At 67.0% G+C, this 180,795-nt stretch carries 147 protein-coding genes and 5 pseudogenes; 84 read left to right on the top strand and 68 right to left on the bottom strand.

Translation table 11 applies throughout. The features are described from left to right. Nucleotides 1-175: helix-turn-helix domain-containing protein (locus GXW71_RS08265; protein ID WP_211852154.1), on the top strand; the 175-nt coding region annotated here is incomplete at its 5' end. A 356-nt stretch (nucleotides 176-531) separates the two neighbouring features. Here the strand turns inward: GXW71_RS08265 and GXW71_RS08270 are convergent. Then, nucleotides 532-840, bottom strand: coding sequence for a hypothetical protein (locus GXW71_RS08270; protein ID WP_211851953.1), 309 nt, complete (start codon nucleotides 838-840; stop codon nucleotides 532-534). Nucleotides 841-1,949: 1,109 nt separating this feature from the next. On the opposite strand from GXW71_RS08270, the gene GXW71_RS08280 reads away from it, so the two are divergent. The 7 genes and pseudogenes from GXW71_RS08280 (at nucleotide 1,950) to GXW71_RS08310 (ending at nucleotide 8,902) form a co-directional block, all read left to right on the top strand. Then, on the top strand, nucleotides 1,950-2,549 hold the full coding sequence (locus tag GXW71_RS08280; protein ID WP_211851955.1) for a hypothetical protein: 600 nt from the start codon (nucleotides 1,950-1,952) through the stop codon (nucleotides 2,547-2,549). A gap of 621 nt (nucleotides 2,550-3,170) precedes the next feature. Further along, the gene (locus tag GXW71_RS08285; RefSeq protein ID WP_211851956.1) at nucleotides 3,171-4,454 is read left to right on the top strand and encodes a replication protein RepA; all 1,284 of its coding nucleotides are present in this window, start codon (nucleotides 3,171-3,173) and stop codon (nucleotides 4,452-4,454) included. Nucleotides 4,455-4,490: 36 nt separating this feature from the next. Continuing rightward, nucleotides 4,491-5,675 (top strand): AAA family ATPase, encoded by a 1,185-nt coding sequence (locus GXW71_RS08290; RefSeq protein WP_211851957.1) that lies wholly within the window; start codon nucleotides 4,491-4,493, stop codon nucleotides 5,673-5,675. Nucleotides 5,676-5,733: 58 nt separating this feature from the next. After that, complete coding sequence (locus GXW71_RS08295; protein ID WP_211851958.1) at nucleotides 5,734-6,732, top strand: ParB/RepB/Spo0J family partition protein; 999 nt, start codon at nucleotides 5,734-5,736, stop codon at nucleotides 6,730-6,732. Nucleotides 6,733-7,183: 451 nt separating this feature from the next. Then, nucleotides 7,184-7,896: pseudogene (locus tag GXW71_RS08300) on the top strand (IS5 family transposase). 125 nt (nucleotides 7,897-8,021) lie between these two features. Continuing rightward, nucleotides 8,022-8,387: an antitoxin Xre/MbcA/ParS toxin-binding domain-containing protein gene (locus GXW71_RS08305; protein ID WP_211851960.1), complete on the top strand. Its 366-nt coding sequence runs from the start codon at nucleotides 8,022-8,024 to the stop codon at nucleotides 8,385-8,387. Next, a complete protein-coding gene (locus GXW71_RS08310; protein WP_211851961.1) occupies nucleotides 8,384-8,902 on the top strand; it encodes an RES family NAD+ phosphorylase in 519 nt (172 codons plus the stop codon). Before GXW71_RS08305 ends, GXW71_RS08310 begins: the two co-directional genes overlap by 4 nt. A 788-nt stretch (nucleotides 8,903-9,690) precedes the next feature. Here the strand turns inward: GXW71_RS08310 and GXW71_RS08315 are convergent. After that, a complete protein-coding gene (locus GXW71_RS08315) occupies nucleotides 9,691-10,002 on the bottom strand; it encodes a type II toxin-antitoxin system RelE/ParE family toxin (RefSeq protein WP_211851962.1) in 312 nt (103 codons plus the stop codon). After that, entirely contained in the window at nucleotides 9,999-10,247 is a 249-nt protein-coding gene (locus GXW71_RS08320) for a ribbon-helix-helix domain-containing protein (protein WP_211851963.1), read from the bottom strand. Before GXW71_RS08320 ends, GXW71_RS08315 begins: the two co-directional genes overlap by 4 nt. 72 nt (nucleotides 10,248-10,319) lie before the next feature. Here GXW71_RS08320 and GXW71_RS35380 point away from each other — a divergent pair, with 72 nt between their 5' ends. From GXW71_RS35380 to ku (GXW71_RS08345), 5 genes are all read left to right on the top strand, one after another. Beyond that, on the top strand, nucleotides 10,320-11,414 hold the full coding sequence (locus tag GXW71_RS35380) for a site-specific integrase (protein WP_211851964.1): 1,095 nt from the start codon (nucleotides 10,320-10,322) through the stop codon (nucleotides 11,412-11,414). A gap of 37 nt (nucleotides 11,415-11,451) precedes the next feature. Further along, nucleotides 11,452-12,048 (top strand): hypothetical protein, encoded by a 597-nt coding sequence (locus GXW71_RS08330; protein WP_211851965.1) that lies wholly within the window; start codon nucleotides 11,452-11,454, stop codon nucleotides 12,046-12,048. After that, complete coding sequence (locus GXW71_RS08335) at nucleotides 12,041-12,877, top strand: segregation and condensation protein A (protein ID WP_211851967.1); 837 nt, start codon at nucleotides 12,041-12,043, stop codon at nucleotides 12,875-12,877. The genes GXW71_RS08330 and GXW71_RS08335 overlap by 8 nt, the downstream gene beginning before the upstream one ends. Before the next feature lie 244 nt (nucleotides 12,878-13,121). Then, on the top strand, nucleotides 13,122-13,349 hold the full coding sequence (locus tag GXW71_RS08340; protein ID WP_211851969.1) for a hypothetical protein: 228 nt from the start codon (nucleotides 13,122-13,124) through the stop codon (nucleotides 13,347-13,349). A gap of 284 nt (nucleotides 13,350-13,633) precedes the next feature. Beyond that, nucleotides 13,634-14,440, top strand: a complete 807-nt coding sequence (ku, locus tag GXW71_RS08345; RefSeq protein ID WP_211851977.1) for a non-homologous end joining protein Ku — start codon at nucleotides 13,634-13,636, stop codon at nucleotides 14,438-14,440. A 107-nt stretch (nucleotides 14,441-14,547) separates the two neighbouring features. Here ku (GXW71_RS08345) and ku (GXW71_RS08350) read toward each other — a convergent pair whose 3' ends face one another. The 4 genes from ku (GXW71_RS08350) to GXW71_RS08365 all read right to left on the bottom strand — a co-directional run bounded on the left by ku (GXW71_RS08350) (nucleotide 14,548) and on the right by GXW71_RS08365 (nucleotide 18,987). Beyond that, entirely contained in the window at nucleotides 14,548-15,465 is a 918-nt protein-coding gene (gene ku, locus GXW71_RS08350) for a non-homologous end joining protein Ku (RefSeq protein WP_211851986.1), read from the bottom strand. A 316-nt stretch (nucleotides 15,466-15,781) separates the two neighbouring features. After that, nucleotides 15,782-16,543, bottom strand: coding sequence for a potassium channel family protein (locus GXW71_RS08355; protein ID WP_211851988.1), 762 nt, complete (start codon nucleotides 16,541-16,543; stop codon nucleotides 15,782-15,784). A gap of 197 nt (nucleotides 16,544-16,740) precedes the next feature. After that, the gene (locus GXW71_RS08360) at nucleotides 16,741-17,355 is read right to left on the bottom strand and encodes an MFS transporter (RefSeq protein WP_211851990.1); all 615 of its coding nucleotides are present in this window, start codon (nucleotides 17,353-17,355) and stop codon (nucleotides 16,741-16,743) included. 645 nt (nucleotides 17,356-18,000) lie between these two features. After that, nucleotides 18,001-18,987, bottom strand: a complete 987-nt coding sequence (locus GXW71_RS08365; RefSeq protein ID WP_211851991.1) for an ion channel — start codon at nucleotides 18,985-18,987, stop codon at nucleotides 18,001-18,003. 236 nt (nucleotides 18,988-19,223) lie between these two features. Between GXW71_RS08365 and GXW71_RS34730 the strand changes: the two are divergent. Together GXW71_RS34730 and GXW71_RS08370 are read left to right on the top strand one after the other, a co-directional pair. Next, nucleotides 19,224-19,346: pseudogene (locus tag GXW71_RS34730) on the top strand (GcrA family cell cycle regulator); the annotation flags it as partial. A 637-nt stretch (nucleotides 19,347-19,983) separates the two neighbouring features. Next, nucleotides 19,984-20,172 carry an alpha/beta fold hydrolase gene (locus GXW71_RS08370; protein WP_211851993.1) on the top strand — a complete coding sequence of 63 codons (189 nt, stop codon included), beginning with the start codon at nucleotides 19,984-19,986 and terminating at the stop codon, nucleotides 20,170-20,172. Nucleotides 20,173-20,221: 49 nt separating this feature from the next. Here GXW71_RS08370 and GXW71_RS08375 read toward each other — a convergent pair whose 3' ends face one another. After that, a complete protein-coding gene (locus tag GXW71_RS08375; RefSeq protein WP_246526398.1) occupies nucleotides 20,222-22,141 on the bottom strand; it encodes a putative bifunctional diguanylate cyclase/phosphodiesterase in 1,920 nt (639 codons plus the stop codon). 290 nt (nucleotides 22,142-22,431) lie between these two features. On the opposite strand from GXW71_RS08375, the gene GXW71_RS08380 reads away from it, so the two are divergent. Both GXW71_RS08380 and GXW71_RS35385 read left to right on the top strand, forming a co-directional pair. After that, the gene (locus tag GXW71_RS08380) at nucleotides 22,432-24,342 is read left to right on the top strand and encodes a diguanylate cyclase (RefSeq protein ID WP_211851997.1); all 1,911 of its coding nucleotides are present in this window, start codon (nucleotides 22,432-22,434) and stop codon (nucleotides 24,340-24,342) included. A gap of 87 nt (nucleotides 24,343-24,429) precedes the next feature. Further along, nucleotides 24,430-24,729: a spore coat protein U domain-containing protein gene (locus tag GXW71_RS35385; protein ID WP_367617271.1), complete on the top strand. Its 300-nt coding sequence runs from the start codon at nucleotides 24,430-24,432 to the stop codon at nucleotides 24,727-24,729. Between the two features lie 63 nt (nucleotides 24,730-24,792). Here the strand turns inward: GXW71_RS35385 and GXW71_RS08390 are convergent. The 5 genes and pseudogenes from GXW71_RS08390 to GXW71_RS08410 all read right to left on the bottom strand — a co-directional run. Beyond that, nucleotides 24,793-25,119 (bottom strand): annotated as a pseudogene (locus GXW71_RS08390) (IS5 family transposase); the annotation flags it as partial. Between the two features lie 174 nt (nucleotides 25,120-25,293). Then, complete coding sequence (locus GXW71_RS08395) at nucleotides 25,294-25,998, bottom strand: type 1 glutamine amidotransferase domain-containing protein (RefSeq protein WP_211852003.1); 705 nt, start codon at nucleotides 25,996-25,998, stop codon at nucleotides 25,294-25,296. Between the two features lie 58 nt (nucleotides 25,999-26,056). Then, the gene (locus GXW71_RS08400; RefSeq protein WP_211852005.1) at nucleotides 26,057-26,809 is read right to left on the bottom strand and encodes an SDR family NAD(P)-dependent oxidoreductase; all 753 of its coding nucleotides are present in this window, start codon (nucleotides 26,807-26,809) and stop codon (nucleotides 26,057-26,059) included. Between the two features lie 17 nt (nucleotides 26,810-26,826). Next, the gene (locus GXW71_RS08405; RefSeq protein ID WP_211852007.1) at nucleotides 26,827-27,345 is read right to left on the bottom strand and encodes a hypothetical protein; all 519 of its coding nucleotides are present in this window, start codon (nucleotides 27,343-27,345) and stop codon (nucleotides 26,827-26,829) included. Between the two features lie 62 nt (nucleotides 27,346-27,407). After that, nucleotides 27,408-28,835: an NAD-dependent succinate-semialdehyde dehydrogenase gene (locus GXW71_RS08410; protein ID WP_211852009.1), complete on the bottom strand. Its 1,428-nt coding sequence runs from the start codon at nucleotides 28,833-28,835 to the stop codon at nucleotides 27,408-27,410. 203 nt (nucleotides 28,836-29,038) lie between these two features. Between GXW71_RS08410 and GXW71_RS08415 the strand changes: the two genes are divergently transcribed. Beyond that, nucleotides 29,039-29,941 (top strand): LysR family transcriptional regulator, encoded by a 903-nt coding sequence (locus GXW71_RS08415; protein WP_211852010.1) that lies wholly within the window; start codon nucleotides 29,039-29,041, stop codon nucleotides 29,939-29,941. 423 nt (nucleotides 29,942-30,364) lie between these two features. Here the strand turns inward: GXW71_RS08415 and GXW71_RS08420 are convergent, their stop codons facing one another. Together GXW71_RS08420 and GXW71_RS08425 are read right to left on the bottom strand one after the other, a co-directional pair. Further along, nucleotides 30,365-30,991, bottom strand: coding sequence for a YajG family lipoprotein (locus GXW71_RS08420; RefSeq protein WP_211852012.1), 627 nt, complete (start codon nucleotides 30,989-30,991; stop codon nucleotides 30,365-30,367). A gap of 373 nt (nucleotides 30,992-31,364) precedes the next feature. After that, nucleotides 31,365-33,050: an FAD-dependent oxidoreductase gene (locus tag GXW71_RS08425; protein ID WP_211852013.1), complete on the bottom strand. Its 1,686-nt coding sequence runs from the start codon at nucleotides 33,048-33,050 to the stop codon at nucleotides 31,365-31,367. A 483-nt stretch (nucleotides 33,051-33,533) separates the two neighbouring features. Between GXW71_RS08425 and GXW71_RS35390 the strand changes: the two genes are divergently transcribed. Together GXW71_RS35390 and GXW71_RS08435 are read left to right on the top strand one after the other, a co-directional pair. Further along, nucleotides 33,534-33,965, top strand: a complete 432-nt coding sequence (locus tag GXW71_RS35390) for a hypothetical protein (RefSeq protein WP_367617268.1) — start codon at nucleotides 33,534-33,536, stop codon at nucleotides 33,963-33,965. Continuing rightward, nucleotides 33,850-34,839, top strand: a complete 990-nt coding sequence (locus GXW71_RS08435) for a protein-L-isoaspartate O-methyltransferase family protein (RefSeq protein WP_367617272.1) — start codon at nucleotides 33,850-33,852, stop codon at nucleotides 34,837-34,839. The genes GXW71_RS35390 and GXW71_RS08435 overlap by 116 nt, the downstream gene beginning before the upstream one ends. On the opposite strand, the gene GXW71_RS08440 is transcribed toward GXW71_RS08435, so the two are convergent. Next, on the bottom strand, nucleotides 34,728-37,676 hold the full coding sequence (locus GXW71_RS08440) for an HD domain-containing phosphohydrolase (protein ID WP_211852018.1): 2,949 nt from the start codon (nucleotides 37,674-37,676) through the stop codon (nucleotides 34,728-34,730). The genes GXW71_RS08435 and GXW71_RS08440 overlap by 112 nt on opposite strands. On the opposite strand from GXW71_RS08440, the gene GXW71_RS08445 reads away from it, so the two are divergent. The 4 genes and pseudogenes from GXW71_RS08445 (at nucleotide 37,660) to GXW71_RS08460 (ending at nucleotide 40,233) form a co-directional block, all read left to right on the top strand. Further along, entirely contained in the window at nucleotides 37,660-38,088 is a 429-nt protein-coding gene (locus GXW71_RS08445) for a hypothetical protein (RefSeq protein WP_211852019.1), read from the top strand. The two genes, GXW71_RS08440 and GXW71_RS08445, sit on opposite strands and share 17 nt — an antisense overlap. Nucleotides 38,089-38,195: 107 nt before the next feature. Further along, nucleotides 38,196-38,450 (top strand): annotated as a pseudogene (locus GXW71_RS08450) (MucR family transcriptional regulator); the annotation flags it as partial. Nucleotides 38,451-38,856: 406 nt separating this feature from the next. Continuing rightward, complete coding sequence (locus GXW71_RS08455; protein WP_211852021.1) at nucleotides 38,857-39,714, top strand: acyl-CoA desaturase; 858 nt, start codon at nucleotides 38,857-38,859, stop codon at nucleotides 39,712-39,714. Between the two features lie 291 nt (nucleotides 39,715-40,005). Then, nucleotides 40,006-40,233: a hypothetical protein gene (locus GXW71_RS08460; RefSeq protein WP_211852023.1), complete on the top strand. Its 228-nt coding sequence runs from the start codon at nucleotides 40,006-40,008 to the stop codon at nucleotides 40,231-40,233. A 145-nt stretch (nucleotides 40,234-40,378) separates the two neighbouring features. Here the strand turns inward: GXW71_RS08460 and GXW71_RS08465 are convergent, their stop codons facing one another. From GXW71_RS08465 to GXW71_RS08475, 3 genes are all read right to left on the bottom strand, one after another. After that, nucleotides 40,379-43,915, bottom strand: a complete 3,537-nt coding sequence (locus GXW71_RS08465; protein WP_211852029.1) for an ATP-binding protein — start codon at nucleotides 43,913-43,915, stop codon at nucleotides 40,379-40,381. Beyond that, nucleotides 43,912-45,129 carry a metallophosphoesterase family protein gene (locus GXW71_RS08470; RefSeq protein WP_211852031.1) on the bottom strand — a complete coding sequence of 406 codons (1,218 nt, stop codon included), beginning with the start codon at nucleotides 45,127-45,129 and terminating at the stop codon, nucleotides 43,912-43,914. Before GXW71_RS08470 ends, GXW71_RS08465 begins: the two co-directional genes overlap by 4 nt. Before the next feature lie 175 nt (nucleotides 45,130-45,304). After that, nucleotides 45,305-45,628 carry a hypothetical protein gene (locus GXW71_RS08475; protein WP_211852160.1) on the bottom strand — a complete coding sequence of 108 codons (324 nt, stop codon included), beginning with the start codon at nucleotides 45,626-45,628 and terminating at the stop codon, nucleotides 45,305-45,307. Between GXW71_RS08475 and GXW71_RS35395 the strand changes: the two genes are divergently transcribed. Then, nucleotides 45,593-45,913 carry a DUF1214 domain-containing protein gene (locus GXW71_RS35395; protein ID WP_211852033.1) on the top strand — a complete coding sequence of 107 codons (321 nt, stop codon included), beginning with the start codon at nucleotides 45,593-45,595 and terminating at the stop codon, nucleotides 45,911-45,913. The two genes, GXW71_RS08475 and GXW71_RS35395, sit on opposite strands and share 36 nt — an antisense overlap. Here GXW71_RS35395 and GXW71_RS08485 read toward each other — a convergent pair. The 5 genes from GXW71_RS08485 to GXW71_RS08505 are packed head-to-tail and all read right to left on the bottom strand — an operon-like array spanning nucleotide 45,873 to nucleotide 52,077. Then, the gene (locus GXW71_RS08485) at nucleotides 45,873-47,015 is read right to left on the bottom strand and encodes an acyl-CoA dehydrogenase family protein (RefSeq protein ID WP_211852035.1); all 1,143 of its coding nucleotides are present in this window, start codon (nucleotides 47,013-47,015) and stop codon (nucleotides 45,873-45,875) included. The two genes, GXW71_RS35395 and GXW71_RS08485, sit on opposite strands and share 41 nt — an antisense overlap. Continuing rightward, nucleotides 47,012-49,099 carry an acetate--CoA ligase family protein gene (locus tag GXW71_RS08490; RefSeq protein ID WP_211852037.1) on the bottom strand — a complete coding sequence of 696 codons (2,088 nt, stop codon included), beginning with the start codon at nucleotides 49,097-49,099 and terminating at the stop codon, nucleotides 47,012-47,014. The genes GXW71_RS08485 and GXW71_RS08490 overlap by 4 nt, the downstream gene beginning before the upstream one ends. A gap of 2 nt (nucleotides 49,100-49,101) precedes the next feature. Then, nucleotides 49,102-50,085: a Bug family tripartite tricarboxylate transporter substrate binding protein gene (locus tag GXW71_RS08495; protein WP_211852039.1), complete on the bottom strand. Its 984-nt coding sequence runs from the start codon at nucleotides 50,083-50,085 to the stop codon at nucleotides 49,102-49,104. Between the two features lie 31 nt (nucleotides 50,086-50,116). Beyond that, on the bottom strand, nucleotides 50,117-51,298 hold the full coding sequence (locus GXW71_RS08500; protein WP_246526391.1) for a mandelate racemase/muconate lactonizing enzyme family protein: 1,182 nt from the start codon (nucleotides 51,296-51,298) through the stop codon (nucleotides 50,117-50,119). Then, on the bottom strand, nucleotides 51,298-52,077 hold the full coding sequence (locus GXW71_RS08505; protein WP_211852041.1) for an IclR family transcriptional regulator: 780 nt from the start codon (nucleotides 52,075-52,077) through the stop codon (nucleotides 51,298-51,300). Before GXW71_RS08505 ends, GXW71_RS08500 begins: the two co-directional genes overlap by 1 nt. A gap of 850 nt (nucleotides 52,078-52,927) precedes the next feature. Between GXW71_RS08505 and GXW71_RS08510 the strand changes: the two genes are divergently transcribed. Then, nucleotides 52,928-53,473, top strand: a complete 546-nt coding sequence (locus GXW71_RS08510; protein ID WP_211852043.1) for a hypothetical protein — start codon at nucleotides 52,928-52,930, stop codon at nucleotides 53,471-53,473. Between the two features lie 119 nt (nucleotides 53,474-53,592). Here GXW71_RS08510 and GXW71_RS08515 read toward each other — a convergent pair whose 3' ends face one another. Beyond that, entirely contained in the window at nucleotides 53,593-54,471 is an 879-nt protein-coding gene (locus GXW71_RS08515; protein ID WP_211852044.1) for a Bug family tripartite tricarboxylate transporter substrate binding protein, read from the bottom strand. A 342-nt stretch (nucleotides 54,472-54,813) separates the two neighbouring features. Here GXW71_RS08515 and GXW71_RS08520 point away from each other — a divergent pair, with 342 nt between their 5' ends. The 5 genes from GXW71_RS08520 (at nucleotide 54,814) to GXW71_RS08540 (ending at nucleotide 60,912) form a co-directional block, all read left to right on the top strand. Next, entirely contained in the window at nucleotides 54,814-54,987 is a 174-nt protein-coding gene (locus GXW71_RS08520) for a hypothetical protein (protein WP_211852045.1), read from the top strand. A gap of 379 nt (nucleotides 54,988-55,366) precedes the next feature. Continuing rightward, nucleotides 55,367-57,412 carry an ABC transporter ATP-binding protein gene (locus GXW71_RS08525; RefSeq protein ID WP_211852046.1) on the top strand — a complete coding sequence of 682 codons (2,046 nt, stop codon included), beginning with the start codon at nucleotides 55,367-55,369 and terminating at the stop codon, nucleotides 57,410-57,412. 10 nt (nucleotides 57,413-57,422) lie between these two features. Then, a complete protein-coding gene (locus tag GXW71_RS08530; protein WP_211852047.1) occupies nucleotides 57,423-58,376 on the top strand; it encodes an ABC transporter permease in 954 nt (317 codons plus the stop codon). 12 nt (nucleotides 58,377-58,388) lie between these two features. Then, nucleotides 58,389-59,270, top strand: a complete 882-nt coding sequence (locus GXW71_RS08535) for an ABC transporter permease (RefSeq protein WP_211852048.1) — start codon at nucleotides 58,389-58,391, stop codon at nucleotides 59,268-59,270. Nucleotides 59,271-59,301: 31 nt separating this feature from the next. After that, the gene (locus tag GXW71_RS08540) at nucleotides 59,302-60,912 is read left to right on the top strand and encodes an ABC transporter substrate-binding protein (RefSeq protein ID WP_211852049.1); all 1,611 of its coding nucleotides are present in this window, start codon (nucleotides 59,302-59,304) and stop codon (nucleotides 60,910-60,912) included. A 6-nt stretch (nucleotides 60,913-60,918) separates the two neighbouring features. Here GXW71_RS08540 and GXW71_RS08545 read toward each other — a convergent pair whose 3' ends face one another. Then, on the bottom strand, nucleotides 60,919-61,563 hold the full coding sequence (locus GXW71_RS08545) for a GntR family transcriptional regulator (protein WP_211852050.1): 645 nt from the start codon (nucleotides 61,561-61,563) through the stop codon (nucleotides 60,919-60,921). A gap of 188 nt (nucleotides 61,564-61,751) precedes the next feature. Between GXW71_RS08545 and GXW71_RS08550 the strand changes: the two genes are divergently transcribed. From GXW71_RS08550 to GXW71_RS08630, 17 genes are all read left to right on the top strand, one after another. Continuing rightward, nucleotides 61,752-62,894 (top strand): CoA transferase, encoded by a 1,143-nt coding sequence (locus tag GXW71_RS08550; protein WP_211852051.1) that lies wholly within the window; start codon nucleotides 61,752-61,754, stop codon nucleotides 62,892-62,894. A 19-nt stretch (nucleotides 62,895-62,913) separates the two neighbouring features. Then, entirely contained in the window at nucleotides 62,914-64,134 is a 1,221-nt protein-coding gene (locus GXW71_RS08555) for a CaiB/BaiF CoA transferase family protein (protein ID WP_211852052.1), read from the top strand. Continuing rightward, complete coding sequence (locus tag GXW71_RS08560) at nucleotides 64,131-65,327, top strand: thiolase family protein (RefSeq protein WP_211852053.1); 1,197 nt, start codon at nucleotides 64,131-64,133, stop codon at nucleotides 65,325-65,327. Before GXW71_RS08555 ends, GXW71_RS08560 begins: the two co-directional genes overlap by 4 nt. Before the next feature lie 5 nt (nucleotides 65,328-65,332). Further along, nucleotides 65,333-65,746 carry a Zn-ribbon domain-containing OB-fold protein gene (locus GXW71_RS08565; RefSeq protein WP_211852054.1) on the top strand — a complete coding sequence of 138 codons (414 nt, stop codon included), beginning with the start codon at nucleotides 65,333-65,335 and terminating at the stop codon, nucleotides 65,744-65,746. A gap of 293 nt (nucleotides 65,747-66,039) precedes the next feature. Beyond that, the gene (locus tag GXW71_RS08570) at nucleotides 66,040-67,170 is read left to right on the top strand and encodes a thiolase family protein (protein ID WP_211852055.1); all 1,131 of its coding nucleotides are present in this window, start codon (nucleotides 66,040-66,042) and stop codon (nucleotides 67,168-67,170) included. A gap of 11 nt (nucleotides 67,171-67,181) precedes the next feature. Beyond that, nucleotides 67,182-67,595, top strand: coding sequence for a Zn-ribbon domain-containing OB-fold protein (locus GXW71_RS08575; RefSeq protein ID WP_211852056.1), 414 nt, complete (start codon nucleotides 67,182-67,184; stop codon nucleotides 67,593-67,595). 56 nt (nucleotides 67,596-67,651) lie between these two features. Further along, complete coding sequence (locus GXW71_RS08580; protein ID WP_211852057.1) at nucleotides 67,652-69,226, top strand: ABC transporter substrate-binding protein; 1,575 nt, start codon at nucleotides 67,652-67,654, stop codon at nucleotides 69,224-69,226. After that, complete coding sequence (locus tag GXW71_RS08585) at nucleotides 69,226-70,167, top strand: ABC transporter permease (RefSeq protein WP_211852058.1); 942 nt, start codon at nucleotides 69,226-69,228, stop codon at nucleotides 70,165-70,167. The genes GXW71_RS08580 and GXW71_RS08585 overlap by 1 nt, the downstream gene beginning before the upstream one ends. Beyond that, nucleotides 70,167-71,054, top strand: a complete 888-nt coding sequence (locus GXW71_RS08590) for an ABC transporter permease (protein WP_211852060.1) — start codon at nucleotides 70,167-70,169, stop codon at nucleotides 71,052-71,054. The genes GXW71_RS08585 and GXW71_RS08590 overlap by 1 nt, the downstream gene beginning before the upstream one ends. Before the next feature lie 77 nt (nucleotides 71,055-71,131). Continuing rightward, the gene (locus tag GXW71_RS08595; RefSeq protein WP_211852156.1) at nucleotides 71,132-72,064 is read left to right on the top strand and encodes an ABC transporter ATP-binding protein; all 933 of its coding nucleotides are present in this window, start codon (nucleotides 71,132-71,134) and stop codon (nucleotides 72,062-72,064) included. Next, nucleotides 72,061-73,035, top strand: coding sequence for an ABC transporter ATP-binding protein (locus tag GXW71_RS08600; protein ID WP_211852062.1), 975 nt, complete (start codon nucleotides 72,061-72,063; stop codon nucleotides 73,033-73,035). The genes GXW71_RS08595 and GXW71_RS08600 overlap by 4 nt, the downstream gene beginning before the upstream one ends. Next, the gene (locus tag GXW71_RS08605) at nucleotides 73,032-74,117 is read left to right on the top strand and encodes a LacI family DNA-binding transcriptional regulator (protein ID WP_211852064.1); all 1,086 of its coding nucleotides are present in this window, start codon (nucleotides 73,032-73,034) and stop codon (nucleotides 74,115-74,117) included. The genes GXW71_RS08600 and GXW71_RS08605 overlap by 4 nt, the downstream gene beginning before the upstream one ends. Continuing rightward, nucleotides 74,114-76,720 (top strand): CaiB/BaiF CoA-transferase family protein, encoded by a 2,607-nt coding sequence (locus GXW71_RS08610; protein WP_211852066.1) that lies wholly within the window; start codon nucleotides 74,114-74,116, stop codon nucleotides 76,718-76,720. Before GXW71_RS08605 ends, GXW71_RS08610 begins: the two co-directional genes overlap by 4 nt. A 2-nt stretch (nucleotides 76,721-76,722) precedes the next feature. Then, complete coding sequence (locus GXW71_RS08615; RefSeq protein WP_211852068.1) at nucleotides 76,723-77,490, top strand: metallophosphoesterase family protein; 768 nt, start codon at nucleotides 76,723-76,725, stop codon at nucleotides 77,488-77,490. A 21-nt stretch (nucleotides 77,491-77,511) separates the two neighbouring features. Next, the gene (locus GXW71_RS08620; protein WP_211852070.1) at nucleotides 77,512-78,279 is read left to right on the top strand and encodes an SDR family NAD(P)-dependent oxidoreductase; all 768 of its coding nucleotides are present in this window, start codon (nucleotides 77,512-77,514) and stop codon (nucleotides 78,277-78,279) included. A gap of 202 nt (nucleotides 78,280-78,481) precedes the next feature. Continuing rightward, nucleotides 78,482-79,267, top strand: a complete 786-nt coding sequence (locus GXW71_RS08625; RefSeq protein ID WP_211852078.1) for a dienelactone hydrolase family protein — start codon at nucleotides 78,482-78,484, stop codon at nucleotides 79,265-79,267. 12 nt (nucleotides 79,268-79,279) lie between these two features. Then, nucleotides 79,280-79,585, top strand: coding sequence for a DUF6295 family protein (locus tag GXW71_RS08630; protein ID WP_211852080.1), 306 nt, complete (start codon nucleotides 79,280-79,282; stop codon nucleotides 79,583-79,585). Between the two features lie 412 nt (nucleotides 79,586-79,997). On the opposite strand, the gene GXW71_RS08635 is transcribed toward GXW71_RS08630, so the two are convergent. From GXW71_RS08635 to GXW71_RS08645, 3 genes are all read right to left on the bottom strand, one after another. Next, nucleotides 79,998-80,366, bottom strand: a complete 369-nt coding sequence (locus GXW71_RS08635; protein ID WP_211852081.1) for a hypothetical protein — start codon at nucleotides 80,364-80,366, stop codon at nucleotides 79,998-80,000. 261 nt (nucleotides 80,367-80,627) lie between these two features. Continuing rightward, on the bottom strand, nucleotides 80,628-80,996 hold the full coding sequence (locus GXW71_RS08640; RefSeq protein WP_211852082.1) for a response regulator: 369 nt from the start codon (nucleotides 80,994-80,996) through the stop codon (nucleotides 80,628-80,630). Between the two features lie 354 nt (nucleotides 80,997-81,350). After that, a complete protein-coding gene (locus GXW71_RS08645; protein WP_211852083.1) occupies nucleotides 81,351-81,668 on the bottom strand; it encodes a DUF2934 domain-containing protein in 318 nt (105 codons plus the stop codon). 408 nt (nucleotides 81,669-82,076) lie between these two features. Here GXW71_RS08645 and GXW71_RS08650 point away from each other — a divergent pair, with 408 nt between their 5' ends. Further along, nucleotides 82,077-82,802, top strand: a complete 726-nt coding sequence (locus GXW71_RS08650; protein WP_211852084.1) for a DUF2270 domain-containing protein — start codon at nucleotides 82,077-82,079, stop codon at nucleotides 82,800-82,802. Nucleotides 82,803-83,143: 341 nt separating this feature from the next. On the opposite strand, the gene GXW71_RS08655 is transcribed toward GXW71_RS08650, so the two are convergent. Together GXW71_RS08655 and GXW71_RS08660 are read right to left on the bottom strand one after the other, a co-directional pair. Beyond that, the gene (locus GXW71_RS08655) at nucleotides 83,144-83,482 is read right to left on the bottom strand and encodes a SemiSWEET family sugar transporter (protein ID WP_211852085.1); all 339 of its coding nucleotides are present in this window, start codon (nucleotides 83,480-83,482) and stop codon (nucleotides 83,144-83,146) included. Nucleotides 83,483-83,685: 203 nt separating this feature from the next. Continuing rightward, complete coding sequence (locus GXW71_RS08660; RefSeq protein WP_211852086.1) at nucleotides 83,686-83,919, bottom strand: serine hydrolase; 234 nt, start codon at nucleotides 83,917-83,919, stop codon at nucleotides 83,686-83,688. Between the two features lie 54 nt (nucleotides 83,920-83,973). Here GXW71_RS08660 and GXW71_RS08665 point away from each other — a divergent pair, with 54 nt between their 5' ends. Beyond that, nucleotides 83,974-84,738, top strand: a complete 765-nt coding sequence (locus GXW71_RS08665; protein ID WP_211852087.1) for a hypothetical protein — start codon at nucleotides 83,974-83,976, stop codon at nucleotides 84,736-84,738. A gap of 198 nt (nucleotides 84,739-84,936) precedes the next feature. On the opposite strand, the gene GXW71_RS08670 is transcribed toward GXW71_RS08665, so the two are convergent. The 5 genes from GXW71_RS08670 to GXW71_RS08690 all read right to left on the bottom strand — a co-directional run bounded on the left by GXW71_RS08670 (nucleotide 84,937) and on the right by GXW71_RS08690 (nucleotide 91,860). Next, on the bottom strand, nucleotides 84,937-85,140 hold the full coding sequence (locus tag GXW71_RS08670) for a hypothetical protein (RefSeq protein WP_211852088.1): 204 nt from the start codon (nucleotides 85,138-85,140) through the stop codon (nucleotides 84,937-84,939). A 1,121-nt stretch (nucleotides 85,141-86,261) separates the two neighbouring features. Beyond that, nucleotides 86,262-86,465, bottom strand: coding sequence for a hypothetical protein (locus GXW71_RS08675; protein WP_211852089.1), 204 nt, complete (start codon nucleotides 86,463-86,465; stop codon nucleotides 86,262-86,264). 115 nt (nucleotides 86,466-86,580) lie between these two features. After that, nucleotides 86,581-87,288 carry a helix-turn-helix domain-containing protein gene (locus tag GXW71_RS08680; RefSeq protein WP_211852090.1) on the bottom strand — a complete coding sequence of 236 codons (708 nt, stop codon included), beginning with the start codon at nucleotides 87,286-87,288 and terminating at the stop codon, nucleotides 86,581-86,583. A gap of 1,546 nt (nucleotides 87,289-88,834) precedes the next feature. Beyond that, the gene (locus GXW71_RS08685) at nucleotides 88,835-89,869 is read right to left on the bottom strand and encodes a serine hydrolase domain-containing protein (RefSeq protein WP_211852091.1); all 1,035 of its coding nucleotides are present in this window, start codon (nucleotides 89,867-89,869) and stop codon (nucleotides 88,835-88,837) included. 56 nt (nucleotides 89,870-89,925) lie between these two features. Continuing rightward, nucleotides 89,926-91,860, bottom strand: a complete 1,935-nt coding sequence (locus GXW71_RS08690) for a DEAD/DEAH box helicase (RefSeq protein ID WP_367617273.1) — start codon at nucleotides 91,858-91,860, stop codon at nucleotides 89,926-89,928. 861 nt (nucleotides 91,861-92,721) lie between these two features. Between GXW71_RS08690 and GXW71_RS08695 the strand changes: the two genes are divergently transcribed. From GXW71_RS08695 to GXW71_RS08715, 5 genes are all read left to right on the top strand, one after another. Next, the gene (locus GXW71_RS08695) at nucleotides 92,722-93,621 is read left to right on the top strand and encodes an MBL fold metallo-hydrolase (RefSeq protein WP_211852092.1); all 900 of its coding nucleotides are present in this window, start codon (nucleotides 92,722-92,724) and stop codon (nucleotides 93,619-93,621) included. A 186-nt stretch (nucleotides 93,622-93,807) separates the two neighbouring features. After that, complete coding sequence (locus tag GXW71_RS08700; protein ID WP_367617269.1) at nucleotides 93,808-94,962, top strand: extracellular catalytic domain type 1 short-chain-length polyhydroxyalkanoate depolymerase; 1,155 nt, start codon at nucleotides 93,808-93,810, stop codon at nucleotides 94,960-94,962. A gap of 559 nt (nucleotides 94,963-95,521) precedes the next feature. Then, nucleotides 95,522-96,139, top strand: coding sequence for a methylglyoxal synthase (locus GXW71_RS08705; protein ID WP_211852093.1), 618 nt, complete (start codon nucleotides 95,522-95,524; stop codon nucleotides 96,137-96,139). Between the two features lie 103 nt (nucleotides 96,140-96,242). Next, a complete protein-coding gene (locus GXW71_RS08710; protein WP_211852094.1) occupies nucleotides 96,243-96,497 on the top strand; it encodes a hypothetical protein in 255 nt (84 codons plus the stop codon). 48 nt (nucleotides 96,498-96,545) lie between these two features. Beyond that, nucleotides 96,546-96,800, top strand: a complete 255-nt coding sequence (locus GXW71_RS08715) for a hypothetical protein (RefSeq protein ID WP_211852095.1) — start codon at nucleotides 96,546-96,548, stop codon at nucleotides 96,798-96,800. Nucleotides 96,801-96,933: 133 nt separating this feature from the next. Here the strand turns inward: GXW71_RS08715 and GXW71_RS08720 are convergent, their stop codons facing one another. Together GXW71_RS08720 and GXW71_RS08725 are read right to left on the bottom strand one after the other, a co-directional pair. Further along, entirely contained in the window at nucleotides 96,934-97,437 is a 504-nt protein-coding gene (locus GXW71_RS08720) for a hypothetical protein (RefSeq protein ID WP_211852096.1), read from the bottom strand. A 10-nt stretch (nucleotides 97,438-97,447) separates the two neighbouring features. Beyond that, nucleotides 97,448-98,623: a zinc-dependent alcohol dehydrogenase gene (locus GXW71_RS08725; RefSeq protein ID WP_211852097.1), complete on the bottom strand. Its 1,176-nt coding sequence runs from the start codon at nucleotides 98,621-98,623 to the stop codon at nucleotides 97,448-97,450. A 456-nt stretch (nucleotides 98,624-99,079) separates the two neighbouring features. Here GXW71_RS08725 and GXW71_RS08730 point away from each other — a divergent pair, with 456 nt between their 5' ends. Then, complete coding sequence (locus tag GXW71_RS08730; RefSeq protein WP_211852098.1) at nucleotides 99,080-102,427, top strand: DEAD/DEAH box helicase; 3,348 nt, start codon at nucleotides 99,080-99,082, stop codon at nucleotides 102,425-102,427. A 217-nt stretch (nucleotides 102,428-102,644) separates the two neighbouring features. Here GXW71_RS08730 and GXW71_RS08735 read toward each other — a convergent pair whose 3' ends face one another. From GXW71_RS08735 to GXW71_RS08775, 9 genes are read right to left on the bottom strand one after another with little or no spacing between them, the layout of a single operon-like run. Continuing rightward, nucleotides 102,645-104,951, bottom strand: coding sequence for a hybrid sensor histidine kinase/response regulator (locus GXW71_RS08735; RefSeq protein ID WP_211852099.1), 2,307 nt, complete (start codon nucleotides 104,949-104,951; stop codon nucleotides 102,645-102,647). 2 nt (nucleotides 104,952-104,953) lie between these two features. Continuing rightward, complete coding sequence (locus tag GXW71_RS08740; protein WP_211852100.1) at nucleotides 104,954-105,592, bottom strand: chemotaxis protein CheC; 639 nt, start codon at nucleotides 105,590-105,592, stop codon at nucleotides 104,954-104,956. Then, nucleotides 105,589-105,972 carry a response regulator transcription factor gene (locus GXW71_RS08745; protein WP_211852101.1) on the bottom strand — a complete coding sequence of 128 codons (384 nt, stop codon included), beginning with the start codon at nucleotides 105,970-105,972 and terminating at the stop codon, nucleotides 105,589-105,591. The genes GXW71_RS08740 and GXW71_RS08745 overlap by 4 nt, the downstream gene beginning before the upstream one ends. A 40-nt stretch (nucleotides 105,973-106,012) precedes the next feature. Further along, entirely contained in the window at nucleotides 106,013-106,276 is a 264-nt protein-coding gene (locus GXW71_RS08750) for a hypothetical protein (protein WP_211852102.1), read from the bottom strand. Then, nucleotides 106,273-108,195 carry a chemotaxis protein CheA gene (locus GXW71_RS08755; RefSeq protein WP_211852103.1) on the bottom strand — a complete coding sequence of 641 codons (1,923 nt, stop codon included), beginning with the start codon at nucleotides 108,193-108,195 and terminating at the stop codon, nucleotides 106,273-106,275. The genes GXW71_RS08750 and GXW71_RS08755 overlap by 4 nt, the downstream gene beginning before the upstream one ends. Continuing rightward, the gene (locus GXW71_RS08760; RefSeq protein WP_211852104.1) at nucleotides 108,192-109,037 is read right to left on the bottom strand and encodes a CheR family methyltransferase; all 846 of its coding nucleotides are present in this window, start codon (nucleotides 109,035-109,037) and stop codon (nucleotides 108,192-108,194) included. The genes GXW71_RS08755 and GXW71_RS08760 overlap by 4 nt, the downstream gene beginning before the upstream one ends. Further along, nucleotides 109,037-110,119 carry a chemotaxis-specific protein-glutamate methyltransferase CheB gene (cheB, locus tag GXW71_RS08765; protein WP_211852105.1) on the bottom strand — a complete coding sequence of 361 codons (1,083 nt, stop codon included), beginning with the start codon at nucleotides 110,117-110,119 and terminating at the stop codon, nucleotides 109,037-109,039. The genes GXW71_RS08760 and cheB overlap by 1 nt, the downstream gene beginning before the upstream one ends. Continuing rightward, on the bottom strand, nucleotides 110,116-111,558 hold the full coding sequence (locus GXW71_RS08770) for a chemotaxis protein CheW (protein WP_211852106.1): 1,443 nt from the start codon (nucleotides 111,556-111,558) through the stop codon (nucleotides 110,116-110,118). The genes cheB and GXW71_RS08770 overlap by 4 nt, the downstream gene beginning before the upstream one ends. 4 nt (nucleotides 111,559-111,562) lie before the next feature. Next, nucleotides 111,563-113,350 carry a methyl-accepting chemotaxis protein gene (locus tag GXW71_RS08775; RefSeq protein WP_246526394.1) on the bottom strand — a complete coding sequence of 596 codons (1,788 nt, stop codon included), beginning with the start codon at nucleotides 113,348-113,350 and terminating at the stop codon, nucleotides 111,563-111,565. Between the two features lie 403 nt (nucleotides 113,351-113,753). Between GXW71_RS08775 and GXW71_RS08780 the strand changes: the two genes are divergently transcribed. Next, nucleotides 113,754-114,164: a response regulator gene (locus GXW71_RS08780; protein WP_211852108.1), complete on the top strand. Its 411-nt coding sequence runs from the start codon at nucleotides 113,754-113,756 to the stop codon at nucleotides 114,162-114,164. A gap of 321 nt (nucleotides 114,165-114,485) precedes the next feature. Here the strand turns inward: GXW71_RS08780 and GXW71_RS08785 are convergent, their stop codons facing one another. From GXW71_RS08785 to GXW71_RS08810, 6 genes are all read right to left on the bottom strand, one after another. Beyond that, on the bottom strand, nucleotides 114,486-114,725 hold the full coding sequence (locus GXW71_RS08785) for a hypothetical protein (RefSeq protein ID WP_211852109.1): 240 nt from the start codon (nucleotides 114,723-114,725) through the stop codon (nucleotides 114,486-114,488). 334 nt (nucleotides 114,726-115,059) lie between these two features. Beyond that, on the bottom strand, nucleotides 115,060-116,916 hold the full coding sequence (locus tag GXW71_RS08790) for a diguanylate cyclase domain-containing protein (protein WP_211852110.1): 1,857 nt from the start codon (nucleotides 116,914-116,916) through the stop codon (nucleotides 115,060-115,062). Between the two features lie 263 nt (nucleotides 116,917-117,179). Further along, nucleotides 117,180-119,408 (bottom strand): putative bifunctional diguanylate cyclase/phosphodiesterase, encoded by a 2,229-nt coding sequence (locus GXW71_RS08795; RefSeq protein ID WP_211852111.1) that lies wholly within the window; start codon nucleotides 119,406-119,408, stop codon nucleotides 117,180-117,182. Between the two features lie 369 nt (nucleotides 119,409-119,777). Beyond that, nucleotides 119,778-123,053, bottom strand: a complete 3,276-nt coding sequence (locus GXW71_RS08800) for an error-prone DNA polymerase (protein ID WP_211852112.1) — start codon at nucleotides 123,051-123,053, stop codon at nucleotides 119,778-119,780. Next, nucleotides 123,050-124,573, bottom strand: coding sequence for a Y-family DNA polymerase (locus tag GXW71_RS08805; RefSeq protein ID WP_211852113.1), 1,524 nt, complete (start codon nucleotides 124,571-124,573; stop codon nucleotides 123,050-123,052). Before GXW71_RS08805 ends, GXW71_RS08800 begins: the two co-directional genes overlap by 4 nt. Then, nucleotides 124,488-125,258 carry an ImuA family protein gene (locus GXW71_RS08810; protein ID WP_211852114.1) on the bottom strand — a complete coding sequence of 257 codons (771 nt, stop codon included), beginning with the start codon at nucleotides 125,256-125,258 and terminating at the stop codon, nucleotides 124,488-124,490. Before GXW71_RS08810 ends, GXW71_RS08805 begins: the two co-directional genes overlap by 86 nt. Before the next feature lie 385 nt (nucleotides 125,259-125,643). Here GXW71_RS08810 and GXW71_RS08815 point away from each other — a divergent pair, with 385 nt between their 5' ends. The 4 genes from GXW71_RS08815 (at nucleotide 125,644) to GXW71_RS08830 (ending at nucleotide 130,292) form a co-directional block, all read left to right on the top strand. Next, a complete protein-coding gene (locus tag GXW71_RS08815; protein ID WP_211852115.1) occupies nucleotides 125,644-126,141 on the top strand; it encodes a hypothetical protein in 498 nt (165 codons plus the stop codon). 408 nt (nucleotides 126,142-126,549) lie between these two features. Next, nucleotides 126,550-126,867, top strand: coding sequence for an ankyrin repeat domain-containing protein (locus tag GXW71_RS08820; protein WP_211852116.1), 318 nt, complete (start codon nucleotides 126,550-126,552; stop codon nucleotides 126,865-126,867). A 271-nt stretch (nucleotides 126,868-127,138) separates the two neighbouring features. Further along, nucleotides 127,139-128,107, top strand: a complete 969-nt coding sequence (locus GXW71_RS08825) for an NAD(P)/FAD-dependent oxidoreductase (protein WP_211852117.1) — start codon at nucleotides 127,139-127,141, stop codon at nucleotides 128,105-128,107. A gap of 394 nt (nucleotides 128,108-128,501) precedes the next feature. After that, nucleotides 128,502-130,292 carry a thiamine pyrophosphate-requiring protein gene (locus tag GXW71_RS08830; protein WP_211852118.1) on the top strand — a complete coding sequence of 597 codons (1,791 nt, stop codon included), beginning with the start codon at nucleotides 128,502-128,504 and terminating at the stop codon, nucleotides 130,290-130,292. 116 nt (nucleotides 130,293-130,408) lie between these two features. Here the strand turns inward: GXW71_RS08830 and GXW71_RS08835 are convergent, their stop codons facing one another. From GXW71_RS08835 to GXW71_RS08850, 4 genes are all read right to left on the bottom strand, one after another. Then, complete coding sequence (locus GXW71_RS08835) at nucleotides 130,409-130,777, bottom strand: response regulator (RefSeq protein ID WP_211852119.1); 369 nt, start codon at nucleotides 130,775-130,777, stop codon at nucleotides 130,409-130,411. Nucleotides 130,778-131,963: 1,186 nt separating this feature from the next. Next, nucleotides 131,964-132,365 (bottom strand): response regulator, encoded by a 402-nt coding sequence (locus GXW71_RS08840; RefSeq protein ID WP_211852120.1) that lies wholly within the window; start codon nucleotides 132,363-132,365, stop codon nucleotides 131,964-131,966. Beyond that, entirely contained in the window at nucleotides 132,362-133,831 is a 1,470-nt protein-coding gene (locus tag GXW71_RS08845; protein ID WP_211852121.1) for an ATPase domain-containing protein, read from the bottom strand. Before GXW71_RS08845 ends, GXW71_RS08840 begins: the two co-directional genes overlap by 4 nt. Next, nucleotides 133,832-134,629: a sensor histidine kinase gene (locus tag GXW71_RS08850; RefSeq protein WP_211852122.1), complete on the bottom strand. Its 798-nt coding sequence runs from the start codon at nucleotides 134,627-134,629 to the stop codon at nucleotides 133,832-133,834. A gap of 167 nt (nucleotides 134,630-134,796) precedes the next feature. On the opposite strand from GXW71_RS08850, the gene GXW71_RS08855 reads away from it, so the two are divergent. The 9 genes from GXW71_RS08855 (at nucleotide 134,797) to GXW71_RS08895 (ending at nucleotide 145,668) form a co-directional block, all read left to right on the top strand. Beyond that, entirely contained in the window at nucleotides 134,797-135,063 is a 267-nt protein-coding gene (locus GXW71_RS08855) for a DUF3072 domain-containing protein (RefSeq protein WP_211852123.1), read from the top strand. Nucleotides 135,064-136,028: 965 nt separating this feature from the next. Further along, the gene (locus GXW71_RS08860; protein WP_367617270.1) at nucleotides 136,029-136,994 is read left to right on the top strand and encodes a manganese catalase family protein; all 966 of its coding nucleotides are present in this window, start codon (nucleotides 136,029-136,031) and stop codon (nucleotides 136,992-136,994) included. A 51-nt stretch (nucleotides 136,995-137,045) separates the two neighbouring features. After that, a complete protein-coding gene (locus GXW71_RS08865) occupies nucleotides 137,046-138,083 on the top strand; it encodes an alpha/beta fold hydrolase (protein ID WP_211852124.1) in 1,038 nt (345 codons plus the stop codon). 138 nt (nucleotides 138,084-138,221) lie between these two features. Beyond that, nucleotides 138,222-138,779, top strand: coding sequence for a hypothetical protein (locus GXW71_RS08870; protein WP_211852125.1), 558 nt, complete (start codon nucleotides 138,222-138,224; stop codon nucleotides 138,777-138,779). A gap of 495 nt (nucleotides 138,780-139,274) precedes the next feature. Next, a complete protein-coding gene (locus tag GXW71_RS08875; RefSeq protein ID WP_211852126.1) occupies nucleotides 139,275-140,675 on the top strand; it encodes a cytochrome P450 in 1,401 nt (466 codons plus the stop codon). Between the two features lie 599 nt (nucleotides 140,676-141,274). After that, on the top strand, nucleotides 141,275-143,599 hold the full coding sequence (gene cphA / locus GXW71_RS08880) for a cyanophycin synthetase (protein WP_211852127.1): 2,325 nt from the start codon (nucleotides 141,275-141,277) through the stop codon (nucleotides 143,597-143,599). A gap of 2 nt (nucleotides 143,600-143,601) precedes the next feature. Next, on the top strand, nucleotides 143,602-144,468 hold the full coding sequence (locus GXW71_RS08885) for an isoaspartyl peptidase/L-asparaginase family protein (protein ID WP_211852128.1): 867 nt from the start codon (nucleotides 143,602-143,604) through the stop codon (nucleotides 144,466-144,468). Next, a complete protein-coding gene (locus GXW71_RS08890) occupies nucleotides 144,465-145,346 on the top strand; it encodes a cyanophycinase (protein WP_211852129.1) in 882 nt (293 codons plus the stop codon). The genes GXW71_RS08885 and GXW71_RS08890 overlap by 4 nt, the downstream gene beginning before the upstream one ends. A gap of 85 nt (nucleotides 145,347-145,431) precedes the next feature. After that, nucleotides 145,432-145,668 (top strand): hypothetical protein, encoded by a 237-nt coding sequence (locus GXW71_RS08895; RefSeq protein WP_211852130.1) that lies wholly within the window; start codon nucleotides 145,432-145,434, stop codon nucleotides 145,666-145,668. Between the two features lie 329 nt (nucleotides 145,669-145,997). On the opposite strand, the gene GXW71_RS08900 is transcribed toward GXW71_RS08895, so the two are convergent. Next, on the bottom strand, nucleotides 145,998-146,366 hold the full coding sequence (locus GXW71_RS08900) for an SPW repeat domain-containing protein (protein ID WP_211852131.1): 369 nt from the start codon (nucleotides 146,364-146,366) through the stop codon (nucleotides 145,998-146,000). Nucleotides 146,367-146,836: 470 nt separating this feature from the next. Between GXW71_RS08900 and GXW71_RS08905 the strand changes: the two genes are divergently transcribed. The 3 genes from GXW71_RS08905 (at nucleotide 146,837) to GXW71_RS08915 (ending at nucleotide 152,674) form a co-directional block, all read left to right on the top strand. Beyond that, entirely contained in the window at nucleotides 146,837-148,684 is a 1,848-nt protein-coding gene (locus GXW71_RS08905; RefSeq protein WP_211852132.1) for an ABC transporter ATP-binding protein, read from the top strand. Nucleotides 148,685-149,292: 608 nt separating this feature from the next. Beyond that, nucleotides 149,293-151,572: a UDP-galactopyranose mutase gene (gene glf, locus GXW71_RS08910; RefSeq protein ID WP_211852133.1), complete on the top strand. Its 2,280-nt coding sequence runs from the start codon at nucleotides 149,293-149,295 to the stop codon at nucleotides 151,570-151,572. 79 nt (nucleotides 151,573-151,651) lie between these two features. Beyond that, nucleotides 151,652-152,674, top strand: a complete 1,023-nt coding sequence (locus GXW71_RS08915; protein WP_211852134.1) for a glycoside hydrolase family 1 protein — start codon at nucleotides 151,652-151,654, stop codon at nucleotides 152,672-152,674. On the opposite strand, the gene GXW71_RS08920 is transcribed toward GXW71_RS08915, so the two are convergent. After that, the gene (locus GXW71_RS08920) at nucleotides 152,671-154,236 is read right to left on the bottom strand and encodes a hypothetical protein (RefSeq protein WP_211852135.1); all 1,566 of its coding nucleotides are present in this window, start codon (nucleotides 154,234-154,236) and stop codon (nucleotides 152,671-152,673) included. The genes GXW71_RS08915 and GXW71_RS08920 overlap by 4 nt on opposite strands. Before the next feature lie 1,972 nt (nucleotides 154,237-156,208). Continuing rightward, nucleotides 156,209-156,724 (bottom strand): response regulator, encoded by a 516-nt coding sequence (locus GXW71_RS08925; protein ID WP_211852136.1) that lies wholly within the window; start codon nucleotides 156,722-156,724, stop codon nucleotides 156,209-156,211. Between the two features lie 610 nt (nucleotides 156,725-157,334). Between GXW71_RS08925 and GXW71_RS08930 the strand changes: the two genes are divergently transcribed. Further along, entirely contained in the window at nucleotides 157,335-159,278 is a 1,944-nt protein-coding gene (locus tag GXW71_RS08930; RefSeq protein WP_211852137.1) for a PAS domain S-box protein, read from the top strand. A 134-nt stretch (nucleotides 159,279-159,412) separates the two neighbouring features. Further along, a complete protein-coding gene (locus GXW71_RS08935) occupies nucleotides 159,413-159,766 on the top strand; it encodes a response regulator (RefSeq protein ID WP_211852138.1) in 354 nt (117 codons plus the stop codon). Nucleotides 159,767-159,890: 124 nt separating this feature from the next. On the opposite strand, the gene GXW71_RS08940 is transcribed toward GXW71_RS08935, so the two are convergent. After that, entirely contained in the window at nucleotides 159,891-161,387 is a 1,497-nt protein-coding gene (locus GXW71_RS08940; protein ID WP_211852139.1) for a hypothetical protein, read from the bottom strand. Between the two features lie 1,058 nt (nucleotides 161,388-162,445). On the opposite strand from GXW71_RS08940, the gene GXW71_RS08945 reads away from it, so the two are divergent. The 9 genes and pseudogenes from GXW71_RS08945 (at nucleotide 162,446) to GXW71_RS08980 (ending at nucleotide 172,213) form a co-directional block, all read left to right on the top strand. Further along, nucleotides 162,446-162,745: a hypothetical protein gene (locus tag GXW71_RS08945; RefSeq protein ID WP_211852140.1), complete on the top strand. Its 300-nt coding sequence runs from the start codon at nucleotides 162,446-162,448 to the stop codon at nucleotides 162,743-162,745. 431 nt (nucleotides 162,746-163,176) lie between these two features. Further along, complete coding sequence (locus GXW71_RS08950; RefSeq protein WP_211852141.1) at nucleotides 163,177-163,578, top strand: DUF4142 domain-containing protein; 402 nt, start codon at nucleotides 163,177-163,179, stop codon at nucleotides 163,576-163,578. Nucleotides 163,579-163,958: 380 nt separating this feature from the next. Beyond that, on the top strand, nucleotides 163,959-164,336 hold the full coding sequence (locus GXW71_RS08955) for a response regulator (RefSeq protein WP_211852142.1): 378 nt from the start codon (nucleotides 163,959-163,961) through the stop codon (nucleotides 164,334-164,336). A gap of 808 nt (nucleotides 164,337-165,144) precedes the next feature. Then, nucleotides 165,145-166,761 carry a cytochrome c oxidase subunit I gene (gene ctaD / locus GXW71_RS08960; protein ID WP_408901991.1) on the top strand — a complete coding sequence of 539 codons (1,617 nt, stop codon included), beginning with the start codon at nucleotides 165,145-165,147 and terminating at the stop codon, nucleotides 166,759-166,761. Between the two features lie 253 nt (nucleotides 166,762-167,014). After that, a pseudogene (locus tag GXW71_RS34735) lies at nucleotides 167,015-167,776 on the top strand (NAD(P)/FAD-dependent oxidoreductase); the annotation flags it as partial. Between the two features lie 217 nt (nucleotides 167,777-167,993). After that, nucleotides 167,994-168,368 (top strand): hypothetical protein, encoded by a 375-nt coding sequence (locus GXW71_RS34740; RefSeq protein WP_246526410.1) that lies wholly within the window; start codon nucleotides 167,994-167,996, stop codon nucleotides 168,366-168,368. A 553-nt stretch (nucleotides 168,369-168,921) separates the two neighbouring features. Continuing rightward, nucleotides 168,922-169,557: a class I SAM-dependent methyltransferase gene (locus tag GXW71_RS08970; protein WP_211852144.1), complete on the top strand. Its 636-nt coding sequence runs from the start codon at nucleotides 168,922-168,924 to the stop codon at nucleotides 169,555-169,557. 412 nt (nucleotides 169,558-169,969) lie between these two features. Further along, nucleotides 169,970-171,295, top strand: coding sequence for an alpha,alpha-trehalose-phosphate synthase (UDP-forming) (locus GXW71_RS08975; RefSeq protein WP_211852145.1), 1,326 nt, complete (start codon nucleotides 169,970-169,972; stop codon nucleotides 171,293-171,295). 162 nt (nucleotides 171,296-171,457) lie between these two features. Then, entirely contained in the window at nucleotides 171,458-172,213 is a 756-nt protein-coding gene (locus GXW71_RS08980) for a lysophospholipid acyltransferase family protein (protein WP_211852146.1), read from the top strand. A gap of 292 nt (nucleotides 172,214-172,505) precedes the next feature. On the opposite strand, the gene GXW71_RS08985 is transcribed toward GXW71_RS08980, so the two are convergent. From GXW71_RS08985 to GXW71_RS09015, 7 genes are all read right to left on the bottom strand, one after another. Further along, entirely contained in the window at nucleotides 172,506-173,906 is a 1,401-nt protein-coding gene (locus tag GXW71_RS08985; protein WP_211852147.1) for a glycoside hydrolase 5 family protein, read from the bottom strand. 366 nt (nucleotides 173,907-174,272) lie between these two features. Continuing rightward, on the bottom strand, nucleotides 174,273-175,196 hold the full coding sequence (locus GXW71_RS08990; protein ID WP_211852148.1) for a hypothetical protein: 924 nt from the start codon (nucleotides 175,194-175,196) through the stop codon (nucleotides 174,273-174,275). Between the two features lie 1,031 nt (nucleotides 175,197-176,227). After that, nucleotides 176,228-176,566: a RyR domain-containing protein gene (locus GXW71_RS35140; protein ID WP_211852149.1), complete on the bottom strand. Its 339-nt coding sequence runs from the start codon at nucleotides 176,564-176,566 to the stop codon at nucleotides 176,228-176,230. Between the two features lie 169 nt (nucleotides 176,567-176,735). Next, nucleotides 176,736-176,993: a hypothetical protein gene (locus tag GXW71_RS09000; RefSeq protein WP_211852150.1), complete on the bottom strand. Its 258-nt coding sequence runs from the start codon at nucleotides 176,991-176,993 to the stop codon at nucleotides 176,736-176,738. Between the two features lie 8 nt (nucleotides 176,994-177,001). Beyond that, nucleotides 177,002-177,442, bottom strand: coding sequence for a MucR family transcriptional regulator (locus GXW71_RS09005; RefSeq protein WP_211852151.1), 441 nt, complete (start codon nucleotides 177,440-177,442; stop codon nucleotides 177,002-177,004). Between the two features lie 294 nt (nucleotides 177,443-177,736). Beyond that, nucleotides 177,737-178,366 carry a hypothetical protein gene (locus tag GXW71_RS09010; RefSeq protein WP_211852152.1) on the bottom strand — a complete coding sequence of 210 codons (630 nt, stop codon included), beginning with the start codon at nucleotides 178,364-178,366 and terminating at the stop codon, nucleotides 177,737-177,739. 318 nt (nucleotides 178,367-178,684) lie between these two features. Further along, the gene (locus GXW71_RS09015; protein ID WP_211852153.1) at nucleotides 178,685-180,304 is read right to left on the bottom strand and encodes a thiamine pyrophosphate-dependent enzyme; all 1,620 of its coding nucleotides are present in this window, start codon (nucleotides 180,302-180,304) and stop codon (nucleotides 178,685-178,687) included. Nucleotides 180,305-180,795 lie beyond the last annotated feature (491 nt).

Here is a 180,795-nt window from a genome sequence, read left to right on the forward strand (position 1 = left end):
GATCATCGACGTCTTCATCTGCAAGCTCCGCCGCAAGCTGGCCGAGGCCGGGTTCAGCGGCGCCATCGCCACCGTCTGGGGCCGCGGCTATGTGCTCCGCGAGACCGCCGAGGCGCCGGCCACCGCGCCGCGCACCATCGTCGCCGCCGCGCCGGACGTCGCCCGCGCCGCCTGACGCCGCACGCCTACAGGGGGATACAGGGAAAGCCCGCCCGGATCGCTCCGGGCGGGCTTTTGCTGTCCGGCGCGCCGCCGGCTGGAGCCACCGGTCTGGCGGGGCGTCGGCCATTGCTTTGCCTCTCACACCGAAACGCGCCGGCTGGTCTCGGAAGACCACCGCACGGGAGCTAGAGCTGTAGGCAGCATTGCCGCGCCGGTGTGGCCAGTTGGAGCAGCGCGAAGTGGGCTGCGCCGAGGACCGGGAGCGAGCGGCCCAGACCCGTTGGCTGTGATGCTGTGGAACCGCACAATTCGGATTGCAGCGATGGCTGCTCGGGATTCACCCTCGCAGCGCACACGCACGCGGCAGCGCTACTCGCCGCTGCCAGCAACCCTGTCCCAGAGACCGTCAGGATCGGCGACAGCGAGATCCAACCCGCGACGCGTTGCCGCTTCGAGGGCCGTCGCTGCTGCGGAACGCACATCGACGGGCTCGGGCGCGGTGAGATTTAGAACGGCACCAGGCACCGCCAATGAGGGCACGAGGACCTCCCCTACCCGCCGGCCGGCATCATCAACCCAGACCCGCAGCGTGACCGCGCCGTCGATCGGCGCAACCACTTTTCTGACCCTCATCAACGCAAGCGTCCCCTCTTCGATGTGGCTGCGTCCGATTGCCACCGATCAACCACGACCGCCGATGCGTCTGCTTCTCTGCGGCTGCCGAGAGCGAACAGGCATGGCAATCGGATGGTTGGCCGCACACAGGCCATGACGTTACGTCATACAAATGTGATGACGCGCCGCTGCATCCCCCAGTTCCAGCGCTCACTTCACGGCAATGGACATGTGCACGCAGTGAAGGAATCCGGCGTGGACGAGCTTTCTAGGCAGGTATCACCCAGCGTCGCAGCTTCGCGAAGACTCGGAATATCGGCAGCTCAGTGCCGTGGCGCGAGAGGCCTGTTAAACCTCGGGCGGAAACAACTGGCGGAGTTATCTGGCGTTTCGCCCGCTACGGTCCACAGCATCGAGAACGGCGGGTGCCATCTTAGGTTGTCTGCCCTTGCCCGCGTCCGCTCAGCACTCGAAGAGCTCGGAGTAGTTTTCATCAAGCCAGCTGATGGCGGCGAAGGTGTGTGGTTGCGAGGCCCCAAGATCACCGCGGCGGTGGATGAGGAGTTCATTTCCCGGCTCATGACTGCTCCCGGGAAGCAGGACCAACCCTCGACCGACGAGGGACTGCGAACCACCTGCCCGCCCAGCGGGCAGACTCTGTCGCGCGCCCTCCGGCCAGACGAGTTGCACCGGCATTCTGGGCATAGGAAACGGTACAAGGTCAGATTGGATCGCAGCCAGGCGATTGCGCCAAGTACCGTCGTGCCCGCAAGAAGCGATGGTTCTCCAGCGTCGCAGCGTTGAAGGGCGAGGCGCTTCTATCCCGTAGGCGGGACTCGAGGGCACCGATCGCGCCGAGGGGGAGGCCTCGCAGGTTCTGGATCACGCCGCTGGAAGCCAACGTGGCGGCGGAACCGGGTCACGTCAGCTCGGCTGAGCTTCCAGCCCGCTGTCTCAGGCTTCGCCTGCGCGCACAGCCTCTATCTTGGCAGATCGGTCGTGCGCCGGTCTCCTAGAGTTCGTTACCCGCTTCGCGGACGGCGCGGTCCGACCCGGTACTCGCGGCCCACAGAGGACGCAGCGCGGCTCGCATCCAATAGATCTTGCGCCGACGGGTGCGATTCCGCACAATATCTAGACTCGGCAGATGATTCCGACGCGGAGTGGGCGCGATGGCCGACGACAAATATCCCTGGGACCTGCATCCGGCGCTGACCGCCGAGCGCTTGGTGACGGTGTCGCGCCTCCTCTGGGCTGCGCGTCGCGATGCCCTGGGCAATGCTGCTTGGGCGTTGGGGGATGATGCGTGGTCGATCGGCTGCCGGGCCTATGCCTTCGCCAAGAACCGCATCACTCGGCTCGCCGAGCGCGGCGCCCATAACTGGTTGCGGGTTCTCGATCACTCGAACAACTTCATCTTCCTGATCGAGGGCGTGCCCGTCCGATTTTACCGCGGCCCCGCCGACGAACCGACCGATCGCACCCTGAGGCAGCAGGAAGCCGAGGCCCAGCAATTGTCGCTGGCCTTCCACGGCGACGAGGCCGCGGAAGGACTGCTCTTCCGGCTCGCTGTTGAAACAGACGAACGCGGCCAAGCGTCGCGTGTCGTGTTTCTCGCCCTTCGAGGCGAAGGCGGCCGCGTGGAATGCGCCTGGAGCGTTCCGCTTCAGGTCGAGCGAGCCTCGCCAGCCGTCACACCGACGGTGCAGCTCACCCTGCTGCAGAGTGAGCCTCCGCCGGCCAAGCCGCGCAGAGGCCGCCGGGCAGCATAGCCCGGCTGAACGATGCTGGGCGAAAGCGGCTTCGAACACCGCACCTGGCGCGCTGACCGGGTCGTTGCCGCGCGAAGGCTGCAGGGCGGTGCGTCGGAACGTGGTGGTGCGGACATTGCAGCTGCGCACGCCAGGCGGAAGCGCCGAGGGCACCTGTCCCGCGAGGGGCCAGGAGATGCTCCGGGGGTGGGCAGGCGTTGCGTGGCTTACGGATCGACAGCCCCCCTCCCCTCCCCTCTCGGCCGTTGCCGCGTCTGGATATGGCGGTGATGGTGCGACATCAGATCGGCCCGCCGAGTCGAACCGATGATCTCGGTACGCCCAAGGACGCCCGATGATGTCGGTACGGCGGACCGATGATGTTGGAACATGGAATCCGAGTCTCGCCGATGGCCTCGGTACGGGACTCGAGCTGCAAACGATGATGTTGGTACGCATACCTAAGACTCTTTTCCGAATGTGAGTCCTAAGCGGCGCCTGCGAAGCGTACCTTTTGCATCGGTAGATTTGCGATTTCCGGGCGCCAACCGCCGCATTTTTAAAAACTGCTCGACTGAGCACCAGCTTGTGCTATTCGACGGCAGGCAAGCACCGTTGCCGAGTCGCGAGGTAGTGCCAGCGATGCGCGAACCGCCGTTGGGCCAACGTATTCACGCTGTTCTGGTCACGCAGGGCCGCGATGCAGCTGTGGCACTGGCCCGGGAGGCGGGGCAGCCCGACCTCTTCGATCGGATCAACGCCGTAGCGGCCGAGGAGCCCAGCCCAAGCTTCTTGCACTCTGCGCTTTGCGCGATGTCGCTTCCCGTGCGGCGGCCTGCAGACGATTGCGCGCCCATCATCCGCCAGGATGGGCAATACACCCTGGCGATCACACCGAAGCCAATCCTCCGACCGGTCGACGGGAAGCAGCGGCTCGAGGTGCTTGGGGTTCCGTACGGCTCCCTGCCCCGGCTCATCCTGATCCATGTGATGACCGAGGCTGTCCGTACGAAATCCCGTCAGATCCTGCTCGGCACATCCTTCACCGACTGGATGCGGCGGATGGGCTTTCGAACGGTGAGCTACGGACCACGCGGTTCCGCGACGTTGATCCGTCAGCAGCTGGACCGGCTTCTTGCGTGCGAATGGATGATCCGTTGGGACGGCGAAGACGCGCGAGGCACGAAAGAGTTCGGCATCAAAGAGATCAAGCTGACCAGCGAATATGTCGGCAGTGACGCACGCAATGGGGCGTTCATGCGCGAGATCATCCTGACCGATGGCTTCTTCGAGCATCTTCGGCAACATGCGGTGCCGCTCAACGAGAATGCGATTCGCCAGCTTCGCGAGTCCGCCACGGCTCTCGATCTGTATACTTGGCTGGCTTATCGCCTGCCCCGCATTAGCGGCAAGCGCCCGGCCGTTCTGAGTTGGCAGCAGCTGGCGGCCCATTTCGGAAACGAAGGTTCGAATATTCGAAAGTTCCGTCAGACTGTCCGCGACGCGTGGGAACGTCAGGTGTCAGGCGTCTACCCGGAGGCCCGAGCCGAATTCGACACGGCGATGATTCGCCTCCACGCCTCCCCTGCCCCGCTGCAGCGGACATTGACCCCCGGCTTTAAGCTCGTCGCAGCGCCCGAGACGGCACCGAAGACGACCGATGCTGATGGTACGCCTGTGGCCGCGACTACGCCCGACACCGCGACGGGGCTTATGAAGGCGCTCCGCTCGCGGCTGGATCCGGCGATGGCCCGGATGTGGTTGGCGGATTGTTCGTTTGCCGAGGTCGACGGGGAGTGGGTTCTGCTCGCGCCCACCCCGTTTGTGGCGAACTGGCTTCGCCAACATTTCGAATCTGAGCTGCGCGGCGCCGGTGCCGAGCAGCGAGTGAACGGCGTGGTGACGGTCGCAGTCCGTCCCCGCTAACTCCCTTCGAACCCCTGGTTATGAGAGGGCTCCAGCATGGACGCCTTGAATCCGATTCACGTGATCGAGCGGCTGTACGAGCGCTCGCTTGATGTCCTGGGCTCCCTGCGAAACAGCGCCCGGGCAGCAGACGGCCAGGTGCGGCAGGCGCCCCGGTTCCCGATTACAAAGGTCTCCGAACTGGTGGGGCGCACTGCCGCGGCCATCCGCGAGGCGGAGAAGGACGGGCGGCTTCCCACCGTCGAGCGCACGGTATCGGGACGACGGGTTGGCTACACCCTCGCCGAGATCAACCATATGCGGGAGGTGTTTGGGACGCGGCCTTGGCGGACGACGGAAGATCCGCTGGCGGTCATCGCTGTCCAGAATTTCAAGGGCGGCGTCGGCAAATCGACGGTTTCGATTCACCTGGCTGAGTACCTCGCCATCCAGGGCTATCGGGTTTGCCTGATCGACTGCGACAGCCAAGGGTCGTCGACGACCTTGCTCGGCTATGTGCCGGACCTCGATATTGCCGAGGAGGACACTCTCTATCCGTTCATCCGCAATGCCGAGATGACGAGCCTCGCATATGCGGTTCGTCCGACCCACTGGGACGGGCTCTATCTCATCCCGGCGAATCTGCGCCTGTACTCGGCCGAGTATGAACTTGCGGCGCGCATTGCCCGAGCGGAAGCGACGCTCTTGAACCGGCTGTCCGAAGGCATCGCCTCGATCGCGGACCACTTCGACGTCGTGATCCTGGACCCGCCACCGGCGCTCGGCACCATCTCACTATCGGCCATGCGCGCCGCCAACGCCTTGCTGGTGCCGATCCCGCCAACGGTTATGGACTTCACCTCGACGACAGCTTTCCTGGCCATGCTGCATGAGACCATGGGAGTGCTGCAGGAGAGGGGGCTCCCGGTCGACTTGCGCTGGCTGCGGGTGGTGGCAACCCGGGCCGACGAACAGAAATCGATGCAGCGCGAGCTCCTGAACATGATGCGAAATGTCTTCGGCGATACCATGCTGCGGACCGTGCTCAAGGACAGCGCCGAAATCGACAACGCCTCGGCGCGCCTGATGTCGGTGTATGATCTTGAGCAGCCGGTGACGTCCCGCGAGACCTATCAGCGCGGATTAACGTATCTGAACGGCGTGAACGCCGAGGTCGAGACGCTCATTCGGCTGACATGGCCTAGTCACGCGAAGCGGCTGCGGGAGGAGGGGGTCCTCTAGCGAGTTGCAGGCCTGCAACTCGCGCCTAAGACGCTGAAAAGTTTGGGGAAATAGGGGCATGGCTCGAGGCAACAGAGGGTTTGGCGATCTGATCGCAGGCGGAGAAGGTGCGCGGCCCGCCAGCCGCTTGCCGCCGAGGACAGGTATCCTCGGAGCACGGGAGAACCGCCTGGCCGAACTCGCCGGCGGTGCAGCGGTGAGCCGGGTCCATGAGCTTGTTGACCCTGCGCGATGCCGCATTTGGGAGGGGCACAACCGCGATTACGCAGCCCTCAGTGAAGAACTCTGCGGAGACCTGATCGAGAGCTTCCGGGCGCAGCGAAAGCAGGAAATGCCCGCGATCGTCCGTCGGGTGGCAAACGACCCAGACCACGATTTTGAGGTTATCTGCGGGGCGCGGCGCCACTGGACCGTATCCTGGCTCCGGAGCCACGATTATCCCGATTTTCGCTTCCTTATCGAGCCGCGAGAGCTCAGCGATGAGGAGGCCTTCCGGCTCGCGGATCTCGAGAACCGCAGCCGCAAGGATCTGACGGATTACGAGCGCGCCATCGACTACGCCCGCGCCATCGACCGGTATTACGACGGCAGCCAGCAACGCATGGTGGAACGGCTCGAAGTCAGTAAGAGCTGGCTCAGCCGCTACCTCGAGCTGGCGCGTCTTCCGCCAGAGGTGGTGGCGAGCTTTGGAACCTCGAAGGTCATTGGGATCAGCCACGCGGCCCGCCTGGCGCCGCTCCTCAAGGTGCCGCTGACGCGTGAGCGCGTCGTGACCGAGGCTGTCGCCATCGCCCAGGAACAGCTTGCGCGGGAACAGCGCTCGGAAGCGCTTATTTCCGCGGCGGCTGTGACGGCCCGCTTGGCCGCCGCCGCGACAAAGCGCCAAAAGGCAAGTCAGCCCAAGGAGCTCGTGGTCCATGGTGGCGAAGGCACCGTCCTGGCGCGCGCCCAGAAGGTCAGGGGAGGGGGGCTCGCGATCACGGTCCCCTCGCTCCGTACGGACAAGGCGCAGATCCTGCAGGCGCTCAGCCAGCTTCTGGATCGCGCGGTCGGCTGACCCTCTCGGCCGACCGATGATCTTGGTACGCCCGCGCCAACCACCGATGATCTCGGTACGGGGGCGGTAGAAGGCGGCAGGAGTGCACTGGCTAGCTACACGCGGCCGCTGACGAGGATAGACTCGGCGTTCGCCGGCCCAGTGGCAGCGCCCCTCGCACGCAAAGGGCCGGCAGGACGCCCGTCGCCAGGAGGGCAGGGGAGGTTCCCCTCCGCTTTCAGCCGCACCATAGGCGCCACGGCAACACGCACGCGCCTCGCCGTGGGGGGCCTATCACTTTCGGCGTCCTGTGACGTTCCGCCCAGCGCCGGCGGCCTGTCGCGAGCAGCCCTAGGAGGTGTGGACTCTAGGGATTCCCTGTTGGGTGATGGTGTGATTCAAAGCTGCCTTTTGGAGGCGGCGAATGGGTGTGCTGGATCGGTTGATCCTGAGCGATGAGGCGTGGGCGCGGATGGCGCTGCACATCATTGGTGACGAGCGGACGCGCGGGAGTTCCGATCGTGATAACCGGATGTTCGTCGAGGCGGTGCTGTGGATTGTCCGCACCGGTGCGCCGTGGCGTGACCTGCCGGAGGTGTTCGGGAGTTGGAACAGCGCCTTCCGTCGCTTCAGCCGCTGGAGCGCGAAGCGGGTCTGGCATCGGGTTTTCGCTGCCATGGCCGATGATCCGGACTTCGAATACCTGATCCTCGACAGCACCATCGTGCGGGCTCACCAGCATGCGGCGGGGGCAAAAAAGGGGCTCAGGATCAGGCCCTTGGCCGATCCCGTGGCGGCCTGAGCACCAAGATCCACCTTGCGGTACGCGGCCTCGGCTGTCCTGCCAGGATCATCCTCACCGCCGGTCAGCGTGGCGATGCCCCACAGGCCGCCGCCCTGCTCGCCGAGGATCGCCCGGCCGTCGTGCTGGCCGACACCGCCTACGACGCCGATCACTTCCGCGCCGCCATCGCCAATGCAGGCGCTATCGCGGTCATTCCCAACAACCCATCGCGGACAAAGAAGCACCCGCTTGACCGACAAATCTACAAAGAGCGCCATCTCATCGAATGCTGCTTCTCCAAGCTCAAGCAGTTCCGACGCGTCGCCACCCGGTACGAAAAGACCGCCCGCAACTTCCTCGCCATCGTCACCATCGCCGCCACCATTCTATGGCTCAGGTAACCGTCCACACCGCCTAGGTGCTCACCACACTCCGGCCTTCGCACGTCGGCAGGGCGGGTTTGCAACTGGGCATCGGCCGCCCCATATTCTGCCCTGAAGCGAGGCAAATAGCGGGGCGCGCGGCGATGCAGGAAATTGCCTTTCTGACCCAGACAGCGGGTGAGGCGGGGGAAGTCGCGGTCGAGCGACTGAGCGGCCTTCTTCACATTACCCGCGGCGAGCTGGCTGTCGCTGCCGGCCTGTCCCGCGACGCCGTGTCCAAAGCGACCAGAGCGCGTTCGGCGGCGACCCAGTCCCGCCTCCGAGACGTCGTGGAAATCCTCAATCGGGTGCGTCAGTGGGCTGGCTCGCCCCAGCAGGCCTTCGCCTGGTACCGGTCGCAGCCACTGCCTTCATTCGGCGATCAAACCGCTGAGGCGCTCGTGAAGGAAGGCCGGGCTGAGGCTGTAAAGCGCTACCTCGACCGAATCGCCGTCGGCGGCTTTGCGTGAGGCTGCAAGGTACTGTCTTCCGCGCGCATAATCCGAAATGGGCCTTCTCACCGGCTTCTGGTGACGGCGCCGCTCTTTATGGCGGCCGCTTCAATCCGCGCGGCGTGCCGGCGCTCTACACGTCCCTGCGCATGGAAACCGCTTGGCGAGAAGCTCAACAGGGGTTTGCTTTCAAGGCCCAGCCACTGACCATCTGCGCTTACGATGTCGATTGCGCCGAGGTCGCCGATCTGACGGACGCCCGCGTCCGCGCTGATCTCGGTATCGATGAGAGCGAGCTATCCTGCCCCTGGGAAGACCTGGTGTTGCAGGGGGTCGAGCCCGGGAGCTGGGTGGTCGCCCGCAGGCTGATGGGCACAGGGACCGCTGCCATCATCGTCCCTAGCTTCGCGCCCGGGGCGATCACTCCCGATCGCAACGTGGTCTTCTGGCGGTGGGGACCAAATCTTCCCTATCGCGTCCTGGTTGTTGATGAGGAGGGCCGGCTCCCAAGGGATCAGCGGTCCTGGTCCTGAGCCGCCCGATACCAGTCGCTGCCGGGCCAGGAGAGCAAGGCCAGCAATCGCGCGGTTGAGGGCCGCCGGTAATACGGTCGGCCAGCACTGGGCCGGATACACGACCCCCTGAAGGGCATATTCCTCCGAATGCCGCTTCCCAGGGCCTGCCGCCGCGCCGTGCGCTTGGGAGGTGGCGCCCCCTGGCCTGCGAGCCCTGAGCGCCCTCGATCGGGCGGCGTATCCGCTGATGCGGGCGAAGCCAGCGGGCCTGCCGATCGGCAGGCCTGGTGCCGCGCTGAGGAGTAGGGGCGGCGCAGAAGCTGGTCGACACGCCGCCGCGGGCATGCCGCTGCCGGCCAGGGTGCAAAGACTTGGCGCCGGCGGCCTGGGGCCCTGTGTTCGCCGGCAGGCGATGGCGCGGCGCTTCCGGCTCCTTGGGGCGGCAGACGGCCTCCTGGGCAAAGAGTGCCTCTGAGGGCCTCGGAGTGGCGCTGCAGCGGGCTGCCTTGGGCCTGATCGTGCCGCGTTTACGTCCTGAACGGCCGCCTTTCCGGCACGTACTGCGGTAGGTTAGGCACGATAATATCCTATTATCGTGCCTAGTCATCTCGAAGAATGCAGTTGCCCCAATTGCTGCCCTGAATCAGAATCCCAGGGCGGCCAGTGGCGCCGCGGCGCGAGGGGGCGCAGGGCAGGGGATGGCGCAGGAGGGTGGGACGACGGGCGCGGGCGCGCAGGACGGCGGATCTCCGCCGCTTCAGGGCGCGAAGGCCTGGCTGGCGCGGCGGCCGCTTTCGGCCGGCTGCTCAGACGGGGAGGTCGGCCAGCAACTTCGGCAGGTCGCGCGCCATGTGCACGAGGCGCAGGATGCGGGGCGGATCCGCCTGATCGGTATAGACCAGGAGGTAGGAGAAGCGGCGGAGTGGCCAAAAGCGATACCGCTGGTCGGCCAGCGCCAGGCGGTGGGCGCCGATCGCCGGGTTCCCGCCGATCCGGCGCGCCGCGTCGAGAACTGCGTCGTTGAGCGCATAGGCTGCGCTCAGGTTGTCCGCACCGATACGTCGGGTCGCCGCCTGCAGATCGAGCCGGGCCTGGCGGGTCAGCGTTGCCCGCGTCACCGCGGCGTCCGGGCCATCTCCTCGATCATGGCGCTGATCTCCGCATGCACGTCCTCGGCGTCGAGGAAGCCGTCCCGTTCGCCTTCGGCCTCCGCGGCCTCGAGCGAAGCGATAAAGGCGGCCCGCTCTGCCTGGGCGCGACGCACTAGGTCGATCCCGGCCCGGACCACCTCGTTCAGATCGCGGAACAGGCCTTGCGCCACGGCTTCCGCGGCGAAGCGCTCCTGCTCGGGGGTGAGGGTCACGGTGGTCATGACCAATAAAATAGGAGCGGGGACTGCCCGAGCAAAGGCCAAACGACAAGCCGGGGCCTTGGCGTGAGCGCGCAATCCTCGGACGCCGCCGGCCAACCCTCCCCGGAGGCCCGGACCACGGAAGGCGGCCATTCCGGTGCCGCCGGCGTGGGGGGCGCGCTGGCCGTGCGCGTCGCCCGTCTCGCCGGCGGCGGGCTGCCGGAGGAGGTGCGGCGGCTGCTGAGCGGGCCGATCGGCGATGCGGTGGCGGAGGCCGCCCGTTTCGCCAGCCAAGCGCACTCCGACAATACCAAACGGGCTTACGCCGCCGACTGGGCCGATTTCTCCACCTGGTGCGCCGCCGGCGACGTCGCGGCGCTGCCGGCGTCGCCGGTAGTGGTCGCTGGCTATCTCGCGAGCCTCGCCGGCCGGCTCGGCCGCAGCGGCCTGCGGCGCCGGCTCGCCGCGATTGCGCATGAGCACCGCCGGACCGGCCACCCTTGGGAGACCCGCCACCCGGTGATCAGCGCCACCATGCGCGGCATCCTGAAGAGCCAGGGCAAGCCCGCGCGGCCCGCCGCGGCGCTGGCCTCGCCCGAGGTCAAGGCGCTGCTCAACGCCTGCGGCAGCGACCTGCGCGGCCTGCGCGACCGCGCCCTGCTGCTCGCCGGCTTCGCCGGCGCGCTGCGGCGCTCGGAACTGGTGGCGATCAACCGCGAGCATCTGCGCTTCACCACCGAGGGCATGACGGTCCGCATCCCCCGCGCCAAGGCCGACCAAGAGGGGGAGGGGGCCACGATCGGCATCCCCCGCGGCCTTAACCCGATCACCTGCCCGGTGCGGGCGATGGAGCAGTGGCTGCGCCGGGCGCGGATCGAGTACGGCGCGGTGTTCCGACGGATCTCAGTCGGCGGTCAGCTCGAGGACCGGCTGACCGGCAACGGCGTCTGGAAGATCCTGCGCCGGCGCGCCGAGCTCGCGCGGATCACCGTCGACGAGACCGAACGGCTGTCGCCGCACGGGCTGCGCGCCGGCTTCATCACCGAGGCCTATCTGAAGGGCGCGCTGGACGAGCAGGTGATGCACCACGCGCGGCAGAAGAGCATCGCCACCACCCAGGGCTACCGGCGCCGCGCCAAGATTACCCGCGACAGCCCCGCCCGGCTGCTCGACCTGTAGCCGGCGGATGACCTCTCCTGCCGCTCCGGCCGCCCTGATGCCCGCCTCGCAAGAGCGGGCACCGGTCCACACCGACTGGCTGCGCAACACCCTCACGGTCAGCGGGCCGGTCGAGGCGATGGCGAGCTTCCGGGAGGCGGCGGCGGGCTCCGGCGTGATCCCGTGGCGCTACGACCTGGAGCGGATGCAGGAGGACTGGTTCCTGGGCCTGGCGGCGCCGCCGGACGGCGAGCGTGCCATCAGCCTGCAGGGGGCGCGGATCCTGGCCTGGCGCCTGCGCGATGCCGTCGCCGTCAACCAGCAGCGGGCGATGGCCCGGATGGCGACCGATCGCCGCTGTCCCTTCGACCTGCACCGGCTGCTGCCGATTCCGCCGCTGATCCTGGAGCTGGGCCCGGACGAGCCGGAGGCGCAGGCCTGGCTCCGGGCGCATTGGGGCACCACGCGCGGGTTGCGGCACGTCCGGGAGCTCCCCGCCGCGGGGGACCGGCGGCGCCGGCGGATGGGCGAGATGCGGGTGGAGTTCTGGTCGGCGGATTGGTCGCCATGGCAAGCGCTGCTGCGGTTGCGCCACGCCTCGCCGAGCCTGACCTTCGACCTGGTGCCGGACTATGCGAGCGCCGGCGATGCCTGACGTCCCGGCATCCGCCGCGGCGGCCGATGCCGCGGACTGGGATGACGGGGGAGGGGAGGGCCGCGCGCTGCGGGCCGGAGGCGCGCCGCGGCTGAGCCTCGACGGCTTCGAGGGGCCGCTGGATTTCCTGCTGGAGATGGTGCGGCAGCAGAAGGTCGACCTCGGCCGGCTGTCGGTGGCATCGCTCTGTGACCAGTTCGTCGCGGCGCTGGATGCCGACGCCGGACGGGTGCCGCTGGAGCGGCGCGCCGACTGGGTGGTGATGGCTAGCACCCTGGTGGCGCTGAAGGCGCAGCTGCTGGCGCCGGCGACGCCGGAGGCGGCGGCTGCGGCGGAAGCGGACGCGGAGCGTCATCTCCGGCGCTGGGACGAGCTGCTGGTGATGCGGGCGGCCGCCCATTGGCTCAGCGCGCGCTTGCAGCTCGGCGTCGATGTGTTCGGCCGTGGCGGCCGGTCGCGGACGGTGCGTCCGCAGGCCGAGCTGCAGGTCGCCTTCCTGGAGGCGACGCTGGCGATGCTGGAGGGCAGTGGGGCCCAGCGGGACCAGGAGATGGCCGCCACCTATCGGCCGATCCCGCCGGACGTCTGGTCGCTGCCGGAAGCCCTGGCGCAGCTGGTGCGCCGGCTGCAAGCGCATCCGGCCGGCGCCGAACTCCGCGAGCTTGCGCCGCGTCGGGCCGGCGCGTCGCCGCTGCGCGCGCGCTCGGCGATCGCGAGCACCTTTCTGGCTGGGTTGGAGCTGGCCAGGCAGGACCAAGTCGGCATGCGGCAGGCGTGCGCCTTTGGCCCCATCGTCCTGTCGCCCGCGGCAGCGTCCACACGCACTTGAAAGGCGGCGCTGAGCCCCCGGCAAGGGACGGCATAATCACGTGATGATCGACGTCCGCAAGGTCGCGTCGAGGGCCAGATCGTCAGCCCGGAGGTGGCGCGACGCCGCCTCGGTCCCCTCCTCGCCACCGGTAGGACACCTGTGAGACGCGATAGCCCCGAACCGCCTCACCGCGAGGGAACTAAAGCGTCACGGCGCACGTTAGACGCCGGACCTTCCAACGAGTGATACCGTGAGAAGTCCCTTGCTGAGCCTGTGGCTGAGCGGAGTCGACGCCTGGATGGGCGCGGTTCACGGCATGTCGTTCGCCGAGTTGCAGCGCGAGCAGATTCGGATGGTCCATGAGTTCGCAGCACGGGTGACCCAGGCTTGGGGGGCGGGGTGGATGCCCTCCTTGCCCGCCAAGCAGCCATCGATCACCGAGCGGATGGCCGCGCTGTCCTTGCGGGTGGTGGCCGGCGGGCGCCGCTGAGGGCGTGCCCCAGCCCGGGCGGGAAAACGCATGGGCGCTGGTCGCGGAGAGATGCCTCTGCGCCTTTGCGAGCGCCTGCGCCACCGAGGAACCTGCCGGAGCGAGTTGCGGAAACTCCGGTCCTCACCGAGCCATTTGGCGACGGCGCCTAGCGGCAGCAGCGAAGAGCTTGCTCGCTCCCGCTTGGCATGCCGACCGAGATGGCGGGGGCGTGGCTGACGCCGGAGGAACGCTTCGCCCGCTCACACGTTGAGGCGTTGTCCGCTCTCTAGGAAACCTGCGCCATGGCCCCTAAGCCGTTCTGGAAGGGATATCTCAAGCTCTCGCTGGTCACCTGCCCGGTGGCAATGACCCCGGCGACCACCGATAGCGAAAAGGTCCGCTTCCACACCCTGAACCGCGAAACGGGCAACCGGGTTGTCAGCCAGTACGTCGACGCCGAGAGCGGCAAGCCTGTCGACGACGACGATGAGGTGCGGGGCTACCAGCACGGCGAGGATGAGTTCGTCCTCCTGGAAGATGACGAACTGGCCGCGGTAGCGCTCGAGAGCACCCGGACGATCGACATCGAGACCTTCGTGCCCTCCGACAGCGTCGAGTGGATCTGGTACGACAAGCCGCACTACCTCACGCCGGACGACCCGGTGGGCGAGGAGGCCTTCTGCGTGATCCGAGACGCCATGGAGGCCAGCAAGACGGTCGGCATCTCGCGGCTTGTGATGTACCGCCGCGAGCGGCCGGTGATGCTGGAGCCGCGGGACCGGGGCATCGTCCTGTGGACGCTGCGCTATGGCGATGAGGTCCGCGATCCCGAGCCCTATTTCGGCGGCATCGGCGACGAGCAGCCCGATACGACGCTCAAGAAGATGGTCGCCACCCTCATCGAAGAGCGCACCGAGGCTTGGCATCCCAGCATGGTGCGCGACCCGGTGCAGGAGCGCCTGCTGGAGATCATCGCGTCGAAGAAGAAGGGGCGCCCGCGTCCGGCCGCGAAGCCGCGAACGGAGGAGCCCTCGGGCGGCAACGTCGTCAGCATCATGGATGCACTGCGGAAGAGTCTGTCGCAAGAAGGCAAGGCTAAGCGGCGATAGACCGCGGCGAGGGCCGACCAGACAGGAAACCGCTGAGTTCGAGCGCTGTTTGCGTCGAGTGACGCCGAGGCTGCTTCCCGCTTCTCTGGATGCCGGGCCGCGCGGCGTCAGCTCGCCTTCCGACGAGTCGAGGTGCTGCCGCCCGAGCCTTTACGGGCGGCGGCAGTTTTTGGCTTAGCCTTCGTGCGGGCTGCCGACTTCTTCGGCGCCGAGGCGGCTTTCCCTTTCGGCGTAGCCATGGCCTTCGCCGACTTCACGCCCGCGCTCTCGCGCAGCGCGTCCAATAGGTTCACGACGTTGGCGGCCTTCGGCGGCCGCTTGGCTTCGATGGGGCGGCCCTCGAGTTTGGCTTTCACCAGCTCCGCCAGGGCCGCCTCGTACCGGTCTTCGAAGGCGGTCGGGTCGAACTTGCCGAGCTTCGACTTGATGATGTGCCGTGCGAGATCGAGCATCTCGCCCTTGATCTTCAGCTCGGGCACATCGCCGAAGGCGTCGACGGCGGAGCGGACCTCGTAGTCAAAATTCAGCGTCGTCGCGATCAGGCCGTCGCCGTGGGTGCGGATCAGGAGCGTGCGGACGCGGCGGAAGAGGACGGTGGTGGCGAGTGCCGCAGCACTTTTCGCCCGCATACCTTCGCGGATCAGCGTGAAGGCATCTACGGCGTTCCGATCACCGGGCGCCAGGTAGTACGGGCGGTCGAAGTAGACGTCGTCGATGTCGCCGCACTCCAGGAACGCACGGACCGATAGCGTCTTGTCGGAATCGGGTACGGCGGAGGCCACCTCTTCGGGTTCCAGGACGATGAATTCGCCCTGGGCGACCTCGTATCCCTTCACCTGGGCATCGCTCTCCACCGGATCGCCTGTGCTGCTGTCGACGAATTGCCGGCGGACGCGCTGGCCGGTCTCCCGGTTGAGCGTATGAAGGGCGATGCGGTCAGAGGTCGAAACCGCCGTGTAGAGCGCCACCGGACAGGTCAGCTCGGCGACCTTCAGGAAGCCACGCCAGTTTGCCCGCAGCGCCATTGGTGCCTCCTCGTCGGGAGCCCAAGGCCAGGCTCGGCTTCCGAAGCGATGCTAACGCGGCAGTCTGCAGGTGGTTACAGCATGGTGAAGCTAGGCCCGCGCCGAGCCTGCTATCCCTTCTTCCACGGGGCGCATGGGGGGCATCACCGCGACCGCCCCGTTCGGCGCGCGGCTTCTGGAGGATTGCACGAGGTTGGGGGACCAACCGGGCATCCGAAGCGACCACGCGGCCCCTTCCCCCCCTTGGGGACCTGGCCGGTCCCAGCTCTTCGCCCAAGGGCTCGCCCGCAACCGCCTACCGCATCGGCGCGTCCGCTTAGGCTTCACCCTCATCAGGGATGTGCAAGACGGTGCCGCACGCCTTGCAGTGCACCGCGTCAGATTCGTGGCGCCGTAGGCCGCAGGCCGGGCACTCGAAGCGCACCTTGGCGGGCCGGAAGATCGTTTGCGCGAGGCGGAGGAATAGCGTGACGCCGAAGATCATGATCGCCACCGAAAGCATCCGCCCAGCGGTCCCCGGCAGCGTGATGTCGCCGAAGCCCGTTGTGGTGAGCGCCGTGACGGTGAAGTAGAGCGCGTCGACATAGTGGCCGATGAGGGGGTTCGTCCGGTGCTGCGTCTCGTAGACGATTCCGCTCATAATGAAGACGAACACCACTAGGTTGGTCGCGGCGAGCCACACCTCCTCGTTCCTGCGGAAAGCGCGGAAATCCTCCCTTAGGCGGACCAGCGTCTTGTAGCCGTGGAGCACGCGAAGCGTCCGCAGCGCCCGCAGGAAACCCGCCCCCTCGCCGGTGACAGGTATCAGGAAGGATAGGATCGCGACCGCATCCGCGAGCGTCACTGGGTGGAGCAGATCGCGTCCGGGGGTGGGGCTCGCGGCGTGACGGGCGATGAATTCGGCAAGCAGTGCGACGCCGATCAGCGCGTCCGCGGCCTCCAGCACCGCGGACCGAGGGTGGAAGGAGGTGCCGACCACGAAAAGCAGCGTTCCGAGGTCGAAGGCCAGCAGGGCGTACCGGTACCGGCGTGCCCGTGGTGTATCGCCCTGATAGAGCTCCTGGAGCAGCACCTTCATCTCGTACCGCCCTCCCATCGCCGCCTCGGAGACGCCAACGGTCCGGGGCCGCGCGTAGGAACTGTAGGACGCGCCACTGGTTGCGCACAGCCAGCGGCGGCGGCCCTCCCGGGCGCCTCCGCGCGCACCACGCGATGTGGCTAATTGCGCGGACGCTGGAACTCGCCACCACCTGAGGCACCGAGGGCCAGGACAGCTCACCGTGCGTGTGGCCTTGGCGCGCCTTGCGATGCCGCACCGACGGGCGCGACCTGCACCCGCGTGTCATCAATCGGGAAATGGAGAGCGGCGGCGACGAACCCGGCGATGGCTGTGGCTACCCAGGCTGCCCTGTAGGAGTCGGTGATGATGTCGATGACGAGCCCGCCCGACCAGGTGCCCAGGAAGCAACCGATCTGTGGCTGAGGAAGCATAGGCCGAAGAGCGTGCCGAGATGCCGCGTGCCGAACACCTTCGCCACCAGCCCACTCGTCAACGGCACCGTCCCCAGTCACATCGGCCCCTGCGAGGAGCACCGGTTCCGAATTCGGGGCCAGGAAGAAGGCGAGGATGACGAGGCCGCGCAGCAGGTAGATCCACCCTAGGACATTCTGCTGGGGGAAGCGCACGCCCAGCCAGCCGCAGGCCCAACTGCCGATCATGTTGACCAGCCCGATCACAGCCAGGGCCATCGCGCCCGCGCTGGCGGTCATGCCACAGAGACTCAGGTAGGCTGGCAGGTGGGTGCTGATGAAGGCGAGCTGAAAGGCTTTCTGGTGCAGCGCTCGCAGAGCGCGGGGACTCGCGGCCGATCCCCTGAGTACGAAGCCCATCCTCAGGTTCTGATGAACGCTCTGCGCCGCAGACTGTGGTCGGTCCTCCGCTGACACTGGAAAGCTTCCGGCCGATCGGAGGGGCAGAAGTTCCACGTGGGGGGCGGCCGTGGCGCAGCCGCCCAGCCTTGGCGAACCCTGCGGGCATCGTGCCGCCGGACCTGGCGAGCCGCTACGCGGACGCAAGGCGCGTCCAACAGCATTACCTTGCTAGCATCGAGGCGACGCCCCTGACGGGGCCGTGCGGTCCTCCGTGAGCGGGGAGGGCTGTTGAGCCTGCCGGTGCATGACTCCCTGATCGTGCCGGGAGCAGGGGCGGCGGTCGCGGCGGCGGTCTCATCGTGGAGAGCGTCGAGCGGAGCGCGGGGTTCACGCCGTGGGTGAACACCTAGGGGGGCTGGTCCATGGGCTGGCTAAAAGGTCTGCTGATCGGGGCGCTGAAAAGCCCCACGGAGAACCTCTGGCGGGTGCCTCTCCGGATACCAGGGACTGGACCACTGCCCGTAGCGAGCTCGGGCTTCGGCATGAGTGCCCCCGCCGATTATTTCTCGCCATCCCATGCATGCTCCTATTGAGCGAGTTTCGACTTCGCATCGCCTCCAGGGTTCTCCCAAGCGCATGCTTCCGGATCAAGCCTCAGTTGCCTCAGTGGGACCGATCGAGGATCAGTGGAGCCGAAGGCTTGCCAAGGTGGTCCGCGAGTGCGGCTGGCAGCCTCGAGAGCTCGGCCCTGTGAGCGGGAAAATTCGCAGCGTCCGCAGCAGGGCGCACGGCATAACCCGCAGCGACGAGGCGGTGTCGCAACTCCGCGTAGTCGAACGGTTGGGCTTGCGCAGCCTTGGGGATCTGCAGGAGGTCGATCAGCGCCTCTGCCATCCGCGTGCCGTCCTGGCGCAGCAGTGCTGCCCGCCCGCGAAGCTCCGGGATTTCAAGACAGTGTTCGACGATAAGGGCGAGATCAAGAAGGGCTCCGAGCGTGGCTGGCCATCCGGCCCCTGTGCCCACGGACCGGAAATAGACGAGGGACGGGTGCGTCGTATGGCTCTGCTGGACCTGGGCGCACCAATCCCGGCCATCCTTCATCACATCGGCCAATTCGGCGCCGCTTCCGATCGCAGCGTGCCGCTCAAGCAGCGCTAGGGCCGATGGCGGATCCCCGGCCGAGCTGCACATCTTGAGGATAGCGGCGTCCCGTCCGGCGATGCTGCTCTGCACCTCCAGTAGGTATGTCACCGCCATGGTCATGACTGCCAAGCCGCAGAAGCCTGCTGCGACCACGACCCATCGCGCGACGCCGAGCGCGTCCGTCTCACTCAGGCCGATGGTAACGAGCGCGCTCCCGGCCAAAAAAACTGCCTGCGAGAAGCTCGGCAGCGGGGGTTGGAATGAATCGCTAAGCGCATGAGCCATCATTCCGAACGCGAGCGTTAGAAGCACCATCCAGACGACGAAGGACAGCACGAGCATCAAAGGGCCGAAGCTCGCGGAAACGCCATTCCTGGCACGGATGCGCTTCCAAACCGGCAGCAGCAGGAACACGGAGCGCTGCGCCACGCGGAGAGAGGTGCGGCTTCCGCCGGGCACGACGACCGTGTCGAAGACGTCGCGTAGCGTGGCTACGGCAAGCGCCATTCCTCCGAGAAGCTCAAGGGTGCCCATAAGCATGACTTGAGAACGTCGGAATGCGGTGTCAGTTCATACTGCAACGCCTCACGGCTTTCACCTCCTCCGCGAGAAGCCGCCGGGTGGGCAGCCCGGCCGGGCCGAGGTGATCCCTACCACCGATCTCGCCGAACATCTGCGCGCAGCTCCGCCGGGACCGGCGCTCCCCATGAGCCAGGCGACCATTCGGCGGCTGCGCGTGGCGCTTGGCCTTCCAACGCCGCGGCCTTCCGACAAAGGAGATCGGGCGACGGCTGGGCACCACCAAGGACGCCGTGATCGGCCAGCCGCACCGTCTGGGCCTGCCGCCGCGCGAATCCCCCATCCGAGGCGGCCCTCGCGGGCCGCGGCTGCCCCGCTGATCGGCTTTGCGGCTGGCCTGCGGTGCGGCACCATGCGCCGCGTAGGGAGGGCAGGCATGACTGATGAAGCCCGTGTGCCGGACCCGCCCAGGCTATGAGGCGCCTGCTCGTTTTCGGCTTCCTCGGGCCGCTTCTGGGCTACCTGACGCTCCTGACTATTGTTCAGCCGCTCGTCAACTGGATGAGCGGCGGCCAAGGCGATTACGGCGCGAACCCGATGGCGGAGATCCCTTTGGCATATGTGGTTGGCGTCATTCCGGCGCTCGCAGCCGCCGTGGCTGACCGCTGGATTGCCCTTCGAGGGATCCCCTGGCGGCCAGCTTGGGCCGGAGTATGTGCATTCGGGACAACGCTGGTTCCCGTTGTTGTTCTCGCGCCAGAGGCGCTCCTGGATGATCCCGCGATAGCTGTTCTGGGTGTCATCGGCGCCGTGCCTGGCAGCATATGCTCCGTCCTATCGGGCGGTCCGACGCGGTGCTGAGGCAATCGGAGGTCTCATGTGCATCTGTATTCCGAGATCTCGAACGTTGAGGGCATTCGGCTGCGGAACCTTCATAGAGCCACCGTGTCGGCGGAAAGTCACCGATGGCGCTGGTGACCAAGCATGCAGAACGCATTGCTCACGGTCAGGTACTTTTGGAGGGTCGCCGCGCGCCTCGGCAACTATCCGGAACTCGGTCGGCGGGCCGCGGCGGCGATCCCGAACGCGACGCTGGTCGAGTCCCCCGAGCTCGGCCACTCACCTCAGGTCGAGGCACCCGAGCAATTCGACGAGGCCCTGCTTCGCGAATAGCGTCGCGCCAGTGAGACTGCTCGCGACACCCTGGTCGCCAACCCCACTGCTAGCGGACGGGGTGCCCTGGATGCAGGACGGCTTCGGCGGCCAGCCGCGATTGGAACGTGTGGATCCACGCAATGGCTTCGCGCGGCGGCATCGGTCGGGCGAAGTGGTATCCCTGCATCGCCTGGTAACCCAGCTCCTTGAGCGTCTCCAGTTCCTCGGCGGTTTCGACGCCCTCCGCCAGCGCCTCGAACCCCATGACGCTGCCCAGGTTGAGCACGGCCCGGAGCAGGATTTGCGCACTCTTCGAATCCGAGATGCCGGAGACGAAGCTCCTATCGACCTTCACTCTGTCGACACGCAGCGTCTGGAGCGAGCCAAGGGAAGAGTAGCCAACGCCGAAGTCGTCGATGGTGATGTGGACCCCGGCGGCCGAAAGCGCCGACAGCCTCTCTCTCACGCCGGGACGGTTGGCCGTCGCCTCCTCGGTGATTTCGATCTCAAGGTTGCTCGGTGGGATGTCGAGGCGGCGCAGCTTCGCGAGCACCACCTCGTCAACGGGCACTTGCGCCAGTTCCCGAGGAGAAACATTCATGGCGATCCGAAGGTCCGCAAGCCCAAGCACCCGTAGCGTCTGAATCATCCCGCAGGCGTCCTTGAGGACGAAGCGCATCAGGGGCTCGGAAAGACCTGTCAACGCGGCCAGGTTCACCAGCTCCGCGGGCGGGATCCAGCCGTGGCGCGGGTGCTTCCAGCGCAGCAGCGCCTCAAAACCGCGGAGCGTTCTTCCGCCGTTGGACACAATCGGCTGGTACCAGACCTCGAGGGCGTCATGCCCGAGCGCCCGCGCGAGATCGCGCTCGACGTCTCGCCGCATCTCCAACGCCGACCTTAGATCGTCATCGAAGATGACATACCGGTTCCGGCCCTTGTTCTTCGCGGCATACAGGGCCGCGTCGGCCCTGACCAACATCTCGCTGATGTCGAGGCCGGAGGCCACACATATCCCCACGCTGGTGCCGACCCTCACTGCCTCGAAGGCGGTGAAAGGAATCGCGATCGTCGCGATGAGTTCGGACGCGAGCGAAGACGGGGGCCCCATGTCGCCTGAGCATCCGTAGAAGATGGCGAATTCGTCGCCGCCGAGCCGCCCGACGACGATGTCATCATTCAGGCAACTCCGCAGCCGCCGGGCAACTTCGGCAAGCACGCTGTCACCGGCGGTATGACCGAGCGCGTCGTTGACCGACTTAAAGCCATCGAGATCAAACAGCATCAGGCAGAACGGAGAGGCGCTGGAAATGCGGGCTCGTGCCTGCTCCAGGAAGCCGCTGCGGTTCAGGAGGCCGGTGAGGCCGTCGTGCACGGCGCGGTGGCCCATTTCCTGGGCGGATCTGTCTGCCCGCGCGCGCGCCACCTCGATCGAGCCTGCCATCGCGGTCGCTTCGTGCTTGAGGCGACTGGCATCCCGAACCATCGCCTCGCTCTCCTTTGCGGCGCGAACCAGCGCTACGAGGTAGAGCACGACGGTGGCGGCCAGGCAGGTGCGCTCGAAACCCCCAGCGTAGAAGAGGCATCCAGCCACGGAGAGCAGCGGCGGCGTGATGAAGCAGATGGGGATGGAGGCGTAGGCGAAGCCGTGGGTGACGGCACCCGCGGTGATGCCGCAGACCACGACCAGGTAGAAGATCGTCTCGGGCGCTGTGTAGCCATCGCACAGGAGGGGGATCAGGGCCCAGACACCTCCCGAGACGAGCGCGAGGAGCCAGTGCAGCCGCAGATGCCCGCCGATGGACCGCGCGATGAGCCCCGACCTGCGCCTCGGCGGCTCCTCTCGGTAGCCCCCGGAGCCCGGAAGATCCGCCCTGCACAGGATGATCCTGGATGCGTTCACGATGGTCGAAAGGAGCAGCCAGGCCAGGCCGTCGGCCACATGCCCGGAATGGACGGCGACGAGCGTGATCGTGAACCCCAGGATCATGTTCACGGGAATTGAGATCAGTACAGTCCTGCGAATTGCAGAAAGCTGGTCCCTTCTGACGTCCGTGCTGTGGTCCGGCGCGCTCACCGCAGCTTCGTGAGGCAAGCGTGCCGAGTTCGAAACAAGCATTTGACTTTCGCCCGCATTAGCGATGTGGCCATCGGCCCGGGGAAAGTACGCCGCTGGAGTTAGCATCTCATTGACGCAGGTGCGCGGGAGTTAACACTTTTTCCGTGGAAACCCCTTCAGATCGCACCGTGAATCGATTCAGGCAGAGTGGGCGCGACCGGGTGGCCCTGATTGCGGATTGGATGCTGCGGCGAGTGGTGCCCCTCGGGGCACTGTTCGCGGCTGCGCTGCTCACAACCGTCGCGCTCGTGCTGCTCGACGCCCGAAGAGACGCCTGGGGCCAGGCCACCAACTCGACCTCGAACTTGGCCAGAGCCCTTGAGCGCGACCTCTCCGCAGAAATGCGGTCCATCGACCTGGCGCTCGTGGCCATCAAGGCGATTCTGAGGGACACGGAGCATGGGCGGATCAGCCCGGAGTTGCAGCGCACCCTGATCCAGGAGCGGGTTCGCTCCACCCGATATCTCGAAAGCGTCGCTGTGCTCGACGCGAATGGCGATCAAATCTTCGACTCTCGCGGGGAGGTGCCGCATGGCGCTCCTAACCTCGCCGATCGCGACTACTTCACGGTCCACCGAGACCGGATGGATGTCGGCTTCTTTGTGAGCCGACCTTTCCGCAGCCGCCGCAGCAATATCTGGTCGCTGGGATTCAGCCGTCGCCTGGCCTACGCGGATGGCCGCTTCGCCGGTGTCGTCATGGGGGCCGTACGCCTCGACCAGCTGGAAGCCGCGGCTTTCACCGGGCTTCAGCTCGGACCCCAGGGCGCGCTGACCGTGTTCCGCCAGGACGGCGTCATCCTGGCGCGCAGCCCGAACGAGGAAGGCCAGCTTGGCCGTGACCTCAGCGCCTCTCCCGTGGTTCGTCAGGCGCTTACGGTACCGGCCGGGCAATATGTCACCGTCGCCGCGGTCGACGGCGTCCGACGGATGTACGCGCACAGGCGCCTCCGGGACGCGCCGCTCATGATCAATGTCGCGATGGCCGTGGACGACATCTACGCGGCCTGGTGGAGGAAAGCGCTCGTCATCGGCTCGATTGCGATCATCCTGGTCGCGATCGCCGTCGGGATGGCGCTGCTGCTGCAGCGGGCGCTGGCGCGGCGACGGCTGATGGAACTGGCGGCCCGCGAAAGCGAAGCGGGCTTCCGCCTGCTCTCTGAGAACTCCAACGACGTGGTGTCCCGCATGGATGCCACCGGTCGCCGTCTGTACTTGTCACCTGCTTCGGCGAGAATCTTCGGGCGACCTATCGAGGAGCTACTGGCGCGCTCGACCCTTGACGACGTGGTGCCCGAGGACGCTTCACTGGTGCGGGGAAACCTGCTGCGTCTGCAAGCTGGCCAGCGCGAGATCATAACGACCTATCGCATCACGCGGCCGGATGGTTCGATAGCCTGGCTGGAAGCGTCAGCGCGCGCGATCATTGACGAAGAGAACGGTGCGGTCACTGGAATGGTCGCCGTTGTCCGGGACATCACAGAGCGGAAATCCGAGGAGGAGAAGCTCGCCTCGCTCGCTCGCACCGACGGGCTGACCGGCCTCGCGAACCGCCGCTGCTTCGACGAGACGCTGGCGAAGGAATGGCGTCGCGCAATGCGCGACCGGACGCCGTTGTCGCTGCTGCTGCTCGACATCGACCACTTTAAGCTTTTCAACGACGCGTTCGGGCACCCTGCCGGGGATGCCTGCCTGCGACACGTGGCCCACGAAGTCCAGGCGGCTGTCAGGCGTCCGGCGGATCTCGCGGTCCGCTACGGCGGCGAGGAGATCGTCCTGCTGCTGCCCAATACCGTAGGCTTGGGCGCGGCCATGGTTGCGGAGCAGGTGCGTGCGGCCATCGAGAGCCTCGGAATCACGCATGCAGGAAGCGGCGGCATCGACCACGTGACGGTCAGCGTCGGCGTTGCGACGGCTATCCCGTCCGCGGATGCGGAGCCGGAGTCTTTGCTGGCCGCCGCCGATGCGGCGCTCTACCGGGCAAAGCGCACAGGTCGGAACCGGGTCGCGGTGACGTCTGAGCCGATCAGTCGGGCCGTTGCCGCTGGATGGGCGCCGCTCGCCGACGCCTAACATCTGCGGAAGTAGGATTGGACAAGGTCTCCGCCTTCTCCACCCCGCTTTGCATCGCCCATGTGCCGTTCACTGCGACGGCCGATGATGCAACCGGATCCGTCCTGGTCGCCTGCTCAAATCTTCTCCGGTGGCTACGCGATCGCGCTCGGGCCAGGCCATGGATCCATCCCGACACGGCGCATGGCCAGCGGCGACGCCATATTTCAGTACCAGGTCTACGCAACGGCTGCGCGCACCACGGTCTGGGGCGATGGCACGGGCGGCAGCATGATCGTGTCCGGAGGCGGCTCCTTCACCTGCAATCAGGCCTACAGCGTCTACGGGCGCGGGTCTTCGCGCGGCAGCACGCGGACCCCGGCACCTACGTCGACACGATCACCGTGACCGTGACGTTCTGAGTGCACGCGCAACTCGGTCGCGGCGGCTCAGCATCCGGAGACCTCATCGCCCGTTTCCACCCGTCGCGCAGCGGTGCGCCTTCACATGGGTGCTGTCGAGCAGGACCTCCGCCGGAGGGCCGCCGGCCGCAGCCAACGCCTCGAAGATCTCGCGCCAGACGCCTTTCGCCGACCAGCGCACGAACCGATTGTAGAGCGTTTTGCGCGGCCCATACGCCGCCGGCACGTCGATCCAGCGACCGCCCGACTGCAGTGCCACCACGATACCGCTGATCACCCGACGGTCATCCACTCGCGGCACGCCACGCGGCTTGTTCGGCAGCAGCGGCCGCAGCCGATCCCATTGCGCGTCGCTCAGCCAGAAGCTCTCCGCCATCGACCGTTTCCCCTCAACGGGAACGGTGAATCACAGCACGCCGCGTCGCGCCAAACGCTTTATGGGTCCGGACCCTAGGCCGAGTTTCTGGTATCCAGGCCATGTGAGGAAACGCGGCGGAGCCGCGTCCCTCCCAGCCAGCAGAGATGCTTCGCGAGGTCCGTCGATACTGCGTCAGCGAAGTGCGCCGATAACTGCCTCTGCCAGCGCGGCGGTCGAGGTCGGATTCTGGCCTGTCAGAAGGTTGCCGTCCCGCACGACGTAGGAACCCCAGTTCGGGCCCTGCTCGAAGACCGCCCCGCGCTTCCGCAGGCTGTCCGCAAGCAGCCACGGCGCATTTGCCGCGGTGCCGAACTCGATCTCCTCCTCGTCGGTAAAGGACGTCATCCTACGCCCGGCGAAGGGCCAGCCATTCTCGTCGCTCGCAGCAAGCAGGGCGGCGGGTCCATGGCAAACTGCCGCGATTAGCTTCGACGCTGTGTTCGCTCTGACTAGGATGCGACCCATATCGGGGTCCTTGTAGAGATCCTCGACAGGGCCATGACCTCCGGGGATCACGATGGCGTCGAACTGATCAGGGTCGATGTCGGCCAAGACGAGCGGATTGTTGAGGCGTTTGGCGTTCTGCGCCAGATATTCTCGGTAACGCTCGGCGGTTTCCGGGCCGATGATTTTCGTGTCCAGGCTGAGCGCGTCGATGGTGGGCGACACGCCACCGGGCGTGGCGAGGTCGACGCTGAAGCCTGCGTTGATCAAGGCCTCGTCCATCAAGATGAATTCCTCAGCCCAGATGCCGGTGTCGTAGGTCGATCCGTCGGCTCGCGTCCACTTGTCCGCTGCAGACAGCACAGTCAGCACGCGTGTCATCTTCTTCTCCATCGGTTGATTTGCCGCACCCCCGGACGAGACCGCCGGCGACTGGCTCAGTTGGTGGGGATCAGATGTTCTGACCGCCCGAGACCTCGATGCGCTGGGCGGTGATCCACCGGTTGTCCGGGCCAAGCAGGCTTGCGATCGCAGGGCCGATGTCGTCGGGCACCCCGACGCGACCGAGGGCGGTCATGGCGGCGAAGGCCTCGTTATAGGCCGGCGTGTCGCGCACCGCTCCGCCGAGGAAGTCGGTCTCGATCGCGCCAGGTGCGATCGCATTGGCGGTGATCCCACGAGCCCCGAGTTCTTTGGCCATGTAGAGGGTCAGGGTCTCGACGGCGCCCTTCGCCGCCGAATAGGCGGAGAAGCCGGGATAAGAGACCCGGGTCAGGCCGGAGGAGAAGTTCACGATCCGGCCACCGTCCGCCAGCAATGGCAGCAGAGCCTGCGTCAGGAAGAACACACCTTTGACGTGGACGTTGAAGATGAGGTCGAACTGGGCCTCGGTGGTTTCGGCGAAGCCCGCCATCTCGCCGTGTCCCGCGTTGTTGACGAGGTGGTCGAGACTGTCGCGTCCCCACGCCTTTAGCGCCGCACGAACCTGCTCGACGAAGCCGGGAAACGCTGCGGTGTCGCCGGTGTCGAGCTGGATCGCGACGGCTCGGCGGCCGAGGGCCTCGATCTCCGAGATCACAGCCTTGGCCTCATCGGCGCGGCTGCGGAAGGTGAAGATCACGTCGCCGCCGTGGCGGGCGATGCTGATAGCGGTGTTGCGGCCCAGGCCGCGGCTGCCGCCGGTTACGATAGAGACGGTGCGCATTTCAGAGAGTCCTGTTGCTAGAGGTGTGGGGTCTCAGACCGCCGTTTCGAGCAGCCTGGGTTCGTGGCGACGTCGCCGTCGGACGTGCGGTGGAGGCGGAGCAGCGCTTCGCCGCATGCGCTTTCGAGGAAGAGGGTCGCGGTGGCCGCCAGCAGGGCGACGAGACCGCCGCTTCCGAACGTCAGCATGACCAGGCTGACGGCAGAGGCCGCAGCCGCGCGGCTCTGCACCAGGAAGGCGCCGGCCAGGCCCAGGACGGTGGTGGCCGCGAACAGCGCCACCGCGCCGTTGAGCAGGCTGAGTCCGCGCAACTGCAAGCGGATGCGCCGCAGGGCGAGGGCGATCGCAGCGTCGGGAGAGACGTACTGCAGGGACACCCTGTCGTCCGCAGCCGCCAGCGAGGCATTGAACTCACGCCACTGGGTGATCGCCAGGTTGTAGCGTGTGGTCGCGCCGTTCTGCAGGACCGCGCTTGCGTTCGTCAGGATCGCCGGGCCGGCGATGAAGGAGAGTGAGGGGAAGGGATCTTCGAGCATGAGGCTTCTCCATCGCCCGGCGGTTGTGCGGCCGGGCGGAGATCGCTGGATCGGAGGCTGCGCTAGCGGACGCTGACGTGCTTCGTGCGCTGGTAGGGCTGAAGGATCTCGACGCCGCCTTCGGTATCGATGCCGCTTTCCTTCCAGCCGCCGAGCGCCGCCTCGGGATAGTGGGTGACGGGCCCGTTCACCCCGACGACGCCGTATTCGAGCGCTTCCGTCAGTCGCCGCTGGCGGCTGATGTCGTGGGTGACCACGTAGGAGGCGAGGCCGAACTCGGGCCGGTTGGCCTTGTCGAGCATGGCCGCCTCGTTGGTGAACGGGAGGATTGGGGCCACGGGACCGAAAGGCTCCTCGCGCAAGATTTCCGCTTCGTCGGGGACATCGACGATCACCGTCGGCGCGTAGAAGAACCCGCGCGTACCGCTCCGCTTACCGCCGGTCAGGATCGAGGCGCCGCGCGATCGCGCGTCCTCTACCAGTCCCTCGATCGCGGCGAGCCGGCGGGCGTTGGCGAGCGGGCCCATCTCGCTAGCGGGATCGATACCGGCGCCGACGCGAAGTGCCTGCGCGCGGGCGACGAACCGCGCGGTGAATCGCTCGTGGATGGGCGCCTCGACGAAAAAGCGCGACGGGCTGAGGCAGATCTGGCCAGCGTTGCTGAACTTCGCGGCCGCCATCATATCGGCGGCCCATTCCGGATCGACGTCGCCGCAGACGATCACCGGCGCGTGGCCGCCCAGTTCCATGGTGACCGGCTTGATGACGGCGCCGGCGGCCGCTGCGAGATGCTTGCCGACCGGGATCGAGCCGGTGAAAGTCAGTTTCGCGACCTCGCGCGCCGCGATGAGGTGGTCGGAGATCAGATCCGCATGGCCGAACACGACGGCGATGGCCGCCGGGGTGACGCCCGCCTCGAGCAGGGCGCGCGCCATGACGAGGACAGACCCGGGAGTTTCCTGCGATGGCTTGCAGATGATCGAGCACCCCGCGCCGAGCGCGCCGGCAAACTTCTTCGCCGCCAGCGCCATCGGGAAATTCCAAGGGGTAAAGGCCGCAACGACACCGATCGGATGGGTTTGGACCTCGACACGAGCGCCTGGTGTGCGGCCGGAAAGGACGCGGTCGGAGATGCGACGCGCCTCTTCGCCGCCCCATTCGAGAAAGTCCGCGGACCGCTCGACTTCGGTCCGAGCCTGCTGCACGGGCTTGCCCTGTTCACGCGTGATGGTGAGCGCAGCCACGTCGATATCGGTGCGCAGGATGTCGGCCGCTCGCTTCAGGATGCGCCCGCGCTCCCACGGCGACGTCGCCGCCCAGTCGCGCAGGCCGCGCGCGGACGCCGCGACCGTCTCGCGAAGATCCTCTGCCGAGGCGTAGGCGACCTTTCCGATGACCTTTTCGGTCGCCGGATCGACGATCTCGCCGGCTTCTCCGGTCGAACCGGCGCGCTCGGCGCCTTCGATGAGCAGACGGAACTCGTGGGTCATGCGTTGGCTCCCGGCGCAGGCAGCGCGCCCTTGGTGCCCGGCGATCCACGCCGGGCGTCAACTACGGAAGAGGTGGCAATCCGCCGTCCTCGTCATGCCCAGGCGGTATCTTGTTTGCCCGGCTCGGGCTTCGTACCAGCGCTAATTCACACCGAGAATGACTTCGTTTATGTAGAGTCCATACCTTGAAGGCATGACACAGGATGGAGCTTCGCCACCTCAGGTACTTCGTCGCTGTCGCCGAGGAAGGCAGCCTCACGGTTGCTGCCGAACGTCGGCTGCATACTGCGCAGCCATCCTTGAGCCGTCAGCTTCGGGACCTTGAGCTCGAGGTCGGTGCGCAGCTCTTCATCCGCAGCTCCCGGGGCGTGGAACTCACGCAGGCGGGGCGCGCATTCTTGGAGCACGCCAGGCTGGCGCTGCAGGCGGCGGCCGAAGCGGTCGCCGCCGCGAGGCGCGCGGCGCGGCCGCCGAAAACCAGCTTCTCGGTTGGCTTTTTGACCGGTCAGGAAGTCGAATGGCTGCGGCACGTCACCCACGTGCTCCGCGCGCAGTTGAAGGACATCGACTTCAGGGTCTCGAGCGATTTCTCACCGGACATCGGCGAAGCGATCCAGCGGGGAGAAATCGACCTGGGGTTCTGCCGGCTAGAGCCGCAGCCGGATGTAACCTACAAGGTCATCGCGCACGAGCCGATCCTGGTCATCTTGCTCAGAGATCACCCTCTGGCGGCCTACTCCGCGATCGACGCGCGCGACATCGATCCAACCGCCTTCATCGGCTACTCCGATACGCCGCATGTTCTGCGGGGCGTCGTCGACCGCTATCTTCGGGACCGCGGTCTAGTCATGTCGCCGGCCCACTTTCTTGACGGCATCGCAACCGGGATCTCGTTGGTGGCGTCCACGGGCGGCGTGACGCTGCTACCTGCATATGTGGAGCCGTTGCTGCCTCGCTCGGTGGTGAGCAGGCCGTTGACGGGCAATACCCCGGTGATCGAGATTGCCGCAGGCTATCGAGCGGATAACCCTTCGCCCGTATTGCGGTTCTTCCTTGAGAACGTTGGGCAAATCATCGCTTCACGAGCGGGCGCGGTTCGGGGCTGATCCGATACTGTTCACCGGCCGAAAGCTGAATTCCCGAACGCCTCGACGCCCGTTCTCAGGACCCGCCGAAGTTCGCTCATTGTGTGGCGCGTTACCGGCGACGCGCCAAGATCACCCGCGACAGCCCCGCCCGGCTGCTCGACCTGTAGCCGCCGGCAATGGCGGGCTTCCGGGAGGCGGCAGCCGGTCCGAGGGGATCCCCTGGCGGTTCGCTCTCAGTCGCGTTGAGAGGAGAAGGCCGAACTTGGCCGGCTGTCGGTAGCATCGCTCTGCGACCAATTCGCCGCGGCGCTGAATGCCGACGCCGGACGGGTGCCGCTGGAGCGGCGCGCCGACTGGGTGCTGCTGGTGATGCGCGCGGCGGCCGATTGGCTCAGCGCGCGCCTGCAGCCCGGCATTATTGTGTTCGGCCGTGGCAAAGCGTTATGACCCTGCGAAGGTGGCCCCGGCATCCGGCTGCAGCGTCGCCCTGAAGGCCGGGTTGTCCAACGCCTGGTCGATGGCCTGGCCGAGCACGCGCGTCGTCAGGGCATGCAACTCCTCGACGGAGCCGAAGACCCCGGCCGCTGTGAAGAGATGACCGTCGACCTCATAGACCCGGACGGTGTCGGCCCACAACTGGCGCCCGCTCTCGGCATCATGCAAGGTCAGCCGCAATGCGACGGTCGCTTCGCGGCGGACATACTGGTTAGCGTCGAACTGGGTGACATCGACCGTGAGTCGGCGCCGCGCGGCAGCGCCTTCCGCGAGTAAGCCGCGCGCGCGCAGCCCCGCACGCAGCGCCCGCGCGACCACTTGATCGATTGGCACATCGGCCTGCAGCGCTTTGAGCGGGTTGCCGTAGCCGCCGCGGATCGTGCCCACCCAGACCGGGTCTTCCCGCCCCGTGTGGCGACTGAGCGTCACCTGTCCCACATCGACGAGCGGCTGCGCCCCGGCGGCACGGGTGACGGTCGCGGGTGCCGTGTAGTTCAGCGGCATCTGGGTGGTGCCGCAGGCCGCCAGCGACAGCAGCACCAGGATCGTAGCCACTGCTTTTAGTATACACATGCGCGTCTTCCCCCAAAAGTTTCGCTGTCCTGGGGAATATCGGACATCATTGCTGAGGTTATATTAACGGCTGAGGCCGATGCGTTGTGGCGCCCAGCCCCTAGCCTTTCCGGAATTTTGCGCAGACCGCGCCCTGAACAGCCGAGCAGGCCTGGATTCCGGGCTTCGATCCGCCAAGCTCAACGGGATTGTCCGCCTGCTGGGCATATGGCCCTCCACCAGCAAGAAAAGGCGCTGCAAACCGAGCTCGTGTGGGATCATGAGACGCCGCGGCACCACATTGTTGACGCTCCCTCGTCGCCAGGGCCCTCTCAGGCTGGATATTCCTGCCTCACTCCAGCGCACCCGAAACCGAACTCCGGGGGATGCCGGATTACTGCCTCATACCCGGCAGGCGTCCGACATTTCGTGCCAGGAAAGAATGGATCTGCGCGATGACGGCGGCACCCTCGCCGACGGCGGCGGCGACCCGTTTGGTCGAGCCGGCACGTACGTCTCCAACGGCGAAAATGCCGGGGCAACTCGTTTCCAGCGGCAGTCGCTCGCCATCACCGACGCGTTCCCCCGTGAGAACGAAGCCCTTTCCATCGATCGCGACACAGCCGTCGAGCCAGCTCGTATTGGGATCGGCACCGATGAACAGGAAGAGATGGCGCGACGCGCACTCCTCGGTCTCGCCGGTTCGGACGTCACGGAACGTGGCGCCGGTCAGACCAGTCTCGCGATCGCCATGCAAGCCTGCAATCTCGCTGCCCACATGCAGTTCGATATTGGGCAATGCTGCGATCCGGTCGATCAGATACTGGGACATGGTCTGCTCGAGCGGTCGCCGGACAACGAGATGCAGGTGCCTGACCTGTGGTGCGAGATAGGCAACGGCCTGGCCGGCCGAGTTGCCGCCACCGACCAGAGTGACTTCCTCTCCGGCACAAAGGCGCGCCTCGATCGGCGAAGCCCAGTAGGAGACGCCGGCCCCCTCCAGCGCATCGACATTGGGAACATCAGGCCGGCGGTAGCGCGCTCCCGACGCGATCACGATGGAACGCGCCCGTGCAGTACATCCATTGCTGAGCTCGAGGGAGAATGGAGCTTCCGCATCGGCTCCATGACAGCACAGCTTTCCAACGGTCAGCGGGATCGCGAGCTCGGCGCCGAACTTCGTCGCCTGATTGAAGGCACGGCCCGCGAGAGCCTGTCCGGAAATACCGGTCGGAAAACCGAGATAGTTCTCGATCCGGGCGGATGCGCCTGCCTGGCCACCGAAGGCCCGCGAATCGAGAACTAGAACAGACAGGCCCTCAGATGCCCCATACACGGCAGTGGCCAGCCCCGCCGGCCCCGCTCCGACGATCGCCACGTCATAGACGCTCTTCGGATCGAGATCCGGCATGATGCCGAGACAGGACGCAGCATCCGCATCGCTCGGATTTCGAAGCAACGTGCCGTTCGGACAGATCATCAACGGCAGATCTTCAGATGCGATGCCGAGCCGCTCAACCAGCTCGCGCCCCTCAGCCTCGCATGCGGCGATGATGGCGTGGGGATAGCCGTTGCGGGTCAGAAACCCGGACAACCTGACGATGTCCGGGGCATCCCGGCGTCCAACCAGGACCGACCCTGCGCCGCCGATCCGCCCTTCCTCGATCAGCGATACGCGTCGGAGGATAAAGGCGCGCATGATCGCTTCACCGAGATCCGCCGACCCAATGACAAGCGCACGAAGATGTGGCGCATCAAAGGGTATCGCCAGCACGCCCTTGTCGCCCGCGACCACCGACGCCAGGGTGGCGTGCCCGGACAACTGATTGGTCTCGCCGGTGAACTGGCCGGGTGCGTAAGTGGCGATCACGGACGACCTGCCAGCCGCGCCGCGCTGAATCGCGTCAGCCGAGCCCTCAAGAAGCAGCCAAGAGGGGGCGTTGCGAGTGCCGATTTCATAGAGGATGTCACCTGGGCCGAAGCGGCGCGGCTCACCGCTCGCGAAGCGTCGAGCCGTGCCGATTTGAAGAGCCGAAAGTGTCGGATAGGTCTGCCCTTTCCGATCGTCGCTAATCGCCATGGTGTGAACTCCGTATCGGCCTATGCATCCTGCTGATGCGTGACATCGTCCGGCATCAATTCGTCAGCCTACGCTGCGCACCACCCAAGCCAACTCTTTCCGCAGGTCGTCTACCGCGTACATCCCCGCGCACGCCATGGCGGCTTACGCGGGTGCGAGCTGAGGCGCCTTCGGCAGGGTGAGCGCGAATACGAGAAGGCGCAGAAGCGTCAGGCCGCCCCCGACGGGCGGCTGGTGGCATCCGTGAGACGGTCACGTCCGCACTCCCATCGCCTCCCCCGCCGTTACCGGCGGATGACAGATCCAGCACCGCCACCCAGGCCCAGGCCCCGGCCCGCGGCCACCACCACCGTCCGCCGGCCTTCGGGATGGCCATTCGGGTAACACAGCGCGTAAGCGGTTGATTCAGAGGGATGCCGCCGGCTGAGTGCTGGGGCTGCCGGGGAGGGGGGACATCCTCAGCGGGGGCGCTAACCAGCGGACATGGTCGCCTGCCTTCCCGATGGCCTCCGCGACAGACCCCGCCGGTCCTGCGGCCCAGCACCCAATGGCATCAACGTGCCCGCGTGGCCGCGATCGCCCTTCTCCAGGAGCACGCTCTCTTCCCGCCCCAGAGAGGTTGTGAAGAGGCGCTGGGCGGCACGCGCGCCCGCCTCGTCGAACTCGCAACCAAGTTACGTGCTGTTCCTGCTGCACCTACTGGGACTGGAATCGAGGCAGGCGGTCCTGGAGATCGGCTCGGGCTCCGGCTGGCTCGCGGCAGTGATGGCGCGGCTGGTCGGCCCCCCCCGGAAGGGTCATCGGCGTCGAGCTGATCCCGGACTTGGCGGCCCGGAGCCTGGCCGACTTGGAGGCGCTGGGCCTGGACAACGTCAAGGTGGTCACGGGGGATGGCACTCGAGGGTTCGCGGCTGATGCGCCATACGACCGCGCAGTCGTCACCGCCGCAACCTGGAACGTGCCCACAGCGCTTCTGGACCAGGTCGTCGAGGGTGGGCGCGTCCTGGTGCCGGTTGAATTGCGAAGCGGTGACGGGTGCGACGTCACCGTGCTCGAGCGCCGCGGCCCATCATTGGTCGACGGGCGCGCGGTGCCTGGCTGGTTCGTGCCCCTCCTGGGCGACGGGCAGAACCACAGGGCCACGGCGCCGAGCATGCTGCCGCACGGCGAGCCGACCGCCCACTTCGCACTGCCTCTGGGCGAGGCTGGCCACGGGCCTATTGCTGCGGCCGCGGCGGTGTTTCGCGCTTACCTCGGCCGGACCGAGCCCGGCTTCGTCATTCGTGCCGATGGAGATCTCTCCTGGCGACCAGGTATGCCGATGCCGCCCTTCGGCCTCGCGGAAGCCGACGGATCGGTGGCGTTCTGGGCGGCGGGGGAGCTGGTCACCTATGGTGGGCGCGTGGCCGCCGAGCGCTTCGCCAGAGCCTATGCCCCCTGGGCGGCGGCGCTTGGCCTGCCTGGCACCGGCACTTTCCGGTTGGAAGTCCATCATGCCGATGCCGCACCTCCTGCCGCGGACGGACCATCTGTCGAGGTACGAGGCGAGAACGCATTGCTCTGGCGCCTGAGGGCGGGTTTGGGAGATTGGCGGCTACTGACGGGTCCCGAGCAGGGCCGACCGTCCTCAAAAAAGCGAGTGAAAACGCGACCGCGCAGCCAGCGGTCAGCGTGGCGCTATCCAGATGTACTGATCGCAGGATCCCGCACCGACCCAGCCAGTTGCGCCTCCAGCGCCGTCACATCCACGCTGTCGATCTGCGCAGCGCGCAGGAAGCTCTCGGCGTAGGTCCGCCACAGGCCGGAGTGGAGGAAATAGCGGAACACCTGCACGTCCAGATGCCGCTCCGAGCTCATCACGGCCATCATGCCGAGGGATTCGCTCAGCGTCCGTGCTGGTTTGTACGGGCGGTCAGGCGCGGTCAGCGCTTCGAACACATCGGCAAGCGCCATCACACGATCCAGAACGGAAAGCTGGCCAGCGCCAAGGCGACGCGGATAGCCCAGTCCGTCCATGCGCTCGTGATGGGTCGCCGCGATCTCCGGTACCTGTCGCAGATGCGCGGGCCAGGGCAGCCGACGCAACATCAGGTAGGTCTGCACGATGTGATTGTTGACCGTGAAGCGCTCCTCTTCGGTCAAGGTGCCGTGCCGGACCGAAAGGTTGTGGAGCTCCCCCTTGTTGGCCTGGTGCTCCGGCAGCGCCATATCGAAGCCGCAGACATTGCCAGGATCATCCCGCTCGACCGGTGGACGGCGATCGCCCCAGAGCGCGACATGCTCTGGCCGGTCGGCGAGCAGTGGTTCAAGAGTGGGGAGCACAGCGTGGGGCAGTTCCGCCAGCCGCCGTGCTTCTTCCCGCGACAGACCGAGGCGGTCGTCGAAATGCCGCATCCAGGACTGGGCGGCGATTTGCCGCAGCCGCCCGACAGCGTCCTCGGGCATGCCGTCGACGTCGGTGTTGCAATGGGCGACGAAGGTGAATTCCTCCCGCAGCCGCTGTCTCTCGGCCAGCAGCCTGGCTTCGGACAGCACGGCGTCCTCGCCCGCCAGCAGGCGCCGCAGGTGCTCGATCTCCACGTCGCGCCACAGGATCTCGAAGCGGGTGCGAATCTCGTGGATCCGGTTGGTCACCGTCTCCAGCTTCGTGGCCTTGTCGATGACATGCTCCGGCGTGGTGATCTTGCCGCAATCATGGAGCCAAGCCGCCATCTGGAAGGCGTGACGCTCCTCCCGCGTCAGGCGGAAACCACTGTAGGGCCCATTCGTCTCCTCCGTCATGCGGTCGACGATCATGGTCGCGATCTGCGGGACGCGCTCGCAATGCCCTGCGGTGTATGGGCTCTTGGCATCGATCGCATGAGCCAGCACGCGAGCGATGGAATCGAGTAACGCGGCCTGCGCGTCGATTAGCCTGCGGGTCTCGATGGCAATCGCGAGCGCGCCGGACAGTTTTTCGGCGAAGGCGCGGAACTCGTCACCGGCATGGAATTCATCATTCGGATGGTTCAGCACGAGAAGCCCAAGCGGGGATTGCATGCGGTCCCGCAGAATGATTGCAAGCTGGCTGGCGTCGGGGGCGAGGCGGCCGAACACAGGCGGCTGGCCCTCAGGCGACGGCATCGGCAGCCGCTCAGCCAAGCCGTACTTGACCCGCTCCAAAGAGGGTTGGGCTCGCCCCGATACCGTATCTGGATCGGCTATGGACGCGAGCCGCAGTTGGGCCGTCTCTTCTTCCTCCACGAGATAGACCGCACCGAAATCGCACCCCATCGTCTCGACCATGCGGTCGAGGACCATTTGCAGGATGCGTTCAAGCTCGGCTTCCGCGCGGATCGCTTCTGTCGTGTTTAGGAAGTTCTGGATGGTGACGCAGACCGAGCGTACGACCGCTTCCAGCACGCGGATCTCCCGTACCACGCCGCCAGTGGACGGAAGCTGCCGGAAGTCGAAGCGCATGAGTTGTTGTGCCTGTTGGGTCAGCCGGGTCAGGGTCAGGCCGAGCCGCCGCCCGGCGAGCCATCCGAGCAGCAGCAGCGCGCCGGTTAGTGCGAGCGTCAGCCAGAGCTGGCGCGCGAGGCCGCGCCGAACTTGCCCGAGCAGGTCGTCCTCTGGTGTCGCCACGAGTAGCGTCAGTTCGTGGCCGGGCAAGGCGTCTAGAGGGATGCGAGTGCCAAACCAAGTCTCGCCTCCGACGGAATAGGCGACGGTGCGGCCGGCCTCGGCCGACATCGCCGCCAGGCTGGTGAGGGGCGCCACATGCAATGTGGACAGGGGTTGGATCGCGGTGTGCCCACCATCCGGGCGCGCGGCGCCACCGATCTCCGGATGCGCTAGGACCATGCCGTCTCCGTCCAGCACCGCGAACTCGGCATGCGGGGTTGGGCGGAGGCCGCGCAACTCCGCGTTCAGATCGAACAGCGCGATGTCGAGGCCGATGATCGGACCTCCCGACCGGTCCCCCAGGCTCATCGTGATGCCGGTCTGGCCGGTGGTGTAGAAGACGTAGGGGCGGGTCATGCTCTGCGGCCCGCCGGCCTGCGCGTTGCGGAACCAGGGCCGCTCCCGGGGGTCGAAGGCGGTTTCGACCCTGTCCTGGCGAAGCAGGCGCAGCCCGTCATCGTAGAAGCGCCATTCGCCGAGGGAACGGCCGTCCTCGCGCTGGATGGATTGGACCAGAAAAGCCGCACCTGGCGGTGGATTGGCGCCACCCCAGTCCACCCCTTCGCCCAAGCTGCGCACCAGGAAGAATTCCCCGTCAGGATAGCCCGCGTAGATCGCTGACACGAAGCGCAGATGGCGCAGGGCGCCCACCAGAACCGGCAGCCGCTCGAGCCGCTGCGGCAGAGACTGCGCGCCCGCCAGCGGATCCTGGGCGAGATGGCGTAGGGTCGCGCTGGCTGGGGCGACGACCCGGCCGAGCTTCTCGTTGATCAGCACACCCATGGTGTCGATGGCATCGCTGGCCGAGGTCAGCATAAGGCCGCGTGCAATCTGCCAACCCTGCGACATCAGCAGGCCGCCGAGCGACGCCATGGCGCAAACCACGACGATGGGGATCAGCAGTTGCAATGGCAGGATCCAGCCGCGGCGTCGCACCGGAAATCGCATGTCGTCTGCCTGCATGCGGGAATATTGCGTTCGATACGAAGAAGCCACCAAGGCAATAATGAAGAATCGTTGTCACGGGCAGCGGGGCCGGTACGAGTTCAAGGCGGCGCTGTCCTTTGGCATGGCCGACGCGGTGCGCAGCCCCACGACGTTGATTCCGGCCGGGTTCACCACCGAGAATCTGGCCTCGGGCGAGGCGGATTTGGCCGTGCAGCAGGTAAACGAGCTGCTGGTCGTCCTCGGCATCGCCGCAATCCGCAGGGTCCGCAAACCAGTGACCGGGACATCAACCTCGGCCGCCCGCTGGCGCTGGGTGAGGCCGCTGGAGCTCCTCCGGCCGCATCCGGTTTTTCTCCAGACCTCCGCGCCACCTCTAGGATGCCCGCGAGGTGCGTTAGCCCGGAAGGCCTTACCGCCAGGGAACTGAAGCGCCACAGCGCGCGTTAGTCGCGGGATCATCCAGTGAGCGGTCCTATGAGGGATCCCTTGCTGAGCTTGTGGCTGACCGGAGCCAATGCCTGGATGGGCACCGCTCAGTCGATCACGCCTGAGTGCCTGATCTGCCTCGAGGACGGGAAGAAGCTGAAGATGCTGAAGCGGCATCTGAAAACTTCCTACGACCTGACGCCGGAGCAGTACCGGGAGCGCTGGGGTCTTTCCGCCGACTACCCGATGGTGGCACCGAACTACGCCGCCCACCGCTCCGCGCTGGCGAAGAAGATCGGGCTCGGGACGAAGCCGCGCGGGCGCCCTGTTCTTGGTCGCAAGGCGGGCGGCAAGGGGACCTGATCCGCTAGCTGAGGCCGAAGCCGCTACAGCTTTGGTGCACGCCCCAGGTTATCTGGTCGGTCCGCAGCCGGAGCTGGTCGCAGCCACCATCCCGCGTTCGACCGGGTCGAAACCTGCTGAACCGGACTCGAATCTGGTAGATAGTACCTGAAACGAGGCGGCCGCTCTGGGTAGATTCGGGCATAGCGGTAAAGATAACGTAGATCATACCCAAGGTCGGTGGTTCGCTCGTTCCGTCTCCAATTTGGCTATTCTAAACGATGGATGCGGTTCAGCTTGAGGCGCAAGTGCGCCTGCCGATTGCAACGGAGACGCGATTTTGGATCACGCCGCCGCTTCTGCCTCCCCCGCCGTGCACCGATCCCGGAAGCTGCCTTTGCCGGCTCGTGTGAACCGCAGCCGAATCGTGACGCGCTACGCGGTGACGGTCGGGCTGTACCATCTTGTGGCGCTGCTCGCGCTGCTGCCTTGGCTGTTCAGCTGGACGGGCGTGGTGCTGGCGGTGCTTGGCATGTACGTGTTCGGCAGCCTTGGCATCAACCTCTACTATCATCGGCTGCTAACCCACCGTGGCCTTGTGGTCCCCCGCTGGGTCGAGTGCATCCTCGGCGTTCTTGGCGTGTGCTGCATGCAGGACACGCCGGCCCGTTGGGTTGCCGTGCATCGCTGTCACCATGAGCATGCCGATCAGCCGTCCGACCCGCACAGCCCACTGGTGAACTTCTTCTGGGGCCATGTCGGCTGGATGCTGGTGGAGAACGGCGACCTCGGCCGCCTGGGTATCTATGAGCGCTATGCCAAGGACATCGTGCGTGACCCGTTCCAGAAGTGGCTCGAGCGCCGCTATGGCTGGATCGTGCTTGCCCACTGGATCGCCTTCTTTGCCGTAGGTGCGGCGACGTCGCTGGTCGGCGGCGGCTCCACGATGCAGGCGCTGCAGCTCGGTGCCAGCCTGCTGATCTGGGGCGTATTCGTGCGGACCGTGCTGGTCTGGCACATCACCTGGTCTGTGAACTCGCTGAGCCATCTCTGGGGCTACCGCAACTACGAGACAGACGAGGACAGCCGCAATAACGTGTTCGTCGCCCTGATCTCCAACGGCGAGGGCTGGCACAACAACCACCACGCCGACCAACGCTCCGCCCGGCATGGGCATCGCTGGTTCGAATTGGATGTCGTCTACCTGACCATTCGTGTGATGGCAGCGTTGGGCTTGGCCCGAAACGTGGTGATGCCGAAGCGATCACCGCTCGCTCAACCTTAGACTGCGGCTCCCGTCGCGTTCGGTCGGCGCAGATCCCCAACGGTTGGGGGTTTGCGCGATGCTACGATTCCCGCCACCGCCCTCGATGCGCTCGCGAAGCCCTCGATCTCGGAAGCACTGCGGTGAGCACGCGATAGCGCGCCGAATCCAGGACTAGAGCAGCGTTGCGTCTCCGACCTGATAGGAGCGCGTTGCGATGAATGAGGAAACGCGCGCGGACTCGCAGCTCTCGCCGACCGGCAATCTCTCCGACCGCGCGGAGTGGATCCGCAACCCGGACGACTGAAGCGCGTGTTTGGCAAGACGCTCAGCGTGCCGCTGTTCCAGGATCGGGCGATGCAGGTCACGATCGTCGCCGCCGGCTTTACCCCGACGAGGGTGCCTTACATCTCGGATGTATCGCAACAGGGTCCGATGACGTTTCTCGGTGTTATCGCGCCCGACGGCCTCATCCAATCGAAGGAGAATGAGGTGGGACGGCCAGCGCGATGGTTCACCTCACTCAGGATCTCCTCATAGCTGCGGATGAACAATCCTGTCGCCTGGCTCATTCCGGCCGCTCCCGAGTAAAGGTTCGCGACGTCCCTAACACTGCTCGCCAAAATTTTGGAAGGAGCGAATGCCTTGCTTGCCAGGTCTTCGGTGAGCACCGAGGCACGGGCTCCTACTCTGCAACTGTAGGCGCTGCTGCCATCCTCGCCGCTGCGGTAAAAGGCCGCCAGCGCACCACGGCGGTGCCCGAGGATCCGCGCGCCTCCGCTATCGAGGCGACATGGTCGTGGTGCGTGAACAGGATGACCTGCGTCGACCGACCGAGCTCGATGAGCAGTTCCACCGCGGCGACCGCGCGGTCGTCGTCGAAGTGCACCAGCAGGTCGTCGGCCACGAAGGGCAGGGGCTCGGAGCTCGCGACGTGCGCCTCGATCGCGGCGACCCGGAGCGCCAGGAACAGCTGGTCGCGGGCGCCTTCGCTGAGGCCGTCGACCGGGCACTCGGTCCCATCCCGCTGGATCGCGACCAGCAGCGGCTTGCCCGCAGCGTCCTCGTCGGTGCCAAGGCGCGGGTATCTGCCGCGCGTCAGAGCGGCGAAGTGCCTGCTGGCGGCTGCCAGCAGCGGGCCCTGCTGCACTCGGCGGAAGCGTTCGATCCCGGCATGCAGGAGGACGCGCGCCACATGCAGCTGGGCGTACCGGCCCGCCGCGGCGGCCGCCTCGGCCAGGAACTGCTGCTGCTCCTGCAGGGCGCCGGCGGCGTCCTGGCCGCGCTGCATCCCCTCGAGCTCGGCCTGGGTCCGGGCGCGTTCCGTGCTCAGCTCCTCGCGCCGGACGCCAAGGGCGGCGACCTCATCATCGATGTCACGAAGGCGAGCAGCAGCAGCATCAAGACGAGGAGCAGCACCATCAGCGTCAGCACCGGCGGCTTCAGCACGGAGAGCAGCCTCGTCCAACCCGTCGCCCTGCGCCCCCAGTTCCGCCTCAAGCTTGCTAATTTCCTTCTCCGTCGTGTCGCGGCGGCGGTCCCTCTCGATTTCGGCCGCCAGCGCGGCGTCGTCCTCGACCCGCGCGATCCTACGCAGCTCGGCCAGGTCGGCCTCCGCGGCCTCACCCCTCCGCCGCGCCTCCGCCAGGGCTTGGCTGGTCTCCTCGATGCGTTTGGTCAGGGAGGCCGCCTCCGCCTCAGCCTTCCGGGCCTCCTCAAGCTGCCTGAGCAGCCGAGCGGCCGCGGCCGAGGCGGGCTCCGACAGCGGCGGGGCACCGATGGCGGCGAGCGCCGCTTCGACCGAGGCGCGGAAGGACGCAGCTGTCTCCTGCTGCTGCTCCATCCGCTTCGCGTCCTGCCGCCAGGCCGGTGCCGTCTCGGCGATCCGGGACCAGGCCGCGAGCGCCGCCTCGGCGTCGGCTACGGCTGTGTCCTCGGCCAGCCCAAGCTGCGCCACCGCCGGACCCCACTTCGCCCGCCAGTCCTCGAGCGCGGCCTCGGCATCGCGCGTGGCTGCTTCCAGCTCGGGCAGCGCGGCGGTCTCCCGCTCCCATCCTTCGGCGAGCGCCCGGTAGGCGGCCTGCCTTTCCTCGGCCGCGGCGCAGGTCGCCTCGGCGTGGGCAAGCAGGGAAGCGATCGTGCCGCCGGAGGAGCCACCCGGGAGCTGCGCCAGCAGGGCGGCGCGCGCCGCTCCGCCCCGCCCCGCCACGAGGTCGCGGCGCCGAGCCGCCACCATGGCTTCGCTGTGCAGCCGGAGGACTTCGTCCCGCGCCCGCCGCCACTCCGCCATCGCGGCGACCGTGGACGGGCTGACGCCGGATGGCTCCCAGAGTTCCCGCCAGCGCGAGGACGCTGCCTGAAGGCCTGCGGCGGCCTCTGCCTGCCCTTCCAGTTCGGCCGAGCGCTGTTGAAGCAGCCTCTCCCTGTTGGCGGTCTCCGAAAGGAAATCCGCGACGCGGTGGGCCTCATCCGCCCGCCGGTCAGCGAGGCGATCGGCATCGTCACGCTGCTGCTCGAACCGGTCAGCCACGTCCTCGGGGTCCGTCGCCTCGGGCGGCGGCTCGCCACCGAGCAGTTGGCGCACGCGCCGCCAGGTCGCGTCCCGCTCCTTTCGGGCGGCGGCAACCGCGGCGGGCGTGGGGACAGTGCCGCCCTCCGCGAGACTGCGCAGGCGCTCCTCGGCGCTCGCGAGCTCAGCCTCCGTCTTCGCGACCGCGGCACCGGCTGCGACCGCCGCCGCCTGGGACGCTTCGAGCTCGGTGCCGATGGAAGCGACCTCGGCCTGCAAAGGGACGGGGCAGGCGGCAAGGCCATCCGCGTCGCCGGTCCAAAGCGGCAAGGCTGCGAGTGCCGCGTCCGCCTTCCGCCGGGTTGCGTCCGCAGTGGATTCAGCTTCCGCGAGGTCCGCATCCAGGCGGCCCTCGCCGCGAACCATGGTGATGGTCTGACGCAGCACGGCCGGGTCGGGCGGTGCCGGGTGCGCGGCAAGCGCGGCGTCAGCCTTCTCGCGGCGCGTCCTGGCCGAGGCCTCCGCCTTCGTAGCCGCGGCGGCAGCGGCGGCGAGCCCGGCGTGCTCTCTCGCGAGGGTGCGGACCCGGTTCCGGGCCGACGGCTCAGGGACCGTGTCGCGCGCGGCCTCGGGGCTCACGGCCAGCCCCAGCTCCCGTAGAGCTTCGGCCACGGTCGCGCGGTGACCCTCGATCGCGAGGCGAAGCATTGGCAGGTCGCCGTCAGCCTGGACGGCCGCGTGCCGTGCCTCCGCCAGCAGATCGATCGTGTCCTGAGCGGCGAGCGGGGAAGCGTCCGGCGCGAATTCGGCGCGGCGTGCCGTCAGGGTGGCGACGGCGTCGCTTTCGCGGGTGGCGTCCCTGGCGGCCTGGCTTCGCGCCTCAATCGCGGCGGCGAGGCGCTCTTCGGCGTCGAGCGGGATGGTTGGGACGCCAGCCAGATCTTCGAAGCGCCTTCGCGCGGCGTCCAGGGAGACGAGGATTGGCGACACCCGCCGCAGCCGCTGCAGGCGGCTGGCCTCGATCTGCAGCTCGCGACTCTTTCCCTGGAGCTCGCGCAATTCGTTGGTCGCGGCCTCGAGCGCCGCCGCGGCTTCGCGGTGGGCTTTCGGCTGCACGGACAGCTGCTCCACCCTGCGCTGAGCCTGCCGCCAGCCCTCGACGGCCTCGCTGACCTTGCGCCTGCCCCTTGCGCTGCCGAAGAGGGACTTGGCCTCCTCGTCTATGCTTGCCTGCGCCTCGCGCAGGCCCAGGAGGCCGGTGCCCGCGGCGAACAGGCTTTCGCCCACGCCTCCGCCGCCGGTGGCCAGCGTTCTGCCCCCGGCGCGCAGCCGGTTACCGTCCAAGCCGAAGCCCTGCTCGAAGAGCTCCCGGCTCGCGCCGCCCAGGAAGGGCGCCAGGGCGGTGTCGGGGATGACCTCGTCGGCATTGTCGCGGAGCGTGCCGCTGCGGCCTTTGCGCCGAATGAAGCGGCCTTCGCGGCCGTCTCCCGCCATTACCGTGAATCCGACGCGCAGTTGGGGGGCGCCATGGAGGAAGTCGAAGTCCGTTCGGTGCCCGAAGCCGAACAGGGCGTCGCTGATGGCGGCGAGCGCCGTGGACTTGCCTGCCTCGTTGACGCCTTGGACGACGCACAGTGGCGCGTCGGCGGGAAAGTCGAGCACGGCATCCGCGAGGTGGCCGTATCGCACCAGGGCGAGCTGGCGGAGCCTCATGGCGTTTCCGTGCCGGAGAGCGCCTCGGCGGTGAGCGCCCAGGCGTCCTCGGCCAGCTGACGCAGCCCCTCGGCGTCCCCAGGCAGCTCGAGGAGAGCCTCCGCCGGGAGCCGCCGCCGCAGGTCGGCGAGATCCCGCAGCAGGCTTTCGATGAGCTCCGGGTCGTCCAGGCCTCCCATGAAGGCGTCCTGCAGTGGTGCAAGGAGGGCGGCGTCGGTCGACCGGGGTAGCCGTGTCCGGATCCGTACCTTCTCGGTCCACAGGTCGCCACCGGCGGCCATGGCGGCAGCGCGGCATTCGGCGGCCAGGCGATCCGGGTCGCCCAGCAGGGCTCCGTGAAGCCTGGTCTCACCGATCAGCGTCAGCCTTGCCAACAGTGGCCGCCCGGCGGCGGCTTCCACGGCGGTCTGCGCCGCTGCCTGGATCCGCGCAGACAGCGCGGCCATGTCCGAGTTCGTGGCGTCCACCTCCATCGCAGCCCAGCGAAGCACGTCGACGTCGCGGTGCTCGACGCTGGTGATGACGCGATCCTCGACGGTGACCAGGGTGCAGCCCTTGGCGCCTGTCTCCCTGGCGTGGCGGCCCTGAAGGTTCCCAGGAAACACGATCCAGGGACGCTCGTGCAGGACCTGGCGCGCGTGGATGTGGCCAAGCGCCCAGTAGTCGTATCCCTTGAGCGCAAGGGCGGCGACGCTGCAGGGGGCATAGACCTCGTGCTCACCGGGGTCTTCTGCCGACGTGTGCAGGACGCCGATGTTCAGCATGCCGGGCACGGACGGGCGATATGCGGCCGACAAATCCTCGGGGACCGCACGGTTCGGGAAGGACCTCCCGTGAAGCGCGACGCCGAGTTCGGGAAGGGGGAGGGTCTGGCAAGAGTGCGAGGAGAACTCCTGCACGTTCGGCGGCAGGCTCAGGTTCCTTGTGATGACCGAGTGGGCGTCGTGATTGCCGCGCAGCAGGAAACAGGGGCGGTTGAAGCGCCGCATCTGCTCGGCGAAGAACAGGCCGGTCGAGAAATCCTTCCAGTCGCCGTCATATAGGTCACCGGCGATGACCATGAAGGCGACGTCCTCCTCCAGCGCCAGGGATACCATCGCCTCGAAGGCGCGCCGCGTGCAGCGCTGGATGATCTCGGCCGGGAGATCCGCGCGCGACTGCAGCCCAGAGAGCGGGCTATCCAGATGGATGTCTGCTGCGTGGAGGAACTTCACGCGGAGACGTTATCGCAGGATGGGCGTTCGGTCACCGGGCTGGCGTCGAGCGCCTGTGTCTGGCCCTCGCGCGGGCCACTGCGCCAGCGAGTCGGCACCACCTCGGCCAAGCTTTCCTCGCGACGCTTCGCCATCATGATGCCGGTCGAAATTACATGGTGTCCGTGACTGCGGCCTATGGGACGTACGCTTCAACCAGCCTGCGGCGCTGAGCCGCGCTGTCGAGCGCGAGATGCGGGTTCAGTTCGTTCGCGATCGCCTCTCGCAGCTGGCTGACCTCGAAGGAGAGCAGCGCCAAGCCGCCGAACTTCTCCTGGGTATCGATGACGCATCTCGTCCCGTCGGGTGTTTTCAGCGCCATGGTGCGTGACTGGTTTCCGACCATCGCGGCGAGGTTCCTATCGGCCGCCGCCACGATGGCGAGCTCCTCCCAGGGTGCCACCGCCAGGTCCGCGTCGGCGAAGTGCCACACGAGCCCCGCCACCTCGTAGCTGCTCAACTTGATTGCGTCCGCATATGCGATCTCGATACCGCAGCGTTCATCCGGGAGACGCCGCGTGTCGGCCTCGATTCCTACAACAGGAGCCTCGTGCGCAACGCGCATGGCTCAATCGACATACATTTCGGTTCCGCCGCGCCGGCGGGTCGGGACGCGAACTGGATTCCGACCGTGGCGGGCCGCCCATGGTTCTGCCTGTTCCGGTTCTACGGGCCGGCGCGGTGCCGCAGGGGGCGTCGAACAGTCAGGCGATCGTGCCGCGCAGTACCGCCCAGCGCGCGATGACAATGCGTTGCACCTCCGAGGTGCCGTCCAGGATCCGGAACAGCCGGGCGTCGCGGTACAGCCGCTCCGCGGCTGAGCCTTCCATGTAGCCCTCGCCGCCATGCACTTGCAGGATCCGGTCGGCGACCCGGCCGAGCGCCTCGGTGGCGAACAGCTTGGCCGCCGCCGCCTCGCCCGCTACCAATTCGCCACGGTCGCGCTTCCGCGCCAGCTCGAGCGCCATGCAGCGGGCCGCCAGGGCATCCGTCGCGCTGTCGGCGAGTAGCGCGGCCACCGCTTGGTGCTCGTGCAGCCGCTTGCCGAACTGGCGCCGGCGCTCGGCGTGGCGCACGCCTTCCTCCACCAGCCGCTCCGCGGTGCCGGCGCACAGCGCGGCGAGATGCAGCCGCACCTTGTCCAGCCCCGCCAGCGCGGCGCGCAGCCCGCCGCCGCGCGGGCCGAGCAACGCATCCGGCGGCAGCCGCACCTGGTGCAGCCGGATATCCGCCACATGCACGCCGCGCAGCCCCATCTTGCGCTGTGCCGGCAGCACTTCGACGCCGGTCGCACCGGCCGGAACGGCGAAGGCGCTGATCTCGGCCTCGCCGCTGCGCGCCATGACGACCAGCAGCGCGGCCTCCGGCGCATTCGTCACCCAGCGCTTGGTGCCGTCCAGCACCCAGCCGCCATCCGGCTCGAGCGTCGCGGCGCATTGCAGTGAACCGGCGTCCGAGCCTGCCTCGGCCTCGGAGAGGCAGAATGCAGCCACCACCTCGCCGCGCGCCATGCCGGGAAGCCAACGCCCCTGCTGCGCCGGCGTGCCGACGTGCAGCAGGATCTGCGCCGCGCCGCCGCTGTTCAGCGCGTAGCGGGAGCGATAGGCCGGGGCGGCGCGCCCCAGCACCAGCATCAGCTCCGCCTCCTCCTCCATCGTCAGGCCCAGCCCGCCATGCGCCTCGGGGATGGAGATGCCGAATAGCCCGGCCTCGCGCAGCGCGGCCAGCACGCCGGCGGGCACCTCGTCGGTGGCGTCGGTCTCCGCCTCGGCTGGGATCAGCACCTCCTGCACCAAGCGCATCGCCATGGCGAGCCGCGCCTCCTGCGCCGCACGGTCGCGGATCATCGGCCGGGCTCCCCGCGTAGCGCCGCCAGCGCGTCCAGTGCCACCAGGCCCTCTCCCGCTGGCAGGACCAGCAAAGGGTTGATCTCCAGCGACTCCAGCGTGTCGCTGCGCCGCAGCGCGTAGGTGGAGAGCGCCACGATCGCCTCGGCCAGTGCTGCCTCGTCCGCCACGGGCGCGCCGCGGAAACCGCGCAGCAGGCGGATGCCGCGCAGGCGGCCGAGCATCGCCCGTGCCTCCTGCGGGGACACTGGGGCGAGCATGAGCTGCACATCTTCCAGCGCCTCCGCCGCCACACCGCCCAGACCGACCAGCACGGCGGGGCCAAAGGCCGCGTCGTTGCGGATGCCGAGGATGATCTCGGCCACGCCGCGCGCCATGGGTTGCACCAGCACGCCTTCGATCCGCGCCCCGGGCACGGCGCTGCGCGCGGCGGCGAGGATGCGCGTGCAGGCCGCCTCGGCGTCCTCAGGCGCCACGTCCAGCGCCACGCCGCCGGCATCGGACTTGTGCGGGATGTCAGGCGACTGGACCTTGAGTGCCACCTGGCCGCCGAAGTCGCGCGCGGCCGCCGCGGCCTGGCCCGGTGTCGCCGCCAAATGGCTCCGCAGCACCGTGACCCCGGCCTCCCGCAGCAGTTCCAGTGCGGCATGCTCGGCGAGCATTCGCGCCGGCCCCGGACGCAACGGCGCGCAGGCGGGGTCGGCGGGCGCCGCCACCCCCGCCACCACGCCGGCCAGCGCCGTCACGCAGCGAACCGGATCGGGAAAGTTGGGCACGCCCGCCGCGGCCAGGATCTCCTGCGCCTGTGCGGCGGTTCCGGGCCGCGGACACCAGCTGACGACCAGCGGCTTGGAGGTGCTCGCCGCCGCGGCCGCGATTGCGCTGGCGACGCTGACAGCCGCCGTGCCCTGCAGCACCGTCGGCACCACCGCGACCATGTCGGTCAGCGGGTCCTCGGTGACCAGGTCGAGCGCGGCGGCCAGCATGTCCGGCTTGCCGATCAGCGCAGCAGTGACGTCCACCGGGTTGGCGGCGGAACCGAAGCTCGGGATGACGTCGCGCAGTCGCGCGGACGTCGCCTCGGCGAGCGGCTCCACCAGCAGGCCGGCGGGGTCCGCGGCATCGGCCATGGCGACGCCGGCGCCGCCGGACACGGTGACGATGGTCAGGCGCCGCCCGGCCGGCCGGCGGCCCTGCGAGAGCACCAGGGCGCGGTCCGCCATCTCCGTCACGCTGGCCACCGGGATCATCCCGGCGCGCTCCAGGAGCGCGCGCGTGAGGCGCGCATCGGTGGCGAGCGCTGCGGTATGCGCGGCGGCGGCGCGCGCACCGGAAGGCGTCACTCCCGCCTTCCAGGCGAGGACCGGCTTACCCGCCGCGGCGGCGCGGGCACCGAGCGCGAGCAGCCGCCGCGGCTCTTCCAGAGCCTCGAAGAACAGGCTGATGACTTCGGTCTGCGCGTCCTCCACCAGCGCCTCGGCCAGGTCCAGCACACCCAGGCCCGCGGCATTGCCGAGAGCGAAAGCGCGGGAGATGCCGACGCCCTGCTCCTCGGCGATGCCGGCGATGCCGAAGATGAAGCCGCTCTGAGAGACCAGCGAGAAGCCGCCCGGCTTCCAGTGCCGGTCGTTGAAGGCCGAGGAGAAGCCGGCGAAGACGCGGCCCGGCACGTCCATGAAGCCCTGGCAGTTCGGGCCGATCAGGCCGATCCCGCGCCGTGCCGCGATCGCCGCCAACTCCTCCTGCGCCGCCGTATGGCCGACCTCGGCGAAGCCCGAGGAGCAGACGACGGCGAAGGGAATGCCGGCCTCGCCGCATTCTTCCAGCAGCGCCGGCACGCGTGCGGCCGCCGTCATGACCATGACGATGTCCGGCACCGCCGGCAGCGCGGCGACCGACGAGTAGCAACGCAGCCCCTCCACTTCGGAGAGCCGCGGGTTCACCGGGAAGATCTCCCCGGCATAGCCGTGCATCCCGAGGAAGCGCTGCGGCAGGGAAGGGATGTCGCCGCGGTCGGTGGCACCAAGTATGGCGATGGCCTTCGGCGACAGCAGGCGAGACCAGTCGGGCGCGCACATCGGCATGCTCAATCGATCCGCGCGCCCGAGGCGCGGACGATCGGCTCCCACTTCTCCATCTCGGCGCGGATCAACGTCGCGAAGGCGTCCGGTCCCTGCGGCCAGGGCTCCGCGCCCGTGGCGCGGAGCCTCGCCGCCACCTCCGGCACTTCCACCGCGCGGGTAACCTCAGTTGCCAGGCGCTGCACGATGGGGGCAGGCGTGCCGGCGGGGGCGACGATGCCGAACCAGACATACATCTCGAACCGCGGCAGCCCGGCCTCCCGCAGGGTTGGCGCGTTCGGCAGCGAGGGATGGCGCGCGGTGCCGGTGACGGCGATGGGGCGCAACTGCCCGCCCTCGATCTGCGGCAGCACGTTCGGCACGTTGTCCCAGACGATGGGCACGTTGCCGGCCACCGCGTCGCTGACCGCGGGCGCGCTGCCGCGATAGGGCACATGCTGGAACTGCACACCGCCGGCCTGCTGCGCGAACAGCTCCGCCGCCAGATGCGGGGAGCTGCCGATGCCGGACGTGGCGTAGGTGAGCTGTCCACTGGCGGCGCGCGCCCGCGTCAGCAGATCCTCCACGCTGCGGATGCCGCTGCCGGGATGCACGGCGATCATGTTCATCAGCCGGGCACCGACCGCGACAGCGGCAAAGTCGCGTGTCGGCTCGTAGCCGACATCGGGCTTCAGCAGCCGATTGAAGATGAGCGTGGAGAGGTTGGCAACCGCCAGCGTGTTGCCGTCCGGCGCGGCGCGCGCCAGTTGCAGGGTGGCCAGCGCGCCGCCGGCACCGGGGTTGTTCGCGGTGACAAAGGGCTGGCCGAGCACCGAGCCCAGGCGGTCGCTCACGGTTCGGCCGAAGATGTCGTTGAAGGCGCCGGGCGAGCCGGGATTCAGCACGCGGATCGGGCGGTCCGGCCAGGCGGCCTGCGCGCGGGCAAGGCCGGGCGTGGCCAGGGCGAGGGGGAAGGCGCCAAGCAGCGCCCGCCGGGTGGTCTGGGTCATTGTCGTTTCCTCCCGCTTACCGTTGCGCGGCTCAGATGAAGCCGGGGCCGGGAATGGCGAACAGCCGCTGCGCGACCGCTTCGTCCACCTCCACGCCCCAGCCCGGCCGGTGGTTGGCACGCACGCAACCCGCTTCGTCCAGAATTGGCTTCGCGCTGCACAGCTCGTCGCGGTAGGGATTGTCGATGGCCGCGTCGAACTCGTACCAGGCGCCGTTGTCGATCGAGCCCAGCAGGTGGATGGCGGCGAAGAAGTTCAGCGGGCTGGCCGAGGAGTGCGGGCAGACCGGCAGCTTCCAGGCCGAGGCCATGTTGGCGATGCGCAGGCATTCGGTTGGCCCGCCCGACTTTGACAGGTCGGGCTGCAGGATGCCGACCGAGCCATCCTCAAGCAGGCGGTGGAATTCGAAGCGGCCGTAGTGATTCTCGCCTGCGGCCAGCGGGCAGGCATGCAGCATGGCCCGCGCTTCCCGGTACGGCCGGTGGTCGTGTGCCGGGAACGGCTCCTCCACCCAGTACACCCGCATCTCCTCCAGCACCGGCGCCGCGCGGCGGAAATCCTGCAGCGTGTAGCTGCAGTTGAGGTCCACCATCAGCGTGAGGTCGGGGAAGGCGCGGCGCACAGCGGTGAGGCGCGCGAGGTCGATGTCCAGCGTCTCGCCAAAGCGCAGCTTCACCGCGCGGAACCCCTGCGCGACGAAGCCCGCCACCTCCTGCACCAGGCTGTCGACCGGCTGGAAGCCGAGCGTGATCCCGCCGGCATAGGCCGGGATCGGCTTGTCGGTGCCGCCCATCAGCTGCCAGCAGGGCATGCCGAAGTAGCGGCCGCGCGCATCCCACAGCGCCATGTCGATGCCCGACAGCGCGATGAGGGTGCCGGCGCCCTGGCCATGGCTCGCGATGTGGCGCGCATAGACCGCGCTCCAGGCATCCACCGGGCTGGCGGCGCTGCGGCCGAGCACGAAATGCGACAGCGTGTTGTTGATGAGGTCGGCGATCGAGGTTGGGCCACGACCGTGATGTGCTTCGCCCCAGCCGACCACACCGCATTCGGTCAGCACGCGCACCAGCACCATGTCGCGCTTCACCGCGGCGCCGATGCCGTGGCGGACCACGCGCCCTTCCGGCACGCGGAAGGAGAGCGGGACGGCACGGATCTCCTTGATCTTCAGGTCGCGCACCGCGTCGCGGCTTGCCGGGGCGTTGGCATTCATCAGGCGCTCTCCAAGGCTTCGAGGGGGGCGATGCGTGCGCGGAGCGGCCAGAGCTCGGCCATCTCGGCTGCCGCGCGGCGCAGGCGGGGCAGCAGCGCGTGCATGCGCGCCTCCGTCAGCCACAGGCTGGGCGCGGCGATGCTGACGACGCCCGCGATGACACCACCCGAGGCGGGAGGGCGGATTGGCGCGGCCATCGCGCTGACGCCGGCCTCGCCCTCCTCGATCGCCATGCCCCAATCGCGCTCGCGCGTTGCCCGAAGCGCGGTCCTGAGGGCGGTGCGGGATGTGATGGCGCGCGGGCCGACGGCCAAGCCGTCCGGCCCCTGCGCCGCGTAGAGGCGGAGCGCGGTCTCCTCTGGCAGGCTGGATAGCCAGAGCTTTCCGGTAGCAGTCGCGTGCAGCCGCACCAGGCGACCGGTCACCGGCTCATAACGCAGGCTGGTGCGGGCGCCCTGGGCGCGGGCGACGTAGGTGATCCGTTCACCATCCACGACAGCGAGGCGGGCGAAGGCGTCGGCATCGGTGGCAAGCGCGGCCAGAGCGGGCTGGCAGGCATCGGCGGCACCGTGCGCCTCGAGGAGACGGAAGCCGAGCGTGGCGAGGCGGAGCGTCGCCAGGTAGTGCTGCGTCGTCGGATCCTGGCGGACGAAGCCTTGCTCGGTCAGCGCCTGCAGCAGGCGATGCGCGGCACTCTTCGGCACGCCGACGGCATCGGCGATGCGGGTCAGCGGCAGGCCGACCGGCGCCGCCTCTACCAGCCGACCGAGCACGTCCATGCAGCGCTCGGGGGCACTCATCCTTGGGGAGACACTTGCTCGTTCCTCCGCCGGCTCGCGGTCGATTTCAGAACACTGTTCCAGAAGTTCTGAGGGTCGTCAATTTGGGGAGGCGTTGGTTGAGCGGCGCCCGGCTCCAGCAGCCAATGGCCACGTGAGGTCACCGACCGATCACCGCGCAGCCTGGCCCCGTCACCTCGCGCTCGAATGCCAATCTCCGCAGACTGCTGGCTACGCGGGTCAACGAGGGAGCAAAGCCACTCTTTGGAGCGCTTCGGTTGCAGCAGCGATCCGGTGCTGGCTGACAAGCCCTCGAGAGATCGCGCAGGCGATCGCGGCGACGGCTAGCCAGCCAGACCAAGCAGCTACCGCAAGAAGCAGAGCAGCTGGCGCAGCGATGGGAAAGCCTATCGATGGCGGATGCCCGAGCGATCCTGCTGAAGCTATCGCGGGTGGAGGCGCATCCGGATCGAGTGGACCTGAATCTGCAGCCGGATCAGCTGTGGGGCAGTGCTCGAGGGTGCAGGAAGCCGCATCGGCCATTCCCCGCATGCAGCCGCAGCAGCGCCGCTTATCCTCTCGGTGAAGGCGAGCCTCCGCCGCGCTGGTATCGAGATGGCGCTGGTGGTGGATGGGGCGGAGCGGCCGGCCCGTATTGACCCGGCGCTGATCCGTTTGCTGTCGCGCGCCCACGCGCTGCATGAGCGGTTCATCCAGGCGGAGGATGGCACCCTGGCGGAGTTCGCGGCGCGCGAGGGCCTGAGAGCCGCCGCTGTTCCGCGCCGCCATTGCGGCGGAACACCCGGACCAGAAGTCGCTCTTCGACGAGCCCAAGCCATCACTGCCGGCGATGGCCGAGGGGGAGGCGATCGGGCTGGACTACGGCAGCACGGGCCTGACGCTGGGGCGCCATCCGCTGACGCTGCTGCGGCCGGTGCTGGCGCGGCTGCGGTGTGACGATAGCCGGTTGCTGGCGCGAGCGCCGCAGGGTCGGCGCGTTCGCCTTCCTGGCCTGGTCCTGATGCGGCAGCAGCCGATGACGGCGAAGGGCGTGATCTTCGTGACGATCGAGGATGAGCACGGCAACGCCAACGTCGTGGTCTATGCGCATGTCTCCGAGCGCGACCGCGTGCCGCTGCTCACCTCCCGGCTGCTGGTGGTGGAGGGGCGTGTCGAGCGTGAGGACAAGCATGCCGAGGTGCCGATCGTGCACCTGATCGCGTCGCGGCTGATCGACCGGTCGGACCTGCTGGACACGCTGGCGCAGATCGACGGGCAGGATGATGGGGCGTGGGCGGAGCGGATGTTGGGGCGGGCAGATGAGGTGAAGCGGCCGGAGCCGGGGTCGCGGCGGGTGAAGATGCCGGGGCGCGGGATTTTCGGTGACACCCAATGAAGCCGGCGTCACTCCCCGCCCGTCGTGCCTTGTGAACGAAAATCAAGACGATCTCGTTGCAGGGGCTGCCATCGCGCTGCTTCGCTGGTCGGCAAGCCTGCCCACGACGCTGGTCGCCCTCACTCAAGTCGAATGCCGCGACGCCGAATGAAGTCGGACCAGCGTCGGATCTCCGCCGCCTGTTGCACAGCAAACTCAGCGGGCGTGCCGCCAGCCGGGTCCATGGCAAGGCCGGTTAGGCGCTGGGCCATCTCCGGAACACGCAGTGCGGCATTCGCTTCGACAGCCAGTCGATCAAGGATCGGCTGCGGGGTTCCGGCCGGAGCGAAAAGCGCGAAATCAATGATCGCGCTGTAGCCTGGTAGGCCACTCTCCGCGATGGTCGGCACATCTGGCACCTGGGCACTGCGGGAGGCCGATGTGATCGCAAGCGCGCGTAACTCGCCGGAGCGCATGTAGGGCAACGCTATACTCGCGTCCACAAACGACGTCGCTGCCTCTCGCTGCATCACCGCCTGTGCCGCTTGCACGCCGGACCGATACGAGACATGCAGCATCTGCACATCAGGTATTTCCAGCATCTGCTCGACGAAGATGTGGCTCGTCGACCCAGCGCCGGCCGAGGCGTATGTGATCTGGCCTGGGCGCGCCTTCACTGACGTCATTAGATCGCTAACAGAGCGCCACTCCGCCGACGGATGCACACAGAGAAAGATCGGCGTGGTCGCGAGCATGGTGACCGGCGCAAATGCGCGTTCCGGATCGTACGGCAATCGATCGTACAGTGCTGTTGCCATGGCATAGGTGCCGTTCGGAGCGATGGCTATGGTGTAGCCATCTGCACGCGCGCGTGCGAGCGCGGCCATACCAATGGTTCCGGTAGCCCCACCCCGGTTGTCCACCGGCACGGCTTGGCCAAGCGACTGAGCGAGTTGCTGTGCCAAGAGCCGCGCAAGGATGTCTGTCCCACCGCCGGCGCCGAACGGAACGATCATCATGATTGGGCGGCTCGGCCAGCGCTCCGGTTGTGCGACCACTGACCGTGGCATTGCGGCGGGCACTGCGGCCGCGGCCAAAGGGAGCATGAAGGCGTGGCGACGAGTTCTATGCATCATTGGTTCCTCCCGTAGTCGACCGAAGCCCGGCTCACCTCTGCGGATGATTTGCAGCACATCAGCACAACTTCATCCCTCGCGGAAATCGCGATCAGGGCGACGTCCTCGCTTGGCTTCGCGCTGCTTCAGAGCGAATGGTCGGTGGCGCGCACACGTCGCGCTGCCCCACTGAGGGGCTTGCGCTGATAGCACCCGTATTATCGGGTGCCGAACCGGAGCCCCACGATGACCGAGCTTTCCGACACCCAGCGCGTCATTCTCAGCCAGGCTAGCCAGCGCGCCGACCGGCTGGCCATACCGCCGGAGCGACTGCCGGCCGCGGCGCGGCAGACGGTGGCGAGGGCGCTTCTCAAGCACGGGCTCGTCAACGAAGAACAGACCGCTGCGCGCCGCGCGTAGGTGCAGCAGAGCAACCGGCCCGCGACCAACGCGAACGCATGGAAGCGGGGCTCGCCGTAGTCGCGGCGTACGTTCGGCGCCACCCGATCGGGCTTCGAGCACGAACACCGAGAGGGCCAGCGACATGCCGTGCTTGGCGATGTTGGTCTCAGTTGCGCAGGAAAACGCCCGGGCTCGGCTGAGCCCAGTGTCCCTGCTGGCATCTGGAGAAAAGCCAGGCCGGAGCACCTGTGGTTGGCGGCGGACCGCTGAATGAGCGCGTCCTCGCGACAACAGGCGCGAACTCGAGTGCGCCGTCAGCACTGCCCGGCATTCGCGGCTTGCGCGCCTGGGAGAAGAATGCAATTTATATTCCCAAGAAATGGCGGGGGGAAGCGGCATGACCAAGCTGCTGAGCCTCGATGCGATGACGCCCCCCAAGCGCCTGGCGGGCGAGGAGCAGCCGCTCCTGTCCGTCGAGGATCTGCGCGTGGAATTCGCAACCAGCCGCGGAGTCGTCCGCGCGGTTGATGGCGTGAGTTGGTCGGTGCGCGCTGGCGAGACGCTCGCGTTGGTCGGCGAAAGTGGCTGTGGCAAATCAGTCTCCGCCCTTGCGGTCATGCGCCTGCTGGCGAAGCCGGTGGGCCGCGTCACTGGCGGGCGCATCCTCTTCCAAGGCCGTGACCTGCTGGCGCTGTCGGAATCGGAGATGCGCGCGCGGCGGGGCCGCGAGATCGCGATGATCTTCCAGGAGCCGATGACGAGCCTCAATCCGGTGCTCACCATCGGCACCCAGCTCGCGGAGCCGCTGCAGATCCATCTCGGCATGAGCGATGCGCAGGCGCGCGCGCGGTCCGTCGAATTGCTGGGCCTGGTCGGCATCGCGGATGCCGAGCGTCGGCTCGGCCAATATCCGCATCAATTCTCGGGCGGCATGCGACAGCGGGTGATGATCGCGATCGGGCTGGCGTGTAACCCGCGCCTGATCATCGCCGACGAGCCGACCACAGCGCTCGATGTCACCATCCAGGCGCAGATCCTGGAGTTGATGAAGGATCTGTCGCGGCGCCTCGGAATCACCCTCGTCATCATCACGCACAATCTCGGCGTGGTGGCGCGCTACGCCGACCGCGTCGCCGTCATGTATGCCGGCCGCATCGCGGAGGAGGGGCCAGCCGAGCGCGTCTTCGCCACGCCGCGTCATCCCTATACCGTCGGTCTGCTGCGCTCCGTGCCACGGCTCGACCGCGCGCGCGGCGGTATGCTGGAGACCATCGAGGGCCTGCCGCCGAACCTGCTCGCGCCGCCATCCGGATGCCGCTTCGCACCGCGCTGCCGCTGGCGGCAGGCTGCATGCGACGCCGATCCGGTTCTGCGTCCGATCGGCGACGGGCAATCCGCCGCATGCCACTTCGCCGAGGCCATGCCGCCGCCGGCTGAGCCGGCATCCACCGAAGCCGGCGCCATGCGCCATGTCGGGCAGCCGCTGCTCACCGTGAAGGGGTTGAAAAAGCACTTCCATGTGCCACTGCGCGGGTTCTTCGGCGGCACAGCGACAGTGAAGGCGGCGGATGATGTCTCCTTCACCATTGGCCGTGGGGAGACGCTCGGCCTGGTCGGCGAATCCGGCTGCGGCAAGACCACGGTTGGCCGCGTGGTGCTCCAGCTTGAGAAAGCGACGGGGGGCGCGATCCTGTTCGATGGCGAGGACCTCGCCACCGTATCCGCCAGGCGCATGAAGGCGCTGCGCACCCGCATCCAGGTGATCTTCCAGGACCCCTTTAGCTCACTCAATCCCCGCATGACCGTGGGCGGGACGATCGCGGAGCCGCTGCGAAAGCGCCGTGGCTTCGGCCGCGCCGCGGCGCAGGATCGGGTCGCGGAGCTGCTCGATCAGGTCGGGCTTTTGCGCGACATGGCGGATCGATATCCGCACCAGCTCTCCGGCGGGCAGCGCCAACGGGTCGGCATCGCCCGCGCCTTGGCGATGGAGCCTGATTTCATCGTCTGCGACGAGCCGGTCTCGGCACTCGACGTCTCGATTCAGGGTCAGATCGTCAATCTGTTGGCCGGGTTGCAGGCGCGGCTCGGCATCGCCTATCTCTTCATCGCGCACGATCTGGCTGTGGTGCGGCATCTCTCGCACCGCATCGTCGTGATGTATCTTGGCCGGGTGATGGAGGTCGCGGACCGCGACACGCTTTATGCCGCGCCACTGCACCCCTACACCAAGGCTTTGCTGGACGCCGCGCCAATCCCCGATCCGGCGGTGGAGCGCGCCCGCGCGCCACGGGCGCTGAAGGGCGAGCTGCCGTCGCCGCTCGCGCCACCGACCGGCTGCGTCTTCCATACCCGCTGCCCCATCGCCGGTCCGGAATGCCGGGCGGAGGTGCCGTCGCTCCGTGAAGTCCGCCCCAGCCACATGGCCGCGTGTATCAAGCTCTGAGGGTCGCGTCATGCTCCGCTACGCCGCACGCCGCATCGCTCTGATGGTCCCGACGCTGCTCGGTGTCGCGCTGCTGACCTTCGTCATGCTCCGCATCGTTCCGGGCGACGTGGTGGAGGTGAAGCTGCGTGCCGATGGCGGTTATGTCACCCAGGAGATCATCCAGCGCGAACGCGCGCGGCTCGGCCTCGACAAGCCGCTGCCCGTGCAGTTCCTGGACTGGATGCGTGGGCTGGTGACGCTCGATCTCGGCAACTCCATGTGGACCGGCCGGCCGGTCGCTGAGGAGATCGGCACCCGCATCGGCCTGACGATCCAGGTGGCGCTGATGGCGGCGATTATCTCGGTGCTGATCGCGATACCGCTCGGCACCATCTCGGCCCTCTTCCGAGATACCTGGATCGACTACGTGGTGCGCATCTTCACGATCGCGGGCCTGGCGGTGCCGTCCTTCTGGCTCGGCATGTTGACGCTGCTGCTGCTGCTGACGGTGTTCCATTGGTCGCCGCCGGTCACCTACACGCCCTTCTTCGAGTCGCCGCTGCAGAACATGTCGCAGCTCATCTGGCCGGCGCTGGCGGTGGGGTATCGCTACGCGGCGGTGGTGGCGCGGATGGTTCGCTCCTCCATCATCGAGGTGATGCGGGAGGATTATATCCGCACCGCCCGGGCCAAGGGCGTCTTCGAGCGGCTGGTCGTGTCGCGGCACGCCATGCGCAACGCGTTGCTGCCAGCGGTCACGGTGGTCGGCCTGGAATTCGCCTTCCTGATCGGCGGCCTGGTGGTGACCGAGCAGGTCTTCAACCTCAACGGCATCGGGCGGCTGTTCGTGGAAGCCGTCTCGCGCAACGACTTCATGCTGATCCAGGCGCTGGTGATGCTGCTGGCGGTTGTCTTCGTCACCATGAACCTGCTGGTCGACATGCTCTACGGCGTGCTCGATCCGCGGGTCCGGCACGGCTGAGGAGGAGGCGTTATGTCCGCGACCACCCTCGCGCGTCCCCGACAGCCGAACCCTGTCCTCGGCTTTATCCGGGCGCAACCGCTCGGCGCCGCGGGCCTGCTCGTGATCCTCATCATGGCCACAGCCGCCATTCTTGCTGAGAAGATTGCCCCCTACGATCCGGAAGCCATCGACTTCATCGCGATGCTGACGGCACCATCGATGGAGCATCCCTTCGGGACCGACGCCTTTGGCCGGGACATCCTGACCCGGATCATCTATGGCGCGCGCACCGCCCTGACCATCGGCTTCCTCTCCTCCTTCATCGGCTGCACCGCGGGCGGGCTGCTCGGCATCGCCTCCGCCTATTTCGGCGGCCGCGCCGACATGATCATCCAGCGCTTCGTCGATATCGTGCTGTCCTTCCCGATCGTCGTGCTGGCGCTGGTCGTCGTGGCGGTGCTCGGTAAGGCGGCGGTGCTTGGCGTGGATATGAATCTGGTCGCCGCGATCGCAATTCCGATCGTCCCGCGATCCTGTCGCGTGGTGCGCGCGGCGGCACTCTCTGTGCGCGCGATGCCCTACATCGATGCGGCGCGGGCGGGCGGCTATTCCAGCCTCCACATCATCTTGCGCCACATGGCGCCCAATGTCCTGGCGCCCTACCTGATCCTGCTGACCGCCTATATCGCGCAGGCGATCCTGCTGGAGGCATCACTCTCCTTCCTCGGCCTCGGCGTGTCGGAACCGAAGCCGGCATGGGGGCTGATGCTCGCGGGCGACAGCTCGAATTTTTATCAGGAGGCGCCCTGGATGATCCTGTTCCCGGGCCTCGCCATTTCGCTGGCGGTCTTCGCCTTCAACCTGTTTGGCGATTCGCTTCGCGACTGGCTCGATCCGAAATTCCGCGCATAGGCAGCACAAAAAACCCATAAGGGAGATGAGCATGGTCGAGGAGTTTTCCGGCGTGTCGCGCCGCACATTGCTGGCGCTGCCTGGACTGACCTTCAGCGGTGCCGCATTGGCGCAAAGCACGGCCGCGGAAGCGCCGCAGCGCGGTGGCATCCTGACCTATGCGGTCGCCGCCGAACCGCCAACCTACGACCTGCACCAGACCGGTACCTTCGCGGTCATGCATCGCTCCGCGCCGCACTATTCCACTCTGCTCTGCTACGAGCCGGGCAACTACCCCAACATCATTGGCGACGTGGCCGAAAGCTGGACCGAGGCCCCCGATAAACTCACCTATACCTTCCGCCTCCGCCCGAATGTACGGTTCCACGACGGCACGATTCTCACCTCCGAAGATATCCGCGCCAGCTATGCGCGCATGATCGCGCCACCGCCCGGCGTCACCTCCAATCGCCAGCCTGCCTTCTCCCAGATAGCCGCCATTGAGACACCAGATCCGCTGACCGCCGTTTTCAAGATGAAGAAGGTGGACGCGTCGATCATGGACACGTTCGCCTCACCCTGGAATTCGATCTACAGCGCAGCGCGGCTGCAACAGGACGCGAACTTCCCGGCCCGCAACATCATGGGCACCGGCCCCTTCCGCTTCGTGGAACATGTCGCCGGCTCGCACTGGGTTGGCCAGCGTTTCGACGGCTATTTCAGGGAGGGCAAACCCTATCTCGACGGCTTCCGCGCCATCACCATGTCTCCGTCGGCCATGGTGAATGCGCTGTCGGGGCGGCAGATCCTGGCGGAGTTCCGCGGCTTTACGCCAAACGAGCGCGATCGCATTACCCGTGCGCTCGGCCGCGATGCCCAGACCTACGACAGCAGTTGGATGCTGCATCTGCTGATCAGCTACAACAACGAGAAGCCCCCCTTCAACGACGTGCGGGTGCGACGGGCGGTGTCGCTGGCGATCGATCGCTGGGGCGGCTCCACCAACTTGGCGCGCATCTCGCAGCTCGGCCCGGTGGGCGGCATGGTGCGGCCAGGCAGCGAATGGTCGGCGACGCCACAGGAGATGGAGCGCTGGCCGGGCTATGGCCGCGACATGGCGGCGAACCGCGCCGAAGCGCGGCGCCTGCTGCGGGAGGCAGGGCAGGAGAACCTCTCCTTTACCCTGATGAACCGCAACATCCAGCCCTATGTCACCGCGGGCGTCTTCGTGATCGATCAGTGGCGGCAGATCGGTATTCGCGTGGAGCACCAGCAGGTGGAGCTGGCCGCCTGGTACGCCAACCAGGGCAGCGGCGGCTTCGAGGTGATGATCGACAGCTTCACCCAGTTCAGCGACGACCCGACCAATGTGCTGGTCAAGTATATCTCGATGGACCGGGCGGAGGTGGCTACCGCACGCGCCACCGACCGCGAACTCGATCGCCTCTTCGACGCCCAAGCGGAAGAGCGGGACAAGACCCGGCGCAAGCAGCTGGTCCGGGAGTTCGAGACACGCGCCATGGAGCAGGCGCATCTGGTGCCGCTCCTCTGGTGGCAACGCATCGTGGTGATGAATGCGCGGGTGCGGGGCTGGTCGATGTCGCCGACGCACATGATCTACCAGGACCTGCCGGATGTCTGGCTGGCACCGGAGCGCAGCTGATTGATGTCAGCCCGCCGCCGCCATCGCCTCGCTTGCCAGCAGGTCGCGCCAGCCGCTTTCGATATGCGCGACCATCGCATCGACGGCGGCCTCCATGTCACCGGCCTCGACCAGGCGCAGGAAGCGTTCATGCTCGTCGATGTGCTTCAGGCGCCGCCCACCCCGTTCCTGGTCGATGAACGGGTATTTGGCCCAGAGCACCCGGATGAACTGCAGCGTCTGCGGCCGGTCGGCGAGCTCATAGAGGCGGAAGTGAAAGCGGTAGTTCTCGGTCCGGCTCGCCAGCCGTGTCCCGCCGTCGGCCAGTGCCGCGATGACGGCCTGGCTTTCTCGCAGCCCTGTGAGAGTCGCGCGGTTCATGCGGGCCAGCGCACGCGCGGTCAGATCGCCTTCCAGCTTGAGGCGCAGTTCGAAGATCTCGCGCGATTCGTGCAGCCGCACCGGAGGCACGATCAGGCCCTTATGGGGCACACTCTCGACGAATCCCTCGGCGCCCAGCATGTGCAGGGCCTCGCGCACCGGCGTGATCGAGACCTCCAGATCTTGCGCGATGTCGAACTGCTTGAGCTTGGTTCCACGTGGATAGGCGCCGGAGAGGATGCGCTCGCGGATGATCTCGGCGACCTGGTCCTGCTTGGTTTTGAACGCCATCCCTCGGGTCTCTCAGACGAGCTGCACGGCCGCCGCGGCAGCGCCGCCACTGCCGGCCAGTCGCAGGATGCGACAACGCGCCTCCTCCTGCGATATTTTTATGCACTGCACAATATAAATTATACCGCCCGCGGCGATGGCGGGCTGCGCCCCCACCCAAGACACAGCCAAACCTCAGGAGGCCAGACGTGACCGAAGGGTTCCGCCCCTATGCCGGCATCCGTATCCTCGACATGACGCATGAGCTCGGACGCTACGCCACACGGCTGTTCGCCGATCTCGGCGCGGAGGTGCTGCGGGTCGAGCCGCCCGGCGGCCTGCCGGATCGGGAACGCGATACAGCCGCGGTGCCGGGCGGCGCGGAGGCTTTCGCCTTCTACAACGCCAGCAAGAAGAGCATCGTCCTCGACCTCTCGGGCAATGCCGGGCGGGCCGCCCTGGCCGACTTGGCGCGGGACGCGCAGGTGGTGGTGCTGGAGCGCGGCGGGCCCATCGGCGCCGATGACATCGCCTGGCTGCGTGGGCTGAATCCGGCCTCGGTCATCACTTACATCTCGCCCTACGGGCTCGGTGGGCCGCTGGCGGATGCGCCGGCCTCCGATCTCACGCTGCAGGCGGCCGGCGGCATCGCCTGGATGACCGGGCGCGGCGGCGAGCCGCCGCTGCGCCTGCCCGGCCAGCAGGCGGCGATGGTGGTCTCGGTTTATGCCGCGGTCGCGACCGCTGTCTCGCTGCTCGATGCCGAGGCACGCGGGCGTGGCCACATCCTCGACGTCTCCGCGCAGGAAGCGATCGCGCATTCGCTGCAGAACGCAATCCAGGTCTGGGACCTGGAGCGGCGCATCTCCCATCGTGCCGGCGAGGGCACACGCGACGCCAGCGAGAACATCTATGAATGCCGCGACGGCCATGTCTTTTTGGCCTCACCGCCCACCACAGGCGTGTCCTGGAAATCGCTGGTGGCCTGGATGCGTGAATGTGGCCATCCCTCCGCCGAGGCCTTCGCGGACGAGAAGTGGCTGGACCGCAAGTACCGCTCGCGCCCGGAAGCCCGCGCTGAGTTCCAGCCACTCTTCGAAGCCTTCACCCGTGGCTTCACCAAACAGGAGCTGGTGGAGAATGCACTGAAGCGGCGCATCGTCATGTCGCAGGTGAGCCGCGTGCGCGACGTGCTGGATGACCGGCAGCTTGCCCACCGCGACTACTTTGTGCGGATGGGTGAGGGCGGCGCCCGCTTTCCAGGCGCTCCGTACAAACTCTCCGAACCGGTCTGGCGCGTCGCGCCGGCGCCGGCACTCGGCGAGCACAACGCGCTGTTGGCGCGACCCTGATCGGACAGGAGGTATCATCATGCGGCCCGATTTCCTGAGCGGCATCCGCTTCACCGACCTGACCTGGGCAGGCGCCGGTCCCTTCGGCACCAAGGTCTTCTCCGATTTCGGCGCCGAGGTGCTGAAGATCGAGAGCATGTCGCGCCCCGATCCGGTGCGCCGCGGCGGCCCCTTCAAGGACGGCATCGCCGGCACCAACCGCAGCGGCTACTTCGCATCCCGCAACACCGGCAAGCACAGCGTCGCGCTCGACCTGAAGAGTCCGGAAGGGCGCGCTATCGCGTTGCGGCTGATCGCGCAATCCGATGTGGTGAGCAACAACTTCGGGCCGGGAGCCATGGAGAGGCTCGGCCTGACCTATGACGAGGTCCGCGCGGTCAAGCCTGACATCATCTATCTCTCGATGCCGATGTATGGAGAGGATGGGCCGCTCTCGACCCTGCTCGGCGTCGGCATGACCATCGCGGCGGTCACCGGCATGATGTGGATGACTGGCTATGGCGGGCAGGAGAAGCCGCTGGGGCCCGGCACTCATTACCCGGATCACGCCGCCAACCCCTATCACGCGGCCTTTGCCGTGCTCGCCGCGCTGCGTCACCGGCGTCACACCGGCCGGGGCATGAAGATTGACCTCAGCCAGGTGGAATCGACCGCGAACTTCGTCGGCACCTCGATTCTGGAAGCCTCGATGCGGGACGCGGAGCCAGAGCATCCGGGCAATCGCTCCCGCCGCGACGCACCGCACAACATCTTCCGCTGCGCCGGCGACGATGCCTGGTGCGCGGTCGCTGTGGAGAGCGATGCGGAATGGCTGGCGCTGGCCGCGGCGATCGGACGCCAGGATCTGGCGGGGCGGCCGGATCTGCGCAGCGCTGGCGGCCGCCTTGCCGCCATGGCGGAGCTGGAAGCGGCAGTCGGCGCCTGGACCGCTGGCCGCGGCGCGGTCGAGGCGGCATCCGCGTTGCAGATGGCGGGGGTCCCCGCCGCCCGTGTCGCCTCCGCCCGCGACCTGGTGGAGGAGGATCAGCAGCTCGCGGCACGGGACTACTGGCAGCAGCTCGACCATCCAGAGGTGGGGCCGTCACTCTTCACCTCACCGCCCTTTCGCATTGATGGCGAGCGGCTGGAGCTCTGCCGCCCGCCACTCTTTGGCGAGCATACGGAGGCGGTACTGACAAACCTGCTCGGTATGCGCCGCGAAGAGATCGCGGACCTCGCGGAAAAGAAGATTCTCGCATGAGTTCCCCGGTCCCCGCGCGTGCCATGCGGCATCCCAATCCCCGCAACCGGCGCGCCGCTGCCGTGGTGGGCGTCGGCCACACCGACTGGGTGCGAGACTGGGCGCGCTGCCGCAACGGCGAGCGGCCGAATGATTCCTATGGCTACGCGCTGGAAGCCCTTCGCAACGCATTGGCGGACGCGAAGATCGGGCGCGACGAGGTCGACGGGCTGATCGCCGGCCCGACCACCGCCTATGAGCGGCTGGGTGAGCTCAGCGGCATCAATCCGCGCTGGGGCGACCAGGCGGATGCCGTGCTGGCGGTCGCACAGGCGGTGATGGCGATCGAGGCCGGGTATGCCGAGGTCGTGGCCCTGGTCTATGGCAACGACCAGCGCAGCGTCGGCACCCAGTACGGCGGGCCGGAAGCGATGGGCGGCAATGCCTTCCTCTCCTATGTCTATCATTCACCCTGGGGCTTCACCTCGCAGGGCGCGCTCTATGCGCTGACTCTGCAGAGCTACAAGCACGCGCGCGGATTCACCGAGGCCGAGATGGGCGAGGTCTCGGTCGCGCAGCGCGGCTGGTCCGCGCTGAATCCGAACGCGATCATGCGCAAGCGCATCACGCTGGAGGACTACCTCGCTTCGCATTTCGTCTGCGAGCCGCTGCACCTCTTCGATTATTGCCTGATCAATGACGGTGGCGTCGCGCTGATCATCGCCGAGGCGGAGCGGGCGAAGCGGATGACGGATCGGCCGGTTTTCATCGAAGGCGTCGGCCGCTTCGATCTCAACCGCGGCGCCACCAGCCTGGAACCGCGCATCGATGATTTCTACCTGCCGGCGCAGCAATCGGCGGCCGCGCAATCCTATGCGGTTTCCGGCCTGGGGCCGAAGGACATGGATATTCTGCAGGTCTATGACAGCTTCTCGGTCCATGTCCCGCTGGCGCTCGAAGGCTATGGCTATTGCGCGGTGGGCGAGGCCGGAAAGTTCCTGCGGGAAAGCCGCATTGGACCAGGCGGCAGGCTGCCGCTGAACACCAGCGGCGGTCATCTCTCGGAGACCTACATGCAGGGCTGGGCGCATCAGATCGAGTGCGTCCGCCAGCTCCGCGGTGAATGTGGGGAGCGGCAGGTCGCGGGTGCCCGCCATGCCCACTACACCTCGGACGTTGCCGGCAAGTGCTTCTCGGTCATCTACGGACGGTGAGCGTCATGAACGCGACCGAGGCCAAGACCCCGCGCCCCGTCATGGGGCTTTATGACAAGCCGATGTGGGAGAGCATCAATGCCAAGGCGATGCGCCTGCAGCGCTGCCGAACCTGTCGCACCTGGCTCTATCCGCCCGGCCCAGCCTGCCCGCGCTGCCTCTCCTGCGAGCTGGAGTGGGCTCCGGTTTCAGGACGCGGCCGCGTCGTCTCCTGGGTGGTGTTCCACCGCCAGTATCTGCCGGCCTATCCGCCGCCATACAACGCGATCTCCGTCCGGCTGGAGGAAGGGCCGTGCATGATCAGCAACCTCGAAGGCGCGATGCCGGACGAGGAAAGTATCGGGCGAGCGGTGCGGCTGGTCTATGCGACGATGCCGGACGGAATGGTGCTGCCGCGCTTCGTGCTGGATGGGACTTGAGGTGCCGGACATCGTCCGCAGGTAAGCGGCGGTCTGCCGCCTAGGACGGTGCCAAGCCTCCCTACCAGCCCTAAAAGCACCCCAAACGGACGCAGCGCGGTTTGGCGCCCGGCTTAGCGAGAAAGCCCTAGGCGGCTCCGGTATCCGGGAATATAATTTATATGAAAGCGCTTTCAGAAGGCGCGGAGCAAGCCGGTGCGTCTCCAGCGCACCGGGGGAGAAAACGAGATGGAAGGCATTCGACCGGGCGGCGGCGGGCACGGACCTGTCGCCATGGCGCGGGCGCCTCGCGGATGAGCGATGGTCGCCAGCTCAAGGACCGCATCGCGATCGTCGGTGTCGGCAACACGCGCTACGGCAATTTCCCCGACACCGACGATTATGGCCTCGGCGCCCACGCCTTCCGCAGCGCGATCGAGGATTGCGGCCTCGCGAAGGACCGTATCGACGGACTGCTGACCTGCCGCGTCCCCTACTACGCGCGCATGGGCGAGATCCTGGGCCTCAACCCGCGTTGGACCGCCGCCATGCCCGCGCATGGCCGCATGTCGGGCATGGCGATCATCGAGGCGGCGGCGGCGCTGGATGCCGGCCTTTGCGACTACGCCGCGCTGATCTACGCCAATATCGGCCGCTCGCGCCGGGTGAACTACGGCGGCGATGAGAGCCCGGGCATCTGGGATCCCTGGGGCTTCACCTCCCCGGGGGCGGCGCATGCACTGATGTTTCAGCGTCACCGTGCGCTGTTCGGCACCAGCACCCGCCAGCTCGCGGAAGTCTCGGTCGCTTTCCGCCACCACGCCTGCCTGAACCCCGATGCGGTGATGAAGCAGCCAATCACCATCGATGACCATGAGGCGGCGCGCCCGATCACGGAGCCGCTGCGCCTGCTCGACTTCTGTCTGATCAACGACGGTGCCGTCTGCATCATCATGACGACGAAGGAGCGTGCGAAAGACCTGAAGAAGCGCCCGGTGATGATCTCGGGGATCGGCGCGCGGGAGGCCTACGGCACCGCCTCGATCCCCAATTTCGATCTGAACTTCTGGTACGACCAGATGCGCGATGTTGGCACCCAGGTCTACGGCATGGCGGGTGTCGCCCCGGCCGATGTCGATGCCTTCATGTGCTACGACAATTTCAGCCCGACCGTGCTCTTCAGCCTCGAAGGCCTCGGCTTCTGCGGCCAGGGTGAGGCGGGGTCCTTCGTCGAAGGCGGTGCGCTGAAGGTCGGCGGCAGGCTGCCGACCAACACCGATGGTGGCCATCTCTCCAATTCCTACATGCAGGGCTGGGCGCTGAACGTGGAGGCGGTGCGCCAGATCCGCGGCGAATGCGGCGCGCGCCAGGTGAAGGATGCGGAGGTCGTGCAGTATGCGGGCGCGACGCCGTGCTGCCGCTCGATCATCTACACCCCAGGCTGAGGAGCGAGCCCATGAGCGCCACCGCCGCCAGGCCGCGTCCGAAGATCGATCCCATCAACCGCGGCTTCTGGGAGAATGCCCGCGCCGGCATTCTCTCGGTTCAGACCTGCGACAACTGCCGCGATGTCCATTTCCCCGGCTCGCCGGTCTGTCCGCGCTGCCTCTCCGGCGACCAGTCCTGGACACCGGTCTCCGGCCGCGGAACCCTGCTCTCCTGGGTGCGCTTCCACCGCGCGTATTGGGATGGCTTTCGCGCCGAGCTGCCCTACCTGGTCTGCCTTGTCGGTCTCGAGGAGGGCCCGCTGCTGATCAGCAATATCTTGGAGACGGACCCAGAGAAGCTCGTTATCGGCTCGCCGGTGGAGGCTGTCTTCGAGACCGTGGACGAGGAACTCACGCTGCCGAAATTCCGTATGCGCGGCTGAAGCATCGCATCTGAATGCGCGCCAAGGCGCAGGGTGCTCCGGGGAGGTAAACAACGATGAAGCGCTGGTTGCATGGCCTTGTCCTCATGCTGGGCGTGGTCGGCGCCGACGGCGTCGCCGCGCAGGATCGCGCGCGCACGCTGCGGGCCGTGGTGCACGCCAATCTCCAGATCCTCGATCCGGTCTGGACCACGGCCTACATCACGAACCGGCATGCCTACCTGATCTACGACACGCTCTACGGGATGAATTCCCGCTTCGAGCCGCAACCGCAGATGGCCGAAGGGCATGAGGTGTCGGAGGATGGGCTGGCTTGGCGCATCCGCCTGCGGGAAGGGCTGCGCTTTCATGATGGCACGCCAGTGCGTTCGGCGGATGTGGTCGCATCGCTGCGGCGCTGGATGGCGCGCGATCCGATGGGCCAGCGCCTCGGCCAGAACACGGCCTCGATCGACATCATCGACGATCGCAGCTTCACGATTCGGCTCAGCCAGCGCTTCGGCCTGGTGCTCGAGGCGATTGGCAAGGCGGCGACGCCTGCCTTCATCATGCCGGAACGCATCGCGCAGACCTCGCCCCAGACGCAGGTGACGGAGACCACTGGCTCCGGCCCCTTCATCTTCGTGCGCGAGGAATGGCGGCCGGGCAACCGCGTCGTGTATCGCCGCAATCCGGACTACGTGCCGCGCAGCGAACCCGCGGACTACCTCTCCGGCGGCAAGCGTGCCCTGGTCGATCGGGTGGAGTGGCTCTACATTCCCGACCAGAACACCGCACTTGCCGCGTTGAACGCGGGTGAGATCGACTATTTCGAAGCGCCGCCACTCGACTTCATCGCGACGCTGGAGCGCAACCGCAACATCCGCCTCATCAACATTGATCCGCTCGGCACTCAGGGCTTGATCCGGCCGAACCAGCTCTTCCCGCCTTTCAACGATCCACGCGCGCGCCAGGCATTGGCGCATCTCGTCCGGCAGGAAGACTACATGCGGGTCGTCGTCGGCAATCCGCGCCTGTATGAGCGATTCTGCGGCGCCTTCTTCCAGTGCAGCTCCGGCAACGACACCCAGGCTGGCAGCGAGCCCTTTCAGCAGCCGAATGTCGAACGTGCGCGGCAGCTCCTGCGGGAGGCCGGCTATAATGGCGAGCCGATCGTCGTCCTGCAGCCGACCGACCGCGCGCAGTACAACGCAGCCACCATGGTGCTGATCCAGAGTTTGCGGCGCGCCGGTGTGAACGTCGACGTGCAGGCGATGGACTGGAGCACGCTGCTCACCCGCCGCGCCAGCCGCAACCCGCCCAACCAGGGCGGCTACCACCTGTTCATCACCACCCATGGTGGCCCCGACACCGCGATGCCGACCTCGAATACCTGGTTCAACTCACGCTGTGACCGCGCCAATCCCGGCTGGGCCTGCGACATGGAGCTCGACGGCATGGTGGCCGAATGGGCGCGGGAGAGCGATCCGGCGGCACGTCGCCCGATCCTGGAACGCATCCACCGCCGCGCCTGGGAGTCGCTGCCCTATATCCCCTTCGGGCAGTACACCCAGCCCATCGCGGTGCGCTCCAATGTGCACGGTGTCCTGGCGGCGGGCATGCCGATCTACTGGAACATCGAGAAGCGCTGATGTGGCCCTATGTCATCCGCCGCGTCCTGGCCACGCTGCCGGTGCTCGGCGTGGTCGCGGTCATCGTCTTCCTGTTGCTGCGGTTGAGCCCCGGCGACCCGGCCGCCATCATTGCCGGAGACAATGCGTCGGCGGACGACATCCTGGCGATCCGCGCCCAGCTCGGCCTCGACCGGCCGATGCTGGAGCAGTTCCTGCTCTGGCTCGGTCAGTTGCTGCGCGGCGATTTCGGCAAGTCAATCTATCTGAGTCGGCCGGTGCTCGGCCTGATCGCGGAGCGGGTGGAGCCGACCCTGGCGCTCTCGCTCAGCACCATGGCGTTCGCGATCGCACTCGCGATCCCGATGGGCGTGCTGGCCGCCTGGCGCGCCGGATCCTGGATCGACCAGACCATCATGGCCGTCTCCGTGCTTGCCTTTTCGGTGCCGGTGTTCCTGATCGGCTATGGCCTCGTCATCGGGCTGTCGCTGTCGCTCGATCTGCTACCCGTGCAGGGCTTTGTGAGCCTCACCGAAGATCCGGTCGCATTCGTGCGGCATCTGGTGCTGCCGACGGTCGCGCTTGGCCTCGTCTACACCGCCCTGCTGGCGCGCATCACCCGCGCCACCATGCTGGAGACGCTGAACGAGGACTTCATCCGCACCGCCCGCGCCAAGGGTCTGGCGGAACCGCGCGTCCTCATCCTGCACGGCCTCAAGAATGCCTCGGTGCCGATCGTCACCACCATCGGCACCGGCCTCGCGCTGCTGATCGGCGGCGTCGTCGTCACCGAGAGCGTCTTCGCCATCCCCGGCATCGGCCGACTAACGATCGAAGCGGTGCTGCAGCGCGACTATCCGGTGATCCAGGGCGTGATCCTGGCGATTGCCTTCGTCTATGTGCTGGTGAATCTGGTCATCGACCTCAGCTACACGCTGCTCGACCCCAGGATCCGCTACTGATGGCCACGACCGCGATCGCCGCCGCCGATCCTGCCGTCGACGCTGTCCGCAGGCGGCCGGGCCTGTTGCGCCGCTTCCGGCGCTATCCGCTGCCGGCGCTCGGCGTGCTGCTGCTCGCGGCGTTGGTGACCAGCGCGATCGGGGCGCCCTGGTTCGCGGGGCAGGATCCCTTCGAGATGAACGTGGTCGACAGGCTGCAGCCGCCCTCCGGGGATTACTGGTTCGGCACCGACGCCTATGGGCGCGACATCTTCAGCCGCACCTTGCATGGTGGCCGGGTGTCACTGGTGATCGGCGTCGCGGTCGCGGCGGCCAGCACTCTCATCGGCTTGCTGATTGGCGTCGTCGCCGGCTATTTCCGCACCGCCGATGCGGTGCTGATGCGGATCATGGATGGCCTGATGGCGATCCCGGGCATCCTCCTCGCCATCGCGCTGATGTCGCTGACGCGAGCCAGCCTATGGGTGGTGATCGTCGCCATCACCATCCCCGAGGTACCGCGCGTGGTCCGGCTGGTGCGCGCCGTCGTGCTCTCAGTGCGGGAGCAGGTCTATATTCAGGCCGCGACCGCGATCGGCACCAACTTCCCCCGCCTGATGCTGAAGCACATCCTGCCCAACACCCTGGCGCCGCTGATCGTGCAGGCGACCTATATCGCTGCCTCCGCCGTGCTGGTGGAATCCTACCTGAGCTTTCTCGGTGTCGGCACGCCGCCAGAGGTTCCGAGCTGGGGCAATATCATCGCCGAGGGCCGGCTCTACGTTCAGATCGCCTTCTGGAACATCCTGTTCCCGAGCGTCTTCCTGGCGCTGATGGTGCTGTCGATCAACGTGCTCGGCGACGGGCTGCGCGATATGCTCGACCCGCGCCTGGCGAGGCGGCTGTGACGGGCCTCGCGGTATCCCAGCCCGTGCTGGTGGTGGAGGGCTTGCGTACAGAGTTCGCGACCGGGGAAGGGCACCCGATGGTCGCGGTGGACGGGCTCTCGCTCTACGTCCGGCGCGGTGAGACGCTCTGCATCGTCGGCGAGTCCGGCTGCGGCAAGAGCCTGACCGCGCTCTCCATCCTGCGCCTGCTGCCGCGACCCTATGGTCGGATCGGCGCCGGGCGGGTGCTGCTCGACGGGCAGGACCTGGTGCAGGTGACCGAGGCCGAAATGCGGGCGGTCCGCGGGCGCGCCATCTCCATGATTTTCCAGGAGCCAATGAGCAGCCTCAACCCGGTCATCACGATCGGGCGCCAGATCGCCGAGACGGTGATGGTTCATGAGGGGCTGGACTGGGCGGATTGCATGGACCGCGCGCTTGCGATGCTGCGCCAGGTGCGCATCCCGGAGCCAGAGCGGCGCCTGCAGGAATACCCGCACCAGCTCTCGGGCGGCATGCGGCAGCGGGTCACGATCGCGATGGCGCTCGCCTGCCGGCCGCGGCTCCTGCTGGCGGATGAACCAACCACGGCGCTCGATGTCACCATCCAGGCGCAGATCCTCGACCTGATTCGCGACCTGCAGGCGAAGACCGGCACTGCCGTCGTGCTGATCACTCATGACCTCGGCGTGGTGGCGGAAATGGCGGAGCGGGTGCTCGTCATGTACGCAGGCACCAAGGTGGAGGAGGCCGGTGTCGAGGAGCTGTTCGACAACCCGACTCATCCCTATACGCGCGGGCTCATGGCCGCGATGCCGCATCTCGGCGGCGCTGGCGGCGGGCGGCGCCGGCTGCACGAGATTGAGGGCGTGGTGCCGTCGCTGATGGCGCGTCCTGCCGGTTGTGCCTTCGCGCCTCGGTGCGAGCTGGCGACCGAGCGCTGCCGGAGAGAGGCACCGCCGCTGGTCGGCATCGGCGGCACCCACAGCGTCGCCTGCTGGGTGACCGCGGGCGAAGGAGTGCTGGCATGACGCCGGTGCTGGACGTGGCCGGGCTGGTGAAGCATTACCCGCTCTCCGCAGCTTGGTTCGGCCGCGCGCGCGGGCAGGTCCGTGCGGTTGATGGCGTCAGCTTCGCGATCGGCGAAGGCGAGACGCTCGGCCTGGTGGGAGAAAGCGGCTGCGGCAAGTCGACCGTCGGCAAGGCCGTGCTGAAGCTGATCGAACCGAGTGCGGGCAGCATCCGCCTGAACGGCGAGGATATCACGGCACTGAAGCCTGCAGCGATGGTGGCGCATCGAAGACGCATGCAGGTGATCTTCCAGGACCCGTATTCCTCGCTCAACCCGCGGATGACCGCGGGCAACATCGTCGCGGAGCCGCTGATCAATTTCGGCATCGGCAACCGCGCCGAGCAGCAGGAACGGGTCGCGGCCCTGTTCGGCCGGGTCGGGCTGCGGCCGGACCAGCGCGACAATTACCCGCATGAATTCTCCGGCGGACAGCGCCAGCGGCTGGGCATCGCGCGCGCCCTGGCGCTGGGGCCGAGCCTCATCATCGGCGATGAACCGGTTTCGGCGCTCGACGTCTCGGTGCAGGCGCAGGTCATCAACCTGATGATGGATCTGCAGGAGGAGTATCGCCTGAGCTACCTTTTCATCGCCCATGACCTTGGCGTCGTCGAGCATATCAGCCACCGCGTCGCTGTCATGTACCTGGGCAAGATCGTCGAGGTGGCGCCGCGCGCCGCGCTCTTCGAAGCGCCGCGCCATCCCTATACTGAGGCGCTACTCGCGGCGGTGCCGGTGTCGCATCCGCGTCAGCGTCGTCGTCGTCTGGTGCTGAAGGGGGACGTGCCGAGCCCGATCAACCCGCCATCCGGCTGCCGCTTCCACACCCGCTGCCCGATTGCGGTCGAGCGCTGCCGCTCGGAGGAGCCGCTGCTGGTCGCCGATACCGATGGCCATGCAGCCGCATGCCATTTGCGGGAACCCGCACGGTGACGCGATCGGAGCAACCGCTGGCAGCGGGAGCGGTATCGGCACCACTGCGCGGCAAGGTCAGGATCGAGGAGGTGGCGCGCGCCGCCGGCGTCTCGGCAGCGACCGTCTCCCGCGCGCTGAACAGCCCCGGCCTGGTCAGCGAGGCTCGGCGCCGGCAGGTCGCGACGGTCGCGCAGCAGCTCGGCTATGTCGCGCATGGCGCGGCGCGGGCGCTGGCCTCGCGGCGCTCGCGGGCGCTCGGCGCCGTCGTGCCGACGCTGACCAACACGATTTTCGCTGACGCCATCGAAGGCTTCCAGCAGCGCATGGAAGCGGAAGGCTATACGCTGCTCCTCGCGACCTCCGATTATGACGCGGATACCGAGTACCGCCGCGCCCGCACCATGGTGGAGCGCGGCATCGACGGGCTGATGCTGGTCGGCGTCAGCCATGACCAGCGCCTCTATGAGCTGCTCGAGGGTTCAGGCGTGCCCTTCGTGCAGAGCTGGGCGCCGGCCAAGGCGAGCCCCTGGCCGACCATTGGCTATGACAACGCGACCCTGGCCCGTGTCGTGATCGATCACCTGGTGGGCCTCGGGCATCGCGAGATCGGGGTCGTCACCGGCCTGACGCAGCACAATGACCGGGTGCCGGCGCGGCTGGCCGGGCTGCGCGCCGCCCTGCGACACTATGGGCTGTCGCTGCCGGAAGGTCGTGTGGTGCGGACCGCCTATCGTACAGTCGAGGTGCGGGAGGCCTTTCGAGAGCTCCAGCGCCGCGGCAAGCTGCCGACCGCGCTGATCGCCAACAATGACATCGTTGCCATGGGCCTGATGGTCGAAGCCGCGGCGCAGGGCATTGCCGTGCCGCGGCGGCTTTCCATCGTCGGCGTCGGCGATCATGAGATCGTCGCCCATCTGCAGCCGCCGCTGACCACCGTGCGCACGCCGAAGACGGCCATCGGCATGATAGCGGCCGACTACCTGCTGGCGCGCATTCGGCAGCAAGACTTCGCCTTGCCCGCCGAACTGCCGCTCGAACTCGTGGTCCGCGGGACCACTGCCGCACCATCCCGCCATCGCCGCAAGGATCCAGGCCCATGACGCAGAGCCCCAGCCCGCATCCCAGCGCCACCGCGGTGGGCAAGCCCGGCATGCTGGACGGTCTGCGCGTCATCGAGGTCGCGGACGAGCGCGCGGAGTATGTCGGCCTCGTCCTATCGGGTCTCGGGGCGGAGGTGGTGAAGTTGGAGCCGCCCGATGGCGCTCCCACCCGCCGCATTGGACCATTCCTGGAGGACCGGCAGGGGCCGGAGCGGTCGCTGCATTTCTGGACCTACAATCGCGGCAAGCGCTCCGTGATGATGGACCTCGATGCAGCGTCGGGCGTGGCGGATCTCCGCCGGCTGCTTGGCTCCGCCGACATCTTGCTCGACGGCAGCGGTGGAGCCGTCGCGTCCGCGCTCGGCATAGAGTCCGAAAGGATCGCCGCGCTCTTCCCGGGCCTCGTTGTTGCACGCATGACACCCTTCGGCGACGAGGGACCTTGGAAGGACCACAAGGCCAGCGACCTGGTGCACCTGGCCCTTGGCGGCGTGATGATGAACTGTGGCTACGATTCCGAGCCATCGGACACTTACGACCTGCCGCCGATCGCGCCGCAGCTCTGGCACGCTTACCACATCGCTGGCGAGCAGCTCGTCGTCGGCATCATTGCCGCGCTGATCCACCGTCTGCATACCGGCGACGGGCAGGATCTTTCCGTCGCCATCCATGATGCGGTGTCGAAGAACACCGAACTCGACGTGATGTCCTGGGTGATGCGGCGGGTGCCGTTGTTCCGCCAGACCTGCCGGCACGCGGTCGAGAACCCGACCCGCGTGCCGACCATCGGTCATACCAAAGATGGGCGCTGGTACATTGCGACCGGGGTTTCCGTGCGCGACCAGACCAATTTGGTGCCTTTCCTTGCCGGCTACGGCATGCAGGCGGATCTGGAATTGCCGGCCGAGGGTGCGGATAGCCGGGCACGAAATGTGCCGGGCTCCGGCGCCGGCGACGAGAGCAAGGCGCACATGGTGGAGGTCATCCAACGCTTCATCCGCTCCTACCGCTACGAGAACATGCCCTGGCGGCAAGCACAGGATGCCGGCCTGCTCTGGGCGCCGCTGCGCAAGCCGCATGAGAATGTCGTCGATGCGCATTGGCAGGCGCGCGGCACCTTCGCCGAGATTGAGCATCCGGAGCACGACCGCCACTTCCACTACCCGGTGAGTCGTTGGCTCTCGACCGCCACCAGTTGGAAGGCCGGACGCCGCGCGCCGTTGCTCGGCGAGGATACCGGTGCGGTAATGGCGGCACTGACCCCGAGGGCCGCCCCAACCCAGCGGGCAAGGCCGCGCGCGGCCGGTGCGCCGGTGGTGTCGCCCCACGGCAAGCCATTCCCGCTGCAAGGTGTGCGGATCTTCGATTTCTCCTGGTTCCTGGCTTCGGCCGGTGGCACTCGGTTCGCGGCAGCGCTCGGCGCCGATGTCATCAAGGTGGAGTGGAAGGAGAATCCTGACACCCGCCTCGCCGCCATGTCGCCGGTCGGTGGCCGCGCCGCCCGTGAGGCGGCGACGGCGCCCTTGAAGGGCGTCGCCGATTCCGACATGGGCGGGCAGTTCAACAACAAGAACGCCGGCAAGAGCGGCATGTCGCTGAACATCCGCCATCCGAAGGGGCTGGAGATCGCGCGCCGCCTGGTGGCGCAATCGGATGTGGTGGCGGAAGGCTTCTCGCCCGGCGTCCTGAAGCGGCTCGGCCTAGGCTACGACGTCATGCGCTCGCTCCGGCCGGACATCATCTATGTCCAGCAATCCGGCATGGGCGGCGTTGGCACCTACGGGCGCTTCCGCACCATCGGGCCGGTCGCCGCCGCCTTCGCCGGCACGTCGGAGATGTCTGGCCTGCCGGAGCCTGCCATGCCGGTCGGCTGGGGTTACTCCTATCTCGACTGGATCGGCGCCTATAGCTTCGCGACCGCGATCATGGGCGCGCTGTTCCACCGTGATCGCACCGGCGAGGGGCAATGGATCGACAGTTCGCAATGCGAGTCCGGCATCTTCCTGGGTGGCGTGCCGGTGCTCGACTGGTCCGCCAATGGCCGCATCTGGTCGCGCATCGGCAACCGTTCCCCCTATAAGGCCGCCGCGCCGCACGGTGCCTATCGTTGCATGGGCCAGGATCGGTGGATCGCAATCGCTGCCTTCGATGAAGCCGAATGGCGGACGCTCGCGCGCGTTGCCGGGCGCGGTGACTGGCTCGATGATGCGCGCTTCGCGACACTGTCGGCGCGGCTGGCGAACCAGGATGCGCTGGACGCAGCGGTGACCGCATGGACGCAAGGTCAGGAGGCTTATGCCTGCATGGCGGCGCTCCAGCAGGCGGGTGTGCCCGCCGGCGTCTGCCAGACCGCCGAGGATCGCTGTGATCGCGACCCGCAGCTCGCGGCGCTGTCCTGGCTGACCGAAGTGACCGGCAGCAAGATCGGCCGCTGGCCGGTGACGGAGATGCCGATGAAGCTCGCCGCCACGCCGCCCTATAGCGGCGGCATCATCGATCGTGGCGCGCCCTGCTATGGCGAGGATAACCAACGCATCCTCGGCGAGCTGCTCGGCTACTCGGCGCAGGAGGTTGCGGCGCTCGCGGAAGAGGGCGTGATCTGACCATGGAAGGCGATGTCGTCTTCATTGGCGATATCCATCGCCAATGGCGCCACGTCACCCGTGGCCTCGCCGCGCTACCCCGCCGCCCACGCGCTGCCGTGCTGCTCGGTGACATGGAATGCGACGCGCCGCTCGATAAGCTTGTGGCGCCGCTGCTCGAGGCAGGGATTGGAGTGCACTGGATCTTCGGCAACCATGACTATGACGGGGGCCCGGAGATGTGGGCCAATCTGGCGGCACCCGACCGTAACCCGCTGACCCGCGACGGCGCCTTGCATGCACGGGTCCGCGAAGTCGCGGGGATGCGCATCGCGGGCCTTGGCGGTGTGTTTCGGCGCCGGGTCTGGGAACCGCCGGAACTGCCGCGCCTGTATGGGCGGGCGGAACTGCCCGCTGACCTCGCGACTCTCGGCGTGGAATGGACGACGGAACAGCGCGACGCCATGGGCCATGCGCTCGCCGCAATGGCGATCTGGCCGGAGGATTACGAGGCGCTGGCCAGCCAACAGGCTGATATCCTGGTCACGCATGAGGCACCCTCGAGCCACGCTCAGGGCATGCCGGCGCTGGAGGCGCTCGCGCGCCGCATGGGCGCCAAGCTGATCATCCACGGCCACCACCATGTCTGCTACCGGGCTCGCGCTGAGGATGGGCTCGAAGTGCAGGGCGTCGGGGCCGGCTGGGCGCTCGGCGTGGATGGCGCGGTCTGGTGGTCGGGGGAGCCGGACCGTTGGCTGGATCCGCCGCAGCCGGGTTGGCAGCGCGCGTAAGGACAGAAAGGGTAGGGACAGATGAGGATCAGCGACCTGGAGGGCAAGGCGGCCCTGGTCACCGGCAGCTCGACCGGCATCGGCGCCGCCGTCGCGCGCGGTTTCGCGGAGCAGGGCATGCGTGTCGCCATCCACTGCAACGCCAGCCGCGCAGAGGCCGAGGCACTGGCCGTGGAGATCCAGGGCGCCGGCGGCAGCGCCATCGTGCTGCAGGCCGATGTGCGGTCGGTCGAGGCCTGCACCCGGTTGGTGCAGGAGGCGCATGCGAAGCTCGGCAGGCTCGACGTGCTGGTCAACAATGCCGGCGGCGTGGTGAAACGGCACCCGCTGCGCGATATCGACGACGCGCTCTACGATGACATCGTCAACCTCAATGCCCGCTCGGTCTTCGCCTGCTCGCGCGCCGCACTACCGATCATGGAAGCGGCGGGTGGTGGCGCCATCATCTCCACCACGTCGCTCGCTGCGCGCAGCGGCGGCGGCAGCCGCTCCACGCTCTATGCCGCGTCCAAGGCCTTCGTCTCCACCTTCACGCGCGGCCTAGCGAAGGAAGTGGCGCGCCACGGTATCCGCGTGAACGCCGTGGCGCCTGGGGTGATCGGCAAGCCGGACAAGGCGAAGACCACGCCGACGCACCAGCTCGAAGCCTCGATCAAGCTGACGCCGATGCGCCGCATCGGCACCGTGGAGGAATGTGTCGGCGCCTACCTTTTCCTCGCCTCCGGCGCCCTGTCCGGCTTCATCACTGGCCAGGTGGTCGAGGTGAATGGCGGCCTGCAGATGCCATGACGTGCCGAGGGATGCTTGCATAGGCGACGGGAGCATCCCGGCGCCTGGTACCCCACGCCTAAATCTGGCGAATTCGATCGAGGGGACCATATCTCGCGAGACAGTGCTTTCCAGACAGGCTGCCCGCCCGCGTCCTCAGACTCTACGGTGCAGTGCCCGAGCCCTACGGCCTACCGGTGATGGTGGGAGCCAGAATGCTCCGATGATTGATCCGGCTGGCTCATTTGGAGGAACGCTGATGTCATTCTACCGAGGCATGACCTGCGAGAATGTCGCGCTCATAGGCGACGGGGAAACCCCGATTACCGCCTATGTGGCCAAGCCGGAGGGCGCCGGCCCGTTTCCGGGCGTGGTGCTGGTCCACCATTTGCCCGGCTGGAGCGAGTTCTACATCGAGACGACGCGGCGCTTCGCGCACCACGGCTATCTCGCGATCTGCGCCAACCTTTATGAGCGCGCGGGCGAGGGCATCCCGGACGACATCGCCGCCAAAGTCCGTGCCGAGGGTGGCGTCCCCGACGCTCAGGTGGTGGGCGACACCGCGGCCGCGGTGAAGTGGGTGCGCGCGCAGCCCGAGCACAACGGCAAGGTGGGCGTTTTCGGCTCCTGCTCTGGCGGCCGGCATGCTTTCCTCTATGCCGCCCAGCAGAAGGGCGTCGACGCTTGCGCCGACCTCTGGGGCGGACGCGTGGTGATGGGCAAGGAGGAGCTCAATGCCAAGACACCTGTCGCGCCAATCGATCTGACGAAGGATCTCTCCTGTCCGCTGCTCGGCATCTTCGGCAACGACGACCGTGCGCCGAGCCCCGAGCAGGTGAACGAGCACGAGGCCGAACTGAAGAAGCACGGCAAGAGCTATGAGTTCCATCGCTACGATGGTGCCGGACACGGCATCTTCTATTGGCATCGACCGCTCTATCGCCCCGAGCAGGCGATGGATGGCTGGAGCAAGGTCTTTGCCTTCTTCGGCAAGCATCTGGCGAAGTAGGAGGCCTGCAGGATGTGTACATCCATTGTCGAGATCATCCCCGCCGAAGGCATGGCGAAGCGCGGGGACAAGTGGTTTGCGTTGACGCAGACGGTGGTCGCCTATGACCACGCACGCCACGCGCCCCTGGGCGATGTCATCGCGCTCGACTTCATCAACACCGGGCTCGACGCCGGCGCGCGCGCCGGTGTCGAACTGACGCTCGAAACCGCCAAGGAGCTGCGCGCCGCGCTCGACCGTGCGATCGCGGCGGCCGACCTTGAGGAGGCCGAGGTGCGGGGCAAGGGCAGGCCGCCGAGCCTGGTCCGCGCAGCCTGACGGACGCGCCAGGCGGGCGAAAACCGCCTCTCCTCTCTTCTGTTGCGTCGCGCTGCTCTGTGGCCCTGGCTTGGTCTCTGGCCGCGCAGTCCGTCCGGCGGCTTGCAGGTGCCGCCGGGCGATCTCCGCGTCGATCCGCAAACGGCGAATGGCGGGCTGCGGCGGGCCAACCGCACCTACTGCCGCGGTGGAACGGGACGCGACATTGTTTCCGGCGTGGAGCGGCTGGTCGGCGTGGGCGCCGAGGCGCTACTCCCCGGCGAACGCCGGCGCCGCACGCGACGCAGCTCGGCACCTCGCGCCTCTGGTGAGCGGAGAGGCGCGTTCCCTGCCCCTCGGACCAGGCAGAGGGGTGGCGCCGACTGCGGCAGGCAGGGAGGCACCTCGGCCGCCCTGGGCTGCGTTCGCGGTGTCAGAGGGCTAGCGCCTCGGCCTCCCAGGAACCACGCGCGAAATCCAGGACCTCGAATTCGCCGCCATCAGCCCAGAGGATACTCAACAGCTTCGTCCCGGCGCGCCACACTTCGAGCCCGTAGGGCAGCCCGGGCCGCGTGTGCTGCCGTTCGATTGCGTGCCGGTACCCCGGGGAGGATGCCTCCTCCGGGGAAAGGTCGTTAAAGGGAGTCCAGTGTTCCACGGTCCAGGCTCCGGTCCGGAGCGCCAGCAGCCGGATGGCATCGCGCTGGAGCTCGAGGGTGCCGCCTTCGCGGACGAGCGGCAGGAGATGATCCCGGATCGCCAGCGCTTGGTCATCGCCGGAAGAGACGAGCGTCAGGGTCATGCATCCCCCCATAACACCCCATGGTCGCTTCTGCGCTCAGGTCGGGGCCGATCATGCTGAGGTTGGTGCCCGCAAAATTTCATCGTGACGCGCCTCTTTGTTGGCGGGCCTGGAGCAGGAACCATCAGCCCTGACGCTCCTCGCGCGTGTCTTCGTCTTCTCGGCACGACGGATCCCTCGATAAGCATGAGGCAGGGCGGTGGCACCGCGGCCGACGAATACACATCGACCGAGACGATGCGCAGCGATACACCGATGTGGCTAGGTAGAGGCATCTGTGTCGTCGCCCCGCAGCGTGGAGAGGACGCGGGCTAATGCCTCTGTGCTAAACGGCTTTGTCAGCACCGTGCGGTCTGCAAAGCGCTCCGGCAGCCCCAGCCGACCATAGGCGCTCACGAACGCGAACGGGATACGGCGCTGGGCCAGGGCATCGGCGACCGGAAAGCTAGTCTCGCGACCGAGCTGGATATCGAGCAGCGCAAGAGTGGGCCGACAGTCGAGCAAGCCAATGCTTGCCTTGGCCGTAGCGGCTGGGCCGACGACGCCGTAGCCAAGACGGTGAAGGATCGTCTCGATTAGAGATGCGATCATCCACTCGTCTTCGACTACCAGCACGCTTGCCTTGGCCACGTCCCACTTCCACCGCTCGGCTCGCAATACAACGTTGGTTAACCACAAGGTTCTTGGTCAATAAACCGGGAACAAAGGACGTTTGCAGGCGCGGCTGAGCCGGGCTGCGGCCGGCTGCCATTTAGGGGTGAGCCAGGCGTGCGGGTGCAATGCGCGCGCTTCGACCATCGCCGGTCCGGATGGGAAGTTCGGCCGAACGCTCCTGGGTCGTCTTCATCCAGATGGGTCTGGGGCTGCGCTGGCGATCGAAGCCGTTGTGCCGGTCCTGGCGCTCGCGCCTCTAGGCATGCGGCGAACGGAATCGATGGCGCACTTTCCTCGAGATGTCCCGCGGACATCGTCGAGGGGGCGGCGTCACTTCGCGCGCCGCTTCGCCCTTTTCACCGAGGCAGCATCAATCGCCGCGGGCTTACCCGAATTTGTTGCCTCGCCGCCGCCCGGGGGAGCCGCGATCTGGCCTGTCGCGCCCGTGATGACGGAGCTGGACGGAGGATCGCTGGCCGGAAAACTGCCGGCCACCTCCTGATCGAGCTGCGCCTCTTGCTGGTCGATCTCGCGCTTGGCGAGGAACCAGAAGTGCTGGTCGCTCGCCTGCGGCGAGCCCGCCTCTTCCCAGAGCTGATGGGCTCTCTCGCGGATACGCTGTTCGAGAAGGGTATGGTCATTCGACATGGTGGTTCCGGAATTCGTGGGCATTTTCTGCGCAGCACCAACCCCGCGCGCCCTTGAAGGTTTCGGAGCGCAAAGAGGTGGCGCAAACCAGGCTCCCAAACAGCCACAGCTTGCTCCGTGGGTGCACCCTGCCGCTACAGCCCAGGACATTTGCCGCCCTCACCCGGGACGAGGTTCTGCCAGATGCCGGGCCCGACCGGTCGGCCTCACCGCGCGAGCTGGTCCGACCCAGATCGGACCAACCCCTTCAATCTCGGCGCGCAGGATTGGAAGTGACGAGAGGGTTCGAGCGGCGTTGATCAGGTGTGCGGCCCTCGTCAGACGCTCACGGGCCCCTGCGGCCGCCGCCGGTGCGTCAGAGATGGGAGTGCCCTCTACCAGTCGCGGCATCGCGTGGAGGAGAATGCTATGAGCATCACGCAAGGGACTGGGGCCACGGAAGCCCCACCCAACGGGGTTGGCGCCCCGCCTATCCCGAGCAGCTCCGGAGAGCTGATCACCGTTTTGGCTCATTTCCACAGAGCCGAGATTGCACGGATGTCGGGGTGGCGCGATCGCATTGACCTCACGACGAATTGGGCCATCACCGTTGTGGCGGCGATGCTGTCGGTCTCCCTGTCGACGCCGAGCGCGCACCACGGTGTGATCCTCTTCGCCATGCTCGTGGTTCTGCTGTTGCTTTGCATCGAGGCGCGGCGATACCGGTTCTTCGATGTCTACAGGACACGGGTCCGGCTTCTGGAGCGGAACTACTATGCGCATGTCTTCGCCGCGCAACCTGGGGCGGAGACGGACTGGGCCCGGCAACTCGGCCAAGACCTTCGCGAGCCTCGATTCCTGACCTCAATGCGGACTGCGATGTCTCGCAGGCTGCGTCGGAACTATTTCTGGATGTTCCTGATGCTGCTGGCAGCCTGGACGCTAAAGATCTCTTCGCCATGGCTGCTGGCGGCGGAAGATGCGCCTGACGGCACCGGACCTGCGCGCGGTGTGATCGAGCACTTGGCGTTCGGCCCGGTCGCGGGCTGGGCGGTGCTGATCCTGGTTGGCGCATTCTACTGCTGGCTCGCTTGGGCCACCTTCCGTCCGCACACGCGGTCGGGCGAGCTGGCCCATGGAGAGGTCCACGTCTGAGCTTGAGGGGGCATCCGGCCCGGCTCTGGCGTCCCCCGGCATTCCAGGAGGAGGCCGGGGCGCGGTGTCCCGCATTCCACGAACGACGTGCCCACGGCCGCGGGAAAACCGGCGGCGCGTTATGCCGTGGCGGCCCGGCCGTTGGGTGGCGCCGCACATCTTGGAGCGACCGCGTCTGACGCAGCATCGCGCTCGCCCGATGCGGTACTCCGGCATTGTCCCAGGCAAATCGCCGGGAGCCGACGAGCGCGCAACGTCGAAAGCTGAGCCGGTTTGCCTCCATGGGGCGGAGCGCGGCAGCCCGCGACGGACGTCCGAGGCCCGTGAAGCGCGTTGGTCGGTCAGTCGCCGACTTTGCTCTCGGCAATTCCAGCGGCCCGCCTCCGGGCGGCGGGGGAGAGGAGCATGATCAGGATCAGAAGCGACAGAGCAAAGCAGCTGGCATTCGTCGCGATCAGTGGCCACTGCGATTGTATGATCCCGTACATCAACCACAAGCCAAAGCCTGAGACCGTCAACGCGTACATCGCCACGGAGAGGCCTTCGGTGTTGCCGGTGCGGATAATCTTCAGGGCCTGCGGCGCGAAACTCGAGACGGAGCACAGCGCTGCGATAGCTCCGAGATGTCGACGGCATCCATGCTCGGCGGAGTCCTCTTCGCAACCCGAGGCAGTGTTCACGCCCTCCAGGGGTCAGACTAAACGAGGCACTTCGGGCGACGTTGTCGCGCATTTGGGTGATCGCGATGTGAGCGCAGCGAAGCCCCTGCGGACGCGCAGCCTGCGCGCACCGCGACGACATGCTGCTGCTAAAGTGCGTCGGTCGTGAGGCGAGGGTATGAGCCCGGTCTTGCCTGCTCTGTCGCAACCGGTCGCACGCGAGATCAGCGGGTGAAGGCGGGCAGGATCCCGTTTGCGAGGAGGGGGTGCCGAGAAAACACCTGTCCCGGGACACGCGGCCGGTCGGTCTCGGAGGTCATCACCACCGTCAGGCCAAGCTGCGGGAGCACATAGAGCATCTGGCCGCCGTACCCCCACGCGAAGTTCACGCCTTGCCCCGCGGCCTCGCCAACCCACCATCCGAGGCCGTATTGCTGGCCGCTGAAGCTGGAGCGCACCGCAGGCCGCCAGGCTTCGGCCAGGAATGCCGAGGGGATGACCTGACGGCCCTGGTGGCGGCCACCGTTACGGCAGCACTCCCCAAAGCTCAGCAGAGCGCGCCGACGAACGCCGACGCGCGCGCCATCGAAGGTGCCATTCGCCTTGAACGGCGGGCCATGGGTGAGCTCGGTGAGGATGCGCTGACCCTCCTCGCATGCGACCAGATGGGCGCTCAGTATCCCATGACGCTCGCGATCGGCGATCGCGTGCGTCTCTTCGACAGGGTCAACGCGCGGTTCCTGGACGGCGGCCGCGGCAATATTGGCAACAACGGTTCGGTCCTCGAAGTCCGGACCGTCTCGGCCGAGGGCGTCTCGCTCCGCACCGCCCATGGCCGCGACGGCTTTGCTAGCTGGGAGACCCTGGCAGATAAGCCCTCGGGCCGCATTCGCCTGGCGCTGGGCGATGTCCTCACGATCGACTCTGCACAGGGCATCACCAGCGACGAGCCTATCAACGCGCTGCCAGCCGGCAGCACGGGCGCAAAGGATTCAAAGCCTATATCGCGGAAAGCCGGCATCGTGAGCAAGCGTGGCTGCTACGTCAGACGGCGCCGCCGGGGGCGCGAGTTGCAGCGTATCTGGCGGCACAGGCTACGTGCCGCAGCCGCCAGCCTTCCCTGCCAGTCGAATACGAAGACCTGCCTTGGCACGGCGCCATGCTGCCCCTCCGGCCGCAGCCTGCGCAAAGTCATTGAGTCCGGCGGCGGCGTAGCACCCGGCATGAAGCGCGCCAGGAGGTCAGCATCGACGGGCCGATGGACGCCACTAAACTGAGGCGGTCCGCACCTTCTCGATGAGCGCGCGGATGGCGTCAGCTTCTGGGCTGCTGGGGTTATCCAGCGACTCGGCATCCGCCTGAATAAGTTCCGCCAACGCCGCGGCGATCTAGCAGCGCCCTCTCGTCGCCGGTCATTGGTGGCTCCCAGCTTGGTTAAAGGCCAAGCGCCTGGCGCACGGTGGGGTTGCTAGACTTTAGCGAGCCGTCTGATCCTTGAAGGCGCCGGAGGTCTCGCCCGCGCGGTGGGTCTCGCCTTCGACCTTCTTCTTGGCGCGCTCAGTGTGGCTTTCCACCTCATCGGCCTGTCTGCCGTGCGCGTCCGTGCTGCGAAGGTCGATGTTATCCTTCTTGGCGCTGCCAGGAATGGGTTGCTTGCTCGCGGGCACTGGCTTCGGCATGGGTGCTCTCCGTTCTGGTGAGGGATAGCCCGCGCGGAATCAAACGTTGCCGCGGGGCCTCGGACGGGTCGCCAGGCGATGAAATGCTTCACGAGCCCGGACTTTTGATTTCGCTCATACGGTGGCCATCAGAGCCCGGATCTGCTCGGCTTGGCTGCTCGCCGCATCCAGAGAGGCGGCGTCAACGTCTAGTAGGGCCGCCATGTGTTCCGCCAACTCTGCAGCAGCGCGCGCTCGGCTTGGGTCATAACGGCCACCCTTACTCTTTGAAGGCCAAGCGCGCGGCGGGCATCGGAGTTGCCGCGGTCTAAGCGGCCCATTCGTCAGCGCTTCGTCCATCCCGGTAGTCGGCCCTCATCCAGCCAGGCGTCAACGATGTGCGTGATGGTCCCCGGAACGCCGAAGCTTGTCCGGGCACTCCACGGGTGTCCCTCCAACACCAGACTGCAGACGTGCCCGCCTGGGTTGCAGCGGATCTTCGCACCGCGATAGCTGTAATTCGGGCCGCCCCACTCGCCGACCTCGGCGGTGCGCAGCAGCTCGCCGCGCGGTTCGTACCAGGGACGGGTGATTGGCGATAATGTGGGGCCTGAGGACATGGCCCTTTATCGCTGCGGCGCCCGATAGTCGACAACCTCACGTTCACCCGTGCGTTGAATCCGCCTTCCAGAGAGGCGCGTCATGGGCAAGCCGCCGCCAGCCGCTCCGAAACGCACTGCGCGGCGCCTAGCGCCAGCGGCGGTCACGCTACCGCCCGTCATCGGGATCCCGTCGCGCTATCCCGGCTTCATAGAGCCGGCCCTCGCAACGCGCATTCTCCGTTGCGGTTGCAACACCGAACAGGATTCTTGGTGATCGGGCAAACTTTCCAATGCCGGCTCTGCCGGCACCCGCCGTGACTAAGGTCGCTCCCCTTCGCACCGAGGCTGGTGCTACCCGCGCCGCGTTCGCGGAGGTGGAGGGCACGGCGCTATGGAGATCTTGGGCTTCTTGGTCGGGATCGGCCTCATGATTCTGTGGCTCATACACCGCGAGGTCATGGGGGTAGTCTTCACGATCACCGCGGTACTCATGTTCGTTGTCGGCGTGATCAAAGCTATTCTCTGAGCCGCCGGCACGCCTCACCGCTGAGTGCGGAACCGCTCCAGGGCTTCGATCAGGACGCGCGCCAGCCTCGCCGCATCGGCCGGTGTGAGCGCGATGGGCAAACGCTCATCTCTGGTCTCGACTGCAAAGGCGATCCTGCCCTGGAGAACGGCGGCCTCGCTCTCGACGGCTATCGCCTCCACAAGTTCGTCCCAGGGATCATCCCGTGGTGTCTGCATCTGACCTCGATGGCCACGCGCGGGCGACCGTGAGCAAGCGCGGAATGACCAAGCATTGGGCGGATTTCATAGGTGCCTGCGTCGTGCGGGCACCTCCGCGGAATTTCCGCGCTACTCACGGCGGCAGGTCAGCAAGCCGGTTCAGCGGCCGCTTCGGCGGCATCCGGGTGAAGAAGAACCCGCGCTCCCAGATCGCCCGACGCGCAGCCGCGGCATCGACGCCGACCACCGACACGTGGGGGTCCAGGTCGATCGACTTCCACGGCGACCAGGGGGCATGCTCGGCCGGGAGGATGGCGCTATCCGCGTCGGTCCGGGTCAGCGCCATAGCATCGCCCAGTCCGCGCCAGGCGAGGACGCGCATCCCGTCTACCCATTCCCCAGCCCGCAGCGGCGCCTCAGCACCGGCACTCCGCTGCGGCGGCGGGTTCGCCTTCCAGAACCGCGCCACCTTCTCCAGCCACGCAGCGACCGGCTCAGGGACCGCGTTGCGGCCTCTCTCCCACTCATAGCCGGCGCTCGTCGCATATCCGAACAGGGCTGCCAGCGCGCGGCTGCTCAGCCCCATCATTTCCCTGATCTCGCGTAGTCGCTCTGGCGTCATGCGGCTTTCTCGGCAGCCTTCGCCATCCGGCGCCGCTGGCTGCGCAGCATCATGCCCAGCAGCGCCCGTAACTCGCCGCTGAAGCGCGCCTGTGGAGACACAAATGCAATTCACCCTCCCTCTCTCGCTCTCTCTACATCCATATTCCTTCTCTGCGACCGCTGCGACCTTCAACAGGCCGTTGAGCACCTGTTCCCTGGTCGGCATCTCGACATCCACGATCGCCTTCGTGCGCTCTGATCGGGGGCCATCCGGTGCAGGGGCGGGTGCAGGCACGCTGCGACCACCGACAAAGCGCAGCAGGGGCAATGCGTGCTGAGCATCGACCTTGCGGAGGGCGTGGGCGGGCAGAAGGGGGGCGAGACAGCCGAGCCCGGACCCTGCGCGGCACCCCTGGCCGACCGGCCGCAGACCCCCCCACCCCGTCACCCCCGGCGGCAGGTGGAGCGGACGGGGTTCCCTCCCTCTCACCGCTTCCTGCTTCTGAAAATTCTGCGGTCGGGATTTCGCCCCGTGTTGCGGATCCAGTTGCTCGGGCGGCGGCGCTCTGCATCGAGGCGTCGCGGGAGTTCGGGGTGCTGTCGGATGCGGCGCTGCGTGCGGATGAGGACCAGGCGAGCGCGGCCTATGGCGACATGTCGGACCGCATGATGGCGACGGGGCGGGCGATAATGGTGCTGCGAGGAAGAGCGCTACCGACTGGGATGAGGTGATCGTTGCGCGCGTTCTGCTAAAGGCGTCCGCCGACATTCTGCAGTAGTCCCGCGTCTGCCTGCATTTCGGCACCAGAGCTGAGATCGAAGACTCGTTCTGCGAACATCATCGTAAGCGCAAGGGCGAGCCCGAAAGCAAGGCAGAGAAAGTAGTCGCGCATCGCGACCTCCATCGTTGCGCAAAAGCATTCGCGGGGGCATCGCTTCTACGGGAGGCACGCGAGGGGAAGGCTACCAGGCATCTCGAACGGGCGGCGGGGATTCGCATTCCGCAACATGTGCGCACCTCCACGACAACCGGCGGACCGGCATGACCGGAACGGCTGAAGCCCGCCGGCTTCGCAAATCTGTGAACATGCTGCCGTCGGAGACGAAGGCTTTGCTCGCGGCCCCGGACAAGGCCGCGGCGCTGAAGCGCGAGGTTGCGCAGCGGATGTCTGAAATCCGCCTGCACCTCTATGAGCCGTACCCGAAGCAGATGGCGTTCCACGATGGCCGTCAGGTGGTAGGCCGCCTCGGCGCCCGCCGACCACGTCTTGCCGGTCTGATTGCCAGCCATAAGCAGGCGCTCGCGATACGTCGCCCCCGCCTAACTATCCGGCCTCGTCCAAGGGGCGCCGGTTCCACAAGCCGACGGTGGGCTGGGCGACTGGGGTCAACGAGCTGACGCGCGACGCGGCGCAGCGGGTGCTTTGCGGCTGAGCGGCGGCGATCAGCGTGAGACGGTCGCGAAGGACACGGTCATGTCTTACGCGCCAGGAAGTGGCGGCGCGCAAGGGAGGGAAAATTCGCTGCTTCTACGATGTCTTAGCAGGTACTCGCGGGTGATCGGAATGGAGGTTAGGCCAAATTCTAAATATGTAAGACTAAATGAGGCACTTCGGGCGACGTTGTCGCGCATTTGGGTGATCGGCGATGTGAGCGCAGCGAAGCCCCTGGGGACGCGCGGCCTGCGCGCACCGCGACGACATGCTGCTGCTAAAATCCGTCGGTCGTGAGCGAGGGTATGAGCCCGGTCCTGCCTTCTCTGTCGCCACCGGTCGCACGCGAGATCAGCGGGTGAAGGCGGGCAGGATCCCGTTTGCGAGGAGGGCGTGCCGGGTGAACACCTGTCCCGGGACACGCGGCCGGTCGGTCTCGGAGGTCATCACCACCGTCAGGCCAAGCTGCGGCAGCACATAGAGCATCTGGCCGCCGTACCCCCACGCGAAGTTCACGCCTTGCCCCGCGGCCTCGCCAACCCACCATCCGAGGCCGTATTGCTGGCCGCTGAAGCTGGAGCGCACCGCAGGCCGCCAGGCTTCGGCCAGGAATGCCGAGGGGATGACCTGACGGCCCTGGTGGCGGCCACCGCTACGGCAGCACTCCCCAAAGGTCAGCAGAGCGCGCGGGGCGAGCGCCATGTCGTTGCCGCCAAAATAGAAGCCCTGCGGGTCGCGCCGCCACTCCGGCACCGCAAAGCCGAGCGGCCTGCCCAACCAGTTTTGCACCAGGTCACGGAGCGATTGGCCGGTCGCTCGCGCCAGGGCCGCGCCTAGGATGTGGGAGGAGCCCGTCGAATAGATCATCTGGCCGCCCGGTTCATCGGCGAAGGGCCGGGCGAGGGCGAAGTGCAGCCAGTTACCGCTGGCGACCCAGCGGCCGTAGTTGCTGCCGGACGTACTGTCCAGCCCGGCGCGCATGCCGGCCAGGTGCCGGATGGTGATGAGCGCCACGCGTGGATCCGCGTCGGACGGCACCAGGCGGCCGAGGATGGGGGCAATGCGATCATCGAGCGAGAATACACCCCGCGCCGCGGCGATCCCGGCCAGGGTGGCGATGATCGTCTTGGCCGCCGACTTGATGTTCTCCGGCCGGCTCAAGCTGGCCCCACGCCAGGCGCGCTCGATTTGGGGCACACCCTGCTGGGCGACGATCAGGGTGCGGAGGTCGGGTGTGGCGTCGGCCAGGGCGCCTGCGTGCGAGAGTGGGGAGGGCTCCGGTCCGGCTCCGGCAGCGCGGGCCGGGGCCGCTGCGAGGACCAGGGCAGAGCACAGGGCGGTACGGCGGGTGGGAGGCATGATGGAGAAATGGTCCTGCGCCCGCATTCCGCTACGCATCACGGCCCCTCCGGTCCACGGCTGCTGGTTTCGATTGCAGCGCGTCATCGCCTGGACGCACGAGGACGTCGGTCTGGGCGGCCCACGGGCGGCTGCCATTCCTGGCGCTTGCGCGCGGACCAGGCGTAACGGGGATCGCCGTCGAGGAGGTGCAGGTGGTCGGAGAGACGATTGCGCTCCATCCACCCGATCGCGGCCTCGAGCTCGCCGAGCGTCATCTCGGCCCGGCTCTTGTTGCCGCAGATGCGCTTCAAGCAGGCGTTGTAGCGATGATAAAGACCGGGCCCGGAGAGACCGCCGCGCATCCCGGCGCGGCCATCCTCGTCTTCGATGGCCTGCGTGCCGACGAGCTCGCCGAGCTGAGCCCTGAGCCTTCGCTCGATCGCGGAGGGCGGGCCCAGCATGTCGGCCTGCGTGGCCTCCTGCTCCGGGCGCCGAAGGGCGAGGTCCGGACCGGGCCGAAGCAAGTCGAAGCGCATGGCGAGGGCATTGGACTGCAGCGGGATGATGCTGTCTCGCGGGGGCGGGAGCTGATCTCGGAGCCAAAGGGGCAGGGCACCTTGTCCGCGGCCGGGCTTTGGTCGGCGGGCCAGGGTTCCCTGCTCGGTCTCCATCCGCCGCCGAAAATCCGCGAACAGGGGATCATCTGGATGGAACACCAGTGCGCGTTGTGTTTCGTAGGCGCCGGCATGCGGATCCACGCGGGTGGCCCTTGCGATCATCTGCTCGAGCCATGGACGGGAGCGGATGTGGGTGAGGGCGGCGACGACCGCGACCTCGGGAACGTCGAGCCCTTCGTAGGCCATCGCGACGGTGACCAGGATCGAGGGCTCGGGGCGGAGCCGGAAGGCGGCGAGCACCTGATGGGCATGCGCTTGGTCGGAGGTGGCAAGCTGCGCGACATGATCTGCCTGAGCGGCCGGGATCCAGCCGCGGATCACATCGAGGTAGTGCTTGGCCGCCAGCTGGTCGGGAGCGACGACGAGCAGCTTGCCGAGCCCGCGCGCGGCCGTGCCGGCAGCGAGGCCCCGAGCTTCGCGTCGTTCCGCGCGGATGCCGCGGACAGCGACGAAGGCCTCCCGCAGCAGCGCCTCGGCGAAGCCGGTCCGCAACGCGGTGAACAGAGCCGGGCGGGTGGTCTCGGAGGGGTAGGGCGCGGAGAGGCGGTGAGGGCCCACCTCGACCTCCTCCTCCCGCCAGGTCGCCTCTCCGTCGAGCGCACCGAAGGTCACGGGCAGCACCGCTTTTTCGGCGAGGGCCTGGGAACGTGAGTATCCGATCACCGCCCAGCCGGGCGCGTCGAGCTCCACCTCGCGGGTGCGGGCTTTCCGACCCTTGCGGTAGGGCAGCCAGAGGATGGCTCTTCCGTCCGCTCGCTCGAGTGTGCCGGAGAGTAGAAGCCGCACCCTGGCACACTCCAGCAACGGCAGGATGGCGCGTGACCAGCTGCTGGCCTCATCCGTGTCCAGGAAGGCCGCCTGCGCAGCAGCGGCGGGGTCGGTGTCCGCTAGAGCGGGGAGGTGGTGCATCTCGTCGATGACGAGGAGCGTGCGGTACCGGCGAAATTCGGCGAGGTGCAGGTCAGGCGCCGCGGTGACGCCCTGATAGGTGGTGACGTATCCCGCGAGACCACGTGCTGGGTCTGGCGTGTTGTCGGCGGCACGGATGCTGAGGCTGTGCGGGAGGGCGGCCCGCCAGGCAGGGTCGGCGAACGCCTCCTCCGCCTGCAGGCGCAGGCTGTCGCGGGGGACGATCCAGCAAACGCGATCGACAATGCCGGCTTCGACCAGTCGGCTTGCGGCGAGGACGGGCAAGAGGGACTTACCGCCGCCCGGCGTGACTGCCGCGAGGATGTCGGGTGCGTCGCTTGCTCCGGTGGCGATGGCCTCGGCGATGCCGCAGAGCTGTCTTTGGTGCGAGCGAAAGGTGCGCGGGGTCAGCGGCGCTTCTCCGGTTCTGTAGCCGGCGAGAATCTTGATTCCTCGAGATTCCCGTGTCCAGCACCGGTGGCGTTGTGGGGTCGCGCGACGGCTACGTGTGGCGTTCCGGACTTGGTCGCATTGCGTGATGAACTTGTTGTCCGGCCCCAGCAGCGCCGGGCATCGCAGAGCGGGTTCTGGTCATCGGGCCGCGTCACCGCACCATGGAGCGGGGCCGCGACTGACCATCGCCGGGGCGACCTGTCCAGCGCCTCGGCCCGATCGGTGTCGGGCAGCATTCGACTCGGCGCCCGGATGCGCCAGCGGGCAGCGATAAGCGCCGCTCGGAGCGCTTCACAGCATCGGGTTCACTGGCGGCGCAGCGCGGGCTCGCTCCCGACCCGGGCACGCTTGCCGGGCCGACGCCGCGCCCCCGGCCACGCGTCGGACGGACGCGTTCAGCCCGTCTTGTGACCTTCCATGCGCTCCGGCGACCGCGTCGGCCGCGCGGTGAACGGCCGATGATCACCTGCTTCTCACAAGCTGGAGCGCCTGGGCGACGGACACCAAAGTGCTCTGCCGCGCGTTTTACAGCGACCCGGTTCTCCAGAGTGCGGATGTCCAGGGTGCCACCAACCCACCTTGGGGTTTGCCCCTCGTGCGCGTGCGGTGGCGCAGGAAGGTTGAGAACGCATCGCGGCTTGCATCGAAGCTGCGGCAGGCATGCGAGCGGAACCGCAGGTTAGGACCCATGCGCAGGTCAGCGAAAGATCGGTCGAGGGATTCTTGTCGCTTCGTTGCACCGGCGACCGCGTCCGCAACCTGCAACTGCCGCATCGCCCTCGGGCAAGCGCGCGAGCCGGGGAGTGCGCACGCCGGTCGTCGTCGCCTCGTCGCGCCGCCGCTCCTGGGTGCGGATCGATGAGAACCACGCTCCGGCTGCCCGCAGAGGCGTCTGCCGTCGATGACACCGCCGACCGTGCCCGCGGCGACGGCACCCATGAGGTTGCGCCAGGCTTGGCCTACTTGCGCTTGGCCATTGTCAACGTCGCCTTCATAGGGCGGCATGGAGCCGGCGATCGCGATTGGATGCTGGTCGATGCCGGCTTGCCGGGCACGCGTGCTTTGATTGAGCGCGCCGCCGCCAGACGGTTCGGGTCAGGATCCCGCCCTGCCGCAATCCTGCTGACGCACGGCCATTTCGACCATGTTGGTGCGCTCGAAGGCTTGGCGAGACATTGGGATGTGCCGGTGATCGCGCATCGTCTCGAACTGCCCTACCTCGATGGCTCGGCGGCGTACCCGCAGCCGGACCCGTCGGTTGGCGGTGGATTGATGAGCCGACTCTCGCCGCTGTTGCCCCGCCGACCCGTGAATGTCGGGAGCCGCCTGATAGCATTGCCGCAGGACGGCTCGGTACCGATGCTGGCTGGCTGGCGCTGGATTCACACACCAGGCCATAGCGTCGGCCACGTTTCCTTCTGGCGAGAGGAGGACCAATGCCTCCTATCCGGCGATGCCTTCGTCACCACGCGCCAGGAGTCGCTGTACGCCACAGCGATGCAGAAGCCAGAAATGCACGGGCCGCCCGCCTACTTCACAGTGGATTGGCAGGAGGCCGGAGCATCTGTGCGCCGGCTTGCGCAGTTGGGGCCAGACCTGGTCGTCTCAGGTCACGGCCGCGCCATGCGTGGACCGCACATGCAAGCGGCACTCCGTCATCTGGCCGCCGAGTTTGAGCTCTGGTCCACGCCTGAGCACGGGCGGTATGTCACGACGCCCGCCACAGTTCTGGGCGGCACGGCGTATATCCGGAAGTGACGCACAGCTGTGAAGCCGCCGCCCACCGCCCAATGGGTCGGCGGCTAGAGAGCCGGACGAGAATCGTCCTTCGCGAACGCCCGGCCATCTTCCAGCCGGCTCACACGCGAAGGTCGGCTGGCCGAGGCCTCCGCTCTGCTGCAACGCCATTTGGGTGGTGGGACGCCACCCAACGTCTCTGATGCGGTGGCGCAGGGGCGTGCCGGTCACATCGCCGCAGGGCGGCCGCGCATCACGGACGTCGATCCCGAGACGGGCGAGGCGCTGCGCGCGGCCCCGGCGCTGCTGAAAGGCATGACCGCCCCCGGTCCAGGGCGGACCGATCGTCTCAGCGTGCCCGCCATGCCGCGGACATGGACGTCACCGCGGAACTTTCTCGACCGGCTCCCCCAAGGTGGATGGGGGCATGGCCCGGGCGTCCTGCGCGCGCCGACGCGCGTGCCGGAACCGATGCCGGATGGCGCCGAGTTCTTGGCGGGCTCCCACTCTGGCGATGCTGGGAGCCGCAGCTACAAGCTCTACATCCCCAGCACCTATCGTGGCGCGGCGGGGCCGCTGATCGTCATGCTGCACGGCTGCACCCAATCACCGGACGACTTCGCCGTCGGCACTCGCATGAACGCGCTCGCCGAGGAGCACGCCTGCCTGATCGCATATCCGAGTCAGACGCAAGCAGCCAATCCCCAAAGATGCTGGAATTGGTTCAGCCCTGGTGATCAGCAGCGAGACCGAGGCGAGCCCGCGCTCATCGCCGGCATAACGCGCCAGGTCATGCGGGACTACACGGTCGACCCAGGGCGCGTGTACGTCGCCGGGCTCTCCGCCGGCGGCGCGGCAGCAGCCATTATGGCGCGCGCCTATCCTGATCTTTACGCCGCGGTCGGCGTCCACTCCGGGCTGGCCTGCGGCGCGGCTCGCGACATGCCCTCCGCCTTCGCAGCGATGCGGAACGGCGCGCCGGCGCCGGGGCAATCCGGTCATGAAGGAACAGCCGGAGGAAGAGTCCGGCGCACGGTGCCGACCATCGTGTTCCATGCAGATAGGGATGCCACGGTGCACCCGCGCAATGGCGAGCAGGTCATCGACCAGGCCGGGGCGTCCGGGTCATTGCGGCCCGAGGTCCAGCGCGGACAGGTGCCTGGTGGGCATGCGTACACGCGAACCCTATACGCGAACGGCGCCGGGGAGGTCGTCCTGGAGCACTGGCTCATTCACGGCGGCGCGCACGCCTGGTCCGGAGGTAGCGCCGCCGGGTCCTACACCGATCCGCGCGGTCCTGATGCTTCGCGCGAGATGCTGCGATTCTTCCTGGCCCATCCGCATGGCGCCGGGAGCATCTGAGTGAGCTGCGAGCGCGCCGCCGCCAGCGCGCCAGGAGGTACTCGGGACCTCTGGGCTACGGCATTCGCGGCGACGTTAGGTTCCAAGCCTACACTGCAGACGACGTGTCGGTTGCTTGCCTCGGGGGTCCGACCGCTATGCTTCTGTGTTGACGATCTGGGTCGAGGCGACGCCCGGGTGCGACGATGGCGCGGCCTGCCGACCAATGCGCCGGCGGCAGCGGGTACATTCCGGCTTCTCGGAGCCGGTGCTGAGGTGAGGACCGGTGCGCCGCCGCCGCCGGCTTGAGACATGAGCCTCCAGACGCGCGAAAGCTCCGCAACTGTCCGAAGCCAGGCCGCGTTCTTGGCGAACACCTGCTGTCGTGACCGCCACTTCGCGAGGAAGCCAACTTCGCACAGTGCAGTCCGGATCGGGCGCTACTGACATGGGTTCTGGCAGGGCCGCCGTAGGTGCCGCGACCTCGAATGCGAGGCGGAGATGGCGGCCTCGGTATGGGGCGCGGACGGGCTGCCGCGCCCCCGGCGCGCGTTGGATCTGGTTCGAACAGGAGGTCTCAATGCACCCGCCCCTGCGCATAGGGCTCGTCGCCCACGACGCCAAAAAGGCCGAGCTCATCGCGTGGGCGCAGCGGTGGGAGGATTGGCTGGCCCGCCATAGCCTCGTCGGGACCGGCACCAGCGCCGACGACATCGAACAGGCCTGTCCTTCGCTTCGTGTCGAACATCTGCGGAGCGGCCCTGACGGTGGTGACATGCAGCTCGGGGCGTGGATTGTCGATGGGGGGATCGACGCACTCGTGTTCCTCCTCGACCCGGCAAGCGCCCATGCTCATGAGGCAGATTTTCGCGCTCTGATCCGCGTCGCTCTGATCGCCGGCATCCCAGTCGCACTCAGCGAAGCCAGCGCGGAGCACCTTGCGATAGGCATGTCACTGCCGGCTCCGGCGGTCGCGGAGCCCGAGTTCCGCGAAATCTATTCGAGCTCCAACGGCGATCACTGGAGGCTTGGAATCGTACGCGGGCGGATGTTCGTCCGACACCAGCCGAACGCAGCTTCCGGCGGCACCACGACCGACACCGACGTCGAGCAGTTTCTCAGCAGCGGCACGGGCCCCGAGCATCAGGCGCTGAGGCGGATGATCGAGCAGCGGAGGCGCGGGACCGAAGCGCCGTGAGACGGATGACGGTCCAAACGTCACTTACGAAGATTGCAGACCTGAAACTTTCTCCGCCGCTCGGCGTTGATGCAGCGAGCGCATTCCGCTCACGGAGACTTCTATGAAGCATTATCTCTGCGCTGCGCTGGCTGCAGGTCTGCTGCTGGGCGTCGCGGCCTGCTCAAACCCGCGCAACGATCCGCCTGGAACGGCCACACAGCGTGCCTACGATCGCAACATGGGCACGAACACCTCCGGCGCAAATCCGACGCAGTCGGATGGCCGGCCTGGCAATCCGCCCGGGAACGCCGCCGAGCGTGCATACGATCGCGCGACTGACTCGAACACGTCTGGCGCCTATCCCCGCAACCGGTGATGGCCGGTCCTGCCTCGGACCTTCTGGGTCCGGGGCAGCAGCCAAGGGATGCGAATGACGGATCGCTCATTCTATGTTTTGTGCGTCGGCGGCCGCTGGAAGTTCAAGTGCGGTCGGCGGGAGCAGGACGCTGACGATCGTGCTTCGGCGATGCTCAGCGCGATTCTTGCCGCCCACGAAGCTGGAGAACGCGGCAGCAAGGCACGCGTCATGTGCCGCGGCGAGGATGCACAATGGCGGGCCGAATGGACCTACGGCCGTGACCGGCTGCCGACCCTACACCCGGATCGGGCCCGCTCCTGACGCCCAAGCTCCTGAGACGTCAAAGCCGGGCGGACGGTCCGTCCCAGGCGGCAGTGGCGCGATCCGAATTGGCGTCGGTTCTGATGCGCAGGCCTTTCGAAGTGGCAGGCGACGACGTGCGGCGCGGGTACCCTCACTCAAGTTTCGGCTTGCCATTGGGGAAACCGGACCGGTCGCGATAGTCCCGAGCGGTGCCACGGCGCTGGTGCAGTGATGAGAGCTCCTGATGGCAGTACAGATCGAGGAGGCTGACGCCCGCAACCGCCAAGAGAGCAAGCTCGACGTTGTCGCGTTGCTTTCGGGTGCGGCAATTGGCTGCCATCAGCGTGAGTAGGTCGAGGCCATCTCCACCGATCCGGCTGGCGATCCCGGAAGCGGGATTGATCGAGAGTGCCCCCAGTCCGGATGCGATTTCGCGCACGCCGTAGCTCCGGATGAGCCATTCGGCGCCTTGCATGCCGAATGCACGGGCGAGGCGCCGCGCGCCCAGCAGCTCGATGACGCCGAGCGCGATGCTGAACCAGCCAAGCCCGCGGGCAAGACGGTCCGGGCCGCGCAGCGAACTCCGCCCAGTCTCGAGGATCCGGGGCTCGCGCGCCGACCGTGCACGGTCGGCTGCTCTAGCGAGGATGGTCATGGGCTGGCCCTCATGGCTTCAGGACGACTTTGATGCAGCTGTCCTGCTTGTCCCGGAACACCCGGTACATTTCTGGTCCGTCTTCGAGGCGGACCGTGTGAGTGATCACGAAGGACGGGTCGATCTGCCCTTCTTCGATGCGGCGCAGCAGATCGTCCGTCCACCGGTTCACATGCGTCTGGCCCATTCGGAAGGTCAGACCCTTGTTCATGGCCATACCCAGCGGAAGCTTGTCGACCAAGCCGCTGTAGACGCCTGGCACAGAGATCACGCCGGCGGGCCGGCACACATAGATCATCTCGCGGAGCACGTGCGGCCGGTCATTCTCCAGCATCAGCATCTGCTTGGCGCGATCGAGGACGCTATCCGGCTGGGCCGGACTGACATGCGCCTCCAGCCCCACGGCATCGATGCATTTGTCGGGACCCTTGCCGTCGGTGAGATCGTTGAGGCGACCAACGACGCTGTCCTGCATGAAATCGATCGTGATGGCGCCCGCCGCCTCCGCCATCGAAAGCCGCTCGGGCAGATGGTCGATGGCGACCACCGTCCTCGCGCCGAGCAGCATCGCGCTGCGGATCGCCATCTGCCCGACCGGCCCGCAGCCCCAGATTGCGACGATGTCCGTGGGGGCGATGTCGCACTGTGCGGCAGCTTGCCAGCCGGTCGGGAGGATATCGCCAAGAAAAAGGGCCTGTTCGTCGCTGAGCTGCGGGGGGACCTTGATGTGCGTCGCGTCCGCGAAGGGGACGCGGAGATACTCAGCCTGCCCGCCAGGATATCCGCCGGTCAGATGGGTGTATCCGAACAGGCCGGCGGTCGTGTGCCCGAACACCTTGTCAGCGAGCGCCTTCTTGCGGTTCGTGCGTTCGCAGACCGAGAAGTTGCCGCGCTTGCACTGATCACACTCGCCGCAGATGATCGTGAATGGCACGACGATGCGGTCGCCCTTTCGCAGGGCGTTCTTCGCGGTGGAACCGACCTCCACCACCTCGCCCATCATCTCATGGCCCATGATGTCGCCCGGCAGCATCGCCGGGATCAGGTTATGGAAGAGGTGAAGATCCGAGCCACAGATCGCGCAGCTCGTCACCTTGATGATGGCGTCGCGCGGATCCTCAATTTCCGGGTCGGACACCCTGTCGCACCGGATGTCCTGCTTCCCGTGCCAGACAAGCGCTTTCATGCAGCCTCCGGTGGGCCGTACAGGGCGGCCCATGACCAAAATGGGAGGAAGCCGCCTGCCACCTTGCGCGGGCCAGCGGAGTGGATTGGGGGGCGGCTCCTTGACCGCTTCCCAACGTCGGCGAGTGAAGGCGGTTTCTGATCCGAGAAGCGCGACAGGCCACGTCGCGGCACTGCGATTCGAGCTGTCTATCTTGCCGGTGCCGAGCTCCGGCGCTGTACGAGGAACGCTTTCGCTGCGTGACGCGCGAGCGCATGGCAGGACGGCTGTGAAGCGTACACGCGCAATTCACAAGCTTGACCGCTGGTGGTCGGGTGCCGACGCTGGCGTCGCGGTACTTGGCGTGAGCCGATCGCACGCTGTACGTCCGCGAGCCCCGGGGGTCACCACCGACGTCTGGCAGGGCCGGCATGCCGGCCCTGCCGAGGTGAGAGGAGCGCGTCTGTTTACTTCGCCGTGCAGCGGGTCGGTGCAGGCAACTGCCACCACGGCGCCCGGCGTTGTCTCGGCATGCAGACAAAAAGAAACCTCAAGGCGGCGCTCGCGGTGGAACCGGAGAGCCTCCTGGCTGCCCGCCTCGCCGAGCAATTGGCGCACGATGGCGGTCTCATCTACGTCACACGGAGCGAAGCGCGCGCACGCCGCCTCGCCCTCGCGGCACGCACGCTGGCGCCGGACGCCATCGCCGTCCGGCTGCCGGGCTGGGACTGCTTGCCCTATGATCGCGCCTCACCATCCCGGCAGGTGATGGGCAAGCGGATGGCTGCGCTGCTTAACCTCTCTGCGCCGACCGGGCAGCCCCGGCTGCTGATAGCGAGCGCCACGGCAGCCATGCAGCGCTTGCCGCCGCCCGCATACCGGGATGTCCTCGTGCTGCGACGTGGCGAGGTGCTCGACCTTGCTGCGGCTGAGACGAGGCTCCGTCGCATGGGCTACCTCTTCGATGATCGCGTTGATCAGCCCGGCGAGGCAGCAGCGCGGGAGACCATTCTGGACGTTCACCTGCCCGAGGATGCGCTGCCGTGTCGCGTCGAGGTCGCAGGGGGGCATATCGCCTCGATCCGCCGGTACGACCCGTTCACGCAGCGAAGCGTCGTCGAGATCGAGGTGGCTGTGATCTACCCGGCCTCCGAGCTCGTGCTCCCGGAGGGATCGGACGTGACGCATGCACCGGGGATTGAACACTCGCTCGGCGCCTTCCACGATCCGCTTGGGACCATCTTCGACTTGCTGCCCGGGGCGGTTGTTGTGTTGGAGGCGGAGGTCGCGTCCATTCGGGCGGAGCGCACGGCGGAAATCGAGGATGCGTATCGCCTCAGAGCGACGGTGCCGGGCGAGGTGTCGCGACCGCCGACACCGCCGCGCAAGCTTCATCTGCTCGGCGAGGACTGGGACGCGGCGGTCGGATCGCGTCGTGCGACGGTGCTGGACGAGGTAGCGGAGGACGTTGCCGCCGGCGTGCCGGACCTCCTGCAGACGAACGACCCGGAGCAGGCCTTCGTTGATCTGCTCAGCAGCCGGCTCGATGCCGGCAGTCGCGTCGCCCTATCGGGCGGCACGGATCGCGGCACCCGCTCGCTTCTGCGCTTGGCCCGGGAGAGGCTGCAGCTCCAGGCAAAACCGGTCGCAGGCTGGCGTGCGCTGATCGCTGCGCCACCCGGCACCTTCGGCCTGCTGGAAGGTCGACTGGACGCGGGCTTCGCGACGGAGGACGCCGCGGTGATCGCTCCCACCGATGTCTTCCCCGCGCATGGTCCTCGTGGGGAGACGGAGGGCTGGCGCGCGCTGCCCTTTGAGGGCGGGCTGCAGCTTGGCGATGCGGTCATCCATCTCGACCGTGGGATCGGCGCGTTGCGAGGCGTGGAGCCGGTTACAATCGGAGAGGCAATGCTTGATTGCCTGCGGGTCGAATATGCGGGTGGCGCGACGGAGCTTGTCCCGCTCGACCAGATGGATCGGATCTGGCGCTATGGTGGGAATGCGGATGGGGTGACGCTCGACCGGTTGGGCGGGGAGGCTTGGCCGAAGCGCCGGGCCGAGGTCGAGGCGCAGCTCGCGAAAAGCGCCGAGGCGCTGACATCGCTCGTGGCGGAGCGCGCGCGGCGGCGAGCGCCGGTTCTGAAGGCCCCCCGCGCTGCGTTGGATCGAATTGCGGCGCGGTTTCCGCATCTGCTCACAGACGACCAGCGCGCTGCCATTGCCGCCGTGATGCGGGATCTGGCCTCCGGCCGCCCCATGAGCCGCCTGATCTGTGGCGATGTGGGCTTCGGAAAGACGGAGGTCGCGTTGCGTGCTGCCGCGGTGGCGACGCTTGCCGGTCGGCAGGTCGCGCTGCTGGCGCCGACAACGGTTCTGGTACGCCAGCATCTTGAGACCTTTCGGCGCCGTTTCGCAGGGCTGCGTGCCGGTGGCGAGGAGATCCGGGTGGAGAGTCTCTCGCGGCTGACCAGTCCCGCGGCAGCGAAGGCGGTAAAGGCCGGCCTCCGCGAGGGGAGCGTCCAAATCGTGATCGGGACCCAGGCCCTTGCTGGCAGGGAGGTGCACTTCCATGACCTCGCCTTGATCATCATCGACGAGGAGCAGCACTTCGGCGCGCGCCAAAAGGCAATGTTGCGCCGCTTGGCAGGGGACGGCCATGTACTGACGATGACCGCAACGCCGATCCCCCGCAGCCTGCAGGCGGCGATGATCGGGCTCGAAGATCTCTCCGTCATCACGACGCCGCCGCCAGGGCGGCAGCCGACGCGGACGGTTCATCAGCCGATCGGAGACGCCGTGCTGCGCCAGGCACTGGGACGGGAGCACCGGCGCGGCGGGCAGAGTTTCGTGGTCTGCACGCGGATCGACGACCTGCCGGACATGCGCGCCCGCATCGCGCGTTTGCTGCCCGAGCTTGAGGTCATTGAGGCGCATGGAGAGCTGCCGCCGGAGGAGATCGACACGGCGATGGTGCGCTTCGCAGGAGGGCAGGGTGACGTCTTGCTTTCGACGAACATCGTCGAGGCCGGCTTGGACGTTCCCCGGGCCAACACGATGCTGGTGTGGCGTGCCGATCGCTTTGGTCTCGGCCAGCTGCATCAGCTCCGGGGTCGGGTCGGCCGCGGGCGCGTGCGCGGATCGATCATCCTCCTGACGGATCCGGAAAGCCCGCCTTCCACCTTGACCATGAAGCGCTTGAAGGCACTCGAGGAGCTTGACCGGGTGGGCGCTGGCTTCGCGATCAGTGCCCGCGACTTGGATCTTCGCGGCGCCGGGGAATTGCTGGGCGAAAGCCAGGCCGGGCACCTGTCCCTGATTGGGGTCGAACTTTACCAGCACCTTTTGGAGCGCGCGATGCGCGTGGCGCGTGGGGAGCAGGTAACGGAGGAGTGGATGCCGGAGCTCGCGATCGGGGTCTCCGCTGGCTTTCCGCGCGACTACGTGAGCGAGGAGACGCTGCGGGTAGAGCTGCACGGTCGGCTGGCGCGTATCCTACGCCGGGGCGAGCTGGCGTCGCTGACCGCGTTCGAGGAGGAGATCGAAGACCGCTTTGGCGTGCTGCCGGAAGCGGTTACGAACCTGTTGACACTCTGCCGCCTCAGGGCCCGGTGTCGGCGCCTCGACATCGCACGCCTGGAGGTAGGGCCGGCTGGCGCTGCGGCGACGTTCCGAGGGGATCCGCCTCGCGTTGCGCCGCCCCTCGAGATCCGTGGCGGCCGGGTTCTGCTGTCCGGAAGCGATCCGAAGACAGACCTGCTCGAGGCGGCGCTGAGCTTCCTCCGCGAGCTGCAGCGCCAATGCCGGGAACCCATCCCCCAACGATGATCAACGCGAAGCCGGCCCGCTCCGCCTCACACCACCCGCGGCCGCGCGATCCCCCTCGGCTGGGGAGCCACACCTACCTCTGTCCCGCGCAATCTGCCGTGGGTCGGCACGCAGCACAGCTTGCAGAGATCTTCGGCCCATAGGCCGTCACACTGCATCGGATTGGGGTTTCGGGGCGGCGGCAGATGTCATCCTGCGCCGGCGACCCGGCGCGGTGTCAGCCGACGCCGGCGCTGCTGTTGCCGTGGGGGCTGCGCAAGATCCGGGTCACCCGCCTGCCCAACTGATCAATGGAGAACGGCTTCTGCATGACCTCGATTCCAGGCGCCAGGAACCCGGCCTCATCGCCTGCATCCCGCGTGTAGGCCGTCATCAGCAGAACCGGCATATCGGGGCGGATCTGCCGCGCGATCTCGGCGATCTGCCGCCCGTTCAGCCCTGGCAGGCCCACGTCGCTAATCAGCAGGTCCAGATGGCGACGCGACTGCAGGATGGGCACGGCCTCCTTGCCGCTCGCCGTTTCGATGGTCCGATATCCAAGCTCCCGGAGAGCATCCAGCATCAGCCGCAACACCGCCGGATCATCCTCGACCACAAGCACGATCTCGCCGCTGCCCGTGATCGCCGTCGGCATCTCCGGTGTCGCCTCGCCTTCGGAGCCGCCATCGTGGCGGGGCAGGTAAAGCCGGATCTTCGTGCCGCGCCCTTCCTGGCTTTCGATCGCAACATGTCCGCGCGACTGCTGGACGAACCCATAGATCATCGACAGGCCAAGGCCTGTGCCCTGGCCCACCGGCTTTGTGGTGTAGAATGGGTCAAAAGCCTTGGCGAGGACTTCCGGAGGCATGCCCAGACCGGTGTCCGTCACCAGGATTTCGACGAATTCCCCGGGCTGCGCCTGATCGCTTCCGGCCAGATCCGCCTCCGAGAGAGACGCATTGCGGGCGGCGATGGTCAGTCGCCCGCCGTCGGGCATGGCATCGCGGGCGTTGATCGCCAGGTTGAGGATGGCGCTTTCCAGTTGGCTTTCATCGGCCAAGGTGGTCCAGAGTTCGAAGGGCGTATCGATATGCAGCTCAACCTGCTCCCCAAGGGTTCGCCGGAGCAGGTCCTGCATGGAGCCGATCAGGGTGCCGACATCGAGCGGTTGATTGTCGAGTGCCTGGCGTCGGGAGAAGGCGAGCAGCCGGTGAGTCAATGCCGCCGCGCGCTGCCCGGACTGCATCGACGCTTCGAGGAGCCGGTCGACGTCCTCGAGCCGACCCTGCGCCAGCAGCATCCTGGCCATGTCAATGCCGCCCATGACGCCGGTCAGCATGTTGTTGAAGTCATGTGCCAAGCCACCGGTCAGCTGTCCGACTGCCTCCATCTTCTGGCTATGGCGCAACTGCTCCTCGAGCAACTTGCGCTGGGTGACATCGCGACCGATGCCGTAGATCGTCTCGCCATCCGACATGCCGGTCCAGTTGATCCAGCGATGGCTGCCGTCCTTCGCCCGCAATCGTGTGTCAAAGGCGGCCACCGGCTCACCGCGTGCTAACGCTTCCAGCCGCGTGCGCGCAAGCGGGAGATCGTCCGCATGGATCAGGCATTCCATCGATCGGCCGACGAGCTCCGCTTCATCATGGCCCAGCACACGTTTCCAGGCCGGGTTGACGGCTCGCTGCGTGCCATCCGGCTCGATGATGTTCAAGAGATCGCCGGAGAGGTTCCAGATGCGGTCCCGCTCCTGTGTTCGGGCCTCGACACGCTCCTCGAGGGTCTCGGTCAGAAGCCGCAGCGCCGCTTCGGACCGCTTGGAGGCTGTGATGTCGTAGATGACCCCGATGAAGGAGACACCGCCCCTGTCCGCAGGCCGGTACTCGCCCCGCGAGGCGAGCCACCGTTCCTCCCCAGTGTCGGCGCGATGGATGCGGAATTCATGGAAGGCCGTCCCGAGTGCGCCGCTGCCGTCACGCCCCTGGATAATCGGCGGGTCGTCCGGATGCACGACGGAATTGATGGTCCGCACGGGGAGGCTTTTGGCGGTGTGCAGCCCCAATAGACGGCAGAACTCGTCAGAGACGTCAGCAGTGCCATAGCCACTCAGGTACTCGAAGGAGCCGACGCCGCCCGCCGTCTGCGCGATGCGCAGCCTCTCCTCGAGCCGCTTCTGCTCGGTGACATCCGTAAGCCTGCCGGCGAAGCGCGTTGGCGTGTCTGTCTCGTCGAAATACGTGCGGCCGCGCGCCGACACCCAGCGCACCTCACCATCTAGCAGGACCCGATAGTCGCGCGCGAAGACTTCCGCACCGCGCAGTGCGCCCGCCACGGCGATGCGCAGGCGCAGGCGATCCTGCTCCAGCACCGGTTCGAAGAAGGCCGATGCCGGCAAGCCTGCCGCGGCGGCGGCGGGATCGAGACCGTAGAGGCTGGCGAAGCGCGCGTCCGCGACCAGCAGCCGCGATGCGATATCCCAGTTCCAGGCGCCGACCGCGCCGGACATGTCGCCATTGGTGGGCGGAAGTGGAGCGGCGTCGGCCATGATCACATAGCGTCGCCGATGACGCGGGCGATGAACTCTGCGATCAGGCCACGCAACGCCTCTATGGAGGGCAGATCCATCAGCATGGCGATATAGCCTCGAATCTCGCGGTCGTTGATCGCGAAGTTGATGTAGAGGAACAGCACGACCGCGTCTTCGCTGTTCGAAAGCGTCAGATCGAACAGCGCGGAGCCGTCACCGCGGACGACCTCCGGCAGGGACATCGTCAGCGGCTTCTGCAGCATGTTGGCCATGGTCGCCAGGCAGCTGTTGAGCACGACATTGCCGGTTTCCGCGAGTGCCTCGTCCTCCAGCTCCGCCGCGTCCTCGGCAGACAGGGACCCGGCGGTCACCGACCGCACCAGTGCCATGCTGTTGGATTCCGGGAAGATGAGCAGGGCGCGGCCGGAGAATACTCCGGCGAAATCCTGGCGCACCGCGATCAGCGCGCCGCTCTCGCGCTCCCGGATGAGTGTCGTCGCGCCCCGGCGGGTGACAACCTCCACTGCAGGGACGGAGAGCAGGACCTGCTCTCCAGCCATCTTCCGCAGGCTCACCGCCGCGCGGCTGACCCCGATATTGACCAGCTCGGTCAGGGCATCCCGCTCCAGATCGTCGAGTGGGACGATGAGGGAGGTCATGCGCGTGGTGACCGCAGGCGCAGGGCGGCGCCAGAGACGAACCCGCGCAGCCCGTCCTCCGTGACCGGCTTCGGCACGAAGCTCGCGTTCGCCGCGCGCGCCCGCGCGATGATCTCATCCTGCAGATTGGCGGTCGCGACGGCGATCGGCATTTCGGGAAAACGCTCCCGCAACTCCTCGGCCAATGAGAGCCCGTCCCGGCCGGGCATATTGTAGTCGAGGATTGCAACATCGACAGTTTCAGATGCGACCTTTGCCAGCGCTTCCTCCGCATTTGACGCCTCGATCCGGCGCCATTCAGGCTGCAACGCAGCCACGGCCTTGCTCAGAACGATCCTGGCAAGCTTGCTGTCGTCGACAATCAGAACCGTCGTACCCATCAACTCCATCTCCAACCGGCCGCCACAGGCGGTCTTCCGACTATATCGGGCGCTGCCCTCGCTGTCTCTCGCCCGCCAGGAGCGGCAAGATCAGGTCGCGCAGCACCGGATCGCTCGGGGTGCCAACGACCTTCGGCGCGAAGGCGAGCAGGGCCTGCACGACGGCCGCGTGCAGCCCCTCGCAGTCGCCGAGGTCCACGGTCAGGCCAGGCGTGGCGTGGAGCAGGCTGGCAAGCGGCTCAGCATCTTCTACCCGGCAGCGGCCTTGCAGGCGGATAGTTGCGCCGTCCCGGGTGACCGTCACGAGAGCAGCTCCGCCAAATCCAGCACCAGCAGGACGCTGCCATCGGGCATCAGGGTGCTGCCCGCCAGCCCCGGCGCGCCGGACAGCAGGCCGTCCAGCGGCCGCAGCGCCGCGTCCATCCGGCCGACGATGGCATCGACCGCGAAACCCACCAGCTCGCCGCCCACCCATGCGATGACAACGCGTTCGGCGCCTCCCCGCGGTGCCAGTGCCCCTTGGCTGCTACCGCCGACCAGTTCCCGAAGGATGACCAGCGGCACGACCTGATCGCGGAACTGGAAGGCTTGGCGCGAGCGCATGACGACCAGGCGATCGGCCGCGATCCGAGCGGTCTCCACAACCGAATCCAGGGCAAGGCCGTAGCGCTCGCCGCCGCAGGTGACGACCATGAGCTTGGTCAAGATCATCGTCATCGGCAGCACGAAGCGCACGATCGTGCCGCGGCCCGGCTCGCCAGACAGGGTCACCTTGCCGCCCAGCCGCGCAGCGGCCGCGCGCACCACGTCCATCCCGACGCCGCGTCCAGACACCGCATTGACGGTGGTGGCCGTCGACAAGCCGGGGACGAAAATGAGATCCACCGCGTCGCGGTCATCCAGGGCATCGGCGGCATCGCGGCCAAGAACGCCCCGGGCGACTGCAAGGTTGCGGATTCGCGCCGGGTCTATGCCCGCGCCATCGTCCGCGACCTCGATCACCACCTGGTCCCCGGCGGCCCGCGCGGTGACACGGACGAGGCCCGCCTCGGGCTTGCCCGCAGCGCGGCGCCGCTCCACCGGCTCCACACCGTGGTCCAGCGCGTTGCGCAGCACATGCAGCAGCGGATCGAAGAGGCCGTCCACGATTGTCTTGTCCACCTCGATCTCCTGTCCCTCGAGCTCGAGCCGGACGGACTTGCCCAGCGCGCCGGCGGTCTCCCGCGCCAGCCGTGGAAAGCGCGCAAAGAGCGGCGCCAGCGGCGCCAGCCTGACCTTGCCGACCGCGGCGTGAAGATCGCCGACCAAGCGGTCGAGCTGAGCCTGGCGGCTGCGCAGTGCCTGGCCCAAGGTATGCCCGCCCGGCAAGGCCTCCGCTGCTATCGCGAGGTCGACCAGGCCATTTTTCGCCGTCACCAGCTCGTCCGCCAGAATGCCGAGGTGATCGATGCGTGCCGCGTCGACGCGCAGCGTGCGCCGGGTCGTCATGCCACCCGCCGGCGCGCCGGGTTCGGCAGCGGTCAGCTCGGCGAGCTCGACCTGATCGGCGACGAGGCGGAATGCCGCCTCGATCTCCCCCCGCGGGGCGGCGGAGACGGCTTCGATCACCAGATTGCACGCGAAGGGGTCGTAGTGCTCAAGTTCGCCCCAGGCGTCGCGCGGTGCGATCGAGAGCGCTATGAGCTGAGGCGTCGCCGCGACGATCGCCACCGGATCGTCGCCCGCAAAGTAGCAATCCACCCGCGGGGTGTAGCGGATCGCCGTGCCGGACAGCCCCGTGAACGCTGCTGAAAGCTGCCAGTCTGGCACTGCCGGCAGCTGGGCCTCGGCTTGGTCCAGGGCCGGTGCCGCATCCCTCATCCTGGCTTGGATCGCACGTCCGGCAGCATCGGCATCGGCCGGCAGGGCGCCATCGCCCTCCAGGGCGTCCAGCCAACGATCGACCTGGTCCACGGCCTCGAGTACCCGCGCGAAATCCTCGGCATGGCCGGGTCGGCCGGCGCGGATCGCCGCCAGCAATTCCTCCGCCGCGTGCAGCATCGCCCCCATCGGCTGCAGGTCGAAGAGGCCGGTCGAGCCCTTGAGGGTGTGGATGGCGCGGAAGCAGCCATCGAGGGCCGCCACGTCGTCGGGCCTCGCGATCAGCATTGCAAGGTCGCGGCTCGCCTCCGCGACCAGCTCGCGACCCTCGACCAGGAATTGGACCATGAGCTCCTGGCTCATGGTGCGCCGGGCCTTTGGTAGACGGTCGCATCATCGAAGCGGCGCAGGGTGAAGCCGCCGCCGATCCGGCCCATCGATTCCGTGTGACCGAGGCAGAGATAGCCGCCGGGCGCCAGGCGGTCGAAGAGATTGCGGGCCGCGACCAGACGTGATTCGTCATCGAAGTAGATGAGCACGTTGCGGCAGAAGATGACGTCGAAGGTGCCCTGGTCAGCCAGGCTTGCCGCGTCGACGAGGTTTGCCTGGCCGAAGCTGACGGATTCCCGCAGGTCCTCGATGATCTGCCAGAAGCCGGGCCCGGCGGGTTCGAAATAGCTCTCCAGCAGGTTTGGCGGCAGCCGCGCCAGGGCGCGGCCGCCGTACAGGCCGAGCCGGGCCGCTTCGAGCACGCGGGTATCGATGTCTGATCCGATGATTTCGATATTGTAAGCGTCGACCAAGCGCCAATTCTCGAGGAGCCAGATGGCGATCGAATAGGCTTCTTCCCCAGTCGAGCAGGGCGCCGACCAGATTCGGATCTTTTCGCCCGGCCGGCGTCCAGCGATCAGATCCGGCAGCAGCGAGCGGCCCAGACAGGCCAGTTGATGCTCTTCGCGGTAGAAATAGGTCTCGTTGATCGTGAACGCGTTGATCAGCGTCTCCCGCTCATCCGCATCCGAGCGCAGCAAGGCGAAATAGGCCGCGAAATCCGGGCAGCCGGTCGCGGCGAGACGGTCGCTCAGGCGGCGTTCGATATAATAGCGCTTGCTCTCGCCGAAGAGCATGCCGGTCTGGCGGTAGAGGAACGCGCTCAGACGCTGCAGGTCCTCGGCGGTCAGGCTGGTGGCGTCGGCGCTTGGCATCACACCGGAGCCAGCGCCATCAGTCGGGCGGCAATCGCATCCAGCGGCGCCACCTGCTCGGCGCCGCCCATCCGCACGAGCTCGCCGGGCATGCCCCACACCACCGCCGTCTCCTCCGCCTCGGCGATCGTGCGGCCGCCGGCGATCCGGAGCGCGGCCATGGATGCGGCGCCATCATTGCCCATACCGGTCATCAGCACGCCAACGAGCCGGGCTGGCGGCAGTTGCGCCATTGCGCTGGCCACCAGCCGGTCGACGCTCGGGTGCCACCGATGCGCGGGGCTGGCCGGCGCCGGCAGCACGATCGGGCCGGCGGCGCGCCGGCTGACCGTCATGTCGGCGTCACCCCGGGCAACATAGACGTTGCCGGGATGAAGTGGCGTGGGCCCGGCGACCTCGACCACGCGCAAGGCGCAAATCGTGTCCAGGCGCCGTGCCAGCGAGGCGGTGAAGGCGGCCGGCATGTGCTGCGCCACCAGAACCGGCCAGGGGAAGCTCCCGGGCAGTGCCGTCAGCACGGCCTCCAGGGCCGGTGGGCCACCCGTCGATGTGCCGATGATCACGGCACCGGCGAGGTCGCCGGGGCGCGTTGGGTGATCGGCGATCACGGGCGGCGGTGCGGGTGCGAAGGCGGGCAATGCGGCGCGCCGCGCGCGCAGGCGCTCGGCAAGCCGGTGCGACCGCGGCACGCGCGACGCGGCGGCCGCTCGCACCTTGTCGAGGAGGACCGGCGCAAGCTCGTCGAGCGCGAGCGATACCGTCCTGTCTGGCTTGGGCACGAAATCGAACGCGCCGAGTTGCAGCGCCTCCAATGTGGCATCGGCACCGTCGGCTGTCAGGGAAGAGACCATGAGAACCGCGCAGGGGCGCTCGACCATGATCCGATCGAGGCAGCGGAGCCCATCCATCCGTGGCATCTGCACGTCCAGCGTGACCACGTCGGGCCGGAAGGCGTGGAGCTTCGCCAGCGCCTCCACCCCGTCGCGAGCGAACTCCACCACGTATCCGCCCGCCTCTTGGAAGAGCTGACCCATAACCCGACGCATCAGGGCGGAATCATCGACGATCAGCAGCTTGATCACGAGGGCCCAGACGCTGCGAGATCGCGCAGCAAATCTGATTCCGCGCGATTGAGCAGCGCGGTGGGATCGATGAGCAAAATCAGGTCGCCATCGCGTTCGAGGGGGATAGCGCGGTCGAACAGGGCGCCGTCGTCGGACAGCGCCGGTGCCGGCAGCAGCGCCGAGGCTTCGACCTCCAGGATTCGCGTGACGGCGTCCACGGCGAAGCCCACCTGCAGCGCGCCGATGGTGATCACCACGACGCGGCCATCGGTGGCCGCGGCAGGTGCTTCATCGACCGCCACTGCGAAGCGCTGACGCTGGTCGATGACCGGGATGACGCGGCCGCGCAAGTTCATCACGCCCTGCACATAGGCCGGCGCCTTCGGCAGACGGCTGAGCGTCTCGGGCAGGCGGGTCACCTCGTCCACCGCACCGATGGGCAGGCCATAGACTTCACGACCCAGCCGAATCACCACGAAACGCTCCCGCGCCGCGGCCGCAGCCATGCCGGACATGCTCTCCTCCTCGCCATGGTCCGCATCAGTCATTAGGCGCGCCACGCGCTCGTCGGCCAGGACGCGCTCTGGCGCCAGGATGGCAACCAGGCCGCGGCCGTCGACCAGGCGCAGCACGGCGTCGACGCGGGCCTCGCCGGCGCCGCTGTTGAACAGGCTGGGGGCGGGCCCGATGCGATTCGGCGCCGCGCGCAGGATTCCGCTGATCCGGTCAACGACGAGCGCCAGGCGTTCACTCCCAATCCGGATGATCACCGCCCGCTCGGTCCCGAGTGCGCGCCGCTCCGGCAGGCCCAGCAAGGCGCGCAGCGCGACGGCCGGCAGCACCTTGTCACGGAAGCTGAAGACCCCGAGCAGCACTTCGTCGGTATGCGGCAGCGCGGCGAGCGCGGAAGGCAGCGCCAGGACCTCGGCCACGGCGTCCAGCCGCAGCGCATAATCCTGATCCGCGAGGGTGAAGGCGAGAAAGGCCAATTCCTGGGCCTCGCCCCCGGCTGCCGCCCGGACCTCGGCGCGATCCTGCGCGGTGCGGACGAAGCCCCGGCGTGCGGCGAAGCGCTCCTGCAGCGCGGTGTCGAGATCGAGCCACCGGGCGCCGGTCTCGTCGAGTTGCAGGCGGCCATCGGCTGGTACCGGGCCGGCGCCCTCGATGGCCTGCAGCGCCTCGACGCTGTCGACTGCTAGGCCGATCCGGGGATCGCGGCGCAAGACCACGACGCGCTCGGCGCTGCCTGCAGGGTCTCCGGCCGCGAGCAGGCGGCTGAGCGACACCACCGGCAGGATCGTGCCGCGGAGATGGGTGACGCCGAGCAGGCAGGGTGGGCCACTCGGCACCCGGGTGATGCGTGGTGCGCGGATCACCTCGGCGACGCCGCTGGCCGCGAGAGCGATGCGCGTGCCCCGTGCGGTCACCGTCAGCCGATGCGCCGCCCCGCCGGGCACCGCGTCAGCCCTCCGCCGGGCGCTGCAACTCGTTTGCGAGCAGCGCAATTTCCTCAATGGCGGCGGCCAGGTCCTCGGCACCCTGAGATTGCTGACGCGCGGCGCTGGCCGCCTGTGTTGCCGCCTGGCTTGCCTCTTCCGCCGCGGCGGCGATCTGGCGGACGCCGGCGGTGACCTGGGCGCTGGAAGCGAGGACGTCCTTCGCCCCCTTGGCGATGTCCTCGGACCCGGAGCGGAGCGACTGCGCATCGGCCATGACCGCGTCGAGCCGCGCCTCGATCGCGCGGTTCCTCTCGAGTTCCGCCTCGGCCAGGACCGATACCTGCTCGACGTCGCGACGGACCTTTCCGATCTGGACGATGATGGCGGTCACGATGGCCTTGACTGCGTCGGCATTCGTCGAGGCATCGCGCGCAAGCGTGCGGATATCGCCCGACACCACCGCGAAGCCGCGGCCGCCATCCCCGGCGCGGGCCGCTTCGACGGCGCCGCTGGTGGCCAGCATCGTGGTCTGAACGGCGATGAGCCCGAGACCATCTACGATGCGTCCGATGCCGGCCGCCTGATCTTCTAGCGTCTCGATGAGTTCCTGAACCGCGGCATTGCCGGCCACAGCCACGGTCACTCCCTCGGCCAGGGCACCGATCGCTTGCCGGCCGCCAGCGAGGAGGGTCTGCATGTCGCGGACACGGGCGGCATTCCCAGCGGCTCGGGCACTGGATTGCTGCGCTGCCTTCTCGATCTGAACCATGGCGGCGCTGGCCTGCTGCGTGGCTGCCGCCTGAATCTGGGCGCCCCGGCTGATCTGGTCGACCGCAACCAGGATTTCGTTGGCGGCACCAGACAGCTCCTGCACGGTCGCCGACAGTTCCTCGGCGGCGGCGGCGGCCGCTTCGCCACCGCTCGCTCCACCGGCCGCCCCGCTCTCTAGCGTCTCCGTCAATCGGGCCAGGGCGGTCGCCGCCACCTGGCTCTGCTCCAGCGCCTGGCTCTGCTGCTGCACGGAGCGCTGCGCTTCGGCGGCGGCGGCGGCCTGCTCCTCGGCGGCACTCGACACGCTTTGCGCGCTGCGCCCTGTCTCGGCCGCAGCGCTTAGCGCTTCTACGGCGGCGATGAGGATTTTCTGGCTCTCCTCGCCCAGGACAGCCATGTCCGCACGGATCGTTGCCAGCGTTTCGCTGAGCTTCGCCGCGGCAGCTGCTTCCGCTCCAGCGACGCTCGCGGCTTGCCGCAGGCGGCCGGCGACGTCGCGGACCGAACCGGAGATGCCGTCGGCCAGGTCCTGGATCTCATGCGAGCGCTTTTCGGCCGTCTCCGCCAGCGCCCGCACCTCGTCGGCGACGACCGCAAACCCGCGCCCGCCCTCACCGGCGCGGGCTGCCTCGATGGCGGCATTGAGGGCCAGGAGATTGGTCTGGTCGGCGATGTCGGTGACGCTGCGCGTGATCTCACCGATCCGCGCGACGTGGCCCTCCAGCGCCTCGACGCGCTGGACCGTCGCCAACTGGCGGTTGGCATGGGCGCCCACCGCCCGCACCGACGCATCGATCGCGTCGCCGGATTGCGCAAGCTGGATCTGCAGGGACTCGGTGCGCTGGCGGGATGCCTCTGCCATGTCGCGGGCCTGCTCGAAGGTACCGGTCATGGCGACCACCGCGGCCAGCGACTCATGGGCCGCGCCCGCCGCCTCCTCAGCGCCGCTGGCGATCAAGCCAAGGCCCCGCTGCAGTTCCTCCACGGCGCTCGCGGCTTCGGTGATGCCCCCCGCCAGTTCCAGACTCGCTGCAGCCATGCGTTCCGCCGCGGTCTCCCGCCGGCTGGTAGCCTTGTCGGCGTTTGGTCGCCTCGGCGTCGCCGCCGGCTGACCTGGCTTGTCCGGCGGCGACCTGCGCTGCCTCGGTCTGGCCGCGAGCGTGGATTTCTTCACAAGCGGCATTTGGCTTCCGATACATGCGACCGAGGCCGCGAGTTGCAGCGACGCTTCGCCCCGCCTCGCCCGCGGTGGCTCGGGGCCGACCTTACCGAATCGCCTCGATCTCGGTAATCCCGGGCGAAAGCCGATGCAACCCGAGCTACAAGTGTGGCGTTAGGTGTCGGGGAATACCTCCCCGACAGGCCAATCTCTCTCGCGCGGACCGCCCGATCCCGGCCCAGGGGGCGTCGCAGATGCAAATTGGCCAGGAGCTTTCAAGCCCATGCCGCCGGTCTTCCACGCCGAGCCCGCCCTGGGCAAGCCGGCAAGGTCCCCTCGCACCATCCTCCTGGTCGACGACGAGGCGCTTATCATTTTAGCGTCCGCGATGATCCTCAAGCAGACGGGGTACAGGGTATTCGAAGAACACTCGGGCGCGCGCGCCCTGTCCTTGCTTCGGGGGGAGGAGCCGGTAGACTTGCTCATCACCGATTTTTCCATGCCGGGTATGGATGGCGGGCAGCTTGCCCGTGCGTCCAAGGAGCTGCGTCCCGATCTGCCGGTCCTGATCACTAGCGGCTACATGAACTCTACTCTTGATATTGGAATCAGCCACCACACGCTCCGGAAGCCCTACTTGTTGAATCAGCTCCTCGAAGCCATCGAGAAGATCATTGGCAAGCCTCAGGAGTGATTGAAGGCGCGGTCCTGCCAGCCGCCTCTGCGTTGCCCGATGTGGAAGCTGCGCTTTGGACGAGCAAGAAAGGCCGAGCGGTTGGCAGTGCGTTGGTCTGCAGATGCGGTCCTGGTGAAGAAGCCTCGCCGAGGCACGCAGCGGCCACCGTGGGGGGCACCTCGGCGGCCGAGCGCAGGATCTCCGTCAGACTAACGCGAGGTATTGGCGACCGCCGATGGGCGGTTGCACCGACATTGGCCTTGTCCATCGGGCGATGTGGAAAATGACGCGCGTCGGCACCCGGCAATGTCGTTCGGCCAGCACGAGGGCGGCCACCGCCTACCCATCAATCGTGGACGGTTCTACGCGCCGGTAACTCCAAATGCAGCGCGAGCCGCCCGACGCGTCGTGCAGTCGAACCTCGGCCTCGCCGCGTGCGCCTCGGGTCAGGCTTGCGTCGGCGATGGCGATTGCAATCGCCTCGTCTTTCGAGGCGTGGGCGGAGTGCAGGGCGCCATTTCGAAGTACCTTCCAGCCGGCGGGATCCTCAACGACTGCGAAACTGGCGATGTCAGACATGTTGCTCTCCGGCCTGGGCTACACAGGCGCTCCCGAAGCGATCGGGTCGCGCACGGCCCTATCGTCACCACCCTTCGTTAAGGGATTCCTGAGCCTGTCTGGAGCTGCGACGCGCTTGCCTCTGCCGATGCGAGCGCCGCTTGGCCCGGCCGGCGCCAAACCGCTGCGGCGCCGGCCAGTGCGACCCAGCAGAGTGCGTCACAAGAACCTAGCTCAGGTATCGCTTCGGACGTGCCCTGCCTATGCGATCGCCTGGTGGGCCGATGCTTTACACTGCAACGACCGGATCGGGTTCTTCCGATAGCAGCGGGCACGACGCTGCCGTGCCACCCTCTCAGCGCACTGATCCCATCGGCACCGTGTCGGGCGCCGCAACGACACGGTTCCGCCCAGACTGCTTCGCGCGATAGAGCGAGGCGTCCGCCGCGGCTACAAGCGCTACCGGCGTGCAATCCGGTGCCGGCCATGGACAGGCAGTCGCCACCCCGATGCTGACTGTAACAACGCCTGCCGGTGGATTGGCCTCATGCGGGAGTGCCAAGGTCTCAATGTGAGCTCGAAGCCCTTCAGCCAGGAGCCCTGCATCCGCAGCGCCGGTCTTCGGAAGAAGGATCGCGAACTCCTCGCCGCCGTAGCGCGCGACCACATCCGCGGGGCGGCGCCCGATCTCGGCCGCGGCGTCCGCCAGCCTCTGCAGACAGGCGTCCCCTGCGAGATGCCCATAGGAGTCATTGAACAGTTTGAACCGGTCGGCATCGATGAGAAGCAGGGAGAGCGGAGCTTCATTCCGACGCGCGCGGTGCCACTCCCGGTCCAGAGCCTCGTCGAAGACCCGGCGGTTGGCCAAGTCAGTCAGGGCGTCGGTACGCGCCAGCGCAGTCAACCGCGCTTCAGCAAGCTTGCGGTCCGTGACGTCGCGGGCAACCGTCACGTAGCCCTCCGGCTTCCCGGTGGCGTCGTTCAGGAGGGGCCGGGCCGACGCTTCGATCCAAACCTGTTCTCCGTCGGGGCGCAGGATCCGGGCTTCGAACGTGATGGTTCGTTCACCGCGCCAGAGACGGCGAAACGAGTTTTGAACGAAAGTGCGGTCTTCCGGTGCGACGTCGTCGAGTGCGGCGCGCCCCATCAGCTCTTCCAGTGGGCGAGCGAAGATCTCGGCCGCCGCCGGTGAGACGTAGAGCCGCCTCCCCACCAGGTCGATATGGGAGACCATGTCGCTGGAGTTCTCGGCAAGCAGTCGGAAGGACGTCTCGCTCCGGCGCGTTGCGAGCTCCGCATCCTTGCGGCGGGCCAGCTCTCGGTGGAGACGGATCACCATGGTCAGCATCGCGATCACCAGGATGCCCGTGAGGCCGCTGATGAGAGCCGCCTTGCGCCACCAGGAATCGTAGATATCACTCACCGCCAGAGCGACATTGAATATGAGCGGTGCGCCGTCGAGATGGCGGTAGGTGTAGAATCGCTCAACCCCGTCGATTGCGGCGACGGCTAGGAACTGTCCGGATCGCGCCAACTGCATTTGTCGCACCGGCCCAGCGCTTCCGAGATCCCGGCCAAGCAAGCGAGCATCAGCCGGGTTGCGCGCGAGGACGACACCGTCCTCTCGAATCAGCGTCATCGTGCCGCGTGATCCCAGACGCATTCCTTCGAACGCCGCCTGCAAGTCCTGGACTTGAACCGCTGCGAGCACCACTCCAGCGAAATTGCCGTTCGGGTATGACAGTCGGCGGCTAACCCCAATCGTCCACAAGCGATCCACCAAGCGGCTTGGGTAGGGCGCGCTGATGAAGAGGCCGACGTCGGGTCGATCACGGTGAGCCGCGAAAACGTCCTGCTCCGAAAAGTTGACGGTGGTCGGTAAGATATGCTGCCGGGTGTCGAACATGGCGTCGCCGTGCTCGTCCAGGATCACAACAGCGTCCAGGTACCTGGATGAACTGAGACGCTCGAGCACGAGGGCCTCGCGGAGATCAGCGGAAGAGTGCTCGAAGCCGGTTCTCGCCATGAGGCCCGCCACGGCGCGCAGCGTCAAATCAATGGCTCTGATTTCGGAGGACAGGTCGCGCTCGACGGCGAGGGTGAGGTTGGCCGACGCGTCGCGCACCCGATCCCAAGCATCCTGGCGGACATCGAGAAGTACCGCGGCCACCGTGAGGAAGACGCCAGCCGCGAGAAGCGCGCCGGTTATCATGACCCTGCCGCGGGCTCGGGCGAGCCACGCCGCGATGGACTTGATCGACCTCAGGCTTTCCTCCGCGCGCGGTTTTGGTCCTGGCGCTACTGTGTCTTCCGGACCGGGCAGCCTACCGGCGCTCATGTTAAGCGCGGGTCAAGACAGGACGCTGGATCGGGACGGATCTGTGCCTAACGCGTCACGACAACTCGCGATTTCGGCTTCAGTGTCAACGTCGCTGGGCCGGATGAGGCGCCGCTCGAAGGACGTCGTGCCTGCCCTCATGGACTGGCACTGCCTGCGCGATCTCTGGCGAGAGCCGCCAACGGTGGGGCCCTGTCGAACAGGAACACCTCGGCGAACTCGGCCGGCGGCAACGCGCGGCCGAACAGATATCCTTGGCCTTCGTCACACCCCTCCTCTCGCAGGCGATCGCGCTGCGCGACGGTTTCGATGCCCTCCGCGGTCGTGGCCAAGCCAAAACTTCTGGCCAGGTCCAGAATGGCGCGGACGACGTTGGCGTCTGGCCCGGCGTTCATCACAGTCTGGACAAAGCTGCGGTCGATCTTCAGGCGCGAGAGGGGGTAGCGCTTGAGCAAGCTGAGCGATGCGTGTCCTGTCCCAAAGTCGTCGAAGGCGATGCCGACGCCGTGTCGCTGCAGCTCTAGCAGAGAGTCGAGCGTCGCCTCATCTTGGTTCAAGACCGTGTTCTCGGTGATCTCGAGCTCCAGGCAGGCAGCCGGAAGGCTTCTCCGCGTCAGTGCGGCGATGACGGTTTCCGCGAGGCTTCCAACCTGGAACTGCGCCTGGAACAAATTCACTGCGATGCGCAGGTCCGGCGCGGCAAGGTCGCGCCATGCGCGTGCCTGGGCGCACGCCGTATCAAGCATCCATTCCCCGACGATCGCGGCGAGCGGTCCAGCCTCAAGGGCCGGAAGGAAGGCGGCGGGAGAAAGCAGGCCACGCTGCGGGTGCTGCCAGCGAATGAGCGCCTCGGCGCCGGCGAGCGCGCCGTCGCTGAGGCGGAATTGCGGTTGGAAGTGGAGGCGAAGCTCGTTGTTCTCCACCGCTCGATGGAGGTCGACGGCAAATTGCCGATGCGAGACCGCTTCCATGCGCAGCGTCGGCAGGAAGACAAAGCTGCGGCGCTTGCCGCTTCCCTTGGCGTGGGCCAGGGCGAGTTCCGCGTTGCCGATGAGCTCGAGGGCGTCTTCCGCGTGCAGCGGCCCCATAGCGATGCCCGAGCTGGACGCAAGGCGGATCTCGTGGCCGGCCACCATGAACGGATCCGCAATGCGCACCGTCAGCGTGTCCGCCACGCCTCTGGCGTGCTCGGGGCTCGGCGCGTCCGGAAGCACGATGCCGAACTCGTCGCCACCAATCCTGGCCAGCACGTCGGCGGGGCTGACCGCATGGCGCAGGCGTCGTGCCACTTCGCGGAGCACTTCGTCTCCGATGGCGCGGCCGAGTGCGGAGTTGAGCGCCTTGAAGCCATCAAGCCCGACGACAACGAGGGCGGCTGAGCGCGCCGCCGCCAACATCTGTTCGAGGCTGACCTGCAAGGAGGCGCGGTTTGCCAGCCCCGTAAGATGATCCGAGCTGTTGAGGCGGCGGAGCTCCCGTGCATGCTCCTGGCGCTCGGTCGTGTCCCGCAGGGTGGCGCTGTAGCGTTGCTGGCCCTGCTCCTGCCAGCGGAATGGCGTAAGCTCGAGCGTGAACTCCTCGCCACCTTTCCGCAGACCGCGCAACTCGCGGCGCTCCAGAGCGACTGCGGGAGACTTCTCGCGACGAAGAAGCTCCCGCAGCATGGCTTGCAGCGCGGGTTGGTCTGGGCCGGCCACCAACATGGCGACCGGAGAGCCGATCATGTCCGCCGGCAGATAGCCGTGCAGCTCTGCTGCCGCCTCGTTCAGCGCCAGCACCGTGCCAACCTCATCGAAGCAGATCACGGGCGCCGGGAGATGACTCGGCATGCTGGCGATGTGAGGCTGGTTTTGCTGCGCGAGTATCGTCAGGCGCTGCACCTCGAGCCGGTCGCTCGCAAGGCGCGCCAGTTCGCGCAGGCGGTCCTGGTCCTCGGTGGTGAAATCGTCGCGGGGTTTCGTGTCCACGACGCAGAGCGCGCCTATGGCGTGACCGCAGCTGGAGCGCAGGGGGACGCCCGCGTAGAACCGGAGCGATGCCGCGCCCGTCACCAGGGGGTTGTCCTGGAAGCGCTCGTCCAGCGCTGCGTCCGGGACGACCATGACGCCACGCTCGGTGATGGCGTGCGCGCAGAAGGATACGTCCCGACGCATATCAAGCGTACCGAGCTCCGCGCCTGTGCTTGCCGCAAAGAAGACGTGGTCGCTGCCGACGATGTTCACGGCGGAGATTGGCATGTTGAAGGCGCGAGCAGCTACTCTCACCACCGGGTCGAGGCTCGGCATAGGGCGGTCGGCGCTCAGGCCGTACTCCGAAAGGGCGCGGAGGCGCTCCGATTCTTCCGGGAGTGCCGGTGGGCACTTCATGTTCAGCTCTCTCCCTGGTAGCCGCAGTCGCCGTTCGCTCGTTTTGGCGCGCAGCACCGAACCTGCGAGCTCGCAGAGGGTTTCGGTACTCGGACCCGTGTTACAGTCGCCCGAGTTGGCGTCGCCCGCTAATCACCTGCGAGCCGTCCCGTCGGAGACTGGCAGCTCGGTCATACCTTTGAAACGATAGCGAATGGTGAACCGCTCGCGTCTCATCGAGACTACGTACAGAACTCGGGCGCCGCGCTGACAATTGAAAGAGGCGCACTAGGAGGAGGCAGTATTGGTACCAGAGCCGCATTGCACCCGTTACGACGACGGGTCTACTCCGGCGTGATGAGGCGAGTATCGGTCGGCGTACGCGGATCTTTACTTAAAGTCCCGTGGGCGTACTTTGATGGTGTCGATGTGGAGGTCGCGGATGTAGATATCGCGCACGCGGCTCGCCTTGGCCGTGCCGTCGCGCGGATCCGGCGTCGGACTGCCATGGTGGAACTCATCGCCGCGACCATGCGGCAACGGGAACGCGGCGTTCCGCTCGCCGACGCTGGCGAGCTCCCCGGACAGATCGGTGAGCTGATGCGCGACGAGGTGCACGACCTCACCCTCGCGCTGGATTCTTCCCTTCACGGCCATCATGCCAGCCGACAGCACGGTCCGCCGGAATTGCTCGAAGATCTTCGGCCAGACCACCAGGTTTGCGATGCCGGTCTCGTCCTCCAGGGTGATGAACATCACGCCCTTGGCTGAGCCAGGACGCTGGCGAACGAGCACCATGCCCGCGGCCTCCAGCCACTTTCCGTCTCGGGCGCCCATGGCCTCCGCGCAGGTGACGATGCGGCGCGCGCGGAGATCGGCCCGCAGGAAGCACAGCGGATGGTCCCGCAGCGTCAGGCCGACATGTCGGTAGTCCTCGACAACTTCCCCACCTGCGGTCATGGGCCGCAGCGACACCGCGGGTTCTTCGATCTCCGCCACCGCCGCCTGCGCAATGGCGGCCGCGGCGGCGAAGAGCGGCAGCGGCTCGTCGCGGAGCGCTTTGATGGCCCAGAGCGCCTCCCGGCGCTCCAGGCCCAGGGCCGGTCGGAAAGCATCGGCCTCGGCTAGCTGGACCAGGGCAGCCGCCGAGACGTCGGCCCGGCGCCAGAGATCGTCCACGGCGGCGAAGGGCTGGTTGGCGCGAGCGGCGATGATCTTCGCGGCGTCCGCATTGGCAAGGCCGCTCACCATCCGCATGCCCAGGCGGACGGCGAAGCGTGACTCATCCCGGGTCGGCTCCAGCGTGCAATCCCAGCGCGAGGTGTTCGCGCAGACGGGTCGGACCTCGACGCCATGCTTCTCGGCATCCCGTACGATTTGCGCAACGGCGTAGAAGCCCATCGGCTGCGCGTTCAGCAGCGCCGCGCAGAACACATCGGGGTGCCAGCATTTCATCCAACTGCTGGCATAGACGATCAGCGCGAAGCTCGCCGCGTGGCTCTCCGGGAAGCCGTAGCTGCCGAAGCCCTCAATCTGCTTGAAGGTGTGCTCAGCGAAGTCCCGCTCGAAGCCATTGGCGACCATGCCGTCGACCAGCTTCGCCTTGAAGGCGCTGACGCCGCCGGTGAACTTGAAGGTCGCCATCGATTTCCGAAGCAGATCGGCTTCGCCCGGGGTGAAGCCCGCGCACTCGATGGCGACCCGCATCGCCTGCTCCTGGAACAGCGGCACCCCGAGCGTCTTGCCGAGCACCTTCTCGAGCTCCGGCTTCGGGTAATGGACCGGCTCCAATCCTTCGCGGCGACGCAGGTATGGATGGACCATGTCGCCCTGGATGGGGCCAGGGCGCACGATCGCCACCTGCACGACCAGGTCGTAGTAGGTCCTGGGCTTCAGCCGCGGCAGCATGGACATCTGCGCGCGTGACTCGATCTGGAAGGTGCCGAGCGTGTCGGCCTTGCGGATCATCGCATAGGTGCGCGGATCCTCGGCGGGTATGGTCGCGAGGTCGAGCGCGATGCCCTTGTGCTCGGCGAGGAAATCGAAGGCGCGCTTCATGCAGGTGAGCATGCCGAGCGCGAGCACGTCGACCTTCATGAACCGCAGCGCGTCGATGTCGTCCTTATCCCATTCGATGACCTGACGGTCCTGCATCGCCGCGGGCTCGATGGGCACCAGGTCGTCAAGCCGGTCACGGGTCAGCACGAAGCCGCCGGGATGCTGCGACAGGTGCCGAGGCGCGCCCATGAGCTGGCGGGCGAGCTCCAGCGCCAACCGCAGCCGCCGATCGCCCATGCTGAGGCCGACGGCCTCGACATGCTCCGGCTCCACGCCCTCCTCGGACCAGGACCAAACCTGGGAAGACAGGGTTTTGATCAGGTCTTCGGTGAGGCCGAGCGCCTTGCCCACATCGCGCAGCGCACCCTTGGTGCGGTAGCGGATGACCGTCGAGCACAGGGCGGCACGGTCTCGCCCATAGGTCTCAAAGACCCATTGCATGACGGTCTCGCGCCGCTCGTGCTCGAAGTCCACATCGATGTCGGGTGGCTCGCGGCGCTCCTCGCTGACGAAGCGCTCGAACAGCAGGTCATTGCGGCCGGGGTCGATGGAGGTGATGCCGAGCACGAAGCAGACCGCCGAGTTCGCCGCCGAGCCGCGCCCCTGGCACAGGATGCCCTGTGAACGCGCGAAGCGCACGATGCTGTTCACGGTCAGGAAGTAGGGCGCGTAGTTCAGCCTGCCGATGAGAGCCAGCTCATGCTCCAGCGAGCGGCGCACCTCATCCGGCAGCCCCTCCGGGTAGCGCTCGGCGGCACCTTGCCAGGTCAGCTTCTCGAGCGTCTGTTGCGGCGTCAGAGTCGGGTCCTCGCGCTCCTCCGGGTACTGGTAAGAGAGCTCGTCCAATTCGAACCGGCAGCGCTGCATTATCTCGAGTGAGCGCGCCAGGGCTTCCGGGTAGCGGGAGAACAGCCGGTGCATCTCCTCCGGTGGCTTCAGGTAGCGGTCCGCATGGCGCTCGCGGCGGTGGCCGAGCGCGTCAATGGTGACGTTGTGCCGGATGCAGGTGACGACGTCCTGGAGCATGCGGCGGCCAGGCTCGTGGAACAGGACATCGTTGGTGACGACGGTCGGCACCCGCATCCGCGTCGCCAGGTTCGAGAGCTTGTGCAGCCGGAGCTGGTCGTTCGGGCGTCGCCGCAGCGAGAGCGCCATATAAGCCCGCTCGCCAAAGGCTTCGCGCAGACGGCGCAGGCGCATGCCACAGGTCTCGTCCGCCTCGTCGGGGACAAGGACAGCCATGAGGCCTTCGCCGTGCTCGACGACATCGGGCCATTCGAGGATGCATTTCCCCTTGCCGCCGCGTTTCTTCCCCAAGGACAGCAGGCGGCAGAGCCTGGAGTAGGCGGGCCGGTCTGTCGGGTAGGCGAGCAGCGAGGTACCGTCGGCGAGATCCAGGCGGCACCCCACAACCAGCCGGACGCCGGTCGTCTTAGCCGCTTCATGGGCGCGGACGATGCCTGCCAGGCTGTTGCGGTCGACCACGCCCAGCGCCGCGATGCCGAGGCGCGCTGCGCGTGCGAACAGCTCCTCGCAGCTGGAAGCACCCCGCAGGAAAGAGAAGTGGGAGGTGACCTGCAGCTCGGCGTAGCCCGGGCCGGTGCTCATCCGAAGATCCCGTGGATGAACCAGCCCTGCGATCCGGTCGCGGCATCCTCGCCGTCGCCGGCGCGGTAGAGCCAGTACCGTTCGCCTGCCTCGTCCTCGACGCGGAAGTAGTCGCGGACCGCGGCGAGCTCGGGGCCACGCTTCCACCACTCGCCAAAGACGCGCTCCGGCCCGTCGGCGCGGCGGACGCGCCGACGGACACCCCGCCAAGTGAACCAGACCGGCGGATGGTCCGGCAGCAGCGCCACGGTCTCCACAGGCTCCGGCGTTGCCAGGAGCCGGGATGGGCGTGGCCAGTGGTCGGGCCAGGTGGCGCCGGTCTCCGGGGCCATCGCCGGAATCCTCTCCACCGAGCGCTCGGGGACATCACTCGCCACCGGCGCCGCCCGGTAGATCCGCCGCTCGCCCACCCTGTTGGCGAGGATGTCCACGAGATCGGAGACGTCCGGCGGGCTGTCCTCGATGAGGGAGGTCGCCACCTGCCTGGCTTCGAGGGGTTCGGCGACGATCGCGGCGATGGACATGATCTCGATGCCGAAGCCCGGATCGATGGTCTCGATCTTCTCGCAGAGGAGCCGGGTCAGCCGCTTCGGGTCGCGGACGGGCGTGGCCGTGCCGATCCGGGCCACCTGAAGCCTGTTGTCCACGCGATGGCAGACGAGATCGAGGCGCCGAGCACCCAGGCCCCGGGCACCCAGTGCCTCGCAGAGCTGCGGCACGAGCTTGCCGATATAGCGAGAGATCGTCTCCGCGGCACTGATGGGTTCGGCGAACACGCGGCGCACCTCGACCAGGTTCGGTGGCCGGACCGGTTCCATGGGCTCGCTGGTTGTGCCGAGCGCCTGGTCGATGCGGCGGCCGAGCTCGGACCCGAACCGGAGGGCGAGGGGTGCCCTGGGCTGCGCCAGCAGGTCGCCGATGCGCTCGAATCCCAGGACGCGCAGGCTGGCGACCATGTCGACGGGCAGCCGCAGGGCGGCGATGGGCAGCGGGGCGATGGCCGCCTGGGCGCCGCGCTCAGGCGCGATGGTGATCGGCGCGATGGCATAGCGGGCGAGCGCGTGGGCGGCGCCCCAGGTGTCGGCGACGGCGGCCCGGACGGTGATGCCGGAGATCTCCAGTCGTGCGGTGAGCTTGGCCAACATCGCCTGCTCGCCGCCGTGCAGGTGGTCGGCGCCGGTGGAGCCGATGACGATGCCGTCCGGCGGGTCGGCGGCGACGATCGGGGAGAAGCGCTCGAGCACCCAGATGGCCAGCCGCTCCAGCCCCTCGGCATCCGCGGCAGGGTTGGCGTCCTGGATGATCAGGCCGGGAACCAGGACCTGCGCCTGGGTGGCGGCCATGCCGACGCGCAGGCCTGCCGCCCGGGCGGCGGCGTCGACGGCCAGGACAACGCGCTTTCGACCATCGCTGCCGACCAGGGCGAAGGGCTGATCAGGCGGAGGCGCCGCGTCGCCGGCCCGCCTTCTGATGCGATCCGTCGGCCATGTCGGCAGGAAGAGCGAGACGACCCGAGGCATCGCAAGCCTCCAACGTGAAGTCCGCGCTGTCGCCGGCGCGGCAGCGGATGAGTTCGACCAGCCAGCGGTGGCGCCCGACACCCGGCACGGGCAGGGGCTCGGAGGGCATCACGGAGACCCGCCAGCGGGTCACGGCGGCGGTCGGTTGCCCGAAATCGGCGGCCTCGGTCTGGCGCCGCCAGCGGCGCAAGGCGATCCCGATTGTCCCTGTGCCCTCAGCGGCGAGCTGGAGCCGCCTGGAGGCCGTCATGGACATCCGGCCGACCTCGCCCACCGCCGTGCCCAGGCCGCCGTGCCGCAGGCCTTCCTCCAGGCAGGCAAGGACGGCCTGGTCGTCACCGGCCTCGACATAGATGACCCGGTCCGGCCCCAAGCCAGCCTGGGCGAGTGCGGGGGCAAAGAGGTCCGGGCGCGTGATGCACCAGAGCACCTTGCCCCTGGTGCGGGCCGCTACCCCGGCGGCGAAGAGGGCGGCAGCGGCGCCATCCACGGCGGCGTTCCCGCCGCCGGCGACCTCGTGCAGGGCGCCGCGCGCCAGCCCGCCATCCGGCAGGCGGGCGTCGACCTCCGGGACCCCGAAGGGGAGCACGGCTTTCGCGCGCCGGCGGCTTCCCTCGATCCGCCGGATTTGCGCGCGCAGGTCATCAATGGCGGGCGTTGGCCGCACCTTGGGCTCCAATTGCATACGATGCGGTGGGGAGATAATGTTCGCCTTATGTTCTCCAGCGCCGTTCGAGAGTCAAGGGTGGAGGTCTGGTCCAGAGCCTCCGCCCGTCCGCACCAGCTGGGTACCCCCCTTGCATCCTGAGGCGATGACGGCAGCGCTGGCAGGCGGCTGCGTCGGCGGATGTCGAGCCGTGGCTTGGTAGCGGTGCATGCGACTGTGCGGCAGGGCCCCAAGCTTGCCGTGGGACGTCCGCCCCAGCCAGCAGCGCGCGGAGCCCGTTCCGCTCTGCCCGTTGATCGCCGCCCGCCACTCGCAAACGTGCTTCGTCCAGAAGCTCGTCGTCATGCCGATCCTCTCCTGATGGATCGTTAGCAGTGCTCCATACCCATGCTGGGAGAGCACCATGGCTGTCGAATACGGGATCAACTGGGCCCCCGACCGGCTCGTCACGGAGGTCGACGTCCTTATCCCCACATACGGGAACTACGGTGCTCCGCACTACACGGGCGGGCTCATCGACCCCGGCTATTTCGTGGATGTGGCGCCGATCGACCCACTCGATGCGCTCTTCAAGGCGCATGATTTCGCCTACTTCGCGATTCCGAGCACGGATGTCGAAGCGCTCGCGAGGTCGGACTTGGCACTCATCAGCGACATCATGGCGCTCGATGACAGCCAAATGGGCGGGGAGGCGCATCTCTACGCGGCAGGGGCCGAACTCGCATTGCTTTATAATGTCGTCGAGAACTACGAGGCCGGCGCCTTACTGACACCGGAGCAGACGGTGGCCATCACCGCCGACGCGGCAAACCACCTCCAGCTCGCTACCATCGAACCGCAGGGCATTGCCGAGCAGATCGGGCTGGCCCAGATCCTGAGCCAAAACGACAATGTATGGTAGATTCGCTGCCGCCGCTGGAACACCGGGCGGACCGATGCCTGCGCAGCCGCCACGGGATCTCATGCGTCGTCGTGACTGCGGCCCTCCACAGACAGACGTCCCCGGGGCATTGGCTCTGAATGTGCCGCCGGGAAGGTCGCCGCGGTGGATTTGCGTGAGGTCCCAAGCCCGCGCCGGGCACCCTGGGCTGTTGCTGCGCTGGCGTGCGACACAGGCCGCTCCGTGGACGCCAGCGGATGCCACAGGATCGCCCGTGCCGGCCGGCGCGGCCTGGGCGCTGCGTGCGCCGGCGCCGAACATTACCAGGTGACGAAAAGCGAGAGCCGCGGCCGTCCGCCGAGCGCATGCGGGGGAACGAGCGAGCCCCCGTGGCGTTGGCACCGCCAGAGCAGTGGGAGGGCGAGGGAGATGGACGTCGCGAAGGCGGCCGCGCTGCTTGCGGCGGCACGGGACGGAGATGAGGCTCGCGTCAGAGAGCTGCTCTCGCCCGCCGGTGGCTCAGAATCCGACGGCCCTCATGAGGCGCCGGACGGCGTGACGCCGCTGATGGCTGCCGCGGCGGGCGGGTACGAGGCTGTCGTGGAGGTGCTGCTGGGCCACGGTGCGGACCCAGCCCGGCGGGACCATCGGGGCCGCAGCGCCGCTGCGCATGCGCGCCACGCAGGCCACACCACGTTGGCGGAGCGGCTCGACACCATCGTGGACAAGGAAACGACGATCTGGTGACCGCGCGAGGCGCGACGTCGATCGTCCTGCGGAAGACGAAGCCCGTGCGGCCCTGGGCCCGGCCCGCGTGACGCGGGTTCAGGGCGGCCGCAGCGGCTGTCTGAATCACGATGCCCTGTCCCAAGCAGCCGTGTGCTCTGCAATCAGGAGCGCCGGCCATTCGCTGGCCCGGACCCGGCCGCGGCGCCAGCACGCAAACGTGCCGAGCGCGACCATGCACCGATAGCGCCTGGGCCACGTTGCAACCGAGCCTTTCCGGTGGAGAACGGCGATGGAGCGGGGCGAGGCTGACGGGTTGGGCGCGGATAGGAACGGGACGCTGCATTGCTTGATCGTTGGTGGGGGACCGGCCGGGCTGACGGCGGCCCTCTACCTCGCCCGGTTCCAGCGGCGGTTTCTGCTCGCGGATAGCGGCCATCCCCGGGCAGCCAGTATTCCGGTCAGCCACAACATCCCCTTCTTCCCGGAGGGTATTTCGGGTCTCCGTGTGCTGGAACTGCAGCAGGCGCATCTGCGTCGGTACCGATCGCGCCCGGTCACAGCCACCGTCACCCGTCTCGAACGGCGGGAAGATGCATTTCACGCCACGCTGGAAGATCCCGGTGGTGGGCGGCGAACGATTGAGGCGCGCAGGGTGATCCTCGCCACCGGCGCGGTTGACGTGGAGCCCGATCTGCCGGATCTCCCCGATGCAGTTCGGCGGGGGCTGGTACGGTACTGCCCGATCTGCGACGGCTTCGAGGCCCGCGGTCGACGCATCGCGGTGATCGGCCACGGCGACCAGGGCCTCGGCGAGGCGGTATTTATCGCCAGGACCTATTCGAACGACGTCAGCCTGCTGACGCTCGGCACCCCCATGGCGTTGACCGCCGAGCAGCGCTCCCAGGCGGCCCGGCATGGCATCACCGTTCTGGAAGCACCGGTCCGCAGGCTTCTCATGGAGGACGGCCGGATATTGGCGCTCCACACGGGCGAGGGCGTCGAGCATCGCTTTGACCTGCTCTATTCCGCGCTCGGCCTGACGTTACCGAATACGCTGGCCCGCTCGTTGGGCGCCCGATGCAATGACGCTGGCGCGCTGTTTGTGGATGACCATAACCAGACGAGCGTTCCTGGGCTCTACGCAGCCGGCGCCATCGTGCACGGGTTGGACCAGGTGGTGATCGCGATGGGGCATGCAGCCGTGGCCGCGACGCATGTTCATAACCGGTGCGATTTGCCGTTCGTCGACGAACGATGACCCCGTGACTGCGTTTGCCAATCAAGGCGCCGCCAGAACGCGGTGGCACATCCGATGCTCGTGACGCTCGCTGTGCCGCGCCTCAGCCCGGCCGATGCGGACAGGGCGCAGGCGCGCAGGCTCAAGCAGGACGGACGGCTCTTCGGCGCCGTTGAGCCCGTGACGTCGCGAACTTCGTCAGGGGATGATGGGCGGGCACTGCGGTTGCACGGAACGCGATCCCGTCAGGCTTCATGTCGGTGATGTTGTCGGCGAACTAGTCCGGAATCTCGCCGCGGACATTCTGACGGAACTTCCCTGGCGGCGGGCATCTTGGGCAACACGTGGCCGCCTCCGCGCGTTGACCTGCCGCTTCGGGCGGCGATGGCAGGGTACGAGCTCAGGAGGACGGGGCATGGCCGAAACTGTCGGCGACTTCTTCTGGCAGCGCTTGGCAGAGTGGGGCGTACGCCGTGTCTTCGGCTATCCGGGCGATGGCATCAATGGCCTCCTCGGCGCCCTCGACCGAGCGCAAGAGCGCGTTACATTCGTCCAAGCCCGCCACGAGGAGATGGCGGCCTTCATGGCCGGCGCGCACTCCAAGTTCACCGGGGAGGTCGGCGTCTGCGTCGCGACCTCCGGTCCCGGCGCGATCCATCTGCTCAACGGTCTTTATGACGCCCGGCTGGATCACACACCGGTCTTGGCGATCGTCGGGCAGCAGGCACGCGCGGCGCTTGGCAGCCACTACCAGCAGGAGGTCGATCTCCACAGCCTCTTTAAGGACGTGGCAGGAGCCTTCGTGCAGCAGGTCACGGTGCCGGAGCAGGTGCGCCACCTGATCGACCGCGCCATGCGGACATGCATGGCGGAGCGCCGAGTTGCCTGCATCATCGTCCCCAATGACGTGCAGGAACTGGATGCGGTTCCGGTTCCAGCGCATGCGCACGGCACCGCGCACTCCGGTGTGGGATATGAGCGACCGGTCGTCCTGCCCGAAACCGGGCAGCTGCGGCGCGCGGCCGATGTCCTCAACTCCGGCAGCAAAGTCGCCATGCTCGTCGGCGCCGGAGCGCTGCACGCGACGGACGCAGTCATGGCCGTCGCGGACGCGCTCGGGGCGGGGGTCGCCAAAGCTCTGCTCGGCAAGGCGGCCGTCTCCGACGACATCCCTTGGGTGACCGGTTCGATCGGCCTGCTCGGCACGGAGCCTAGCTGGGAGATGATGCAGGCATGCGACACGCTGCTGATGGTTGGCAGCGGCTTTCCGTACTCCGAGTTTCTGCCGAGAGAGGGCCAAGCCCGGGGCGTTCAGATCGACATCAAGGCAGATATGCTCAGCCTCCGCTATCCGATGGAGGTCAACTTGCACGGGGATAGCCAGGCGACGCTGGAAGCGTTGCTTCCTCTCCTTCAGCCGAAGAAGGACCGCGCCTGGCGGCAGGGGATCGAGAAGAGTGTCTCTGCGTGGTGGGAGAAGCTCGAGGCACGCGCGATGCAGCCCGCTGAGCCGTTGAACCCGCAGCGGGTCTTCTGGGAGCTCTCGCCGCGTCTTCCCGAGGGCTGCATCATTGCAGGGGACAGCGGCTCGCACACCAACTGGTACGCGCGGGACGTGAAGCTCCGGCGTGGAATGATGGCCTCTTTGTCCGGCGGCCTGGCAACTATGGGGTCTGGAGTGCCCTACGCCATCGCAGCCAAATTCGCTTACCCGGACAGGCCGGTGCTGGCCATCTGCGGCGATGGCGCGATGCAGATGAACGGGATGGCGGAGCTCATTACCATCGCCAAGTATTGGGGGACCTGGGCCGATCCGAGACTGATCGTGCTCGTGGTGAACAACCGCGACCTCTGTCAGGTCACCTGGGAGCAGCGGGCGCTCGCCGGTGATCCGAAGTTCCTTGGCTCGCAGAGCATCCCGGACGTGCCGTATCATCGTTTTGCGGAGCTGATCGGACTGCAGGGTATCTTTGCCGACTCGCCCGATGATATCGCCGCGGCCTGGGATCAGGCGTTCTCCGCCAATCGGCCGGTCGTCCTGGAGGCGTACACCGACCCCAACGTCCCTCCGCTGCCGCCGCACATCACCCTGAAGCAGGCAAAGGCGTTCCTCTCCTCGCTGGCGCGCGAGCCCGAGCGGGGCAGTGTGATCCGAAACACCGCCCGAGATCTGATCGCGACCATTTTGCCGGGTCGGTCAAGCTGAAAGAAACCGCTCATAGCCTTCGCGCGGGCGATGCAGGGGCGAAGAGGCCACGTCCGTATCGATGTCGGGGCGTGCTCGGCGAGAGAGAAAAGCTCGTCGCAGCTGATGTCGCAGTCTCAGGTGATCAAGGCCTTCAACTCGGCTTTCAACGATGCTTCAGAGACCGGCTTGGTCAGCACCCGACACCCCTTGAAGCGCCGGGGCAGGTCGTCTTCGCTGTACCCGGTGAAGAATGCGAAAGGGGTCGCTTCCTCCAGCAGTCGATCCGCCACGGCGACGCTGCTCTCGTGACCGAGTATAGTATCGAGCAGGACCGCGTCGGGAGTCTCCGCATCCAGTGCAGCGAGCGCGCCGGCGACCGATCCGACTGGTCCGAGCGCGCGGTAGCCGAGCTCCCGAACTGCGCGCGAGAGCGCTTCGGCGATCAGCCATTCGTCTTCGACCACGAGGACTGTCGGAGCATCGGTGCGAGGCTCAGCAAACATGGCGTGTTCCTCAAAAAGTCGGCTTTGCCGAGTGGCCTACTGCGGCGTTCGCGATTCCCCGGTCCCGCTGCAGAGCCTCTCGGAAGTTCGCGGCGTCCTCGCCAATCCGCGGCTGCATACTCGGCCTCGGAGCCAGAGGGGTAATGGCTGAAAAGCCGAGGGGCCGGCAGGGTAGCACGAAGTTCCGGCATTCTAGTCCACAAGGCCGGAGGGGAGATCTGCCCGGCATCCGGATCTCACGTCCGGCGCTCCCAATGCGAACGCCCAGTGAGAGGCGCCGGTCGTATCCGCCGGCGTTCGGGCCTGGAGGTTGGCGGCGCCGCTCCTGATTATCGTCGCAACGTCGAGATGCCGCATCGGGCCAATGTCGCGTCATCGCCCTGCGATGCCGCGGTGCGGCAACAGTGGCGATGAGATCCTTAAGGGATGGGGTAGGGCGCCAGGCACCGGCACTCGGCGCGCCCCATCATAGCGGAGGCGAGCGCCTCCCCTCTGCTTCCGCTGAATACGAGTTCAGTCTAGCGGCTTCCGCCCCCAGGCGTGGCCGGAGGCGCCGTCAGCCGCGGATCTTCGGGCCAAACCGGCAGCTGCGCCCCGCAGTACAGGCACGCATAAGCGTACCCTTTGGATTGGCTCTGGCCGGAAAGCTCGCTGAGCGTCCTGCCGCCCGCATCAGCTTCGGCGCTGCCTGGCTTCGTCCGCCCAGCAGGGGCGCTGCACTTCGGACACACGGCCTCCGGCATCGTCTGTTCTCCTGCGGCGGCGCGACATCAGCACCGGAAACCCAAGCGAGTGGAACGGGCGGCGGTTGCGGGTTCACGGTGACCTGATCGAGACCAGGGTCGATCGGCGGCAAACACAATGCTCATGCCGTCAGTGGCAATCGGCATGTCGCCTCGCCTCGCCTCGCCCCGCGGAATCACTCGGAGCTCCGATAGCATGCTGGCGTGCCGTTCGGAGGCGCGCATGACGCTCCGTAGAGCGCTGCAGAGTGTCTCGGCGGCGATGTAGTCAATTGAGCCGCTTGCCGACGCTGCGCATGGCGGTCAGGGGTTGGTGCGGCACGAGATGGCGGCCACGCGCGATAAGATCTGTGGAAGGAAGCGGGACGCTTAGGACCGCCGCGGCCGTCGCTGAACCGCCAGCGGCTTATCGCTCCATGTCTAGGGCGCCCATGCCGGCTGGCTCATGCGCTTGGGTCGGGTGCCTGCTTGGGAGACCGTGCCGCCCGGTCCAGCTCCGATCGCATCACCCGCAGCACCTCCTTGATCGTGTAGGGCTTGCGAATGACGGGCAAACCGCCGCCGACGCGCGCAAGCGTCGATTCGAGCGGAAGCGAACTGAGAATGATAACCGGAATAGCGTTCAGCACGGGATCCTCGCGCATCATCTCCAGCATCGCGGGGCCGCTCATCACGGGCATCATCATGTCCAGGAGCACGATGTCGGCCAGCGGCTGCTCCGCCAAGCGGGCAAGAGCCTGCTTCCCGTTCGACGCGATGGATACGACGAACCCGGCGTCCTGCAGAGCCGCCTCGAGGGCCATTGCGATCAGAGGTTCGTCTTCGACGACCAGGACGAGGGTCATGTGCCCTCCCGCGCGGTCGGACTGCCGCTGCGTTCAGCGCTCCCGCTCAGTAGCCGCTGGAGGCCCGTGAATTCGTCCTGCACGACGATGCCGCGGCGGTCCTGGATGACGAACTGGCGAATGCCAGGGTCGAACCCGCTGTCGCGCAACTTGAGGATGGCGAGTAGGCGGCGGGCGCGGGAATCATGCTCGACGTACCGGAGGGCGATGAGGTTCTCGACCAGGGACGAAATACCGGTGACTGGCATCTCGACACTGGATCCGAAGATATCGCGGGTCTCCATGGTGTAGAGCAGCGAAACACCCCGGGCCTTGAGCTCGTTGGTGAGAACAGCGAAAAAGCGGCCGATCCGCTCGGGCTCGAGAGACGCTTCGAGGAATCCTCCGAGCCCATCGAGCAAAACGCGTCGCACATGTCGGCGCTCGACCGCCCGGAGCAGGCGGTGTGCCAACGCGTCCTGAACGTTTTCTCCGCAGGGTTGCCACAGTACCTCCACGGTGCCAGCGTCCACCGCGCTCTTCAGGTCCACTCCGAGACTCGCTGCTTTCTGCAGGAGCCGCGGCGGCGTTTCGTAGAAGCCGAAGATCAAGCCTGGCTCCGTCGGCCGCGACTGGCCAATGAAGTGCACTCCGAGGCTCGTCTTGCCGACGCCCGAGGGTCCGACGATGCCTGTGATCGTCGCTTCGGGAAGGCCACCGAGGAGCATTGCGTCCAGCCCCTCGACGCCCGTCGATATTTTGTCGGGCCATGCCTGATCTGCATGCGTCATCTCGTGGTAGGCGACTTCTATACGTGGATAGATCACGAGACCGGCGTCAGTGATGCGGTAGGTGTGGCGACCCGGCATGAAGTCACTGCCGCGATGCTTGCGCACCCAGAGCGCGCGCTCGATACGCGAGCCCCTTTGCGTCTCGCCGAGCTCCAGTATGCCGTCCACCATGGTGTACTCAGGTGGCACCCTCCGGCCCTTCGCCGTCGTGAGTAGGAAAGTGGTGCAGTCCTGCAGAGCGCTTTGGGTTTGAAGCTCTTGGATGAAGGTCTTGAACTCAGTATCCGATGCAGCGCTGTCCTGCGCAGCGACCAATCCGTCCAGGACCAGCACCGTAGCCTGGTGCGCAACGATATCGCGTCGCAGAAGGGTGATCAGACCTTGAAGGCCCTCGCTCTGCAGCGCACCGAAGCCGCTGATGTACGAGATCTGATTGAAGAGGCGATCGGGCTCAAAGAAGCTCATGGTGCCGAGATTCAGCAGCATGCGCGCGTGCGTCTCCGACAGCAGAGTGACGTAGAGGACGCGCCCGCCTCCCACCGCGTGATGATAGCTAATCTGGTTTGCGAGGGTCGTTTTGCCGACGCCCGGGGTGCCCTGCAGGATATGAATGCCGCCGCGGGCGAAGCCGCCATGCAGGATCGCGTCCAGACCTTGAACGCCGCTCGGCACCCTCTCAATCCGATTTAGCGTCATTTAGACCGCCCCTTCCCGCTCCCCGTCACGTTCGTCCAGCGGCAGATCCACTTCGAAGCTCGCCCCCTGGCCGGCCTCACTCGACACATGCATCGTCCCGTCCATGGCTCGAACGAGTTGGTTGGATAACCACAGGCCCACACCAAACCCGCCATGTTCCCGGCGCGTGACGGCGCGTTCGAACCGCTCGAATATTCTCTCTCGGTCCGCCTCGGGAATGCCAATGCCGTTGTCGCGCACCATGAGCCGAGCCCTTTGCCCGTGGGCGGAGACGCGGATGACGACTGGCGCACCCGCGCCGAACTTAATCGCGTTCGAGACCAGATTTTCGGTGATTTGCTCCAGAGCCATGCGGTCCCATCGGCCAACCACCCGATCGGCGAGATCGGCCTGGACTTCGCACCGGGCGAGTTGGGCGGCAATGGCCTGTCGGCGAAGAACATCCCGGGCGACTTCGGAGAAGTCGACGACGGACCGCTCGAGCGTGAGTTGGCCGGAGGTGATGCGGGAGGTGTCCAATAGCGCGGTCGCGCGACGCAGGAACTCCTGAACCGCGACCTGGAGCAACTCGACGCGGGGTCGCAGAACATGCGGGACGCATCCCCCCGGCTCCTCGATGGCAGCAGCCAAACTCCCGACTTGCATGAGAATCGGCGTCATTGGGTTACGCAGCTCGTGGGCGGCGATGGCAACGAACTCGTCGCGCGCAAAGACGGCCTCCCGCAGTTCCGCGATGAGGCGGTCCCGGGCGTCCTCCTCGTCACTCGGCCCTGCAAAGCCGTGTGCATCCTCAGCCATGCGCTTGCCCTGACATTCCTGCGAGACGCGCGGAGCGGCGAAAGAGTTGCAGACTCGATTGCCGCCAGTCGGGCAGGCCGTTCACAGGTCCGCTGCGCGCCTGACGAGGGCGCCGCAACCTCGCCTGCGCGGGAACGTTAAGAGAACGCTTCTGGAGGTGATCGGACATGACACAAAACAACAGGGCGCCTGGCTTTCGCGAGGGCAATTCGGACCCGAACGCAAATCCCAAAGCCCATCCGGACCCGAACTCGAACGCGGTTAAAGACCCGGACGACTGGACCACAGGGGACGAGCCGATGACCGGTGCGCAGGCCTCATACCTCAAGACGCTCTGCGAGCAAGCGAAGCAGCCCTTTGATCCCGGCCTGAGCAAGGCGGAGGCGTCGAATCGAATTGACGAACTGCAGGACATCACCGGACGAGGTGGCTAGTCGCGGGAGTTCTTCTGCCGTCGCGCGGCTACTATCGCCCGTACATTCCGCCTGCCTCTACCTGGGCGGCGTCAGCTTTCGCAGAACACGGGGACAGTGCTGGGCTGGGTCTCCATGATACGGGCTCCTGCTGAAGCGCCGATATCTTGCGTCCGGGGGCGGGCTCCCGTCTGCTCTATGCATCCTTCTCACTGTCGACCGCGCCGGCTCCGCATGCTGGTCTCGCCGCGGCTCCAGCACTGGACGCCAAGATGCGCCGCATCGAGGTGACAGCGGCACAACCTGCCCATAACCGATAAGGTGGTCGCGGTGTCCCGCTTCGTGGCGAGCACCGCATCCAGCGCTACGGCATCTCAGGGTTGAGATCGCGTCTGTGCCGGCGGTGTGGCGCTCGGACGCGTTGCCCGAGTGCAACGCGCTCCGCTACACGCGCCGATGCGCGCGAGCGTCTGCCTGTCACCGGAATTGCTGTGCCTCGCGGTCGCGCGATTGCGGGGCTGAATGGCGCCGACACCAGCTTGCGGGCGGGTCGGCAAGCTCCGACAGCAGGGTCTGGCGGTGCGGCTGCTGCTGGTCGCCGGTGAGCTGGATGCTGCGATGATGGAGCTGGCGATGAGCCCTCCTTCCCGCCGCGGCCGGACCGGTGCCCAGTGCCGGTTCCACGACTCTCCATTGGCTCCCAAGAGCAAGGGCGTGGCTCAGTACCGAGGCTCTCGCGGGCAGGTCTCTTGCATCCGCCTCTGCCGAAATCCGTCTGCTGCGCGCCGCCAGTATTCGCTTCAGGTTTTGAGGACTGCGTGACGACCTTAAGCGTGTGAGCTTGGGTGAACCGGCTCCGCTGCGATAGGCGGCGAGCAGGGCGGGTCTCACCCGCAGCCACGTCTGCGCAGCAAATCGACGTATTGCCGCGAATTTTCTTGTTCTGCCGATAGCTGTTCGGGGCGCAGCCGGCCGTGGCTTGAGCGGTGTCCCTGCACGCTGGCGTGCGTGCAGTCTCGGCAACCTGCCCGCTCGTGACGAGGTTCAACGCGCGGCGCGGTCCTGCGCCTATGCGGGAGGTCCACATGTATTTCCATGACAAGCGGTTGCAGTATCCGGTGCGCGTCGAGACGCCCGATCCGCTTTTCGCGCGCCAACTTCAGCAAGCGATAGGCGGGGTGGAGGGTGAGATCCGGGTCTGCCTGCAATACTTCTTCCAGGCCTGGGGGGCACGCGGTCCGAGCCCGAAGTACCGCGATATGTTGCTGCATACCGCGACGGAAGAGATCGGGCATATCGAGATGCTCGCGACCGCGGTTGCGATGAACCTGGAGAACGCACCGCTCACCCTGCAGGAGAGCGCGGCTGAGGCCCATCCGATCGTCAACGCCGTGCTCGGCGGAGAGCGCCCCCGGCACGTCGTCGAGGGTATGTTGCAGCGGCATATTCTCTCGACAGGCCTGGCGGCGCTGCCGGCAAATTCGGACGGGCTGCCCTTCGATTGCTCGCACGTCTATGCCAGCGGCAACCTCGCCGCCGACATGTATGCCAACGTCACGGCAGAGGCGACCGGTCGCGTCCTGGCCGTTCGACTGTTCCACGCGGCGAAAGACCCCGGGATGAAGGACATGCTGTCATTCCTGATCGCGCGCGACACCATGCATCAGCAGCAATGGCTCGCCGCGATCGAGGAGCTTGGCGGCGCCGCCGCGCTGCCGATCCCGAACAGCTTCGACCAGGCGCAGGAGAAGCAGGAGTTCAGCTACGTCTTCCTGGGCAGCGAACGCGGCGGTGAGCCGCCGCCGGCCGGACGCTTCACCAGCGGCCCGTCGCTCGACGGGAACGGCAGCTTCTCGATGCGGCAGAATGCGCCGCTCGGTCAGGAGCCTATGCTCGGTCCCGCGCAGCCGAATTCGGGCGCGCAGATCGAGCAAATCTCGGCCCAGGTCTGAAGTCCATGGAGGGGCGGAGGGGGGCGCCCCTCTCTCGGTTTGGAGTTCTGAATGCAGTCCCATGATCGCGCCACCCGTCTGCCGGCCTCGTCGGCGCGTGGCCGCCTTGCGGCGCTTCCGGTCGCGGCTCTGCTGCTCGGGGCCGCTGCCGTTACCAACTACCTTCTCGCGCGTTGCACGGAGGATGGCCACCCGCCGAGGGGGCGCTTCGTCGAGGCGGATGGTGTGCGGCTCCATTACCTCGAGCAGGGCGAAGGCAAGCCGGTGGTTCTCCTGCACGGTAACGGGGCAATGGCGGAGGACTTCGCGATCTCCGGCGTATTCCAGAGGCTGGCCGCACGCCATCGCGTGATCGCCTTCGACCGGCCCGGCTTCGGCTATAGCGAGCGGCCGCGTGATCGGGTCTGGACGGCCAGCGAGCAGGCGGCGGTGATCCGGGAAGCGCTTCGTCAGCTCGGCGTTCGCCGGCCGATCATCCTTGGTCACTCATGGGGGGCCATGGTCGCCCTCGAACTGGCATTGGCGGACCCGCTCGACACCAGTGGCCTGGTGTTGCTGGCCGGCTACTACGCGCCCACTGCCCGCATGGATGTCGCCTTGCTGTCGGGCACCGGGCTGCCGGTGCTGGGAGATCTGCTCCGCTATACTGTCTCGCCCTTGCTCGGCCGGCTGCTCGGGCCGTGGTTCGTCCGAAAGCTGTTCGCCCCGCAGCCGGTCACTGCCGAGTTCCGGGAGCAATTCTCTCTGGAGATGGCGCTCCGGCCCTCGCAGCTCCGCGCCATGGGGGAGGATACCGCGCTGATGGTGCCGAGCGCCGCCGCTCTCGCGAAGCGTTATCCAGCGCTGTCGGTGCCGGCGATTGTCATGGCAGCCGCCGGCGACCGCATCGTGGATATCGACCGCCAGTCCCGAGCGTTGCACGAGCAGTTGCGACGAAGCGAGTTGTGGATCGTGGATTGGAGCGGACACATGGTCCACCACATGGTCCCAGAGGATGTGGTCGCCGCCGTCACTGTGATCGCGGACGCCGCGTGGGAGATGCCGGTGTCGGCCCTCCCGTCGACCGCGGCCAATGACGACTCCTCCTGACGGCAGCGGTAGACGCGGCGCTCCCGCGGCTATGGGCCTGTCGAGCGTCGGTGACAGCTCAGCCACATGGGGGGCCTTGTAGCATTGGATATGACCTCGAACCCGACGCGCTCTACATTGTCGCTATGGAGATTATCAATGAAGGCTCGCATCGTACTGCCCGTTCTGGTGATGTCGCTGGTCGCTGCATGCGCAACTTTGCCGTCGGAGAATGCCACTCTGCCGGAGGCCGCCGTCCAGGGACTTGGAGACTCCGGCCGCTATGCCATCCTGAATACTTCCTACGCTTTCGCGACCCCGGCCAACCTGGCGCAGAGGCCGGTGGACTCGGCGCTCGCGATTGCGCAGGCGGAGTATCTTGCAGTCGATCTCACCAGCAATCAGCGGTGGCGGGAGTTCTCCCCGATCATTGCCCAAGGCTTTCTGCAGGCGCGATCCGAGTGGCGCGCGGCAGCTGGCATTGCGCAGGATGCGCCGCCGCAGCCCGTGATAGGCGCCTTGTTCGTGGCGCGCGATGGTATGCTGAGAGGCGACACGGGCGGCGCCGCAGGCGCGCTGTCTGCTCCGATTTTCGTCGGTGGTGGCGAGGCCACTCTACGGCGCCTTTCATCGCTGCCCTACCTGCCACGAACCGCAGCTGCGGCCCGGGGAGCGGAGAACGAGCTCACGCGGATGCAAATGGCTCCGGACGAGTGACGCACGCTCCGGCTTTGGTGCGCCCAGTTCGCCAGTGACAGCCCAGGGAGGCACCCGCGGCGCGGGTGCTTCCGCTGCGTTGCCGCGGCCCAAGCTATTGCCCGCGTGAGCGCGCCTACGCCTCACTCCCGCACCGGCGCGACCCGCGTCGCCGCTCTCGTGTGGGAGTTGGACCGGAAGCTGTCCGCTGCTCGTCCCGCGGCGACCGCATCGCCTGGCTCAGGGCGGTCCAACTGGGGTCCCAGCGCCGACTCCAGCGCCTCACCGGCATTCGGCTGTGCCGCAAGCGCTAAAGCGGAGCGCAGGCGGCACTCTCTCTCACGCATGCACCACTCCGCCAGCCGCCGACCCGGCGCCTTGTGAACGCTCAAGCTGCGCCGAGCAGTGTGCTCGTCCTGGGCGTGTGCGGGCTCGAACTTCCCCGTTTCGGGATAGTTAATCCTGCCATGAGCCGTGCAGGTGGACGTTCCTGGGAAGTCGAGGGGCGACCGGCTCATGGCCGCACCCACTGAGGCGGCGGGGAGGACTGGTATGTGGGGAACCGCTCGCGGCCACGGGCTTCAGGGATTGTCGAACGCGCGTGCCACGGTGCCTGCCATGACCCTCCGGGACTCGTTCGGCTTTTGGCTGAAGGTCGCGCTGCCGACCTGGAACAAAGGCATCCTCATCCGCCGTCGAAGCATGGTGCGTGTGTCCGCCGGGCTCGACCTCGACAACGCTGCGGTTGCCCGTATGCAGGCGCTGCGGGAGGCCTACGGAGACGGGCCGGTGCTGATCCGCAACCCCATCCGTCCGCAGGCGCTGTTGCTCGCCTCCTCGGACGTGCAGCGGGTGCTGAACCAGACGCCCGATCCCTTCTCGCCGGCAAGCAGCGAGAAGCGCGCGGCACTCGCGCATTTCGAACCGCATGTCTCACTGATCTCGGCCGGGCCGGAACGGGCCGAGCGCCGCGCCTTCAACGATCAGGTGCTGGACAGCGCGCGGCCAATGCACCGCCTCGCAGACGGATTCCGCGCCTGCGCGGAGCAGGAGGTGGAGGCGCTGCTACACGACATCGGCCCGGCACCCGAGCTCACCTGGGCCAACTTCATCGAAGCCTGGTCCCGCATGGCACGCCGCATCATCCTCGGCGACGGGGCGCGCGACGACCGCGCACTGACGGACCTGCTGGCGCGACTGCGCGGCCGAGCCAACTGGGCCTTTATGGTGCCAAAGCGGCGGGGTGCTCTGGAGGCACTTCAGGCCCGGTTGAGCACGCATCTCGCTCGCGGAGAGCCAGGCAGCCTCGCCGGGCTCATCGCCACCATGCGACCCGGCGCCGCGGCCGCGATTGCGGATCAGGTCACCCACTGGCTGTTTGCGATGGAACCAGCCGGCATTACGGCGATGCGCGCGCTCACGCTGCTCGCTGCGCATCCGGCGGAAGCCGAGAAGGCGCAGGCGGAGGTCAGCGTCATCGACAACCCCGGGAGCGACCTGCCCTATCTCCGCGCCTGCATCCTCGAGACGCTGCGCCTCTATCCGACGACGCCGGTGATCCTGCGTCAGACCACCCAGGAGACCGCGTGGAGCAACGGCACGCTGCCGAGCGGGTCCGGCATCCTCATTTTCGTGCCCTACTTCCAGCGCGAGGAGCAGCGTTACCCCGACGCGCACCGCTTCCGTCCGATCACCTGGCTCGGGCTCGATCCGGCGCACGCCACTCCCTTCATCCCATTCAGTGGCGGCCCAGGGATTTGCCCGGCGCACAACCTCGTTCCGCTGCTTGCCGCCTCGTTCCTGGCAGCCATCGTGCGTCGCTACCGAGTGGCGGTGCACCAGCCCGTCGATCTCGTTAGCAGTGGGCGGCTTCCGGGAACGCTGGACCACTTCCGAGTGCGCTTGGGGCTTGGCTGATGGACGCGATGACCGCAGCTCGGAGCGGCGCCTCCGTCAACCTGGCCTTGCGCGCCCGGACGCCCGGAGGACGCGGCAACGCGGGGCGGAGCGGGCCAAAGTTCGCGCCTTCACCGGACGGGGAATTTCGGACGATGCAGAAGAGACCTTTCAGGCCTGCCTCAGCTGACGGGATGGGGCGATGCAACGATCAGGCAGCCGGGGCTGGTCAACGCGGCGGGGCGGCAGCGGCGCACGAGATGCCCGGTGGCGGCGAGCGGGGTGCGCCCGGACGATCCGGTGAGACGCCGAAGCCGAAGCGACGCGGCAATCACACCGCCCAGCTTCCTTCACGTGCTGGGCGCGGGGACTAGGCCGGAATGCCTTGGCCGGGTGGCGAGGAGGGAAGAGCGATGCTGGGTCGGACAATCGCGCGCCAGAGTGGTGAGCAGCATCCGGTCGTGGCCGGACGCTCCGGCTCACCGGAGCAGAAGCTGTCTGGAGCACGGCGATGAACAATGCCTCGTCCGCCGCCGGACCGCTCGTCGGCCCGATGGAAGTCACCGCCGCCTGGGTTTACCGCGGTCCGCACCTCTTCAGCGGGCCGGCTGGCCCTTGAGTTGATCAACGCGCTGCTGCCGTCGGAGCTTCGAGGCGTGCGCGGGCTGCACCTCGTCCATGGCGGCGCGCGTTTGCCGGACGTGCCTAACGGCGGAGCGGCGGTCGACGCAGTGCGGCGCGTGGTGGAACGCTCCGCCCTGGGTCCCACGACGGGGTCCTTGGCGCAGGAGGCGGAGCGTCGCGGGATCCCGGTGATGCGTCTTGATGACTTCAGCCTGCTGCAGCTCGGACACGGCAAGCGCCAGCAGCGCTTACGCGCGAGCATCACCGGGCGGACATCATCCATTGCGGTCGAGATTGCCGGTGATAAGGACCTCACCAAGACGCTCCTGGCGGATTCGGGCCTGCCGGTGCCGCGGGGCGAGGTCGTGCGATCGGTCGAGGACGCTACCGGCGCGGCGGAGAGGCTCGGCTACCCCGTTGTCACCAAGCCGCTCGACGGCAACCACGGACGCGGCGTCAGCCTCGACCTCCGAACACCGGAAGCAGTGCGCGCCGGCTTCGACCACGCTGCCGAGCGCAGTCGTCGCGTGATCGTCGAGCAGCAGTTCGTTGGCGAGGACCACCGCATCCTGGTCATCGGCGGTGAGGTCCGCGCCGTCGCTCAGCGCGTGCCTGCTCATGTCGTCGGTGACGGCTCCGCGAGCATCGCTGAACTCATCGAGCGGGAGAACCGCGATCCTCGGCGCGGCAGTGGACATGAAAGGACCATGACGCGGATCGAGGTTGACGGCCAGCTGCGCGCGATACTGGCACAATCCGGGCTCACGCTGGAGAGCGTGCCCGAGGACGGTTGCTGGGTCCGGCTGCGGTATGCCGCCAATCTCTCCACGGGCGGCACCGCGATCGACCGTACGGATCATATTCACCCGGAAAACGCTGCCATCGCCCGGCGTGCAGCCCTCATCATCGGGCTCGACGTCGCGGGCATAGACTTCATCGCACCCGATATCGGGCGGTCCGTCCGGGAGACCGGTGGCGGGATCATCGAGGTGAATGCGGCGCCGGGCTTTCGCATGCATCTGGAGCCGTTCGAGGGTTGGGCACGCGATATCGCCCGGCCGGCGATCGAGACGCTGTTTCCTGACGGTGCGACCGGCCGCATTCCGATCCTGGCAATCACCGGCACCAACGGCAAGTCGACCACGACGCGGACGGTCGGCCATATCCTGCGGCATTGCGGCTACACCGTCGGCATGACCAGCACCAGCGGCATCTGGATCAACGATGATCGGATCATGGAGGGTGACTGCAGTGGTCCCCGCAGCGCGCGCATGGTGCTGAGAGATCCGACGGTCGAAGCCGCGGTGCTGGAGACGGCGCGAGGTGGGATCCTTCGTGAGGGGCTGGGATTCGAACTTTGCGATGTAGGCGCCGTTCTGAATGTCCAGGCAGATCATCTCGGGCTCAAGGAGGTCGAGACGTTGGAGGACCTGGCAGCGGTGAAATCGGTCGTGGTTGAGTCGGTGCGCCGTGAGGGTTGTAGCGTGCTGAATGCCGATGATCCGTTGACGCTGGCGATGGCGCGTCACGCTGGCGGCCGCATCGCCTGGTTCTCGATGCAGGACAGCCTGTCGGATGTCGTCCGCCAGCATGTCTCGGCCGGGGGGCTCGCCGTGGTGCAGGAGCCAGCGAGCATCGGCAACGAAGTTGTTCTTTATGACAACGGGCGGCGACTGCCCCTGATGGGTGTGGCGGAGATTCCGGCGACGCTTGGAGGCTTGGCCGCATTCAACATCCAGAACGCGCTCGCGGCTGTTGCGATGTGCTACGCGCAGGGTATTCCGCCGCCGGTGATCCGCGGCGCCCTGCAGCGCTTCTCCTCCTTCGAGCAGTCGCCAGGTCGCTTGAACGTGCACGACGGCCATGGCTTCCGGGTGATCATGGACTATGCACACAACCCCGCCGGCCTGCGGGCGCTTTGCGACCTCGTCACCAAGCTGCGGCCGAGGGAGGGCCGCGTGATCGGGATGGTGAGCACGCCGGGGGACCGCAGGGACGACGACATGCGGGAACTCGGACGAATTGCCGGCCGCGTCTTCGACGTCGTGGTGCTGCGCGAACGCCCGGACGGTCGTGGACGCGCTCCAGGCGAAGTGATGCGGCTGATCGCGGAAGGGGTCGCCGCCGTGGACTTTCCACCCGAGCGGCTCCACCAGGTGCCCGACGAGATCGAGGCTGTCGATCTCTGTCTGGGGATGGCACATCCGGGTGATTTGGTGGTTCTGACGCCGACCTCGGTGGAGGCCGTCTGGTCGCGCGTGCTGGCCTTCACGCCGCCGCTGCCGTCCGAGCTTCCGCGCCAAGCCGCCGAGGTGGTCTGACCATGCATGGCCAAACCGAGGGCTGGACCATTGCGCTGCACGGGGGAGCGAAGCGGATCGCCCGTGATAAGGAGCAGGCCAACCGGATGGGGTGTCTCCAGGCGCTCAAGGCAGGCCTTCACGTTCTCCGGTATGGGGGCAGCGCCGTCAGCGCCGTCGAAGTGGCGATCCGAAGGCTCGAGGATGACGGCACCTTCAATGCCGGACGTGGCTCATCCCGAAATGCCGACGGCGACGTCGAGATGGATGCAGCACTGATGGAAGGCGGCAGGCTCGATCTGGGCGGGGTTGCGGCCATTCGTGATGTGCGCCATCCGATCACCGTGGCACGGATGATGCTGCGTGAACGTCCGACACTGCTTGTGGCGGATGGCGCGCGTCGGTTTGCTCTGGCGCATGGCGTCGAGCTTGCCGACTTCAACGCGGGAGCGGAGTTGAATGCCGGCGGCTGCGACACTGTGGGTTGCGTCGCACTCGACGCGCGCGGCGATGTTGCGGCGGGTACCTCCACGGGCGGAATCGAGGGCTGCCTTCCGGGTCGGGTTGGGGACTCGCCCCTGCCCGGTTGCGGGCTGTACGCCGACAACGAGCGAGGGGCGGTCTGCTTCTCCGGGGATGGGGAGGGGATCGCGCGGGCGCTGTTGGCCGCGCACGCAATGGAACTCCTCGTGGAATCGCCGCAGCGCGCGATGGACGACGCCATGGCTCGAGTCCAGCGCCTTGGCTATGAGGCCGGCGGCGTTGCGATCGATCGTGCCGGGCGGATTGGCTGGGCGCACAATACAGCGCATTTTGCGGTTGCCATGGCGACCAGCAGAGATGGCCGCCCTCGGATCTACCTGCACAAGCAGGAGGAAGCCGGGCCATGACCGACAGAAGGCGTGTGGGCACCGGCCCACTGGTGATCATCGGCGGCCATGAGGACAAGGAGGGCGACCGAGTTATCCTGCACGAGGTGGCCCGACATTTGCGGGGCGGACGGCTCGTCATCGCGACGGTCGCCTCGCACCAGCCAGACGGGTATTTTGCAGCCTACCGTGAGGCGTTCACGGCCATAGGGGTGACCGACCTGGTCGAACTCTATGTCGAGGAACGGTCCGAAACCCACGACGAGGAGAAGCTTCGCCTCTTCGATGGCGCGGGCGGCGTTTTCTTCTCCGGCGGCGACCAGCTTCGGATCAGCAGCCAGTTGGGCGACACGCCGGTGGAACAACGCGTCCGTGCGATTCATGAGGCCGGCGGGGTAATCGCCGGGACCTCGGCGGGCGCGTCGGCCATGAGCGACACAATGCTGGTCAGGGGCAGCAGCCGAGAGACGCACCGGATCGGTGACTTGCATCTTGCTCCCGGACTTGGCTTCGTGCGCGACGTCATCATCGATCAGCACTTTGCGGAGCGTGGGCGCATCGGCCGCCTGCTCGGAGCTGTTGCGCAGAACCCGCGCGAGCTCGGCATTGGCATCGACGAAGATACTGCGATTGTCCTCCGAACGGATCGCTTCTCCGTCATTGGCAGCGGTGGCGTCTATGTCGTCGATGGGGGTGGCGTGACTCACTCGAATATCGCCGAAGCGGAGCCGCATCGCGCCCTCTCGATCCATCACGTCCGGCTTCACGTCCTTGGTGACGGCGATGGCTTCGACTTGCTGGAGCGCCGACCGGCAGCGTCAGGAGATGTTGGGGCAGAGCGGCCAGCCGAAGAGACGGCAGCGGACCGGGCCCGGCATCAAGACGCGGCGGAGCTCTAGCCTCCACGCGGTGGAGCAACAGAACGTCGGTGAATTGGGCCGAGCGACCCACAGTGTACGGGGAGAACGTTAGGAGGGTAGACCAATGCGCACGATGCTCACGCATAGAGAGCAACAGACAAAGCTGGCGGAACTCAATGGTCTGCTGAACGACCCGGAGGTGCCCTTGGACCCGCACCGGGTCTGGACACTTCTCGCCGAGTTGGAGATCCGCGAGCCGGGCGGAACTCGGGCAGCCCCGCGACGGCGGGCGAGCCTGCAACCGCAGCTCCGCTGCGGCCGCAATGCGCGAATCCTGTTGGGGCGTTGCCGGCGCCTGTGACGCTGCCGGCTTCCATGCCCGCCATGCGCGGCTGCTCTCTTTGAAGCAGGGGCGCGTCACGGACCGGATAGGTCCCGTCTGCCTCGGCGGTATCTCGCAGTTGAGCGCATACCGCTCGGCGCCGTGGGGCATAGGCAAAATCGTTCTTGCGAGGCTGACCCGGCCGCGCCGGGAGGATGGGGCGAATTCGCCCGAGCCGGGAGCCGGCCGCGAAGGCCACTTGCGGCGGCCCGCCCCGTTTCGGGGCGTGGCTACCAGCCGCGGCCCGCACGCGCAGCGCCCCCGCATTCCCGAGGGAGCAGGGCTGGCCGCTCCGCTCTCGTGGCCGGTCAGCGAGAGCGTACAGCCGCGAGGTCCTGAGACGATCGCGTCGTCATGGCGATCGCGATGTCCAAAAGCCCGACAATTAGGTGCGGCCAGAAGACGCGGTCGGCGAAGCCGAAGAGCCATGGCGACGCTGCCAACAGCGCGCCCAGGATCATGTCGAGCCCGATGTGGGCGGGCATCGGGATCACCCGAGCTACGCCCAGCTCATAATCGGTCATCAATGATGAGGCCAGTATCGCGGCCCCGACGATCTGCGGAACCCACTGTGCCGCGGTGGCATCCGCGAAGCCCAGGACATAGGGCGCGACGATGAGCAGCAGGGCCGTTAGGTAGTCGATCACGGCATGCGTGCGCGTCGAGAATACTTTCATGAAGTCCTCCAAATGCACCAGCAGCAGGCGAATGCCTGCCTGGAGAGATGACCGCGTTCACAGGCGACATGCGGGTTGGGCGAAAGCATGGTCCGTTCTGCGACGCCACTCTGCGGAAGGCTGCTGCAAGAGCTCCGCCGCGCCCGCAGGAGCAATGCGGCAGGCGGATCGCTGTTGCCGGATGGGGGCGGTCCTCACCCCTGAGATCAACGTGACAAGCTGGAGCGAGTCGGCCGGCTGTGGAAAGCGCGCGGCACGGTGTCAGATGGCCCCGGCCTGACCAGGCCGGCCATCGCAAGCCGCGCGTGACCGCCGCCAATACACCGCCGCAGTTCGTGCCCGAAGGCGGGCAACGGCATGGCGGGACGCGGATTGATCCTCGCGGACAGGAGCGATCGCCGTGATGTTCGTCGGGGTGCGACTGCCACTCAACGAGCAGCATCAACGGGAGAGGCGCATGGAGAGCCGTCATGGATGAACGGGCGTGCCGCCCCGGACCGCCCGGGGATGCGGAGGGCGCACGCGATCATCTCGGGAGTCCTACACAATTCATCTGGCACTACATTTCTCGGTGGCGGGCGCACTTCGCCGCGCTGGCCGCCGCCATACTCCTCGCTGCCTCCTGCGCCGTGGCAGTCCAGTTCGAGATGAAGCTTCTTATCGATGCGATGGCCGGCGAGGCGCCTCACACGCATAGTGCGGTTTGGGCTGCCTTGACCGCTTTTATCGGGCTGATCGCGGCGGAAAGCCTGCTATGGCGCGTGAGCGGCTGGATCGGCTGCAAAGCCACCCTTGGTGCCGGTGTGGAGATGCGGGCCGACTTGTTCTCCCACCTGGGTGGCCACCCGATTTCCTACTTCCTCGAGAATCGCGCTGGCTCCCTGGGCCAGCGCATCACTGCGACGGCCGGCAACTTCGGTGCGCTTGCGAATACCGTGACCTGGCGGATCGCGCCGCCCTGCGTCGACTTCGCGGGGGCGATGGTCGTGTTCAGCATGATCGACTGGCGTATGGCTCTGGTGCTTGGGACGGCTGTTCCTGCAATCGCAGTGGGGCTTTTGCTGCTGGGCAAGAAGGGTAAGCCGCTGCACAAAGCCTATGCCGCGGAAGCGGGAGAGACGGCCGGAGAGCTGACGGATGTCATCTCCAACATGTGGGCCATAAAGGCGTTCTCCGCACGGGTGCCTGAGGGCGAAAGGCTGGTGGAGAAGTTCAGAAAGGAAGCCGCGATCCAGCGTCGGAGCTGGATGTACATTGAGAGGATCCGCCTGCTCTTCGACGTCGTGCTCTGGGTTGTTGCGACCACCATACTTTGCTGGGCCGTCTACCGCTGGCAAGAGCGTGGCATCACCAGCGGTGACGTCGTTATCGTGAGTGCGCTGACATTCCGGATCCTGCATGGGGTACGCGATCTCGTGCTGTCCCTCGTGGATATTGGACAGCAGTTCGGGTTCATCGAGGAGACCCTCTCGCTGATCGGCAGCCCGCCGCTCCTCACGGACGGGTTGGGATCCTGCAGACTGCAGCGCGGCGGCGGCAGCATCGAATTCCGGGATGTCAGCTTTGGCTACAGGGCGGCTGGCGAGGACGCGATCCGCAATCTGAAGCTCTGCATCCCGAGCGGACAGAAGGTCGGGATCGTGGGTCCCTCTGGGGCGGGTAAGTCGACGCTCATAAGCCTCATCCAACGGCTATACGACGCGCAGGAAGGAGAGGTCCTTGTCGGCGGCCGGTCTGTGCGCAGCGTCACGCAGGACAGTCTGCGAGACGCGCTCGCAGTCGTGCCGCAGGAGGTCAGCCTGTTTCATCGGAGCGTGATGGAGAACATCCGGATCGCGCGCCCGAGCGCGACCGATGAGGAGATCTTCGCCGCGGCGCGCGCGGCCCTGTGCGACGGCTTTGTCCAGGGATTGCCCTATGGCTACCACACAGTCGTGGGTGAGCGCGGTGCCAAGCTGTCGGGCGGACAGCGTCAGCGCATTGGGCTCGCGCGCGCGTTCCTGAAGATGGCGCCAATCGTCATCTTTGACGAAGCCACGTCCGCACTCGACTCGGAGTCGGAAATTCTGCTCCAGAAGGCTGTCGTGGACCTGATGGGTGGGCATACGGTGATCGCCGTCGCGCACCGAATATCGTCCATTCTGGCCTTCGACCGTGTGCTTGTCATGCAGAACGGAACTGTCGTCGAAGACGGCCGGCCTGCCGATCTGCTGCAACAGGCCGGTCATTTCCGTAGGATTTGGCGGTTGCAGTCTGGCGCCCTGGGGAACGGCGCACCGGCATTCCAGGAATCGCGGCCCGAACTCCACGGCCTCTGACCTTCTAACCTGAATCTCTATTGGGCCTCGACCAGCTGCAGCGCACGCACGCCCTCGTACCGTGGCACGGGGCGCGCCCTCGGACCGCGCCCGGTGCCGACAGCCTGGCTGCGCCGGCGGCACCGGCGGCGCGCACCGCGGTGTAATCGCTCGACGCAGCGGTAAGCCTGTCTCCGGAAGTGCGGCGACTGCGCGGGCGCGGCGCGTTGGCCACCGCGTTCCGCATCGCTCGCGGTCGACGTCGATGGTGCCCCGGTTCAAGGACCCAACGCTCATGTTCGAGCACCTTCCGCGGCGTAGCTTCAGCCTAGAACAACCGACGGCCTGGGATCGGCTTTATCAACTCAGCCGCGGGTTCCCGCGCTCTGAGGTGCTGTCAGCTATGGCGCCCCAGCTCTTCAGACGGGACAGCCAATATGGTCATCCAAATTACACGGAGTCCGGAAGCGATGCGCATGGACGTCCGCGGCTCAGGTTGCTCGATCGAATGCGTCGCTGCCGCCCGGGGGAGGGCCAGCGTCCGGGCGGAGGCGGTGCAGGGTGCCCAGGGCCGCCGACGGCGCGCGTAGTTCCCGCACCCCTCCTCTCGAAGCAAGGACGATAGCGCCATGGACACTGCCGGCGAAGGCCGCGCGGCTGCGCATGCAGCCCAGAACAATCCTCTGATCTGCTTCTCTCATCTTCGCTGGGATTCCGTCTTCCAGCGGCCTCAGCAACTGATGTCCCGCTTTGCGCAGCAGCGCGATGTCTCGTTCTTTGAAGAGCCGCTTCAGGGCGAGACTGACGCCCTCCGCATCCACATCTGCCAGCGCACCAACGTCCGCGTGCTGACGCCGATATTGCGCGACCCCTCGGCGATCGAAGCGGTGCGAAAACTGCTGGACGGCTTCCTGGAGGGCCGGGCGCCGGCGACGGCGTGGTATTACACTCCCATGGCACTTGCCTTCTCGGATCATGTTCCCTGGAGCGCGATTGCCTTTGATTGCATGGACGAGCTGTCGGCTTTCCGCTTCGCCCCAGAGGCGCTGAAGGTCCAGGAGCGCCGGCTGATGCGAGTGGCCGATGTCGTCTTTACTGGCGGAGTGAGCCTATTCGAGGCCAGGAAAAGCCGGCATCCCAACATCCACTGCTTCCCGAGTGGAGTCGATCTTCCGCATTTCGCGGCTGCGCGTAGCGGGCTGCCGGAGCCGGCTGATCAGCGCGCGATCGGTCGACCCCGGATTGGGTATTTTGGCGTCATCGATGAGCGCCTGGATATGGGATTGCTGTCGGAAATCGCGCGGCTACGACCGAGCTGGCAACTGGTGATGCTCGGCCCCGTCGCGAAGCTGCGGCCGGACGAGATGCCGCAAGCGCCGAATATTCATTGGCTCGGCGGCCGAGATTATCGCGATCTTCCGGCCTATCTTGCGCACTGGGACGTGGCGCTGATGCCGTTCGCGATGAACGAGGCGACGCGGTTCATCAGTCCGACGAAGGCGCCGGAGTATCTGGCCGGTGGGTGCAGGGTTGTCTCCACCCCGATTTGCGACGTGCTGAAGCGCTTCGCCGGTCTGGACGCCGTCGGCATCGGCGCTGACCCTCAGAGCTTCGTCGCAGCGATCGAACGCGCCATCGGGCGGCAGGAAATGGCTGATTTCGAAGCCGTCGACGCAATGCTTGCGGCGATGTCCTGGGACGGAATCCAGCGCAGCATGCGAGAGCTGCTCGGACGGGTCGAGCGCCGGGCCTTGCAAGCTCCCGTCGCGATGACGACGCCTGTCGCAATGGCCGATTGCTTGGTCGTCGGCGCCGGATTTGCAGGCGCGGTTGTCGCGGAACGGCTTGCCTCGGCCGGTCGGAAGGTGCTGATCGTAGACCGCCGCAGCCACATTGGCGGCAATGCCTTCGATGAGCACGATGCGGCCGGTATTCTCATTCACCGCTACGGGCCGCACATTTTCCATACCAATAGCGACGAGGTGCTCGGCTACCTCTCTCGCTTCACGGCGTGGCGCCCTTACGAGCATCGCGTCCTGGCGCAGGTGACGGCCGGGCTGGTACCCATGCCCATCAATCGGACCACGCTGCGCCGGGTGTACGGGGTGGACCTTCGATCGGAGGCCGAAGCGGAAGCGTTCCTGAAGACCTTGGCGGAACCGGTCGACCGCGTCGTCTCGGCCGAGGACTTTGTGGTCACGTCGGTCGGACGCAGGCTCTACGAGATGTTTTTCCGCGGTTACACGAGAAAGCAGTGGGGGGTCGACCCTTCGCAGCTCGACCGCTCCGTCACTGCACGGGTGCCGACCCGGACCAGCGACGATGATCGCTACTTTCTCGACCGGCACCAGTGTATGCCGCGCCACGGGTACACCCGGCTGTTCGAGAACATGCTGGACCACGACAACATCACGGTGCTTCTCGGCACGCAGCACAATGACCTGCCGAAAGGCCGGTACGCTCACATGGTCTACACTGGTCCGGTTGATGACTACTTCGGCAGACGCTTTGGTCCGCTGCCCTACCGCTCGTTGGTTTTCGAGCATGAGACGTTGCCGGTGGAGTTCCACCAGCCGGTCGCCACCATCAATTATCCCGTCGAGGACACGCCGTACACGCGCTGCACCGAGTTCAAGCACCTCACGGGACAGCAACATCGATGGACGAGCATCTGCCGGGAGCGATCACGCGCTGATGGGGATCCCTACTACCCCGTGCCCAGTGCTGCCAATCGCGAGCTCTTCCGGCGCTACGAGGCGCTTGCGGATGCGGAGACGGGCGTCACGTTCCTCGGCCGGCTCGGCACCTACCGCTACATGAACATGGATCAGGTGGTCGGGCAGGCACTTGCGACGGCGCGAAAGCTCCTGGCCCCGCGAACCGAGGCCGTCGCGGTGGCTGCGCAGTAAGGTGCGGCAACCGCGATTTCGCAGCTTCGCGTGGGGGGGCTTCGAGGGGGCCAGCCACCATCGCTTCGACCGTCGTCGGGTGGATAGCATCGCGGGGACGGCCCACGACCGCTGGGCGTTTCAGGACCATGAAATCCTCAAGCGCTGTGGCGTTGAGACCGCGCGCGAGGCATTTCGGTGGCACCTGATTGAGCGCGGCGCCGGTCTCTATGACTGGAGCTCGGCCCGAGGCCAGGTCCAGGGAGCACTCGAGGCCGGCGTCGAAGTGATCTGGGACATCTGCCACTGGGGGCTGCCCGAGGGATTGGATGTCATGGATCGCGACTGGCCGCGTCGGCTTGCAGACTTCGCGGTCGCCTGTGCTCGCATGCTGGAGCAGGAGGGAGCGCCTGCCGCCGGTCTGGTGCCGGTCAACGAGATCGCCTTCTGGGCTTGGGCCGGTGGGGAGACAGGCAGGTTCGCGCCGTTTCTGGTCGGCCAAGGTGACATGTTAAAGGCACAGCTCGTTCGCGGCCATCTCACCGCCGTGGACGCGTTGCGAGACGCTGGGGTGCGCGCGCCGATCGTTCTGTGCGAGCCGCTCATCTGGATCGCGCCGCAGGACGAGAGCGAGCGGGCTGTTCGCGACGCTAGCAGATACCGCGCGGCCGCCCTGGATTCGGTTGCAGCCATACTCGACGCGGATCCATCTGCGGTCGACATGCTTGGGCTCAATCACTACCCCCACAATCAGTGGGTGCTCGGAGGCCCACGAATTGCCGCGGACGACGTCAACTATCGCAGGCTGAGCTTATTGCTGGGCGACGTGTTGAAGCGCTTTCCGGTCCCGCTGGCGCTGGCGGAAACCGGTGCCGAGGAGCCGGACGGCGACGCCTGGTTGGCGTATGTTACGGAGGAGCTAAAGGCGGCGCAGCGAGCGGACATATTTTTGGAGGGCGTCTGCATCTACCCGGTGATGGATTACGCGGGGTGGGACAACGAACGCCATTGCCCCTGTGGCCTCATCGGCCGGGATGGCGAGACGCGCTTCGTCCGGCCCGGCCAGCGGGACGCCATCCGTGCACTGTCGTCGCTTCTTCGCGTGTCCGCGGGGCGAACCTAGGGGCCCCCGGTGGGCCAGCAGGGCGGCGTCTCGATCGGTCCTGGGATCAGGCGCGGCTGCGGGACACGCATCCAAGCGGCGAGCGGATCGTCGGGCCATGGCACGAGGTAATGTGCCCAATCGGTCGTCGCTTGGAATACAGACTGACGCGCCGCTTCGATCAGCGAGCAATGCGGGCTGGCTGACCAGGCCGGCTTGGTGATGAGCGGGCTTGCCTCCATCGAGGATCCAGCAGCCATGATCGCCATACAGGCTAGCAGCCCGTAGCGAGCGATGCGCGCCGCCGGTCGGGTGATGGGCACGCGCAGCGCGGCGCCCGACGCGGCGGCGAGAATGGCGACCGGCGACAGGCCGCCGCGCGACGTCATCTCGTTCCCGGGGCCGAAGACGTATGCCGGCAGGAGGCAAAGCATCACCACCGAGGCGGCAAGGAGCCAGCTCCTCAGCAACACCGATGCGAGCGCCGCCCAACATAGAACCTCGACGGTGAGGAACAGGGCCCACCTGCCGAAGGCTTCGCCGGTGTCGTCGCGGGACAGGAGAGGGTAGTGCGGCACGCCACCGGTGCCGGCGACGAGGTAGAGGCAGATTGGCACTGCGAAGATCGCGGCCAACAGGTTGGCTGGCGCTGTGCAGCCTCGCAGAAGGGCTGATCTGCCGGCGCGTAGCAGCGCCGCCGCCGCTAGGACGGCTGCAGCGGTCGCCGCGAGCGGGCTCCAGAAGGCGGCGCCCGCGAACGCCACTACCAGGCCGCGCTGAAATCCTGGATCGCGTTCATGTCGCAGCAGCAGAAGCGCGAGCAGCCAAGCCGGCAATGCATGATTAGGCACCCAGAGGGTTGCTGTGACATGGCCGGTGTATTGGAATAGGCGGGCCCACCACTCCCCGCCGCGCCCCCAACTGGCAAGCAGGCCCGCGCCAGCCCGGCTGTCCAGCCAGAGGTTGGGCACGACATCGAGGCCGCCGAAAAGCATGAAGACGCTGGCGAGCACAGCGAAGCTGCGGCCGGGCCGTGGCAAAGCCAAGGCCGCCGCAAGTGCGGCGAGAAGCATCAGAGTGAGAGCGAAGCCGGCGGCAGACCACAGCCAGAGCGCCACCTGTGCGACCGGGACCCCGAAGACCTGGCCGACGAGACCGGCGGGAAGATAGTACCCGACTGGCGCGCGGAGGAGCCAATGCGGCCCGCCCGCCACTTCTGCGTAGGCCACAGGCCAGGGCCCCAGCGACAGGTCGCGGAGCACGGCATCTCTGATTTGCCAGTCTGCCGTGCTGTAGACGAGATGATGACAGCCCGTGGCGGCCGCCCAGACGAGCCCAGCCGCGGCGCAGAGCAACGTGATCCGCTTGCCCAATGGCCATTGGCACCGCCATCCCGGCGCGCAGGCGAGCGCCAGCACGCCGCTCAGGCCAGCGGTCGCGCTGACCCAAGGCTGGAACCAGGATGTCACGAAGAGAACGCCGGGCGCAGCAAGGTAGAGCGAGACCGCGGCCGCGAGTGAATCCACTGGGGTGGCGCCCCACCGGGTGTCCAGATCGAAGCGAAGGTGGGGCGGAGGCGGCATGGGATCTCGTCGGCGGGCGTGGACGGCGGCCCAGGAGGTGATATCAGAAGGGGACCTCAGCGCGGCGGCGCAGTTGGGCACCACTGGCCAACTGTGATTGGCATGCCGGCGCTCGACGGCGTCGTCGCGAGCGTGGCAGCCTCCGCGTCTAGATGGGCCCAGGCGCGCACTGCCCGCCGAGGGGCTGCCACACCTCGCGCTCAAGCCTCTCACCGCCATGTTTTTGTTTTCGCCGGAATCTGCCGGCCCAAGCATGAACTGCCCGATGCTTTCCGCGTTAGACATGGACCGCCGCATTTGCAGCGGGCGTTGAGTGGTCTCCTCGGACGGGCACCCGCTGCAGGCACTTCGCTCTGCAGCGGGTGCTTCCGCGATTCGATCAGGGAGTGCGCGCGGCCTCCGCAGCCGACCTTCCAAGGGCCGCGTCGTGAGCAGCGGCTCCCCGGCCCAGGGGTGTGCGGTTGCGGATCCTGGAGAGCACCTGTGAGGCGGGCGACCGCGGATGCCTGCCTTTTCCGCTGGGAGGCAGGCGGCCGCGATACGTCGCGCAGACACTCGCACCCGATCTCGTGTTGCTTTTGCAAATGCCACCCTGGAGCGCCTCGCGGCGGCCTGCCCTCCCGGTGCGGGTAGGGAACCACCGCGACACTCAGCCGGGCCACTGCCGGGGTTGGATGCTCGAGCTGGACACGCAAGTTTGGGTGCACGGTCCTTCGCCTGAAACCCGAGCGCTGCGTTGGACGTGCTTCTGACAATGAGAAGGGAATACCGATGTCGAAAGCTCACCTTCCGCCTGTGCCGGCACAGAACCCTCGCAGCATGGCGTCGGTGCCTCGCCCAAGGAGAGCCTGAACCCAAAGCGGGCAAAGGCCACGGCGGAATCCCGAAACATCGATCCAACCAAGCAGGGCCAACAGGGCGGAGTGGCCCAGAACACGCATCATCCGGGCTATCAGCAGGATCGCTGAAGCCGCGGCCACACCACGAACGGTGAGGTGGCCGGTCCGGCCCCGACGGTAGAGCGCGCCGGGCATTGCAACCCAGCCGCGGTCAGGATCACTGAGGCTCCAGTGCGCAGAGCTGTCGACGTGGGCTGCCGGGCTGCGGGAGAACGCTCGCGCTAGCGCCTGTCGGCCGCCTCGGCCTCGGATCGCCACCCATGCCATTTCGCCGGCCCGTCGCTGCGCTGTCAGGAGTCTTGACGTCACGTCAGACGCGGCAGCAAGGGCCACGGTGCGAAGCTCGCCGCATGCGCGAGACGCTACGCAGCGGCCCTTCATTGATGCGAGGCTGTTCGGGAGCGTCTTGGTCTCCTGGTGAGGGCCAATCCCTGCAGATCCGTCGCTCTTCAAATGAGCGCCTGGGACCGGCATCTCAGAAGTCGGGATGATGTGTACATGTGATCAACTTGACCTTGGCATTTTCCTGCCGGCCTCGTGGGATGCTGGTACGAAGGGAGATGCCGAATCGTTGCCCCACACCCTCGGAACTCGTTGGTACCTCCTCGACGAAAGCATCTCACGTCTTACGAGGGCTGATGGAATTGGGGGCTGAACCGGGCACTCGGTATCTTCTGTCCGACGTGATCCGCTCAATGCCCCATTACCCAGCATCTTCGATTGTCGAAGGCATCAAGCACGGTCTCTTGCTGGGATGGTGGGCGGTTGCGTCGCTCGGCCGGATCGAAATCACTCAGGCCGGCGCTGCTGGTCAGACCGCTGCAAGAACCTGAGGGCAGAGTTCGTTATCGGATTGGCGAACGCCCGCCGCTGTTCGTCATGGTCATCATGCGTGACTTTGCCGGACGGGCGCTGAACGGTTGTCGAGGCACGCAGGCCCGAGTATCCGCAAGATCTCGGCGGCAGCCACAGCCGGCAGCGATCCAACGGGTCCATGCAGAGCAATCGAGCAACCGAACACGGGGATGGCTATGCGGACGCAGCGCCAGCCGCAGCGGACCGGTGAACTGGCACTATAATACCAACCTTCCCGCTATTTGCCTCAGCACCAACGGCTTCTCAAAGAGCGGCACGGACGCGTACCGGAGAGGGATCGTCGCACGCGAATACCCTGTGATGAATATGTACGGCACCTTCCGCGCCGTCAGCTCGTCCGCAAGGCGATAGACATGCTCATCTTCGAGGTTGATATCCAACACGGCCCCGTCGACCTTCTCCGTCTCGAGCAGCTGAACTGCGGCCTCGACCGTGGCCGCCGGGCCGACAATCGTGGCGCCGGCCTCGGTGAGTGTCGCCGCGACATCCTTCGCGATGAGATAGTCATCCTCCGCAACAAGCACACGCTTTCCGGCAATGCGGAACGGCGTCTCTGGTTCCGGCCTGGGATCGTCGCGCGACTCGTACCCTCGTGCACCGCCTTTCCGGCCGGCGGTCATGGCGAGGTCGCGATTGCGCGCAAAAGCGCGCTGCCCGGCTTCGACATTGCGGCCGCCGCGAGCGGAGAGCGCGCGGTGCTCGTCCGGTGACATCGCTGCGAACCCACGGCGCGACCGCGGCGTCACACGCCCCTCAGTTCCCTCAGGACGCTTCATATTTCAAATGATCCTGCTTTCTCAGTCCAGGCTTGTTGCCAACTATAGTTATTGCGCCGTTTCAGACCGGGCGCCCTGCACGCTTCGCGGCGCAGCTAGAGCGGAGCTGCGGCCAAGCTCAAGCTGATGCCGATGCTGCATTCCCGCGCAGCAGTGTCTGGCCTCGATCCTCCGCTGCAGAAGCGCCAAGCGTGTGTCGTTCTTCCGCACGGTGCGACCGCACGACAGTCCGGCCACTGCAGATCAAGAATAAGTGACGAGCTTGAGCGCGGTGTTGCGAAGGCACTGCGCGAGGCCAGCAGGCGGCGCGCAATCTGCAGCAGAGTAACCGCATCGTGGAGCCGCGATGGACCGGCAAGCGCGAAAGATTGCCCGCATTTGTGATCAATCCGAATTGGATCCAGTACGTTATGGCGGCTGCACCGCCTGGGGGGCGGGCCTCGGGGTCAGCGCCGGACTCTCAGGCCCGTCGCGGTGCCGGTCCAGAATGCGGGTTCCATTCCCGGCCACGTCGCGATGACTCATGATCTGACGGAGTGCAGGTGATGTGACGGAGTTCAGGAGCACTGGACGAGTTCTCCGGGACGCGAAGCAGCGGGAGGCCTTTCTGCTGAGGCTTAGTGACGCTCTTCGGTCGCTGGGAGACCCGTCGGCCATTCAATCGGCGGCGGCCAAGCTGCTTTGCCAGGCGCTCCGTCTCGACCGCGTCGGATACGGCGCAGTGGACACGGCCGGCGAGGTGATGTCGGTGGAAAGCGACTGGTCCGTGCGACGCTTGGCGCCCTGGGCTGGGGAGAGACGCCTATTGGAGACGTTCGGCAGGGGGCTGATCGATGCGCTCCGTTCCGGCGAAACCATCATCGTCAACGACTGTAGGAGCGACGCCCGAATAATCGAGGGCAGCTGCGCCGACGCTTGGGCCAGCGTCGGCACCCAGGCACTTCTCGCCGTGCCGCTCACGAAAGATAGTCGGCTATGCGCCATTCTTTATCTGCAATCGGCGCAGCCGCGCATGTGGACCGCGAGGGAGATTGCCCTCGCTGAAGAGGTCGCTGAACGGACCTGGGCCGTCGTCGAACGGGCAAGGGCAGAGGCTGCCTTGCGTGAGAGTGAGGAATTGCACCGCCTGATCCTCGAAAGCGCCCGAGACTATGCGATCTTCGTCATCGATGAATGCGGGGTTATCCGGACCTGGCCTGCCGGAGCCGAGGCGGTGTTCGGGTGGTCGGCTGCGGAAGCGGTCGGAGCCAATGCAGCGATTACGTTTACGCCCGAGGATCGCGCGGACGGCGCACCAGCGCAGGAGCTGGCCGAGGCGCGGGAGAATGGGTGCGCGCCGGACGTGCGCTGGCACATCCGAAAGGACGGCTCGCGCGTGTTCATTGACGGTTCGACGCGCGCCCTTCGAGACAGCATGGGAAAGCTCATCGGCTTCTTCAAAATCGGCCAGGACGTGACCGCCCAGAGGGAAGCGGAGCGAGCCGTGCGGGCGAGCGAAGAGGGGCTACGGAGCGCATTGAAAGTCGGCCAGCTTGCGACCTGGGACTGGGATCTGTGCACCGGGGAGACAGTCTGGTCTGATGAGTATTACCGGATGCACGGCTACGACGTCGGAGAGGTAACGCCGAGCTACGGCGCCTGGATCTCTCGCGTTCATCCCGCGGACCGTAAGGAGACGGAGAGGAGGCTCAGGGAGGCGCGGACTCGAGGGCAAGAGTATGCAAATGAGTACCGCGCGCTTCACCCTGACGGAAGCGTCCGCTGGCTGACCGCGCGCGGGCGCTTCTTCTACGACGAGGGTGGCGCGCCCACTCGCATGGTCGGTGCCATGTCTGACGTGACCGAGCGACGTGAATGGGAAGAACGGCAGAAGATCCTGGTGGCGGAGCTGCAGCACCGCACCCGTAATCTCCTCGCCGTGGTTCGCTCCATTGCAAACGACACGATGGCAGAGACTTCGGCACCAATCCTGTTCCGGGAGCGCCTGTCCGCTCGGCTTACGGCACTCTCCCGGGTCCAGAGCTTGCTGTCACGGGCAGCGGGGGAGCCGATCACCATTGGCGCTCTGGTCAGGATGGAACTGGAGGCACTGGGCGCGGACGACGCGCCGGGCACGGTTGCCGTGAGCGGTCCGGATGTCCCGCTCCGCAGCTCATTGGTGCAGACGCTTGCACTCGCCGTGCACGAGCTTGCGACGAACGCGCGCAAATACGGCGCGCTGGCAACTGCGGAGGGGCGGCTCCGAGTGGCCTGGAGCACGACGGACCAAGGGCAGGACAGTCCCAGGCTAGCATTCGAGTGGATGGAGACCGGAATCGATGGCCGCGGCGTGGCGGACGGGCGTGCACGCATGGGCTACGGGCGCGAGCTGATCGAGCACGCCTTGCCATACACCTTGCATGCGCAAACCAGCTTCGAGCTAAGCGAGCATCAATTGCGTTGCACGATTGTCCTGCCCCTGGGCCGCCGCGAAGAGCAGGAAGCGGCTTGAGGTGAAACATGGAATGGACGTGGCGCCACAACCATGGCCAGCGCGGAGCGGGATCTGCGGCGGAGAGCAATGCTCCCGATGCCGCCCGACCGGTACGGTCACTTTCGGGGGCATCGAGGGATGAGTTGCAGCCGGTGGTCGAACTCGCGGGGCGGCATGTGCTCATCGTCGAAGACGAATATCTGATCGCGCAGGAGATGGTCGGCCTGTTCAGAGCGGCGGGTGCAGAGGTCGTCGGGCCCGTTGCGACGGTGCAGGGTGCTCTGGAGCTCGTGGAGAAGGCTGAGCGCCTCGATGGCGCAGTGATCGACATCAACCTGCGCGGCGAAATGGCTTATCCGGTTGCCGATGCGCTGGTAAAGCGTGGTGTGCCGGTCGTCTTCGCTACGGGGTACGACGTGAACGCTCTGCCGGCCCGCTACGACGGCCTGCCCGCCTGCGAGAAGCCCGTCGACGTGCGGCGGGTCGCGCGCGCGTTGTTCGGTTGAGGCTTTGGTTTTCGGCGGTGCAGTCGGTCGGTTTCGGTGGTCACCGGCTTTCTGGTGGCGCGACCAGCGCTCTCGTCGGGTCAGGGCTGGACGCTCAGCTGCCACGGGGGTTCGGCCCGCGGGATCAGGCGGCCTGGAGATGCAGCTCAATAGCGCTGACCGACGCCGCCGGAAATAGCCACTGCGGCGATGGGACAATCGACAGCGATTTCTCCACCGGCGCAAAGACGTCCGGCTCCTCGGGGGTGACCGCCTGCCGCAAACGATCCGGGGCGATCTCCAGAACGCGACCGCCGGCGACACGCCGTCCGTCTACCGCGATCGTTCCGCGGATGGCATTGGCGTCGCTGAGATTTGCGACATGCAGGAAGATCGTGTCGCCACTGCGACTGGCGGCGATGTCCAGATCAGATGGTGCGGTGGTCACGGATACCGCGCGCTCGCCGTTGTGCCGTTGAAACAGGCGCATCACCGATCCGACGGGCATGAGATAGCTCCGACCTCCAGGAACTGGCAGCCGCACGGCGACGACGCTCCACCGCGTGCCCATGAAGTCTGCGGCGGTCGCGATGCGCACTGTGCGACCATGCCTCTGGTAGATGTTGAGCATGCGGGCGTGGTAAGCCCCGCTGAGCCATTCCTCCAGGATCGGGTTCGCATTGTGCGGCGTCAGGCTTAGATGCCCCTCAGTGACCGCAATCGCCGTGGCGGGGCTTTCCGCGGCGATCACGCTCTCCACCTCAGCAAGCCGCTCCTCCGTGCCAGCCGCGATGTCCATGAGCTCCGACCATGCTTGGCCCGGCGCGTCTTGGTAGCGGCGCCCGTGGAGCACTGAGTCGGATCGTGTCGGGAGTTGCTGCATCATATGAATCGCGAGGTAGTCCAGATGCTCGCCCGCCTGCCGCAGCATGTCCCTGGCCCAGAGAGAGGGGTCCGCGGCACGGCCGCGATCGCCCCAAGCGATCACTTTGATGGAGGGGTCACGCACCCGCATGGCCCGTGCGAACGCAGCGGTGTGGCCGATCGCCTCCGACTTCGAGAATCCGTTCTCGCCATACGACGTCTCATTTCCAAGCTGCCACAGCTTCACGTCGAACGGGGCTTGCTGCCCGTGCGCACGTCGCGCGCGGTTATCCGGATCGTTGCAATATGAGACCCAATCAGCCGCTTCACCCGCGTCGGCGGTGCGATCACCGGTGCTCGTGTGTCGGAAGCGAACATGCCCGTCCGAGAGGAAATTGACCGTGAAGATCGGGTCGGCTCTCACCTGCCGGCAGAGGGCGACAAGCTCGGCAGTGCCCACGCGATTGGTTTCCCAACCGCCCCACTGGTAGTTTCGCATGGGCTGCCGCGCGTGCAGCGGGCCAATCCCTTCGCGCCAGCGGTAGTAGCGGCTCATCAGCCCACCCCACCGGATGGCACCGGGCGCGAGATCACCGACAATCTCCACGAAATCCTGGCGCCAAGTGTCGGCGTCATCATCCCAGGCCGCCGCGACGGCGCTATCAGTCGCGCCCAGCGCTTCCATGAACTGCATCGATAGGTGGGGAGAAATTAGATGGAGCGGCGCGGGATCGATGGAGATCAGACCTGGCGGGGTCTGCCTCGGCAGCGCTGGCACCTGTGACCTTCCTGGCCGGGGTACGACAAGGGCGGCGGCATTGGCTGCGAGGATGGCTCGGCGCGTTGAATGCATGGCTTGGCCCAGCGTACGGGACGGCAGAGAAACGCCCGTCGAGAGCCGAAGTTCAGCTCCCGTCGGCGCGTGGCCGAGCGATCGCTCGGCAGGGCGCTCGGCCTGCGGCTCAGGCAAGCAGGCCACGGCAGGCATCTGCGCGGTTGCCGTCAGCCTCGCCCGTCATCCGGCGCAGGCGCTCCAGCCTCAGTGACTGCTCTGGGCCTGTCCGTACCAGGGCAACCGCGTGTCCGACGACTCTGCGACACGCCTGCGAAACTCCGCGTCCGCCGCCGGAAGCTCCGCAAAAATCGCATCCGACCCCGCATCGGCAGGACCACGGATGAGGAAGCCCTGTTTGTCGGGCGCACTGAGGGCCCATAGCTCGACGCCCGAATATCGGCGCTGGAGGCATCTTTGTGTCGGCATCAATGTCCTCCTCTCGTCACTGCTCAGGTGAGAGTATCAGGCCGTGCTGGGAGTTGTGTGGATACGCTCCAGCTACTCCGCATGAACTGACGAAATGCACCACGCTGCGCGGCGCCGGCCACTCGTTGGAGTGCCAATCGCCTTCCGCGGCGTCCAATAATGTCCAGACGGAGGGCATTGCTCGTCTGGTCCAAGGCCAGGAGAGTCCAATGCCCCGACGCTCATCCGCACCTTCCTGTCGAGACGAGCCGCTGCAAGCACCCTGCACCGGTTCATCGGTCTCGCTGTCGCGGCGGGGGAAAAAGTCACGCCGGCGCTATGTGCGCCGATCGCAAGCGACGCGGGACGGTCTCTGTGCCGGTCTGGAGGATGACCTGGCCGCCTTGGATGGTCCGGCATGATGGCTGCGACACCTGGCGCGATGCGGGTCGGAACTCCCGCTGTGGTCGGGTGCTGGACCGCGCGCCGCCTCGCTACGCTCAAGCTTCTGTCGGGCTTCGTGTCAGGCTCGAGCACGACCGGCGCTTGCGGTGCCGACGGATTCCGGCTCGGGTCTACTGCGTAGGAGAGCTCACATGCCGCGGACCAGCCGCATCGACGTGGATGTCGGAACAGCGATCCAGGTTCGCCAACACCTGGCCGTCCTGAATCTCGAAAACGGCGATCGGATCGCGGTCCACGATCTCTTGCGCGCGCTCATGCTCTATGATGCACGCGATGTAATGCAGGTCATCAATGACGGTGTAGCCCGGGGCTGGTGGCGCTGGGGGCCGACCGGAACCATCGTGATGGCCGCCGATCCGCTCCCGCCTGGAGCCTCAGGTGCGCTGGACGGCGCTGGCGCCTGGTGTCAGGTGAACGCGGACGCCGGGTGAGGCCTGACGGTCGCCGGCGGCTGCGTGCGGCGCGCTCCGCCGAGCAGCGTCTGGCACGGGCCATCCCGCAGCTTCGTAGCAGCTGCCTCGGCGCTCGGGTATCGGCGGCCCGTTCGACCGCTGATGCATGATCGGGAAGACGAACTCCTGCCAGGGCGGTGACCGATCACCCTCAAGGTCGGCACAGAAGCGTGTCGGCGCTGCGTGCCTTCGCGCGACGCTGTGGCGCGTTCCAGCGATGTCACGATTTACAGGCGAGGAACTGCACCATGATGAACCGCCGATTCCTGTCCGCCGGCGCCGCAGCTGCCGCTGTTTCGCTTGTCCGGCCCGCCGAAGCACAGAGCCCCTCTCCGTCGCGAGCGCAGGCACCGTCTCAGCCCCGCCCACAGTCCCCCGCCACACCAGGTTCACTCTCCTCGGCTCGAGAGATGGCCCTCTCCGCTGGCGCCTTCTCGATGCAGAGCAGCGAGCTGGCGAAAACCCGTGCGACATCGCCAGCCCTGAAGCAGTTCGCCGAGCTCGAAAGCGAGGAGCAGCGGGCGGTGATGCAGGCGCTGCAGATTGTGGGCGTCCCGCTGCCCAGTGCCGTCCAGCTCCCCGCTGAGAAAGCGGAGATGCTGCGGCGGCTGCAGGCCGCCAGCGGTGCCGAATTCGATCGGATGTATTTGGCTGGGCAGGTGGCCGGACATCAGGAACTGCTGCAGTTGCATATCGCCGCCGCTGGGAATTCGCCGACGCCGGGCGAGCGTGCGATCTCGACGGTCGCGGTTCCAGCAATCCGCTCTCACATGGCGTGGCTGCAGGGCGTACAGGCCCAGATGCGCGGCTAACCGTCCGGTTGCCGGAGCCGGGGCCGAAGCCCTCCGTCGGCGCGCCTAGGGCTGCTATCGCCTGAGGCTCTGCCCCGACAGAGGCCCGGGCGACGTGCTCGGCCGCTATCGCGCGACCTCCGTACAGCGCAGGCCTGGTGGCCGCAGCCCTACGCCGGCATCGGCGCCGCTTCCGCGCGTCCGAGCTGGGAAGAACCTGAACTCCGGGTCCAGCAGCATCCGCCATCGGAACGCCGACATGGCAACGCGCGAAACGTCGTGCGGCCGCCGCAGGGAGGAGGATCACCCTTCCTCACCCCGTGTTGCGCTTCCCTTCGGATTATCCGCGCGTTTCCCTACTACAACGCCGAAGGGAGGAGGTTGTGACAGATGCGGCGCGGATGACGGTCCTCATCGTCGAGGACGAATGGATCATTGCGGAAATCGTGGAGCAGCAGCTACGAACTGCGGGCTACGACGTCCTGGGCCCGGCGTCCAATGTCGCGGCGGCGATGAAGCTGTTGGACAAGGTGAAGCCGCACTTCGCGATCCTGGACGTGCAGCTCAGGGGTGAGCGATCTTACGCGGTCGCCGACGCGCTTCTTGCGCTGGGCGTCCCATTCCTGTTTGCGACGGCATACACCGCGTCGGTTCTGCCAGAGCACCTAGCCTCTCGACCTCAGTTGTCGAAGCCGTTCGCGACGAGCGCGCTGCTCGCCGCGCTCAGTGATCTTCAGCAGCGAACTGAGGCGGAGATGGGGAGCCAACGCGGCGCCTAGGAAGATCGCCCGCGGAGGAGGATCACCGAGCGGAGCAGACCGCCTTTCTCGGTAGCTTCGCTTGAACGATGCACGTCAGCAGCTCGGCCGAGGCTTTGCTGACCGTGGCATCTTGGCTTTTCCGGCAATCACCCCCGGCATTCGCAGGTTCGCGGTCACGTAAGCAGGAGGTTCCGCGACCACGAGATCTGGCCGAAGCTGGACTGGTGGCCGGTTGCCGAGGTTGCGACGACAGGGTTGCGCCGACGCATGGGACAGTGTCAGGAGTTGGCATTGGCTGGTTGGACCCGCACAGGACGTTGGACACCGCCTCGCACGCAAGGCCGGGCCGTGGCTCCGCCGAAAGTTCCGCGCAGGCGTGGGCGTGCCATACGCCGTCAGCGGCGGCACCTCCAAACTCGAGCATCTGAAGCGGCACCTTGGCCGTCGTGCTTGCGCCGTAGCGCTTCTCAGGGCGGCCGGCCTTGGCGAGCCAATCGGCGCAGCAGGAGCGGAATGCGCAGCGGATGCCTCCGCGGGAAGCGCCAATCGGTCACTGCCTGAACATGTGGCGCAGCGGCTGATCGCCCGGAGGGTCACTTTCGGCGCTGCATTCCCGAGCACTGCCCGCACGGGTGGGCCAGGCACTGGTCAGCCGGTTCGACCATGGCGAGACGGAGGACTCCGGCGCGTCGGCGCGCTAACCCGCGCTCAGGGGGGATCTCTACCCCTGAAGCTAGACAACCAAGCTTGAAAGCGAGCGAAGCGCGGCACTTTGCCGGCCGTGGCAGGATGCGATGCAGCGGCTCAGTCCCTACCAGGCAAGGAGGTGAGCGTGGCGCAAGCGCATGAGTTCCGCCCGACGGCGCCGGACAGTCATGACATCCACGACCATGCGCCTGGATTCGCCGCAAGGTGGCTGTTCTCGACGAACCACAAGGACATCGGAACGCTCTATCTCCTATTCTCAATGATCTCAGCTGTCGTGGCGGTCGCATTCTCCATGCTGATGCGCGTCGAGCTCGCCGAGCCCGGAATGCAGATCTTCGCAGACGGCCAAGCCTGGAACACCTTCGTCAGCGTACACGGACTGGCGATGATTTTCTTCGTGGTCATGCCCGCGCTGATCGGCGGCTTCGGAAACTGGTTTGTGCCGATCATGATCGGCGCGCCGGACATGGCCTTTCCGCGCCTCAACAACATCAGCTTCTGGCTGCTCATCCCGGCCGTCGCCATGCTGTACGGCAGCCTTTTCGTCGGGTCGGGTGCCGGTGCCGGCTGGACGCTCTACCCGCCGCTTTCGACGAACACCTACCACGCCGAGCTGGCGATGGACCTGCAGCTCTTCTCCTTGCACCTGTCGGGTGCGAGTTCACTGCTAGCCGCTGTGAACTTCATCACGACCATCCTGAACATGCGCGCACCAGGGATGACCATGCATAAGATGCCGCTGTTTGTATGGTCGCAGTTGGTCACGGCATTCCTGCTCCTACTCGCGCTTCCTGTCCTCGCCGGGGCGATCACCATGCTTCTGACCGACCGTATGTTCGGCACGGCGTTCTTCAAGCCTGAGGGCGGGGGTGATCCGGTGCTGTTTCAGCACCTCTTCTGGTTCTTTGGTCATCCAGAGGTCTACATCGTGATTCTGCCAGCCTTCGGCATCATCAGCCACGTGCTTTCGACCTTCAGCCGCAAGCCGATCTTCGGCTATCTCGGCATGGTCTATGCGATGGTTGCAATCGGTGTGGTCGGGTTCGTGGTTTGGGCCCACCACATGTTCACCTCCGGTATCGATGTCGACACCCGCGCGTATTTCGCCGCTGCGACGATGGTTGTCGCCGTGCCGACGGGCATCAAGATCTTCTCCTGGATCGCGACCATATGGGGCGGGGCGATTCAGCTTAAGACGCCGATGCTTTTCGCACTCGGGTTCCTGCTCACCTTCACCGTCGGCGGAGTCACCGGTGTGAAGCTCGCCAACCCCGGAGTAGATATCATCCTCCACAACACCTACTACGTCGTCGCACACTTCCACTACGTGATGGCCATGGCGGCCGGCTTCGCGATCTTCGCGGGCTTCTACTACTGGATCGGGAAAATGAGCGGTCGCCAATATCCCGAGCTCCTCGGGAAAATTCATTTCTGGCTGTTTTTTGTGGGCGTTAACATCACGTTCTTCCCGATGCACTTTCTAGGCGCGCAAGGGATGCCACGCCGCTACCCCGATTACCCCGAGGCGTTTGCCTCCTGGCATGGTGTGGCTTCCGCCGGCGCTTTGGTGACCGGCGCATCCTTCCTGCTATTCCTTGTGGTGGTCGCCCGCACGCTATGGGCTGGGCAGCGCGCCGCAGGGAATCCTTGGGGCGAAGGCGCCACAACACTCGAGTGGCAAGTGAGCAGCCCTCCGCCTTTCCACACCTTCGAAGACCTGCCGCGCGTCAGATAGCGCTTTGGGGCGTCGTGCCGGCCAGTCGCCGGAGGCAAGCTCAGGACGATGAACCGAGACCGTACGTCACCCGTCGGTGTCAAACTTGGCCGGTTCGCCCAGTGGAACTGGTGGCTTGCTGCAGCATTGCCGCTGCAGACCGGCCGGCGTGGCGAGCCGTCCGGCGATCTCGGGCGGACGGCGGGGCGCGCCGCCTCCCACGCTTGCGGCATCTGTAAATCCAGGTAGAGCCGCTGGAAGACGAGGAGTTGGCATGGGAGATCTTACGAGCGCGGGTCGCCTTCGCGTCGTCGTCGTAGGAGCGGGTTTCGGTGGGCTAGAGGCGGTACGCGCGTTGGCGCGCGCGAATGCCGACGTCACGCTCATCGACAGGAATAACCACCACGTCTTCCAGCCACTGCTTTACCAAGTGGCGACGGCCGCCTTGTCTCCGGGCGACATTGCATGGCCTGTGCGGTCCATCTTCCGGCGCCAGGCCAACGTCACGGTTGTCATGGCCGATGTGGACGGGGTTGATGCGGAGCGACGCGTCGTCCACGCCGACGGAGGACCCGCTTTTCCCTACGACATACTTGTGCTCGCGACAGGAGCAACCCACTCCTACTTCGGTCATGAAGAGTGGGCGACGGCCGCACCCGGCTTGAAGACGATTGACGACGCGACGGACATTCGTCGGCGGTTGCTGCTCGCCTTCGAGCGGGCCGAAATCGCGACGGACGAGATGGAGCGCCGGCGCCTGCTCACGTTCATCGTGGTGGGTGGCGGGCCGACCGGCGTTGAACTGGCGGGCGCCATGGTGGAACTCGCGCGGCACTCTCTGGCCCGCGACTTTCGCCGTATCGACCCCGCTGCTGCTCGGGTCGTGCTGATCGAGGCGGGACCACGCCTCCTGCCTACCCTCCCGGAGCAGCTTTCGGTGGTTGCGCGCAGAGCGCTCGAACGCATGGGGGTGCAGGTTCTGGCGGGCACTCGGGTTACCGGATGCGAAGCGGGAGTGGTTCACTGTGGCGAGGATCGAATCGCCGCAAGCACCATAGTCTGGGCCGCGGGCGTCGTAGCGTCTCCCGCTGGCGCATGGGATCGGCACCGAGCGCGACCGGGCTGGCCGACTGCGGGTCGAGCCGGATCTCACCGTCCCAGGACATCCAGAGATCTTTGCCGTCGGCGATTTGGCGGGCGCAGTCAACGCAGACGGGCGGCCGGTCCCGGGCGTGGCGCCGGCAGCCAAGCAGATGGGGCGCTACGTCGGGCGGGTGATTGCCGCACGTGCAGGCCGGCGCAAGGCACCTGCGCCGTTCCGATATCGCCACCACGGCGACCTGGCCACGATCGGGCGTCGGTCAGCCGTGGTCGCAATGGACGGCGTGCGGTTGACGGGGTTGCTCGGCTGGATCTTCTGGAGTGCGGCCCACGTCTGGTATCTGATCGGCTTCCGAAGCCGGGTGGTGGTCACGTTCGAATGGGCCTGGAGCTATGTCACGGCCCAGCGCGGGGCTCGGCTCATCACCCGGGAACCACGACGCCTCGAGCAGGCGGCACAACCGCTGCCCGCGCAGCTCCGGCCAACAACGGGCAGGGTGCCCACCGTCCACGAGCTGAAGGCATAAGCAGCTCCAACCTGGGGCGCCATTGCTCGCCCATGTCTGCGTCCGCAGCCATGCAGACGCTGACTCGACTCACGCAAGCTTTGGTTCAAGCGAAGTCGCCACACGTCAGGCGCCTGTGAGACGAAGGCGTCTCACTGCCAATGGTGATCATCCAGGAGTGGCGTCGGCGCTGGCCGTGCGCAAGCCTGCTTGCGACGACGGCAGCGTGACCATCTCGACCGACCCGATGCCCGGGATGGACCTGAGGGGCGGGTGCGGATGGTCTTCCCCGGCAGGCGCGGCAGCGGTCCGCAACTGCGTATTCGCGTTGCACAGTCCGGCCCGAACGACGGCAATGTGCAATGCCCGTCACGATGACCCACAGAGATGTCCCATTTGCTCCCGGGGCTCGATACCGACCTTCTCGCGCTCACGCTGCGCCGTCACCTGTGCTCGGACCTCGCCCGACTGCTCTGAACTTCCGCCACAAAACCTCGTTCTTCGCCTAGCCGCTCCGGCTGCGCGGTTCTCCGCGTTCCACGCCACCGCCACGCAAGAGTCAGGTCCGCGCAACATGACGCCACCCGATGCTTCCTCCTCCCTCACCGTCGATGCCAAGCGCGGGGAGGCAGAAGCCAGGCCGAAGGGCAGTCGCGGCGTGGCCCTCTTCTTCCGGCGCTGGATGGCCAACCCGCTCCGCATGGGATCGGTGATCCCCTCCTCTCCGGCACTCTGCAAACGCCTCGTCCGCCAGGCCTGGCCGAAGGATGGCGAGATGGTGCTGGAACTCGGCTCCGGCACCGGCGTCATCGCCCGCGCGCTCCTCGCCGCCGGCCTGGCACCCGAGCGGCTGGTGGTGGTCGAGATCGAGCCCGACATGGCTGAGATGCTGCGCGAGACCATGCCTGGCGTCACCGTCATCGAAGGGGATGCCCGCGAACTGCCGCGGCTGCTGCCCCAGCGCCTGCAGGACCGGATCGGCACCGTGATCTGCGGCATCCCCCTGGTTCTGCTGCCGGTCACCGAACAGCGCCGCTTCATCGATGCCATGCAGGCCGTCGCCCCCGGCCGCGGCTTCCTCCACTACTCCTACTGCGCCACCTCACCCCTGCCCTGGAAGAAGCACGACCTGGCCGCGAAGCGCGAGGAATGGACGCCGCTCAACTTCCCGCCCGCCAGCGTGTGGCGGTACACGCCGCGAGTTGCGTGACGGTATCAGCGAAGACCGCCTCGGACCGAGCCGAGCCGGTCATGCCGCTCCGTGGGTTGGGTACGGCGTCGCTTCGCGTTGACCAAGTCTGTCGCCGGGGAGAGTCGGCGTCATGCTCGTGTCGCACGAGCGGGTACGCCATTCTGACGCGGCGCTGCAACGTCGCGCCGGCAGCCGTGCTTCGCAAACCGAATGAGCGGCTGGTGCGGGCCAGTATTCAAAATGCGCACGCGGGCTCAAGGGCGTCTAGTATTTTTGGCGCATCTGCAACCCTTGCAGATATGCCAGGCGCTCAGCAGACGGATCCGCAGTACAGCGATATGTAGTGAACGAATTAGAGCGCTGCGCGTTGTATTCGCGGCGGGTCGGAGCCGGCAGTGGTGCGGGTCACTCGGCCCCGGAGGCAAGGTTCTTGGCGCGCCTGGTAATCGTATCGAATCGCGTGCCGCCGCCCCATACGCGCGGCGCGCAGGCGGGCGGCCTCACCGTGGCGCTGAAGGACGCGCTGCGTCGACGGGAGGCGATGTGGTTCGGCTGGTCGGGAGATATCGCCGATCCGCCGGGGGCGCCGCACAGCGTCACCGTCGGGCGCCATCGCTACGTGACCCTGGACCTGACGCCTGATGAGGAGCGGCTTTACTACACGGGCTACAGCAACGGCACGCTCTGGCCGATGCTGCACTACCGCGTCGGCCTGCTCGAGTTCCGGCGCGAGGAGGAGGAGGCGTGGCGCGCGGTCAATAAGCGCTTCGCGCGCCGCCTGCTGCCGCTGCTGCGGCCGGACGACATCATCTGGGTGCACGACTTCCACCTGATCCCGCTGCTGCGCTGCCTGCGCGACCTTGGCGCGCAGCAGCGCCTGGGTTTCTTCCTGCATGTTCCCTTCCCGCCGCCGGCGTTGTTCGCGGCGCTGCCGCGGTCCGAGGCGCTGCTGCGGGACCTGGGCGCCGCGGACCTGATTGGCATGCAGACGCAAGGCGACGCCATGCACCTGTCGGCGGCGCTCGCGGAATTCGGGATCGAGACGCCGGTCGGGGCCTATCCGGTTGGAATCGATACCGCGGGGTTCTCCCGCGCCGCTGCCGCCGCCCTGACCAAGCGCGAGACGACGCGGCTGATCGCCAGCCTGGGAGGCCGGTCGCTGATCCTCGGCGTCGATCGCCTCGATTACAGCAAGGGCCTGCCGCACCGGCTGCGCGGCTATGGGGCGCTGCTGCGGCGCTTCCCGGAACATCGCAAGCGCGTCACCTTCCTGCAGGCCGCCCCGGTCTCGCGCGGGCAGGTGGCGCAGTATCGCGCGCTGCGCCGGGAACTCGACGAACTTGCCGGCCGCATCAATGGCGAGCATGCGGAATTCGACTGGATGCCGCTGCGCTGGCTGACCCGACCGCTGGCGCGCAGCTTGGTCGCCGGCTTCCTGCGCCATGCGCGGGTCGGGCTGGTCACGCCGTTGCACGACGGCATGAACCTGGTCGCGAAGGAATTCGTCGCGTCCCAGGATCCCGAGGATCCCGGCGTCCTCGTGCTGTCCCGCTTCGCCGGCGCGGCGGCGGAGCTCTCGGGTGCGCTGCTGGTCAACCCGCACGATCCCGAGGACATCACGGAAGCCCTGCACCAGGCGCTGACGATGCCGCTCGCGGAGCGGCGCGAGCGCTGGCAGGGCGACTGGCAGGCGTTGTCGAACCCACCGGGCGGCAACTGGGCGCAGGCCTTCCTGGAGCGACTCTCCCGCAGCTAGACCGCGCACAATGGTCCCGGCCGCCGCCGCTCAGCATGGTGGGCCGATCGCTGGTCCTGGTCGCTGCAACTGCCAGGGTCGCCCGGACGCAATCCGCTCACCTTCCGCCATTTCGCGCGTTCAGGTAGGGCGCGGGAATCTACCCGGCCAAGGGACTGGCCAATGACTTTCCTTCGTTCGATGCTCTTCAATCTGCTGTTCCTCCCGTTTACCGCTCTCGCCTGTATCGTCGGACAGGTTTTGCTGCTCGGGCCACCGGTGCGGATACAGGCGTACGCGCGCGGTTGGGCGCGCGGGGTCCTTTGGCTGCTGCGGACCACCTGCGGTATCGGGGTCCGGATCGAAGGTCGTGAGCATCTGCCGTACGGCGCCGCTGTCATCGCTTCCAAGCACCAGTCGACCTTCGATGCGATCATCTGGCTGCTCGTGGTGGACTGCCCTGCCTATGTGCTCAAACAGGAGCTTATAAGACCGCCGCTCTGGGGAACTCTGGTGCAACGTTGCGGGCATATTGCGGTCGAGAGGAAAGGCGGCGTCGCAGCGCTGCGCGGCCTAGTCCGGGCGAGCCAGGCGGTGCTTGCAGCGCAGCGCAAGATTGTCATCTTCCCTGAAGGCACCCGTACTGAGCCCGGGCAACGCGCACGGTATCATCCTGGCGTGGCGGCGATAGCGGAAGCGCGCCGGGTGCCGCTCGTGCCGGTGGCGACCGACAGCGGCCGTTTCTGGAGGCGGCGTGCTTTTCACAAGCAACCAGGCACTATCACGGTTTCCATCCTGCCGCCGCTACCTGCCAACCTGCCGCGCGCTGCGCTCATGGAGCGCCTGCAGGCGGTGATCGAGGCGGAAACGGCGCGGCTCTACGACTCACCCGCCTCAGGTTCTGGCCATGAGCGCGGAGGGCTCTTTCGCGGGCAATGATGACGGCGGCAGCCGGTCATGACGGTGCGGTCGTCCCCGCGGACCCATCCGGACAGCAGGGCCGTCTGCGGCATCGCACGGTCGACTTCGGCTGGTGCGCGGCCTCGGTCGCCAGGGCCATTCAGCGCCATCAACTTCCAATGCCGGCCACTGCGACACCTCTATCGAGGCGGCGCCTCACAGGCGTCGAGCAAATGCAAAGCGGCCCGGCGGGCGCGCGCTCTCCATTGCAGGCCAGCGCGGCACGTCGGCAGGATGCTGGCGCGGGGTGAGGGTTCGAAGGTGACCTGACTTAGGCTCTGCGGACGGCGACAGCAATGTCGCCACCTGAAAGGGTGACGGGTAGGGTCAAACCTGCCGATGCGGCCGTCACCTCCTGACGACCAGTCATCTGTCCTTCTCGCGTATTCCAGTAGGTCGCCTGATAGGGGCCTGACGTGAGCCCGGGCACCTGCACGGCGGCCACGATCTCACCTTCACCTACCACCTGACGCAGGCCGCCCACCGCGGGCGCAAGGTCCTGCCGCAACAGCCAGACCAACGCCTGCGCGGCATCGCCACAGCCAAAAGCCTTCAGCCGGGGATTATCGACCTTCAATTGATCATTCAGATTGCGGCGATCGAAGCGCGGCCAATCGATCAGAGGGAGGAAGTCCGCGAGCGCTCGCTGGGCACGCCGCATCCCCCCGGTCAGCACATGCGGAGTGCGGTTCGGCCAGCGCATGCCTCCGCCAGCACCGCCTGAGGCAAGGTGCGCCCACTGCATATGACGAAAATACTCGTCATCGAAAGCTTCGGGCAATGTGCGGTGGCGATCCTTGAAGTGGTGAATCGGCCCGTGCTCAGAGTCGAAGAAGGGACGCTGATCGGTGATCTCGCGTAACGCCTCCTGCGTCAGCCGCCCGACGGCGATCGCCGGTGTCACCGTGTCGCGCGGATCGTCGATCGTGCCTTCCTCGTAGAAGTGGCTGTTGGCGAAATCCAGGCACTGATGGCGAAATACAGGATCGACGGTCCAGGGCTTCCAGATCAGCTCCGGCCCGAATATCGAGACGCATTGCAGATGCGCCTTTCCATGCAGGCGCATCTCGATCTCGCGCAGGAAAGGACTGACGTCGTCGATAAACTCCGCAAAGGCGTCCGCCTTGTTGTCGGCCTGGGCAGGATGCATCTCGTTCCAGAGATCCCAGGCGAAGATCACTCCACTGCCACCCCAGCGGTCGGTCGCGAAGGCCAGGCGCGCCTTCACCGCCTTTCGAGTGGCCGGGCAGATCAGCAGCTGCTCGCGGGCATCACAGGGGCCCCCATTGGCGGCGTTGTAGGGATGGTGCCGCCACCTCGTCCAGGTGAAGAACGTATCATACGGCGTCAGCAGCACGCGCATCCCCACTCTGCCGCACAGCGCGAAAAGATCGTCCCAGAGTTGCACCATCGCTGGCACAAATCGGCCGACCGGCCGCTCCAGATATCTGTGCCGGCCTTGTGCATATTCCAGCATCAGCCGCAGACAGGTCACGCCATGGTCCCGCAGGTGTCGGAGGTGCTGTTCTACGGCCGGTAAGTCGCGGCGGTGGAAGAGCCCTGCGAGTTCCGGCCAGGTTATCGCGTCATTCTGGCCGATCGGCGTCCAGGCCTCGCCGGTACCGGTTACGAAGTAGGGCGCGCCCGGCGCACGCGTGATCCACGGGAGCATCGGCATCCTTCTGAAATCACCGGGGCGATCTCGCCAACGAGATCTGCCCGAGATTGCTGCGAAACTCCGTACCCACCCGGTACCGCGTAGGTGCGTGCCGCTGCGTCTACGGCTCAGCAGTCCGGGTTCACTCAGCCCTGCCTCCGTGCCACCGCTCAGCAGGATGGCGAGCGGCCGCCTTCACCGCGATGGCTCGGCCGTGAGGGCAGCGATCCGCGCGGCCGCTGCCCTCCGCGCTGCCTCAGGTGCGCCGGCAAGTGCCATGCAACTGCGCGCTTGCGGCGTTCGATGACGGCGGAAGGCCGGTGGGAGTAGGCGGGAAGGTGAGCGAAGCAAGCGGCTCTCACGAGGATCGATAATCGAGCCCTAGCGGATCCGATATCCATCACGCGTTCCCCACCCGGCGTCGCCGCGGAGCGATGCAGCCCGGCGTGCGCCCGCCATCGACCCCAGCGCCGCCGCTACTGCCCCGAGCAACATGGTGGCGAAGGCCCAGAAGGATCCCATGGCGACGCCCGTGGCCGCACCGTCCGCCGCCGCTCGTGCCCGCTGCTCGAGCGCCTGAGCGGCCTGGCGAGCCTGCGCTTCAGCCTGGTCAATGCGCTGGCCCGCCTCCGCGGGGGAGATGCCCGTCTCCGCGGCGATGAGCGCCTGAAGACGGTCCCGCGCTCCCGCCTCATAGGAACCTGCCGCGACGCGCTGCGCGGCGATGTGTCCGATCTCCGCCATCCGCTGTTCGCTCGTCATCTGCCGTGGGTCATCGCGCCGCGTAAGAACGCTCCGGGCGCGCTCCATGGCGGCCCGCGGGTCGAGCGCTTGCCCAGCCGCACCAGCAACCGAGCCAAGGCCTTGCGCCGCACCGCTGAGCGCGCTCCCCGCGCTGCTGGCGGCCGTGCGCACGGCTCCAGTGGCGTTGCTGCCCGCGACCGCAGTTCCGACGAGGAACGCCAGCGCCCACACCGACAAGCCATGCAACGCGCTGTCGGCCTTGTCGACGTTTCCGGATAGCCGCGCTGCGACGTATCCGCCGAGGCTGAGGCCGATCAGCGTGGACACCAGAAGCCAAGCACCGGCGGCCAGTGTCATCGTGCCCGCGCCGGGCGTCGCGCCAGGGGTTTGCGGGTCGATCGTGGTCGCGCCAACAGCGACGCCAAGAAGATTCAACATGAGCCCGACGGCGGCGGCTACGGCAGCGCCGGCGATGATGGCTTGGAGTGATATGCGGTCGCGAAGCTTCGGGCCACCCTCTACCGCCACCGCTCCGGTCCTGCCTTGCACGACTGTCGACATCTCGTTCTCCATCAGGGCGGCGATGACGGTCAGCGCTACAGCCCGCATCTTCTGAACGCCGGAACCCCCAGGCGTTTGCTCGGGCAACGCGAATGTGCGTTCGAGAGCGGCCGCTGGCCTCGACCGCTGACGGCCGCGAGCCTTGTCAGACGCACGGCTCGCCTCAGCGGTGCCCGTCCGAGCTTCTTCTGTAGCGGCTAGGCTGAGACCGGACGCGGTGCTGTTGCGGCCTTCCCCGCAGCAAGGTCCGGCGTCTTTTGAGCAATACACTCGCGACGCTCTCGTCTATCAGCCTGTGGATTGTCGCGCAGGGACGCACGGCTGCACTTGCTGGCCGACCGGATCAGTCGCAGTGCCTTGCCACCCTTCGGGGGATATTTTTTACTGCTTTCAGTGGAGCCAATACAGTATTGCTGAAGCCGACAAGCCCGGCCGCCGCCCCCGCGTTGAATCCGCCCTCCAGAGAGGCGCGTCATGGGGCAAGCAGCCGCCAATCCTACAAGCGCATGGCTCGCCGCCTAGCGCCGGCGGCGGCCTCGACGGCGCCTACCATCGGGTTCCGTCGTGCTCCCCCGGGTTCATCGAACCGGCCCTCGCCACCCTCGTCCCTGCACCTCCGATCGGCTCGCGCTGGCGGCACGAGATCCAGTTCGAGGGCTATAAGCGGAAGGGCACAGAGCTTTCCTCCGGCGCTGGCGAAATCCGGGTTCAGGTGCTTCTCTATTGAGCCCTGATCAGCTGCGACCCGGAGGTGCAGCGGGCGGCTGACTGGCTGTGGCGCGCAGTGCTTCGGCACCATCGGGCGGAATGGGATGCCGCGGCCCAGCGCCTGGTCGATAACAGGAACGGCCCCACTTCGCCGCTCCACGACCTCCCACGGCGGCAGCGGGGCGAGGCTGAGGACGAATAGCCGCTCCGAGGGCGGCGGCGTAGGTGGATGCTGCTCCCGAGTGATAGTCGGAGCGTCCGGCGGGTGCACCGTCGTAACCCTGACCTAATCCTCCGGCAGCCAGCAGCTCGGAACGCGGCGGTCACGCCGACAGGGCGCGAACCACCGCCAGGAAGAGATAGTCCTTGGTTCTCTCCTCCGGCGGTAGGTCATCGTAGGGCACGAGGCAGGGATGCTCCTTCTGCTCGGGAGCAAGCTGCGGTCCATGCTTCCACCCGGCGCAACGCTTCTCTTCCATCCAGCCGTCGTGGATAGCGGCCGGGCCAGCGCCCGGATTGGCCTGCGCGAACAGGACACCCCTTATGGCGCTCTGCCGCTGCCAGTCCGGCGCGTCTTCCCAGGTCGGCTGGGAGAGGTCGCCAAGGCTGGCGCAATACGCTCGGATCACCTCATGGCACACGCGAGCGATTGCTTCGGACACAGGAGGCCTCCTCGGCAACTGTGGAACATGCTGCCCGCAGCGAGCCGGCACGGCCTCGACCGCGGTCGCACCCAGCTAGCCAGAGCGTTCCCACAAACGCCGCCGGGCCTAGTTCGGTTGAGCCAAATCGTGCCGCCTCAGTGCCTCGGTCAGCCCCAAATGCCGGGGCTCATTGTGGCTGCGCGCCGCCGCGTGCCGACGTCGCGCGCAGCGTCTCCAGCACCACTCGGCGCATCCCATCCGCCAGAACAGATATCCGCTCGTCGCGGTGCTGCATGCCCATATGCTCCATCAGGCTCGCGAGCGTCTCCGGCGGGATGCCTGCGGCTTGGCTCAGCGCCAACGACAGGTTGGCGATCAGCATCGCCTGGCTGTGCGCAAGGAGCGCGAGCACATCGTGCAAGGCGACGTCGAAAGCGGTGCTCATGCCCGCCGCTACTTCGCTCCCTTGCGGCCGCTGCGCGACTTCGCCTTCGGCTTGCTGCCAAGCCCGATCTGCTTGGCCATCGCGGACCGCTTGGCCGAATAGGCCGGCGCCACCATTGGGTAGTCCTTCGGCAGCCCCCAGCGCTCCCGGTACTGCTCCGGCGTCAGGCCGAAGGACGTCATCAGGTGGCGCTTCATCGACTTCAGCTTCCGGCCGTCCTCTAGGCAGATCAGGTAGTCGGGCGTGATCGAGCGTTTGATCGACACGGCAGGCTGTCGCTTCTCCTCCGGCGGCGGCGCCGGACGCTCGCCGAGGCCGGCTAGCGTGCGATGCACGTTCTGGATGAGGGCCGGAAGGTCGGTTTGCGTGATGGAGTTGTTCGCAACGTGGGCCGCCACGATCTCGGCGGTGAGGGCGAGGAGGTCAGGCGCGATAATTTCGTCCAGCATGCTTATCCCCAATAGGTTCGATCGAGTCCCAACATTGTATTCAAAATGCGCGGCCATCGCGCATTGATCTGGGCCGTGTCCCGCCAGAGCACTTTAACCAAGTCACCGCGACGGTCGCGAAAGACGAAGACTTGGCCGCTAAACAGGGCTTGGCAGGCGCTTCCTGCACCTGTCGCACTGAAGCACATGCCGTGCTGACGAGGCAGAGCCAAGCGCAGGCAGATCAGACATCATGGAGCAAAGTAGAAGGTTAGTAGGAACGCGTCCATGCCGCCGGCTTTCGTGGATGGCAGCCTACTTAGGTCGACCTTGAGTGTTATTCGTCAGGAGCAGAGATCGGGCTGCCTCCCCATGACTCGCGTCAATGGCGGCTTCGATAAGAGCCTGACTCGGAACCCCGCTTCCGCAAACGATCATCACCTGCCAGTGGCTCACGCGAGCACTCCCCTTGCCGGCTTGTCCTTGGTAATCCAACCAGATCGTATCGCTGGAGCCTTCTCGGATGCCTTGAAAGTCTACGCTGACAGTACCTTCTTCCCAGAGCGTGTCTTGGTCTCCGAAGCCTGATGAAGTGTTCGAGTTTCCGTAGATTTTAAAGTGCTTAAAGATATGACTCGCGTATAGGGCGTGATCTTTAAGATAAGGATTTTTGGCATACTGCAACGTGGCGCGAGCGTCCTGAGAAACGGGGTCGGGTAGCCATTGCGCCACGGCCCGAGCAGGCTGTGCTCCCGTCTGAAGTAAATGATGCTGCGGCTTACACTTTGAACAATACTGTCCACTTTTTGTAGATGCCTTTTGCTTACATTTACCACACACGAACAATTCGGGCGGCTTGGTCGACTTCGGTATCGTTGGTACTGGAGTCTGGTTGGGAGTGGCCGACTTCTTGCTAGATTTGCTGCTCTTTTTCGAATAGGACATCGGAACAACCCTTGTTGAATATGGCTATAGTGACGCTAAACCTTTGATTGCGGCTTCGGAAGAGGTTCGCGCGGAATTCCAGCCAATTCCGCGCTCGCCGTCTTCGCATCATTCGTCTGTTGAGAGCGCAACCAAGACACGCTCAAGAAGGGCTCGGTTGTCTTGGATGACGACGCACAGAGAAGACAGACGTCAGACCGCACACCACTCTAGCCACGGACGATCCGAGGTGAGAACCAACCGAGCGCTTGCATGACCGTCGGCGCATGATGCGCGAGCTTTCGAACGCGCTCAGACCATCTCCGAACGGACTCGCTTTCACCCTCTCGTCGGGGAGATGAAATGGAACGGCGATACTTCCTTCGTGATATCGGTCATGACCTCGATCAGGCAGGGCGCGTTCGCGGCCAGCGCCTCTCGAAGAGCACCGCGGAGTTCGATGGCATCCTGAACCCTCCAGGACCGCACGCCGAAGGCTTTGGCGTAGCTCTGGAAGTCAGGGTTGCTCAGCTCCGCGCCGGAATGGCGTCCGTCAAAAAGCCTGCGCTGATCCCGCAGGACGTTGCCATAGGAACCGTTGTTGAACACGACGGTCACCAGGTTGATTCCGAACCGCACCGCGGTCGCGAGATCGGATCCTCCGAAGAGAAAGCCGCCATCGCCCGTGACCGCCACCACCGCGCGATCGGGATGCGCGACTTTGATTCCGAGCGCGGTGGGAAAGCCGGCGCCGAGGTTGCCGGAGAAGCCCGAGTTAACAGCCGTGCGCGGGCCGTAGAACGGCATCCCGAACCAGGAAACGTATCCGACCTGGGTCATATCATCGCAGAGGATGCCGTCCTCCGGTAGCGCATCGCGGATTGCGTCGAGGAATGACATCTGTGGCTGGACCGACTGAATCTCCTCGTGCACCTCAGCTTTGGCCTGAGCAATCTCAGCCGTGCGGGCCGGGTCGCTATGACTTCTCACCGCCTCGGTCAGAGCGCGTGCCGCGTCTGCTGCGTTCGCGACGATCCCCAGATCGACGGCGAGGCGCCGCATCTCGGCAGGATCGATGTCGATGCGCGCAATCCGGATCCCCGCCGGCATCTTGCCCCATCGCGCGGTGGGCACATCCAGTCTTGTTCCGAAGGCGACGAGCAGATCGGTTTCGGGCCACAGCTTGAAGCCCGCGGGGACGGTCAGGCTCAGAGGATGCCGGTCGTCGAGGACGCCACGTGCGCTGCGGAACCGTACGACCGGTGCGCCGGTTTTTTCCGCCAGTGCCCGGATGGAGGAGCCGGCGTCGACCGCGCCGCCGCCGATCCAGATCATCGGCTTCTTTGCCGCGTCCATCATCTCGGCCAGGCGAGTGATTTTATCCGGGTCGGGCGTTGGATGGGGATGCTGCGCCAGTGGGTCGCACGGGGTTACATCGGCCGTCGCTGGCAACTGATCGAGGGGAATTTCCAGCGCCGCCGGGCCCATTCGGCCAGAGGTCATCTCCTGAAAAGCACGCGCCAATTTGCGGGGTGCTTCGGTCGGATCCTCGATGCGATCCGCGTGCGGCACCAGGCTGCGCAGGGTCGCGAGCTGGTCAGGCAGCTCATGCAGCTGCCCGCGGAGGCGGCCGATCTGCGCGGAAGGCACCTGACCGGTTAGGCAGAGGACGGGTGCGTTGACGCTCCAGGCGGTTGAAAGAGCAGCGGTGGTGTTCAGCACGCCGGGGCCAGGGACGACAGCATAGACGGCCGGCCTGCCGGTCGCGCAGGCATAGCCGAGCGCCATGTAGGCCGTTGTCTGTTCATGGCGTGCGTTGATCACTCGGATGCGGTTGGCGTTGCGGGCGAAAGCGTCGAACAGGCCATACATCTGCACGCCCGGTAGCCCGAATACGGTGTCGATCCCATGGCGAAGGAGGCTGTCGACGATCGCGTCGCCACCGGTCATGCGCGGCATGGTGGTTGTTTCCCCTGATGTTCGACGTGCTCGGGACACGCGTTGCCGTCGCATGGGACCATCGAACGGCCGCCCAGCCAAGTGCCGGAGCCGGCGCGAGCCAGCGGATCGGCCGCCGTGTAGCAAGGCGGTGCTCTGTGGGTCGCAGACGCTCGCTCACGGCCTGTAAGCGTTCCCCGGGAAGGAGGTCGATGATTTCAGGGGGGGCGCTGGCTCCCGCACTAGATGGGACTATGGCCCGGTCAAGGGTGAAGCCTCCGAGGTTGACATGTCAGACCACCGCCGAGCCTTCTCGCTGGGCTCTGGCGCTTCCGCCCGACCAGGCGCCGGCCGGTGACCTTAACCCCGAGGCAACCCCGGTCGCGCGATGGTCAGCCATGCCAAATTTCCCGCCGCACGGCGAGGCGGTCCTCGAGCGGAATCGCTTCGTCGCCTTCGCGCTGACCGCTGCCGAGTTGCTGGTCGAAGTGGATCCCGAGACGGGAATCAGC

It is taken from the genome of Plastoroseomonas hellenica (genome assembly GCF_018129085.1).
GTDB classification, from domain to species: domain Bacteria; phylum Pseudomonadota; class Alphaproteobacteria; order Acetobacterales; family Acetobacteraceae; genus Plastoroseomonas; species Plastoroseomonas hellenica.

What these genes read in the sequence shown, in the direction of transcription:
- GXW71_RS08840 (WP_211852120.1), bottom strand. Translation starts at nt 132,365, where the DNA reads ATGACCCTCGTCCTGGTCGTCGAAGACGAACCTCTGATCGCAATGGCC.
- GXW71_RS09005 (WP_211852151.1), bottom strand. Translation starts at nt 177,442, where the DNA reads ATGCTGGACGAAATTATCGCGCCTGACCTCCTCGCCCTCACCGCCGAG.
- GXW71_RS34740 (WP_246526410.1), top strand. Translation starts at nt 167,994, where the DNA reads ATGGGGCGCTACGTCGGGCGGGTGATTGCCGCACGTGCAGGCCGGCGC.
- ku (WP_211851986.1), bottom strand. Translation starts at nt 15,465, where the DNA reads ATGGCGCTGCGGGCAAACTGGCGTGGCTTCCTGAAGGTCGCCGAGCTG.
- GXW71_RS08425 (WP_211852013.1), bottom strand. Translation starts at nt 33,050, where the DNA reads ATGGCGATTAGCGACGATCGGAAAGGGCAGACCTATCCGACACTTTCG.
- GXW71_RS08830 (WP_211852118.1), top strand. Translation starts at nt 128,502, where the DNA reads ATGGCCGAAACTGTCGGCGACTTCTTCTGGCAGCGCTTGGCAGAGTGG.
- GXW71_RS08620 (WP_211852070.1), top strand. Translation starts at nt 77,512, where the DNA reads ATGAGGATCAGCGACCTGGAGGGCAAGGCGGCCCTGGTCACCGGCAGC.
- GXW71_RS08955 (WP_211852142.1), top strand. Translation starts at nt 163,959, where the DNA reads ATGACGGTCCTCATCGTCGAGGACGAATGGATCATTGCGGAAATCGTG.
- GXW71_RS08685 (WP_211852091.1), bottom strand. Translation starts at nt 89,869, where the DNA reads ATGCGGGCGCAGGACCATTTCTCCATCATGCCTCCCACCCGCCGTACC.
- GXW71_RS08745 (WP_211852101.1), bottom strand. Translation starts at nt 105,972, where the DNA reads ATGGGTACGACGGTTCTGATTGTCGACGACAGCAAGCTTGCCAGGATC.
- GXW71_RS08535 (WP_211852048.1), top strand. Translation starts at nt 58,389, where the DNA reads ATGTCCGCGACCACCCTCGCGCGTCCCCGACAGCCGAACCCTGTCCTC.
- GXW71_RS08635 (WP_211852081.1), bottom strand. Translation starts at nt 80,366, where the DNA reads ATGACCCTGACGCTCGTCTCTTCCGGCGATGACCAAGCGCTGGCGATC.
- GXW71_RS08595 (WP_211852156.1), top strand. Translation starts at nt 71,132, where the DNA reads ATGGTCGCGGTGGACGGGCTCTCGCTCTACGTCCGGCGCGGTGAGACG.
- GXW71_RS08785 (WP_211852109.1), bottom strand. Translation starts at nt 114,725, where the DNA reads ATGTCTGACATCGCCAGTTTCGCAGTCGTTGAGGATCCCGCCGGCTGG.
- GXW71_RS08825 (WP_211852117.1), top strand. Translation starts at nt 127,139, where the DNA reads ATGGAGCGGGGCGAGGCTGACGGGTTGGGCGCGGATAGGAACGGGACG.
- GXW71_RS08725 (WP_211852097.1), bottom strand. Translation starts at nt 98,623, where the DNA reads ATGAAAGCGCTTGTCTGGCACGGGAAGCAGGACATCCGGTGCGACAGG.
- GXW71_RS08870 (WP_211852125.1), top strand. Translation starts at nt 138,222, where the DNA reads ATGAAGGCTCGCATCGTACTGCCCGTTCTGGTGATGTCGCTGGTCGCT.
- GXW71_RS08780 (WP_211852108.1), top strand. Translation starts at nt 113,754, where the DNA reads ATGCCGCCGGTCTTCCACGCCGAGCCCGCCCTGGGCAAGCCGGCAAGG.
- GXW71_RS08855 (WP_211852123.1), top strand. Translation starts at nt 134,797, where the DNA reads ATGACACAAAACAACAGGGCGCCTGGCTTTCGCGAGGGCAATTCGGAC.
- GXW71_RS08720 (WP_211852096.1), bottom strand. Translation starts at nt 97,437, where the DNA reads ATGACCATCCTCGCTAGAGCAGCCGACCGTGCACGGTCGGCGCGCGAG.
- GXW71_RS08520 (WP_211852045.1), top strand. Translation starts at nt 54,814, where the DNA reads ATGACCGAGCTTTCCGACACCCAGCGCGTCATTCTCAGCCAGGCTAGC.
- GXW71_RS35390 (WP_367617268.1), top strand. Translation starts at nt 33,534, where the DNA reads ATGGTCGCCTGCCTTCCCGATGGCCTCCGCGACAGACCCCGCCGGTCC.
- GXW71_RS08970 (WP_211852144.1), top strand. Translation starts at nt 168,922, where the DNA reads ATGACGCCACCCGATGCTTCCTCCTCCCTCACCGTCGATGCCAAGCGC.
- GXW71_RS08950 (WP_211852141.1), top strand. Translation starts at nt 163,177, where the DNA reads ATGGCCCTCTCCGCTGGCGCCTTCTCGATGCAGAGCAGCGAGCTGGCG.
- GXW71_RS08560 (WP_211852053.1), top strand. Translation starts at nt 64,131, where the DNA reads ATGAGTTCCCCGGTCCCCGCGCGTGCCATGCGGCATCCCAATCCCCGC.
- GXW71_RS08625 (WP_211852078.1), top strand. Translation starts at nt 78,482, where the DNA reads ATGATTGATCCGGCTGGCTCATTTGGAGGAACGCTGATGTCATTCTAC.
- GXW71_RS08675 (WP_211852089.1), bottom strand. Translation starts at nt 86,465, where the DNA reads ATGCAGACACCACGGGATGATCCCTGGGACGAACTTGTGGAGGCGATA.
- GXW71_RS08375 (WP_246526398.1), bottom strand. Translation starts at nt 22,141, where the DNA reads ATGATCCTGGGGTTCACGATCACGCTCGTCGCCGTCCATTCCGGGCAT.
- GXW71_RS08400 (WP_211852005.1), bottom strand. Translation starts at nt 26,809, where the DNA reads ATGCGCACCGTCTCTATCGTAACCGGCGGCAGCCGCGGCCTGGGCCGC.
- GXW71_RS08495 (WP_211852039.1), bottom strand. Translation starts at nt 50,085, where the DNA reads ATGACCCAGACCACCCGGCGGGCGCTGCTTGGCGCCTTCCCCCTCGCC.
- GXW71_RS08820 (WP_211852116.1), top strand. Translation starts at nt 126,550, where the DNA reads ATGGACGTCGCGAAGGCGGCCGCGCTGCTTGCGGCGGCACGGGACGGA.
- GXW71_RS08440 (WP_211852018.1), bottom strand. Translation starts at nt 37,676, where the DNA reads ATGCAGGCAGACGACATGCGATTTCCGGTGCGACGCCGCGGCTGGATC.
- GXW71_RS09015 (WP_211852153.1), bottom strand. Translation starts at nt 180,304, where the DNA reads ATGCCGCGCATGACCGGTGGCGACGCGATCGTCGACAGCCTCCTTCGC.
- GXW71_RS08755 (WP_211852103.1), bottom strand. Translation starts at nt 108,195, where the DNA reads ATGAGCCAGGAGCTCATGGTCCAATTCCTGGTCGAGGGTCGCGAGCTG.
- GXW71_RS08565 (WP_211852054.1), top strand. Translation starts at nt 65,333, where the DNA reads ATGAACGCGACCGAGGCCAAGACCCCGCGCCCCGTCATGGGGCTTTAT.
- GXW71_RS08800 (WP_211852112.1), bottom strand. Translation starts at nt 123,053, where the DNA reads ATGAGCACCGGCCCGGGCTACGCCGAGCTGCAGGTCACCTCCCACTTC.
- GXW71_RS08670 (WP_211852088.1), bottom strand. Translation starts at nt 85,140, where the DNA reads ATGCCGAAGCCAGTGCCCGCGAGCAAGCAACCCATTCCTGGCAGCGCC.
- GXW71_RS08410 (WP_211852009.1), bottom strand. Translation starts at nt 28,835, where the DNA reads ATGACCCACGAGTTCCGTCTGCTCATCGAAGGCGCCGAGCGCGCCGGT.
- GXW71_RS08420 (WP_211852012.1), bottom strand. Translation starts at nt 30,991, where the DNA reads ATGTGTATACTAAAAGCAGTGGCTACGATCCTGGTGCTGCTGTCGCTG.
- GXW71_RS08865 (WP_211852124.1), top strand. Translation starts at nt 137,046, where the DNA reads ATGCAGTCCCATGATCGCGCCACCCGTCTGCCGGCCTCGTCGGCGCGT.
- GXW71_RS08415 (WP_211852010.1), top strand. Translation starts at nt 29,039, where the DNA reads ATGGAGCTTCGCCACCTCAGGTACTTCGTCGCTGTCGCCGAGGAAGGC.
- GXW71_RS08555 (WP_211852052.1), top strand. Translation starts at nt 62,914, where the DNA reads ATGCGGCCCGATTTCCTGAGCGGCATCCGCTTCACCGACCTGACCTGG.
- GXW71_RS08925 (WP_211852136.1), bottom strand. Translation starts at nt 156,724, where the DNA reads ATGTCACCGGACGAGCACCGCGCGCTCTCCGCTCGCGGCGGCCGCAAT.
- GXW71_RS08850 (WP_211852122.1), bottom strand. Translation starts at nt 134,629, where the DNA reads ATGGCTGAGGATGCACACGGCTTTGCAGGGCCGAGTGACGAGGAGGAC.
- GXW71_RS08890 (WP_211852129.1), top strand. Translation starts at nt 144,465, where the DNA reads ATGACCGACAGAAGGCGTGTGGGCACCGGCCCACTGGTGATCATCGGC.
- GXW71_RS35385 (WP_367617271.1), top strand. Translation starts at nt 24,430, where the DNA reads ATGCAACCGGATCCGTCCTGGTCGCCTGCTCAAATCTTCTCCGGTGGC.
- GXW71_RS08580 (WP_211852057.1), top strand. Translation starts at nt 67,652, where the DNA reads ATGAAGCGCTGGTTGCATGGCCTTGTCCTCATGCTGGGCGTGGTCGGC.
- GXW71_RS08335 (WP_211851967.1), top strand. Translation starts at nt 12,041, where the DNA reads ATGCCTGACGTCCCGGCATCCGCCGCGGCGGCCGATGCCGCGGACTGG.
- GXW71_RS08370 (WP_211851993.1), top strand. Translation starts at nt 19,984, where the DNA reads ATGCAGAACGCATTGCTCACGGTCAGGTACTTTTGGAGGGTCGCCGCG.
- GXW71_RS08705 (WP_211852093.1), top strand. Translation starts at nt 95,522, where the DNA reads ATGCACCCGCCCCTGCGCATAGGGCTCGTCGCCCACGACGCCAAAAAG.
- GXW71_RS08715 (WP_211852095.1), top strand. Translation starts at nt 96,546, where the DNA reads ATGCGAATGACGGATCGCTCATTCTATGTTTTGTGCGTCGGCGGCCGC.
- GXW71_RS08570 (WP_211852055.1), top strand. Translation starts at nt 66,040, where the DNA reads ATGAGCGATGGTCGCCAGCTCAAGGACCGCATCGCGATCGTCGGTGTC.
- GXW71_RS08490 (WP_211852037.1), bottom strand. Translation starts at nt 49,099, where the DNA reads ATGCCGATGTGCGCGCCCGACTGGTCTCGCCTGCTGTCGCCGAAGGCC.
- GXW71_RS08505 (WP_211852041.1), bottom strand. Translation starts at nt 52,077, where the DNA reads ATGGACGTGCTCGGTCGGCTGGTAGAGGCGGCGCCGGTCGGCCTGCCG.
- GXW71_RS08465 (WP_211852029.1), bottom strand. Translation starts at nt 43,915, where the DNA reads ATGAGGCTCCGCCAGCTCGCCCTGGTGCGATACGGCCACCTCGCGGAT.
- GXW71_RS08355 (WP_211851988.1), bottom strand. Translation starts at nt 16,543, where the DNA reads ATGAAGGTGCTGCTCCAGGAGCTCTATCAGGGCGATACACCACGGGCA.
- GXW71_RS08600 (WP_211852062.1), top strand. Translation starts at nt 72,061, where the DNA reads ATGACGCCGGTGCTGGACGTGGCCGGGCTGGTGAAGCATTACCCGCTC.
- GXW71_RS08500 (WP_246526391.1), bottom strand. Translation starts at nt 51,298, where the DNA reads ATGAATGCCAACGCCCCGGCAAGCCGCGACGCGGTGCGCGACCTGAAG.
- GXW71_RS08815 (WP_211852115.1), top strand. Translation starts at nt 125,644, where the DNA reads ATGGCTGTCGAATACGGGATCAACTGGGCCCCCGACCGGCTCGTCACG.
- GXW71_RS08540 (WP_211852049.1), top strand. Translation starts at nt 59,302, where the DNA reads ATGGTCGAGGAGTTTTCCGGCGTGTCGCGCCGCACATTGCTGGCGCTG.
- GXW71_RS08945 (WP_211852140.1), top strand. Translation starts at nt 162,446, where the DNA reads ATGCCGCGGACCAGCCGCATCGACGTGGATGTCGGAACAGCGATCCAG.
- GXW71_RS08610 (WP_211852066.1), top strand. Translation starts at nt 74,114, where the DNA reads ATGACGCAGAGCCCCAGCCCGCATCCCAGCGCCACCGCGGTGGGCAAG.
- GXW71_RS08630 (WP_211852080.1), top strand. Translation starts at nt 79,280, where the DNA reads ATGTGTACATCCATTGTCGAGATCATCCCCGCCGAAGGCATGGCGAAG.
- GXW71_RS08295 (WP_211851958.1), top strand. Translation starts at nt 5,734, where the DNA reads ATGGCTCGAGGCAACAGAGGGTTTGGCGATCTGATCGCAGGCGGAGAA.
- GXW71_RS08485 (WP_211852035.1), bottom strand. Translation starts at nt 47,015, where the DNA reads ATGATCCGCGACCGTGCGGCGCAGGAGGCGCGGCTCGCCATGGCGATG.
- GXW71_RS08845 (WP_211852121.1), bottom strand. Translation starts at nt 133,831, where the DNA reads ATGACGCTAAATCGGATTGAGAGGGTGCCGAGCGGCGTTCAAGGTCTG.
- GXW71_RS08650 (WP_211852084.1), top strand. Translation starts at nt 82,077, where the DNA reads ATGAGCATCACGCAAGGGACTGGGGCCACGGAAGCCCCACCCAACGGG.
- GXW71_RS08875 (WP_211852126.1), top strand. Translation starts at nt 139,275, where the DNA reads ATGGCCGCACCCACTGAGGCGGCGGGGAGGACTGGTATGTGGGGAACC.
- GXW71_RS09000 (WP_211852150.1), bottom strand. Translation starts at nt 176,993, where the DNA reads ATGAGCACCGCTTTCGACGTCGCCTTGCACGATGTGCTCGCGCTCCTT.
- GXW71_RS08365 (WP_211851991.1), bottom strand. Translation starts at nt 18,987, where the DNA reads ATGGCGCTTGCCGTAGCCACGCTACGCGACGTCTTCGACACGGTCGTC.
- GXW71_RS08510 (WP_211852043.1), top strand. Translation starts at nt 52,928, where the DNA reads ATGGCCGAGGGGGAGGCGATCGGGCTGGACTACGGCAGCACGGGCCTG.
- GXW71_RS08615 (WP_211852068.1), top strand. Translation starts at nt 76,723, where the DNA reads ATGGAAGGCGATGTCGTCTTCATTGGCGATATCCATCGCCAATGGCGC.
- GXW71_RS08330 (WP_211851965.1), top strand. Translation starts at nt 11,452, where the DNA reads ATGCCCGCCTCGCAAGAGCGGGCACCGGTCCACACCGACTGGCTGCGC.
- glf (WP_211852133.1), top strand. Translation starts at nt 149,293, where the DNA reads ATGGACACTGCCGGCGAAGGCCGCGCGGCTGCGCATGCAGCCCAGAAC.
- GXW71_RS08305 (WP_211851960.1), top strand. Translation starts at nt 8,022, where the DNA reads ATGCAGGAAATTGCCTTTCTGACCCAGACAGCGGGTGAGGCGGGGGAA.
- GXW71_RS08445 (WP_211852019.1), top strand. Translation starts at nt 37,660, where the DNA reads ATGTCGTCTGCCTGCATGCGGGAATATTGCGTTCGATACGAAGAAGCC.
- GXW71_RS08645 (WP_211852083.1), bottom strand. Translation starts at nt 81,668, where the DNA reads ATGTCGAATGACCATACCCTTCTCGAACAGCGTATCCGCGAGAGAGCC.
- GXW71_RS08885 (WP_211852128.1), top strand. Translation starts at nt 143,602, where the DNA reads ATGCATGGCCAAACCGAGGGCTGGACCATTGCGCTGCACGGGGGAGCG.
- GXW71_RS08795 (WP_211852111.1), bottom strand. Translation starts at nt 119,408, where the DNA reads ATGAAGTGCCCACCGGCACTCCCGGAAGAATCGGAGCGCCTCCGCGCC.
- GXW71_RS08585 (WP_211852058.1), top strand. Translation starts at nt 69,226, where the DNA reads ATGTGGCCCTATGTCATCCGCCGCGTCCTGGCCACGCTGCCGGTGCTC.
- GXW71_RS08895 (WP_211852130.1), top strand. Translation starts at nt 145,432, where the DNA reads ATGCGCACGATGCTCACGCATAGAGAGCAACAGACAAAGCTGGCGGAA.
- GXW71_RS08515 (WP_211852044.1), bottom strand. Translation starts at nt 54,471, where the DNA reads ATGATGATCGTTCCGTTCGGCGCCGGCGGTGGGACAGACATCCTTGCG.
- GXW71_RS08695 (WP_211852092.1), top strand. Translation starts at nt 92,722, where the DNA reads ATGAGAACCACGCTCCGGCTGCCCGCAGAGGCGTCTGCCGTCGATGAC.
- GXW71_RS09010 (WP_211852152.1), bottom strand. Translation starts at nt 178,366, where the DNA reads ATGTCCTATTCGAAAAAGAGCAGCAAATCTAGCAAGAAGTCGGCCACT.
- GXW71_RS08735 (WP_211852099.1), bottom strand. Translation starts at nt 104,951, where the DNA reads ATGGCCGACGCCGCTCCACTTCCGCCCACCAATGGCGACATGTCCGGC.
- GXW71_RS08530 (WP_211852047.1), top strand. Translation starts at nt 57,423, where the DNA reads ATGCTCCGCTACGCCGCACGCCGCATCGCTCTGATGGTCCCGACGCTG.
- GXW71_RS08905 (WP_211852132.1), top strand. Translation starts at nt 146,837, where the DNA reads ATGGATGAACGGGCGTGCCGCCCCGGACCGCCCGGGGATGCGGAGGGC.
- GXW71_RS08290 (WP_211851957.1), top strand. Translation starts at nt 4,491, where the DNA reads ATGGACGCCTTGAATCCGATTCACGTGATCGAGCGGCTGTACGAGCGC.
- GXW71_RS08920 (WP_211852135.1), bottom strand. Translation starts at nt 154,236, where the DNA reads ATGCCGCCTCCGCCCCACCTTCGCTTCGATCTGGACACCCGGTGGGGC.
- GXW71_RS08360 (WP_211851990.1), bottom strand. Translation starts at nt 17,355, where the DNA reads ATGGGCTTCGTACTCAGGGGATCGGCCGCGAGTCCCCGCGCTCTGCGA.
- GXW71_RS08900 (WP_211852131.1), bottom strand. Translation starts at nt 146,366, where the DNA reads ATGAAAGTATTCTCGACGCGCACGCATGCCGTGATCGACTACCTAACG.
- GXW71_RS08810 (WP_211852114.1), bottom strand. Translation starts at nt 125,258, where the DNA reads ATGCAATTGGAGCCCAAGGTGCGGCCAACGCCCGCCATTGATGACCTG.
- GXW71_RS08525 (WP_211852046.1), top strand. Translation starts at nt 55,367, where the DNA reads ATGACCAAGCTGCTGAGCCTCGATGCGATGACGCCCCCCAAGCGCCTG.
- GXW71_RS08835 (WP_211852119.1), bottom strand. Translation starts at nt 130,777, where the DNA reads ATGTTTGCTGAGCCTCGCACCGATGCTCCGACAGTCCTCGTGGTCGAA.
- GXW71_RS08710 (WP_211852094.1), top strand. Translation starts at nt 96,243, where the DNA reads ATGAAGCATTATCTCTGCGCTGCGCTGGCTGCAGGTCTGCTGCTGGGC.
- GXW71_RS08285 (WP_211851956.1), top strand. Translation starts at nt 3,171, where the DNA reads ATGCGCGAACCGCCGTTGGGCCAACGTATTCACGCTGTTCTGGTCACG.
- GXW71_RS08990 (WP_211852148.1), bottom strand. Translation starts at nt 175,196, where the DNA reads ATGTCGACAGTCGTGCAAGGCAGGACCGGAGCGGTGGCGGTAGAGGGT.
- GXW71_RS08280 (WP_211851955.1), top strand. Translation starts at nt 1,950, where the DNA reads ATGGCCGACGACAAATATCCCTGGGACCTGCATCCGGCGCTGACCGCC.
- GXW71_RS08590 (WP_211852060.1), top strand. Translation starts at nt 70,167, where the DNA reads ATGGCCACGACCGCGATCGCCGCCGCCGATCCTGCCGTCGACGCTGTC.
- GXW71_RS08980 (WP_211852146.1), top strand. Translation starts at nt 171,458, where the DNA reads ATGACTTTCCTTCGTTCGATGCTCTTCAATCTGCTGTTCCTCCCGTTT.
- GXW71_RS08805 (WP_211852113.1), bottom strand. Translation starts at nt 124,573, where the DNA reads ATGCCTCGGGTCGTCTCGCTCTTCCTGCCGACATGGCCGACGGATCGC.
- GXW71_RS08775 (WP_246526394.1), bottom strand. Translation starts at nt 113,350, where the DNA reads ATGGCTGCAGCGAGTCTGGAACTGGCGGGGGGCATCACCGAAGCCGCG.
- GXW71_RS08545 (WP_211852050.1), bottom strand. Translation starts at nt 61,563, where the DNA reads ATGGCGTTCAAAACCAAGCAGGACCAGGTCGCCGAGATCATCCGCGAG.
- GXW71_RS08790 (WP_211852110.1), bottom strand. Translation starts at nt 116,916, where the DNA reads ATGATAACCGGCGCGCTTCTCGCGGCTGGCGTCTTCCTCACGGTGGCC.
- GXW71_RS08760 (WP_211852104.1), bottom strand. Translation starts at nt 109,037, where the DNA reads ATGCCAAGCGCCGACGCCACCAGCCTGACCGCCGAGGACCTGCAGCGT.
- GXW71_RS08405 (WP_211852007.1), bottom strand. Translation starts at nt 27,345, where the DNA reads ATGCTCGAAGATCCCTTCCCCTCACTCTCCTTCATCGCCGGCCCGGCG.
- GXW71_RS08740 (WP_211852100.1), bottom strand. Translation starts at nt 105,592, where the DNA reads ATGACCTCCCTCATCGTCCCACTCGACGATCTGGAGCGGGATGCCCTG.
- GXW71_RS08575 (WP_211852056.1), top strand. Translation starts at nt 67,182, where the DNA reads ATGAGCGCCACCGCCGCCAGGCCGCGTCCGAAGATCGATCCCATCAAC.
- GXW71_RS08985 (WP_211852147.1), bottom strand. Translation starts at nt 173,906, where the DNA reads ATGCTCCCGTGGATCACGCGTGCGCCGGGCGCGCCCTACTTCGTAACC.
- GXW71_RS08395 (WP_211852003.1), bottom strand. Translation starts at nt 25,998, where the DNA reads ATGGAGAAGAAGATGACACGCGTGCTGACTGTGCTGTCTGCAGCGGAC.
- ku (WP_211851977.1), top strand. Translation starts at nt 13,634, where the DNA reads ATGGCCCCTAAGCCGTTCTGGAAGGGATATCTCAAGCTCTCGCTGGTC.